General features: G+C 35.3%; 172 protein-coding genes and 6 tRNA genes (2 of these 178 cut by a window edge). 71 read left to right on the top strand and 107 right to left on the bottom strand.

Annotation, left to right across the window (positions count from 1 at the left end):
• From M666_RS09750 to M666_RS09730, 5 genes are all read left to right on the top strand, one after another.
• Positions 1–238, top strand: partial view of an arylsulfatase gene (locus M666_RS09750; RefSeq protein WP_029446877.1) — the 3' portion only. 1,586 nt of this gene lie to the left of the window's left edge; 238 of the gene's 1,824 nt are visible here — the last part of the coding sequence; its start codon lies off the left edge, out of view; the stop codon is at positions 236–238.
• A 3-nt stretch (positions 239–241) separates the two neighbouring features.
• Positions 242–1,885, top strand: a complete 1,644-nt coding sequence (locus M666_RS09745) for a sulfatase-like hydrolase/transferase (RefSeq protein WP_029446878.1) — start codon at positions 242–244, stop codon at positions 1,883–1,885.
• 454 nt (positions 1,886–2,339) lie between these two features.
• The gene (locus M666_RS09740; protein ID WP_158400229.1) at positions 2,340–5,372 is read left to right on the top strand and encodes a SusC/RagA family TonB-linked outer membrane protein; all 3,033 of its coding nucleotides are present in this window, start codon (positions 2,340–2,342) and stop codon (positions 5,370–5,372) included.
• A gap of 33 nt (positions 5,373–5,405) precedes the next feature.
• Entirely contained in the window at positions 5,406–6,977 is a 1,572-nt protein-coding gene (locus tag M666_RS09735) for a RagB/SusD family nutrient uptake outer membrane protein (protein WP_029446880.1), read from the top strand.
• 138 nt (positions 6,978–7,115) lie between these two features.
• Positions 7,116–10,466 (top strand): VCBS repeat-containing protein, encoded by a 3,351-nt coding sequence (locus tag M666_RS09730; protein WP_029446881.1) that lies wholly within the window; start codon positions 7,116–7,118, stop codon positions 10,464–10,466.
• Positions 10,467–10,562: 96 nt separating this feature from the next.
• Here M666_RS09730 and M666_RS09725 read toward each other — a convergent pair whose 3' ends face one another.
• The 8 genes from M666_RS09725 to M666_RS09690 all read right to left on the bottom strand — a co-directional run bounded on the left by M666_RS09725 (position 10,563) and on the right by M666_RS09690 (position 26,098).
• Positions 10,563–12,179, bottom strand: coding sequence for a sulfatase-like hydrolase/transferase (locus tag M666_RS09725; protein ID WP_029446882.1), 1,617 nt, complete (start codon positions 12,177–12,179; stop codon positions 10,563–10,565).
• A 47-nt stretch (positions 12,180–12,226) separates the two neighbouring features.
• Positions 12,227–14,854, bottom strand: coding sequence for a WD40/YVTN/BNR-like repeat-containing protein (locus tag M666_RS09720; protein WP_029446883.1), 2,628 nt, complete (start codon positions 14,852–14,854; stop codon positions 12,227–12,229).
• A 175-nt stretch (positions 14,855–15,029) separates the two neighbouring features.
• Positions 15,030–16,334: a glycoside hydrolase family 117 protein gene (locus M666_RS09715; protein WP_029446884.1), complete on the bottom strand. Its 1,305-nt coding sequence runs from the start codon at positions 16,332–16,334 to the stop codon at positions 15,030–15,032.
• A gap of 51 nt (positions 16,335–16,385) precedes the next feature.
• On the bottom strand, positions 16,386–18,122 hold the full coding sequence (locus M666_RS09710) for a glycoside hydrolase family 2 protein (protein ID WP_029446885.1): 1,737 nt from the start codon (positions 18,120–18,122) through the stop codon (positions 16,386–16,388).
• Positions 18,123–18,125: 3 nt separating this feature from the next.
• The gene (locus M666_RS09705) at positions 18,126–19,238 is read right to left on the bottom strand and encodes a glycoside hydrolase family protein (RefSeq protein WP_029446886.1); all 1,113 of its coding nucleotides are present in this window, start codon (positions 19,236–19,238) and stop codon (positions 18,126–18,128) included.
• A gap of 7 nt (positions 19,239–19,245) precedes the next feature.
• On the bottom strand, positions 19,246–22,245 hold the full coding sequence (locus tag M666_RS09700) for a glycoside hydrolase family 2 TIM barrel-domain containing protein (protein WP_158400227.1): 3,000 nt from the start codon (positions 22,243–22,245) through the stop codon (positions 19,246–19,248).
• Between the two features lie 2 nt (positions 22,246–22,247).
• Positions 22,248–24,527 carry an FAD-dependent oxidoreductase gene (locus M666_RS09695; protein WP_029446888.1) on the bottom strand — a complete coding sequence of 760 codons (2,280 nt, stop codon included), beginning with the start codon at positions 24,525–24,527 and terminating at the stop codon, positions 22,248–22,250.
• An 11-nt stretch (positions 24,528–24,538) separates the two neighbouring features.
• Positions 24,539–26,098, bottom strand: a complete 1,560-nt coding sequence (locus M666_RS09690; RefSeq protein ID WP_226989967.1) for a sodium:solute symporter family transporter — start codon at positions 26,096–26,098, stop codon at positions 24,539–24,541.
• Positions 26,099–26,343: 245 nt separating this feature from the next.
• Here M666_RS09690 and M666_RS09685 point away from each other — a divergent pair, with 245 nt between their 5' ends.
• The 9 genes from M666_RS09685 (at position 26,344) to M666_RS09645 (ending at position 38,655) form a co-directional block, all read left to right on the top strand.
• Positions 26,344–27,354, top strand: a complete 1,011-nt coding sequence (locus M666_RS09685) for a LacI family DNA-binding transcriptional regulator (RefSeq protein ID WP_029446890.1) — start codon at positions 26,344–26,346, stop codon at positions 27,352–27,354.
• Positions 27,355–27,571: 217 nt separating this feature from the next.
• Entirely contained in the window at positions 27,572–28,876 is a 1,305-nt protein-coding gene (locus tag M666_RS09680) for a sulfatase family protein (protein ID WP_039325567.1), read from the top strand.
• A 1-nt stretch (position 28,877) separates the two neighbouring features.
• The gene (locus tag M666_RS09675; RefSeq protein WP_029446892.1) at positions 28,878–30,269 is read left to right on the top strand and encodes a glycoside hydrolase family 28 protein; all 1,392 of its coding nucleotides are present in this window, start codon (positions 28,878–28,880) and stop codon (positions 30,267–30,269) included.
• Between the two features lie 4 nt (positions 30,270–30,273).
• Positions 30,274–32,121, top strand: coding sequence for a sulfatase family protein (locus M666_RS09670; RefSeq protein ID WP_029446893.1), 1,848 nt, complete (start codon positions 30,274–30,276; stop codon positions 32,119–32,121).
• A gap of 19 nt (positions 32,122–32,140) precedes the next feature.
• Positions 32,141–33,034, top strand: coding sequence for a family 16 glycosylhydrolase (locus tag M666_RS09665; RefSeq protein WP_029446894.1), 894 nt, complete (start codon positions 32,141–32,143; stop codon positions 33,032–33,034).
• 1 nt (position 33,035) lies between these two features.
• Positions 33,036–34,415 carry a glycoside hydrolase family 28 protein gene (locus M666_RS09660; protein WP_029446895.1) on the top strand — a complete coding sequence of 460 codons (1,380 nt, stop codon included), beginning with the start codon at positions 33,036–33,038 and terminating at the stop codon, positions 34,413–34,415.
• A gap of 8 nt (positions 34,416–34,423) precedes the next feature.
• Positions 34,424–35,674, top strand: a complete 1,251-nt coding sequence (locus tag M666_RS09655) for a glycoside hydrolase family 117 protein (protein ID WP_029446896.1) — start codon at positions 34,424–34,426, stop codon at positions 35,672–35,674.
• Positions 35,674–37,230 carry a sulfatase family protein gene (locus M666_RS09650; protein WP_029446897.1) on the top strand — a complete coding sequence of 519 codons (1,557 nt, stop codon included), beginning with the start codon at positions 35,674–35,676 and terminating at the stop codon, positions 37,228–37,230. The genes M666_RS09655 and M666_RS09650 overlap by 1 nt, the downstream gene beginning before the upstream one ends.
• Positions 37,231–37,257: 27 nt before the next feature.
• Positions 37,258–38,655 carry an SGNH/GDSL hydrolase family protein gene (locus tag M666_RS09645; RefSeq protein WP_029446898.1) on the top strand — a complete coding sequence of 466 codons (1,398 nt, stop codon included), beginning with the start codon at positions 37,258–37,260 and terminating at the stop codon, positions 38,653–38,655.
• A 90-nt stretch (positions 38,656–38,745) separates the two neighbouring features.
• Here M666_RS09645 and M666_RS09640 read toward each other — a convergent pair whose 3' ends face one another.
• The 17 genes from M666_RS09640 to M666_RS09560 form a co-directional block, all read right to left on the bottom strand.
• A complete protein-coding gene (locus tag M666_RS09640; RefSeq protein ID WP_029446899.1) occupies positions 38,746–40,257 on the bottom strand; it encodes an alpha-L-fucosidase in 1,512 nt (503 codons plus the stop codon).
• A 20-nt stretch (positions 40,258–40,277) separates the two neighbouring features.
• A complete protein-coding gene (locus tag M666_RS09635; protein ID WP_029446900.1) occupies positions 40,278–41,846 on the bottom strand; it encodes an alpha-L-fucosidase in 1,569 nt (522 codons plus the stop codon).
• A 77-nt stretch (positions 41,847–41,923) separates the two neighbouring features.
• Positions 41,924–43,435: a sulfatase family protein gene (locus M666_RS09630; protein WP_029446901.1), complete on the bottom strand. Its 1,512-nt coding sequence runs from the start codon at positions 43,433–43,435 to the stop codon at positions 41,924–41,926.
• Positions 43,436–43,468: 33 nt separating this feature from the next.
• A complete protein-coding gene (locus tag M666_RS09625; RefSeq protein ID WP_029446902.1) occupies positions 43,469–44,308 on the bottom strand; it encodes a LamG domain-containing protein in 840 nt (279 codons plus the stop codon).
• A gap of 122 nt (positions 44,309–44,430) precedes the next feature.
• Positions 44,431–45,357: a 3-keto-disaccharide hydrolase gene (locus M666_RS09620; protein WP_029446903.1), complete on the bottom strand. Its 927-nt coding sequence runs from the start codon at positions 45,355–45,357 to the stop codon at positions 44,431–44,433.
• A gap of 84 nt (positions 45,358–45,441) precedes the next feature.
• On the bottom strand, positions 45,442–46,986 hold the full coding sequence (locus M666_RS09615; RefSeq protein ID WP_025615688.1) for an alpha-L-fucosidase: 1,545 nt from the start codon (positions 46,984–46,986) through the stop codon (positions 45,442–45,444).
• 116 nt (positions 46,987–47,102) lie between these two features.
• Positions 47,103–48,725, bottom strand: a complete 1,623-nt coding sequence (locus M666_RS09610; protein WP_029446904.1) for a DUF5060 domain-containing protein — start codon at positions 48,723–48,725, stop codon at positions 47,103–47,105.
• Positions 48,726–48,751: 26 nt separating this feature from the next.
• Positions 48,752–50,440: a sulfatase family protein gene (locus M666_RS09605; protein ID WP_029446905.1), complete on the bottom strand. Its 1,689-nt coding sequence runs from the start codon at positions 50,438–50,440 to the stop codon at positions 48,752–48,754.
• 165 nt (positions 50,441–50,605) lie between these two features.
• Positions 50,606–51,604 (bottom strand): family 16 glycosylhydrolase, encoded by a 999-nt coding sequence (locus M666_RS09600; RefSeq protein ID WP_029446906.1) that lies wholly within the window; start codon positions 51,602–51,604, stop codon positions 50,606–50,608.
• Between the two features lie 158 nt (positions 51,605–51,762).
• A complete protein-coding gene (locus M666_RS09595; protein WP_029446907.1) occupies positions 51,763–53,319 on the bottom strand; it encodes a hypothetical protein in 1,557 nt (518 codons plus the stop codon).
• Positions 53,320–53,329: 10 nt separating this feature from the next.
• The gene (locus M666_RS09590; protein WP_029446908.1) at positions 53,330–55,132 is read right to left on the bottom strand and encodes a RagB/SusD family nutrient uptake outer membrane protein; all 1,803 of its coding nucleotides are present in this window, start codon (positions 55,130–55,132) and stop codon (positions 53,330–53,332) included.
• Between the two features lie 12 nt (positions 55,133–55,144).
• The gene (locus M666_RS09585) at positions 55,145–58,279 is read right to left on the bottom strand and encodes a SusC/RagA family TonB-linked outer membrane protein (protein WP_029446909.1); all 3,135 of its coding nucleotides are present in this window, start codon (positions 58,277–58,279) and stop codon (positions 55,145–55,147) included.
• Between the two features lie 309 nt (positions 58,280–58,588).
• Positions 58,589–60,082: an alpha-L-fucosidase gene (locus M666_RS09580; protein WP_029446910.1), complete on the bottom strand. Its 1,494-nt coding sequence runs from the start codon at positions 60,080–60,082 to the stop codon at positions 58,589–58,591.
• Between the two features lie 25 nt (positions 60,083–60,107).
• The gene (locus tag M666_RS09575) at positions 60,108–61,502 is read right to left on the bottom strand and encodes a DUF2231 domain-containing protein (RefSeq protein ID WP_029446911.1); all 1,395 of its coding nucleotides are present in this window, start codon (positions 61,500–61,502) and stop codon (positions 60,108–60,110) included.
• A gap of 22 nt (positions 61,503–61,524) precedes the next feature.
• A complete protein-coding gene (locus M666_RS09570; RefSeq protein ID WP_029446912.1) occupies positions 61,525–62,631 on the bottom strand; it encodes a twin-arginine translocation signal domain-containing protein in 1,107 nt (368 codons plus the stop codon).
• Positions 62,632–62,646: 15 nt separating this feature from the next.
• Complete coding sequence (locus M666_RS09565; protein ID WP_024481479.1) at positions 62,647–64,161, bottom strand: DUF1501 domain-containing protein; 1,515 nt, start codon at positions 64,159–64,161, stop codon at positions 62,647–62,649.
• 27 nt (positions 64,162–64,188) lie between these two features.
• A complete protein-coding gene (locus tag M666_RS09560) occupies positions 64,189–67,443 on the bottom strand; it encodes a DUF1553 domain-containing protein (protein ID WP_029446913.1) in 3,255 nt (1,084 codons plus the stop codon).
• Positions 67,444–67,657: 214 nt separating this feature from the next.
• Here M666_RS09560 and M666_RS09555 point away from each other — a divergent pair, with 214 nt between their 5' ends.
• Positions 67,658–68,527 (top strand): AraC family transcriptional regulator, encoded by an 870-nt coding sequence (locus tag M666_RS09555; protein WP_024481481.1) that lies wholly within the window; start codon positions 67,658–67,660, stop codon positions 68,525–68,527.
• A 13-nt stretch (positions 68,528–68,540) separates the two neighbouring features.
• Here the strand turns inward: M666_RS09555 and M666_RS09550 are convergent, their stop codons facing one another.
• The 5 genes from M666_RS09550 to M666_RS09530 form a co-directional block, all read right to left on the bottom strand.
• Complete coding sequence (locus tag M666_RS09550; RefSeq protein ID WP_029446914.1) at positions 68,541–69,863, bottom strand: Gfo/Idh/MocA family protein; 1,323 nt, start codon at positions 69,861–69,863, stop codon at positions 68,541–68,543.
• Positions 69,864–70,082: 219 nt separating this feature from the next.
• The gene (xylE, locus tag M666_RS09545) at positions 70,083–71,501 is read right to left on the bottom strand and encodes a D-xylose transporter XylE (RefSeq protein WP_025615700.1); all 1,419 of its coding nucleotides are present in this window, start codon (positions 71,499–71,501) and stop codon (positions 70,083–70,085) included.
• Positions 71,502–71,510: 9 nt separating this feature from the next.
• A complete protein-coding gene (xylA, locus tag M666_RS09540) occupies positions 71,511–72,836 on the bottom strand; it encodes a xylose isomerase (protein ID WP_024481483.1) in 1,326 nt (441 codons plus the stop codon).
• 24 nt (positions 72,837–72,860) lie between these two features.
• Positions 72,861–74,345, bottom strand: a complete 1,485-nt coding sequence (locus tag M666_RS09535; RefSeq protein WP_024481484.1) for a xylulokinase — start codon at positions 74,343–74,345, stop codon at positions 72,861–72,863.
• Between the two features lie 4 nt (positions 74,346–74,349).
• Positions 74,350–75,348 (bottom strand): GntR family transcriptional regulator, encoded by a 999-nt coding sequence (locus tag M666_RS09530; protein ID WP_306671377.1) that lies wholly within the window; start codon positions 75,346–75,348, stop codon positions 74,350–74,352.
• A 150-nt stretch (positions 75,349–75,498) separates the two neighbouring features.
• On the opposite strand from M666_RS09530, the gene M666_RS09525 reads away from it, so the two are divergent.
• The 5 genes from M666_RS09525 to M666_RS09505 all read left to right on the top strand — a co-directional run bounded on the left by M666_RS09525 (position 75,499) and on the right by M666_RS09505 (position 79,419).
• Positions 75,499–75,582 (top strand) — tRNA-Leu (locus tag M666_RS09525).
• A 165-nt stretch (positions 75,583–75,747) separates the two neighbouring features.
• Positions 75,748–76,647: a MerR family transcriptional regulator gene (locus M666_RS09520; protein ID WP_024481486.1), complete on the top strand. Its 900-nt coding sequence runs from the start codon at positions 75,748–75,750 to the stop codon at positions 76,645–76,647.
• A gap of 15 nt (positions 76,648–76,662) precedes the next feature.
• Positions 76,663–78,123: a bifunctional phytoene desaturase/3,4-desaturase gene (locus tag M666_RS09515; protein ID WP_029446915.1), complete on the top strand. Its 1,461-nt coding sequence runs from the start codon at positions 76,663–76,665 to the stop codon at positions 78,121–78,123.
• A gap of 4 nt (positions 78,124–78,127) precedes the next feature.
• Complete coding sequence (locus M666_RS09510; protein ID WP_029446916.1) at positions 78,128–78,967, top strand: phytoene/squalene synthase family protein; 840 nt, start codon at positions 78,128–78,130, stop codon at positions 78,965–78,967.
• A 2-nt stretch (positions 78,968–78,969) separates the two neighbouring features.
• Entirely contained in the window at positions 78,970–79,419 is a 450-nt protein-coding gene (locus tag M666_RS09505) for a sterol desaturase family protein (protein ID WP_024481489.1), read from the top strand.
• Between the two features lie 3 nt (positions 79,420–79,422).
• Here the strand turns inward: M666_RS09505 and M666_RS09500 are convergent, their stop codons facing one another.
• From M666_RS09500 to M666_RS09470, 7 genes are all read right to left on the bottom strand, one after another.
• Positions 79,423–79,989, bottom strand: coding sequence for a TlpA family protein disulfide reductase (locus M666_RS09500; protein WP_029446917.1), 567 nt, complete (start codon positions 79,987–79,989; stop codon positions 79,423–79,425).
• The gene (locus M666_RS09495; protein ID WP_029446918.1) at positions 79,989–80,549 is read right to left on the bottom strand and encodes a TlpA family protein disulfide reductase; all 561 of its coding nucleotides are present in this window, start codon (positions 80,547–80,549) and stop codon (positions 79,989–79,991) included. The genes M666_RS09500 and M666_RS09495 overlap by 1 nt, the downstream gene beginning before the upstream one ends.
• 105 nt (positions 80,550–80,654) lie before the next feature.
• Positions 80,655–82,928: an aconitate hydratase gene (locus M666_RS09490; protein WP_025615707.1), complete on the bottom strand. Its 2,274-nt coding sequence runs from the start codon at positions 82,926–82,928 to the stop codon at positions 80,655–80,657.
• A gap of 242 nt (positions 82,929–83,170) precedes the next feature.
• On the bottom strand, positions 83,171–85,945 hold the full coding sequence (locus M666_RS09485; RefSeq protein WP_029446919.1) for a bifunctional aconitate hydratase 2/2-methylisocitrate dehydratase: 2,775 nt from the start codon (positions 85,943–85,945) through the stop codon (positions 83,171–83,173).
• Positions 85,946–86,144: 199 nt separating this feature from the next.
• A complete protein-coding gene (locus tag M666_RS09480; RefSeq protein WP_029446920.1) occupies positions 86,145–87,098 on the bottom strand; it encodes an AAA family ATPase in 954 nt (317 codons plus the stop codon).
• Positions 87,099–87,102: 4 nt separating this feature from the next.
• Positions 87,103–88,536, bottom strand: a complete 1,434-nt coding sequence (locus M666_RS09475) for a peptidylprolyl isomerase (protein ID WP_025615708.1) — start codon at positions 88,534–88,536, stop codon at positions 87,103–87,105.
• Positions 88,523–89,413 (bottom strand): peptidylprolyl isomerase, encoded by an 891-nt coding sequence (locus M666_RS09470; protein WP_029446921.1) that lies wholly within the window; start codon positions 89,411–89,413, stop codon positions 88,523–88,525. The genes M666_RS09475 and M666_RS09470 overlap by 14 nt, the downstream gene beginning before the upstream one ends.
• Before the next feature lie 136 nt (positions 89,414–89,549).
• On the opposite strand from M666_RS09470, the gene M666_RS09465 reads away from it, so the two are divergent.
• From M666_RS09465 to M666_RS09450, 4 genes are read left to right on the top strand one after another with little or no spacing between them, the layout of a single operon-like run.
• A complete protein-coding gene (locus M666_RS09465) occupies positions 89,550–89,792 on the top strand; it encodes a hypothetical protein (protein WP_029446922.1) in 243 nt (80 codons plus the stop codon).
• Between the two features lie 11 nt (positions 89,793–89,803).
• The gene (locus M666_RS09460; RefSeq protein WP_029446923.1) at positions 89,804–90,955 is read left to right on the top strand and encodes a serine hydrolase; all 1,152 of its coding nucleotides are present in this window, start codon (positions 89,804–89,806) and stop codon (positions 90,953–90,955) included.
• 55 nt (positions 90,956–91,010) lie between these two features.
• Positions 91,011–93,464: a DUF2339 domain-containing protein gene (locus M666_RS09455; protein WP_029446924.1), complete on the top strand. Its 2,454-nt coding sequence runs from the start codon at positions 91,011–91,013 to the stop codon at positions 93,462–93,464.
• Positions 93,445–94,677, top strand: coding sequence for a DUF3999 family protein (locus tag M666_RS09450; RefSeq protein WP_029446925.1), 1,233 nt, complete (start codon positions 93,445–93,447; stop codon positions 94,675–94,677). The genes M666_RS09455 and M666_RS09450 overlap by 20 nt, the downstream gene beginning before the upstream one ends.
• Here the strand turns inward: M666_RS09450 and rimO are convergent.
• Complete coding sequence (gene rimO / locus M666_RS09445; RefSeq protein ID WP_025615712.1) at positions 94,674–95,975, bottom strand: 30S ribosomal protein S12 methylthiotransferase RimO; 1,302 nt, start codon at positions 95,973–95,975, stop codon at positions 94,674–94,676. The genes M666_RS09450 and rimO overlap by 4 nt on opposite strands.
• A 130-nt stretch (positions 95,976–96,105) precedes the next feature.
• On the opposite strand from rimO, the gene M666_RS09440 reads away from it, so the two are divergent.
• Positions 96,106–97,185 carry a serine hydrolase domain-containing protein gene (locus M666_RS09440; protein ID WP_029446926.1) on the top strand — a complete coding sequence of 360 codons (1,080 nt, stop codon included), beginning with the start codon at positions 96,106–96,108 and terminating at the stop codon, positions 97,183–97,185.
• On the opposite strand, the gene M666_RS09435 is transcribed toward M666_RS09440, so the two are convergent.
• The 13 genes from M666_RS09435 to M666_RS09380 form a co-directional block, all read right to left on the bottom strand.
• On the bottom strand, positions 97,182–98,852 hold the full coding sequence (locus tag M666_RS09435) for an amidase family protein (RefSeq protein WP_029446927.1): 1,671 nt from the start codon (positions 98,850–98,852) through the stop codon (positions 97,182–97,184). The genes M666_RS09440 and M666_RS09435 overlap by 4 nt on opposite strands.
• A gap of 129 nt (positions 98,853–98,981) precedes the next feature.
• Positions 98,982–99,941: a signal recognition particle-docking protein FtsY gene (gene ftsY, locus M666_RS09430; RefSeq protein ID WP_024481504.1), complete on the bottom strand. Its 960-nt coding sequence runs from the start codon at positions 99,939–99,941 to the stop codon at positions 98,982–98,984.
• 191 nt (positions 99,942–100,132) lie between these two features.
• Positions 100,133–100,285, bottom strand: coding sequence for a DUF4295 domain-containing protein (locus M666_RS20240; protein WP_074538930.1), 153 nt, complete (start codon positions 100,283–100,285; stop codon positions 100,133–100,135).
• A 37-nt stretch (positions 100,286–100,322) separates the two neighbouring features.
• The gene (gene rpmG, locus M666_RS09425) at positions 100,323–100,505 is read right to left on the bottom strand and encodes a 50S ribosomal protein L33 (protein WP_024481505.1); all 183 of its coding nucleotides are present in this window, start codon (positions 100,503–100,505) and stop codon (positions 100,323–100,325) included.
• A 22-nt stretch (positions 100,506–100,527) separates the two neighbouring features.
• Positions 100,528–100,764 carry a 50S ribosomal protein L28 gene (rpmB, locus tag M666_RS09420; RefSeq protein WP_024481506.1) on the bottom strand — a complete coding sequence of 79 codons (237 nt, stop codon included), beginning with the start codon at positions 100,762–100,764 and terminating at the stop codon, positions 100,528–100,530.
• 74 nt (positions 100,765–100,838) lie between these two features.
• Positions 100,839–102,089 carry a competence/damage-inducible protein A gene (locus tag M666_RS09415; protein ID WP_029446928.1) on the bottom strand — a complete coding sequence of 417 codons (1,251 nt, stop codon included), beginning with the start codon at positions 102,087–102,089 and terminating at the stop codon, positions 100,839–100,841.
• A complete protein-coding gene (locus tag M666_RS09410) occupies positions 102,090–102,428 on the bottom strand; it encodes an Hpt domain-containing protein (RefSeq protein WP_024481508.1) in 339 nt (112 codons plus the stop codon). It abuts the gene before it with no gap.
• A 4-nt stretch (positions 102,429–102,432) separates the two neighbouring features.
• Positions 102,433–103,044, bottom strand: coding sequence for a fumarylacetoacetate hydrolase family protein (locus M666_RS09405; protein ID WP_024481509.1), 612 nt, complete (start codon positions 103,042–103,044; stop codon positions 102,433–102,435).
• A gap of 19 nt (positions 103,045–103,063) precedes the next feature.
• Positions 103,064–103,975: a carboxypeptidase-like regulatory domain-containing protein gene (locus M666_RS09400; RefSeq protein ID WP_034657300.1), complete on the bottom strand. Its 912-nt coding sequence runs from the start codon at positions 103,973–103,975 to the stop codon at positions 103,064–103,066.
• Positions 103,975–104,751: a 3'-5' exonuclease gene (locus tag M666_RS09395; protein ID WP_025615717.1), complete on the bottom strand. Its 777-nt coding sequence runs from the start codon at positions 104,749–104,751 to the stop codon at positions 103,975–103,977. The genes M666_RS09400 and M666_RS09395 overlap by 1 nt, the downstream gene beginning before the upstream one ends.
• A gap of 122 nt (positions 104,752–104,873) precedes the next feature.
• On the bottom strand, positions 104,874–106,220 hold the full coding sequence (locus M666_RS09390; RefSeq protein ID WP_029446929.1) for a dihydrolipoamide acetyltransferase family protein: 1,347 nt from the start codon (positions 106,218–106,220) through the stop codon (positions 104,874–104,876).
• Positions 106,221–106,309: 89 nt separating this feature from the next.
• On the bottom strand, positions 106,310–106,927 hold the full coding sequence (gene recR, locus M666_RS09385) for a recombination mediator RecR (protein WP_029446930.1): 618 nt from the start codon (positions 106,925–106,927) through the stop codon (positions 106,310–106,312).
• Between the two features lie 52 nt (positions 106,928–106,979).
• Positions 106,980–107,339, bottom strand: a complete 360-nt coding sequence (locus M666_RS09380) for a CoA-binding protein (RefSeq protein WP_029446931.1) — start codon at positions 107,337–107,339, stop codon at positions 106,980–106,982.
• A gap of 405 nt (positions 107,340–107,744) precedes the next feature.
• On the opposite strand from M666_RS09380, the gene M666_RS09375 reads away from it, so the two are divergent.
• Positions 107,745–110,195, top strand: a complete 2,451-nt coding sequence (locus M666_RS09375) for a TonB-dependent receptor (RefSeq protein ID WP_029446932.1) — start codon at positions 107,745–107,747, stop codon at positions 110,193–110,195.
• Positions 110,196–110,307: 112 nt separating this feature from the next.
• Here M666_RS09375 and M666_RS09370 read toward each other — a convergent pair whose 3' ends face one another.
• The 3 genes from M666_RS09370 to M666_RS09360 all read right to left on the bottom strand — a co-directional run bounded on the left by M666_RS09370 (position 110,308) and on the right by M666_RS09360 (position 113,550).
• The gene (locus M666_RS09370; RefSeq protein WP_025615721.1) at positions 110,308–111,318 is read right to left on the bottom strand and encodes a 3-oxoacyl-ACP synthase III family protein; all 1,011 of its coding nucleotides are present in this window, start codon (positions 111,316–111,318) and stop codon (positions 110,308–110,310) included.
• 199 nt (positions 111,319–111,517) lie between these two features.
• Positions 111,518–112,828: an ABC1 kinase family protein gene (locus M666_RS09365; RefSeq protein WP_029446933.1), complete on the bottom strand. Its 1,311-nt coding sequence runs from the start codon at positions 112,826–112,828 to the stop codon at positions 111,518–111,520.
• A 62-nt stretch (positions 112,829–112,890) separates the two neighbouring features.
• The gene (locus M666_RS09360; RefSeq protein WP_029446934.1) at positions 112,891–113,550 is read right to left on the bottom strand and encodes a TetR family transcriptional regulator C-terminal domain-containing protein; all 660 of its coding nucleotides are present in this window, start codon (positions 113,548–113,550) and stop codon (positions 112,891–112,893) included.
• Between the two features lie 410 nt (positions 113,551–113,960).
• On the opposite strand from M666_RS09360, the gene htpG reads away from it, so the two are divergent.
• From htpG to M666_RS09335, 5 genes are all read left to right on the top strand, one after another.
• Positions 113,961–115,847, top strand: coding sequence for a molecular chaperone HtpG (htpG, locus tag M666_RS09355; RefSeq protein ID WP_024481519.1), 1,887 nt, complete (start codon positions 113,961–113,963; stop codon positions 115,845–115,847).
• A gap of 121 nt (positions 115,848–115,968) precedes the next feature.
• On the top strand, positions 115,969–117,285 hold the full coding sequence (locus tag M666_RS09350; RefSeq protein ID WP_151198043.1) for a hypothetical protein: 1,317 nt from the start codon (positions 115,969–115,971) through the stop codon (positions 117,283–117,285).
• 2 nt (positions 117,286–117,287) lie between these two features.
• Positions 117,288–117,647, top strand: coding sequence for a DoxX family protein (locus tag M666_RS09345; protein WP_029446936.1), 360 nt, complete (start codon positions 117,288–117,290; stop codon positions 117,645–117,647).
• A 49-nt stretch (positions 117,648–117,696) separates the two neighbouring features.
• A complete protein-coding gene (locus M666_RS09340) occupies positions 117,697–118,338 on the top strand; it encodes an MOSC domain-containing protein (RefSeq protein WP_029446937.1) in 642 nt (213 codons plus the stop codon).
• A 4-nt stretch (positions 118,339–118,342) separates the two neighbouring features.
• Positions 118,343–120,124, top strand: a complete 1,782-nt coding sequence (locus M666_RS09335; protein WP_029446938.1) for a DUF885 domain-containing protein — start codon at positions 118,343–118,345, stop codon at positions 120,122–120,124.
• Positions 120,125–120,223: 99 nt separating this feature from the next.
• On the opposite strand, the gene M666_RS09330 is transcribed toward M666_RS09335, so the two are convergent.
• Positions 120,224–120,808, bottom strand: a complete 585-nt coding sequence (locus M666_RS09330; protein ID WP_029446939.1) for a T9SS type A sorting domain-containing protein — start codon at positions 120,806–120,808, stop codon at positions 120,224–120,226.
• A gap of 215 nt (positions 120,809–121,023) precedes the next feature.
• On the opposite strand from M666_RS09330, the gene M666_RS09325 reads away from it, so the two are divergent.
• On the top strand, positions 121,024–121,896 hold the full coding sequence (locus M666_RS09325; RefSeq protein WP_025615730.1) for an AraC family transcriptional regulator: 873 nt from the start codon (positions 121,024–121,026) through the stop codon (positions 121,894–121,896).
• Complete coding sequence (locus M666_RS09320) at positions 121,896–122,495, top strand: alpha-ketoglutarate-dependent dioxygenase AlkB family protein (RefSeq protein WP_029446940.1); 600 nt, start codon at positions 121,896–121,898, stop codon at positions 122,493–122,495. Before M666_RS09325 ends, M666_RS09320 begins: the two co-directional genes overlap by 1 nt.
• 3 nt (positions 122,496–122,498) lie before the next feature.
• Here M666_RS09320 and M666_RS09315 read toward each other — a convergent pair whose 3' ends face one another.
• Positions 122,499–123,275, bottom strand: a complete 777-nt coding sequence (locus M666_RS09315; protein ID WP_029446941.1) for a S1/P1 nuclease — start codon at positions 123,273–123,275, stop codon at positions 122,499–122,501.
• Positions 123,276–123,390: 115 nt separating this feature from the next.
• On the opposite strand from M666_RS09315, the gene M666_RS09310 reads away from it, so the two are divergent.
• The 6 genes from M666_RS09310 (at position 123,391) to M666_RS09290 (ending at position 131,090) form a co-directional block, all read left to right on the top strand.
• Positions 123,391–125,637 carry a transglycosylase domain-containing protein gene (locus M666_RS09310; protein WP_029446942.1) on the top strand — a complete coding sequence of 749 codons (2,247 nt, stop codon included), beginning with the start codon at positions 123,391–123,393 and terminating at the stop codon, positions 125,635–125,637.
• Positions 125,638–125,722: 85 nt separating this feature from the next.
• Positions 125,723–125,881, top strand: a complete 159-nt coding sequence (locus M666_RS20490; protein ID WP_155854734.1) for a hypothetical protein — start codon at positions 125,723–125,725, stop codon at positions 125,879–125,881.
• A 97-nt stretch (positions 125,882–125,978) separates the two neighbouring features.
• The gene (locus tag M666_RS09305) at positions 125,979–128,177 is read left to right on the top strand and encodes a DUF5916 domain-containing protein (RefSeq protein WP_029446943.1); all 2,199 of its coding nucleotides are present in this window, start codon (positions 125,979–125,981) and stop codon (positions 128,175–128,177) included.
• A 10-nt stretch (positions 128,178–128,187) separates the two neighbouring features.
• Positions 128,188–128,994 (top strand): HAD family hydrolase, encoded by an 807-nt coding sequence (locus M666_RS09300; RefSeq protein ID WP_029446944.1) that lies wholly within the window; start codon positions 128,188–128,190, stop codon positions 128,992–128,994.
• Positions 128,995–129,032: 38 nt separating this feature from the next.
• Positions 129,033–130,295: a DUF819 family protein gene (locus tag M666_RS09295; RefSeq protein WP_029446945.1), complete on the top strand. Its 1,263-nt coding sequence runs from the start codon at positions 129,033–129,035 to the stop codon at positions 130,293–130,295.
• Positions 130,296–130,382: 87 nt separating this feature from the next.
• On the top strand, positions 130,383–131,090 hold the full coding sequence (locus M666_RS09290; protein ID WP_024481538.1) for a DUF4369 domain-containing protein: 708 nt from the start codon (positions 130,383–130,385) through the stop codon (positions 131,088–131,090).
• 73 nt (positions 131,091–131,163) lie between these two features.
• Here M666_RS09290 and M666_RS09285 read toward each other — a convergent pair whose 3' ends face one another.
• The 11 genes from M666_RS09285 to M666_RS20620 all read right to left on the bottom strand — a co-directional run bounded on the left by M666_RS09285 (position 131,164) and on the right by M666_RS20620 (position 159,326).
• Complete coding sequence (locus M666_RS09285) at positions 131,164–131,433, bottom strand: hypothetical protein (protein WP_024481539.1); 270 nt, start codon at positions 131,431–131,433, stop codon at positions 131,164–131,166.
• 65 nt (positions 131,434–131,498) lie between these two features.
• Positions 131,499–132,467, bottom strand: a complete 969-nt coding sequence (locus tag M666_RS09280; protein ID WP_029446946.1) for a type I phosphomannose isomerase catalytic subunit — start codon at positions 132,465–132,467, stop codon at positions 131,499–131,501.
• A 29-nt stretch (positions 132,468–132,496) separates the two neighbouring features.
• A complete protein-coding gene (locus M666_RS09275) occupies positions 132,497–132,913 on the bottom strand; it encodes a 6-pyruvoyl trahydropterin synthase family protein (RefSeq protein ID WP_025615738.1) in 417 nt (138 codons plus the stop codon).
• On the bottom strand, positions 132,910–133,443 hold the full coding sequence (gene idi, locus M666_RS09270; RefSeq protein ID WP_024481542.1) for an isopentenyl-diphosphate Delta-isomerase: 534 nt from the start codon (positions 133,441–133,443) through the stop codon (positions 132,910–132,912). Before idi ends, M666_RS09275 begins: the two co-directional genes overlap by 4 nt.
• Positions 133,444–133,584: 141 nt before the next feature.
• The gene (locus tag M666_RS09265) at positions 133,585–134,538 is read right to left on the bottom strand and encodes a PorP/SprF family type IX secretion system membrane protein (protein WP_029446947.1); all 954 of its coding nucleotides are present in this window, start codon (positions 134,536–134,538) and stop codon (positions 133,585–133,587) included.
• Position 134,539: 1 nt separating this feature from the next.
• On the bottom strand, positions 134,540–136,561 hold the full coding sequence (locus M666_RS09260) for an Ig-like domain-containing protein (RefSeq protein WP_029446948.1): 2,022 nt from the start codon (positions 136,559–136,561) through the stop codon (positions 134,540–134,542).
• 28 nt (positions 136,562–136,589) lie between these two features.
• Entirely contained in the window at positions 136,590–145,601 is a 9,012-nt protein-coding gene (locus M666_RS09255) for a hypothetical protein (protein ID WP_151198042.1), read from the bottom strand.
• Positions 145,602–145,854: 253 nt separating this feature from the next.
• Positions 145,855–150,324 carry a Calx-beta domain-containing protein gene (locus tag M666_RS09250; protein ID WP_029446950.1) on the bottom strand — a complete coding sequence of 1,490 codons (4,470 nt, stop codon included), beginning with the start codon at positions 150,322–150,324 and terminating at the stop codon, positions 145,855–145,857.
• A gap of 270 nt (positions 150,325–150,594) precedes the next feature.
• On the bottom strand, positions 150,595–152,535 hold the full coding sequence (locus tag M666_RS09245; RefSeq protein WP_029446951.1) for an OmpA family protein: 1,941 nt from the start codon (positions 152,533–152,535) through the stop codon (positions 150,595–150,597).
• Positions 152,536–152,544: 9 nt separating this feature from the next.
• On the bottom strand, positions 152,545–153,495 hold the full coding sequence (locus tag M666_RS09240; protein WP_029446952.1) for a PorP/SprF family type IX secretion system membrane protein: 951 nt from the start codon (positions 153,493–153,495) through the stop codon (positions 152,545–152,547).
• A 23-nt stretch (positions 153,496–153,518) separates the two neighbouring features.
• Positions 153,519–159,326 (bottom strand): T9SS type B sorting domain-containing protein, encoded by a 5,808-nt coding sequence (locus tag M666_RS20620; RefSeq protein ID WP_052206651.1) that lies wholly within the window; start codon positions 159,324–159,326, stop codon positions 153,519–153,521.
• Between the two features lie 417 nt (positions 159,327–159,743).
• Here M666_RS20620 and M666_RS09230 point away from each other — a divergent pair, with 417 nt between their 5' ends.
• Complete coding sequence (locus M666_RS09230; protein WP_024481553.1) at positions 159,744–161,333, top strand: peptide chain release factor 3; 1,590 nt, start codon at positions 159,744–159,746, stop codon at positions 161,331–161,333.
• Positions 161,334–161,386: 53 nt separating this feature from the next.
• Here the strand turns inward: M666_RS09230 and M666_RS09225 are convergent, their stop codons facing one another.
• The 24 genes from M666_RS09225 to M666_RS09110 all read right to left on the bottom strand — a co-directional run bounded on the left by M666_RS09225 (position 161,387) and on the right by M666_RS09110 (position 183,615).
• Positions 161,387–161,692, bottom strand: a complete 306-nt coding sequence (locus M666_RS09225) for a DUF3467 domain-containing protein (protein ID WP_024481554.1) — start codon at positions 161,690–161,692, stop codon at positions 161,387–161,389.
• A gap of 16 nt (positions 161,693–161,708) precedes the next feature.
• Positions 161,709–166,007, bottom strand: coding sequence for a DNA-directed RNA polymerase subunit beta' (gene rpoC / locus M666_RS09220; RefSeq protein ID WP_029446956.1), 4,299 nt, complete (start codon positions 166,005–166,007; stop codon positions 161,709–161,711).
• A gap of 65 nt (positions 166,008–166,072) precedes the next feature.
• Entirely contained in the window at positions 166,073–169,882 is a 3,810-nt protein-coding gene (gene rpoB, locus M666_RS09215) for a DNA-directed RNA polymerase subunit beta (protein WP_024481556.1), read from the bottom strand.
• 131 nt (positions 169,883–170,013) lie between these two features.
• Positions 170,014–170,388 carry a 50S ribosomal protein L7/L12 gene (gene rplL / locus M666_RS09210; RefSeq protein ID WP_024481557.1) on the bottom strand — a complete coding sequence of 125 codons (375 nt, stop codon included), beginning with the start codon at positions 170,386–170,388 and terminating at the stop codon, positions 170,014–170,016.
• 53 nt (positions 170,389–170,441) lie between these two features.
• Positions 170,442–170,960 (bottom strand): 50S ribosomal protein L10, encoded by a 519-nt coding sequence (rplJ, locus tag M666_RS09205; protein ID WP_024481558.1) that lies wholly within the window; start codon positions 170,958–170,960, stop codon positions 170,442–170,444.
• A gap of 11 nt (positions 170,961–170,971) precedes the next feature.
• Positions 170,972–171,661, bottom strand: coding sequence for a 50S ribosomal protein L1 (rplA, locus tag M666_RS09200; protein ID WP_024481559.1), 690 nt, complete (start codon positions 171,659–171,661; stop codon positions 170,972–170,974).
• Positions 171,662–171,679: 18 nt separating this feature from the next.
• Positions 171,680–172,117, bottom strand: a complete 438-nt coding sequence (gene rplK, locus M666_RS09195) for a 50S ribosomal protein L11 (RefSeq protein ID WP_024481560.1) — start codon at positions 172,115–172,117, stop codon at positions 171,680–171,682.
• Positions 172,118–172,182: 65 nt separating this feature from the next.
• A complete protein-coding gene (gene nusG / locus M666_RS09190; RefSeq protein WP_024481561.1) occupies positions 172,183–172,734 on the bottom strand; it encodes a transcription termination/antitermination protein NusG in 552 nt (183 codons plus the stop codon).
• A 10-nt stretch (positions 172,735–172,744) separates the two neighbouring features.
• Positions 172,745–172,933: a preprotein translocase subunit SecE gene (gene secE / locus M666_RS09185; protein WP_024481562.1), complete on the bottom strand. Its 189-nt coding sequence runs from the start codon at positions 172,931–172,933 to the stop codon at positions 172,745–172,747.
• Positions 172,934–173,005: 72 nt separating this feature from the next.
• A tRNA-Trp gene (locus M666_RS09180) sits at positions 173,006–173,078 on the bottom strand.
• 80 nt (positions 173,079–173,158) lie between these two features.
• On the bottom strand, positions 173,159–174,346 hold the full coding sequence (gene tuf / locus M666_RS09175; RefSeq protein WP_029446957.1) for an elongation factor Tu: 1,188 nt from the start codon (positions 174,344–174,346) through the stop codon (positions 173,159–173,161).
• Positions 174,347–174,400: 54 nt separating this feature from the next.
• Positions 174,401–174,472: transfer RNA gene (locus M666_RS09170), tRNA-Thr, on the bottom strand.
• A gap of 82 nt (positions 174,473–174,554) precedes the next feature.
• Positions 174,555–174,627 (bottom strand) — tRNA-Gly (locus tag M666_RS09165).
• A 102-nt stretch (positions 174,628–174,729) separates the two neighbouring features.
• Positions 174,730–174,811, bottom strand: a tRNA-Tyr gene (locus M666_RS09160).
• Positions 174,812–174,836: 25 nt separating this feature from the next.
• Positions 174,837–174,910, bottom strand: a tRNA-Thr gene (locus tag M666_RS09155).
• 451 nt (positions 174,911–175,361) lie between these two features.
• Positions 175,362–176,252 (bottom strand): tyrosine-type recombinase/integrase, encoded by an 891-nt coding sequence (locus tag M666_RS09150; protein ID WP_029446958.1) that lies wholly within the window; start codon positions 176,250–176,252, stop codon positions 175,362–175,364.
• Between the two features lie 123 nt (positions 176,253–176,375).
• Entirely contained in the window at positions 176,376–176,570 is a 195-nt protein-coding gene (gene rpsU / locus M666_RS09145) for a 30S ribosomal protein S21 (protein WP_013551133.1), read from the bottom strand.
• Positions 176,571–176,701: 131 nt separating this feature from the next.
• Entirely contained in the window at positions 176,702–177,874 is a 1,173-nt protein-coding gene (locus M666_RS09140; RefSeq protein WP_029446959.1) for an acyl-CoA dehydrogenase family protein, read from the bottom strand.
• Positions 177,875–177,960: 86 nt separating this feature from the next.
• Positions 177,961–178,842 (bottom strand): ComEA family DNA-binding protein, encoded by an 882-nt coding sequence (locus tag M666_RS09135; protein ID WP_029446960.1) that lies wholly within the window; start codon positions 178,840–178,842, stop codon positions 177,961–177,963.
• Between the two features lie 11 nt (positions 178,843–178,853).
• The gene (locus tag M666_RS09130) at positions 178,854–180,563 is read right to left on the bottom strand and encodes an alanine/glycine:cation symporter family protein (protein ID WP_029446961.1); all 1,710 of its coding nucleotides are present in this window, start codon (positions 180,561–180,563) and stop codon (positions 178,854–178,856) included.
• An 88-nt stretch (positions 180,564–180,651) separates the two neighbouring features.
• The gene (locus M666_RS09125; RefSeq protein WP_024481568.1) at positions 180,652–181,659 is read right to left on the bottom strand and encodes a potassium channel family protein; all 1,008 of its coding nucleotides are present in this window, start codon (positions 181,657–181,659) and stop codon (positions 180,652–180,654) included.
• Positions 181,660–181,662: 3 nt separating this feature from the next.
• Positions 181,663–181,890, bottom strand: a complete 228-nt coding sequence (locus tag M666_RS09120; RefSeq protein ID WP_025615752.1) for a PspC family transcriptional regulator — start codon at positions 181,888–181,890, stop codon at positions 181,663–181,665.
• 9 nt (positions 181,891–181,899) lie between these two features.
• Complete coding sequence (locus M666_RS09115; protein ID WP_029446962.1) at positions 181,900–183,180, bottom strand: DUF2851 family protein; 1,281 nt, start codon at positions 183,178–183,180, stop codon at positions 181,900–181,902.
• A gap of 123 nt (positions 183,181–183,303) precedes the next feature.
• A complete protein-coding gene (locus tag M666_RS09110; protein WP_029446963.1) occupies positions 183,304–183,615 on the bottom strand; it encodes a rhodanese-like domain-containing protein in 312 nt (103 codons plus the stop codon).
• Between the two features lie 282 nt (positions 183,616–183,897).
• Between M666_RS09110 and M666_RS09105 the strand changes: the two genes are divergently transcribed.
• The 14 genes from M666_RS09105 (at position 183,898) to M666_RS09045 (ending at position 196,069) form a co-directional block, all read left to right on the top strand.
• The gene (locus M666_RS09105; protein ID WP_025615754.1) at positions 183,898–184,344 is read left to right on the top strand and encodes a MarR family winged helix-turn-helix transcriptional regulator; all 447 of its coding nucleotides are present in this window, start codon (positions 183,898–183,900) and stop codon (positions 184,342–184,344) included.
• Between the two features lie 8 nt (positions 184,345–184,352).
• Positions 184,353–184,985, top strand: a complete 633-nt coding sequence (locus tag M666_RS09100; RefSeq protein ID WP_029446964.1) for an NAD(P)H-dependent oxidoreductase — start codon at positions 184,353–184,355, stop codon at positions 184,983–184,985.
• Between the two features lie 32 nt (positions 184,986–185,017).
• Positions 185,018–185,602 (top strand): YceI family protein, encoded by a 585-nt coding sequence (locus M666_RS09095; RefSeq protein ID WP_024481575.1) that lies wholly within the window; start codon positions 185,018–185,020, stop codon positions 185,600–185,602.
• Between the two features lie 242 nt (positions 185,603–185,844).
• A complete protein-coding gene (locus tag M666_RS09090) occupies positions 185,845–187,242 on the top strand; it encodes an anthranilate synthase component I family protein (RefSeq protein ID WP_029446965.1) in 1,398 nt (465 codons plus the stop codon).
• Between the two features lie 2 nt (positions 187,243–187,244).
• Positions 187,245–187,811 (top strand): anthranilate synthase component II, encoded by a 567-nt coding sequence (locus M666_RS09085; RefSeq protein WP_029446966.1) that lies wholly within the window; start codon positions 187,245–187,247, stop codon positions 187,809–187,811.
• Positions 187,812–187,904: 93 nt separating this feature from the next.
• A complete protein-coding gene (gene trpD, locus M666_RS09080; protein ID WP_025615759.1) occupies positions 187,905–188,900 on the top strand; it encodes an anthranilate phosphoribosyltransferase in 996 nt (331 codons plus the stop codon).
• Between the two features lie 8 nt (positions 188,901–188,908).
• Positions 188,909–189,697 carry an indole-3-glycerol phosphate synthase TrpC gene (gene trpC / locus M666_RS09075; RefSeq protein ID WP_029446967.1) on the top strand — a complete coding sequence of 263 codons (789 nt, stop codon included), beginning with the start codon at positions 188,909–188,911 and terminating at the stop codon, positions 189,695–189,697.
• A 7-nt stretch (positions 189,698–189,704) separates the two neighbouring features.
• On the top strand, positions 189,705–190,388 hold the full coding sequence (locus M666_RS09070; protein WP_052206650.1) for a phosphoribosylanthranilate isomerase: 684 nt from the start codon (positions 189,705–189,707) through the stop codon (positions 190,386–190,388).
• 76 nt (positions 190,389–190,464) lie between these two features.
• Positions 190,465–191,646 (top strand): tryptophan synthase subunit beta, encoded by a 1,182-nt coding sequence (trpB, locus tag M666_RS09065; protein WP_024481581.1) that lies wholly within the window; start codon positions 190,465–190,467, stop codon positions 191,644–191,646.
• Positions 191,647–191,659: 13 nt separating this feature from the next.
• A complete protein-coding gene (gene trpA / locus M666_RS09060; RefSeq protein WP_029446969.1) occupies positions 191,660–192,421 on the top strand; it encodes a tryptophan synthase subunit alpha in 762 nt (253 codons plus the stop codon).
• An 8-nt stretch (positions 192,422–192,429) separates the two neighbouring features.
• Positions 192,430–192,660, top strand: a complete 231-nt coding sequence (locus M666_RS09055; protein WP_025615763.1) for a hypothetical protein — start codon at positions 192,430–192,432, stop codon at positions 192,658–192,660.
• 65 nt (positions 192,661–192,725) lie between these two features.
• Entirely contained in the window at positions 192,726–194,222 is a 1,497-nt protein-coding gene (locus M666_RS09050; RefSeq protein WP_029446970.1) for a M20/M25/M40 family metallo-hydrolase, read from the top strand.
• Positions 194,223–194,327: 105 nt separating this feature from the next.
• Positions 194,328–194,468 carry a hypothetical protein gene (locus tag M666_RS20540; RefSeq protein WP_173399846.1) on the top strand — a complete coding sequence of 47 codons (141 nt, stop codon included), beginning with the start codon at positions 194,328–194,330 and terminating at the stop codon, positions 194,466–194,468.
• Between the two features lie 179 nt (positions 194,469–194,647).
• Positions 194,648–196,069, top strand: a complete 1,422-nt coding sequence (locus tag M666_RS09045; protein ID WP_029446971.1) for a hypothetical protein — start codon at positions 194,648–194,650, stop codon at positions 196,067–196,069.
• Here the strand turns inward: M666_RS09045 and M666_RS09040 are convergent.
• From M666_RS09040 to M666_RS09025, 4 genes are all read right to left on the bottom strand, one after another.
• Positions 196,066–196,734, bottom strand: a complete 669-nt coding sequence (locus M666_RS09040) for a uracil-DNA glycosylase family protein (RefSeq protein ID WP_034660242.1) — start codon at positions 196,732–196,734, stop codon at positions 196,066–196,068. The two genes, M666_RS09045 and M666_RS09040, sit on opposite strands and share 4 nt — an antisense overlap.
• A complete protein-coding gene (locus tag M666_RS09035; RefSeq protein WP_029446973.1) occupies positions 196,731–197,375 on the bottom strand; it encodes a hypothetical protein in 645 nt (214 codons plus the stop codon). Before M666_RS09035 ends, M666_RS09040 begins: the two co-directional genes overlap by 4 nt.
• A 194-nt stretch (positions 197,376–197,569) precedes the next feature.
• Positions 197,570–200,116, bottom strand: a complete 2,547-nt coding sequence (locus tag M666_RS09030; RefSeq protein ID WP_029446974.1) for a phosphoenolpyruvate carboxylase — start codon at positions 200,114–200,116, stop codon at positions 197,570–197,572.
• Between the two features lie 131 nt (positions 200,117–200,247).
• Complete coding sequence (locus M666_RS09025; RefSeq protein ID WP_029446975.1) at positions 200,248–203,700, bottom strand: pyruvate carboxylase; 3,453 nt, start codon at positions 203,698–203,700, stop codon at positions 200,248–200,250.
• Positions 203,701–203,989: 289 nt separating this feature from the next.
• Here M666_RS09025 and M666_RS20230 point away from each other — a divergent pair, with 289 nt between their 5' ends.
• Positions 203,990–204,118, top strand: coding sequence for a 30S ribosomal protein THX (locus tag M666_RS20230; RefSeq protein ID WP_074539262.1), 129 nt, complete (start codon positions 203,990–203,992; stop codon positions 204,116–204,118).
• Positions 204,119–204,166: 48 nt separating this feature from the next.
• Here the strand turns inward: M666_RS20230 and yaaA are convergent, their stop codons facing one another.
• The 3 genes from yaaA to M666_RS09005 all read right to left on the bottom strand — a co-directional run bounded on the left by yaaA (position 204,167) and on the right by M666_RS09005 (position 206,679).
• Positions 204,167–204,928, bottom strand: a complete 762-nt coding sequence (yaaA, locus tag M666_RS09015) for a peroxide stress protein YaaA (RefSeq protein ID WP_029446976.1) — start codon at positions 204,926–204,928, stop codon at positions 204,167–204,169.
• A 116-nt stretch (positions 204,929–205,044) separates the two neighbouring features.
• Positions 205,045–206,088 carry an RluA family pseudouridine synthase gene (locus M666_RS09010; RefSeq protein ID WP_151198041.1) on the bottom strand — a complete coding sequence of 348 codons (1,044 nt, stop codon included), beginning with the start codon at positions 206,086–206,088 and terminating at the stop codon, positions 205,045–205,047.
• A gap of 3 nt (positions 206,089–206,091) precedes the next feature.
• Entirely contained in the window at positions 206,092–206,679 is a 588-nt protein-coding gene (locus tag M666_RS09005; RefSeq protein WP_024481593.1) for a PASTA domain-containing protein, read from the bottom strand.
• Between the two features lie 186 nt (positions 206,680–206,865).
• Here M666_RS09005 and M666_RS09000 point away from each other — a divergent pair, with 186 nt between their 5' ends.
• From M666_RS09000 to M666_RS08980, 5 genes are all read left to right on the top strand, one after another.
• Complete coding sequence (locus M666_RS09000) at positions 206,866–207,846, top strand: D-alanine--D-alanine ligase (protein ID WP_029446978.1); 981 nt, start codon at positions 206,866–206,868, stop codon at positions 207,844–207,846.
• Positions 207,847–207,873: 27 nt separating this feature from the next.
• Complete coding sequence (gene coaD, locus M666_RS08995; protein ID WP_024481595.1) at positions 207,874–208,329, top strand: pantetheine-phosphate adenylyltransferase; 456 nt, start codon at positions 207,874–207,876, stop codon at positions 208,327–208,329.
• A 193-nt stretch (positions 208,330–208,522) separates the two neighbouring features.
• Positions 208,523–210,367, top strand: a complete 1,845-nt coding sequence (locus M666_RS08990; protein WP_029446979.1) for a PAS domain-containing sensor histidine kinase — start codon at positions 208,523–208,525, stop codon at positions 210,365–210,367.
• On the top strand, positions 210,354–210,758 hold the full coding sequence (locus tag M666_RS08985) for a response regulator (RefSeq protein ID WP_024481597.1): 405 nt from the start codon (positions 210,354–210,356) through the stop codon (positions 210,756–210,758). The genes M666_RS08990 and M666_RS08985 overlap by 14 nt, the downstream gene beginning before the upstream one ends.
• A gap of 145 nt (positions 210,759–210,903) precedes the next feature.
• The gene (locus M666_RS08980) at positions 210,904–212,667 is read left to right on the top strand and encodes a M14 family metallopeptidase (RefSeq protein ID WP_029446980.1); all 1,764 of its coding nucleotides are present in this window, start codon (positions 210,904–210,906) and stop codon (positions 212,665–212,667) included.
• Positions 212,668–212,670: 3 nt separating this feature from the next.
• On the opposite strand, the gene M666_RS08975 is transcribed toward M666_RS08980, so the two are convergent.
• Entirely contained in the window at positions 212,671–213,258 is a 588-nt protein-coding gene (locus tag M666_RS08975; RefSeq protein ID WP_029446981.1) for an NUDIX hydrolase, read from the bottom strand.
• A 7-nt stretch (positions 213,259–213,265) separates the two neighbouring features.
• Between M666_RS08975 and pyrE the strand changes: the two genes are divergently transcribed.
• The gene (gene pyrE, locus M666_RS08970) at positions 213,266–213,907 is read left to right on the top strand and encodes an orotate phosphoribosyltransferase (RefSeq protein ID WP_024481600.1); all 642 of its coding nucleotides are present in this window, start codon (positions 213,266–213,268) and stop codon (positions 213,905–213,907) included.
• A 4-nt stretch (positions 213,908–213,911) separates the two neighbouring features.
• On the top strand, positions 213,912–214,304 hold the full coding sequence (locus tag M666_RS08965; protein WP_024481601.1) for a hypothetical protein: 393 nt from the start codon (positions 213,912–213,914) through the stop codon (positions 214,302–214,304).
• Here M666_RS08965 and M666_RS08960 read toward each other — a convergent pair.
• Positions 214,301–215,035, bottom strand: a complete 735-nt coding sequence (locus M666_RS08960) for a biotin--[acetyl-CoA-carboxylase] ligase (RefSeq protein WP_029446982.1) — start codon at positions 215,033–215,035, stop codon at positions 214,301–214,303. The genes M666_RS08965 and M666_RS08960 overlap by 4 nt on opposite strands.
• A 94-nt stretch (positions 215,036–215,129) precedes the next feature.
• Between M666_RS08960 and rsfS the strand changes: the two genes are divergently transcribed.
• The 6 genes from rsfS (at position 215,130) to M666_RS08930 (ending at position 219,928) form a co-directional block, all read left to right on the top strand.
• Complete coding sequence (gene rsfS, locus M666_RS08955; protein WP_024481603.1) at positions 215,130–215,504, top strand: ribosome silencing factor; 375 nt, start codon at positions 215,130–215,132, stop codon at positions 215,502–215,504.
• A gap of 12 nt (positions 215,505–215,516) precedes the next feature.
• Positions 215,517–217,496, top strand: coding sequence for an ATP-dependent zinc metalloprotease FtsH (ftsH, locus tag M666_RS08950; RefSeq protein WP_024481604.1), 1,980 nt, complete (start codon positions 215,517–215,519; stop codon positions 217,494–217,496).
• Between the two features lie 83 nt (positions 217,497–217,579).
• Entirely contained in the window at positions 217,580–218,191 is a 612-nt protein-coding gene (locus tag M666_RS08945) for an LUD domain-containing protein (protein WP_029446983.1), read from the top strand.
• A 1-nt stretch (position 218,192) separates the two neighbouring features.
• On the top strand, positions 218,193–219,008 hold the full coding sequence (locus M666_RS08940; RefSeq protein ID WP_029446984.1) for a phosphatidate cytidylyltransferase: 816 nt from the start codon (positions 218,193–218,195) through the stop codon (positions 219,006–219,008).
• Positions 218,998–219,669, top strand: a complete 672-nt coding sequence (locus tag M666_RS08935; protein ID WP_029446985.1) for a phosphatidylserine decarboxylase family protein — start codon at positions 218,998–219,000, stop codon at positions 219,667–219,669. The genes M666_RS08940 and M666_RS08935 overlap by 11 nt, the downstream gene beginning before the upstream one ends.
• Positions 219,656–219,928, top strand: coding sequence for an acyl-CoA-binding protein (locus M666_RS08930; RefSeq protein WP_029446986.1), 273 nt, complete (start codon positions 219,656–219,658; stop codon positions 219,926–219,928). The genes M666_RS08935 and M666_RS08930 overlap by 14 nt, the downstream gene beginning before the upstream one ends.
• 35 nt (positions 219,929–219,963) lie before the next feature.
• On the opposite strand, the gene M666_RS08925 is transcribed toward M666_RS08930, so the two are convergent.
• On the bottom strand, positions 219,964–220,671 hold the full coding sequence (locus tag M666_RS08925; RefSeq protein ID WP_039325512.1) for a response regulator transcription factor: 708 nt from the start codon (positions 220,669–220,671) through the stop codon (positions 219,964–219,966).
• Positions 220,655–221,935 (bottom strand): sensor histidine kinase, encoded by a 1,281-nt coding sequence (locus tag M666_RS08920; protein WP_029446988.1) that lies wholly within the window; start codon positions 221,933–221,935, stop codon positions 220,655–220,657. Before M666_RS08920 ends, M666_RS08925 begins: the two co-directional genes overlap by 17 nt.
• Positions 221,936–222,169: 234 nt before the next feature.
• On the opposite strand from M666_RS08920, the gene M666_RS08915 reads away from it, so the two are divergent.
• Positions 222,170–222,628 (top strand): hypothetical protein, encoded by a 459-nt coding sequence (locus tag M666_RS08915; protein WP_051333201.1) that lies wholly within the window; start codon positions 222,170–222,172, stop codon positions 222,626–222,628.
• Here the strand turns inward: M666_RS08915 and M666_RS08910 are convergent.
• The 4 genes from M666_RS08910 to M666_RS08895 all read right to left on the bottom strand — a co-directional run bounded on the left by M666_RS08910 (position 222,615) and on the right by M666_RS08895 (position 228,068).
• Entirely contained in the window at positions 222,615–224,132 is a 1,518-nt protein-coding gene (locus M666_RS08910) for an SDR family NAD(P)-dependent oxidoreductase (RefSeq protein WP_369798391.1), read from the bottom strand. The genes M666_RS08915 and M666_RS08910 overlap by 14 nt on opposite strands.
• Positions 224,133–224,422: 290 nt before the next feature.
• Positions 224,423–224,701 carry a hypothetical protein gene (locus M666_RS08905; protein ID WP_029446989.1) on the bottom strand — a complete coding sequence of 93 codons (279 nt, stop codon included), beginning with the start codon at positions 224,699–224,701 and terminating at the stop codon, positions 224,423–224,425.
• 105 nt (positions 224,702–224,806) lie between these two features.
• The gene (locus tag M666_RS08900; RefSeq protein ID WP_029446990.1) at positions 224,807–225,418 is read right to left on the bottom strand and encodes a fumarylacetoacetate hydrolase family protein; all 612 of its coding nucleotides are present in this window, start codon (positions 225,416–225,418) and stop codon (positions 224,807–224,809) included.
• Positions 225,419–225,437: 19 nt separating this feature from the next.
• Positions 225,438–228,068 carry a valine--tRNA ligase gene (locus M666_RS08895; RefSeq protein WP_029446991.1) on the bottom strand — a complete coding sequence of 877 codons (2,631 nt, stop codon included), beginning with the start codon at positions 228,066–228,068 and terminating at the stop codon, positions 225,438–225,440.
• Positions 228,069–228,248: 180 nt separating this feature from the next.
• Between M666_RS08895 and M666_RS08890 the strand changes: the two genes are divergently transcribed.
• Positions 228,249–228,638, top strand: a complete 390-nt coding sequence (locus M666_RS08890; RefSeq protein ID WP_081688274.1) for a DUF1573 domain-containing protein — start codon at positions 228,249–228,251, stop codon at positions 228,636–228,638.
• A 52-nt stretch (positions 228,639–228,690) separates the two neighbouring features.
• Here the strand turns inward: M666_RS08890 and M666_RS08885 are convergent, their stop codons facing one another.
• Complete coding sequence (locus tag M666_RS08885) at positions 228,691–229,929, bottom strand: PDZ domain-containing protein (RefSeq protein ID WP_226989966.1); 1,239 nt, start codon at positions 229,927–229,929, stop codon at positions 228,691–228,693.
• Between the two features lie 252 nt (positions 229,930–230,181).
• Here M666_RS08885 and M666_RS08880 point away from each other — a divergent pair, with 252 nt between their 5' ends.
• Positions 230,182–230,686 carry the beginning of a pyridoxal phosphate-dependent aminotransferase gene (locus M666_RS08880; RefSeq protein WP_029446993.1) on the top strand. 695 nt of this gene lie beyond the right edge of the window, so only the first 505 of its 1,200 coding nucleotides appear in the window; the start codon lies at positions 230,182–230,184; the stop codon falls past the right edge of the window.

The following is a 230,686-nucleotide window of genomic DNA, read 5'->3' as shown; positions in this document are numbered from 1 at the left end:
AACCACTGAACTTCCTGGATTAGAAAAAAACATACCTGAAGGAAAAAATATGCAGTATACCAAAGCTTTTATAGAATTTGAACATCAATTAAAAGTAGAAACTGAAATTCAAAAAGATGCTAGTTCAGCAGATTTTATGGTGGACTTAAAAGCGGGAAAAACTAAATTTTTTGGAAATTTTATTGACACTGAAAATCGCCCAAATATTGCCTATTACGTTTACATTAAAAAAATATAAGCCATGAAATATCTATTTGTAATTCTTTTTCTCGCTGTTACGCTACTAAAAGCACAAGAACGTCCCAATATAGTTTTTATTCTAACGGATGATCAATCCTATGATTTGTTAGGCTGCACAGGAAATCCTGTAGTTCAAACGCCTAATATTGATAAAATAGCCCAAGAGGGTATATTATTTACCAATGCGCATGTCACTAGTGCTATTTGTACACCTAGTAGAATATCTATATTATTAAGTCAATACGAAAGGAAACACGGCGTAAATTTTAATTCTGGCACAAGTGTTTCCGATACTGCATGGGAAAATTCATATCCTGTAATACTCCGAAATAGTGGTTATTATACGGGCTGGGTAGGTAAGAACCATGCTCCCATTGGCAAAGGAGGATACGATAGCGGACTCATGGAAAAGAGTTTTGATTATTGGTATGCTGGCCACGGACATTTAGGGTTTTACCCAAAGGACAATCACCGTATTTTTAACGATGCTATTGCCTTTACGCAGCCAGAAATTATCAATGAAGGAGTAGATGAATTCTTAGATCCTAATGCTAGAAAACTAAAAGGAGCACTACATTTTTTAGAAAACAGACCTACAGACAAGCCTTTTATGCTATCTATCAATTTTAATTTACCACATGCTGCGGGTACCCGTTCTATGAAATTAAAAGAAGATGACGATGCTATTTATAAAACCATGTATCGAGACTTAGAGTTGCCCCTACCTGATAATTATATCGCAAAAAAAGATATTAGAAGTCCTAAACTTCCTACAGATTTACTCAAAGCAGAAGATAGGCAAGAAGGCTATAACTATGTAGACACACCTGCTGGGATAAAAGAACGCTACATCCGAGAATTAGAGGCAATGACAGGTATTGACCGATTGGTGGGAAATTTAAGAAAAAAGCTGAAAGATTTAAAATTAGATAAAAATACCATTATTATTTTCACCTCTGATCACGGCTTGTTTAGTGGACAACAAGGTTTAGGAGGTAAAGCACTTTGTTATGAACAAACAACACATGTGCCTATAATTGTATTTAACCCTAAAGCACCTAAAAAGCAAAAAGGATTAATGAGTGATGCCTTAGTGCAAACTATTGATATAGCCCCAACTATGCTTGCTATGGCTGGAGTTACGCCTCCTAACACATTTCAAGGTAAAGATATCTCAGCGTTGATAACAGGCGCAAAAACTGAAGTTAGAGACTATGTATACACCGAAAATTTATGGTCCACGCATTTTGGAAATCCAAGATGTGAGGCTATTCAAAATAAAGACTGGAAGTATATTAGGTATTACAAAAACAATAATTTCTCTGCTACTAAAGAAATTAAATATGCTAAAGAGCTAGGCATTCCTGTAAATGAAATGTTATACAACATGCATGATCCTGAGATAGCTATATATCGTGATTATATTGATGCTCCGAAGCATGGGGAACAGCCCGTATATGAAGAATTATATGACCTAAAAAACGACCCGAATGAGCTTGCTAATTTAGCCAACAATCCACAACAATCAGAAGTGTTAGCTAACTTAAGACAACAATGGAAAGTAGAAATTACAAATGCTAGAGGCACTGGAAAGGCAGAGGTTTACAGGTATACAAATGATCTTTACCCAGAGGGTAAGCATTAATATATTTCAATAGATAATATCAAATTTTATGATCTACAAGCAAATGAGTTTCGTCATTTAAGTAAAATTACACTAATTATACACCCATAAATTTAGTCAAATTTATGGGTGTTTTTTTGCCGTTTATCTAAATATCTAATGGCATTTACATCTTGCTGTCTTCCGTATTATTTCTTCAAAAAACACCACCCTTATCAAACCCTTAAATTTTTAGATACATTCTTATCAATTTACCAGTTATTTAAGTAAATAATAGAAAATATAACAATGACACATGTTAATGTTATGTGAAAATGTATATATTTGTTTCAAATAAGAAACTAGTTTATTATTTGAAACTCAAAAAAGAACAAACTACTCCGTGCACATTTAATCATGGTTTCAACACCGTTCATACTTTTAATCTATTAAAATCACACATATACTCAACTAAACACACGTAAAACAAATGATTATGAAAAACAGTTTTTTCAAGTATTCGAAGAAATGTCTTCTATTGGGGATTTTTCTCTCCTTAACGGGCTTTTATCAAGGAGCAGCCCAAAAAACAGTCACCGGTACTGTAAGTGACGAAACCGGGGTTCCTATTCCTGGAGCCAATGTTGTTGTAAAAGGAACTACTAAAGGAGCCGTTACCGATTTTGATGGCAATTTTAGTATTACAGCATTGGCAGAGGAGGTTCTGGTAATATCCTATATTGGCCATGTTTCTAAAACAATAGCTATCGGAAATCAGACCTCTATAAGCGTAACCCTACAATCAGATGTGCAACAATTAGATGACGTTGTGGTTATTGGATATGGTACTGTCAAAAAAAGTGACGTTACAGGCTCCGTATCTAGAATAGATTCTAAGTCCTTTGAAGATCAGCCAGTAACTCGAGTTGAAGAAGCGCTACAAGGTCGTGCGGCAGGGGTTACCGTGGCAAAAGCTAATGGCCAACCAGGTGGCGCCATAAAGGTTAGAATTAGAGGTGTTAATTCTATCACAGGAAACAACCAACCACTTGTCGTAGTTGATGGTGTTCTCGGTGGTGATTTAAGCACCATAAATCCCGATGATATTGCCGCTATGGATATTCTTAAAGATGCATCAGCTACAGCAATCTATGGTGTAAGAGGATCTAATGGTGTTATTATTATTACCACAAAAAAAGGGTCTGGAAAAGGAAAAATAAACGTCAATTATTTTACTTCTTTTTCTTCAAGTCCTAATTCTGTTCCCCGATTAGGTGCTGAAGATTTTGCCATCATAGAAAATCTAAGAAGAACAAATTCTGGTGGAGCAGCTATTTATACTGAAAGCCAAATAGCGGCATTTGCTGCTAATGGTGGTACAGATTATGAGCAAGAAATTCTACGCACAGGAATCAGTAAAAATTTGGCTATTTCAGCCAATGGTTCTGAAGGTACTATTAGATATTATTTTTCGGGGAATTATAGAGATGAAGAAGGAATTGTCATAAATACTGGTTACAATCAATTGTCTATTAGATCTAATGTGGAAGCACAAGTAAAAGATAACTTCAAAATTGGCCTTAACGTCTATGGTAGTAGAAGTGAAAATAAAAATAATACAGATCGTTTTGGTAATGGCCAAGGAAGTTTTATTTATAAAGCCTTAACATGGGACCCCACTACTCCCGTGTATAATGCAGCAGGAGAATACAATATCAGATCTTCTGTGGCATCTTTGAATGACAACCCTGTGAGAACTTTGAATGAAACTAGAATCAGAGATATCGAAGAAAGATTAAATGCCACGATTAACACTACCTACAACATCACAGACGATTTCACGTATTCTTTAGTTTTAGGTACCCAAATATCTAGCCTAAATGTGGAAAGATATGCTGTAGAAATAGGCGATGATCAACTACCTCATACTTCTTTTAACAACAATAAAAACACCAGTTACCAAATGAGTAATATATTCACTTGGCAAAAAGAGTTTGGTGGTATTCATGATATTAAATTAACAGGAGTCCAAGAATATTCAAACTCTAAATTTCAAGGCAATGGATGGAATGCCAATGATCTTTCGCTACAAGGACGTGGATTTTATTTTGCAGAATTAGCTCCTAATTCAGGTCAAACTGTAAACAATGAGTTCAATGAAAGAGAATTATCTTCTTTTATGCTGAGAGCAGAATATATTTTAGATAACAATCTTTTTCTTACCGCTACAGGACGTTATGATGCCAGTTCTGTTTTTAGAGAAAAAGAACGATGGGGATTCTTTCCTTCTGTTGCCTTAGCGTATAGCCTAAATGATTTGATTGAAAACTCTAATAGTCTAAGTAGTTTAAAACTAAGAGCAGGCTGGGGACAAGTAGGAAATCAAAATATAGGCCCCTACTCTACATTTACAACTTTAGGATTTAACAGCTATGCAGCTAATGGTACTGCCGCTACTACGGGTACGTTTATTAATAGTATTGGTAACCCTTTTGCTACCTGGGAGACCACTTCACAATTAAATGTTGGAATTGACCTAGGCTTTGCAAATGGAAAAGGAAATATTAGTATTGATGGATATAAAAAAGTTACCGAAGATTTATTATTAAATGCTACTATCCCAGATTATGATGGCGGTGAATTAGGTGCTAATACAATTTTAAAAAATGTAGGTGAAGTAGAAAATAAGGGTATTGATCTTACTGTAGGATATGATTTTATTACTACAGAAAATACGAATTGGAGTTCTAACTTTTCGTTATCCTATGTAGAAAACAAGGTTACGCAATTAAACGATGGTTTAACCACCATAATTGGACAATTTCAGGCTCCAGGGGGGCAAGGAAACATACTTAACTTCATAGAACTTAATCAGCCCTTAGGACAATTTAACGGAGCTACGTTTTTAGGTACGTGGAAATCTACAGATGATATACCCTTAAATTCAGAAGGTATTCCGATTGCAAAACCTGGAGAAGCTAAATATGTATTGGACGAAAATAATGAAGTACAATTTGGTGCAATTGGTAACGGTACACCAAAATTAACTTGGGGCTTTAACAACACTATTTCTATTAAGAACTGGGATTTCAATATTTTCCTTCAAGGAGTGCATGGTTTTGATATTTATAATATTCAACAAGCTGCCATCACTGGTGGTGCCGGAGATTCCAGAAGCTTCTTATCTCCAGACCAAGTAAACCAATGGACCCCAACAAATGAAACAGATATTCCCGCATTTGCCCACCTGTATGAATCTAGTCGCTATGTAGAAAAAGGTGATTTTATTAGATTAAGTAACTTAACTATAGGCTATACTTTAAAAGATATAAAAACCTTAAATGATGTTTCCATTAAGCTATATGCAGGTGGCCAAAATTTATTCTTAATTACTGATTATTCTGGTTATGACCCTGAATCTAGTTCAAGACGAAGTGCGGAAGGAAATGAAGATGTAGCGCCAGGTATTAATGTTGGGGCTTATCCTAATCCAAGAACCTACACTTTAGGAGCAAAAATTAGATTTTAATTCGAAGTAAGATTTAGACAAAAAATAAAAAATATGAGAACAATTAACACATACCGTTCATTTCAGGTAAAACCATTTCTCTTGGTAATGATTGCCTTTGCTATGCTTCTTCATAGCTGTGAACAATTTGAATTAGACGAAACGCCAGGTAAATCTAGTTTAGCCGTAGAACCCTACAATAGTATTGAGGAACTAGATTTAGCCGTAACCGGTATTTTTGGAAAACTAAACAAAGCCGCTTGGATGACCACTTTTTATGTCAATGGTTGGTCTGGTGATGATATGACCACGCACCGAGAAAGTAATAAAGGCGATTTTAGAGAATATGATCAAAGAGACATCTCTGCTTCAAACGGAAGAACAGCCACAAATTGGGCCGGTATTTATGCTATGGTAAAAGCCGCTAACACTGTTTTAATTAATATGGAAGGTGTAACGTTTCCTGCTGATGCTGCTCGTCAAGAAGAGTTAGTGGGGCAGACTTATTTCTTAAGAGGTTTAATGTTTTATCATTTAGCACGTATACACGGAAGAATAGTATTACCCTTAGACTTAGAAATAAACTTTGAAAGACCATTGGCAACCCAAGCAGAGGTGTACCAGCAGATAGAGAGCGATTTATTAAACGCTGAATCTATGTTACCTGTACAAACAAATATTGGAGCTTCCAATCCCAACTCAGGTACAGCCAGAGCTATACTTGCTAGACTTTATTTAGATTGGGCAGGATTTCCTGAGAAAGATGCTTCAAAATATGCCTTAGCTGCTTCTAGTGCTAAACAAGTCATTGATAATGCTGGTGATCATGGTTTTGGTCTTGTAGATGATATCTCAACCTTATATACCGTAGCTGGTAGAGAAAATATAGAATCTATATTTACCATTGCCTATTGTTCATCTTGTGGTCTTCCTAACCGGAAAACTGGTAAACTTGGACTTCCAAGTGATCCTCAAACACAAGGTTGGCAAGAAACATTTGCAGAAATTAGATTTTTCGAAGATATGCCAGAAGGCGCTAGAAAAGATGCAACGTACCATACGCAAGTACCTTTAGACGAGAATGACAAAGCTACCGCAGGCGACCCAGTTGGAGGCTTTTTAGAGTGGACTAGCTTTGTAGATCAACAACAACCCCTATTCAAAAAAATTGTTGGTCCGTTTGAAGAAGGAACTTTTGGAGGTTTTGAAAGCGACCGAAATGACTACTATATGAGATATGCAGAGGTTTTACTTATTTATGCTGAAGCCTCAGGAGAGTCTGGTACTGCAGGCGCAGCAGCATGGAAAGCATTAAATGATGTAAGAAATAGAGCTGGATTGCCAGATGTAGGTCCGTCAGATGGAACAATTCAAGATTTAGCTTTTACAGAGCGAAAATGGGAATTAGCAGGTGAATATTTACGTTGGAATGATCTGGTAAGAAAAGAGCAGGTTGAGGCCGCACTCGGTGGTTCTGCCAGAAACCCAAGAGTTTCTATAAACGCACTTACCAATGAACCTATAACATCAGAAACAAATGCTATAATTGGTTCTCTAGCGCCATCAAATTATTTTGTGCCTCTACCACAAACTGAAGTAGATAGAAATCCGAACCTAGCAAATTAGATATTGAGTTAGTTTTTTTTAGAGTTAAGCGGTAAGATTTTAAAAAATCTTACCGCTTTTTGCTCCTACTATGTTTGCTTTAGTTTAGAAACCAATGTAAATTACAAGAGCCCTACACCATCCATTATATGACGCCTTATGACCACATTTAAATCCTATTTCAGTATTAAAAAATTGTATCCTATTGCTATCTGTATTCTTTTAAACTTAGGAATATATTCCTGCAAAGAGCAAAGAGCAGATGCGCCAATACCTGAAGAGCAAAAATTATTTACAGCTGTTTCCTCCAAACATTCTGGATTAGATTTTGTTAACCAGTTAAAAGAAACCTTAGATTCTAATTATTATCAATATATGTACACCTATATAGGTGGTGGTGTTGCAGCAGGTGATATTAATGACGATGGTTATATAGATCTTTATTTTACTTCTAACTCTTCCGCCGACAAATTATACTTAAATCTTGGGAATTTCACCTTCAAAGAAATAACTACAGAAGCAGGAATACTGAATACTTCTGGATTTAATACAGGTGTAACCATGGCCGATGTGAATAATGACGGACTTCTAGATATCTATATTTCTCGAGGAGGTTGGAAAGATGATGATGGCAAATTTCAAAATCTTCTATACATTAATAATGGCGATCTTACCTTCACGGAAAAAGCAGCAGCGTTAGGTATTGCCGATGATAACCGAACCATACAAACCACCTTTTTTGATTATGACAATGATAATGATCTTGATGCCTATGTAGCTAACACTCCTGATATAACCAGTAGAACTCAAATTCTAGATTTAGATAAAATTCAAAAAGATCCAAAAACTTTAGAACTAAAAGGGTCCGATAGACTCTATAATAATGATGGCACCGGCCATTTCACAGATGTTTCAGAACAAGCAGGCTTACAGTTTGATATTGGTTTTGGTCTAAACCCTCAGGTAGGCGATTTAAATAATGATGGCTGGTTAGATGTCTATGTCTGTAATGATTTCAATATTCCTGATTTGGCCTACCTAAATAATAAAGATGGCACTTTTACAGAATCCAGAGATTTATTATTTAAACACATCTCCTTTAATAGTATGGGGAGTGATATTGCCGATATAAATAATGATGGTTTATTAGACGTATTAACTTTAGATATGAATCCGGAAGATTATATCCGCTCAAAAACAACCATGGCCATGACTTCTATTTCCAGTTTCGAAGAAATGGTAGACAAGGGCTATCATTACCAATACATGCATAATATGCTGCAGTTAAACAATGGCGAAGGCGCATTTAGTGAGATTAGCAAAATGTCTGGCATTGCCAATACAGATTGGAGTTGGTCTATTCTTTCTGCCGATTTTGATCTTGATGGTTTTAATGATATTTATGTAACCAACGGGGTTTATCGTGATGTAATTGATCGGGACAAAAACAATGAAATCTTACAAATTTTAAAGGCTAATAATAGAAAGCCAACCAAGGAAGATTTCCTCAGGTTTGCTAAAATGTTACCACAACAAAAATTGAATAATTATTTTTTTAAAAATAATGGAGACTACACTTTTGAAGATACTTCAAAAGAATGGACAGATGAAAAGCTAACCTTTTCTAATGGAGCCATTTATGCCGATTTAGATAATGATGGGGACCTAGATATTGTCGTCAACAACATTAATGAAGAAGCTACGGTTCTTAGAAATAATACTTTAGATCAACTACGACGCTATTATCTTAAAATAGATTTAGTGGGTCCTGGTAAAAATACGTTTGGAATTGGAACTACGGTACACTTAAATTTTGCAGATGGTTCTACCCAAACGAGGCAGCTCATTCCTACTAAAGGCTTTTTATCTTCGGTTGCTACCACACTTCACTTCGGATTAAATAAACATATGAATATTGCAACTGTGGAAGTCGTTTGGCCAGATGGTAAAACTCAAATTCTACGCGATGTAAAAGCCAATCAGAGTTTACTTCTTAACTACAGATATGCAGATGGCATGAAAGAATATACCAAAAAGACCGAAACTCTTTTCAATAAGCAAGAAGTAGATTACACGCATATAGACCCCTACTTCAATGATTACGAACTTCAAATACTTTTGCCACATAAATTGTCACAAACAGGCCCTTTTGTTACCAAAATTGATCTAAATAATGACGGTTATGAAGATGTCTATATTGGTGGTGGTAAAGGTCAACCCGGAGAACTCCTTTATGGGACTCCAAATAATTCATTCCAAAAAAAGCATATAACATCGTTTAATGATGATAAAGCATTTGAAGACCAAGGGGCGTTATTTTTTGATGCCGATAATGATGGGGACTATGATTTATATGTCGTGAGTGGTAGTTATGAATTTAACCAAAGTCCAGAATTACTTTACGATCGATTATATTTAAATAATGGAGAAGGAGATTTTACTCGTACGAAAAACAACCTTCCAGAAATAGCTTCATCGGGCTCTGTAGTAACTTCTTCTGACTATGATAATGATGGCGATTTAGATCTTTTTGTAGGCGGACGCGTTGTTCCAGGAAAATATCCTTACGCGCCTACCAGTTATCTTTTAATAAATACTGGAGGTAACTTTACGATCAAAACACCAGAATTAGCTCCTGACTTAGAAAAAATAGGAATGGTCACAGATGCCATTTGGTCTGACATTAATAACGATAACAAAATAGATCTTGTGGTAACAGGCGAATGGATGGGAATTGAAATTTTTATAAACAAAAACAACCAACTAATCAGAAGTCTTGACTACCCTACACTTGCAAATGCAAAAGGTTGGTGGAATAAATTACTTGTTGAAGATATTGATAATGATGGTGATAAAGATATTATTGCAGGTAATTTAGGGTTAAATTATAAGTTCCATGCCTCAAAGGAAGATCCTTTTGAAATCTACACGAATGACTTTGATTTTAATGGTATTGAAGATATTATCCTAGCCAAAGATTATCAAGGCAAACAAGTACCTGTTCGTGGTAAAAGCTGTATGACCCAACAATTACCACATCTATCAAAAAAAATACCTTCGTATATAGAATATGCCAATAAGAATGTCGAAGAAATTGTTGGAGCTCGTATAAATACAGCTTTGCATTATACCGCTAACGAATTTAGATCTGGAATTTTCAGGAATAACGGAAGTAAAGGATACCATTTTACTCCACTTACTAATGCGCTACAGAAGTCACCTATCAATAGTATGCTCTATGAAGACTTTAATGGTGATGGGACTAAAGATTTGTTACTGGCAGGTAACAATTATCAATCTGAGGTAGAAACGACTAGAGCCGATGCTGGTATTGGAAGTTTTATAAGTGGTGATGGAAATGGTCATTTTAGTCCTGTTTCAAATGAAGTCTCCGGATTTTTTGCAAATAAGGATGTAAGGAGTATGATAAGTGTTACCTCAAAAGATAAAAAATTGGTGCTAGTTGTCAATAATAATGATAAAGCAGCCATATTTAACATCCGGAAATAGAAAAGGAATTAAAGAAACCAACAATAGTTTATAGCAGTAACTTACTGTTGGTTTTCTTATCCCTATTCCACCTATGTAGGGAATGTGTATTCCTGATTATTTATTGTCTTCTATTAATTGCAAGGGCGTAGGTTTCTCTAGGCCATTTTTTGGTGCATCATGTGCTGTAGCATGCAGATTAAATCTAGGAAGTACTTTATTTAATTCATCCCTTTCTTTTCTATGTGCTTCAGAAACCGCTCTCCAGTCTTTTATCTTTTTAAAACTGATTAAATCATCGGGATTCTCACTAACATCCCACCAATCATTTTTACCATCTTTTAAAACAAAATCACCTCGAATAATCTGCATGTCTTTATGATAGCCATAGATCCACTCCCGATGTTTTGGTTTATCCGTAGTTAAAAAAGGCAGTAAACTCTCTCCATTGACCTCATAACTATCTGGTATTTTTACGGATGCAATTTCTGCTATCGTTGGTAACATATCAGACATATTTACTAATATATCTTGCAAGCCTTTTTTGGTCATGTTCATTCCTGGAGCGTAAATAATTAAAGGAACATGAGTTCCTTTTTGAGAAACGGGGCTGCCCTTTCCGTAGCCACTTGTACCATTATCTGCACAAAAAATAAAGATGGTATTATTTGCTATGCCCATTTCCTTTAATTTATTCATGTAACGCCACACCTGATAATCTAAATAATTAATATGATGATGAATACCACTTTCGGTAATGGTACCGTGGGTATCATAAACTCCATTATCACCCGTTACGTTTGGCTGTATTCTTGTATATGTTTTTCCATCCCAACTAATTTTTGGTGTGCCAGGCCATTTGCTTTTACTTTCTGGGTTTAGAAAATCCATAGCATCATGTCCTAAGTGACTTGTATGATACACAAAAAATGGCTTTTTCTCTTGTTGCTTTCGCTCCATGAAATCAAAAATGAACTCTAATTCTACATCGGGTCCAAAAGTGTTCAATCCAAAAGTATCTTTAGCGGCTTTGTTATTAGGCCACCATTCTAGAGGCCCTGTTGCTTTTGGATGATTTAGCAATTGTACATGAGGTTTCCAATACCAACCAGATTGGACATAAGAAGTAGCCTCTTGGTTTGTATCTGCATTAAATATTTTTTTCTGACCATTAATTTTTCTTGTTTCCAGTCTAAAATCAGTGGTGGCTATAGGCGTATTATAAGAGCCTTCGCCAGGCGTAAAACAAGCTTCATCAAAATTAAAACCAGAAATTTTCATTTGTGTTTTCCCTGCCCAATAGGTGGCATACCCCCCTTTATGAGCAATATCTTCTAGCGTATAAGGAGCGCTATCGTATAAATTCCAACTTCCTTTTTTATTAGGAGCTTTTCCTTTATCACTATTGTGCCACCATTTATGTTGGTGCGCATACCTACCCGTCATCATCATAGCTCTACTCGGAGAACATATGGTAGCGGCCCAAGCTGTTTTTACATAGATTCCTTCTTCTGCCAAATGATCTAAAACAGGCGTTTGGGCACGGTATTGCCTATCTGAAGTGTCGCCACCTTTTGGTAAACTCCATACCGTTGAACCGTAAATAGGTAGTTCTCTAGCACTAATATCATCGGCATAAAGTAAAATAATATTAGGCTTTTCTTGAGCCAGACTATATTGTACAATCACTAACAAAAATCCAAAAATGCAACTTCTAACAATTTCTAGTTTCATAGGTTTAAAATGATGATGCGTTAATCTACTTCAAAGTTTATCAGGCATTACTTCTTCAACCAAGGTTCTTTACTTTCATTTAAATAGGTAATGAACCAACCACTACCCCAGCCTGCTGCCCATAGCACATTTTCATTATATGGATCTGGTTTTACATCCACCATTTTATCGGGCTGCCCTAAACCCTTATTTATTTTTTTCCAATTTTCACCAGCATTGGTAGAAAGATAAATCCCTGGATTTTTAAAATTATCTGCCATAGTTATTGGCTGACTAGCGACGCTAATTACTAACAAATCTGGATTCACGGGAGACGATTCTACTTGCCATACAAAAGGAGCTTTAAAAAGCTGCTGCCATTTCTTTCCTTTATTTTTACTCCGCCATACACCGCCTTCTTCATAACTACCCGTACGACGCCCCGTTGCGATATAGAAATACCCGTTATTACGGTCAATAAAAATAGCATTGACTGCTTTTATTTCTGCAGGGAGTTTCATTTTCTTCCAAGTACTGCCTTTATCGGCAGTACTGTAGAGTCCGCCATTAGCATCGTTCACAGCAGCATATAGCTTATTCGGATTTTTTGGATCCATTGTTATTCTACGCACACTAGCATTTTTATGAAAACCTGTGTTATTTAATTCCCAAGTATATCCTCCATCAAAAGAACGATAAAAACCATAGCCTCCTTTGGTTAATTTAGGTGCTTTACTACCTACTTCTGAAATAGGGTTTTTAACCGCGCAGAAATACATGTTCTCAGGATTTTCAGGATCTATAGTTAACGAGTATTGGGTAGCTATACTTTCCCAAGAGTTATTCGCGGCATCAAAAATAGTAGCTATATTTTCCCATGTCTTACCGGCATCTTTACTTCTTCGTAATTTACCTCTGTGTTCTTGGCGCCACGCTAAGGAATAAATAATATTAGGATCATTTGGATGCACTGCAACGGTAGCGGTGGAATGTTGCCCATGATTGCCACCATAATCCTGTACTTGACCATCTAACTGCGTAACCGCCACTGCTTGTTTATCTGGCCAATCTTCTACATCTGTAGTCTGCCACAGTCCGTGTTCACCGCTTGCCAATAATCGTCTTTCTTTAATTCCGGTTTCCAATAACATGAATCTACCAGGTAAATTACTATTGCCACGACCTATCCATTTATTACTTCCTACAGAAGTTTCGTAATCATCTATCTGCTGCCATGTTTTACCATGATCTGATGATCTAAGGGTCTGTTGGTCTATACCGATAAATACTTCTCCTAATGAATTAATATTCATCATACGATTCCCTGAACGTTCCACTTCATGGTCCATGTAGGTTTGCAAATGTGCAAATTCAACATTGGCACCTATAGGATTGTTTCTCCCTTGCCAATAGGCCTTATCTTTTTCACTAAGCCAATAAGATCCCTGTCTAGCGCAAGCAAACCAGGACGCACCTCCATTTTCTGTTTTCCAAACATCGCCAGCTCCAAAAGTAAAATCATGTTTTTTATTGAAGGACACATAAATTTCGTCAGGATTTAAAGGGTTCACCACCAAACGATTAAACACCGGCAGGATTTCTGATGGTAAGTTAGTATATGTCTCCTTGACTTTATTCTTAGAAAGATTAAACCAAAAACCAATAGTTTTATAATACCGATCTATCTCCGCCGAAAAATTAATTTTAGTTAAATCGATGGTAAGGTTACTGGTAATATTCTCCCAAGATTTTCCGTAGTCTGTACTCTTATACACCCCTCCTTTTGACCCTACTGTATCTCCGATGGCACGATACGTTGTTTGCTCAACCAAATACAATATAAATGTGCCTGTTTTTTCATTATAATAAGACGTAAGGTCTCTAGGTAAATTGTTGGGCAAGCCTTCACGGCTCGCATGCCAATCTACACCGCTATTAGTACTCGTGTAAAACCCGTAATTTGTCGCTATAAAAATGGTACTTGGATTTGTTGGGTGATAAATAATTCTCCCTACATCTAAATCTTCTGAAATATCTGAGGCTATTTTAGACCAGGTTTTCCCAGCATCAACTGTTTTTAAGATGTAGCCATAACTAGCGCGGTCATTAAGTGCTCCGTGAGGGTTCGCTAAACTTCTATGGTTATCTTTAATATTCCAAAAATCTCCAGCACCAATTAACCATTCATCATCATTTTCAGGATGGATAGCTATTTTGGTATGCGCATTACTAGGATGTTTGCCTTCTATTCTTGGAATCTGATAAATTGAATGCCAATTTCTTCCTCGATCCTTAGATGTATATACCACGCCACGACGTTCTATAGCTACCCCAAAATCCGGGTTTTGCTTAGAAAAAACAATATCCAACACGCGTTCCATATCAAAACCACTCCCGTCAGAATCTTTTAAGGTATGCCAAGACTTTGCTCCGTCCCAGGTGCCATAACTTACGTGCATATCTGGTCCCATAAACATGGTTTTAGGATCTGAAGGATGTGTCCAAAACTCTTCGTTGTAACCAGACATTCCTGGTCCAAAATTTTTCCAAACTATGGTTGAATCCGATATAACCTTTTCTGTTTTTATCTGTTCAAAAAAAGATTTATTAGTAGCAGATTTGCTCTGTTGTGAGTTTGTAAAATTACTTACTAAAAGTGCAATAGTGATGCTAGAAAATACGACAAATTTTTTCATTTACTTTGAGACTATTTAATAGCTCAAAACTACTCAAGTTATTACCTATAGCCCTACTCATATGTTTTTTCCAATAGAACGTATGCTTTATTTCTACAGGATTTTTTTTTACAGCAAGCCATAGAAGAATCGCTCTCCCTAATTTAAAACAAGATATAAGAAGATTCTGGCATAATTATTCATCTTTTTTAATGTTTCTACCTTCGGGGTGTTGATTTATAGTACCCATACCTTGTGAAAAATAAACCTCGGGCTTATGCCAAACACCGGTATTTTTAAAAGCTGGCTCATCATAATCTAAACTCAAATCGCAATCAAATCGTCCTATAATAGAATATCCCTTACCTGGAGTACCTGCGTTTACGAAATGAGATAAGCCCCAAGTAAAACCTCTACCATTTTTAGTGTCTGTGAAGGCATCAGAAGTAAATGGTGCGGCCGCTGTTGGAGTTAAAGAAACGCTCGATGCTATTTTAAAATTTACACCATCTTCTGCATACTGTATGGTTTCTCTTTCGTTACCATCCTTAATAGCCAAGGTGGCTATACCACCTTTATAAGGCCAGTAGGTAGTCTCATGACCTGATTGCATCACTGGATTTAAAGGATGTTTTTTATAAGGTCCTAATGGATCTTCTGCTATTGCCAAACCATGACCTACAGCATAGTTAGTCCTATTATCTGGCCATTTGTTATACGCTGCTTTGTAGTACACATAAATTTTTCCGTCATGTACCAGAGGCTGCGGATCATGTGTAGCTTTGTGATCCCATTCTCCTTCTTTCCCAAACGGAATTACCTTATCGGCTCCATGAACCCAAGGACCATCAGGCGAATCAGCATAGGAAATAGATACAGGGCATAAATCTCCTTTTAAGCCACTCGGTTCATCAAAAGCTTGGTAATACAAGTAATACTTATTCTTCCAAACAAGAATATCGGGCGTAGCCACAGAACGCCATCCAGATTTTGGTTTGTCTGGACGTGAAATAGCCACCCCTTGTTCTTCCCACGCAATTCCGTCTTTACTGGTAGCATACCAGATATCACACAGATCCCAATCGGTAGAAGGTATTTCATCTGTAGCTTCTGCAGCTCTGTTCCATCCAATAGGAGGCACTACCGTATGCCTTTTAGTATACCATACATAATATTTACCGTCAACTAAAATAGGTCTCGAAGGATCTCTTCTAGAGATGGTCCCATCACCATCATTATAATCAAAACCATTTAAACGAGTATATTTAAATTGCGAGAAAAGTTCATTGTCTTGCACCCGGGGTGTGGGGTAATCAAACATTCTTTTTGAAGAAGCACTAAGCGGAATATTTGGTTTTTCCGTAGGCATTTTAAATGGAAATATTTTTGAAGATTCAATTTCAATACTGTCTTTTACCGCTGCCTCTTTCTGCTCACACGAAATGGCGGATAGCATCAAATACAGAATTGCAATTTTTTTAAAATTATATAGAATCTTCATAGTATATATTTTGTTTATTTTGAACTTATCTTTTTAATATCTAATCCAAATTTATTTCCACTCTTTGTAAATCTCCTTTAATTGATAATAGGCTTTCTTTTTATTTCGATGTTCATCAACTATTCCCCATTCTCGAAAGCCAGAAGCAGGAGTACCTTTATAATTACTTTTGTAATCATTATAACTCCAAAGAGAAACCCCTGTTACCCAAGGGTACTTTTTCAATTCTCGTAAATACTCCACCAATTCATCGCTCAGCGCACCTTTTGGGGCAGGTCCTATTTGACCTATTCCTATTTCAGAAATAAAAATGGGCTTTCCTGGGAATTTCTCATGTGTTTTTTCTGCCAATACTGGTGCATTCCCGTAGCTATTCATCGATATAAAATCTACCTTCTCATAGGGCTCCGTTCCTATTTCCCCTTTTCTATACGTGGTTATACTCACATACGTTTTTAGACGTGTACTGTCTACTATTGCCACATAATCTAACATAGCATCTACGTAACCATATTGCCCTTTGGTTAAGGCCTTATCATCCCAATCATCCCCAGGATTTCTCAATTCATTCCCTACACTCCAGGCTACTACAGAAGGATGGTTAAAATCTCTTTCAATCATTGTTTTCATCCATTGTTTGGTTAAAGGATTATCTGGAAATGAATTGGGATCTTCATCTCCCCAAACGGGAATTTCTTCTACTAATAAGAATCCGTTTTTATCACAAAAATCTAATAGATTTTCAGATAAAGACGCATGCATTAGTCTTGAAAAATTACAGCCCAAAGATTTTATATCTAGGATATCTTGTGCTATTAACTGATCTGGTTCTGTATTGCCATAGTCCGGATGATCGTGTACACGATTGACACCGTTCATTCGTACAGCACTATTATTTAAGAAAAATTGTTCTCCCCTAACTTCAAATTTTCTAATCCCGAAATTATCCACAGTTTGATCCTGCAACTTGCCATCTACTTCTACATCTGTAGCCAATTGATATAAATTTGGCGTATCAAAATGCCACAAATCAAAATCCGATAACTTTCTTTTAAATGTTACGATGACTTCTTCTACCTTTCCTGCATCTATAGTTAATGGAGTTTCAGGCAACTTTTCTTTGCCTTTAATTGTTGATTTTATAGCAACATTCATTGGAGATTTTCCATTGTTTTCTATTTTATACGTGATGCTGAAATTCACAACTTCATTATCAAAATCGGGTACCGAACTAATATGCTGGTATACCAAACGCACAGGTTCATGAGCCTCTAAAACCACGGCTCTACTTATACCGCCCCAAGCCCACCAAGCACCGCGTTTAAAGGTATTATCTGCCATTACCACCACATTGTTTGTTCCTGTTTTATATATATAAGGGGTTATATCAAAATCAAAAGGCAAATAGCCTCCAACGTTTGTTCCTAAAAATTTACCATTCAACCAAACCTTTGCCGTTTGATATACGGCTCCAAATTTTAATCTAATGTGCTTGTCTCCCCAATTTTCAGGTAGTGTAAAGCTTTTTTTATAATATCCTTTACCAACATATGTGGCATATTTTTCTTTAGTATCCCAATTGCCAGGCACGGTAATGGAATCCCATTGCTGGTCTGATTTCGACAACACTGCTGTTTCTGCTATAGTATTTGATGCTAAAAATTGCCAAGTACCATTTAGAGATATATTCTGCTCATAGGAATTATAAGTATTTAGGGGGCTTACTTTTTTACAAGAAGTGCCCCATAAAATAGGAATAGATAACAGTAGAAAGAACTTCTTATACATACTTTATTTTTCTTTGGTAATCTGTAATGGAATTTGAATATTGAAGGAATGCCTCACATTATTTACATCTATAGTATCTGCTGCACATAACAGAGCAACAGGAGCTCCATTTTCCATAAACACTTGCGGACGCTCTAAATGATCAAACTTGGTACGGGTACCATCTTCCCAAGTGACGGTTCTATCTGAAACTTCGAAATATTTTGCTTTGTCCCATTTAATTCCATCCCCAGATTCATAATGCACTAATGAGAATAAACGCTTATTTCCTTCATGCTTCATTCGTTTTACAATTGCACGGTATTTACCATCTTGATACCATATGTATGGATCTTCGGCAGGAAATGTTTCTCCTTCAAAAACAAATATGGGATCTGGATATTTTTTAAAGGGCCCGGTTGGCGAGTCTGCAATGGCCACCATATGCACTACAGGGCCACCTGCTGGTAATTTAAATTCTTTTCCTACCGCTTTGTATACCATTAATATCTTACCGTCTGCCATTTCACAAACTGACGGATTGGAGGTCATCAAGGCATCATGTGCCTTATCATCGCCATGTGTAATATCTAAAACAGGCGTGTCAAATCTTTTCCACGGTCCGCTTGGACTATCAGCAACGGCGACTCCTATTCTTTGATTGTTTCTATGTTCCCAATTTAATTTAGGATTTCCGGGGGTACTTACAATTTCTTTATTTCCAGTGTTACCCATATAATACAAGTAGTATTTGCCTTTAATGTTAAGGATGGTAGGGTTGTGCGTAGTAGCTCCGTCCCAATATTCTTTTCCTCTATCACCCAAAGCCACCTCTTGAAAAGTGAATGGTCCAAATGGACTAGTAGCCGTAGCATGCGCAATTTCTGAATAATTAACCCACTCCCAACCAATTTCTTTTGGCCATCTGGAGTAAAACATGTGGTATAAACCATCTTCGCCTTTGGTTAAGGTACCACCCCAAACACTTTTTCCTGCTTCTTTAAAGACCGAAGATTTAGCCACTTTCCCTAATGCTATCTTATAATGCGCTACCTTTTCCGATGCCGCCTGTTTTGGTTTTTGAGCACATGCTCCTAACAATACTACTATAAACACTATGTAAACTATATTTTTCATTGCTTGACTAGTTTATGATTTGAATAGGAGACCAATGGCTAAATCCGTCAGTATCCTTTTTTTGTATTTGCAGGTAGTAAGTTCCGTTTTCTTGAATAGGTATCGTCATCATACCTCTCGTATAAGTTGTTATTTGTTGATCTAAATTTAATGGCGAAGTTCCGTAACGTACGGTATACGCTTCATCATTTAATTCTCCAGAATAGCCAACCACAATACGATCATCTCTAATAAAAGCATCCCAAATAATAGGTGGTAATTCTTGCGCACTACTTGTTAAGTTGATTATGGTAGGCTCAGCTCCCTTATTATTTACAGCTATTAGTTCTGCTTTTACAGAAGAGTTAGGTAGACTATCAACGGTAATATAATTGGCTATCGTTTTAGCTGTTTGAACCGTTAATCCTTTTAAGTTTTTGTATTGTATAAAATATTCCTTGGCCCCTGCTACTTCCTCAAAATATACTCTGGCAGAATTTCTCCCCGCAACTATTGCTGTAACTTTAGGAGCTGCAGGTTTTTTTAGAGCAATATTTTTTTCAAACCGCGTGTACCCATTCGGACTTAATAAAGCAATATGCATGGCTACCGCTTTTTTGTTTTTTACAGTTAAAGGAATTTCTCCTGTCCACACACCATTCTCAGGGTGTAATACTGGTAAATCTTGCGTTTTTCTAACACTTATTTCTCCTTCATCATTTATAAATTCCCAAACCAATTGATAGTCTTTCATGGTAAAACTAGGAAAGTCGTTTCTAGCTTTTATGGGAATCGTTATTGTCGCTTTCCTTTTATGAAAGACAACATCAATATCTTTTACAGGACTGGTTTCTTTTTGTAATCGAGAATAAAACTTTCGTTTTTGCCTCCATGCATTTACAATTCCCCACGTTCTATTTTCTTCCACATTGGTTCCTATATATGCACTTCTGTAATCATTAAACGTCCATAATGAAGTTCCGATAACAAAATCATTCTGTCCCCTAAAGTTATCGTTCCAAGTAGAATTTTCTTCTCTGTCCTCATCTAATGTAATCCCATTTAACTTTACGCCATATTCTGAAATAAAAACAGGTTTGTTAGGCCATTTGTTTCTAATACTAGAAATTACTTCTTGTGGTGTTCCTTGAAACGGATACAAATTATGCATTATGATATCTACATTAGAATTTGGATCTGTAGTTCTCGTAGCATCTTCTCTTCCGCCGGTGTTACTTACACAAGTCACTAACCTATGAGGATCTAGGACTCTCACATAATCCATCATCATTGTAGCATAGTCATAATGTTCAGACAATTCATTACCAACGCTCCATCCAATAATACTAGGGCTATTGCTATCTCTTTCTACCATTCCTTTAATCCATGATTTTATCAAAGGATATTCTGGAGCTGTAAATTCTGCATTATCCAAATCGCGAACATTGACTTCTTCAAACAGTAAAATTCCCTTTTCGTCGCAACGCTCAATCAATTTTTTATTCTGAGTTCCATGCATGATACGCATAAAATTAGCTCCTGCATTTTTCATTAAATCTACATCTTGATCAATAAGTTCTTGTGGCTCTGAAGACCCCCAATAGCGGTGATCACTAACTCTATTATAGCCTGACAACCGAACGGCTTCACCGTTTAATATCAAATTATCTTTGGTCAATGTAACTTTCCTAATTCCGAATCTATCCTTTAACTCATGTACTACTTTCTCGTTTTCTGAAATAGTACTTACTATCTGATACAAATGCGGATTATCAAAATGCCAAAGCTCAACATCAGTTGCAGACAACTCACCCGTGAAAATAACTTCACTCACAGAATATGCTGGTACTGTTACTTTTTGAGTAAACTGTTTTACCTTAATTTCATTTAAAATTTGACTATTCACCGTTAATGTTCTAGCCGTAGTACCACTATTCTCTATCTTAATTTTTAAATGTAACTCAGCTTTACCCGTTTTTAGATCTGGATCTGCATGTATGTATTGATGCTTTATGCGCACCTCATCATTTCTAACCAAAGTAACATCTCTGATAATACCACCCCAATTCCACGTAGCACCTACTAAGGCATTATTATCGGTTTCAACAGCCAATAGGTTATGGTTGTCTAAACTTATGTTTTCCGTAACATCTATTTCGAAAGGCGTAAACCCGCCTTGATGCGTTCCTACCAACACACCGTTTAAGTACACTCTAGCTATATGGTAAACGCCATCAAATTTTAATCGAATTCTTTTTTGAGGAGAAGTTTGCCAAGCTACCGGAGTTTCAAATGTTCTTCTATACCATGCTTTACCGGTGTAATTAGAAAATTCATTAATCATACCGTAATGCCCAGGAACTTTCAAACTATCCCAATGGGAATCATCAAAATCACTTAAAAAAATAGTCTTTTTCTCCAAATTAGCTTGCGCTATCTTTTCGTTGGACACGGGTCTAAATAATACTGCATCCGCAGATACACCCACACCCGCTATATCTGAAGTAATTTCTATTGTAGAGCGTTTATCTTTTTCAAAGGTGAAAATCCCTAAACTCAACCATTCGTCGCAACGTGTACGCTGATTAAAAAACTGTACATCTGTTCCTTTAGCGTGATGTATATTTATTTTTGTATTTAAATTTATAGCAAAAGGAAACCGCACAAAAGCCTCATAATATCCGGATGCAGGCAATTTGGGTACATATGATACACTGGCATCATCTTGCAGGCTACCAAAGTGATGTTTTAAATACGATGCGCCATAAAAACGAGATTCCCTTTCTCCTTCTGTCGCAACTATCCAATCTCCTTTAATTTCAATTTGATGTTCATCTGTATTATCAATAACTAAGTCTTCTTCCTGAGCCTTGATATTATTGTAGTTTGATCCTTCGCCATAGATGGCATTAAACTTCCACTTTCCATTCAAGTCAAGCTGTTCCTCTCCATCATTTAAGTCAGACAACTGCTGACCATAACTCAAAAAACCAAAGAATAAAAACAAAAGAAAATATCCGTTTTTCATAATTACATACATAAGATTTCAAATATGGAAGCAGGTACATTTTCAGATGGATGTTCCATTTCTATTACCAATCCGGATATTTTTATAGAAGATTCAAAAGTGACAGTATTTATAGTTTGATAGTTCCCTTCCTTTTTAAATAACACATTTCCTATATTATCTTTTATAGTATAATTGCGTACACAAAACGGAGTAACATCTTCTGGATGCCCCATTAATGTAGATTCCATAGGATGATCATAATCCGTATCAAAGAAAATTTTAATTTCTTGCAGTGCTACTTCCTCTTTCCAAGATATGGTAAGCTTCGGGTTTTCATCTTCCAAATCGGCAACCCAGGCATTTGTTGTTCCCCAAGGTCGTACATACCCGTTTCCAATATTGGAGACATCAAAAGCAGCTATGGCCGGAGAAATCTCCATGGCAATATTATGTCCTTCTGGTCTACGCTGGGGTATCCAAAACTCAAAAGTGTCTACTCCTAAACCCTCAGGTGGAGTTTGCTTTCCATTATTAGAAACGGCCTTATTCACCCCATTAAAAACGGATAGCACTCCAGAATAGCGCTTGGTAGAGTTCTTTAAATTTATCTTTTCATTTTTTAAAAAGGTTACGAAAGCATATTGCGTTTCCTTGATACTTTTATGGAATGAAAAAGAAACATGTTGTGCTCCTTTTTTAAGTTCAATCGTAACAGTTTCTACAAGTACATCTGGTGTATAACTTTTAGCATTTGCTGAGCTACGTAGCTGCACCTCTAAAGTGGTATCTTCTTCGGCATTGACACATACGGTAAATTCATATTTTGTATGAGCGCTTAACGGAAGTAATTGAGCTGCGGCAGTGCCTAAATTTGTCCACGCACCATCAAAAGGAATGGATTTTAATTCTAGCGATGAAGATGCAGAAACCGTACCGGAAGTAATCAAATTTGATGACGATTTAATAGGAATATTGGGTATACTCTGTCCGTTAATATTCAATTTATCTTGTAATAATTTAAGGAAATCTGATTCTAAAATATTCTTTGGCAGAATGTTATTATGAGTACAAATAGCGGCGGCCATACCTACTGCCTGCGCACAAAACCCGGTAGTGGCCATCACCCGTGTGGAACCAAATGCCACATGTGTGGCACTTATTATTCTACCCGCATAAAAAAGATTATCTATATCCTTACTTACAAAAGAGCGGTATGGAATTTGGTAAATGCCTTTAGAGTGCCATTGTGTACACCCAGAAAGCTTGCTATAAACACCATCTGCAGGGTGTAAATCTATTGCCCAGCCGCCAAAAGCAATGGCATCATAAAACGTTTTTTGTTCTATAACATCTTGTTGCTTTATCATATACAAACCATCAAAACGCCTACTTTCACGTTTGCCTGGAACCGTACCCACCCATTCAAGTGTATGGTTTTCTACATCATCAAATTCACCCGAATTTTTAATATAATCCCAAACACCATAGATAACTTTCCAAAGTTCATATTTTATCTCTTCAGTATCATAAATCGTGTTTTTTCTACCACCAAACTCAAACCACCAAAACCTACATCCTTTATCGTCTTTCCCTATAGCTTTATACCTAGGAATTTCGGTAATATCTTTTAAAGCAAAATCTGGAGGTCTATAAGTAACAGGATGATCTTCGCGTTTACTATAAAAATACATAGAGTGGCCCAGCAGTTCTCCATATGATTTTTCTGGAGCAAATAATTCTCCAAATTCTTCCTTTTTTTCTGCTCCCATTCTAAACGAAGCACCCGCTTTAAAAGCGACAATACCATCGCCAGAAGCATCACAAAACAAGGGAGCATTAACAACGTAGGTTGTTGAATTTTGAGAATTAAATGCTGTTACTGATTTGATGCTGCTATCATTAGATTTCTCCACATCATAGACGCTAGTGTTAAGTAATAAGGTGATGTTGGTTTCGTTCAAAACCTTTTCCAATAAAACTGTATCAAAAATAACCGCATTTCCTTCCTTGTTACGGTACATATTTTCCACTAGTATTTCATCAATAACGCCTCCTTCACGAGCCCAACGATTATTGTTGCCCATGTGCGAAGTGGCTCCTAAAATCCATAATCGAACTTCCGAGGAAGCATTACCCCCCAATACAGGTCTATCTTGGATGAGCACGGTTTTTATTCCTTGTCTCGCCGCCGTTATTGCAGCACAAACTCCCGCTACTCCTCCTCCAACGATGACAAAATCAGAAACTAGATTAATAGTGCTATTTCCTCTTTCTTGCTTGCTGTACTTTTCTAGTAACATAACTGCTGTGCTTATTTAAAACTTTTATACGTAATTATACTTCCAAGGCTTGCAACTACAGCCCCCATGATACCTACCATCATTGCTCCTGTAGCTGCAATGAAGGACAGTATCAAAATAATTAGACCTGTAACCGCTATACCGATTCCTATGACACGAGTGCCCCTTTTATTATCTGTACTTGAAGTATCATCTACAATCACCAACTTACCGGCAACTTGAGCCATATAAGCTTCGTAATCTTTATTTTCTGAAAAATTAACTGTAAAATAAAACTCATAACATAGGAGTAAAATAATAGGAACCCCCACTCCTAAGCCCATTTCTGAGGCTCTATCTAGTTTAAGATCTAATAGCGTCGGACCCAAGAATTTAAAAAAAGCATTGATGGTAAGAGAAATTAAGGTAACCGATAAGATACTTGTGCCTGTTTGCTTTTTTGAGAACAATGCCCAAAGCGGTGGTAAAAACATAGCACCACCAGTAAGTGCCGCTAGTGTCATTACGACTTCTACAATACCTCCAAAATAAGGAACAAAGAGTGCAATGAGTATGGTGATGATCCCCAAAATTATGGTAGCTAATTTTCCTATGTTCACCAAACCTTCGTCCGTAGTATTAGGTCTAAAGTGTTTATACACATCATTCGCCAACACTCCTGCCGAGATATTCAAGGTGGTATTTACAGAACTCGAGGTAGCGAAAATCATCCCCCCAAGCATTAAACCTAACATCCCCACAGGAAGTACTTCTTTACACATTAGTAAATAAGCACCTTCATTAGCTAATCCACCTAATTCTGGATTCAGTACTCTATAAATCATAGGCGGAAGCATCCATATTAATGGACTAACGGCATATAACCCCGCAAAGAGCCATCCTACTTTTTTTGCATCCTTTGGTGTTGCCACACTCGTATATCGTTGTACGTATGCCCAATTTCCTGCAATAAAAAACAGGTTATACAAACCAAAAGCTACTAGAAATAAAGGAGAATATTCTTCATTTACGAATTGAAAAAACGCGTCTGGAGCTTTAGAAATAAAAGCATCTACACCGCCTATTTTATCAAATGATAAGGGTACTACGATTAGTACTACCGCTGTAAGTACTACAAACTGAAGCACATCGGTAACGATAACTGCCCATAAGCCTCCAACAGAAGTATATAGAAGAATGAGTATTCCTATGCTTATAATACTTACATTAATGGGTATTCCTGTAGAAACCTCTACAATTTTAGCCACGGGATATAAGAAAGCTCCCATCGTGAAAATAGATATTAATAAAAATAAATACGTGTATATTTTTTGAGTTCTATACCCTAGTCTATCCGTAATAAACTCAGCGGCAGTCATGGCCTTAGTTTTTTGCCACTTTGGGGCAATAAAAAGACCTATTATTATTCCGGCAATACACATGGTCCATTGGATAGATATGGCTACCCATCCGCTTTCATAAGCGATAGCTCCCCAAACAACAAAAGTACCTGCAGAAAAGAAACTCATGAATAAAGAAAGCCCACTCATCCACCAAGGCAATGCGCCTCCTGCAGAAAAATAAGATTTCATATTCTTACCCGCTTTTGAGAAACTCATCCCGCAGATAAAAATTAATAAAGTAAAAACTACTATAACCGAAATATCGATGCTTCCCATAATTGAATAAAGAGATTGACTGGTAAATTAGAATAAAAGCATCAGTTTTTCTGATTAGCTCAGAAAAAGTGTCTTCGGAAACGTTTCCGAAACCTAACTTTTTAACGGAAACGTTTCCGAAATTTGCCGAAAATAATATTATTAAGTAATATTACGTCATGAAACATGTTACAATTAAAGATGTTGCAAAGAAATTAAATGTTTCTATTTCAACTGTATCCAGAGCTTTTAATGATAAATATGATATAAAGGAAGAAACTAAAAATTTAATCCTGAAAACGGCTAAGGAATTAGGTTATAAACCAAATCCTATAGCGAGAAAATTAAGTCAGCAACGCTCTTTTAATATTGGCATTGTGGTACCTGAATTCAATACCAATTTTTTTCCGGAAGTCATGTTAGGCGCACAGAAAGTATTGCTCGATGAAGGGTATCAAGTATTGGTAATGCAATCTAATTCTTCTTGGGAAATAGAACGAAAAAATGTCGAAACCTTAGTAGACAATATGGTAGATGGCTTAATAATATCATTAACTTCTGAAATTAAGAATAACGAATATTATAAGAGTCTCATTGACTCAAAGATTCCCATTGTTTTTTTTAATCGGACAGTGGAAGAAATAGCGGCTTCTAAAGTTTTATTTGATGACTACAAATGGGCGCTATTTGCCACAGAACATTTAATTGTACAAGGATACACTGACATTGTTCATCTAACAGGAACTGTAAATCTAACACTAACAAAAAATAGGTTAAGAGGTTTTGAAGATGCTTTCAAGAAGCATAAAATGCCTGTAGGAAAAATAATTTCATGTGGATTTACTATGGAAGATGGTGAAAGAATTGCTCAAGAAATGATTGATAAGAATCAAATTCCTCGAGCCATTTTTGCTGCAAATGATTCTTGTGCTATTGGAGCCATGACCATCTTTAAAAAAAATGGATTAACAATTCCTAATGATATTGCCATAGTTGGCTTTACAGAATCTTCTTTAGCAAAACACACCCACCCCACCCTAACTTCGGTTGAGCAACCCACAAATGACATAGGTCAAACTACTGCCAAATTACTACTTGATCAGATTAATAATAAAGGCTTGTTTGTTCCCCAGACGATCATATTAAACGGAAGATTAAATATCAGAGATTCTTCCGTAAAAATTAAATAGCGGTTACTACAAAAGCAGATTCTTTTAATTTCGCTCTCTTAAAGGGAATTCTCTTCCTATTTACTATACAAATAAATCATTTATGGTAGTATAATAGCTATCTCTTACCCTTCTCCTATAGATCTATTTCTACTTTTATTTTTCATAAAACGGTTATTCTTTATTTAGATTTTTGAACACTAAACTATAAGTTCCAATAGCCTTAATACACTGAAAAATGAAATTAAGACGCTTTATGTTCTTTCTAAGTTTTGGGTATACCCTAACTAGCTTTGCCCAATTAAATATTTTATTTATAGAATCTGATGATCAAAGTAATCAAACAGTTGGTGCCTATGGAAATAAGACTATAAGTACCCCAAATATTGATGCTTTAGCAAAAGAAGGCACTTCATTTACGGCTGCCTACAATATGGGTTGTTGGTCTCCCGCCGTGTGTATTCCAAGTAGAACCATGCTTATTTATGGAAAATACTTATGGAAATCTCAAGAAATAAATAAACAAAATGCCCCAAAATCTTTACCAGAGAAATTACAAGACCATGGGTATTATACCTATATGACAGGGAAATGGCACGCCATGGGAAAAAATGTAAAAGCTATTTTTAATGAAACGGGAAGCATACAACCTGGACAATTGAAAACCTATAATTCGGAAGGAGGCCATATTACAGATATTACGGCCAACGAGGCTATTGACTTCCTCAAAGGGTATAAAAACGACAAGCCCTTTTTTGCCTACGTAGCTTTTAATGCTCCCCATGTTCCCAGACAAACTGAGCAAAAATATTATGACATGTATCCTGCGGATGAAGTCTTGCTACCACCGAGTGTTGTGGATAGCACTCCACTAAATACAAACGTAAAATATCAGTATACCAATAATCCGCTACGATCTAAAACCATGCAACAACGCGTGCAGCAAAACAATGCTATGGTTACTCATATGGATGATCGTATAGGAGCTATTATTAATACTTTAAAAGAACAAAAGCTCTATGACCGTACATTGATTGTCTTTACTTCTGATCACGGAATTAATTTTGGTGAAAATGGTGTAGCGGGTAAGGTTTGCCTCTATGAACCAAGTGTTACCGCTCCTCTAATTATAAAAGCTCCAAGTATTACTCCAAACAGTAAAATTTCATCTCGCGTTTATCTGCAAGATGTGGTTCCTACCCTATTTGATTTGTTAGACCTTGAAGTAAACGAACCAACAGATTTTGAAAGTTTAGTACCGCTCTTAACCCAAACAGGAAAAGCCAGAACCTCTATTTATTTAGCCATGTTTGATGATCAACGAGGAATCATTTCTGAAGACAACAAACTAATAGTTTACCCTAAAACAGGAATCTTAGAATTGTATGATTTAAAAAAAGACCCTTGGGAAACGGTTAATCTAATTACCAGAAAAAAATCAAAAAGTACCGTGCTAAATTTATTAGAACAACTCAAAACATGGCAACATAAAACATCAGATAAGACTGATTTATCTGCTATTTACACTAAATACCAACGCTAATATGAAAAAAATAATCTTACTATTCTTTATCGGATTTCAACTGCAGGTATTTGCTACAGATTTTAGTGTATTACATTATGGTGCAAAAGCAGACGGAATTACTAAAGACACCAAAGCGGTGCAGGCCGCTATTGATGCTTGTACTAAGAATGGAGGGGGAAACGTAATTATCCCTGCCGGTAAAACCGTTGTCATAGGCACCATTTACCTAAAAAACTTTGTAACCCTCTATATAGAAAATGGAGCTGTCTTATTAGGTAGTCCGGACATAGAAGATTATACCACAGACACGCATAAAAACACGTATAAGAACGAGCCGCATATGGATCGTTGCTTGATTTTTGCGCGGGATGCAAAATCCTTTGCGATTAAAGGTTTAGGGACCATAGATGCTAATGGGCATCCAAAATATTTCACAAAAGAAAAAGGTGGCCGCCCTATGATGATGCGCTTTCTTAATTGCTCCAATATCCAATTAAAAGAAGTAACCCTTTTAAATCCTGCCGCATGGACCTCAGCATGGTTGTATTGTGATCAAATTGTGGTAGATGGTATAAAAATTATCAGCCGAGTTAATAATAATGGAGACGGACTAGATTTTGACGGATGTACAAATGTACGTGTGGCCAATTCTTCTTTTGATACCAGTGATGATGCTATCTGCTTACAAACCTCAAGACCAGACAAACCCTGTAAAGACATTGTAATTACCAACTGTGTATTCACTAGTAAATGGGCTGCTATGCGCATTGGATTAGCCTCTAGAGGAGATTTCGAGTCGGTAACGGTAAGTAATTGCACCTTTCATGACATTCAAGATTCTGGATTAAAAATTCAAATGAATGAAGGAGGCGAAATGAAAAATATGGTGTTCTCTAACATCATTATGAAAAATGTTCCTAGACCTATTTTTATGACATTTTGCCAACAACGTGCTGGTGTAGATGCTCCTGAAACCATGCTGCCAATGAAGGCCATGCATAGCTTTTCATTCAACAATATGATTATTGACAATAGAGAATTAGATAAAAATACGGCCCTATTCTTAACAGGTATGCATGATAAATATATCACAGACATTCAGTTAAACAACATTCAAATGACCGTTTCTGGTGGCGGTACGCAAGAAGATTCCGATAAAAAAGGCATCAAGGAATACACTCTAGAGACACTTGATGGTTGGTGGCCAGAATTCAGTAAAGTAGGTACATTACCCGCTTCAGGAATATATGCCAGACATATTGATGGTTTATACATAAACAACTTTCAACTAATCACCATTACTGATGATAAACGAAAACCCGTAGTTTTTGATGATGTCCTAAATGGAAACGTCAAGAATGTATATCTAAACCGAAAAGAGCTAACGAATCCTGAATTAAAATTAAATTAAAAAGATGAACTATAGTTTTTTCTTCTCCACACTCCTATTTTGTTATTTTGCGAACCTTAAAGCCCAACAGCCCAATGTTGTTTGGATTGTTTCGGAAGACAATTCCAAACATTACATGAAACTTTTTGATGCACATGGTGTGCATACCCCTACTATTGAAAAACTAGCCCAAAACGGAATCCAATTTAACCGCGCTTTTTCAAATGCAGCAGTCTGCAGTGCGGCCAGGTCTAGCATTATTACTGGAGTTTATGGCCCTAAATTGGCAACACATTACCATAGATCTGAACAAAAAGTCACGCTCCCTGAAAACATTAAAATGTTTCCAGAATATCTACGTGAGGCCGGTTACTACACCACAAATAATGCAAAAGAAGATTATAACATTCACAAAAATAATAATGTCTGGGATGACTCTTCTAACAAAGCTAGTTGGAGAAACAGAAAAAAAGGACAACCCTTTTTTCATGTGTATAACATAGGTACCACTCATGAAGGTAGTCTACATTTTTCAGAAAAAGAGATGAATACTACCCCTACAAATACAGCTTTAGAACAAGTCTTTGTACAACCTAACCATCCACAAACAAAAATATTTTCCTACACAAATGCATTTTATCTAGATAGGATTAGTAAAATGGATGCAGAAGTGGGTGAAGTGATTTGTGAATTAAAGCGCGACAATCTATTAGAAAGCACCATCATTTTTTACTATGGAGATCATGGGGGAGTTTTACCAAATAGCAAAGGCTATTTAAAAGAAACTGGTTTGCATGTACCTTTAATAGTCTCTATTCCTGAGCAATATAAACACCTAGCTCCTTTTTCAAGTGGCACCTCTACCAATACGTTTGTAAGCTTTGTAGATTTCAGTGCTACCGTTTTAAATGTAGCAGGAGTAAAAGTACCTAAAACTATAGACGGCGTTCCTTTTCTAGGCAGAAACGTTTCTAAACATACACTTCAAAATAAAGAAACTTTTGGCTATGCCGATCGGTTTGATGAAAAGTATGATATGGTTAGAAGTGTGCGTATAGGCAACTTAAAGTACATCCGGAATTTTCAGCCTTTTAATGTAGATGGTTTAATGAATAATTACCGGTATAAACAATTAGCCTATAGTGAATGGAAACTATTGTTTGATAAGGGGCAACTAAACGAAATACAAGCTAGCTTTTTTAAACCGAAAGCTCCTGAAGAAGTTTATGATGTTGAAAAAGATCCTTTTGAAACTAATAATTTAGCTTATGATGCTGCGTACCATAAAGAGTTACTGAAATTAAGGAAAAGCTTAAATTCTTGGATAAAATCAATGCCAGACCTTTCATTTTATCCAGAGCATCTTATCATGGAAAAAGCCTTTATTAACCCCATTGCCTTTGGTGCAGCTCACAAAAAAAACATTTCTAGCTATTTAAAAATCGCCAATTTACAGCTTCTCCCTTTTGACGAGGCGAAACCAAAATTATTAAAATATTTAGATTCTCCTGATGAACTAGAACGCTACTGGGCATTGATAAGCTGTTCTAGTTTTGGACTAAAGGCTAGCGAATTATCTGATAAAATTGAAGCACTTATGACTTCTGATACTTTATTAATTAACCGTATGCGAGCAGCAGAATTTTTAGGTATTACCGGTTTAAAAGATAGTTCTAATGCCTTAACGAACCTTTTGTATCAATCTAACAATGAAAAAGAAGCGCTATTGCTCCTCAATACTATTGTACTGCAACAAGATTATTATAAAAACGATCAATTTTCTATTAATAGTGAATTGATAAACAAGGCTGTCCTTAAAAACAAACTAATTCAAGAAAGGCTCAAATATCTTAATCATGAATTACCGTATTAAAACCATAAAATCAATACCTATGAAATCAATTCTAAACAAACTAAAAATTACGCTACTTACTAGTTGCCTATTCGCAGCCGGTACGGTCTTCGCACAAAAAGCACCACATTTTAACAAAGGTGAAGATCCAAAACCTTCTTCAAAGCAGTGGAAACTAATAAAAAACATGTCAGACGAATTTGATGGGAAGAAAGTGGATGAAAATAAATGGCAGATTTCTGGACAAGGTTGGATTGGTCGAGCTCCAGGGCTATTCCAAGCAGAAAATATAAAAGTAGATAAGGGTAGCTTACAAATCACCACCAAACTGCTCCCACAACCCATAATGAAACAGGGTAAAGAATTTACACATGGTGGTGGTTATGTCGGTTCAAAAAACGCCATGACCTATGGTTATTATGAATGTAAAATGAAAGCTAATAAAACCTTTATGTCTTCTACATTCTGGATGATTAATGAATCTAGAGAATTAGAAGATTGTGATAAAAGAACGGTAGAATTAGACATACAAGAGTGTGTGGGCCAAATTACCAATGATGCAGCGTGGATGAAATATTTTGATCAATCTATGAATTCAAATACCCACAGTAGAAATATTCCTGAAGGTTGTGATTATGAAAAAGGCTCAAATAAAAGTAAAGGAGATACTGGAGGAAAAGTATACGATGATTTTCACGTGTATGGTGTTTGGTGGAAATCTAAAGATGAAGTTCTATTCTTTTTAGATGGCAAATTTCAATCAAAGGTTACACCACCTGCAGATTATGACATAGAAATGTATTTAAGAATGGTTGTAGAAACATATGACTGGAACCCTGTACCCGAAAATGGAGGCATGAACCTCTCTGAAGAAGATAGAACTACCTCTTACAATTGGGTACGATCTTGGGAATTAGTTGATCGTAAAAATTAGTATGAAAAATATAATTGTTTATAGTATAACCTCATTGGTTATAGCGCTGTTTTTTTTAGGAGCAATGGTTTCTTTTAGTCCGAAGCCAAAGATTTACGATATAAAAAATTTTGGCGCCAAAGGCGATGGTATAACCATCAATACAAAAGCTATTCAGAAAGCTATTGATAAATGCTCAAAAAATGGTGGTGGAATTGTGCTCCTCAGAGAGGGCATTTTTAGCAGTGGTACGATTCTTTTAAAAGATAATGTCACCCTTCAAATTGATGAAAATGCTAAACTTATGGGCAGTGCTAACCCACAAGATTATCAAAGTATAGATACTTTTATAGATGCTACGGGCCAAGAACGTGGCACCTGCCTAATTGGTGCAATAGGTGCCAAAAATATAGGTATTTCTGGTACCGGAAGTATTGACGGAAATGGCGCAGCCTTTCTTGCAAAAAATCTTGCTATAAAAAAGAAAGCTTTAGGTATCTCGGGAGAAGACACATTTGGAGGTAATCGTCCTTTTTTATTACGTTTTGTAAAAACCACTCAGATTACCCTAAAAAATATTCATATACGAGAAGCCGCAGCGTGGGCCTGTCATTTTTTTCAATCCAGTAAAATTCTTATAGATAATGTATCCATCTATAATCATGCAAATAAAAATAATGATGGTATAGATTTAGATTCTAGTCATGATATTGTAATTAAAAATTGTACTATCAATTCTGGCGATGATGCTATTTGTATAAAATCTACGAGTCCACTACCTACCTACAATGTAAAAGTTTCTAATTGCACCTTAAGGAGTGATTGGGGAGCTATTAAGTTTGGAACGGAATCTATGGGCGATTTCTATAATATTGATATCCGCGATTGTACAATTGAAGATACCAAAGGAGGGGGCATAAAAATATTAAGTGTAGATGGCGCTAATATTCATGACGTACTCATAGAAAATATAGAAATGAATCAGGTAGACATGCCCATTTTTGTGCGTTTAGGAGAGCGTTTAAGAACCTATAGGACCACCAACAAACAAGCAGTAGGATCTATTAAAGATGTTGTTATCAGAAATATAAAAGCAACTACTAGAGGTTTAGATAGCTCCAGGATTTCACCTCCCTCTGGAATTTTGATTACAGGAACTCCCAAATACAAAATAGGGTCGTTAACACTAGATCATATTTCTATTGATTTACCTGGTGGAGGAAAAGCTACCGATATTATTGAAGTTCCCGAAGACGAAACGCGGTATCCGGAATTCAGCTTTTTTAAGGTGTTACCAGCCTATGGTTTATATGCAAGGCATATAAAAGAATTAAAAATTAACGACCTAAAGTTCAAAACCACTACTGCAGACCAACGATCTGAAATAGTAATTAAAGAATAATATAAATTATGAAAAAACAACAGCTTATTTTGCCTCTTGTAGGGCTACTCCTTTTAGTATCCCATACAGCTACTTCTCAGAGTTTTCCTTTTAAATTACCTAAAGAAAAACCCAACCAACCCCTTAGTGCCGCAATGAATCGCAACTACGAGAATTACACAGCACCACGACCAGAAGACAATGAGTTATACACACAATTTAAGTATACTGAAATCAAAGGCTTAGATTACAGCAATCATGATGGTACCATTACGCGTAGAGACCCGTCTAAAGTAATCTTTGAAAACGGAAAATATTATGTATGGTATACCTATAGAGAAACTCCTACACCACCAAAAGGTGCCAAATCGGCTACTGAAACTATCCCCTCTGCTGATTGGGATTTAGCCGAAATATGGTATGCCACGAGCACTGATGGTTTTACATGGAAAGAGCAAGGTGTCGCCATTCCAAGACCACCAAAACCAAATTTAGGACATCGGTCTGTAGCTACTGCAGATATTCTTAAATGGAAAGACAAGTATTATATGTATTACCAAGGCTTTAGTGAAGCCAGTGGCTTACGAGGAGATGATTGCCCAGTATTGATGTCTTATGCTAATTCTCCTGATGGACCTTGGACAGCAACCAATAAAATTGTTATTCCCAATGGTCCTAAAGATACTTGGGATCAATATTCTATTCATGATCCTTACCCTTTGGTGTATAATGATAAAATATACTTGTATTATAAATCTGATTTTGATGGAAAGCCAAACTTGGTAAGAATGCAAGGTTTGGCAACAGCCGATAACCCTTATGGGCCCTTTACAAAAAATCCTTTGAATCCTGTCTTAACCTCTGGCCATGAGACTACCTTATTTCCATTCAAAGAAGGAATAGCCGCACTTACCATACGAGATGGCAACGAACATAATACCATACAGTTTGCTAAAGATGGGGTAAACTTTGAAATAGCAGCACTGGTAGAATTAATGCCAACAGCCGCTGGACCTTTTATTCCAGATGCTTTTACCAATACAAAAGATGGAAGAGGTATTACTTGGGGCTTGTCTCATTTTACCAATGCCACTACGTGGGATAAAAATCATGCTATTTTAGTGCGGTTCGACTGTGATTTGAGTCAAGACTTAGAGGATCCTCAGATGAAAAAGCACCATGTATATCATAGGCCTGAAATATATTTTAAGCAAGGATTAAGCGATACCCAAAGAGAACGTATCCGTAAAGAAAATGAAACATTACAACAGAAACACTAATGAAAATATCACATGTATTTTTTAAATTCATAGGGTTATTTTTTATCCTCAATGTATTCACCTCTTGTTTTGGACAGAGAAAAAAAAGCACCCCCAATGTCTTAGTTATTTATACGGATGACCACAGATATTCAGGGATCCATGCACTAGGAGGCATGGAGGTTCAAACTCCAAATATAGATGCATTAATTGAAGATGGGGTAGCTTTTGAAAACGCCTACTTGATGGGGGCTTTTACGGGCGCTACTTGTGTGGCTAGTAGAGCTATGCTCCTCACCGGAACCAACGTATTTGAACTTCAAGGCGCTGGCCACACGATACCACAAGAAAATAAAACCATAGGCGAAACTTTTCAAAAGGAAGGCTACAAAACGCATATTATTGGAAAATGGCATCAAGATGGAGCTTCTTTAAAACGTAGTTTTACCTCTGGCGATAAAATAATGGGTAGGGGAGTTTACCTCGTAGATCATTTTAGAATGCCTTTCTACGATTGGGAAACGGCAGGAGAATTTAAAAAAGAAGATGCCTATTTATTAGTGTATGATGAGCAAGGAAAAATAGTCAAAGCACCAATTCCTAATGATGCACAAAGAGGACCTACAGGAACAGAAAAAAATGGGCCACATACTTCAGAAGTATTTGCGCACGAAGCAGCTTCGTATTTTAAATCCTATAAGAGTAAAAAACCATTCTTAATGTATTTGGCTTTTCATGCCCCACATGACCCGCGTCAAGCACCACAAGAATATAAGGACCTCTATACCGCAGAAAACATACAATTACCACCTTCTTATATGTCGCAACACCCGTTTGATAATGGTCATATGTTTCTAAGAGATGAAGAATTGGCTCCTTGGCCAAGAACTCCACTAGTAGCGAAGCAACAATTGGCAGATTATTATGCCATTATTACCCACTTAGATGCTCAGATAGGAAAAGTAATTAGCGCCTTAAAAGAGAGCGGCCACTATGAAAACACATTGATTGTTTTGTCTGGAGACAGTGGCTTAGCTGTTGGTAACCATGGGTTGATGGGCAAACAAAACATTTATGATGAAGATGGTGTTCATGTGCCTTTAATTTTTTCTGGCAATCTTATCAAGAATAAGGGAGCACGTTATGATGGCTTTGCCTATATCCATGATATTTTCCCAACTATTTGTGATTTCACCAACGTGGAAGCTCCAAATACAGTTTCGGGTAAAAGTCTATTGCCAATTATAAATAATGAAGTTACAGACGTTCGCGATTATACCTATCATGCCTACCGACAATTTCAAAGAGCTTATCGTAAAGGTGATTATAAATTGATAGAGTATGTACGTGCTAAAGATTTTTCTAAAAAGGATGGCGAAACAGAAGCAGGTTCAAAAGTTACACAGTTATTCAATATTAAAACAGATCCTTGGGAAACACAAGACTTATCCTTCTTCCCTGAAAATAGCGCCTTAATAACTCAAATGCGTAACGAGATGAAAGCCAAGGCTACGGAGTTAGGTGATAAAAAAGAAAATATTGAAGGCGAAAAATATGATTTTTGGGATTTTTATTAACTACAAACCAACCTATTAAATTAAAAAATGAGAAACTCTAAACGAGTAATAAAAAGTGATAGTAGCTTATTTCTAGTCCTATTTATTGGTTTGGCATTTGCGTTACAAGGACAAAAAAACATTACGCTTCACGCAAAAGATAAAATTAGTTTTATTGGCAATAGTATTACACAAGACGGCAGATATCATATGATCCTGCAATCTTATTTAACCACCCGATATCCAGATTTAGCCTTAGAAGTTTATAATAATGGTATTTCAGGTGATGTTGCTGATGGGGTTCTTTACAGGTTTGAAAAAGATATTCTTGCATTAAAGCCAGATTACGCCTTCTTGATGTTAGGTATGAATGATATACAAAGACAGCTGTATGCTGAAGGGATTGACGTTACCCAAGAGATACTAAATAAAAGAGAAGAAGCATTAGCACACTACTATCAACAGACAACACATATCGTAGCTTTATTAAAAGAGCATGATATAAAACCCATTTTTCTCACACCTACCATTTATGATCAAACGGCAAAAATAGATCAAGTTAATGATGTTGGTTGTAATGAAGCTTTGGCCAAATGTGCTGCCCATATTAGAATGTTAGCCCTTGAAAACAAGGCCCCACTAGTTAATTTCTATGATTATTTAAACGAAATAAATCATACAGCACAACAAAAGGATAGCACTTTTACTATTGTTGGTCCTGATAGAATTCATCCTGGAGATTTAGGGCATTTTGCTATGGCCACTAAAATAATTACTTCGGTATTAGATTCCGGAAAATTGTCTGCTATACAAATTAATGCTGCGTCAAATAAAATAGAATTAGCAACAAATTGTAGCATAAGCAAACTCGTAAGTAAAAGAAAGAACATTAAATTTGATGTTATACAAGAGGCACTCCCCTTCCCTATTGCTGATAGGTTTAAAGAGCAAGAAACTATTTTAGCTCCATTAGCTATTAATGAAGAAACTTTGACGGTGAAAGGCTTAAAACAAGGCAACTATCAATTGCAAATAGACTCTTTCATGATAGGCGAATTCTCTGCGACCTCTCTAGCATCAGGAATAGATTTATCGGTATATAAAAATACTCCTCAATACCTACAAGCACTAGAGGTCTTTAAACTGTGTGAAGCCTATCATAAGATATATGGCAGATTACGAATCATTGCACTTATTGAATACAAAAACTTAAAAGATTATACCGGTCCTGATACTACTGAAGGTAAGCGAATATACTTAGATCAAGAGCTAGAGAAACAACGCGAAAAAAGCTGGCATTCCTATTTAGTGAAAATGTGTAATGCCTATTTTGAAGAAAAGCCTAACGAGAAAGTACTTTGGAAACAATTGACGACCATAAGAAATCATATTCAAGATAAAAGTCAGCCAAAAACACATACGTATCTATTACATAAGACCAAATAGTTCACTAATTACTGCGCATTTCAGTGTTTTTAACGAGCAAAGGCTTTCAGTTTGAAAGCCTTTGCTCGTTATTTTCTATAAAAACAATGACTACTCAAATTCAATTTTTAGTCCGATTACATGGAAGTCAGGTAGCTTTTTTGGCTTCTTAATAATCAAAGCTTCTTTCTTTACCTTCCATTCTAAGACTTCATCACTTCCTAGCAGTGTAATAGAACGTATCTTTTGTGTATTCAGGTTAGCCGATTTTCCAAGCGATCTTATAGCGATATCTTTCGTGGGCTGTTCTAAGCAAAATGCATACATTAAATGATCTCCCTTTTTGGTAAATCGGATATCATCTTCACCATAGGTAATGTTCTTTTCGTTAAATTTAGCTGTCTTTACCGTTACTGATCGCGCTGGTCGTTCTCCAAAAACTTTCCAAGGGCGTGTACCGTAAATACCTTCACCATTAATGGCAATCCAATTCCCTATTTCTTCTAAAGTCTTTAATAAATCTGGCTCTACATCGCCTTCTGGAGTTTGAACTATATTAATTAGTAAGTTTCCATTTTTACTTACAATATCACATAACATTTGAATGGTATAAGTCGCTGTTTTATATTCCTGACCTGTACGGTAATACCAATCGCCAATAGAAGTATCTGTTTGCCATGGATGCGGATTAATCTCATCCATAACGCCACGTTCCATGTCTTGCACCCACTTACCACCTGAAGGCTCTTTACAGTTGTAAATCGCCTCTAAAACACCATTATTAGCTCTTACATTTGTATTATAAAAATTAGCAATCATGGTACGACCAATGTCCCCAAAAGGCATTTTACTATCCGAATACAATAGATCTGGTTGATACTTATTTACTACTTCATTAATGCTCGCCAACCATTCTTCTTGCATTTTTTTATTTGTAGTCATCCATTCCGTATCTCCTTCAGCAGTTTTTTGGTGGTATAGCTCTTGATAATCAGGATTTGCGCCATCATAAGAGATTCCTTTATACGCTCCATTTTTATCTGCTCCGTGACTAGGCTGAAACCAAGTATAGCTCGCCCCTAAATGCTCGGAAATGCCAAATTTTAAACCTTCCTTTTTTGCTGCATCTTGCCAAAGGCCAACAATATCTTTCTTAGGCCCCATTTTTACAGAATTCCAATCGTGAATTTTAGAATCCCACAAGAAAAAATTATCGTGATGCGTTCCCATACTCACAAAGTACTTGGCCCCTGCTTTCTTATATAATGCCATTAAAGCCTCTGGATTAAACCTTTCTGCTTTCCATAAAGGAATAATATCTTTATACCCAAATTCTGATGGGTGCCCGTAGTGCTCTAAGTGATATTTATAAACATCACTACCTTCTTGGTACATTTTCTTCGCATACCAATCTCCTTGCCTTGGCACCGCTTGAGGCCCCCAATGTGACCATATGCCAAATTTTGCATCCCGAAACCATTCTGGATATTGATACGTTTCTAAGGAAGCATCGGTTGCTTTAAAGGGTCCTGGTGCTATAGCCGAATTTTCTTGAGCTTGGCTAATATTCGTTGTTCCTAATATACCGATAAGAACTAGTACTAAAATGGAATATTTTTTCATGATTCAGTTTTTAGTTTCATTTATTCTACATGAGCATCTACATCACCTCCAATGTTGTTCTCAACATACCCTTCTAATTGAATTTTATAAGCGTGCGCATATTTCGTAGGTACCTTTTTAGGCACTTGTAGCACTAAACCACGCTCATCTCTTGTCCACTTTATTTTCTCGTCACTTCCTAAAAGAGAAATATGTTCTATTTTGGAATTTAGAACTCCTATTTGTGTAGATAATGATGTTACGATGAGTTCCTCTTTTGGGGTATCCAATACAATTACATAAAACTCTTTGTCAGATTTTTTAGTAAATCTGATATCGGTATTCTTATACTCAATCTTAAATTTCTCTACTTTATGTCCTCCTTCAGGTAACCTTGTTGGTCCTTCTCCAAATATTGTCCAAGGTCTTGTTCCATAGATAGCCTCTCCGTTAATAGCTAACCATCCGCCCATTTCAATTAATAGATCTTTCATTTCCTGTGGAATAGAACCATCTGGATTAGGTGGTACATTTAAAAGCATTAATCCGTTTTTTGAAACGATGTCTACTAGAATATCTACAAGTTCATTTGGAGTTTTAAATTTTGCATTTGGTCTGTAAAACCAAGCACCTGGAGAAGTGTCTGTTAGCCATGTTGGTGATTTTGGTTGGTTGGGCCTGCCGCGTTCGTAATCTTTGATCGCTACACTTTCAGGAAACGTAGACTCTTTATAAGAAACTACAACTTCCTTGTTCCATTCTATCCCCTTATTATAATAATAGGCTAAAAATTGTAGTCTAGACTCTTCCGTCATATTTTCTAGCCACCAATCAAACCAAATTAAATCTGGTTGATACACATCCATATACTCTTTAATCTTTGCCCACCAATCTGCATAGAATTGCTCATCTGGAGTTTTAGAATCTAAATCATGAGGATTGGTATACAAATCATAATCTTTAGGATCTACACCTCCATATTGATGTGCTGGAGCAAAATACTGCCAGGTAAAAGCGTGGTGAAAAGAGGCCATAAATTTTAAACCTGTAGCTTCAATCTCTTTCTTTAATGCTGCCGAAGGATCAATACCGCCGTAATTTTTTGAATTCCATCTAGTGCTCTTACTATCCCACATGGCAAAGTTATCATGATGCATAGCAACCGGTCCTGCAAATTTAGCACCCGATTTAAAAAATAAATCTGCCCATTCCTTTGCATCAAATGCCGTAGGATTGAATTGTTCTATGATCTGTTTGTAGCCATGATTTGCAGGGTCACCATATTTCTTAGAGTGATGTAGAAAGTTCGTTGTAGGTTTCCCATTCTTGGTAGGGACTTTTTTACCATCTTCATACATTTTCATTCCATGCCAACCTGCATAAAATTTCTCAGGATCTGATCCTTCAAAAGCAGAAGATACAGGACCCCAGTGTGCATAAATTCCGAATTTAGCATCTTGGAACCAGGTAGGTGATGCATTTACCTTTTCGAGAGATTCCCAGGTTTCTTCAAAATGCTTAACGTCTTTAGTAGCTGAAGCGTTTTCTTTTTGACCATAACTAAGCGAAAGGGCCAGTGATAGGCAAAGTGTTAAATTAAATTTTATCATTTTCAATAATTGGTTTATTTGCAGTATGGCTATTGTTGCATTCTAAAAAACTAGCGTTATTCACTAGAAGAATGTTGCTATATTTTTGTCTTTGTTCCCGCTGCTCTGGTTTCATTATATGTAGAAAACAAGTGCTTAACTTTTGATTTGTATTTAGGATTATGAATCAAATTTTGACTCTCGTTCTCCTCACGATTCTCTTTCAAATTGAATAGTGCTATTGGTTTTCTAGTAGTATCTGTTTTATCATTTTTATCAAAAGCTATAATTAATTTATAACCATCTTCTACAATCATAACCTCTCTACCTGTACCAGATTGATTCATTAAATATGGGTGTACTTCCTTTGAATTTTCACCTAGTAGAATAGGTAATAAATTAGCGGAATCATACGCTTGGTTTTCTGCAATTTCTTGGTTTGTAATTGCCGCAAGCGTTCCTAAAACATCTAATCCTAGTACGGGTACTTTAGACATAGTTCCTGCTTTAATTTTCCCAGGCCATGATGCAATAAAGGGTACTCTTTGTCCGCCTTCATAAGCTTGATTTTTTCCTCCTCTATAAATATCATTAGATTGGTGCCCTGAACTAATGGTTTCTTTACGGAGAAGGCCGCCATTATCAGAAGTAAATAGAATAATCGTATTCTCATAAATTCCTTTTTTCTTAAGCGTTTCAATTAACATAGCCATTTGCACATCCAATTCTTTTACAAGATCTAGGTGATGAGAAGGCGTTGTTTCGGCTATTTTAACGGCATTAAGTTCACGCGAAGGCGTATGCGGTAAATGCACTGCAAGAGAGCAGTAGTACATAAAGAAGGGGTGATCTTCTGTACTGTTCTCGATAAAATCTAAAGCTTTATTCACTAGTAAAGGTCCCATATCGTGCGGATCCCAAGCGGTGTCTCCCAAACCTTCATCCTTATCTAATTTAACCCCAAGCTTGGTCATATTTTCTTGAGAGATATATCCTATTTCTGAGTTTGGTGTTAAAGGCATCCATTTTTCATTCTCATATACGGCATACGGTACATTCTGAATCCCGGCAGGAAATGTTAGGCTGTAATCAAATCCGTTTTGAATAGGTCCTTTTCCTGCAATCTGACGAATGTCTACATCAAGTTCTATATGTTTTCTAGGAGCTACATAAATTTTCGTGGGATCATCTTTTCTAAAAAAATCCATTCCGAATCCCCATTTTCCAAAAAACGCTGTGCGGTATCCGGCACTCTTCATGAGCTTTCCAAGGGTTAATTGATCTGGGCCAATTGGCGATGGTTGGTACGCTCCCCAAACCCCCCATGGGGCATAACTACGGTAGCAATTATTGCCCGTCATGATTGCATATCTTGAAGGAGCGCAAAGCGCTGCAGGTGAATGAGCATCCGTAAAAACCATACCTTCTTTTGCCAATTGGTCTAAAGCGGGTGTTTCTACTATTATGGCATCAGAATGCATCTTTCGGTAATAAGAAACATCTCCTATACCTATATCATCTGCCAAAACCACAATCACATTTGGTTTTTGTTGCGCATCTAATACTGCTGAAATACCTATAAAGCAAGCGGTAACTAAAAGCTTTTTCATCGTCTGTTATTAAAATTCATAATCTGTTCTTATCTATTTTAACTCCCATGTTCTAACCCATTCATATTGGGTCGTACGTTCTTCCAAAGTACCATGCGTTACTAAACCTCCATCATCAGGAATAGGGTTCCAATCATATGTTTCTATAGCCATATGAATATATGCAGGCATATTCCATGCTACCGTAGGGTTTAAAGTGTAGGTATATGTACCATCTAGATAAAACAAAATTTCTGTATCAGATTTCCACCAAGCACCATAGACATAGAAGCGTTCATGGTTTTTTGTTTCTGGTGTAAATTGCTGCTGTACCCTTTTAGCTTCAGGGTTGCAAGTAGTTTTACGGTGTATGGCATTTGCATGAAAAATTTGATCCCATTTTTGTGCCCAAACTTCTGTTTTATCAGTAGTTCTGCCCACACATTCTTGAATGTCTAATTCTAATTTTTGCTCACAATCATACTTACTCATCAGCCAAAAAGTAGAAGACATAACTGTTTTATTAGCTTTCATCTTAGCCTCATAATAATACCCAACTTTTCCAGGGTTCAAAGATCTAACGATACCTCCTTGATGGGTGAATACTTTACCTTTAGTAGTGACTGGTTGATCTAATTTGCCTACCGTAACATTTAACTTCCCATCTTTTACAGCAACATTACTAGCTTTAAATAGTGCGGGTGGCCTACCATCCCATACCCAATCATTGCCAATAGGCTCTTTTTGCCATTTGGTTGTATCTAGAATATCTTGATCAAATTCATCCGATAATTCTGGCACTAATACCCATTTTTTATCTTTCGAGACCTCGGGAGTCTGGCCATAAAAAACACTACTCACCAAAAGAAAAGCGATACCTGTGAAAATTCTCATTGTCCTAAATTTGAGTTTTATGATTACCGGAGTACTACTCTCAAAATTAATTTAAGAGACTAGGATTGCAGACTACGTATGTTCTAGAATATAGAACGGATGATTAATTACACCTGAAAGGCTTATAAACCTTTAAATTTCTCTGGAAACGCAGTAATACGTGTTAGTGTTAAATCTTTGTAGTATACTTCTGCTGCCTCTGATTGTAATTGAATCTTACCTTTAATAACAGGGTATGTTTTCCCATCCAAATCATACCGAATATTCTTTACGTTGTTCACTACAAAACCATTTACGACATGAAGACTTTCACTTCCTAAGCAATAAATCTCTAAAGTGTTCCATTCTCCATGTGGCTTTTCATGTAAAGTAGCTTTACTAGCTTGTCCCGATTCAAAATCTGCTCCCCATTTTAAAGGCGTTAAAGACCCTTTAGGATTATAAATAAAATAAGGTTTACCGTCGCTTCTCATTTTTTTATCCGAAGGGACATCCCCGTAGACATCACCTAAAGCAATGAAATCTCCACAATCTCCTTCTTGAACTTGAAACTCAGCACTAGCCATCCACACATTCCAGAAAGCACCATGGGGGCCTTTAGCATGATAGAGTATGCCACTATCTCTTTTTGTAGTTAATCTTGGTTCCCATTTCTTATCTCCCCATTTAAATTGAACTGATAGATGATAGTTACCATATTCTTTTTTCGTCGTTAACCCTCCGTAAATTTCTCCTGTTATTTTTACTATAGCTTCTCCGTTTTCCTCTTGTACCGAAAAGACATTTTTTAAATCATTATGCAATCCTAAAGGCTTGCCTGTTTGAACATTATCAAACTTATCTACGTCTAAATCTACAGAAGTATGAACCGCCCCTATCCAGACTTCCCAGTTAGATAGATTTTTCTCAAACATATTTGTTGTTAGGGTATTCTTATCTCTTACGGTTGTGACCTCTGCAGAACTTTTACACCCTACCATAAAAAGTAATAGAGCGCTTAGCGTGTAAACGGGTATGTTGGAATAGTGTGAATTTCTAAATTTCATCATGTATAGATTAGGATTAAAAAAAAATGCCAAGACTCGTCAGAAAACAAAGCCTTGGCACATACTAAAAATTAAACTACAGTACTACTAAAAATCGAATTGAATAACATAAGCAAAGTCTCCTGGTTTCTCTGTTGGCATTGTTACTTTTAAACCATCAGCCTCTTGACTCCATTTTATTTTGTCCGGACTACCTAAAACTTTCGCATTGGTAATCTTTAAATCTTTTACATATTCTGAATTTTTGGCAAGCGACTCAATTGTTACAATCCCATCTTCTGGCCAATCAAGAACGATAGCAAATAACTTATTATCTTTTGTTGTAAATCTGATGTCTTTGGAAGACAAACCTTCATTATCTCCTTCTGAGTGGTGTCCTTTTTTTACTTCTGTAGGACCTTCACCAAAAGTTTTCCAGTAGGTAGTATCATATATTGCATCGCCATTAATTTTTAACCAATCGCCAATTTGAAATAATATAGCTTGCTGATCTTCCGGGATAGTACCATCAGCTTTTGGACCTACATTCAGTAATAGATTTCCATTCTTACTAACAATATCAATTAAATCATCTACAATTTCATTGGCGGTCTTAGATTCCCAATTGGTTACATGACTCCAAGAGTTTTTACCTATTGAGGTATCCGTTTGCCATGGCAATTTTCTAATTCCAGGTAGTTTACCTCGTTCTAAATCATAGATAACTGTTCCTTCTGGAAATGCTTCGTGAGAGAAATTTTTATCCTGCAACACTACTTCTTTTCCCCATTCAATACCTTTATTGTAATAATAGGCGGCTAATTTAGGGCGTTGATCTGCAAAATCAGGGATGTCTAAATAAAAATCGAACCATAAAATATCTGGTTGATAGTTATCTATAATATCTTTAGTTCTTGCCCACCATAGCTCCTTAAATTCTTCCGATACAGGTTGCGTTAAATCTTTACCCTTGGTAGAATACAAATCTGAATATTCTGGGTCTGTTGTATCAAATTTATCTTTTTTATTATAGAAAGACCAGTTGAAGGCAAAGTGAGAAGAAGCTCCCATGATCATACCTTTATCTCTACCAGCTTTAAATAATTCGCCCAAAATATCTTTTTTAGGCCCCATATCTACCGAGTTCCAACGGGTCACATTTGATTTATACATGGCAAAACCATCGTGGTGTTCTGCTACAGGAATGACATATTTTGCACCTGCTTTTTCAAAGATGTTGATCCACTCATTGGCGTCAAATTTTTCACCTTTAAACATTGGAATAAAATCTTTGTATCCAAACGTTTTTGGATCTCCCCAATTTTCTTTGTGATGTAAAAAAACATCAGATGGACCTTTTTCTCCTAATTTTAATTGCGCAGAAAATGTGGCCGTATCCATATACATTTTACGAGGATACCATTCTGAACTATAAGCAGGAACACTGTATGCTCCCCAATGGATAAAAATTCCAAACTTTTTTTCATTAAACCATGTTGGGTCTTTATAATTCGCTTTTATAGATTCCCAGTTTGCTTCATATACAGGCTTCTCTTGTTCTACGGTTTCTTTTTTCTCCTTTTTATCTGCACAGGAAGAAATTGCCAACGAACAAACCAGAATGGCAAACAACATATATCTTTTTAAATTCATGGTAAATAATTCTTAAATGGTTTCCTTTAATTTCTGTAGCGAAATTCGAATTATCCTGCGAAAAGCATTAAAACGTATGTCTTTAATAATAGAGCAAATGATTAAAACACCTGTTTTTAGGGCTGTCTGAGCTTAGAAATCAAAATAGCGTCTGCTTTTCCTGACCAAGGAGAAATAAATTTACCGGAATCTTGCATAGCTGTTACAGTAGTAAATTCTCCCGTTAATGTATTGAACCATTGCACAGTTCTTTTACTACTTTCCTTTTTCAAAAATGCAGCGTCTATACCGTAATTTTCTTTATGTATGTAGAGTAAAACAGTCTTCTCATCATTCGTTAGATTATAAGCGCTACCATTTTGCCAAGGTGTAGGTTTCATTTTGCTAAAATCAAATGCAGTGAATAGTTTCATCATGTGTTGAAAATATTCAAATTTTGGTTTAATAAAATCTTCTGATTGTTCAAAAGGATTGTAAATAATAGCATTCCAGGAAGCTCCTTGCCAGTAATATGTAGTGTATACTCCTGCAAACAAACACATATAATTTCTTCTTAGGCACGTTTCTGCATTGGTATAATCTCCTGTAAAAACGGTATACGGGGCCTCTTCATAACCACCATGTTCTATATTAAAAACAGGCTTATCCTTAAATTTTGTCTGAGCAGCTAACATCTTGTCATACAGATTGTGCGACCAGTTTTGGCTAGATATAAAGTCTACCTTTTCAGGGAAATTAGAACAGTATTTAAAATCATGTACAGAGACCAATCTATTAAATTGATCTGCTTTACGCAGTCTTTCAATTCTTCCATGAATATACTCTTCATCTGCTCTACCGTAATACAAAGCTTCTTTAGATATATCCCAAACCATATTTGGGAAGGCCTGATAACGTTTAACCACATAATCGAAATACATATTATCTGCCTCACTATTCATATCGGGCCAGGCGACTAATTTGTTCCAGACATAAATCATCAAATGTGATGCTATGCGCTTATCGTGCATTGAGCTGATGGTACGGTCTAGCTTTTGAAAAAATTCTGGATTCAAAGCACTATAATCAGGAGTATCATTTGTTCCTAGAAAAGGAAATATATCCTTTGGCCCTCCAAATTCGTGCTCTGGATGCTGTGCTAGTTTCGCATCTTTCTGCCAACTCACATCATAGGAAAATACGTTCATCACAATTTGATTAAATCCGTTTTCCTTTATTAAATCCAGTAAATGATCTGTCTTAGGCAAGCTTTTTTCAGTATGATAATCTAAGGCATACAGCCAATCACATTCAAAAGCTAATAAAAAATAAGGCGTACCATCTTCATAATAAAAGTGTTGAGGATCTTCTTCTTTAATTACAATACCTCCATGATTCGTATTACTCGAAGCCACTACCTTAACTTTACCTTTCCTCTGATTCAATGCTTTTAGAACGGATGCGGTTTCATAGGTATATTGCCCTTCCTCATTACTAGAAAAACGAATGATCCACTCATTTTTGCCGTTATAAAAACCAGGTACTTTTTGTTGCTTACCCTTTTCATTCGTAAAAATTGCTGAAAAATCTGTAGTGTAGGGCGCTACTGCTTCTTCATTACTTTTAAAACTAATATCCACAACTTCCCATTTTGGAATGGAAATAGCTCTAGAAGTATACCGCTCTTTTTTCATTTGGCTGTTTCCTGCAACAGAAACTAGCAACACCATAACTACCAATATTTGAATACTGATTTTCATAAAAAGTTGGTTCTACAAGGTTATATTTAATCGTTCCAATGGGCGTCAATCACCTTCTGAATATGTGGATATTTTTCCCCGTCTTCTTCATTTAAGCTTTTACGTTTTGCTATTAACTGATTTTTTAAATCGGCAATAACAGCCTTGTATTCTGGATTGTTATAAGCATTATTCATCTCTTTAGGATCTTTACTAAGATCATAAAATTCCCAAGCCACGGGAGTATCCATTTCAAACCGGTTACCCCAACTCTTTTTATTCCATGTAGCTTCTGGATCTTTGGTGTCTACCCAATACTTACCATAGAAAAAGATAAGTTTGTATTGTTTTGTTCGAATACCGAAATGCGCTGGATTGGCATGTGCATGAGCCATATGCATCCAATACCTATAATAGGTAGACTGTTGCCAATCTTCTGGCTCTTCGCCTGTTTCTAAAATAGTTTTGAAGCTATGCCCCTGCATATGCTCTGGTGCTGTGCCCCCTGCTAAATCAATTAAGGTAGGAGCAAAATCGGTATTATTAATAATTGCATTTGTTCTGGTATTGGGCTTAATTTTTTCTGGATAATGCACAATAAATGGCATACGCATAGATTCTTCATACATCCAACGTTTGTCTATATAATCATGCTCCCCAAGCATAAAGCCCTGATCTCCCGTATATACAATGATGGTATTGCTATCATACAACCCTTCTTCTTTTAGATATTTAATTAAGCGTGCCACATTATCATCTACCCCTTTTACGCAACGCAGGTATCTTTTTAGATATTCTTGATAAGTAGCATGCGTATAAGCCTTATCACTTAAATCTAAATTTGTCCCTACTGAGGCATCAAAATCTGGGTTTGATATTTTAGTAAAAGCATCACTCCACAAACGCATTCCCATACTTCTTATGGTATTTCTTTTAGAAACTGATGAGCCAATTACACTAAGTAAGGAGTCATTTTTTCCGCGTGTTGCTATAGAACCATTATTCCCATTTTCGTACAAACTTGCAGGCTCAGGAATATAGGTATCTGCTAAATAATCATTATAGCGTGGCGCATATTCAAAATCATCATGGGGCGCTTTAAATTGAACCATCAACATAAATGGTTTGTTTTTGTCTCTTTTATTTTTAAGCCAATCTATAGAGATGTCTGCCACAATATCTGAACTGTGACCTGTATATTTTTTTCCCTCATATTCTGGTGTTCCGTATTCCGCGAAATTCATTCCACTTTCCGTCAAATTAGGATCAAAATAAGATCCTTGCCCTCCATGCTCTGTAAAAATGTTGTAATAATCAAAATTCGGCTTTTCACCCAAATGCCATTTTCCAATTAGAGAAGTTTGATAGCCTAATTTCCTAAGTTCTTCTGGTAAATATTGATTCGCTGTCTCTAAATGTCCCTCTAAATCTAATACTCCATTTGCTTGACTATACTGTCCTGTAAGGATGGTTGCTCTACTTGGCGTACAAATAGCATTGGTTACGAAGCAATTGTCAAAGACCATTCCTTCATGCGCCAGTTGATCTAAGGTTGGAGTAGGATTTAAACTTGCCAACCTACTGCCATAGATACCAAATGCTTGTGTGGTATGATCATCTGCCATGATGTAAATAATATTTGGCTTTTTAGTGGGGATTACTTCTTCTTGAGCAGCTTCCTTGCAAGAAAAAAAGGAGATGGATAGAACGGAAAGTACAAAGATTTTTTTAAGCATTTTTCAATATTTTTTTGTCTTTATATAAAAAGGAAAAAGCGCTAGAAGCGCTTTACAAAAGTTAGCTATTTTTTAAGAAGATAAGATAACATATGATTTTATGAATAAAACGTATGAGTTAGAATCCTACTCATACGTTTTATAGCACTTGTTATTTTAATTCCTTTAATTAGCTGGAACCGGTTTAAAAATACGGATCCAGTCTACTTCAAAAGTGTTATTTTCTTTATTTTCTAACTCCTTGTCAGAAGGTGTAATATTTTTATCAGAGCGCCAGGTTTGATCTTCTGCATTGATAATAATATCCATAGGCTTGTATAAGCCCTTACCTTCTGCAAAATTATTAGGATCAATCATTTCTGAACCAGAAGTTGTTCGTACCAATTTACCATCTATATAGTATTCTAAATGAAACGGATCTTTCCAATACACTCCAACAATATGATAGTCTTCTCTCCATAAGGTACCATCACGATACCAACTACCAGGGTCTGTTGGTTGGTAGTCTTGAAAAGGATCTCTAATAAACATATGATGACTTATATGAATACGTTCTGCATACCAGGTTTGATCACTATCGGCTAATTCTGAATAACTAGCACCATAAGCTTCTACAATATCTATTTCTTGTGTATCATCAGAACTCAACAACCAAACATCTGAAGCTAGAGTTGTATTGGCTATTTTAACATTTGCCTCAATATAAACAGGGTATACTACCTGTTCTTTAGAAGTGATGCAGCCTAAATTTATTTTATTAGAACCTTCTGCTCTATTTGCAATCATTTGCAAATTACCATCGGCCACTAAAGAATTTTCTCTTCTCCACTCCGTTAATCCTGGCCCTTTCCATTGGTTGTGGTAAAAATCTGTCCATTTCTTATCAAATTCAGTTCCCTTAGCATCGGCAGGAGCATCATAATCAAAATCATCTGAAAGCTCTTGAAATTCCCATACATTACCGGTACCCGCATCTGCTGGCACGGGAATAGTTTTCCAATCTGCGGTAGTCTCCTCTTCTACTTCCGCTTCTACTTCTTCTTCAGGAGTAACCGTTTCTTCTTGACTTTCTTCCTCTACCGTCTGCTTTTCTTCCCCATTACTTTTACTACAAGAAAGTACTTGAAAGATTAAAACAAAGGCTACCAATTTAAGTTTTATCATAATTCTATATCTGTTTATTGTGTTCTCAAATTTCATTATTGAATTTAAAGAATCCTTAAAATGAAACTAGATAAAATATAGACAATGCTATTTTTTATCGCAAAAAAGGGCTTCATAGAAAATATGAAGCCCTTTGTCTAAAAATTTACTAACCCATCTTATGGTCTATCATCTACTATTATAATTCGGATATCATCAAAATAAAGTGTTCCCGAACCACTATGTCTTAAATACAAATTAAAATCATCTGCCGTTGTTCCTGTAGCCCATTGCTTACCTGGTCTTATAGTTACCCAAGTATTCTCTGGAGCCGTTGCAATATCATTATGCCAGAACTGCGTAACTGTTCCTCCTGTATTATTAATCCAAGGAGCCATAAAATTTAAATTAGCACCAGTAGCTTTATAAACTTTATATTCATATTGAACCAATACTCCTGCATCTAAATGAAATAGATCTACAAGATTCTCAAAAGAAGACCAATTACCAGATGCACCTGCATCCACCTTTAAACTACTAACACCACTAGCTGCTTGTTCTGTTGAAATATCAATGGTAGTGGTTGGCAAATTTTCTACATTTGCCGTCCAATTACCGCCATTAGATTCAAAATCAAACTTTACAATTTCATGCTGAAACATGGCTACGGGAACGTCTGTAAAAGCACCCGGAATTCGTGTGTCCGTAGATTCAAAATCTCCGCTTCCATCATAAGAAACCGTGATTACATCTGAGCGATAAATTTGTTCTTGTAATTTAATTTCTAAAAGTGTTGCATTTGAAGCATTAAGCCCTATGGATGCTATTGCAAAAGGAGTACCATTTACGGTAACCGTAAAATGAGAACTTTGATCTGAAAAAGGAGCAAATTCTCCATTATACGGTATTTGAATTGTTTGATTCTCTAACTCTACAACTTCGCCAGCTACTTCAAAAGGCAAGGAAGAAGGTATAACGGTTATTGTTGCAGGTATCTTATAGTTATCAAAATCTCCAGGAATACTCTCCCCTTGTCTACTTATATTTAAGTTTCCTTTATAACTTCCTAATTTATTGAATTGAATTACGGAAAGAGAATCTGTTTTTGTTACTCCTGCTATAGACCATGATCTTGTATTAGGGCGCCCTATAGTAGATACATCTACAAATTCTAGAGTAGAACCTGCCTCTACAATAATTTCATCCGTTTCAGACTCGTGAGGAACCACAATACCATTTTGACGAATTAGAATTTTTGGCACGATAGTATCGTATACATCTACAATAAACGTAGTATCAATAACCCATTTACCAGCAACTTCTTTTGAAGGAAATATAAATCCGTCTGCCCCCTTAAATTCAACATACTCGCTAAATTCATTGTATAAATTTACTTTTTTTAGTCCACCTTGTGTAAACAACACATGAATGGTCTCATCTTCACTTTCTAAGGATTCTGGTTGAATCTTAAAATCATCAAATATGGTATCACTTCTAGTGATTGGCCCTTTTAAATAAAAGCTCCCTTCCTCTATGGTCCATTTATGAGACAGCGCTCCTTGAGACAAATCTGAAAAAGAAGCAAAATTATTTACATTTACTTGTATAATGGTATCTCTAAAACCACTTGTATACCATGAAACATCTGATAAAGAATTTGGAGCATCATACTCATCCCGATTACAGGCAGTAAAGAGGCCAATAACCAATGCTATTATTATGAATTTATTTTTCATTTTATTTTTTTTAGTTGTTCAAATTAGGATTAGCCGTAACCTCACTATTTGGTATAGGATAATACCCATGTAAATTCTCGCTATAGTTTACTGCTGCTTGAGCATAATCTACAAAAGTAAAACCGCCTGCTACAGGATTTTCGCCTTCTGTCAACAAAGCTCCCCATCTGGTTACTGCTTTACCATCTGTATCTGTAGTTACATAGTTATCACCCCAATATTTTTTGGTGCTTAAATCTTGAAAACGTTGTTTTAAAACACCCCATCTTCTTAAATCAAGAAAACGAATGGCGTGGCCTTCTTCTGCCAATTCTAATGGTCTTTCGATATACATTAAATGCTCCATTAGATCTTGCGCAGAATACGCTACATTATCATGATCTGCACCTGGATAAGATCCTGTACCATTTAAACCAATTAATTGCAACGCAGAACGGTGTCTCACTTCATTAACCAATGCCAAAGCATCATTTAAACCGCCTTCATCTGTGCCGCCTTTTATAAGACATTCTGCAAGCATTAAATACACATCTGCTAAACGTACGAGACGAATATTAATTCCTGAACGAGTATTAGGAACAATGTCATTTTCTGAGTTTACCGTAGCCCAATTAGAATATTTTCTGAAATAAGCACATTCTTTATTATTAAACGGAGTTACCTGTCCCGGTAAAAAGCCTCCATAAAAAGGGGTATCTACATCATCTACAAGTGCTAACGAATAAGAGGTACGAAGAGAGTATGATCTAGGTCTAGTTAAGGTTACCGGATCACAACCTTCAGAACCATCTTCACAGGGTACAAAATTACGAGGATCGCTTAAATCCATCGCTTCATTTTTATACGCCATTTGCAGCCAACAACTAGGAACACCACTTCTGTAACCTCCTAAATTTCCAGGAGAAAAAGATCTACCTAAAGTATTTGATACATTCTGACTATCAAAAGGATTTAATTCTGCCTTGAAATTTACAGAGTAACTAACCTCCAAAATAGATTCTGAATTAAACTCTCCCGCTTCAGAAAAATTATCATCGATGTTATCTACTAAACTTCTACCATATTCTGAGTTCGTGATGATATCATTAAAATATACTGCCGCTTGCGTATACTCTTCTTCATACAAATAACTTCTTCCTAACTCTGCCGCTGCCGCTGCAGATGTTACTCTTCCTAAGTTTACATTCCCATCCCAAGCTGGTGGTAAATTTTCATAAGCAAACTCAAGGTCGGCAATATAAAAAGCTTTTACATCACTTGCTGAGCTTACAGGTTGGTAAAATTCATCTTCAGATTCTGGAACAAAATCAAAAATAGGTACACTACCTTGGTTAAACATATTGTACAAGTAAGTATATGAAATACCTCTGAAAAATCTTGCTTGCGCTATTATTTCTGTAGCAAAATCTATTTTATCTTGATCTGTATACGTCTCTTTAAGTCTATTCCCATTTTCAATTACCTGATTAGCTCTGAAAATTACTACATACAATGCAGCCCATTTATTTCTGATGTCATTTTCAGCATCATTAAACGTTTGAAGATAAAACGCATTTTGTGTATTTGGTCTACCAAATCCCGGCCAAGTCATATCTGCCCGATGGTTTTCTGAGACTACATTAAAAATACTGGTATTCTTAAACCCATTATAAACAGAGGTTAAACCCGTATTAAGATCTACATTATTTTTCCAGAAACTACCCGTTGAAAGCTCATTAGGATTTGTTTCTGCTAAGAAATCATCAGAGCACGCCGTACCGCATATTATACACAGTAAAGCAACTACTATTTTATTAAAAATTATTTTTCTCATTGCTATATTTTTTTAAAATTTAAATTCAATACCAGCTCTATATTGTGTGCTAATTGGGTACACCCCTGCATCTATTCCACGGGTATTTAAACCATCATTACCAATCTCTGGATCAAAACCATCATAGTTTGTTATAGTAATAAGATTATCTGCTGCCAGGTAAAATCTAAGCTTACTAATTTTAAGTTTATCATTCCATTTTTTAGGTAAAGAATACCCTAATGTTAAGTTTCTTAATCTTGCAAAACTTCCATCTTGAAGCCAGTAGTCTGTATAACCACGATAGTTAAAATTATCACGCCCTCTATCTGCTGGAATGTCTGATGTAGGATTTGTTGGCGTCCATTGATATACTAAATCTTGATGGGTACCTTGCTTATAGGCATAAGCTTTACTTCCATTAATAATTTCGCCTCCAATTGCTGCGTACCAATTCATAGAGAAATCTACCCCTTTGTAATCCGCATTTAAGTTTAGTCCTAATTCAAATTCAGGAGCTCCACTACCTTTGTATACCCTATCATCTAGATCTATTAAACCATCGCCTTCATCAGGAATACCATCATTATTAGTATCTACCGTTAATTGATCTACATAACGCAGTGAACCCAAACTAGCTGTTTCATCTATTTTCTGGTATTCTACCAATTCTTCTGGCGTTCTAACAAGTCCGTCTGTTTCGATAAGGAAAAAAGCCCCCGCTTCATACCCTTCTCTTAATGCCGTTACTAAATCTTCTCCCGGTAATCCTGGAGCAACACTACTACCACTTAAAAAAGAAAACTTATTAGAATCACTCATTCTAGTAATCATGTTTTCATTCTTAGAATAATTTGCAGATACATTCCAGCTAAATTTTCCTCGGTGTTTATAATTAGCGCTCAACTCTGTTCCGTAGTTACGCATATCACCCACATTAAGTATTACACTAGAGTTATTACCTCCACCAACGGTAGGTGGTAAAACAACGGGGAATAGCATATTTGTTCTAGAACCATCATACACTTCACTTGTAATTGTTAGTTTATTATTAAAAAAACCAAGTTCTACACCAAAATTCTTTTCTATTTTTTTCTCCCATTTGGCATCTGGATTTTTATAAGCTTCTTGGACCGCTCCTAAAACTAAAGACTCATTAGCGCCAGTTCCAAAAACATAATCGTGACCCAATCCTATGGTAGGTTCTGTACTATAATCTAAAATACTTTGGTTCCCTGTAGTACCAGAACTCATTCTAATTTTGAAGAAGTTAAACGTGTTCCCAAACACTTTATCCCAACCCTTTTCATCAGAAACAATCCAAGCAGCAGATACTGAAGGTGCATAGATCCATCTATTCTCTTCTGAAAAACGACTTGTACCATCACGACGAAGACTGGCACTTAATAAATACTTCCCCTTATAGTCATATTGCGCTCTTCCCAACATACCAATTAAGGTATTTATTCTATCTTGACCATATCCATTACCTGTCCCCACATTAGCATCTAGTGTTGCGCCAGTTAGGGTTACAATTTCATTATTAAAAAGATCAAATTTTTGAGCGAAAAACGAATTGTAGGTGTATTTCTCTGTAGTATAGGCACCAACAAGAGTAACATGATGATTCCCAAAATTCTTATCATAAGAGACAATCCCATCTAAAGTAGCACTGGTAGCTCTATCACTTTGATTGTATACACCAGATCTTACTTGTTGCGGTATTAAATCCCCATCTACACTATAGGCGGTAAATAATGGATTAATTCTAACTCTAGTATTATTTGTGCGACTCAAAGAACCACGCGTGGTAAATTTCAAGTTTTTAAGTACTTGATAATCTACTTGCATTCTCACATCAAAATTATCGCCATTTCTAACATCAGTTTGCTTTAACTTACTGGTCAAATAACTTAAGTTAACGGCATCATTACTGGTATTAGATCCTGCACTATCATCCTGAGTTGGAGAATTTGGATCTATCGCTTTTTGATAAGGTTTGTATCTATACCCATCTAACAAAATCTGCCAAGGTGTATAGTTTTGTTCATCTGTTCTTAAACCAACACCCGTTGTAAAGGTCCATTTATCTTTTTTATACGTTGTATTTGCTCTTACATTCAAGCGGTCTAATCCAGAATTTATTAATGATCCTTCTTGATCAAAATAGTTCATAGAAACATTATAGGTAAGTCCTTCTTTACCTCCAGAGATATTTACATTATGATTTTGTATTAATGCCATATCGTTCTGTAAAAGATCCATCAGATAGGTATTGTTTGTAAAATCATTAGGATTTTGCTCCAGTGTCGTAAAAGAATTATTAGGGAACGTCCCATTCAAATTATTTAGTCTCAAAAACTGAGAGTACATAGAATCTTCAAAATTCATCAAAGGCACGCTAGATGTAATATCTTGCACTCCCATGTAACTGGTTACTCCAATATTCATTTTTCCAACCTTACCGGTTTTTGTTGTGATCAAGATAACCCCTGCAGATCCTCTTGTACCATAGATTGCCGCAGAAGCAGCATCTTTAAGAACATCTATAGTTTCAATTTCTGCAACACTCAATTGCGGATTTCCGTCTTGAGGTATTCCATCTACCACGTACAGGGGACTATTACTTCCAAAAACAGAATTAATACCACGAATTAAAACAACTGCATCAGCTCCTGGTTGACCACTACTCGATGTCACATTCACACCAGCAATTTGTCCTTGAAGCGCGCTACCAATATCTGATGTTGATATTTTTTCAATATCTTCTGCTTGCACTTGCGCTACAGCACCAGTAACTTCTCTTCTTTTTTGAGAACCGTAACCAATGACAACCACCTCTTCTAATGCAGCAACATCTTCTGTCAAGACCACATTAATAGTACTCTTTGAATTAACAGGTATCTCCTGAAGTTGATAACCTATATAACTAAAGATTAATGTACTATTTGGCGGAGCTTGTATTTCATAATTTCCATCAAAATCTGATACCGCTCCGACTGCGGTACCTTTTACCACGATACTAACGCCCGGAAGAGGCTCACCTTCTCCAGTGATAATCCCCTTTACGCTTTTTGATTGCGCCTGTACCAAACCAAAGCCAACAATACATAATATTGCTGTCAGAAAAACCTTGAGTCTAGACTTGACAAATAAATTAAATTTCATATTCTGTTCTTTTTAAGTTTAGTTAGACAAATTTTGATTTTATTTAGATCAAGGGGCGTAACAAATGTTTTTTAAAACGGAACATATGTATAAAATCTTAAATAAATGTTAACCAAACCCTTATAAAAGCTTAAAAAACACAAGCTAAGTAAGGAATTTTCATTTAGCCTATATCAATTCTGCGAAATAAGAAAAAAAATGTTAAAATATTTAGAATTTGAAAAGTAATTTAAATCTTAGGCAATCGCTTTTGAAACAAAAAGACATTTGTTCTAGCGGAGCAATTCAGAAAAAGAAAGGATGTATTTTTTATTTAAAAAATTCAATTTTATATACAAAAGCGAAGTCGCCAATCTTGCTCTTACTAGGTTGAATAATCAAAGCGGTTTCACTTTGTTTCCAATTGATTACTTCTTGACTGCCTAATAAGTGAATGCTTTTAATTTTTTGCTCTTGGCTCCCCAACGATTTTATAAACACTTCTTTTTCTGGCCAATCTAAAACCGTTGCGTAGAGAATGTCATCATTGGTAGTAAACCGAATATCTTCTGCTGTATTATCTGGATTTTTATGCTCACTTAAATGCCCTTCTACAACCTCTGCTGGTCCTTCACCATAAATTTTCCAGGGCCTGGTTCCGTAAATAGCTTCGCCATTTACAGCTAACCATTCTCCCATTTGCAGTAGGCGCTCTTGTACCTGAGAAGGTATTTCTCCCGCCGCCGTAGGTGTAATATTTAATAGTACTGCACCATTTTTACTAACCACATCCACCAAAAAATCTATAAGTCTGTTAGTAGATTTGTATTCAGGGTTCTGAATATTGCTCCACGCTTTCCAATCAATAGAATCATCTGTAAGCCACGTAAACTCTTTTTTTTCACTCATTCTAGAGCGCTCAAGATCTAAAACTGCAGAACCTACCGCTAAATCTTCAAACTTGTAAGTAACCACAACCTCTTTCCCTTTCTTAAGACCGCGATTGTAAAAATCAGCCAAAAACTGCTTTCTATATTTTTCTCCTATGATATCCATTTTATTGTCAAACCATACAATATCTGGATCATATTTAGTCGTCAATTCGGTAAGCCTATCTAACCATTCTTGATTAAACGCAGCACTTGGCAAAGGACGTGTAGGTTTATTTGCCATCACAAAAGTACCCTCTGGAACTTTTGGGCCATAGAGGCCTTCATACAATGGGTTTGAAGCATCTGTATTTTCATCCCATGTTGGATACCATGCATATAACCAATGCCGATGATAGGTAGTAATAAATTTAAGTCCCCGAGATTTTATAGCCTTTTCCATGGCTCCTACCACATCTATTTTTGGTCCCATGTCTTTAGCATCCCATTTGGTAAGTTGGCTATCCCACATGGCAAAACCATCTGCATGTTCTGCGATAGGGCCTGCAAATTGAGCTCCTGCCTTTACAAATAAATCTGCCCAGACCTCAGCATCAAATTTTTCTGCTTTAAACATGGGAATAAAATCTTTATACCCAAAAGTATCTAAAGCCCCATACGTTGCTTTATGATGTTTGTTGATAAGATGCCCATCCACATACATCCAACGAGAATACCACTCATTTTCATACGCAGGAACGGCATACGGGCCCCAGTGAAAATAAATCCCAAATTTTAAATCTTTGTACCATTCTGGAACTTCATACTGCTGTAAAGATTCCCAATCAGCGGTATATTTCTGCGTACCAATTTCTGCATCAGCCAACGTCTTTTGCGAGGTACAACTGATTGTAATTAATGCGATAATACTACTGAATACAATACCTTTCTTCATGGGCTTTAATGCTATCTATATGAATTTACTCAATTATAATCTTAGGAAAATCCTCTATTGATTGTTTCTCTACGTCCTCTTTTTTAATATTTGTTTTCCAAACATAGGCATATTTAAGGCGCTTCATTTCCGAAAAAGCAGGGATACTTTTTGAAGTTATTTTAGTCCCTAATAAATTGACACTTGTTAAATTCTCTAATTTTATTAGCGGGGTTACCGCAGCATCAGACAATGGATTATCATTCAATTTTAGTTTTTGAATATTTGGAAATTGAGCAATCAATGCTATATGTTCATCCGCTATCTGATTATTCTCTAAAGATAGCCAAAGGATATTTTCTTTTATCGAAAGTAATTTTTCTAATTTTTCAGACATACTTTTTGGCGTGCCATTTACATTAGAATTTGGCGCTAAAACCACTTCATACAAACCCGATTCAAATGCGAGCTCTCTAAGCCTAAACCCTTCTGCTTGTAACGCAATTATGGCGTCATCAGGAACCAATGCTACTTTAGGTATTTCTATTTCAGCACCTTGAGAAGTAGAAGTGCCAGATAGTCCTAACATTGTACTAGCTATTCCTGTAATAGCTTCATTGGTTTCTACTGCGGCGACTTTTGTGCTAAAACCCGCTTTAGCATTTTCTATCCAATACGTTAAAATGGCTATTTCTTCTTCGGTCAAAGGAGTTTTACCTTCGGGAGGCATAAAATTATCATCATGCGGATCTAATAATACTCTTTTAAGTATTTCAGAATTGTTGGCATCCCCAGGAATTAGTATCTCCCCATTTTTACCACCCACTAAAATAGACACACTGTCTGCAATAGAGAGTCCTCCTTTTTTCTTACTAGAATTATGACAGCTAGCACACTTATTTTGCAAAATAGGCTCCACAAGATGACCAAATACCTCAGCATCCTCAACCCTAGTAACCGCAACAAGCTCCTTTTTGTCTACACCACCAAAAGGCAAGTATTTTACCAAATAGTCACTACCGTGTGTAAGATTACCGCCATAATGCCCCGTTACACTTAGTAAAATAACTAGTAATGTAAGTGCCGCTATATTGGGCTGAAGCTTGTTTAAGCTTGCTATATTAATTTTTTCAATTCTGATAAGCCACGCTAAAAATGCAATAGCTGTAGTGGCAATACCAAACCAAAAGTGGGTATCTAGAGCACTCTCTTCATAATCTCCACTTAAGGACAACATGTATCCTAAAATACAGGCCACGGTACCACTAAGTGCTCCTAAGAACAAGGCTAACGGAATTCCTGAAGTAAGTACAGGGTTCTTTTTCCACCGACTAAATACTTCCAAAACAAAGGCAAAAAACAAAAAGCCAATAGGCAAATGCACGACAAGCGGGTGAAACCTCCCTAAAAACAATACAATATCTGGAACACTATTCTCCATAACAATAACTTCTTAATCCTTTTTAAACGCGTTCTAATTTGATTGGTGCTGTTTTATTGGCATTCCACTGGCAGATATATAAATTTTTATCTTCATCTACGCATACATCATGACCATGTAAAATAGGTTTATTTTCTAGTTGATATGATTTCTGCAGTGTACCTTTTTTATAGTCTGGCGCGGTTCCTCCTGGATTGGAAACAACAGTATCCCCTTCTAAAATAGTCACAAAACCAGTATGATCTTTCCAGTTTGTTTTTCCTTCTTTTGGTTGCGACCAACAGACACCTGCATATAAATTAATATCATCAAAAACAGGTCTACACACTTGCATATTTGGCAAGAATAAGGTCTTGACATACGTACCATCTAAAGTAAACCATTTAAAAGATTGTTGGTTTCTTGAAGTACAAACAACCATTGGATTATTTTTATCTCTATGATCTATAGCTACACCATGCGCATTCTGCAAATTATAATTAGCATCTTCATTATCATGACCGCCCCATTTACGTATAAACTCGCCTTTATAAGAATATTGTAAAATAAAATCTTGACCATAGCCATCTGCCACATAAATATCTCCATTAGGGCCAATAGCGACTTCTGTAGGACAAAAATTTAATCCTGATTCATAAACTCCAATGGTCTGCGGGTGTCCAATATCAAACAGAACTTTCCCATCTGTAGTTGTCTTGCTTACTCTACCATTATGCTTAACCCATTGTCCTGTTTTATTTAAATACCATCCTGAATCTGCAAGAAATAAAAAGTCTTCCCCACCTTCATTAGAAATAGTTAATCCGTGACCTCCTGGATAAGCGGTACCCCAATAATCTAGGAGCTTTCCCGATTTATCAAAAATTAGAACATTATTTTTAGGATGATCTCCTATCATAATCAACCTTCCTTTACTATCCATTTGCATTTCATGGCAATTTAATAAAGGGGTTCTTATCGAACTTATTTGTGCCCAGTCATTATGAACTTTGTATTGGTAATCACCATGACCTAAAATGGTTTCTTCTGGCTTATTATTTTTTAATATGGTAAAGCCGAATGACGGTACAGCCGCTAATGCTGCCGTCGCTGCAGTGGTCTTTTTTATAAAATTTCTTCTGGTTGGCATTGTGTTGATTTTATATTAGGTAAGTAAACTTTTAACCACATTTCCATGAACATCGGTTAATCGATAACGTCTCCCTTGATGTTTAAATGTTAATCTTTCATGATCTACCCCAAAGAGGTGTAATAGTGTTGCATGAAAATCATGGACATGCACAGGATCTTTCACCACATTATAACTAAAATCATCTGTCTCGCCGTAGCTAAACCCAGGCTTAACACCTGCTCCTGCCATCCACATAGTAAATGCTTTTGGATGATGATCTCTTCCGTAATTTTCTTTAGTAAGTTGCCCTTGTGAGTATACTGTTCTACCAAACTCACCACCCCAAACAACCAAAGTATCATCTAACATACCTCGTTGTTTCAGGTCTTTTATCAAAGCCGCTGTAGGTTGATCTGTTTTTTGCGATTGGCTCTTAACTCCTCCAGGACAATAGTTATGTTGATCCCATCCTTGGTGGTATAATTGCACAAATTTCACTCCCTTTTCCAATAGCTTTCGTGCCATTAAACAATTAGCTGCATAAGTTCCTGGATCCCTACTATCTTTACCGTACATCTCAAAAGTACTGTCTGACTCATCTGATAAATCTGAAACTTCAGGCACCGAAGTTTGCATTTTAAAGGCCATTTCATATTGCGACATTCTAGCCTGAATTTCTGGATCTCCGTAAGCATCTTTTTGTAAATCATTTAAATCACCCAAATAATCTAACATATGTCTACGGTCCTGACCATCATAATTTTCAGGATCACTTAGATACAATACTGGATCTTTTCCTGATCTAAATTGCACCCCTTGATGCTCTGTAGGCAAAAATCCATTACCCCATAAACTAGCTTTTAAAGGTTGCCCTTTTCCATTTTTAGAAACCAGCGTAATAAATGTAGGTAAGTTTTCATTGTCTGAACCCAATCCATAACTCAACCAAGAACCAATAGAAGGTCTTCCTGGCAACTGATTACCCGTTTGCATAAAGGTAATAGCAGGAGTATGGTTTATTTGATCTGTTTGCATACCTTTTATAAAACACAAATCATCTACCACTTCCGATAAATAAGGCATAGCATCACTCACCCAAGCCCTAGATTCTCCATATTGCTTAAAATTAAATGTAGATGGCGCTATGGGCAAGGTACTTTGGTTCCCACTCATCCCTGTTAATCTTTGGCCACTCATCACCGAATCTGGTAATTCTTTTCCAAACATGTCCGTCAATTTTGGCTTGTAATCAAACAAATCCATCTGTGAAGGGCCACCACTTTGAAATAGGTAGATAATTCTTTTTGCTTTCGGTAAATGGTGCGGTAGGCCTAATCTATTCTTATTATAAGATTTTAAGATATCTTCAGGCGAGCTATCTTTTCCGATACCCGCGAACATTTTATCTGCCCCTAAAAGACTCCCTAATGCCAAAGCACCAAGCCCTAAAGATGTTTTCTTTAAAAACTGTCGTCGGTCTGCTTGTCTTTCTACGTCTTGTAAATCTTTATTATTAGACCTTAATTTATGTTGATGATCGTTACACATAGTTTTATACTTATAAGGTTTACCAATTTATCTTTTTGTAATTGTAGCATCTGCATTCATGATGGTACTTGCTACTACAGCATTTGCAGCTATTAATGCCTTATTATCACTTTCACTTAATTCATACGCTCCTGTATTTAACCAGCCTAAGGCCTTATTCAGGTTGCTATTAAATTTATCGTATTCAGATTTTTGCAACTTTCTTAATACGCTTAATTCTTTTTCCGTGGCCTTTCTACCGGTTAATTTTATGAAGGCCAACTTAATTCCTGCATCAATAGTCTTCTCTTCAGCCATACGTTTTCCTAAAACTCTTGATGCTTCTATATACGTAGGATCATTAAGAATTACTAAGGCTTGTAATGGTGTGTTGGTTTTCTGTCTTCTAGAAGAACACAAATCTCTTGTTGGCGCATCAAAAGTGGCTATAGTAGGATTCGGAATTGTTCGTTTCCAAATGGTATACATACTCCTTCTATACAAGCCTTCTACACCATCTTGCTCATAAGTATCACCATTCACTTCCCATAAGCCTTCTGGCTGGTATGGTTTAACACTTTCTCCTCCTATTTTTTCATTTAATAATCCAGAAGCATATAAAGCATTATCCCGAAGCATTTCTCCAGATAGTCTTGTTGATGGACCACGAGACAACCATCTATTTTCTCCGTCTACTGCTAAAAGCTCTTTACTAATAACAGAACTTTGCTGATACGTGTTAGACATCATCATAGTTTTTAATAAATCCTTAATATCCCAACCTGAAGACACAAAACGAATCGCCAACCAGTCTAATAATTTAGGATGTGTTGGTAAATCGCCTTGATTTCCAAAATCTTCTGAACTTAATACCAATCCTCTTCCAAAGAGATTCTGCCAATACCTATTTACAGTAACTCTCGCCGTTAATGGATTATCTTTATCTGTAATCCATTTAGCCAAACCAAGTCTGTTTTTAGGCCATGCCTCTTTCCAAGGGAAAATATCTTGAGGCACATTTGGAAAAACAGAATCGGTAGGAGAATCATAATTACCCCTATCTAAAATATAAGCTTGTCTTGGAGACTTGCTTTCTTTCATGACCATAATTTGTTTTACCCTTTCCGTACTATCTACTAAAACCTCTCTTTTATGCTCTACGTCTTTTAAGACTGATACGTATTCCTGAGATTTTGTACTTAAAAAATACTGGGTTAATTGTTGCTTTTCTAGCGCACTTAAATTAGCGTATGGTTTTTTCTGAAGATTCTTTAATTTATCTGAGGTGCTAATTTGTAAGACCTCAATTGGAGAAATTTCTTTATCAAAAACCAATAAATTATCTACTACAGCACCGCCGATACCCTTATCTCTCCAGATAGCCCCAACTCGTAAGCCTGGCTCAAGTTTTGGACTCTCTTTTCCATAAAGTTGCAATCCATTAAAGATGATGTCTTTATAAAGATTATCAAACTTCATTTTTGTTTTTAATTGCTCTCCGTCTTGATAAATATGTATTCCATTCGCTTTACTAGAACCATCATACGTCATGGTTAACTGCACCCACTTTTCTTTAGGCACATCATTTAAAGACTCAATAACAATAGCATTATCTGGATATACATGCGCCAATAAAGCTTCAATCTTGTTTTCTTTTATTTTTAGATGATACCCTCTAAAACTATGCAGCTCAGAACTATTCATCTTATGAAAAATTACCCCATCCGTAATTTCTTCCGGAATAAAAACTTGTATAGAAATACTAAAAGGTTGGTTTCTTTTAAAAATTCCAATTTTATCTAAGTCCAGCCAAGTATCGCCATCCATAGCCAGTCCTTTTCCTGAGACACCTTGTTTGTAAACAGCCTTTTCATTTTCTACAAACTCTTGACGCATTTGAACCTTGTTCTTGCCATTACCACCAATAGCATTTACTAGTCTTTGGTCATCAAAATTAAATGCTGCTACTAAACCATCTGGCTTCACATTTTTAGCAATATTTTTGTAAGATTCATTTGCCAGCCATTGCGCTGCTTTTTGGCTTTCTGTTGTAATTGTTTTTGTTAGTTTTTTCTCACTCGTTTTTACAATTTCATCTAAATACGCGAGGACGCCTTCTTGCTCCTTAGTAGGTAACATCATAGCTGGTACCGGAGTAGCCAAATCCCAAGGTATTAACCCTGTTTCATCTACGTTATTAAAGAAACTATACATCTCATAATAATTTTTCTGAGATATAGGATCATACTTATGGTCATGACATTTTGCACAAGCATAGGACAAGCCTAGCATACCTTGACTCACCGTAGCCGTTCTATCGGCTACATATTCAGATCTGAATTCCTCATCGATAATACCTCCTTCTAAATTTTGAGGATGCAGACGATTGAACGTAGTGGCCAATTTTTGCTCTCGAGTGGCATTTTCAAACAAATCTCCTGCCAATTGCCAAGTAAGAAAATCATCATAAGGCATATTCTCATTAAAAGAATTAATCACCCAATCTCTCCAAGGAGAGGTATCTCTATATTTATCATTACTATATCCATGCGTATCTGCATACCTTGAAACATCCATCCAATCTAAGGTCATTTGCTCTCCAAAATGTTTTGAAGCTAAAAGCCTGTCTAGTTGTTTTTCAAAAGCATTAGAGGAGGTATCGTTTAAAAAATTGTTTATTTCCTCGGTAGTAGGTGGCAATCCTGTTAAATCAAATGAAGCTCTACGCAATAAAACTTCTTTGTCTGCTTTTTTGGAAGGCACCAAGTTTACTTCCTTTAATTTAGCCAAAACAAAATTATCTATCTCATTACCTACTAATTCTTTATTATCAACTTTAGGAATTTCATATTTCTCTGGCTTTAAGAAAGCCCAATGCTCTTTATATTCAGCTCCACTCTCTATCCATTTTATCAATACTGCTTTCTCATAATCTGTAAGTGTTAAATGAGAACTAGGCGCTGGCATAATTAAATCTGGATCATTAGACATGATCCGATGAAAAAATTCACTTTTCTTTAAATTGCCAGGTGTTATTGCAAATTTACCTGGGCTTTCACTTAATTCTCCATAAGCGAACTCCGCCTCATGCAACTGCAAACCTCCTTTTATGTTTCCTTTGTCCGGTCCGTGACACAAATAGCACTTATCCGACAATATAGGCTTCACATGTTGGTTAAAATCTACTTTCTCAGGCAGCTTTTCATATTCTAACGAGACCATCTCAGGAAGCTCAGGACCACCACATGATACCAAGAAAGCTATAAAGATTCCAAAAATTATATAATTGCTAATTTTCATCATAAAAATTTATAAAATAAGTAACTCACCAAAAATAGAATTTAAAAGAAACATACTATTGGACAAATCAGTTCATAAAATGCACATTTCCGATATGTTCATTTTTTGTCTAGTGCTTTTCAGCTCATATTTCCTTAATTTAGCATGGCTAACGCGGTTGCATGTAATTAGAAAAGATGACATATTCAGTTCTAATAGCGCAAAAAACAGATTTAAAATGATCGAAATTCTACAATCCCTACGTTTAACCTTATTAAATATTGGCTATGCTAAACTTGATAGCTCCTGGAATTTTGACAACGTCATTAGTCCTTTTACACGCATGTATTATATCACTAAAGGGAGCGCTAAAGTGTATCACAATAATCAAACTTTTATCTTAAAACCGGGCTTTATGTACATTGTTCCTAGCTATGCTTATGCTAGATATTCTTGCGAAGAGTACCATGAACAATATTATATTAGCTTTCTAGAAGAAGTAAACAATGGCGTATCTATCTATAGTCTAAAAGATTTTATTTATGAAATAGAAGCAACACCTCATATGCTAACTTACTTTGAACGGCTCACGGAGTTAAATAATAAGCGTGAAATAAAAAATAGTGATCCAAAAACGTATGACAACAAACCCACACTATTAGATTTTATAAAGCAAAATGAAAGTTTGAATACCAAAGATTTTCTAGAAACGCAAGGGCTACTTACCGTGCTATTTTCAAAATTTATTACTAATTACAAGTTGCAAAATGAACAAAAGGTGAATAATTTTGGAATGCAAAAAACACTAAATTACATCAACCATAATTTACATTTACCTATAACTGTAGAAGAACTTGCTACCTTCTGTAATTATAGTCCCGATTATTTTTCTAAACAGTTCAAACAGATCTATAACATTGGTCCTAATAAATTTATTCAGGAGAAAAGGATAGAGCGCTCACAACTCCTATTATTGACTACCAATGACTCTTTGAAAGAGATTGCTGAAAAAGTGGGACTAGATAACATCTCCTACTTTTCTAGGCTATTTAAAAAACATACAGGTAAAACACCTGCTTTTTTCAGAAAAGAGCAGGTGCATATCTAATGCTTTTAATTTACTAAAACTTACGGTCTTTTCTACCACGCATTTTATTAGCCTCTGAGTCTCCCATAAATTTCTCTTTCTTAGGATCCCATTCCAAAGGTCTTCCTAAATTGTAGGCTATATTGGCAATATTACATACGGTTGCAGAACGGTGCCCCGTTTCTACATCGCAAATAGGCTGTGTTCTAGTTTTTGTGGCATCTACCCAATCTTGCAAATGGTTTCCATTGCTATTGTACAACTTTACTTTAGCATTTGATAAATCTGTTGTAAGTAAATTTTCTGGAGTAGTTTCCAAATAACTACGGCTAACATCCATAGTGCCTTTAGAACCAATAAAGCGAACGCCCCAACCTCTACCAAAATCTTCATGAATCATTTCTATGCCGTTTTCATAATACATTTTTAATCCACGGACTGCATTTCTATCTGTAGGCGGTATATATTTAACGGGGCCAGAGCTATCCATATCTAATGCCCACTGTACAATATCAAACATATGAGCACCCCAATCACAAAGAATACCACCCCCCACTTCTTCATAAAGTCTCCAATCCGGCCAGAAATCTACATCATTACGAGATGGTGCTAATCGGTGATTGTACGAAAGCATTGGTGCAGGGCCACACCAATTATTCCAATTAATCTCAGATGGCATTGCTTCTGCCTTTAAATTATAAGGAACGGCAGGATCACCCACATTGACTAAAACTTTTTGAATATCACCAAGATGTCCGTTTCTTATTAACTCACAGGCTTTTCTGAAAGAATCCCAAGAGCGTTGCATACTTCCTGTTTGCAAAATCTGACCTGTTTTTTTTGTGGTCTTTACTAAAGCAATACCTTCTTCAATATTATGCGTTAAAGGCTTCTCACAATAAACGTCTTTACCAGATTTCATGGCATCAATAGCCTGAATAGCATGCCAATGATCTGGCGTGGCAATCACTACGCCATCAATATCATTTCGCTCTAAAAGTTCTTTGTAATTCAGATACGTGCTGATAGCATTATAATTAGACACATTTCTTTTTTCAGCATATATTTTTTCTACATGCCCTTTGAACCATTTATTTTTGGTACTCCAAACATCACTAGCTGCTACTATTTGTGCGCTAGTATTCCCAATAAAATTTTTAGCAAGACCTTGACTTTGTTTTCCCAAGCCAATAAATCCTAAGTTCATTTTATCACTTGGAGCTATAAAACCTCTTCCAAATACATGCCTTGGCAAAATACTAATGGCACCTGCTGCTAATGCTGTTTTGGTAATAAACCCTCTTCGCGATATATTTTGATCTACTATCTTTTTATTTTTTATTTTTTGGTCTTTCATTTTTTGCTGCTTCTTTTTTATAGGTTGATATTATATATACTCATTTGGTTGTCACTCTGATAAAACTATAACTTCACAAAAGGATGATGGATCATATATGAGTAAAAAGATACTATATATGATTTTTATCCGTCGCTATAAACACAAAAAAAATCCTTGAACAATAGCAACTGTCAAGGATTTCATAATTTATAGGGTATGTACAACTAAAAAAATATTTTAACTTTTTTCCCAAACGTCATCCATTTCCTCCAAGGTTTTACCCTTAGTTTCAGGTACGAATTTCCACACCACAAACATGGCTATTAATCCCATTATACCATAAATCCAATACGCAAAACCATGATTAAATTTTTCTAAGAGGTAACTGTTTTTATCCATCATTGGAAAAGTCCAAGACACTACATAGTTACTAATCCACTGCGCAGCTACCGCCACTGCTAGAGCTTTATCTCTAATTTTATTTGGAAACATTTCAGATAACAAAACCCAAGTTACGGGTCCCCAGCTCATAGCAAAACCTGCAACATATACCAACATACAGATTAGAGCTAGAATACCTACGGTTTGCGAGTAGAAGGTTGCGCCTAACGCAAACATAGCAACAGCCATCCCTAAAGCTCCAATGATCATTAACGGTTTTCTACCATATTTATCTACGGTAAGAATTGCTAAAACCGTAAATACTAAATTTACACCCCCCACAATAATAGTCTGTAGTAAAGCTGTATCTGTACCAGATCCCATATTTTTAAAAATCTCAGGAGCGTAATACAAGACTACATTAATACCTACAAATTGCTGAAATACAGATATTAAAACGCCAATTACCACTACTGCTATTCCAAAAGAAAATAGCTTGCCCGACTTATGAGACACGGTATTCTGAATATCATGTAGAATTTTTTGAGCTTCCAATTTTCCGTTTACCTTTTCAAGAACTTCTAATGCCTTATCTGGTTTATTCTTGAGCACCAAAGAACGTGGAGTATCTGGCACAAACAATAAAAAACCTAGAAATAATGATGCTGGAATTACTTCTGAAGCAAACATCCAACGCCAACCAACGGTATTTAGCCAAGTATCATCTCCTTGACCTGCGATATAATAGTTTACGAAATAGACAATTAACATCCCAAAAATAATGGCAAACTGATTCAGCGAAACTAGTTTACCTCTAATTTTTGCAGGTGCTATTTCTGCGATATATAATGGCGATAACATCGATGCTAACCCTACGCCGATACCTCCAATTACTCTATAAACAATGAAGAAATAGATAAAGGTATGATCTCCTTCACCAATAGGTTTCATAAATAGCTCTGGCATTGCAGAACCCAATGCAGAACAAAGAAAAAGGATTGCTGCGAGCAACAATCCTTTTTTTCTTCCTATTTTTTTACTGATATATCCTCCAGAAATACCTCCGATAATACAACCGATTAATGCGCTAGACACTAAAAAGCCTAATCGCGAATTAGCAGACATTTCATCTAAACCAAAAGGCAATACAAAAAAACTATCTAATGCACTTACAGTTCCTGAAATTACCGCTGTATCATAGCCAAAAAGTAATCCGCCTAATGTAGCAACCAGCGTTAGTTGCATTAAGTATTTAGAATTTCTAGGAGTTTCCATAGATCAGGTTTATATGTATTGGTTGATGATGTTTTCAAATAACTCTTGCTTACCGCTTTTTAATTCTAGTTCGCCATTTTCTTGAGCTACTTTATACAAGTCTTCCAACGTTAACTTTCCTGCTTCAAAATCTTTACCTTTTCCGGCATCAAATGAACTGTATCGTTTTGTTCTCAAATCATCGTAAGCTGAAGAAGTAATAATCTTATCTGCTGTTAACAATGCTCTTGCAAACGTATCTGCGCCACCAATGTGCGCTAAGAATACATCTTCCATATCCGTAGAGTTTCTTCTAATCTTAGCATCGAAATTAACACCACCACCTTGTAAACCGCCTGCTTTCAAGAAGACCAACATAGCTTCTGTCGTTTCTTGAATGTTGTTAGGAAATTGATCTGTATCCCATCCGTTTTGATAATCTCCACGGTTAGCATCTAAACTACCTAACATACCTGCTTTAGCCGCTGTAGCAATTTCATGCTGAAAAGTGTGTTGTGCTAAAGTAGCATGATTTACTTCTATATTAATTTTAAAATCCTTCTCTAAACCGTACTCTTTTAAAAAGCCAATTGCTGTAGCAGAATCAAAATCATATTGGTGCTTCATAGGCTCCATAGGTTTTGGCTCAATAAAGAAATTACCTTTAAACCCTTGAGCCCTAGCGTAATCTCTAGCCATTACAAGAAACTGTCCCATATGGTCTAACTCACGGCCCATATCAGTATTCAACAAAGACATGTATCCTTCTCTACCACCCCAAAAAACATAGTTTTCACCATCTAATGCCATGGTAGCATCTAAAGCCAATTTCACTTGACCACCAGCTCTAGAAAGCACGTCAAAATCGGGATTTGTAGCAGCACCATTCATGTAGCGCGGGTTAGAAAAACAATTAGCAGTACCCCAAAGTAATTTTACTCCTGAAGCTGCTTTCTTTTCTTTAATATATTCTGTAATTGTTACCAATCTTTTCTCTGACTCGGCAAAAGTGGATGCCTCTTGAATTAAATCATAATCATGAAAACAGAAATAATCAAAGCCCATTTTACCAATAAATTCAAACGCAGCATCTGCTTTATCTTTTGCCGCTTGAATAGGATCTGAGGCTTTGTCCCATTCAAAACTTTGAGTTCCAGGACCAAAAGGATCTCCTCCTTGACCACAGAACGTATGCCAATAAGCTATAGAAAATTTAAAATGCTCGCGCATTGTTTTTCCTGCAACTACTTGCTCTGGATTATAATATTTAAATGCTAATGGATTATCAGAATCCTTACCTTCAAATTTAATTTCCCCAATACCTTTAAAATATTCTTTATCTCCTAAGATTGCCATGTTATATAATTTTAAGTTGTTATTCTATTTATTATTTAAAACGAGTTCTAATTCTTTTTTCCAATTCTGATACGCTTCTTGATACGGCTTTTTATCCTTAAAGGGCATAAAAGTCATCACATGATCATTATCCATGATTAATTTACCATACGTATCAAAATCACCCTCATGCAAACCTGCAGCTCGTGCCGCTCCAATAGCGCCAGTAGTATTGTATATTTCTATTTCATACCCTATCAAGGTGGCCACTGTATTTGCGAAAATGTCTGATCGAAATAAATTGTCATTTCCTGCCCGAATTACATTCACATTTATGCCATCAGATTTTAAAATTTCCATTCCGTATACAAAAGAAAAGGCGATACCTTCTAAGGCAGCTCTGCATAAATGACCTTTATGGTGGTTGTTAAGATTTACATTAACTAACCTTGTGCCTATATCTTTATTATTAAGCATACGCTCAGCACCATTTCCAAAAGGAAGCATGCAAACACCATCTGCTCCTATACCTATTTCTGAAGCAAGCGTATTCATCTCTTCATACGAGTTAACTGCTAGGTTATTTAATAACCAACGGTATTGTATTCCTGCGCCATTGATATTTAATAACTTACCAATACGCGGGTCTGATTTTTTATAATTCACGTGTGCAAAATTATTTACGCGTGTGCTTTCTTTACCCGACAAACTATCTGTTACCGCGTAAACCACGCCAGAAGTTCCGCCCGTTGCAGCTACTTCTCCTGGATTAAACACATTTAAAGACAATGCATTGTTAGGCTGGTCTCCTGCTCTATAGAAGATGGGAGTTCCGATAGCCAAGCCACTCTCTTCTGCGCCTTTTTCATCTACCTTAGATTGCAAACCAAAAGTGTCTACAATCGTAGGCACCAGAGTCTCCTCTATTCCGTAGTAGTCTAAAAGAAATTGAGCAATACCATCAGTTTTAAAATCCCAAAAAATACCCTCAGACAAACCAGAGATAGTGGTATTTATTTTATTAGAAAATTTATAAGCGATATAATCTCCAGGCAGCATAAACTTGTAAATATTAGCATATACCTCTGGTTCATTTTCCTTTACCCATCTTAATTTAGAGGCGGTAAAATTAGCGGGAGAGTTTAATAAATGTGCAGCACACTTTTCTTCTCCTAAAGCTTCAAAAGCGGTATTACCTATTTCTACAGCTCTACTATCACACCAAATAATACTTTTTCTCAAAGGTTTGCCATCTTTGTCTACAATGACAAGTCCATGCATTTGATAAGAAATACCAATCCCTTTAATATCGGTTTTAGAAACAGCATATTTTCTTTTTAAGCGCTCAATAGCTTTACAAATGTGTTTCCACCACTCCTCAGGGTTTTGTTCTGCCCAACCATTTTTCAAGGCAAGCATGCTCATTTCGGTCTCAGGTTCTTGAACAACCCCTAGACTTTTTCCTGTTTTAATCTCTACTAAAGCCGCTTTTATAGACGAGCTTCCTAAATCGAATCCTATGTAATACATATTGTTATAATGAATCTCTTACAATAATTTTTGTGGGTACATACACTTGAAGTGGTTTATCTGAATTAATAAACTTTGCAGCACTAATGCCCAGCTGCTCAAAATCAGTAGTCACTACCGTTATCCCTTTATAAATAAACTTTTTCATAGGTGTATCGTTATAAGATAAGAAACCTACATCTACACCTGGTTCCAAATTTTGTTTACGACACTGTTCTAAAAAAACACCTAAGACGCGGTCACTCACACTGAGGTAAGCTATCCCTTTTTCTATTTTATATTCCTGTGGATTTGTTTTAATCTGGTAATCGAAGTTGTTATCTTGACAATACTTTTCAAAATAAGCTACCGTCTCTTTGGCATGATTAGTATACGTAGGATATAGAAAATGAAGCGCCTTATATTTCTTAAAGTTTTCGGTAATAGACTCCAATCCTTTGTAAAAAGCAACTCCAAAATCTTGAAAAACATAATTGTTTTCTGGATTAGAATTTATATTCCAATCTATTAAAAGCAAATCATTATTCGGGATTTTAGCTAAGGTTTTTGAAACCTGCTTATGATCAAACCCCATGACCACATATTTGTAATATTTACCTAAACTATTGTTAAGTATCGTTTTAAAATTGTCAATATTATAATGATGAAATTGAACATCAGTAATAATATCATCTTCCATTTCGTTAATAAAAGAATGATACAACACTTCTTTATAGGCCTTAAAAGTATCCAAGACCAATAAAACTTTTCTGTTTTTACTAGCAATATAATAGCCTTTGTTGGGAACGGATTTGACAACTCCATTCTCCTTTAGTATAGTATACGCCTTAAAAACGGTATCTCTTGACAGATGATGTTCTTGACAAAAAGCATTCACAGAAGGCAATGAATCACCAATAGCTAAAACATCTTTAGCGATAGATTGGTTAATTACATCAACAATTTGCTGATATTTTGGTACATCACTCTCGTGATCAATAATAAAACTAAAACTATTTTGCATAATCATCAACCGTACTGGTCTGTTCTGGTATGGATCAAATATATAATTTTATTTTGAATTTGCAAAAAATATTCATTTTCGCAGATGTAGAGTTTTACTTCATAAATAAATGTGGTTAGAAAAAGTTTACTAAATTTGCAGACTTAAAATGCCCACGTGGTGAAATTGGTAGACATGCCACCTTGAGGGGGTGGTGTTCGTAAGGACGTGCTAGTTCGAATCTAGTCGTGGGCACATAAGTCATTTAAGAAATTATTTCTTAAATGACTTTTTTTTTGTTTTACACTACTATTCTACTCCTCATTCTTCAACAGAACATTTATTTCCGTAAAAAAATCACAGAAATAATAAATGCAATCATTAAAAAGATTAAATTTGTTTAATCTTTTTTCAAAATAAATGAACAACGTAAAAAAATACTTCAGTATAAGAGATTTGGAAAATTTATCTGGAATAAAAGCCCATACCATTCGTATTTGGGAAAAGAGATATAATTTACTAGAACCAGAACGCACCACAACCAATATCAGAAACTATAGTTTAAAGAGCTTGCAAAAGCTTTTAAACATTACACTGCTCTATAATAATGGACATAAGATTTCTAAAATTGCACAAATACCAGAAGCAGACATCCCAACTGTTGTCCAAGAAGTTATTGAGAAAAAAACAGTAAAAAACCATGCTATAAATTCATTTAAAATAGCCATGGTAAATTTTGACTCCAATTTATTTTACAACACTTATAACAGTCTATTGAAAGAGAATAGCTTTAAAGATGTTTTCTATGAGGCTTTTATTCCGCTTTTAAATGAACTAGGATTACTATGGCAGAATAATGCCGTGAGTCCGTCTCATGAGCATTTCATAACCAACTTAATTAAGCAAAAAATTATTTTAAATACTGAAAAGCTTCTTGTAGATAAACCCACTAAAACAGATAAAACTTTTGTGCTTTTTCTACCAGACAATGAAATACACGATATTGGCTTGCTGTATTTAAACTATGAAATAACTTTGAGAGGCTATAAAACAATCTACCTAGGCCAGACGGTACCTATTGAATGTTTAAAAGATTTATTGAGCTACTGTGACAATATTTATTTCCTCTCATATTTTACTGTTGAACCTAATAAAGGGAAACTCCGTAAGTATTTAGAAAATTTTAATCAAGAACTAGGGATAGAGAATAATTACAAGTTTTGGATTTTAGGACATCAAGTACAACACATACAAGCCGATATGCTTCCTGAAAATATGAACAAATTTAAATCGATTGAAAAACTAGTTAGCGCGTTGTAATACTTTAAAAACTGCATGAAAAAAAAGGTAATAATTATTGGCTCTGGGTTTTCTTCTTTATCTGCTGCTGCCTATTTAGCAAAAGAGGGTTTTGACGTAACTATTTATGAAAAAAATAATACCGTTGGAGGCCGCGCACGTCAATTAAAGAAGGAAGGTTTTACCTTTGATATGGGACCTAGCTGGTACTGGATGCCAGACATCTTTGATAAATTCTTTAACGATTTCGGCAAAAAAACTTCTGACTACTACCAATTAGATAAATTAAGCCCTGCCTATAAAATATTTTTCTCTGATGATGTGATTACCATTGGAGATTGCATGGATAAAATAGGTGAAGAGTTTGAGCGTATTGAGCCTGGTAGCGCTATTCACTTGAGAAAATTTATAAAGGTTGCGCAAGAAAACTATGATATCGCTATCAACAAAGTAGTTTTGCGACCAGGACTTTCGCCTTTAGAGTTGGTTACTCCTGAAACCATAACCAGAGTAGATCAATTTTTTAAAACGATTAGTTCCGAGGTCCGCAAAAGATTTAAGAACAAAAAACTTATCTCTACTTTAGAATTCCCTGTATTGTTCTTAGGAGCGAAGCCAAGCAAGACCCCTTCATTCTATAGTTTTATGAATTTTGCCGATTTTGGCTTAGGAACGTGGCATCCAAAGGGAGGCATGTATGAAATTATTTTGGCCATGGAAAGCTTGATCAAAGAATTAGGCGTCAAGATTGAAACTAATAGTCCCGCTACTAAAATCCTGGTAGAAAATAAAAAAACTACGGGTATCATTGTAAACGGAGAGACACATTTAGCAGATTTTGTTTTGAGCGGTGCAGATTATCATCATTCTGAAACTTTATTAGCGGAAGAGCACAGACAATATACAGAAGCCTACTGGAGCAAAAAAACATTTGCCCCATCATCATTATTATTTTATGTTGGCTTTGATAAACGTATTAAAAATATAGAACACCATAATTTATTTTTTGATACTGATTTTGAATTGCATGCTGAAGAAATTTATGATGAACCTAAATGGCCTAAAAACCCATTATTCTATGCAAATTTCCCTTCCGTAACAGATAAAAGCATGGCGCCAGAAGGAAATGAAACTGGTTTTTTCTTGGTCCCTATTGCACCAAATTTAAAAGATACTGAAGAAATTAGGGAAGAGTATTTTAATCTAATTCTTAACAGATTTGAGGAAAAAACAAATCAAAAGATAAAAAACAATATTATATTTAAAGAGTCCTTTTGTGTGAATGATTTTATTGAAGAATACAACTCTTACAAGGGGAATGCGTACGGTTTAGCAAATACATTAACTCAAACCGCATTTTTAAGACCCAATCTTAAAAGCAAAAAAGTGAAAAATTTATTTTTTACTGGACAGCTTACCGTTCCAGGACCAGGAGTTCCGCCAGCATTAATCTCAGGGAAATTAGTGGCTGAATTGATTACCAAATCAAAAAACTAAAACTATGAAAAGTATTTTCGACCAAGTTTCTTATAGCTGCAGCAAAACGGTTACAGAATCATACAGTACATCCTTCTCTTTAGCAACAAAAATGCTACACTCTTCTATTCGCGGAGATATCTATAACATTTATGGTTTTGTTCGTTTTGCAGATGAAATTGTAGATACGTTTCACGACTATGATAAAGAGCTGCTTTTTGATAAGTTTGAGAATGATCTAAAAGACGCCCTAGAGCACAAAATAAGCCTCAACCCCATTTTAAATTCTTTTCAGCACACCTACCATGCGTATAAAATTCCCTATCACTTGGTAGACTCTTTCATGAAAAGCATGCGTATGGATCTTTATAAAACAGTTTATAAAACAGATGCGGAATACAAGGAATATATCTATGGCTCTGCAGATGTAGTAGGTCTAATGTGTTTAAAGGTTTTTGTTCAAGGAGATCAAGAAAGTTATGATTCCTTAAAAACGTCTGCAATGGCATTGGGTTCTGCTTTTCAAAAAGTAAATTTTTTGCGTGATTTAAAGGATGACTTTGAAGATTTAAACAGAACGTATTTCCCTAATACAAATCTAAAACAACTAGATGAAGTTTCTAAAAAAAGAATTGTAGATGAAATAAAGGCCGATTTTCAATTAGGATATGAAGGAATAGAACGATTACCACATACGGCTAAATTTGGTGTGTATACTGCTTACAAATATTACTCTAGATTACTTAGTAAACTACAAAAAACGCCCCCATTAGAAATACAAAATGCAAGAATTAGGGTTCCTAATTATGAAAAATTTGGACTTCTTGCAAAATCATATGTAAATTACAAACTTAATTTAGTTTAACAATGAATACGCTTATCTGGATACTTATATTTATCAGCACATTTGCATTTATGGAATTCATGGCTTGGTTTAGCCATAAGTACATCATGCATGGTTTCTTATGGGTATTACATAGTGACCATCACCATAAAGACCATGATTCTTGGTTTGAACGCAACGATGCATTTTTCATCATTTATGCGGTCGTAAGCATGTCTTTTATTTTAGCCGGAGTAAAAACTTGGTTTTGGTATGGCCTACCTATTGGCTTTGGAATTATGGCATATGGGGCAGCATATTTCTTGGTTCACGACATCTTCATCCACCAACGTTTTAAGTTGTTTAGGAACGCTAATAATAGGTATGCAAAAGGCGTACGCAGAGCGCATAAAATGCACCATAAACATACTGGAAAAGAAGACGGGGAATGTTTCGGAATGTTATTTGTTCCGTTTAAATATTTTAAAAAGTAAGCTTTATACTTTGTTTAATAACAAACGGTCTAGTAGTGCTCTTGTGCTTTCACTATTCCAATCTGCAGCACCCGTTTTATCAATGACAATCTCTCCTGATTTACCGATTACAAATGTTGCAGGTATGGCCGAAGATTGCAATAAAGACGGAGGCGCATTTTGAGAATAATAAACAGGCAAAGTATAGCCTTTCTTATGCATAAAAGTATTTACTACAGTTGCATCTTCATTGGTAACAAAGAGAAATACTACCTCAGTTCCGTAATCATCATATAAAGCTTGAAAATCGGGCATTTCGGCAACACACGGCGGACACCAAGTAGCCCAGAAGTTCACCACCACAACTTGATTCTGAAACTCTTGGAAATTTACAGATTTATTTTCCGGAGCAATTAAGTTCCAGTGGTAATCTTTTAAGATGAACCGTTTTTCCTCAGCTACCTCAGAAGGAGCAAAAGAAATAAGTTTATTTACAAAAACTTTCACGGGGAAACCCAAAGGAGTAAACAATACAATCCCTGCTGCAATAAGCAAAACAAGGTTGACAATTTTCTCCCTATTAAATTTCATTATTTGGTTAGAAGTCGATCTATTAAATCATAAATCTTAGAATTATCCCAATCGGCAATTCCTTCTTTATGAATTACAATATTACCTTCCTTATCAATTAAATAAGATGTTGGAGCTTTAATATCTTTTAAAGGCATTTTCTCTCCTATAAATAAATAAGTCACAGGAAAAGTAAGATTATGTTCTGCCATAAAGGTTTCTACAGGTTCTCTTTCTTCATCAGAAATAATATAGAAATCTACTTTGTCCTGGTATTTATCGTATAAAGCTTGAATACTTTGTAGTTCCGCTTCACAAGGAAGCACCCATGATGCAAAGAAATTTACAAATACGACTTTACCTTTTGATCGCTTAAAATTGAAAAAATTCCAGTTTTCATCCTTAAGTCTCCAATCGTAATCTGTAATCTTATTTCTATCGGATTCCTCGGTAACAGAAGGGCTAAACGAGAAAACTTTATTTAATAATACTTTACTATAATCTCCTAGTGGAGTCACAAAAAATGAAAGAATAAAAGCAAATAATAAAATATTTAATACAGTTTTCTTAGTAATTTTCATTCGAATTTACGTTTCCTCAAAACTAAAAAACTCCTGATAAATATCAGGAGTTTTGTTCAATTAATATTAATTAATTTTTAACTTAAATTTAATAGGTTCTTTTGACTAAGCAGCGTTCTCTTTTTTGATCACATTTAAAGCAGAACCTTCTCTATACCAGTCTATTTGAGGCTGATTATAAGTATGATTAGCTTTAATTACATCCTTACTTCCATCTGCGTGAACCACTTCAATTGTTAATTGTTTGTCTGGAGCAAACTCCGCAATATCAATAAAATTGAATGTATCGTCTTCTTGTATTAAGTCATAATCACTTTCGGTTGCGAAAGTAAGACCTAACATCCCTTGCTTTTTAAGGTTTGTTTCATGAATACGCGCAAAAGATTTTACTAAGACAGCAGCTACACCTAAATGTCTAGGCTCCATGGCAGCATGCTCACGAGAAGAACCTTCTCCATAGTTATGATCACCTACCACAATACTTCTAACGCCAGCAGCTTTATAAGCACGTGCTGTATCTGGAACACCACCAAACTCACCCGTTAATTGGTTCTTAACAAAATTAGTTTTGTGACCAAACGCATTGACCGCACCTATTAAACAGTTGTTTGAAATATTATCTAAATGCCCACGAAAGCGTAACCAAGGACCAGCCATAGAAATATGATCCGTAGTACATTTACCAAAAGCTTTGATTAATAATTTAACACCCATTAAGTTTTCATCTTTGATAGGAGTAAAAGGCTCTAATAATTGTAGTCTTTCAGAATCTGTTGCTACTTTTACAACAACACCAGAACCGTCTTCATCTGGAGCTAAATACCCAGCATCTTCTACTTCAAAACCTTTAGGAGGTAATTCCCATCCTGTTGGCTCATCAAACATTACTTCTTCGCCATTCTCGTTGATTAATTTATCCGTCATTGGATTAAAATCTAATCTACCCGCAATAGCAATTGCAGCTGTTATTTCTGGAGAAGCTACAAAAGCATGTGTATTAGGGTTTCCATCTGCACGTTTTGCAAAGTTTCTATTGAAAGAGTGCACAATACTATTTTTTGGAGCGTTTTTAGGATCACTATATCTAGCCCATTGCCCTATACAAGGACCACAAGCATTGGTAAATATTTTTGCATTTAAGTTCTCAAATACTTGTAAAATGCCATCCCTTGCTGCAGTAAAACGAACTTGTTCAGAACCTGGATTAATCCCTAATTCTGATTTCATTTTTAATCCTTTATCAATGGCTTGTTGCGCAATAGAAGAAGCTCTAGATAAATCTTCATAAGAAGAGTTGGTACAAGAACCAATTAATCCCCACTCTACAGCTAAAGGCCATTCATTTTCTGTAGCTTTCTCAGTCATGTCACTACCTACTTTAGTAGATAAATCTGGCGTAAAAGGTCCGTTTAATAATGGCGTTAATTCTGTTAGGTTAATTTCTATAACCTCATCAAAGTATTGTTCTGGGTTTGCATATACCTCAGCATCTGCTGTTAAATGTTCTCTAACTTCATTTGCAGCATCTGCAATATCTGCTCTATCTGTAGCTCTTAAATAGCGCTCCATAGAATCATCATAACCAAATGTAGAGGTAGTTGCTCCTATCTCTGCACCCATGTTACAAATAGTTCCTTTACCTGTACATGATAATGAAGTGGCGCCAGAACCAAAATATTCTACAATTGCTCCTGTTCCCCCTTTTACAGTAAGAATTTCAGCAACTTTAAGGATTACATCTTTAGGTGCTGTCCATCCTGAAATTGTTCCGGTTAACTTAACTCCTATTAATTTTGGGAATTTAAGCTCCCATGCCATTCCTGCCATAACATCTACAGCATCAGCACCACCTACTCCAATAGCTACCATACCTAAGCCACCCGCATTTACGGTGTGAGAATCGGTACCAATCATCATACCTCCTGGAAAAGCATAATTTTCTAAAACTACTTGGTGAATAATACCAGCTCCTGGTTTCCAGAAACCAATACCATATTTATTAGAAACAGATTCTAAGAAATTAAAAACTTCAGCACTTGTATTATTGGCCGATTTTAAATCTGCCGCTGCTCCACTTTTTGCTTGAATTAAGTGATCACAATGTACTGTAGTGGGTACTGCAACTTTCGGCTTACCCGCTTGCATGAATTGCAATAGCGCCATTTGTGCTGTTGCATCTTGACAAGCTATACGATCAGGTGCAAAATCAACATAATCTTTTCCTCTAACAAAAGCCTTAGAAGGAGTACCATCCCAAAGGTGGGAGTATAAAATTTTCTCAGAAAGTGTCAATGGTTTTCCAACAACTTCACGTGCTTTATTCACACGATCAGACATATTAGAATACACATCTTTTATCATATCTATATCAAATGCCATAAGATTTATATATATTTTTTTAGTACTAATTTTAGTCTTACTAAGATACAAAATATAGAAAGACTACAGAAAAGTAATTTAAATATAGAATGATTATAAAAAAGGATTCACTTCCTTATAAAACAAGTCCAATACTAAAGAAACAATACTTTTTAAAAGGACTCAATAGCATAAATGAATGGCACACAAAAAAGCCTAAGTCTACGACTCAGGCTTTTCTATAATTTATAGTTATGTAACTACTATTTAACCAATTGTTTTGTTGAAGGTTTAAACTTCGTCAATACAATACCATCTACAGCTGCTTCATATTCTGCCATAGTTGGCGTTCTACCTAAAATTGTAGATAAAACAACTACTGGTGTAGAAGACAATAAAGACTCCCCTTTCTTCTCGCCAGTATCTTTTACAACTCTACCTTGGAATAAACGTGTTGATGTTGCCATAACCGTATCTCCGGGCTCTGCCTTCTCCTGATTCCCCATACATAGGTTACATCCAGGACGCTCTAAATACAACATGTTTTCATATTTAGTACGTGCCAATCCTTTTGGTGCGTTATCGTCAAACTCGAAACCTGAATATTTTACTAGAACATCCCAATCTCCTTCTGCTTTTAACTCATCAACAATATTATAAGTTGGTGGAGCTACTACTAACGGAGCTTTAAATTCAACCTTACCTTTTTGAGCTTCAACATTTTTCAACATTTGAGCTAATATTTTCATATCACCTTTGTGAACCATACAAGAACCTACGAAACCTAAATCAACTTTCTTAACACCTCCATAGTAAGATAATGGTCTAATGTTATCATGTGTATAACGTTTAGAAACATCATCGTTATTTACGTCTGGATCTGCAATCATTGGTTCTGCTATCTCATCTAAATCAATAACAACTTCTGCATGATATTTAGCATTTGCATCTGGCCTTAAAGAAGGCTTTATACCTGTTTTAAGTTCTGTAATTCTAGTTTCTGCCTTATCAACTAAACCTTTAAGTACTCCCTTAGCATTGTCCATTCCTTTATCAATCATGATTTGGATACGACCTTTTGCAATCTCTAAAGACTCAATTAATGTTTCGTCTTCTGAAATACAGATAGAAGCTTTTGCTTTCATCTCTGCTGTCCAATCTGTAAATGTAAAAGCTTCATCTGCAGTAAGTGTTCCAATGTGTACTTCGATAACACGACCTTGGAATACATTTTCACCACCAAATTGCTTTAACATTTGAGACTGTGTTGCGTGTACCACATCACGGAAATCCATATAAGATTTCATTTGCCCTTTAAAAGTTACTTTTACTGACTCAGGTATTGGCATTGAAGCCTCACCTGTAGCAAGTGCTAATGCAACAGTTCCTGAATCCGCTCCAAAAGCAACACCTTTAGACATACGAGTATGCGAATCTCCACCAATAATGATGTCCCAGTCTCCAACAGTAATATCGTTTAATACTTTATGAATAACATCCGTCATAGGAAAGTACTTTCCTTTCGGATCACGACCAGTAATTAAACCAAAGTCATTCATAAAGCTCATTAATCTTGGAATGTTAGCCTTAGACTTATCATCCCAAACCGATGCTGTATGACAGCCAGATTGATACGCTCCATCAACAATTGGAGAAATAACCGTTGCGGCCATCATCTCTAATTCTTGAGAAGTCATTAAACCTGTAGTATCTTGAGAACCTACTATATTTACTTCTGCACGTACATAAGAACCAGCGTGCAACGTTGCACCTGATGTACCTACTGCATTTCTATTAAATATTTTTTCTACTGCTGTTAAACCCTGACCTTCAATAGTGATTTCTTTTGATGGTGCATATACAGGCACAACATCTACACCGAGTACTTTAGAAGCAAAAGTTTGTAATTTTTTACCGAAAACAACTGCGTAAGATCCACCTGCCTTCATGAACTCCATTTTTTGTGGAGTAAATGCTGCTGAGATATCTTTCAATTCTACTTTATCGTGGTATAATTTTTTCTCTTTAGTATTAATCGTAAGCACCGTACCAGTTGCAACAGAATACATTTGCTTTAAAATTGGTTCACCATCTGCATCAACAATTGTATTGCCATCAGCATCTTTTTGCTTTACCCAGTTTTTAAGATCTAAACCAATACCGCCAGTTACACCAACTGTCGTCAAGAAAATTGGAGCAATACCATTAGTACCTGCAATTACTGGCGCAAAATTGATAAATGGCACATATTTACTAAAAGGGACACCTGTCCATAGCGCTACGTTATTCACACCAGACATTCTAGAAGAACCAACTCCCATTGTTCCTTTTTCTGCAATTAGCATTACACGCTTATCTGGATGTTGTTCCTTTAAAGCCAATAATTCATTTTGCATGTCTTTATTATGCTCAAACATACATTGACCATGCAACTCACGATCTGATCTTGAGTGTGCATCACCCCCTGGAGATAATAAATCTGTTGAAATATCACCAACACCAGCTATATAAGTAACTACTTGTATTTCTTCTTCAATTTCAGGAAGCTTTGTAAAAAACTCTGCTTTGGCATAGCTTTCTATAATATCTTTCGCAATTGCACTACCGTTATTTAAAGCTTCTTCTAAGCGAGCAGTATCAGCCTCATAAAGGAAAACCTGTGTTTTTAACACCTCAGCGGCTTGTTTTGCCAATACCACATCAGAACCTAAAGCTACATCTAATAACACGGCTACCGAAGGCCCACCCTTCATGTGAGATAATTGTTCAAGAGCAAAAGCAGGTGTGATTTCTTTCACTACTGATTCACCAAGAATAATTTCCTTTAAAAATTTTGCTTTAACACCAGCAGCACTTGTAGTACCAGGTAAAACGTTATAGATAAAAAAGTTAAGAGAATCTTCTCTGTACTCATTATCTAAGTCTTTAATTTGCTCAATGATTTTACTTAGCAATTCAGCACCATCAATTGGCTGCGGATGAAGTCCTTTTTCTTTTCGTTCTTCTATCTGCTTCAGGTAATCTTTATAAATGCTCATATATTTAGAAAATCTACTTTTAGGTTATTGCAATCTTGCAAAATTACTAAAATATTGAGCCTAAATAAAAGATTTACGAATTGATTGAATGTAATTTGAGAAAAAATTTAAAAAGTGTATTCAAAAAAACGAATACCACATTTAATTGTACTTTTTTATAAAATATCTCTTACGAAAACGTTTGATACAGATGATATTTCTACAATAATTGGCGAATTATATCATCCTCTGATATGCCTTCTGCTTCCGCTTTGTAGTTTTTTATTATTCGATGTCTCAAGATCCCTAAAGCAACGGCTTTAACATCTTCAATATCTGGAGAGAATTTACCTTTGATAGCTGCGTGTGCTTTTGCTCCTAAAATTAGATTTTGCGAGGCTCTAGGACCTGCACCCCAATCAATATACTGTTTTACATACTCCGAAGCTGTATCTAAATTAGCACGTGTACTATTTACCAGTCTCACCGCATAATCTACCACATTATCTGGAACTGGAATTCTTCGTACTAATTGTTGTACTGCTATAATTTCTTCTGCATTGAAAAGGGCATTTATTTGGTTTCTAAGATCTGAAGTAGTTGCCTTAACAATGGCTACTTCTTCACTAATAGAAGGGTACTTGAGTTCAATAGCAAACATAAAACGGTCTAATTGCGCTTCTGGCAAAAGGTAAGTACCTTCTTGCTCAATAGGGTTTTGAGTTGCCAGTACAAAATACGGCGCAGGTAACTTATAATTTTCACCGGCTATAGTTACAGAGCGCTCTTGCATTGCTTCTAATAAAGCTGCTTGCGTTTTAGGTGGTGTTCTATTTATCTCATCAGCCAAAATAATATTAGAAAATATTGGACCTTTGATAAATTTAAACGTTCTATTTTGATCTAGAATTTCACTCCCTAGAATATCACTAGGCATTAAATCTGGTGTAAACTGAATTCTTTTAAAATCTAAACCTAATGTTTGTGCAATCGTATTTACCATTAATGTTTTTGCCAAACCAGGTACTCCTATCAAAAGAGAGTGCCCACCAGTATATACAGATAATAAAATCTGTTCTACTACTTCTGTTTGGCCAACAATAACTTTGGCGATTTCTCCTTTTAAAGCAAGGTGTTTTTCAACAAGATTATGTATGGCAGTAACATCAGACATGAACTTATTCTTTTATCCAGTTATTTGCAAATTCACAACCTTTATTGGTTTCATTTACACTAATGTAAGTTTCTTCAATATGTTCAGCCATCCATTTTGCAATAGCATCTGCTTGCTTTTGTGTTTTTGCTAATTCCTGAATCTTAATATAATCCTTAGAAAAATCTGCTACATGCTCATCATGACGATTGGTAATCTTCATAATCTTAAAACTTGCACCTTCACGAGGATCTTCTTCTAAAATAGGCTGAGAAATCTCGTTGTCCTTTAAGTTACGAATCTGGTTGTAAAAAGTAGGATCCATATTGGTAAGCTCAAAACGCGCACTATAATCTGCAGGGTTACGCAATTGCCCTCCATCAAATTTTGTCTCTTTCTGATCTGAGAAATTTAACGCTGCCTGTGCAAACGTATATTTCCCTGATATAATCTGATTACGAATAGTATCTAATTCCTGCTTAGCTTCATCTAAAGCGCTTTGTGGCACCTTAGGAATCATAAGAATATGACGAATTTCGCGCTCTTGCCCCAAGATCTTTTCTACCGTAATAATATGATATCCGAAAGTGGTTTCAAAAGGCTCAGAAACTTCACCTACGTTTAAACTAAAGGCAACATCTTTAAATTCTTTTACAAATCCTGTTTGCTTATCTATTTTATAAAACCCACCGTTTTGCTTCGAACCAGGATCCTCACTATTTAATATCGCTTTAATAGAGAAACTAGATCCTTTTTCTAAAATATCTTCACGAATTCTGTTCAAACGATCTATTACCTTTTGCTTCTCTTCTTCTGGTGCAACAGGCTTTTTAACAATTTGAGCTATTTCTAATTCTGATCCAAAAACCGGACGTTGATCTTCTGGTATTTTATTATAGAATTGACGTACTTCTTCTGGTGTAATTTCTATCTCTTCAACAATACTACGTTGCATACGCTCCGAAAGCATACGAAGTTTATTAATCTTATATAATTCTTCTCTAAAGCTTTCCTCATCTGTTTTTTTATAAAAAGACAATACTTTTTCCATAGAACCTACTCTAGATACCAATTGCTGTATTTGAGCATCACTCGTAGCGTTCACCTCATCATCTGCCACCAAAATACTATCTTGAACTGCTTGATGCGCATACAACCGATCTTCCATTAACTTCCCTAATAATCCGCAACGAGAAACATCATCTGCCGAAACACCTTGGTTACGCAAATCAATTAATGTCTTATCAATATCCGATTCTAAAATTAAATAATCACCCACTACTGCAGCAACACCATCTAATTTTATTTTTTTGAAAGGTTTTAGAGAATCTGCAGCCACCGCTACAACAGCAACATCACTTACTTCTTCTACAGGAGTTTCAATAACTTCTTCTTGTGCATTTAGTATTCCAACAAAAAGTACTACTAAAAGGGTAATCGTGTTCTTAATCTTTAACATAAACTTCAAATTCTTTATCCTTAATTGCATCATCAATAATTTCGGTTTCCAATTTTCTAATTAATTCTAACCGTCTCCTGTTTAATAAAATTTGTTTTATTGAGGGTTTAACAAACGACAATGGAGCCGTATCGTTCGTATTCAACACATCAGTAACCTTCGCCAAATATACCCCTATTGAATCCTGTAATTCAAAAAATTGTGATTTTTTTAAGTATCTATCCTCATTTTCAAAGGTTAAGGGCGGAATTTCATTCACAATTCTAGAGGCTTTCACCCAAATAGAATCATTGAAATTTAGATTTTTAAATTGTATTCCAATAGAATCTAAGAACTTCTGATCTTTCGCATTAAAACGATCTAAACGCGACGCCACTTGATCCTTATCTAAAAACTGCGCAGAGAGCTCAATAAACCTAAGTTTCACCAACTTTTCTTTCAGCATGAAGTTTTCTTTTTCTCTCTCGTAAAAACTACTAAGCTGTGCATCAGTAACAATAGTATCCTCTGTTTGACTCACCAATGCTTCTTTATAGGCGCGGGTATACAAATCTGTCTTATAATTTTCTATAAGTTGATTGAATTCTTTTAGCTGCTCTTCGGGTAAATTGATTTTAGATTTGGAAAGTAGTAATTGTTTCGTTGCCCAATTATTGATATAATTAGTTACAAAAGAAGCACTATCTTCTTTAGACACATTATCCTTTAGCAAGGCTTCAACATCATCCTTATATAGATAAGATTTCCCGACACGTGCTAGCGGCTCTCTATCTTCTTCTTTCTTAAAAATTGAACCACATGAAATACCTGTAGCCAAAAGCACAAACACAGATACAACGCGTACCTTTTTAAATAAACTAATGTTTTGTAACTGCATCTTGCAAAAATAACAAATAACGGATGTTGTGCAAGTTCCTAATTTCTAACAAATTTCAAGTACTTTTAACTTTCCCTTTAGAATTATCCCTGTATTAAGGGATAAAAAGAATACAACACTTGATTAATTTTACACTATGAGTATTAAAAAAATTAAATTGATATGGGATTTTCGAGGTCCTGCAGCTGCTAAGACCGCAGAACACCACGTCATTCATTTAAAAGAATTTATTGCTGCAGAAAAATTACAACTAAATATTACGGATGTACAACATGTAAATGACATGTATAGCTTAGCGTTTTTGGTGGTAGAAGAATCAGAAATGCTTAAGGTTAGAGATGCTTTAAAACCGCACCGAGGAGAATTATACAACCCATAAACCCAACACCAATGCTTTCTAAACCAATTAGCATTATTTTCTTTCTACTGCTTATCACAAGTTGCAAAGAGAAATCTAAAATAGAATTCTCACACCCTATTGAATCCGCTTTAAAAGCCACATCCCCTAAAATTAAAAATGTTGTAGACAGCATCAATAAATATGAAGTACAAATAAAATTCACCCAAATACAACGAAAAAACGGGGAGGTTTCATTTACAGATCATGACTTTCAAACCGATGCCACCCATTATTTCTACCCTGCAAGCAGCGTAAAATTACCCATTGCTATTCTTGCTTTAGAAGAGATTAATAAAATTCCTGATGTAAATCTAACTACTAAATTTTATATAGAAGGCGACACTATTGAAACCACCATAGCAAAAGAAATAACTAAAATTTTTGCCGTTAGTGATAACAACGCTTATAATAGATTATTTGAGTTTTTAGGTCAAGACACCATTAACCAAACATTACGCAGTAAAGGAATAAAAAATGTTCGCATAGCACACCGCTTAGGAGTAGATAATGCAGACGATATTACCACAAAGCCAATTATCATTTACATGAATGATAGCACCACCAGAATACGAAACAAGCGTATTAATAGTGTGATTAAACCCCTCAAAATACTTAGCACTAAAAAAGGAGTAGGTTACCTTGACGAGGATGATTTACTCGTTAAAGAGCCTTTTAATTTTGAACAAAAAAACTATTATCCCATTGAAGCACAGCACCAAGTATTAAAGCGAATAATTTTTCCTGAAAAATTTAAACAGGAAGAGCAATTTAAGATCAGTGCAGCACAAAGAGATTTTCTACTTCGAACAATGCGTTCCCTACCACGAGAAAATGGATACGACGCTACAATGTATTATGATAGTTATGTAAAGTTCTTTATGTTTGGCGACAACCCAGACCCAATACCCAATACTATTGAGATTTACAATAAGGTAGGCTATGCGTATGGCACACTTACAGACTGCGCTTATGTCAAAGACAGCATCAATAAAATAGAATTTTTATTAACTGCTACTATTTTAGTAAACGGTAATAAGATATATAATGATGATACTTATGAGTATGACACCATTGGTATTCCTTTTTTAGCAGAACTAGGCAGACAACTCTATCAGCAAGAACTACAACTAAAAAAGCAATAATTACTAGCAAAGGTGAGTTATCCTAAAGATATACTCTCGCTTTACATACAACCATATGAACAACCAACAAGACCAAATAAAGTTACTTGAACAAAAGCTTGAAGAACTTTTAAGTAAACAAGAGAGTTTTGCTAAAAACTTAATGGCTGCTTATAAGGAGATTGAAGACCTTAAAAAAGGGCAATTTATAAAAGTTACCCCTTTAGAAACTTCCGAAACTCCTGTGGTTGACAAAGTAATTGACGCTCCAAAAATTGACGAAAAGGAATTTACAGTAGAAAAAGTAACGCCAGAAATAAAAACAGGAGCCAACGAAAAAGAAAAAAGTCTAGAACCTATTTTAGAAGCAAGTGCTCCAGTAGCTACAGAGTCTTATGTAAAAACAGAAGCACCATTACAGACTTCAAACAACAAAAACACCAACCAACTCCCTCCAAAAAAATCGAGCTTAGAAAAATTCATCGGAGAGAACTTAATAAACAAAGTTGGTATTCTAATCACTATCATTGGCGTTATCATTGGCGTAAAATATAGTATTGAAAATAATCTTATCAGCCCATTAACTCGTATTATTCTAGGCTATTTATTTTCATTTGGATTACTGGCCGCTGGACTAAAACTAAAAGTCAAATACTTAAATTTTAGTGCTGTGTTGGTTAGTGGAGCGATCACCATGATGTATTTCATCACGTTCATGGGGTATGATTTTTACGGACTATTCCCGCAGCTGGTTGCTTTTGGAGTAATGACACTCCTCACTGTTTTTACAGTCGTCGCTGCCATAAATTACGACAAGCAAATCATTGCCCATTTAGGATTAGTAGGCGCCTATTCTATCCCTTTTTTACTAAGTAATAATTCTGGTAATGTAACTGCACTTTTTAGCTACATGACTATTATCAATATTGGCATTCTAATCATTTCATTTAAGAAATACTGGAAATCACTGTATTATGTTTCGTTTGGGTTTACCTGGTTAATTTACTTAGGATGGATTGTAAAAGACTATTATTACGTTGAAGATTTCAGATTTGCATTTACATTCTTGAGCATCTTTTTCATCCTTTTCTATTGCATGTTTTTAGCCTATAAGACCTTGAAAAATGAAAAATTCCAAGCTACAGATGTCATTTTACTTTTCCTTAATTCATTTTTCTTCTACGGTATTGGCTACTACCTACTAGACTCGCATGCAACGTTTGGAAAAGAATTATTAGGACTATTTACCCTAGGCAATGCCATGATACATTTTATACCAACGGTGATTGTTTACAAAAAGAAATTGGTAGACAAAAAACTATTCTATTTAATAGCAGCCTTAGTGTTAACTTTTATTACTATAACCATTCCAGTACAACTAGACGGAAGCTGGGTTACCATTCTATGGGCTATTGAAGCTGCCACCCTGTACTGGTTTGCTACCACCAAAAAAATCACCATATATAAAAATCTCTCCTACATCTTAATAGTCATAGCATTTATAAGCCTTCTAGAAGATTGGTCTCACCTGTATGATTTAAACCCTTCTAAGGAAAGAATAAGCCCTATTTTCAATAGCAATTTCTTAAGCTCCCTACTGGTTATTATTGCGTTTGGCTTTATTACTTGGCTGAATAAAGCTGAGAAATTCCAAGATTTAGAAGCACCAAAAAAAGCAATGGATAAAATCATGGGATTCTTAATTCCAATAGGATTGCTTATTATTTGCTATTTAGCCTTCTCCCTTGAAATAGATAATTACTGGGAGCAACAATTCCTAGATTCATTTATAAACTACACCAATGAAGATGGTAATTTAGGCAGCACACGCAATTACAATTTAATAGATTTTAAAAGTATTTGGCTTATAAATTACTCCTTGCTGTTCTTTTCTATTTTGGCCGTAGCCAACATCAAGCTTATAAAAAATAGCACATTAGCCATCGTAAACTTTGTCATCAATAACATCCTTACATTTACATTCCTAATTGGAGGATTATTAATTATTAGCACGCTCAGAGAAAATTATATTGCGCAATATCTGGGCGAGCATTACAGCATAGGTAGTTACTACCTCTATATAAGATATATTTCATTAGCCGTTTTGGCATTTCTAGTATACACGATATACTGGTACACCAAGCAAGACTATTTGAATTTAAAAATTAAGAATGTATTTCAAATATTCTTACACCTTATTATCCTATGGATCCTAAGTAGTGAACTATTGCATTGGATGGATCTTGCTGGTTCTTCTGGATCATACAAAATGAATTTAAGTATCCTCTGGGGTGCCTATTCCTTATTCATGGTCGTGATTGGTATTTGGAAAAGAAAAAAACATATCCGTGTGAGCGGAATTGCACTTTTTGGTGCTACACTGGTAAAACTATTCTTTTATGATATTGCCGATTTAGATACCATCTCTAAAACTATTGTATTTGTATCCTTAGGATTACTTTTACTCCTTATTTCATTTTTATATAACAAGTACACCAAACAAATTGAGAATGATCCAAAAGACCTTTAAACTTTTAATTCTTTTGTTTTTAGTGAGCACAGGTATGTTTGCTCAAATGAAAACCTATCAATACAAACGAGAAATAAAAGATATCTCTGAGCAATGGCACAGCATTGAATTACCTGAATCGCTTTACGAAAAAACTAAGATAAACCTAGCTGATATTCGCATATATGGTATTTTAAAAAACGATACTATAGAAGCACCGTATGCCTTAAAAGCAAAAAGGAGTATTGAAAAAATTAACGACGTTACTTTTGAAGTTTTAAATGAAAGCTTTACGAACGACAGTTATTTTTATACGTTTAAAGTCGAGAATGCTTCGAAGATTAACGAAATCTATTTAAATTTTGACAAACTAAATTTTGATTTCAATATAAAAATTGAAGGAGGACATAATGAGAAGGAATGGTTTACCATTGCCGATGACTACCGAATACTGTCTATTGAAAATAAAGCTACTAGTTTTAAATTCACTACCGCTAAAATCCCCACTTCTACCTACAGCTATTATAGAATTACCGCTAAGACTTCGGAAGATCCCGTGTTTAAAAGCGCTATGATTTTTGAAAATAATACGATCCCAGCAACTTACAACACCTATTCCCCAATTAAAGAGGAAGTAACAAACAATCAAAAAACAAAAGAAACTATAATTGCCCTAGAACTAAACCACGCAGTGCCTTTAAGCCATATTAAAGTCGCTGTTCTAGACGGCCTTAATTATTTAAGACCTATTCAAATAAGCTACCTTACAGATAGTACTAAAACAACCACTGGATGGCATTATCAATACAGAAATTTATCTTCAAGTATTCTGAGCTCTATTAATAAAAACGAATTTGATTTTATAAGCACTAGGGTTAAAAAATTAAAAATCACTATTAGTAATCAAGACAACCAACCTTTAAAAATTGGCGCTATCGAATTACAGGGATACCAACATGAGTTGATTGGACGCTTTACAGAACCCGGGCAATACTTTCTAAGTTACGGAAACCCAGAAGTATCAGAACCTATCTATGACATTAACCTAATGGATAATGTAGTTCCTGCTACCGCAAAAGCAGTAGTACTAGGAAAAGAATTAGGTAGCGAAATAATTATAGCAGCACCAGAAGTTCAAGCTTTATTCGAAAATAAAAAATGGCTTTGGGCAATTATGCTTTTAATAATTGCACTTCTAGGATACTACACCATTAAAATGATAAAAAAGTCTTAAACTGGCTCTCCGTACAAATCAAAATCGGCCGCTTCTGTTATTTTTAAAGTAACAAAATCACCTACTTTCAAATAGTATTTTGAAGCGTCAATAAGCACTTCATTGTCTACATCTGGAGAATCAAACTCTGTTCTACCAATAAAATGAGGGCCTTCTTTTCTATCAATGATACAACGAAGAGATTGTCCTATTTTTTCTTGGTTTAACTCCCATGAAATTTGAGATTGTATTTCCATTATTTGAGATGCACGCTCTTGTTTTACTTCTTCCGGAACATTATCTTCCAAAGTATACGCATGCGTATTTTCCTCATGACTATACGTAAAACAACCTAAACGTTCAAAACGCATTTCTTCAACCCAACTTTTTAAGGTTTGGAAATCCTCCTCAGTTTCTCCAGGATATCCAACAATTAAAGTAGTTCTAATCGTCATTTCTGGCACCAAGGCTCTAAAGTCTTGTAATAACTTGGTTGTTTTTTCTTTTGTAGTACCTCTACGCATACTTTTCAGTATGTTATCTGAAATATGCTGTAAAGGGATATCTAAATAATTACAAATTTTTGGTTCCTTCTTCATTAATTCCAATACATCCATTGGAAAACCTGTAGGGAATGCATAATGTAAACGAATCCACTCAATACCATCAACCTTTACCAAAGCTTCAAGAAGCTCTGCAAGGTTTCGTTTTTTATAAATATCTAAGCCGTAGTACGTTAAATCTTGGGCTATTAAAATTAATTCCTTTACTCCTTTTGCCGCTAATTTCTCTGCTTCAACTACCAAATTTTCTATAGGCGTGCTTTTATGCTTACCACGCATAATAGGAATAGCACAGAAAGAACAAGGTCTATCACAACCTTCTGCAATTTTTAAGTAGGCATAATTTTTAGGAGTAGTCGTTAAACGCTCTCCTATTAACTCATGCTTATAATCTGCTCCTAATGCTTTTAATAAGCCTGGCAATTCTGTAGTACCAAAATACTCGTCAACATTTGGAATTTCCTTCTGTAAATCTGGCTTATAACGCTCACTTAAACACCCCGTAACAAATACCTTATCTACAACACCCGCTTCTTTCTTTTGCACAAATTCCAAGATAGTGTTTACACTTTCTTCCTTGGCATTATTTATAAATCCACAAGTATTAATAACTACAATATTCCCTTCTCCCTCATGTACAACTTCCTTTTTATTGGCTTTAAGTTGTCCCATTAAAATTTCAGAATCGTAAACATTTTTAGAGCAACCTAATGTTACGACATTAATTTTATTCTTCTTAAGTGTCTTTGTGCGCATAGCTTTAAATAAAGTGCAAAAATACAACAAGCAAAAAGATCAGACTTATTTATATTGATTTTTATTAATACTCCGTTATACTAAAGTTAAACCCTTTAGCCTTTAAAGCGTCTTACTTAAAAATAACATCATGAAACAGCTATCGCTTTTTGTTTTTACACTTCTAATTCTAGGTAATTTTTCCTGCTCTACAGATTCAATTTCTAAAGAAGAAGAACAAATAACAGATGAAGATGTATACTTTCCTCCTCTCCAATCTACGATTTGGGAAACAAAAAGTCCCGAAGAATTACATTGGAACACGGATAAATTACCCCAATTATTATCCTATCTTGAGGAAACAAACACCAAAGGATTTATCATTTTACATCAAGGAAAGATAGTTGTTGAGCAGTATATGAATGCACATGATTCATCAAAAGTATGGTATTGGGCAAGCGCCGGTAAAACACTGACCACCGCAACTACAGGAATTGCTCAAAAGGAAGGATTACTAGCTATAAGCGATAAAGTTTCCGACTATTTAGGCACAGGCTGGACCAGCAGCCCCTTAGCGAAAGAAAACCTTATTACTATTGAAAATTTATTACAAATGGATTCTGGCTTAAGCGACACGAATGGCGATAACGTTAGTCCCGATAATTTAGAATATATGGCAGATGCAGGTACCAGATGGGCCTATCACAATGTATACGTAAAATTGCAAGATGTCATTGCCACAACAAGCAACACGACCTATAAAGAATATTTCAATACGAAATTGAGAGACAAAATTGGAATGAGCGGCACTTGGATAGATGTAAGCGACCTTAACGTATATTGGAGTGACACCCGAAGCATGGCACGCTTTGGTTTACTTATCTCTGAAAATGGGAGATGGGAAAACACACAAATTATTCCAAGTACCTTTTTAAATGCCGCTACAAATACTTCACAAAATATTAATGAAGCTTATGGATACTTATGGTGGCTAAATGGTAAATCTAGCTATCATTTACCGCAATCTCAAGGTACCTTTGACGGTTCACTTATACCTAATGCACCAACAGACATGTATGCTGCCTTAGGCAAAAACGATCAAAAATTATATATCATTCCAAGCAAAGATCTCGTAATTATCAGAATGGGTGATTCTGCTGAAGAGGAAAACTTTGCGTTATCTTCTTATGACACCAACCTTTGGGCTAAAATTAATGACTTACTGCCTTAATTATAGCCCTTAGGCATCTTTCTAATATTTGTTACTTTCTCAAACGCAGCCCCAAGTTCTAATAACTTATCTTCCTCAAACTGTTTTGCGATAAAGGTTAAACTAATAGGCTCTCCCGTGGATTTATACCCCATAGGAACCGTTAATGCAGGATATTTTGCAGCCGCAGCATAACCGGCATGGTAATTATTAATACTCAAAACAGCATCCAAATGATCTTGCTCCAAAATTTCATCAAAATAAGCCCTACTTTTTTGCTCCAAATCTGCGATAATTAATGTCAGTTCTGCCGATGAAGTTGTATCCGCCACAATACCCTCAAACAAAGCTTGCCCATAAGGAATTCTTACTAAGGAATCTTGCTGATTAAAACGAATAACATCTTCAATAGAAGTTACATTTACCTCATTTTTATTTTTGACATTCTGCTGAATGTAGCTCGGCAAATCGTTCTTCATATCAATATTCAAAATACTTAAAAAACCAGGCAACCCAAGTTCTTTAGGTGTAAAAACAACCACCATAGCACCAGAAGCTTTCAACTGCTCAACGGTAGCCGCATAAATTGTGTCTGTAGCAATTAAATCTGAAAAGGCACCAAAGCGCTTGCCTTCCAATGAACTAGCGGAAGTCACTGCTTCTGTATAATTTTTAAAGGTATCAACAGATTTTATATCCGATAGGTCTTTGCCTGTCATCGCTGATAGCAAAATAGCATTATCCACCACATTTCTAGTCATAGGACCAGGTGTATCTAAGGTACTTGAAATTGGAACAATACCAGTTCTACTTAGCAAACCTACCGTAGGTTTTAGCCCCACAATAGAGTTCTGACTAGAAGGTGATAATATAGATCCAGAAGTTTCTGTACCTACAGCAGCTACCGCATAATTAGCGGCAACAGAAGTACCACTACCTGCGCTAGAACCCCCGGTTTCAAAAATCTTCCGACCATAAGGATTTAAGGTTTGCCCACCGACAGCACTATACCCAACTGGACATCCAGAACACAGAAAATAAGCCCATTCGCTTAAATTCACTTTCCCCAGGATTAAAGCACCACGTTCCTGCAGGCGCCCTACGATAAAGGCATCATCGGTTTCATTTTCCATCAAAGCAATAGCCCCCGCAGTGGTATTCATCCCACGGGTGTCTATATTATCTTTTAACAAAATAGGCATTCCAAAAATAGGGTGTCTAGCTTTATCCGGGCTACTAACCAATTCCTTATCACATGCCCTAGCTTGACGTAGCACCTCTTTATTTAGAGCTAAAATTGTATTCAACGTCGTCTCATTATTCAATTCATACTTATAAATACGATATAAATAAAACAACACTAGTGCTTCATAACTTATCTTTCCTGCTTTTATATTAGCTTGTATTGTAGGGATATTTTGTTCCAAGATATAAGGCTTCCATTTCTCATAATCTGAAACGGAAATTTCAGCAACCACATCCTGAAAGGGAAGAAATACATCATTCTTATCCAACACCTTAGACTGAACTAATTTGTATTGCATTCTGGGATTTTCATGCGTCTTATTAGCGGCAACTTCTAATGAATCATTATAGCCCACCCATAATGGTTTAGTGTTCTTACTGATGTTCATATCCTTGCAAGAAAACACCAACAATAAGACGACTAATGGTAATATATATTTCATAATTTTCTGATTACAGTCTCAAAAATAAGAATAAACTATTACAAAATTATCACAACCTGCCTAAACAAAAAAAGTCTCTAAACATCAAAGAAATTGATTATTTAGAGACTTTTTAAAAGGTACTTTTATTTACTTATTACTGAAGAATGAATCTACAAACTCATATTTATTAAAAACTTGAAGATCTTCTATCCCTTCTCCTACTCCGATATATTTAACTGGAATTTTAAATTGATCTGAAATTCCTATCACAACACCACCTTTAGCTGTACCATCTAATTTAGTAACTGCCAATGAAGTTACATTCGTTGCTTTCGTAAATTGCTTTGCCTGTTCAAAGGCATTCTGCCCTGTAGAACCATCTAAAACCAAAAGTACATCATTAGGTGTATCTGGAACTACTTTCTGCATCACTCTACTTACTTTAGAAAGCTCGTTCATTAAATTTATCTTATTATGAAGTCTTCCTGCCGTATCAATAATCACGACATCAGCATCACTTTTCACTGCAGAACTCAAAGTATCAAAAGCTACGGATGCAGGATCACTACCCATTTGCTGCTTAATAATAGGAATACCTACTCTATCTGCCCAAATTTGTAATTGATCTATTGCTGCCGCTCTAAACGTATCTCCAGCACCTAAAACCACCTTATACCCTTGCTTCTTAAATTGATATGCTAATTTTCCTATGGTGGTTGTTTTACCTACCCCATTGACACCTACCACCATAATCACATAAGGCTTTTTGTCTTTAGGAATCGTAAACTCTACATCTTCTCCAGAATTTGTTTCTGAAAGTAAACGCGCTATCTCTTCGCGAAGGATTTCATTTAACTCTTCTGTTCCAACATATTTATCTTTTGCTACGCGCGCTTCAATGCCCTTAATGATTTTCAAGGTGGTATCTACTCCAACATCAGAAGCTACTAAAACCTCCTCTAAATTATCAAGAACGTCATCATCTACTTTAGACTTACCGGCTACAGCTTTGTTTAATTTTCCAAAAAATGAAGTTTTGGTTTTCTCCAGACCCTTATCAAGTGTTTCTTTCTTTTTAGAAGAAAACAGCTTTTTGAATAAACTCATAGTGTTAAAAAAATTCGTTGTATCAAATATATGAAACATACTTGATTAATACTTAAACAATATAACTGAATGATTGTTAGAATCTTCAACTCTAATTACCACCTATCTTTCAGAAGAAATCGTTCAGTTATAAAAACAAAAAAGCCACTCTCTTTACGAAAGTAGCTTTATCAATATAAAATTGAAATGTCTTATTTCTTAGTCAACCAACCGCTAACCTCTTCAGGAGCCATAACTGCTTCTGTAAATGTATAAGCACCAGATTTTGGTGACTTAACCATTTTTATAGCTTTAGTCAATCTTTTAGAACTGGTTTGTAAACTTGCTACCGTCTTCTTTGCCATGTTTAATAATTTTTATCATTTCCGTAGGAACGGAAAATTACTTAATTTCTTTATGAACAGTCATTTTCTTTAGAATTGGGTTGAATTTCTTAAGCTCAATTCTATCAGGAGTGTTCTTCTTATTTTTTGTTGTAATGTATCTTGAAGTACCAGGTTGTCCTGATTCTTTATGCTCTGTACATTCCAAAATCACTTGGATTCTATTACCTTTCTTAGCCATTTTACTAGATTATTTTTTCGGATTACTTAGTTAATCCATTTGCTTTAGCTTCTTTCAATACTGCACTAATACCTTTCTTATTGATAGATTTTAATGCACGCGCAGATACTTTCAAAGTAACCCAACGGTTTTCTTCTTCAATATAGAAACGCTTTTTGGAAAGATTTACATTGAATCTTCTTCTTGTCTTATTGATGGAAAACGATACGTTGTTTCCAAACATAGCTCTCTTTCCGGTAATTTCGCAAACTTTTGACATATCGCTAGGGTTTGTGTTATTTTTAAACAGGATGCAAATTTATATCTTTTTTATCGGACGTACAAAATTCTTTTTTAAAATTTTGAAATTTCTTTTTGAAGCATCTCAAGTGCCTTATTTACAGACTTTTGCACAACCCTTTCGCGCTGACTCCCCATCATAAACTTCTCAGAATACACTCCTTTAGGTGTTGCAACGGCAATAAAAACACTTCCAACCTCCTCATTAGAGTCACCTTTTGTCGGACCAGCGTTCCCTGTAGTGGCAATTGAAAAATCTGATTTTAAGAGTTTTCGAACATTAATCGCCATAGCTTCTGCTACTTGCGCACTCACTACAGAATGCATTTTGACCACCTCATTTGGAACATTCAGAACGTTTATCTTTACTTCAGTAGCATAACTCACAAGACACCCCTTAAAATAGGCAGATGCCCCTGGGATCGCCGTCAAATGCTCCGAAATTGTTCCTCCCGTAAAACTCTCTGCCATAGACAAGGTCATCTTTTTCGATGTTAACAATTTAGCGATAACCGCTTCAATGGTTTCATCATCTTCCTCGCCATAAATAACATCATCAATAAGTAGGTACAACTTTTTAGTTTCCGAAACCATAACCGCTTCTACCCCCTCCTGTACAGCTCCCTTAGCACTTAAACGCAATCTAACCATTCCTAAGCTAGGCAAATATGCCAACTTTACGGAGGAAGGCAAACCCTCTTCCCATTCTGAAATACGATCTGCTAACGCACTTTCTCCTATACCGTAAGTGATGATTGTTTTATGTAGAATAAATGGCCTATTAAATTCTTTTTGAATTTTAGGAACCACTTCATTTGTTATTAGGTATTTCATCTCAAAAGGCACCCCCGGAAGCGAAACAAAGACGGTATTATTCTTTGTCATCCACATGCCTGGAGCGGTTCCATTTGCATTATGCAAAATAGTAGCTTTTGACGGCACTAAGGCCTGATCTATATTTACTTGTAAGAGCGGAGAGGTTGAAATATATTTTTTAAACAATTCTTTGACATGATCCAAAACCATCTCATTTTGCACCAAACTATCATCAAAATACTCGCATAAAGTATGCTTGGTAATATCATCTTTAGTAGGCCCGAGCCCACCTGTAATAATAACGATATCTACCCGTGATTCTGCATCTTTTAAAGCCTGAAGAATATGACTTTTTTCATCTTGAATAGAAGTAATCTGATACACAGAAACTCCTATTTTATTAAGTTCTTTACCAATAAAAGCAGAATTTGTATCTACAATTTGACCAATAAGAATTTCATCACCAATAGTAATTATCTCTGCATTCATCTAAAGACCAAAATCTTTTTTAAGTTCAGAAATCACTTGATGAATATCTTTTTTAAGAATAGGAAATATCTGGTCTAGACTAGGGTTCTCATCCCCAACTTTACCAATATTCTCTATATCTAAAGCTGCTGCACGCGTTTGCTCCATACCTAATAAATCTACATTAGGTTTAATTTTGTGTGCTAATTGGTATATATTGGAATAGTTTTTTTGACCTATAGCAACTTCTAGTTGTTCCAAATCCTCTGGAACCTCATCGAGGAAAGCAGAAACTACGGACTGAATAAAATCTTCATCCCCGTCTGCCAACTCATTAATTTTATCCAAACTGTAAATCATCTTGTTATTTAATAGTTACATTAAACATCTCTATGCCTTCTAACCTACCTGAAAGGTAGTCATTAGTTTTAACACTACCAACACCTGCTGGGGTGCCTGTAAATATTACATCTCCCTTTTTCAAGGTAAAGAAAGTACTTACATACGCAATCAATTCATCTATCTTCCAGAGCATCAAGTTGGTATTCCCGTCTTGTACCACTTCATCATTCTTTAGCAACTGAAAACCTAAATTATCAATAGATTCAAATTTTTCTTTAGGCACCCAATTTCCAATAACCGTTGCCCCGTCAAAACCTTTGGCTTTCTCCCACGGCAATCCTTTTTCTTTTAAAGCTTGCTGCACATCTCTGGCCGTAAAATCTATTCCCAAACCTACTTCATCATAATAGTTGGGTGCAAATTTTTCAGAAATGTGCTTTCCAACTTTTTTAATTTTAACCAGAACCTCAACTTCGTAATGAATATCATTAGAGAATTCCGGAATATAAAAATCTTGTTCCTTAGGCAAAACAGAAGAATCTGGTTTTATAAAGACCACAGGATCTTTAGGCTTTTCATTTTGCAACTCAGCAATATGTGCCGTATAATTTCTTCCAATACAAATAATTTTCATACGAGATTTTTATTATAATTTATTTCTTTGACAACTTCAAACTCACTGCAGGGATTAGGTTTCCAGTGCTATTTTTAGACTTTACTACAAAATCTGTCCACTCCCCCATACCATACACCATAACTTTAAAGTTCTGATTTTTATTGTAAACACCTCCAAAAGTTGGCGCAAATCTATCCTCGATCAATAAGGCGTTGGTAATATTATGTTTCCCCGTATTCTTATACCAATTACTAGGCACAAACAACCACTCTAAACCTATGTAAACTCCTGCTCTAGGCATCTGTATCCGAAGTGCTGACAAGTCTAAGGATACATAATCTTTACCAGACTCTGCTTCTAGTACAAAACTTTTTCGCAGCAAATCTTTTGTCGGCTTTTTGGTTACCTTATCCACATCATATACACGAACTCTAAATTTTGAAGCCTCTCCTTTAAATGCGGCATTGTCTTGAAAGAAAATAGTAACCTTATCTACATATTTTTTCTGCTGTCCGATATTAGGATAATACAAGGCCAAAACCCAAGGTGTTGATGAGGACGAAAATCCACTCTTTACACTATAGCTACTAATTGGATTTAACACATCTGAATTTCCTAAAGTTTCTGAAACCACCACTTCATTAAGTTCAAAAGATTCTGGCACCAAATTAAATTGCTTTGCTTTAAAAACTTGAGAAGCAGCCACAATTGTATCTTTATAACCTAAAGATGAGATATGCAGTTGTTTCTCTAAAAAGGACGATGGCAAATCCATAAAAAAGTGTCCTTCCTCATCAGAAGAAGTTCCTTTTAATGTATTTAAAAAACTAAGGTTAACAAAAGGGATGGTCTCCTTAGTCTTACTGTCATATACAACACCTTCAAAATATATTTCTTGTGCTGCTACCAAATGAAATCCGAAAATAAAAACTAAAAAAAAACGCAACATTATCCTAGTTTGTTATTCAATTTACTCAACTTAATTTGTGTCAATATTTTCTTAGTATACAAAGGAAAGTCGGCATTTAAGATCCAACTGAAATATCCTGGTTCTTTTGCAAGTACATCATGAACCTTTTTACCTTTATGCTTTCCAAAAGAGAAAACCTCTTCCTCTTCATCATCCAATATTATAAAGCCAGCAAAATCTACGGTTCTTTTATGCGATGAAAATTCTGCTAACATTTTCATGTTATTTTCCAACTCCGGGTACCGGTCTAATTGCGCCAATAACACTTCATATGTTGCATTGGTATCTGCTGCTGCACTATGCGCATCTATCAAATCTTTATCACAATAAAACTTATAAGCAGCGCCAAGAGTTCTCTTTTCCATTTTATGAAAGATAGTTTGCACATCTACTGCAACTCTATTTTTCATGTCAAAATCTATTTCTGCCCGCAGCATTTCTTCTGCCAACAATGGAATATCAAAACGATCAGAATTAAAACCTCCTAAATCACTGTCTTTAATCATGTTGTAAATTTCTTTCGAAAGCTCTTTGAACGTAGGTTCATTAGCCACCTTTTCATTAGAAATACCATGTACAGCAATTACTTCATCAGGAATGACCATTTCCGGATTTACCAACCAAGTTTTACTCTCTTTATTCCCGTTAGGATGTATTTTAAGAATTGCTATTTCTACAACTCGATCTTTTGCTACATTGACACCCGTTGTTTCTAAATCGAAAAAACAAATAGGACGTGTTAATTTTAATTGCATTTTTAAAGAATTTATTCAAAGATAGTTTATTCAAAATTTAAGAAAAAACTAGCGCTATTTAAATGTTACAAAAACAAAAAAGCTTCCAAAAAGGAAGCTTTTTTTATATTAATTTATTCAAATTAGATTTCTCTATTTACATCCCAAGCTTCTAAGAAATCTGCTACTGCTTTCACAAACATACCTCCTAACGCCCCGTTTACCACTCTATGGTCATAACTATGAGACAAGAACATCTTACTTCTAATCCCTATGAAATCTCCTTCTGGAGTTTCTATTACAGAAGGCACTTTACGTATGGCCCCTAATGCAAGAATACCCACTTGTGGTTGGTTGATGATTGGCGTACCAAAAACACTTCCAAAAGTTCCCACATTGGTTACTGTATAGGTGCCATCTTTTATTTCGTCTGGCTTCAATTTATTATTTCGACTTCTAGTTGCCAAATCATTAACCGCCTTAGCCATACCTACCAAATTTAATTGGTCTGCATTTTTAATTACGGGAACAATTAAATTACCATCCGGTAAAGCTGCCGCCATACCTATATTGATGTTTTTCTTTTTAACCACGGTATCACCATTCAAAGAAATATTCATCATAGGATATTTCTTTAACGCTACCGCAACGGCCTCCATAAAGATAGGAGTAAACGTAAGTTTTTCTCCTTCTCTTTTCTCAAAGCTAATTTTATTTTTATTTCTCCAATTAACTACATTGGTTACATCAACTTCTATAAAACTTTGAACATGTGCAGAAGTTGAAATACTTTCACGCATATATTGCGCAATAAGTTTCCCCATTCTACTCATCGGGATTACCTCATCTCCACTACCAACTTTCACATCTGAAGAAGCCTGGCTTACTGCCGCTGGAGCACTAGGCGCTTGCGCAGACACATTAGCGGTTGCGGATGGTGCAGCTGCGCTAGAAGCCACCACATTCCCTGTTTTACGATTCTCTACATACGCCAGAATATCGTTTTTAGTAACTCGCCCTTCTTTTCCTGTACCCACAATAGCCTCTAAATCTGCGATAGAAATTCCTTCTTCTTTAGCTATATTCTTCACTAAAGGAGAATAGAAACGATCTGTACTACTATAATCTGCAGTTGGAGTATCTACTATTTCTTGTACACTTTCTATTTCTTGTTCAATAGAACTTGCCGCAGCAACATCCTCTTGTGCTGGCTGACTCACTGGAGCAGTAGCAGGTTCTGATGCACCACCTTGAATTTCGATTATTGCAACTGTTTGCCCTACCGATATAATATCATCAACATTGAAAAGCTTTTCAACTAAAACACCTTCTACTTCACTAGGTACCTCAGAATCTACCTTATCTGTAGCAATTTCAAAAACCGCCTCATCCATCTCAATAGTATCACCTACTTCTTTTAACCAAGTAGTTAGTGTTGCCTCTGCAACACTCTCACCCATCTGTGGTAATTTTAATTCAAACTTTGACATATCATCAATTAATATACTTATTCAGAATAATTTTTTGCGAAAATAATAAAAATATCGTCTTTTACTTAAATTTTTTATAACTATTTTACTTATGCCTTCATAGAGTTTTCGAATGGAATACGGTTTAAAATACTTCGTCCCAAGGTAATTTCATCTGCATATTCCAATTCATCCCCCACCGCAATTCCTCTGGCAATAGTAGATGTTTTTACAGCTGTACCCTCTAACTGTTTAAAGATATAAAAATTGGTAGTATCGCCTTCCATGGTAGAACTCAGTGCGAAAATTAATTCGGTGACTCCACCTTGTTTCACTTTACCCACTAAAGATCCTATAGTTAGATCTTGCGGTCCTACACATTCCATAGGGGAAATTTTACCTCCTAAAACATGGTACATACCTCTAAACTGCCCCGTATTCTCTATAGCCATTACATCTCTAATATCTTCAACAACACATATAATTGCGGCATCTCTTTTAGGATTTGCACAAATTTCACAAAGCGCGACATCTGATATATTATGGCAATTAGAACAAAATTTTATTTGACTCCTTAATTTCTCTAAGGCACTCGTTAAATGAGATGTTTGCTCTTCTGGTTGTTTTAGCAAATGCAATGCTAGCCGCAATGCCGTACGTTTTCCGATACCAGGCAATTGCGAAATTTCATAAACCGCATTTTCCAATAATTTTGAAGAGAATTCCATAGCTACAAAATTACGACATTATCAGTTTTATTTCTCTATTAAAGAAGAGAATTTAATATTGATCTGTTGCTAATAAAACAAGGGTGCAAGCCACTTCAACCTCTATACCATTTTCCCGAAGTAAGCTATAGAAGTTAGGGTTTTCTGTACCTGGATTAAAAATTACCCGCTTTGGTTCTAAATCTATAATTTTTTGATAATACGCTTCTTGATTTTTTGGATTTAAATATAAAGTAACCGTGTGTATATTTTGAAAGTCGACAAAATTAGTCTTAATTTGCACTCCGTAAAGAAGGCCCTCCTTTAAACCAAAAGCTTCTGTTTCAATAGATTTTTCTGTTAACTTTTTTATAGCTATATTACTATATCTGCTAGGTTTTAACGAAGCGCCAATTACGAGTGTTTTTTGCATTTTACCGAAAATGATGTTAAAAATTGTTAATTAATGTAACTTTTATATGATTTTTACGTCTATTAGTACTCTAAAGATATTATGAATTTGTCGTTAATGCTGTATTTTTATAGTTAATGGTTAGTGTTTAGTGCACATTATCGATAATAGAAACCCTCATGGAAATGAGGGTTTTGTTTTTTATATACCTCAAAGTGCTTATCTAACCAATTCTTAGCCCAAATTCACAGCACAAGATTACCACTATTATAATTTAGATTTTAACCTCAAAATAGAGAACTATTCTTCTATCGAATTCTGATATGTTAAAAAGTGTTAAAACAAAAATGCTTTGTAACAAATGCAGCATAGTGTCGTCCTGTATATAGAAATTCATCAATCAATCAAATTACAAAACGAACATTCATGAAAAAAGCAATCCTATGTATTGCACTGCTCATCAACAGTGCATTATTCGCAAACACGGAACCCTCTACTACCGATGCAGTATTAGGCACAATTACGGGAACAATCTTAGACCAAGCCTTACAAGAGCCTATAGCATTTGCTGCTATTGTTATAAAGTCTGAAGACAGTTCTACTATTATTACTGGGGGCATTACCGAGGAAAACGGAACTTTTGAAATCAAAAATATTCCCGAAGGTACACTTACTTTTTTAGTTCAATTTATAGGGTATAAAACCTACTCGAAGCTCGTAACCATTGACAAAAACCACAGAAAAATAGCTTTAGGAACCATTTACCTTGAAGATCAAACTCAAGAATTATCCGGTGTAGAAGTAGTCGCTGAACGCACTACCATTGAACAGAAAATAGATCGAAAAGTAATTAATGTTGGAAAAGATCTTACCACCACAGGGGCATCTGCATCAGACATCATGAACAATATTCCTTCTGTAAATATAGACCAACAGACCGGTGAACTCTCTATGCGCGGAAATTCTAATGTAAGAGTGATGGTAGATGGTAAATTATCTAATGTTCCCGTAGCACAATTACTAAAACAGATTCCGTCTAGCGCTATAAAATCTATTGAACTAATTACCAATCCTTCTGCTAAATATAATCCTGAAGGCATGAGTGGTATCATCAACATCATACTTCATAAAAATGCAAATAACGGATTTAATGGAACCATTAGCACCGGACTAACCGTTGGTGAAGAAGCTAAATTTAATAGTGCTATTGATCTAAATTATCGTTCAGGGAAATTTAATGTTTATGGCAACTACGGTAATAATATCGGTAAATACGTTAACAACGGAAATCTTTACAGACTGGATGATAATTCTGACCAGCAGTTTAGTTTCCTTAACAACAACAAATCGCACTTATATAAAATAGGGGTCGATTTTTATTTAAATGATTACCATACTATTTCATTTTTCACCAACCAGAATTCATTTGACGGAAAAGGAAAAGGAGACACGGATATTTTGTACTATGACGATGCCAGCAGAAATTCAAATCAAATCTTTGATAATTTTCAAGACAACCTGAGCGAGCAATACAATTTTGATTATAAAGTAAAATTTAAAAAAGAAGGTCATTCTATAGAATTGGAGGTTGATTACAATGAATTTAATCAAAATGAAGATGCCTTTTTTGAGTCATCTGGTGCAACCGTTTTTCCTAACTACGTAGACATGGTAGATACCAAACGCAAGCAGAGCATCGCTAATTTAGATTATGTAAACCCTATAGACTCTATATCGAAACTAGAATTAGGCCTTGAATCTAGAAATTTTGAAACCAATGTAGATTATACCTCTACGGGATTATCTTTTAATGAAACGGGGAACTTAATACCTACGCCAGATACCGATTTTGTATACGGAATGGATATCTATTCTGCTTATGCCACTTTTGGTCAGAATTATAAAAAATGGTCCTATCAAGCAGGCTTACGTGTAGAAAATGTGGAAGTAAAAGCCGACACTAATAACATACGCTCTTTCTCGGATAAATACACGCAGGTATACCCTTCAGCCTATGTTACGTATGCCCCTAATGAGAAAAACCAACTTCAATTTAGTTTAAGTCGTCGCGTAGATAGACCTGGATTACAACAAGTAAATCCTATTAGAGATTGGTCTACCCCCTTAATATCTTCTTTTGGAAACCAACGTTTAGTACCACAGTTTACCAATTCTTATGAAGTTAACTACACCAAACGTTTAGAAAAAGGAAGTATTACCACAGGTGTTTTCTACCGTCAAATTAAAGATGAAATTAATAGAGCTGTGTATGTAGACCGCTTAGATCTAAACAAACTTATCTTAACCTATGATAATTTTGATAACACCACCGCCTACGGAATGGAAGTATCTTTGAACTACAAACCCTTAACCTGGTGGAGTATTAATGGGAGTTTTGATCTATTCTCTCAAACACAGCGAGGAATTACAGAGACCTTACCAACAGAAAACCCTAATGCAACTGTTGATGATATTGTAATAGAAGAAGTTCAGGTAGAGAATACAGCATGGAATTTTAGAATGAATAACAGTCTAAAAGCTACTAAAAACTTAAGTTTTCAAATCTTTGGTTTCTATCGTGGTGCTAACAAAAATATACAGTTTGACGTAAAGTCTATGTATTTTGTAAATACAGGAGCTCGCTACAGTTTCGCAGAAGGAAAAGGAACGTTTAGCCTAAACTTCAATGATGTGTTTAACACCATGCGCTTTGCTTTTGATAGCACGAGGCCGTATGCCTCTACGGGAGAATTTAATTGGGAAAGTAGAACGGTATACGCTGGCTTATCTTATATGTTTGGAAGTGGGAAAAATAAGGCTAGCAAACGTAAAAATAGAGACAACAACACCAAAGATAGTGGTGGCGGAATTTTATAAAATAAACCCCTTAATTCTTTAGGTCCTACAATTTTCTAAGAATAGCGTATCAAAACAAAACCCCCAACATTGCTGTTGGGGGTTTATTTATATATATAGTTTCAGAATTATTTTACCAACGGATAATAACACTACCCCACGTAAAGCCACTACCAAATGCAGCTAGCACTACCAAGTCTCCTTCTTTTACTTTTCCTTGTTCCCAAGCTTCCGTTAAAGCTATTGGAATAGATGCCGCGGTTGTATTCCCGTAGTTCATAATATTATTAAAAACCTGATCATCTGACAATTGGAATTTCTTCTGAATGAATTGAGAAATTCTTAAGTTTGCTTGATGCGGTACTAACATATCAATATCTGTTGGCGCTAGTTTATTAGCTCCTAGACCTTCCATGATTACTTCACTAAAACGAACTACAGCATTTTTAAATACAAACTGCCCGTTCATATATGGAAAATACGATTCATCATTAGGGTCATTGTCTTCTATAATATCGGTCACCCATCTTTTCCCCATTCCCGGAGCTATTAGAGATAACTCCTCCGCATGCTGTCCTTCAGAATGTAAATGTGTAGATAAGATACCTTTTGTATTATCTTCTTCTCTTGATAATATGGCAGCTCCTGCCCCATCACCAAAAATTACAGAAACACCTCTACCACGCGTAGACATATCTAAACCATGAGAATGTAATTCTGAACCAATAACTAGAACATTCTTATACATCCCTGTTTTAATGTACTGATCTGCAACAGAAATAGCGTAAACAAAACCAGAACATTGATTTCTTACGTCTAATGCTCCTACAGTTTTAATACCTAAATCTCGTTGCACCAAAACACCTGGCCCAGGAAAGTAGTAATCCGGACTTAGCGTAGCAAATACAATAAAATCAATATCATCTTTATCAATACCGGCTCTCTCAATAGCAATTTTAGCAGCTTTAACCCCCATAGTGGTGGTGGTATCGCCATCGCCTTTTATAACATGACGTCTTTCTTTAATGCCTGTTCTTTCTTGAATCCACGCGTCGTTAGTATCCATGACCTTTGATAAATCATCATTAGTCACAACGTTTTCAGGAACGTAATGTCCTAAGCCTATAATTTTCGAATTATACATACAGTTTAGTTATCTGATCTGTTTATTATACATTTATTTAAGTTACGAATTAAATAAACAAGAACGCAATTTAAGGATTATTCTACAATGTTGTAAAATCATTACAGAATTATACATTTAGTTGGTATCGTAACAAATTAAAAGTCAGAAATATGTTGCACATACTACTGACTTTCTATTCAAATTTTTAAGCTATGTTTTAATCCAAATACTGTCTAAAATTATTAACCTCAACTTTAGCTTTTAAATCGTGCAGTAAATTAAAGAGTCCGAAAAACGTTCTATTCATATATAAGAAATGCTTAGAACCTCTATTACCATTCATTTTTCTAATCTGATCATCTTTAGAATACCGCTGACTTAAATCGGCAATTTGATGCCAAAAATCATCAGAACCAAAATCAAAAGTATCTCCATTAAAAGGCGATGTGAATAGCAATAACATCTCTTTAAACAAGGCTTTGAAAAATATAATTTCTTGTTCTGAATCTGTAGGAGTAAGAATTTCTAACTCGTACAATTTTTCCATAAAGTGCGAATCGTTTTCAATAACCTCTTTCTTTGCAAGTTCAAAATACGGAATGTAGAATTCATCTGGCACTTCTTTAATGCAACCAAAATCTATCGCAATAAGTGTATTGTCTTTGCTCACCAAGAAATTTCCTGGATGCGGGTCTGCGTGTACTTTTCTTAGGCCGTGAATTTGGAACATATAGAAATCCCATAAAGCCTGCCCCAATGTATTTCCTTCCGCTGCGCTGAAATCTGTTTTAGCAAACTCACTTAAGTGCATTCCATACATCCAGTCCATAGTAATAATCCGTTCACTAGACAATTTTGGATAATATACTGGGAATTCCATATTCGGAATTACCGCACATGCTTTTGTTATTTCTTGACTCTGCTTCATTTCAAGAATATAGTTGGTTTCTTCAACCAGTTTATTCTCTACTTCTTTAAAATATTTATCTGAATCTTTACCTTTTAAGTTAAACATACGTATGGCTATAGGTTTAACAATAGCCAAATCACTAGATATACTTTCTGACACCCCTGGGTACTGAATTTTTACTGCCAAGGTTTTTCCATCTTTAGTAGCCTTATGCACCTGACCTATACTCGCTGCATTTATAGAGTCTTTATCAAAAGTATCATATACCTCTTCAGGGTATTTCCCTAAATACTTTTTGAATGTTTTGCGCACCAACGGGGCAGATAGCGGAGGAACTGAAAACTGGGATAATGAGAATTTTTCTACATAAGCAGAAGGCAGAATGTTTTTCTCCATGCTTAGCATTTGTGCTACTTTAAGCGCACTACCTTTTAAACTTTTAAGTCCGTCATAAATATCACCCGCATTATCTTCATTGAGCTCATCTTTTGATAACTCCGGGTTTACCAACTTCTTACTGTAATATTTTACGTAATTACCACCTATTTTAACCCCTGTTTTCACGAGCTTTCCTGCTCTTTCTATTTTACCAGTAGGAATTTTGTCTAATGTTTTCATAAGATACTTTTTATTAAAAGTGGTTAAAACAATATGTAGTGGTTCTTGGTCGTCGCTAAGTATTATGCGAATTTCTCTTTGTATAGAAATTTACCAAAGTCAATAATACTTTCTAAAGGTGTATTTTCAAAAACGTCAAAAATGGTTTTAACAGATTTCTCTATTGCCATATCTGTTTTTTCAAATCCCGCACTGGTATCTTCCATCCAAAATTTAAGCAAGAACAAAAATTGCACCCAAGTACCTTCACTGTAAAGCTGTGGGCTTTTCTTTGTAATTTTAAATGATTTATCTGCGTTAGCATCTGCGACTAAAGAAGAAGCAAACGTTTTTATGTGAGATCTCAGTCCTTTCAACTGGTTTAAATTCTTCAACATATTTTCATGCTCTTTCAAGGCAAAAAGCACATAACTCCTATTCATCGTAAGCAACTCAAACATAGAGAAAAAGAAGGTGAGCATTTTATCTTGATTTGAAAACGATTCATAATCTTCGTTTTTAGTCATTACCGCCATAGTATTGGTATAAAACTTTTCCCATATGGCAGCTTGTAATCCTTCTACTGAACCAAAAAAGTTGTAAAACTCTTCTTCTGGTATCGTGTGCGCTTTACAAAACTTGTAAATAGATTTTGGTACAATCTCATGTTCTAAAACATAATCCATGTACATTCCTATAATCTGATCTTCCGTGATTTTTTTTGTTCCTGATTTTTTAGCCATGACTTTTATAGTTTAAGAGTGACAAAGCAATTTACTATTGGTATAAAAAAACGTATTTCCTAGAAGACGGAAATACGTTTTTAAACAACCTAACCAATAAATAATAATAGTGTAATCGTTTAAAAAACTAAATTCTTCTTCATAGCAATTAATCTTCCGCGATTACAATTCAAAGATACTAAAATGTTTAACTATTTTAAAAATAAATTAAACAAAATTTTTGTTAATCTTTTTTTGATGTTCTTTTAGAAATACATCAATCTTACTTTTAATTAGACGTATTAGGTCTTAAAAGCTAACAATAGTCTTGAAAAAAATAAAAAGAATGTCAGTTTGTCACTTTATGTCAGATTGGTATTTTTTTTGACTGTGGTAGTATCATATTAATAATTATAAATTTTAAATTACATATGGCGACAGGTAAGATTAATGTGTCCGTTGATAATATATTTCCTTTAATAAAGAAATTTCTTTACAGCGATCACGAAATATTTTTAAGAGAGTTGATTTCTAATGCGACAGATGCAACTTTAAAATTGAAGCATTTAACTTCTATTGGTGAAGCTTCTGTAGAGTATGGCAATCCTATTATCGAGATAAAAGTTGATAAAGAAGGAAAGAAAATCCATATTATTGATCAAGGTCTAGGTATGACCGAAGATGAAGTAAAGAAGTATATCAATGAAGTAGCTTTTTCTGGTGCTGAAGAATTTTTAGATAAATATAAAGACAGCGCAAAAGATTCTGGAATTATAGGTCACTTTGGTTTAGGTTTCTACTCTGCTTTTATGGTAGCTAGTAAAGTTGAAATTATTACTAAAAGTTTTAAAGACGAACCTGCAGTACATTGGTCTTGTGATGGTTCTCCTAATTTTGACTTAGAGCCTTCTGACAAAACAGAAAGAGGAACAGAGATTGTACTTCATGTTGCTGATGATTCTACAGAATTTTTAGAAGACCATAGAATTAATGAACTTTTATCTAAGTATAATAAGTTTATGCCAGTTCCTATTAAATTTGGAACAAGAACTGAAACCTTACCAAAACCAGAGGGTGCTAAAGAAGAAGACGCAGCCCCTACAGAAGAGGTAGATAATATTATTAATAACCCTACTCCTGCTTGGACAAAACAACCTGCAGATTTAGAGACTAAAGATTATCAAGAGTTCTACAGAGAATTGTATCCTATGCAATTTGAAGAGCCTTTATTTCATATTCATTTAAATGTTGATTATCCGTTTCATTTAACTGGTATTTTATATTTCCCTAGGTTATCTAATGATTTAAACACTCAGAAAGATAAAATTCAATTATACCAAAACCAAGTTTATGTAACAGACAACGTTGAAGGTATTGTTCCTGAGTTTTTAATGATGCTTCGCGGGGTTGTAGATTCTCCAGACATACCATTAAACGTATCTCGTTCTTATTTACAAGCAGACGGTGCTGTTAAGAAAATATCATCTTACATAACTAGAAAAGTAGCCGATAAGCTTTCTTCTTTATTCAAAAACAATAGAGAAGATTTTGAAGCTAAATGGAATGATATTAAAATAGTTATTGAATACGGAATGCTTTCTGAAGATAAATTCTTTGAAAAAGCAGACAAATTTGCACTTTACCCAACAGTAGATGGTAAGTTCTATACGTTTGAAGAATTACAAGAAAACCTAAAGGCTAACCAAACAGATAAAGATGGTAAGCTAGTTATTCTTTATGCATCAGACAAAGAAGCGCAACACAGTTATATAGAAGCTGCAAAAGCAAAAGACTACCAAGTATTACTTTTAGATTCTCCTATTATTTCGCATTTGATGCAGAAATTAGAAACATCTAAAGAGAATATTTCTTTTACACGTGTTGATGCAGATCATATTGAAAACTTAATCAAGAAAGATGAGGAGCAGATTTCTAAACTTTCTGATGAAGAAAAAGAAACTCTTAAAAAAGAATTAGAGGAAACAATCGCTAACAAATCATACACGATTCAGTTAGAAGCTATGGATAGCGCTGCGTCTCCTTTCATCATTACGGAGCCTGAGTTTATGCGTCGTATGAAAGAGATGCAACAAACCGGTGGTGGCGGAATGTTTGGAATGGGTAATATGCCGGAAATGTATAACCTTATTGTAAACACCAATAGCCCATTGGTTTCTGAAATTTTAACTACTAAAACAGCTAAGAAGAAAGAACGATTAATAAATCAATCTTTAGATTTAGCACGTTTATCTAAAGGACTATTAAAAGGTGAAGAGCTTACCAACTTCATCAAACGTAGTTACGAGATGGTAAAATAAACGTACGATTAGGGCAGATTTTTGACCCTTATTCGTTTTAATTAAAAAAAGCCGCTTCATGTATTTGAAGCGGCTTTTTATTTTTAGAAAAGTTAGTATCTTTCAGCAAACAACCACACCAATGAATAACGATTACCGCAGCCCCTCCTTTAAAAGATGGTTAGACAAATTGCAGCAAGAAAGTTGGCAACTAGAATTAATTATTTCAGGTTTTGCCATTTATGCTTTGATTTTGGCCTACGAACCAATATCAATTAACATTTCTGAGGCTATGAACTCTCAACAGACAATAAAAATGATACTGTGGTTTATTGTTTTCATTTCTTGGGCAATATTCATATTCAACCTCACGCTTCATATTGTCTTAAGAGGACTTTGGATTGGTGCTCTAGGCTTACGCTATGTGTCTGGCGATATTGATTATCATAAATTAAATTACTCAAAAAAATTTACTAAACATCTCAAAAAAAGAGTTGGTACTTTTGATCGCTACATTGCTAGGCTTGAAAAATATTGTAGCATTTTATTTGCCATAAGTTTTTTAGTTTTCTTTTATATTTTAGGCTTTTTTACAATTCTCCTTACCTTAACAGGTTTGAGTTATTTTGTCACAGAAGTATTGAATTTAAAGGGAATATTGAAAAAGGCGATAGGCATTTGTATGGTCATTTTATTTGGCATGGGTATCCTACTCACTTTTATAGATTTCATTACCATGGGCTACCTAAAGAAAAATAAGTACATTTCTTTAGTATACTATCCTTTTTACAGACTATTCACCTACTTGACTTTATCTTTTTTATATAGACCATTGGTGTACAATTTTCTAGATAATAAGTTTGGAAGAAGGCTAAGTCTTATGCTATTACCATCATATTTGGCAATTATATTTTTCTCAACATTATACTATCAAAACTCAAACTACATTTTAAAAACAGATATTTCTTCTGAGGTTTACAGCTATCAAAACCATTATGAAGATTTACTGATAGAAAAGACTGATTTCGGTAATATAATCACAATTCCTTCCAAAGTAATCAGAACACCGTATCTTCAAATATTTTTATACTATACAGAACAAATAGAAGATCATGTTTTTGAAAGCAATAAAAACCTAAAACCGAAAGAAGATTTAAGGAGTTTTAAATCTGATTTTGTAAATATTAATATAGAAACTAATAACAAAAAAGATTTAAGACTAGATTATCTAAAAACTTTAAACGAAATTTATTCAATAAGGATTGATTCCAGTAAATATAAAGCAGACTTTATTATAAGCACCAATAGCAAAGAACGTTTAGGTTTTGAAACCTACTTCAACATAAGAGATTTAAAGGAAGGCAAACATATCCTCCGTATCTTAGCACCGCCAGCAGATAGTACTCAAGTAGCAAATGACACCTTAGTCACTATTCCGTTTTGGCATTTTAAAGACTAATTATGAATTACCCTTTTCACTTATACCTCTTAGCCGCAATTTATGTATTTGCAGGTGTTATGCATTTTATTAAACCAAAAACCTATTTGCGCATTATGCCCAGATACCTTCCCAACCCTAAGCTTCTAGTATCTCTAAGTGGCATAGCAGAAATAGCATTGGGTATTGGACTCTGTTTCCCGTCCACAAAAAATCTATCTATTTACGGCATTATAGCCATGCTCGCTGTTTTTTTATTGGTTCACTTCTATATGCTTTCGGGCAAAAAAGAAGGTGCAGGTATCCCTAGATGGATTCTTATCTTAAGAATCCCGTTACAATTCGGATTAATGTATTGGGCATACTGTTACCTGCCATACTAAGGTAAAATTTTTTATCACAAAATACCTAGATAGTTTCTACCTTTATAACATGAAGGTAATTTCAACCAACTTAGGAAAATCAACCACCATACTGTGGAATGGTAAAGAAGAACAAACGGGGATCTACAAATACCCTACTTCCGAGGCTATACAGCTCTTAAATGAGGATGTTGCCAATGATACGGTAATTGACAGGAAACATCATGGCGGCGTTCATAAGGCATGCTACCTTTATTCTGCAGATCAATATCCGTATTGGAAAAACCACTATCCAGATTTAGAATGGGATTGGGGCATGTTCGGCGAAAACTTAACCATAGAAGGCCTGGACGAATCTAAATTACGCATAGGAAGCACCTACAAATTAGGGTCTGCCTTAGTACAAATTACACAACCTAGAGAGCCTTGCTATAAATTAGGCATACGCTTTAATGATTCTAAAATCATCAAAAAATTTGTAGCCCATAACTATCCCGGAACCTACATTAAAGTTTTAGAAACAGGAACAGTTACCACCGGTGATGAGATGATACTTATCTCCCAATCAGAAAATAGTTTAACTATAAATCAATACTATCAATTTTTATTTGCTAAAACTAAAGACCCTGAAGTGGTTCATTTAATTTTGAGCAATGACGCCTTACCCGAATACAAAAAAGAACGATTACGAAACTCACTAAAAACTCAATAATTTTATGAAAAAAATTCTACTAATCAGCTTGTGCCTAATCGGCCTATACTCTTGTAAAGAAGAGGCTAAAAAAGAACCAGCTATTGCTATGCACAATACAGAGTTTGACAGCTTACTCGAAAACTATTTTGAGGAGAGCCTAAAACTATATCCTTTAAATGCAACCTCACAAGGAGATGTGCGTTACAATGATATTTTACCTAATTTTTTAAGTGACGAATTCATTGCCTCTGAAAATAAATTTTATTCGGACTATAAACAAAAACTAGCGGAAGTTAATGAGGAATCGCTTACGTCTAGCCAACAAATGAGTAAAGACATTTTACTTTGGGAATGCGATCGTAATTTAGAACGTTTAGGTTTTAGAGAAGAATTACTTCCTATCAATCAAATGTGGACCATGCAATTAATGATGGGACAATTAGCTAGTGGCGCAAGCTCGCAGCCCTTTAAAACAGTTGCAGATTATGACAATTGGTTAAAAAGGTTAGAAGCCTATACCACGTGGTTAGCCAGTGCTAAAGTAAGAATGGAAGAAGGTATCAAAACAGGTTATGTTCTGCCAAAATCATTAGTACTGAAAGTTACACCGCAACTAAAAGACATGACAGAGCACGATTTGGACAAACATTTGTTCTTCTCTCCAATAAAAAATATTCCAGAAAGCTTTTCTGATGTTGACACAGACCGCCTGACAGAAGCCTATTCTGCTATGATTTCAGAAAAGATTATTCCTGCATACCAAAATCTATATGATTTTATGAATACGGAATATATGGCCGCAGCTAGAACAACTAGTGGCATAGAAGGTATTCCTAATGGAAAGGAATACTACGACTATTCTATAAAACTATATACGACCACAGACATGACCGCTGATGAAATTCACCAATTAGGTCTAAGTGAAGTAGCACGTATTTCTTCTGAAATGGAGAAAATTAAAAAAGAGGTTGGTTTTGAAGGAGACTTAAAGGCCTTCTTTGATTTTGTTAGATCAAAAAAAGAACTGATGCCTTTTACTTCTCCTGAACAAGTTATTGAAAACTTTAAGGTTATACATGAGAAAATGAAACCTCAAGTAGACAAGCTTTTTGGCAAACAGCCCAAAACACCTTTTGAGGTTAGAAGAACGGAAGCATTTAGAGAGGCGTCTGCCAGTGCAGAATATAACCCTGGATCTATTGACGGTACTAGACCCGGTATTTTTTATACTCCTATACCAGACGTTACCAAATACAACATGTATTCTGATGAAGATTTATTTTTACACGAAGCTATTCCTGGACATCATTTTCAAATTTCTTTGACACAGGAAAATAAGGAACTTCCTAAGTTTAGAAAAACGTTATGGTATAGCGCTTACGGAGAAGGTTGGGCATTATATACCGAGTCTTTAGGTAAAGAACTTGGGTTATACACAGATCCTTACCAATATTTTGGAATGTTAGGAGCAGAAATGCACAGAGCAATACGTTTGGTGGTAGATACAGGTTTGCATTCTAAAGGATGGACCAGAGAGGAAGCTATTGAATACTCTCTAGCTAACGAAGCAGAATCTGAGGCAGGTATTACTTCTGAAATTGAGCGTTATATGGCTAATCCTGGGCAAGCCTTATCCTACAAAATAGGGCAACTTAAAATTATAGAATTACGCGCTAAAGCAGAAAAAGAGTTAGGAGACAAATTTGATATTAAAGAATTTCACAATCAAGTATTAGAAACAGGTTGTGTGCCTTTAGCTTTATTGGAAAACAAAATTAATAGCTGGATTTTAAATTCTAAATAAAGAAATTAGAATAAATTACAAAAGAAAAAGGGGAGCTTACGCTCCCCTTTTAGGTTTAAAAAAATTAACTCAACTTAACTTAAAACCAAATTTTCAATATTATATACTTACGTTTTCTGTGTAAACTCCTTTTGAATTTTTTACAGCGATAGTGTAATCACCTTTGTGAGCTGTCTTGAAGTTTACTGCTTTTTCAACAATCAAAGTATCAGATATTTTTTGAGTGTATAAAACTCTATCACTAGAATCATAAACTTTTATCTCAACATCTTTCTTCTCTACGTTTAAAAAGTTGATGTAAACCATGTTATCTTTCATTCTAAATACTGGCTTAATCACTTCATCCTTATTAAGGATACTGATAGACTCACCGTCAATCATTATAGAATACGTAGTAACTTGTGTAGTATCGTCTACTTTAAAAGTATATACTCCTGATTCTAATTTGCTAAGATCAAATTTCTTACGAAGAGAACTGCTTTGAACATTACTATTAGAATAAATTACGTTATTGTTACTATCTAGGAATTGTATTTTTGTGTCTTTAGATACGATGTCTAATTCAAAAATTAAACTTTTTGCATCCTTATCGGCTGCAACATTTAATTTTAGTTCATTGGCCGAAGCTGTAAAAGTGCCGAACACTAAAGCTGCCATTGCGGTAAATTTTAGAACTTTTTTCATAACTGTTTGTTTTAGGAGGATTACTAATTATTTACATGGCAAAGATATGTCGCATATTCAGTTAAAAGTGATGCACGTTTTTCCAATTTCTATGCTATATTAACATCATTACAATCCTTACATGACCTTAACGTTAATATAACACATATTTTAGGTAACTTTGCACCAGCGAAGCTAAATGAAGCGTATTTCTAATTGTATATAAACTTAAAAGCATGATACTACAAAAACCTACGTTTGAAGTTATTGCTCCAGATTTTGGACATTCTTTCACGTATCAGAAATTTGATGAGGATAAACCCAATATGAATACGGTGTGGCATTACCACCCTGAACTAGAACTGGTATACATTAATGGTGGTTCTGGAAAAAGACAAATTGGGAGTCACGTATCCTATTATAATGATGGTGACCTTATATTAATAGGATCTAACCTACCGCATTGCGGTTTTACCGATGGCACTACAGGAAACAAATCTGAAACTGTGGTACAAATGAAGCAAGATTTTCTTGGTTTTGATTTTTTCAACATTCCTGAGATGAAAAAAATTCAAACCATTTTTGAAGCGTGTAAAGGCGGAATAGCTTTTTACGGTAAGACAAAAAAGAAGATTGGTGAGAAAATAGAAATTTTAGAATATCAAACAGATTTTCAAAAACTACTTTCTATCCTTAATATATTAAATGAACTAGGAAACTCTGAAGAGTTTAAATTATTAAACGCAGAAGGGTTCTCTATGGAGTCTTCCATGAAAGACAATGACCGTATTAATATGGTGTTCAATTTTGTAAAGAATAACTTCAAAGAGGAAATTTCTTTAGAAACCATTGCAGATTTAACAAGTATGACGGTACCTTCATTTTGCAGGTACTTTAAAAAGATTACTAAAAAAACATTTGTACAGTTTGTAAATGAGTATCGTTTGGTACATGCTTCAAAGCTTTTAGCAGAAAAGCCTATGAGCATTGCAGATGTAGCTTTTGAAAGCGGATTCAATAATTTTTCGCACTTTAATAAATCATTCAAACAGTTTACAGGACAAAATCCTTCTGAGTACAGAAACCAATTAAAGTCGATTATACAATAATGGCAAACCTTTTTTCTGAAGCGCTTCATTTAAATCTACCAGATAGTGACCTTATATACTATCCTAATTTCTTTGATACCCGTTCAGCAGATAGCTATTTTGCCAAACTTAGAGAACAAACACCTTGGCAACAAGATGATATTACCGTGTTTGGAAAGAAATATGCTCAGCCAAGGCTAACCGCATTATATGCTAACAATGATAAGGCTTACTCTTATTCTAGCATTTCAATGCGCCCACATGTATTTACGAAAGAACTGTTACAGATTAAAAATGAAGCAGATACACTTGCGCAGACAACCTTTACTACCTGTTTGTTAAACTTATACAGAGACGGTAAAGACAGTAATGGCTGGCATGCAGACAATGAAAAAGAATTAGGTCAAAACCCTATAATTGCTTCCATTACCCTTGGAGAAGAACGTTTTTTCCATTTAAAACACAGAACCAACAAAAATTTAAAACATAAACTTTTGTTGGAACATGGTAGTCTCTTACTTATGAAAGGAGCAACACAACACCATTGGTTGCACCAAATACCTAAAACTGCTAAACCTATTCAAGAGCGAATAAACCTAACCTTTAGGGTGGTGTATTAAATGTTACTCAAAAACTTCATTTAGAACTTTTGCTAAACGCAATCCGCCTTTTTGCAATTGTGTTTCTACAAGTCCCCAATATTTATAGCTATAGGCATACCCTAGTTTCTCTCCAACCTCAACAGAAGCATATAACTCTGTTGCTAATCCTTTAGATTCTTCTACCCAGTCAAAAACAGTACCTTCTTGAATTTGCTTCTCCTCATCTTTGGTTAGCTCTGGTAAATTATCTGCAATCTCAGTAAAACTCATCCCGTAGTCATCAATCATGTTACTATCCCAAAGTCGGTGTAGATTAGATCCTTTTCCAAACCACTGTATTTGAATATCATTACCGCCTTTATCCTCTTGTCTTCCCACATGCATGGGTTGATGCAAGTCTCCTAATAAATGTACTAGAAATTTGAGGTAGAATACTTTATCTTCTTGTGAACTATTTTTATCTTTTACGATCGCAGCACATTTTTGAATTCCCATAACGATATCACCGTATGGGCTAGGTGCTACTTCCGTATATTTTTTATCTGCAGGGTAATTTACATAATGCCAAGCACTAAACTCTTTATACTTTTTATCAGATTTTATATCATCCGCAAAGGTAGAAACTAAAGCTAAACTTTGCCCATCTAACAATTTTGCAATTGCCTTCTTTGCTTTTCTACTTAGATGGCGTTGTGCAACTTCACCTGTTGTTCTATGTCCTGTTTTAGACCACTCTCCATCCGTAGAAAATACAAATTGAATGGATAGGGTTAATAATAAAATGGTAATTTTCTTCATCAATTTAAAATTTACTCAATCTTTACATTTTTAAAGCTCAAAAATAAACAATACAACCTTAATGCATGATTAAGTCGTATATAGTTTTTAATATTTTAACTAAAAGTGCACACGCGTGATTTTCAAAAAAATTAAGTCTCCAATTCTACGGTATTTACTTCTTGCAGTAATAGGATTACTCCTCTTATTTATCCTATTCATTCTTAGTATTCGTATAGGTTTATGGGGAGAAATACCTAGTAAAAAAGAGTTGGGTAATTTAGAGTATCAAAAAGCAAGCGAAGTCTATGCAGCAGATAGTACGCTTATTGGTAAATATTATTTTTTTGATAGGCAACCCATTGCGTTTGAAGAGTTCCCTGAAAATCTTTTAGAAGCACTAATTTCTATCGAAGATGAACGTTTCTATTCTCATTCCGGTGTAGACTATCCTAGTTTAATGCGGGTAGCTTTCAAATCTATTTTAATGCAAGATAAAAGTTCTGGTGGAGGTAGTACTATCACCCAGCAACTCGCAAAAAACCTATATCCCAGAGAAGAACGCAAAAATACCAATATTGCCGTTGATAAAATTAAAGAGATGTTTATAGCCGCTCGTCTAGAAGACATTTACAGTAAAGAAGAGTTGCTTTATCATTATTTAAATACGGTGAGCTTTGGCGATAATACATTTGGTATTGAGAGTGCCTCTTTAAAGTTTTTCAATAAAAAAGCTAGGAATTTAAACACGGAAGAAGCAGCCGTTTTAGTGGGGATGTTAAAGGCTACTTATGGATATAATCCTAGAGTATTCCCTGAAAACAGCTTAAAAAGAAGAAACTTGGTCTTGCAGGCTATGCAAAAAAACAATTTTATTTCAGCTATAGAAAAAGATAGCCTTAGTGCTTTACCATTAAAACTAGATTATAAAGAATTTAATTACAATGATGGACTTGCACCTTATTTCAGAGAGGAAGTCCGCAAGCAATTGTTAGCTTGGAGTACTACTCAAAAAGAGCATGGGAATGAATACAATATTTATACCTCTGGCTTAAAAATTTATACCACCCTTGATTATAAAATGCAACAATTAGCCGAAGAAGCTATGGTTACACATTTGTCTAATTTGCAAAAAGATTTTGAAAAAAGTTATGGTAAAAACGCCCCTTGGCTTACCAATAAAAAACTCTTGGATAAGCTACTTAAGCGAACCAATGCTTATAAAAAACTTAAAAAAGAAGGTCTTTCAGAAAATCAAATACTAGACTCTTTAAGTATTAAAAGAAAAATGACGCTCGCAGGTTGGGAAGGCGAAAAGACAGTTGAAGCTAATACAATAGACAGCCTACAGCATTATTTAAAATATTTAAATACAGGATCTTTAGGAATAGACCCAACTACGGGAGCTGTAAAAACTTGGATTGGCGGCGTAAATTTCAAATACTTCAAATACGACCATATTTCCCAGAGTAAACGCCAGGTAGGTTCTACATTCAAACCCATTGTGTATACAGCCGCATTAGAAAATGGAATAGCTCCCTGTACGTATTTTTCTGCACAGGAGGTAGCTTATGAAAATTTAAAGGGATGGTCTCCTAGTAATTCTGGCAGTAAAGACGAAGCCTACTTAAACTATTCTATGGAGCAAGCATTGAGTAATAGTGTTAACACCGTAGCCGTAAAAGTATTAGAAGAAGTTGGTGTCTTAAAAGTTATACGACAAGCTAATAAAATGGGCATTTTAGAAAAATTACCTAGTGAACCTTCTTTAGCCTTAGGAACCGGAGAAATAAAAATTACAGAATTGGCAGGAGCATATGCTTCTTTTGTAAATAACAGCAAACCGGTGACTCCATTTTTAATTCAGACCATTAGTAACAGTAAAGATTCTATTTTAGAAACTTTTAAACCTAAAATTGCCGATACCGAAGCATTTTCTTCTGAGACCAGACAAACCATGATAGAAATGATGAAAGAAACTATTAATTCTGGTACCGCTTCTAGATTAAGAGACGCTTATAATTTACCGAATGCTATTGCTGGTAAAACCGGAACTACACAAAATAATAAAGATGCATGGTTTGTAGGGATCACGCCAAAGCTTGTACATATTACTTGGGTAGGATTAGACAATCATGAATTAGGTTTTAAAAGTACTAGTTTAGGGCAAGGAGCAAATGCCGCCCTACCTATGTTTGCCTTATTACTGCAAAAGCTAAATAAGGATAAAGAATTTAATGCAATTACTAAAGCACAGTTTGAAATAACTTCTGACGAAGTATTGCAAAACCTTAACTGCGATCCTGTAAAAAAAGACGGTTTCTTAAAGCGTTTATTTAAAAATCCTGACAAGAAAAAGACCAAAAAATTTAAGTCTAATTAAATATAAAAAACTACAGATTCCTATACTCATCCTTAATGGTGATAAAGATATTCAGGTCGCTATTACTAACGCTCAAAACTTAAAAGTGGCTCAGCCAGAAGCAACCTTAATGATTATCTCTAACATGAATCATATCATGAAAGAAGAAGATGCTGAGGTTCAAGGGTATGAAGGATACCTTAATCCTAAATATCCTATTTCACCTAAAATGATAGCAACAGTGCTTCAATTTATTTCACAATAAGCAATAGCTAAGGGTTAATTTACAACTATAGGATACTTCTTTCATGTTTTATCACAAAATAAACCCTTAAATTTGAGAACCAACGAAACCAAGCCTAATGTTCAAGTTCTCTATATGTTACCTCTTTTTCCTTGCTTCACTATCTGTTTTAGCTCAAAATGAGGACAAACACATTACTATTAAATACATTCCTGAAATTCCTCAGATAGACGGTATTTTAGACGAAGGTGTATGGGAAAAAGCAGAAAGTGCCACAAAATTTCAACAATATTTCCCATCAGATACCATACTTGCTCAGAAAGATACAGACATCAGAATGTTTTATGATGGTACTCATTTATATATTGGTATTCGTTTAGAAACTTCAGGAAGCAACTACGTAACTCCATCTTTAAAAAGAGATTTTAGAGCTGGCGGAAATGATAATATAAGCTTGTTGTTTGATACCTTTAATGATGGCACCAATGCTTTTCTGTTTGGTATAAATCCGTTTGGAGTCATTCGGGAAGCCTTAATTTCTAATGGAGGTGGTAGCGATGGTGGTTTTAACACCTCTTGGGATGTAAAATGGAAGGGAGAAGCTAGAAGCTTTGACAACTATTATACTGCTGAGCTTGCCATACCATTAACCTCCTTCAAATTTAAAGAAGGAGAAACAAAATGGCGATTTAACAGCTACAGATTTGATACCCAAAATAATGAAACCAGTACTTGGGCTAAAATTCCACAAAACCAATCTATTTATAGCTTGGCTTTTATGGGAGAAATGACGTTTGAAAAGCCTTTAGGAAAATACAGAACACCAATTGCCATTATACCTTATGTAAATACGCTTGCACAGAAAGATTTTGAAACCAATGCCAGTAAAACCAATCTCAAATTTGGTGGAGATGCTAAAGTAGCTATTGGTAATGGGATGAATTTAGACATCACCTTAAATCCAGACTTTTCTAATGTAGAAGTAGATAATGTATTTACTAACCTTACCCGCTTTGAAGTATCCTTACCTGAAAAACGGCAATTTTTTGTAGATAATAGCGATCTCTTTTCTAGTTTTGGTGGTAGCCAAGATGCGAATCCGTTCTTTTCCAGACGTATAGGTATTGCTAGGGATAAGGATAACAACTCTATAGAAAACAAAATTATTGGTGGTTTTCGTTTAAGCGGTAAGCTTAGTAATGATTGGCGCTTAGGCTTTTTAAACCTACAAACGGCCGAGGATTTAGAAAATGAAATTCCCTCTAATAATAACTCCATGTTTGCCCTACAACGCAAAATATTCTCTAGATCTAATATTGGCTTGTTTTTTATCAACAGAGAAGCGTTTAAATCGTATGATTTTGTAGCCCCAGAAGATCGGTACAATAGAGTTTTGGGAGTTGATTATAATCTAGCTTCTGCTGACAATACTTGGAACGGTAAGTTCTATATGCATAAATCTTTTCAGCATGATTCCGATAGTAAGGATATCTCTACAGGTGCCTATATATCTTACAATAGTAGAAAGTTTAATGTATTTTCCGATTGGGTATATATAGGAGATGACTTTAGATCTGACCTCGGTTTTATACGGAGAACAAATATTTTTAAGTTTGTAACGGGGTTTGAACGTGTATTCTGGCCTACCGCAAGTAAAATTAACAGCCATAGTTTTGAAGTATTTCCTATTTTCACCTTAAATCCGGAGCTAGATTTTAAAACAACAGATTACACGGTACGTGCCTCTTGGGGAGCTGAGTTTGTAAACCAAACCGAATTTAATTTCAGTGTAGATAGCAACTACACCTATCTTGTTAATGGGTTTGACCCTAGCCGAACTGCAGAAGCTGTTGCATTACCCGCAAATTCTGAATACACCTATTCTACTGCCGCAATGAATTTTAGTTCTGATTCTCGGAAAGCTTTTTCCTATTCTTTAGAACAATCTTATGGGGCATTTTTTAATGGAACAAGAGCTTCTTCTGCCGCAGAAATGACTTTACGCTTACAACCAAAAGCGGCAATCTCCTTGTTAGTGAGTTATGATAAGATAACACTGCCAGCACCCTACTCTAGCGCAGATTTCTGGTTAGTAAGTCCTAGTTTTGAATTTACATTTAGTAAATCAATCTTTTGGTCTACCTTAGTGCAATATAGTAATCAGCGGAATAATCTAGGTTTCAATTCGCGCTTACAATGGCGTTTTGCTCCCTTATCAGATTTATTCATTGTGTATAATGATAATTATATTGTAAACGATTTTGAACCTAGAAATAGGTCGATAAATCTGAAATTCACCTATTGGCTAAACATTTAAAAAAATAATATTGAGGTATAAAATACTTTGTTCCGATTTAGATGGAACCCTGCTTTCTACAAAGAGTGATGTTTCTGAACTCACCATATCAGAAATTAAAAGAATCAACAATTCCGTAAAGGTCTATTTAGCATCAGCTAGAATGCCTAAGGCTATGACCTATTTACAAAAAGACCTAGGGATAGAAAATGAACCTATTGTTTGCTACAATGGTGCATTGATCCTTCATGGAAATGCAATTTTAGATTCTGTTGCTATCCCCCTTCGAGTTTTAAAATCTATTTATAGCCTTACCGAAGATCACGGAATTAAATTAGGACTGTATTATGCCGATGAGTGGTATGTTGAGGGAACGTCTGAGCGTGTTGAAAAAGAGATTAAGTACACCAAGGCAACACCAGATTTTAGGCCAACACCAGCTACATTTCAAGATTGGCGCTCTAGAAAAATAGAAGGAGCGCATAAAGTGATGCTTATGGGAACAAAGGCATCATGCGATGCTATTTTCCCAGAGTTACAAAAAAACCATGATGATGCTATTGCTATTTACCGTTCCAACGATACATTAATTGAAATAGCACCAAAAAGTGTCACTAAGCTTTCGGCCATACAGAAATTATTACAAACAGAAGAAGCGCTAGCAGATGTCATAGCTTTTGGTGACAACTACAATGATATAGAAATGTTAGAACATGTTGGGTGTGGTGTTGCGGTAGGCAATGCTAGAACAGAAGTAAAAGCAATTGCTAATTATATTGCCGAAGAAAATACAGCACATGGCGTGGCCAAATTTATCCAAGAACATCTTAGAGATTAATTATATTTGAAAAAAATCATCCTTGATATTTTATATGTATGAATGAAGTTTTAATTACAAATGATGCGGTTGTTTTTGGATTATTAGCACTTTGTCTAGGGTTTATTTTTTACACCTCCTCCATCACTACAGGTTTTTGGCGTAAATTTTATAGTATTGTCCCTGCTGTACTCATGTGTTACTTACTACCTGCTGTTTTAGCAAGTTGTCGTATTATTTCAGATGACCTATCTCAGCTTTATTTTATGGCTAGCAGGTATCTCCTGCCAGCTGCTTTAGTATTAATGACTTTAAGCATAGACCTTAAAGCAATTTCTAATTTAGGATCAAAAGCATTGATTATGTTTTTAACAGGGTCAGTAGGGATTATTATAGGCGGACCTATAGCCATATTGTTGGTTTCTATTTTTTCTCCAGAAACAGTAGGCGGCAATGATTTTGATGCTATTTGGAGAGGCCTTTCTACCATTGCTGGTAGTTGGATAGGTGGCGGTGCAAACCAAGCAGCCATGTTAGAAATTTTCAAATACAATCCTGATGAATATGGCAAAATGGTATTGGTAGATATTGTTGTGGCTAACGTTTGGATGGCTGTTATACTATTTGGAGTAGGAAAAACAAAAGCCATAGATAAATGGTTACAAGCAGATACCTCTGCGATAGAAACTTTAAAACTAAAAGTAAGTGCATTTTCTGCAAAAATAACACGAGTGCCAACATTGCAAGATTATATGCTGATGCTATGCTTCGCCTTTACAGCCGTAGGAATATCACATTTTTTTGGAGATACCATCAGTGAATACCTTACTAAGAATAGTAGTGCTGTAGCAGACCCTAGTAATTTCTTATCATTCTTAGGCTCTAATTTCTTTTGGATGGTGGTGATTGCCACTGCATGTGGTATCGTTTTATCTTTTACGAAAGCAAAAAATTATGAAGGGGCAGGCGCTAGTAAAATAGGCAGTATTTTTATTTATATTCTAGTGGCAACTATTGGTATGAAAATGGATCTTACTAAAATATTAGAGAATCCAGGATTGTTAGTTGTTGGTTTTATATGGATTTCTATACATGCCTTGTTACTTATTTTAGTAGCCAAACTCATCAAAGCCCCTTACTTTTTCTTGGCGGTAGGAAGCCAAGCAAATGTGGGTGGCGCAGCATCTGCCCCTGTTGTTGCTGCAGAATTTCATTCCTCATTGACCTCCGTAGGTGTTTTGTTGGCCGTATTTGGCTATGTAGTAGGTACAGGAGGAGCGTTACTTTGTGCTTATCTTATGGAAATAGCTTCCAAAATGTAATATTGTGTATAAATAATTCACGTACACGTGTATTTATATCGAATTGAAATAAAAAAATAGTGATATTTGCCCACCAAAATTAATACCATGAAGAACATTTTCTTACTGTCCTTAGTTGGACTTTTCTTGATTTCCTGTTCAGGAGATTCTAAAAATTCAATGACCGTAAACGGATCTATTAAAGGTTTAAAAAAAGGAACACTTTACCTTCAACAATTACAGGATACGGTTTTAGTAAACCTTGATTCCTTAGAAATAAAAGGAAACGGAGATTTCAGCTTTGAATCGCCTATTGAAAATCCAGATATTTATTATCTGTATTTAGTAAAAAATGATCATAATGATATAAATGATAGAATTACCTTCTTTGGAGAACCAGGTATCATTACCGTAGATACTGCTTGGGATACTTTTGATACCTCTGCAAAAATTACAGGTTCTAAGACTAATGAGAAATTAGAAGAGTATAAAAAAGGAATGTCAAGATATAACGCTAAGAATCTAGAAATTTTACAGATGCGTTTTGATCCCAAAGTAAATAAAGATTCTTTAGCTTTAGATTCTCTGATTAAGTTATCTGATAAAAACATTTACCGCAGCTATGCCTACGCGTTGAATTTTGCACTGAATAACAAAGATTCTTACATTGCCCCTTACATTGCAATTAATGAGGTGGCAGACGCTAATATGAAGTATTTAGATTCTATTCATAAAATGCTTACCCCTGAGGTTGCTGCTTCTAAATACGGAAAACAACTTAAAAAATATTTAGAGGATAAGAAGAAAGAAGAATAAATTCTTATCCCGCTATAAAACAAAAAACCATCCAATTACTTGGATGGTTTTTTTTATTGAAGCTAAGTAATTCTTAACCTAATTTATTAAGTTTTTCAACTAAAACAGTAGCTTTTTCTTCTAATTCAGATTTAACACCATTCAAGTGCTTGCTTCTGCTTTCTACGTTTTTATTATTTACTTTAGCGATTAATTCATCAAAAACATTAATTGCTTCATCAATAAGTTCAGAACCTTCTTTAGAACTTTTTTTGCCGTTTGAAGCTTCCCAGAAATATACTGCTTCTATAATATCTCCTAGAACGTAATTAATATCTTTCTTTAAATCTTGTATACTTGCCATTTTACTAAATTTTATTTTTTGCAAAAGTAATCTTTTTACAAGTATATCAGCACATTAAAGCACTTTTATATCGTAACCTCTAAAAGAGTAGCCCCATTAGATTTTAATTCGATTGATTTGGAATTAGCAGAAACCAAAACAGTTTCTCCTTTTTTAATGCTAGCTTCTCCAAATTCATTCACTACCGTTGCGGCACCAGACACACACATAAAAATCGTAAAAGAATCTCTTTTAGAAATATCTTGTGTTAAATCTTTAGTAAGTTTAATGTAATTTGTCTTGAAATACGGACAGTCTACCATCTCATTTACAGTATCTGTAGTAGTATCATACGCTACTTTAAAATCGTCTTTCTTTGTATAATCCATAGCATCGAGTGCCATTTCTGTATGTAACTCACGTAAATTACCCTCTTTATCTTTTCTATTAAAGTCAAATACACGGTAGGTAACATCAGAAGTTTGCTGAATTTCAGCAAGCACTACTCCTGCGCCTATTGCATGTATTTTTCCCGTATTGATAAAAAATGTATCGCCTTCTTTTACTTTCTCGTAGTTTAATAAATCTAGAAGTTTATCATCTTCTATGCTTTTCTGATATTCTTCTTTAGTCACATCTTTATTGAAGCCAACAATTAAATCTGCTCCTTCATCAGCATCCATGATATACCACATTTCTGTCTTTCCGAAAGAATTATGACGCTTTTTAGCAAGCTCATCATTAGGGTGCAATTGAATAGACAAATCTTGTTTAGCGTCAATGAACTTAATTAATATCGGAAATTCTTTTCCAAAGCGCGACACTACACTCGCGCCTAAAACTTCCTCTGCGTTAGTATCTATTAAATCTTGGAGTGACGTTCCTGACAAATCTCCATTTGCAACCACAGATATATCTCCTTTAACAGTAGATAATTCCCAGCTTTCACCGGTAATATCATTTTCAATAGGTTTACCAAAAATGTCACCTAATTTGGTTCCGCCCCACAGACGTTCTTTTAAGATTGGATTAAATTTTAAAGGATATAAATTCATGATTTCAAATTTAACTTGTTCTGTTTTAGTTATTCATTATTACCAGTGTAAGTAACAAAATTTCTTGGAGTCTCATACAAAATTACCTCCAAATCTTTGTCACTTTCAAAGTGCGGTCTTAATTTATCATAAATTACCACCGCTATATTTTCTGCGGTAGGGTTTAAATTTTTAAATTCAGGAACCTCTACATTAAGGTTTTTATGATCAAAAGCATTCTCGATTTCGCTTTTAATCAAATCTTTTAAAATCTTCACATCAATAACAAACCCCGTTTCAGGATCTATTTTACCCGTAATACTCACAATAAGCTCATAATTATGACCGTGAAAATTGGGGTTATTACAAAGTCCAAAGATGGCATCATTTTTTTCAAAACTCCAATCAGGATTGTACAAACGGTGAGCAGCGTTAAAATGTGCCTTTCTACTTACTTTTACTTTCATGATTCAAATTTATGTTGCGTGATGTAACTGTAGAATTTTTCAAATATAATCTTAAACCAAGCGGTGTAGTGGTCCGGATTTGCAGCAATATCATTCTTGACATCTTCCGGCAGCATCCATTTCCAGTCTGCTACTTCTTCTGGATTAATTTCTGGGGGATGATCAGAATACCCCACCATTACATGATCAAGTTCATGTTCTGTTAACCCATTATCAAAGGGAGCTTTGTATATGAATGAGAATAGTTCTTTTAGTTCTGCTTGAAAACCCATTTCTTCTTGCAGTCTTCTTTTTCCTGCTTGAATATTAGTTTCTCCAACGCGCTGATGACTACAACAGGTATTTGTCCAGAGTAGCGGTGAATGGTACTTATGTGCTGCGCGTTGCTGCAACATAGTTTCGCCCTTCTTATTCATGATAAACACAGAAAAGGCACGGTGTAACACCGCTTTTTCATGTGCCTCCATTTTGGGCATGGTTCCTATTTGTTCATCAGATTGATTTACAAGGATTACGTGTTCTTCTTTCAATTTTCTTTTTTTTTAATCTTAGCAATAATGACATACGCCATCCTTACAAAAATAACATCTTTATAGGATATAAAAAGTTTAAGAAAAAATAAATAAGAAGATTGTAACTAAAAGAATGACATTAATGCGCCTTAAAAAATTTTAGAAGAAACGAGGTGATTTTAAATTCCCCTTAGTTTTAATGAAGTCGTATCGCAATACAATTTCAAAAGAACCATCATTGAAACTTGTGTTTCCTAAATCTGTAGTCTCACGATCATAAGCAATCCCAATTAAGAACCCTTCTGAAACGTTAAAACCAACCATACCACTTACGGCAGCACTCCAACGGTAAGCAGCTCCTAAAATTAATTTATCATTAATCATAAAGTTTGCAGAAGCATCTACTTGAAGTGGCGCACCTTGTACTAATTTGGTTAATAAAGCTGGTTTAAATTTTAAACTAGGATTTAATTCCCAAACGTAACCGGTAATAAAATAAAAGTTCATTTGTTCCTTAGCAGTAGATAGCGAAGATTCGTCAAAATGCGAAGTTTCTAAAAAACGAGGCACAGACAATCCTGCATAAAACTTTTCCGTATGATAATAAACCCCTGCGCCAATGTTAGGAGACAATCGGTTACTAATATCCTGTTGTAATGTTTGATCAGCTGCATACTGGTTGAGTTCAGAATATCTAATATCTAATAAATTGACACTTCCTTTTAATCCAAAACTTATTTTTGCCTCGGTAGAAACAGGAATGGTATACGAGAAATCTACATCAAAATTAGTTTCAGAAGTTGGCCCAATTTTATCATTGACAATAGACAGCCCTAAACCTACTCCTCTATACCCTATTGGAGAATGCACATTAAATGTTTGCGTTGTGGGCGCCCCATCTAACCCTAACCATTGAGACCTGTGCAATAAACCAACGGTCATGTGCCCTCTTGAGCCCGCATAACCAGGGTTTACGCTCACCGTATTATACATGTATTGCGTGTACTGTGCATCTTGTTGAGCAGTAACACTTGTGGTATGTAAGAAGCCTACTAAGCATAGTATGCCAAAAACCCATTTGTAATAAGAGGTATTAAGATTTAAGGTTTTCATACTATCTGTTTATATAAATATATCCTGATTTTGATTTCATAGTGCCCGATGCATCTCCATAATCTAAAATATAGAAATACGTACCTACAGGCAACATATTGTCTTTTTGTACTGTAACACGGCCATTAGAACTTCCTGTAAAAATGTTCCCTTGGGTGTTATACGCTTTTGTAACAAACACTAACACACCCCATCTGTTGTAAATTTTGATGGTATTGTTTGGGAAATTTTCTAAGCCAGAGATGGTCAAGTAATCATGTACTCCATCTCCGTTTGGCGTCACCACATTGAATACTTCTACTTCTTCATCTGTTGAGAATTCTTCTAAATCTAGATCTAAGTAATTAGGTATTCCGTTACCATCCGTATCATCATTTGCATAATCTCCATCAAGATTTAAATCTTCATCTGCTGTAAAAATACCATCATCGTCATCATCGGTATCTCTATAATCAGACTCATCATCTTCATCCGTATTCGGTAAATCTGTAAATGGATCATCTACTTCATCATTAACGTCAATATCTATGGTTGTATTGCCTTCAAAACCATCATCTAGACCATCATTATCTTTATCAGAACCGATAAATACCACATCTGGAATACCATCATGATCATGATCGTGTGCTTCTATATAATCTGGCACATTGTCATTATCACTATCATCATCTAAATAATCTGGTAAATCTTCAAAATCCGTGTTTACTGGAATTATTCCTAAGTTACCATCTTGCTCATAGGCATCATCTAAGCCATTGTTATTAGTATCTTCTCCACTAGGAGCTATATAATCTGATGTAGTTTGTGCTTCTACATTATCTGGGATACCATCATCATCACTATCAATATCTAAATAATCTGCAATGCCATCACCATCAGAATCTGTTGGGTTTGTTGCCGGATCATTATCATTGTCGGTGTTCAAGTCTTCCCAAGCATCTAAAATTCCGTCATCATCACTATCTAAATCTACCTGATCTGTTGTAATTACAGTAATCGTAGCAGTACTACAATTCCCTAATGTATCACAAACGGTATACTCAAAAGTATCTGTTCCTGAGAAATCGGTATTTGGCGTATAAGTGATCACATCATCCGATGGATCATTTGGCGTACCATTATCGTCTACAACCAAAGAACCATTGGTAGGTGTAGTTACGGTAAGTGTGCCCACTGTTGGTAGGTCATTATCGTTCGCATTCCAATTATCTATGGTAATAGGCATATTCTCTTCTGTGGTCACCACGTCATCAAAGGCATCTACAATAGGCAATACCTCTACTGCAACCGTAGCGGTACTACAATCACCAAACGTATTACAAATGGTATACGTAAAAGTATCCTGACCATTAAAATCTGGCGTAGGAATATAAGTTAGTATATCATCTGAAGGATTATTGGGCGTACCATTATCATCTATAACAATAGTTCCATTTGCAGGATCGGATGTCGTTAAAGTTCCTGCAACTGGCAATTCTGTATCATTATCAAGGATAGGAATTACCACCGAGTCATCTTCATCTACTGTGGCTACATCATCTACTAAATTAGCTGCCTGACTCATACAAACTACCGTAAAAGAAGGAAGGTTTTTAGCATTTCCTGCTTTTACTAAGGTCGCTAAATATCGGATAACATCCTTAGTGGCGGTAATTTGAGGGGCTATTTGATCTCCTGTTAATGCGGGAGACCAGCTTATATTTGCACCCACTGGGACATTTGCTGTGATATCTAATGTTACCTCGTTATTAGGCGATTCGCAATCTGTTAGGATAAAATAACTTGTAGCATTCTTACCGCAAGTAGTTCCATCATAGGTGGCAAAATATACACCTGGCTGATTTACTTCATAGAAGAAATCTGTACCTAGAACCGTATTGGTATCTGAGGCATTGTACCATTTGTAATTATTTTCATCTGTACTATTCGGTGCTTGTAGTAAAAATTGGGCACTTGCCCAATTAGAACATAGCAATCCGAAAAGGATAGCGAATACAAGCTTATATGTGTTGATTGATCTCAAACTATGGTCTTCTGTTTATTCGCTTTAATTATTTTACTACAAAAACTACATTAATTAATGAATTGTAATCTGTTGGTTGGTTTTGAACCTGATATGTTAAGTTTCCATTAGCATCTATAGACATTCCTGATACTGCTGTACCATTACCAAAAACTGCTGGATCTGCATATGTAACATAGTAATACAATTCTGTTCTCGTATAGGTTGGCAATGCACCTGGTGCACCTGCACTACCTACTGTGGGAGAACCATATTGTTGGATATACTCATCATACAAATCAATCGTAAATGTTCCATTTGTTGAAACATCAACGGCAATTGAAGGTGGATAGAAAATTCTAGCCGCCTTAGAGGTAATTGGCGCGATAGCCTGAATCACTTCTTGCACTGTAGTTTCATTTGTTGGGGAAGCTTCACCTCCTTGATCTACATCAATTGGAGTTCTTAATAAAACTTCGTCATCATATTGATCATCTGTTCCTAATGCTGATAACGCAACGTTTCTTGCTCCACCACCATCGGTAATTCTTAAATTAGTACCTACGACAGCAAAAGCTGTGTTGTATTCGTTTGAAGGATCTGAATCGGCATCATTTACATTAATAGTAGTGCTATTACCTCCTGAGATACTTATAGTTCCTGGGTTTGTACCAGCAGTTAAAGTTTGATCATCAGAGGCAGGGTCTCCTGCATCTCCTTTATCTCCTTTTTGACCATCTTGGCCATTCTGACCTGCTGGGCCTTGTTGTCCTTGAATTCCTTGTGGACCTGTAGCTCCTCTTTCACCTTGATCTCCTTTGTCTCCTTTTTGACCATCTTGGCCATTTTGACCATCTTGACCTGGCTGACCTGCTGGCCCTTGTTGTCCTTGAGCTCCAGCTGGACCTGTTGAACCAGTATCCCCTTTAGGACCTGTTGCTCCTGTTAAACCTTGAATTCCTTGATCTCCAGTATCTCCTTTTTCTCCTTGAATTCCTTGAATACCCTGAATTCCTTGATCTCCTTGGTCACCTTTTACTCCTTGGTCACCCTGAATACCTTGGATTCCCTGATCTCCAGTATCTCCTTTTTCTCCTTGAATTCCCTGAATTCCTTGATCTCCTTGGTCACCTTTTAGTCCTTGGTCACCTTGAATACCTTGGTCTCCAGTATCTCCTTTTTCTCCTTGAATACCTTGGATTCCTTGATCTCCTTGATCACCTTTTACTCCTTGGTCACCTTGAATACCCTGAATTCCTTGATCTCCTTGGTCACCTTTTACTCCTTGGTCACCCTGAATACCTTGGATTCCCTGATCTCCAGTATCTCCTTTTTCTCCTTGAATACCTTGGATTCCCTGATCTCCTTGGTCACCCTGAATACCTTGGATTCCCTGATCTCCTTGGTCACCCTTTACTCCTTGAATTCCTTGGTCTCCAGTATCTCCTTTTTCTCCTTGAATACCTTGGATTCCTTGATCTCCTTGATCACCTTTTACTCCTTGGTCACCTTGAATACCCTGAATTCCTTGATCTCCTTGGTCTCCAGTATCTCCTTTTTCTCCTTGAATACCTTGGATTCCCTGATCTCCAGTATCTCCTTTTTCTCCTTGAACACCCTGAATTCCTTGATCTCCTTGGTCACCTTTTACTCCTTGGTCACCTTGAATACCTTGGATTCCCTGATCTCCAGTATCTCCTTTTTCTCCTTGAATACCCTGAATTCCTTGATCTCCTTGGTCACCTTTTACTCCTTGGTCACCCTGAATACCTTGGATTCCCTGATCTCCAGTATCTCCTTTTTCTCCTTGAATACCCTGAATTCCTTGATCTCCTTGGTCACCCTTTACTCCTTGGTCACCTTGAATACCTTGATCTCCTTGGTCACCTTTTACTCCTTGGTCACCTTGAATACCTTGATCTCCTTGGTCACCTTTTACTCCTTGGTCACCTTGAATACCTTGGATTCCCTGATCTCCAGTATCTCCTTTTTCTCCTTGAATACCCTGAATTCCTTGATCTCCTTGGTCACCTTTTACTCCTTGGTCACCTTGAATACCTTGAATTCCTTGGTCTCCAGTATCTCCTTTTTCTCCTTGAATACCTTGGATTCCCTGATCTCCAGTATCTCCTTTTTCTCCTTGAATACCTTGGATTCCTTGATCTCCTTGATCACCCTTTACTCCTTGGTCACCCTGAATACCTTGGATTCCCTGATCTCCAGTATCTCCTTTTTCTCCTTGAATACCTTGGATTCCCTGATCTCCTTGGTCACCTTTTACTCCTTGGTCACCCTGAATACCTTGGATTCCCTGATCTCCAGTATCTCCTTTTTCTCCTTGAATACCTTGAATTCCTTGATCTCCTTGGTCACCTTTTACTCCTTGGTCACCTTGAATACCTTGGATTCCCTGATCTCCAGTATCTCCTTTTTCTCCTTGAATACCCTGAATTCCTTGATCTCCTTGGTCACCTTTTACTCCTTGGTCACCTTGAATACCTTGAATTCCTTGGTCTCCAGTATCTCCTTTTTCTCCTTGAATACCTTGAATTCCTTGATCACCTTGATCACCTTTTACTCCTTGGTCACCTTGAATACCTTGGGTTCCCTGATCTCCTTGGTCACCCTTTACTCCTTGAATTCCCTGATCTCCAGTATCTCCTTTTTCTCCTTGAATACCTTGGATTCCTTGATCACCTTGAATACCTTGGATTCCCTGATCTCCTTGGTCACCCTTTACTCCTTGAATTCCCTGATCTCCAGTATCTCCTTTTTCTCCTTGATCACCCTTTTCACCCTGAATACCTTGTGGTCCTGAATCTGCATCAACCCAAGTGTATACTCCTGAACCATCTGTAGCCAAGACTTGACCATTAGTACCTCCGGTAGGTAATTCTATTTCGTTTTGATCGTCTTTATCACCATCTACATAATTAACGGTGTAATTACCAGCACTATCATCGGTTACAGAAATATCTCCTGTTCCAATTACAGTTTCTCTGTAATTAGATAAGTCAATTGCTGCTGCCGTTGGATCATTACTCAAAGTAAGGTTATCACCAGATAAACTTAAATCTTGAATTTCATTAGTTATACTTGAATCTGCATCGCGAATGTCAATAGTGGTATCACTTCCTCTTTCTAAAGCAATATTTACTGTTTCATTCGTAGTAACAACTGTACTACTGATACCTTGATTATCACTACTATTTGTTGCTAAAGCTTCTATCGCTTCTTGTACATTGGCAGCTCCTAAAGAAGATGCAGCATCATTATAAGTAACTTCTGATGCATTTTGATCATCTGTACCATCAAAACTTGTGGTAGTATTATCTTCGGATACATAATCAAATATACCATCTGAATTTGCATCACTTAATGTGGTTACTGTTTCATTAATATTTACATCCGTAATACCTGGCTCTGAAATCGTTGCTATAATATGTCCTGTTACCGTATTAGTCACACTAATATCATCATCCGATAAACTAGAAGCATCAATTAATTCCCAGGATCCTGAAGTAGCATTCCACTGCATTAATTGACCATCAGTAGTACCATCGGCTAATTTTGAAAGAGTAACTGCATTATCTGCTAATTGAGTAGCAGTAATTCCTCCATCAGAAACGCCTAATGTATAAGGTACTGCTTGAGAACCATCTCCAGAACGAGTTAAAGTTGTGTTTGTAGCCCCAACAACCTCGTTACCTACGATACCATCATTCTCTGTTACAGTAACTGATCCAAGATCAACTAATGTCCAAGTGGATGTTGCCCCATCCCATTGCATTACTTGCCCATCTAATGTACCATCGGCTAATTTTTCTAAAGTAACTGCTGTATTTGCAATATCTGCACTTGCAATAGTACCATCTACAATCTCTGTAGTGGTAATAGCATTATCTGCCATCTTTGCATTCGTAATAGCATTATCTGCTATCTCTAAAGTAACATCATTTAATGTTGAATTGGCTCCACCAGAAACTACAATATCCGTAGAAGAAATTGTACCATCACCTATTATATCTGTAGGATCTACTGTTACGGTATATTCCGTATTGTTACCTGTTGTAGTATTCGTAATATTTACACCTGTTCCTTCTACAACTGAAGTCGTTTTTTGATTTGCGACTATTGTTGGTTCTAAATCTAACGCTGTAGAAGCTTCACCATTTATGGTACTTACTAATTCGTTATTACTATCTAAGGACAATTCATTACTATTTATAATAGCAACGCCTGCACCAGTAACTCCATCTACAGTCGTAGATAATGTATTTACTGTACTGGTATTGGAAACCGTTGTGGCCGGAACTAAAGTAGCTTTATCTATCCACTCTACAGCTCCTGCAGCATTTGTAACCAATACGCGGTCATTTCCTCCTGAAGAGATATCTTCCGTTAAAATTGTACCGTTTACTATGTTTTCTGTTTGAACAGCATTATCTGCTAACTTTTCGTTAGTCACTGCATCCGCAGCTAATTCTGTAGTACCAACTGCTCCTGCAGTAATCTCTAAGGTGACATCTTTAAAAACTGAATCATCCCCTCCTGTTACGGTTAAGTCATTAGATGAAATTGTACCATCTGCTATGGCTGCTTCATCTACTTCTAAGGCTCCCGTTAAAGTATTTTGTGATAAACCTGCTCCGGCTACATCTGAATTAATTGTTGCTGCATTTACTGCATCTGCTGCGATGTCTGAAGACGCTACTGCACCTGCCGCTATTTTTTCTGTAGTGATGGCATCATCTGCAACGTCTAAAGTAACATCCTTAAATAAAGAATCATCTCCACCAGTTATATCAATTGTATTATCCGTAGATGAAATTGTACCATCTGCTATGGCTGCTTCATTTACTTCTAAGGCTCCCGTTAAAGTATTTTGTGATAAACCTGCTCCGGCTACATCTGCATTAATTGTTGCTGCATTTACGGCATCTGCTGCAATATCAGCACTTGCAATAGTACCATCTACAATCTCTGTAGTTGTAATAGCGTTATCTGCCATTTTTGCATTCGTAATAGCATTATCTGCTATCTCTAAAGTAACATCATTTAATGTTGAATTGGCTCCACCAGAAACTACAATATCCGTAGAAGAAATTGTTCCATCACCTATTATATCTGTAGGGTCTACTGTTACGGTATATTCCGTATTGTTACCTGTTATAGTATTCGTAATATTTACACCTGTTCCTTCTACAACTGAAGTTGTTTTTTGATTTGCGACTATTGTCGGTTCTAAATCTAACGCTGTAGAAGCTTCACCATTTATGGTACTTACTAATTCGTTATTACTATCTAAGGACAATTCATTACTATTTATAATAGCAACGCCCACACCAGTAACCCCATCTACAGTCGTAGATAATGTATTTACTGTACTTGTATTGGAAACCGTCGTTGCCGGAACTAAAGTAGTTTTGTCTATCCACTCTACCGCTCCTGCAGCATTTGTAACCAATACGCGGTCATTTCCTCCTGAAGAGATATCTTCCGTTAAAATTGTACCATCTAAAATTTCAAGGGTTGTAATTCCGCCCGTAGCTACACCTAAGGTATAAGGACTAATTTCTGATCCTGCACCTGATCGTATTAAAGTACCGTCAGTAGCATTGGTTACTTCATTACCTACAATTCCATCATTCTCTGTAACAGTAACTGATCCTAAATCTACTAATTCCCATGTTGAACTAGTGTTATTCCACCTCATTACTTGACCATCCGAATTACCATCAGCTAATTTTTCTAAAGTAACTGCTGTATCTGCAATATCTGCACTTGCAATAGTCCCGTCTACAATCTCTGTAGTGGTAATAGCGTTATCTGCCATTTTTGCATTCGTAATAGCATTATCTGCTATCTCTAAAGTAACATCATTTAATGTTGAATTGGCTCCACCAGAAACTACAATATCCGTAGAAGAAATTGTTCCATCACCTATTATATCTGTAGGATCTACTGTTACGGTATATTCCGTATTGTTGCCTGTTGTTGTATTCGTAATATTTACACCAGTTCCTTCTACAACTGAAGTTGTTTTTTGATTTGCGACTATTGTCGGTTCTAAATCTAGCGCTGTAGAAGCTTCACCATTTATGGTACTTACTAATTCGTTATTACTATCTAAGGACAATTCATTACTATTTATAATAGCAACGCCTGCACCAGTAACTCCATCTACAGTCGTAGATAACGTATTTACTGTACTTGAATTGGAAACCGTTGTGGCAGGAACTAAAGTAGCTTTATCTATCCACTCTACATCTCCTGCTGCATTTGTAACCAATACACGGTCATTTCCTCCAGAAGAAATATCTTCCGTTAAAATTGTACCGTTTACTATGTTTTCTGTTTGAACAGCATTATCTGCTAACTTATCATTAGTCACTGCATCTGCAGCTAATTTATCTGTTACAATAGCTAAGTCTTCTACCTTAAAAGGATCCGCTACAGTTCCTAAACCTGTAATAGTTACTTGATCGGCGATAGCGTCAAAATCCGACTTATCAATCCACTCTACTGCACCAGTTGCATCAGTAACCAATACTTGGTCATTTCCTCCTGAAGCAATATCTTCCGTTAAAATTGTACCGTTTACTATGTTTTCTGTTTGAACAGCATTATCTGCTAACTTTTCGTTAGTCACTGCATCTGCAGCTAATTTATCTGTGACAATGGCTAAGTCTTCTACCTTAAAAGGATCTGCTACAGTTCCTAAACCCGTGATAGTTACTTGATCGGCGATAGCGTCAAAATCTGACTTATCAATCCACTCTACTGCACCAGTTGCATCGGTAACCAATACTTGGTCATTTCCTCCTGAAGAGATATCTTCTGTTAAAATTGTACCGTTTACTATGTTTTCTGTTTGAACAGCATTATCTGCTAACTTATCATTAGTCACTGCATCTGCAGCTAATTTATCTGTTACAATAGCTAAGTCTTCCACTTTAAAAGGATCCGCTACAGTTCCTAAACCTGTAATAGTTACTTGATCGGCAATAGCGTCAAAATCCGACTTATCAATCCACTCTACTGCACCAGTTGCATCGGTAACCAATACTTGGTCATTTCCTCCTGAAGAGATATCTTCCGTTAAAATTGTACCGTTTACTATGTTTTCTGTTTGAACAGCATTATCGGCTAACTTATCATTAGTCACTGCATCTGCTGCTAATTTATCTGTTACAATAGCTAAGTCTTCTACCTTAAAAGGATCCGCTACAGTTCCTAAACCTGTAATAGTTACTTGATCGGCGATAGCGTCAAAATCCGACTTATCAATCCACTCTACTGCACCAGTTGCATCAGTAACCAATACTTGGTCATTTCCTCCTGAAGCAATATCTTCCGTTAAAATTGTACCGTTTACTATGTTTTCTGTTTGAACAGCATTATCTGCTAACTTTTCGTTAGTCACTGCATCTGCAGCTAATTTATCTGTGACAATGGCTAAGTCTTCTACCTTAAAAGGATCTGCTACAGTTCCTAAACCCGTGATAGTTACTTGATCGGCGATAGCGTCAAAATCTGACTTATCAATCCACTCTACTGCACCAGTTGCATCGGTAACCAATACTTGGTCATTTCCTCCTGAAGAGATATCTTCTGTTAAAATTGTACCGTTTACTATGTTTTCTGTTTGAACAGCATTATCTGCTAACTTATCATTAGTCACTGCATCTGCAGCTAATTTATCTGTTACAATAGCTAAGTCTTCTACCTTAAAAGGATCCGCTACAGTTCCTAAACCTGTAATAGTTACTTGATCGGCGATAGCGTCAAAATCCGACTTATCAATCCACTCTACTGCACCAGTTGCATCAGTAACCAATACTTGGTCATTTCCTCCTGAAGCAATATCTTCCGTTAAAATTGTACCGTTTACTATGTTTTCTGTTTGAACAGCATTATCTGCTAACTTTTCGTTAGTCACTGCATCTGCAGCTAATTTATCTGTGACAATGGCTAAGTCTTCTACCTTAAAAGGATCTGCTACAGTTCCTAAACCCGTGATAGTTACTTGATCGGCGATAGCGTCAAAATCTGACTTATCAATCCACTCTACTGCACCAGTTGCATCGGTAACCAATACTTGGTCATTTCCTCCTGAAGAGATATCTTCTGTTAAAATTGTACCGTTTACTATGTTTTCTGTTTGAACAGCATTATCTGCTAACTTCTCATTAGTCACTGCATCTGCAGCTAATTTATCTGTTACAATAGCTAAGTCTTCCACTTTAAAAGGATCCGCTACAGTTCCTAAACCTGTAATAGTTACTTGATCGGCAATAGCGTCAAAATCCGACTTATCAATCCACTCTACTGCACCAGTTGCATCGGTAACCAATACTTGGTCATTTCCTCCTGAAGAGATATCTTCCGTTAAAATTGTACCGTTTACTATGTTTTCTGTTTGAACAGCATTATCGGCTAACTTATCATTAGTCACTGCATCTGCTGCTAATTTATCTGTTACAATAGCTAAGTCTTCTACCTTAAAAGGATCCGCTACAGTTCCTAAACCTGTAATAGTTACTTGATCGGCGATAGCATCAAAATCCGACTTATCAATCCACTCTACTGCACCAGTTGCATCGGTAACCAATACTTGATCTACCCCACCTGAAATAATATCTACTTCAACATCTCCTAATAAGGCATTAGCATCTCCTGAAATAGTAATTGTACCATTTGGTGAAGTTATATTACCGTCGCCTTGAAGTGCAGAAACATCAACACTTACAGTACCCCCATTTTCTAACTGTAGTGTTAATTGATTTGTAAGCTCATCAAAACTAAAGTCCTGAAGTTGTTGATCATCAGAAGAAGTTAACTCCCAAGAATCTCCATCCCAGAAATAAATTGTTCCGGTATTTGTGTTTACATAAACATCGCCAATATCTGCTCCTGTTGGAGTTGTCATTCCTGGACTAGTGACATCTGTTCCGCTTAATACTTCACAATTACACTGATCTTCTAAAGTCACTGTAGTTTGCGAAATGGCTACACTAGTCATTAATAGGAATACTAGTAAAAAGAAATTTTTAATCATGGGTGTGGGTTAACTTAAACTTTAATTGGGTACTTGTAAATAAGTAGGAGGACTACCAATAACTGATAGACACTTTTACTCTTTACAAAATTAACATTTGCTTATGCTAGGGGAAATAAATGTTGTGTATGTGTAAATTAGTAAGGTATAGCAAGTAATAATTGAGGTCTTGATTTTGAAAAAGTGCATTTTATCGAACTCCTTAATGAAAACAGTGTTTGAGAAAGATTGAAATTTGCAGTAAACCAACTGATTAGTTTGTTTTTACGCGATAGGTTATTCTTCTATTCGTAATTACCGTGTAGTTTTTTATAATACTAAAAGGTGAGAATTCTGAAGTGGAATTTGAGATTGTAGCTGTTGACGTAATAAAATTACCCGCTGCAATGCTAAGCGGTCCAGCGATCACAAATTTAAATTTATTTGTAGTATCTGTATTACCATCTACATCTGTATAAGGACTTACTGCTGTAGATACATCTGCCGCAGAACCTTCAACTACAGTTGCTAAATAAATTTGCCCTTCTCCATAATCTGTAGTATATCCTAATTGATTATCTCCTGTAACGGCACTACCTTCATTAATATCTGTTAAAAATACTTCAATAGTAGCTCCTGGTCTTGACCAACCTTCTATTACTAAATTAGGTCCTGAAACAAATGCATTTGCAATTATTGGAAAATTCAGCAATCCGTTTGGTCCCGAATCTGCATCTGCAGCATCATTTATAGTGACTCCATCTCCTAATGCATTGGAAGCATCTAAATCAATACCTAAAGCATTCGCAGCCGTTCCATTAGCAAAAATGGAATTTTGTGAAATTAAATTTCCAGACGTAGCTCCTCCAGAAATAACAATTCCGGAGCCTGCATTTGTAGCAATAATGTTATTCGAAATAGACGAATCATTACCGTGCAATCTTACACCAGCATTCTCTATCTTACCACCACAGTTACCACCATTCTGTCCCGCATTCGTAATCGTATTTTCTGTAATAATGACATTACCAGAAATTGCTTCTCCATCAATACCTATGGCAGCCGAATTATCAATTAAATTTTGACGTATGATAATTCCCGTGCCATCTGCCAATAATATATTGTCATCACAACCGGTCGCTCCATTTGCATCAAAATGATTATTCTGTATGGTTGTACTTGTGCCACCATCAACAAAAATACCTGCATCCGTATTTGACGAAATATAATTTGAGTCTATGATTGCTACTCCATTTTTAATTTCAACTCCATAATCTATATTTCCTGCAGCATTTCCTATTGCATTTACTCCTAATAAGGAATTAGAAATGGTAACAGCACCACCGTCTATTATTATTCCTGCATTATTATTTCCGTACACCGCTACATTTCTGATAACCACATCTGTTCCTGATGCACTCAACACATCCCCATTATTCTTATGAATCTGAATTTCTGGACGTATATAATCTGGCAATGTAACACCAGAAGTTCCAACTGCTGTACCTCCTGCACCAATAGTACCTGAATTAGAATCTCCTGAATATGCTGTTTGGGTTCTTCCATCTAACACCGTATTTGTTCCTGTAATTTCAGAAAACGGATTTCCATTTGAAATCAACACATCAAAAATTCCTGCTGCATAATTAGCATCTGCTGCTCTACCTAAAGCATCGCCCGTTGGCGGAATCATAAAAATAGAGGTGTCTTCTTCTGGAGCAGGATCAAAAATACTATTTGCCTCAATATCTAAACCTACTTCTGATAAGGTATTAGAATTGAGAATAAATTGTTCAATGGAACCTTGACCACTCTCATTGGTATTTACAATCGTATTAAAATTAAATCCGAAATCTATATTTGCTACACCACTGCTTGCAATACTAACCTGTGATAAACTTTGTGAGCCTGTAAAAACACCTAATGCAGTATCTGTATTGGCAGCCGGATTAGCCCCTCCTATTTCATCAAGTACTTCTATATTATTAGAAACATCACCATAACTCCTAAACGTTTGGATAGGAAGACATGTAGAGCAATTTAAACCATTACCTCTTGTAGATTTTACGGTTGTGTTAACTGCTTTTACAAAATAATCTCCATCCGCCATTCCTCCAAAGCTATAATCCCCATTGACATTGGTATTTACTCTTCTTACGAAATCTCCATTATCATCATATAACTCTAGAATAACACCTGAAATTCCTGTGCCATTAGCATTTGACATATTTCTTCCTAGTCCGCCTCCATACTGAATGTCTTCAAAAACAGAACCAGCAATTAAATTTGAAGGTACTTTTAATACTACCGCAGCGGATATCAAGAAATCCTGTCCTACATCTACATTAGCAGTAACCTGGGAGTCTCCTGGCGATATGTAAGTAGAGATATCATATGTATCTAAATCTACGCCGTACGAAGCTGTAAAATTATAATCTGGTGAAATAGTGTTATCATAAATGGTCGAATTATAAGCATTATTTCCTGGCTGACCGCCGTCTCCTGATAACACATTGGTCGTATTTGATTGATTTGTAATTGATAGTTCTTCTGGATTCACAGAACCGGAGCTTGAACCATCTAATGTGGAATCTCCTTCCCAAGAAAGAAATGAAGCTTTTGCACCTGCTCCCGCTATCGCATAAAAACTATCTAGAGTAAAAGAAGTACCCTCATTACTTAATCCATCAAAACCTTGGTATAAATTAATATTTACAGCCGGTAAGTTAGGATCTTCATAAAATACAAAGAGTGTCCACCCACCAAGAACGGTAGCTGTTGAGCAATAGGTTCCGGTGTTATCTACGAATAAGTCTGAGAAATCAAATACATTCGTAGATGGGTTGGCAATTCCTTGTACTATAGTAGTAACATCACTCACATATCCATAAAAGTTCCGATTCGTAAGTGTGGTTTGGTATTGATAATTTGCATTTACTGTCTGCCCTTCAAATGTAACCGTACCGTCTACGACCGTGCTGGAATGGGCCCAATATAAATAGGCCTTTGAAACTGTTCCTGTACTTGGTATAGGTGAAATTAAAGTATTAGAAGATGATGCTTTGATACTACAAGGATCTGTATTATTATCATTTGTCCTGAGAGAACCACCCGTGGTACTATAATCATAGTACCCATCAAATTCTTGAAAAAGAGTTAAAGGGTCATTCGCTAAGATTTGAGAATTGATATAACCATTGGCGGTATCACTATAATCTACTGTTGCATACTGTGCACTGGCACCGGAAAAACCTACGGTAAAATATTCTACTAATTCTGGGATACCATCATTAACAATAGGCACTGAAAATGTTTGAACATATCCTACTCTACCGTCAAAGGTTAGGGTACCATTAACAGAAATATAATCACTTCCAACATTTGCCGTACCATCACTCACCGTATAGTTAACTGTAAAAGGCGTATAGAAATATCCAAATAAGGTACTTCTACCGTGACGATCTCTTACGTGTGTTACTGTGAATATAGCATTACCAGAATCTTCATCTATATAAACATCATCTACTACAATTTTAGGCCCTGGTGGTGCACAAGTAACATCTGCTTGCCACCCATTACCTGTTGTATTGTTATTAGACGTAAATCTAAATGTTAAACAACCATCTGTATTGGTAGCAAATATTTGAGTTGGAATATTATCATTATCATATTGCCCAATAAGTGTTGCGCCAGTAGAAGTACCATCATAAATATATAAAATATCACCTGGAATTACATCAAATTGCTGAAAGTCTACAGTTAGATAATTACTTGCAATGTCTGGACAAATAGTATATACAATATCTTCATTATCTGAATAATTATTAATCCCTCCTGAATCTAAAAATATATCATCACAAGAACTATCAGATTGACCATCTGTAATAATTAAGGCATCATTAGCCAAAATTGTGCCCGTACCGGTAGCTGTGATGTCCACATTTGAATTTGTAGTTGAAGTAAATGACACTCTAAATGTTTCATCACCTTCAAATATTGTATCATCTAGAATAGGTACCGTTATAGTTTCTGTGTCTCCAGAATTTCCATTGAAGTTTATAGTTCCTGTTGTTGTCGTATAATCTTGACCTGCAATAGCAGAAATATTTGAAGTTGTATAATTAACACTATAAGCACCACTAGTATTCCCTCCCGTATGGGTTACTGTAAAAGTAGCTGTACCAGCATCTTCATTAACCGTTACATTATTTATGGCAAGATCAGCACCGTATACGGCACTAAATTGAACGTTATCTATATAAATAGTATCATTATTCTCCCAGTTTGTGTCTACAGGGAAAAAGATGATAGCCGGGTTTGACGCAATTTCTGCTGCTGTTAAGTTATAGGTAATAGAGCCCGTACCGCTATTTATTCTTTGAACAAAACCCCAATTGTTATTATCTGCATTATAGATAAAAACATCAATACCTTCTCCCCCAGCGGAAATGGCGTTATAATCTAAGGTCATAGTTGCCGCAACCGCACCCGCCAATGGTACAAATCGATAGATCCATGCATCATCACTACCACGAAACCTAAGTTGATTACTATTTATTCTAATAGATCCATTAAACGGAGAACCATTGTCATTACGTTCAATCCAATTTGAACTAAAGTTCTGCGAACCATTATTATTAGAATATGAGGTACTACTAAATGTATCCCTAAACGTTTCTTGTGCAGAAATGAGGACTGAAGATAACAATAGTATGTAAAAAAATAGGTGTTTAAATAGGGTCATGCATTTTACTAAAGGAGTACCCACCTAATTAAGGCAATTATTGGTACCACTATATTCGAAGTAAAAATACTTCACGAGGCAGCGGCTATCTAAATTTTGTTGTGTAGCTAGGCAAATTTGAAGTATATCCCTACAAAAATATTGTTAACGTAATTTACTACTTTGTTAAATGAACTCAAATTAAGCTGAAAATAAAGGTAATTCGGCATAAAGCAAAAAGGGCAGCTACCTTTAGAGTAGCTGCCCTTTTTGCTAATATTTGGAGTGTTATTATTCTCTAATAATGAATTCTGATCTTCGGTTTAAATCGTGCTCTTTAGAAGTACAATTAGAATTATTACCACAATTATTTACCAGCTTGGTTTCCCCAAAACCTTCTCCTTCTAATCTATCTTCTGAGATTCCTTTAGAAATCATATAACCGACAGTAGATTCAGCTCTTTTTTGAGACAACCATAAGTTATAAGCATCCTTTCCACGACTATCCGTATGAGAATTAACTTTGATCTTCAAACTTGGATATTTCTCCATGGCTGCAATAACTTTCTGAATTTCAATTTCTGCATCTGGTCTAATATTATATTTATTTAGATCAAAATAGATGGTACTTAACTGCAGTAACTTAGCTAAATCATCACCAAAACCACCAGATACATTATCGCGTTCTAAGTAAAAATCGATCACTTTAGGTTCCCCATCAGACTCGCCCATATATTCTTCTGAAGGAATATAACCGTCTGTCATAGCACGAACAAAATTTCCTTGATCACAATCTATTACAATTTCATAGTATCCGTTAGCATCCGTAAGCGTCTGTAAAATTTCAATATTATCTTCATTGATTACTTTTACTGTAGCCCCCACCAAAACTTGATTTGAGATTTTATCTCTTACAATACCTGAAATTTCTTGTCTACATTCTAACTGTAACGGGATGTTTTCCACAAAGCTATAGATGTCATCATTCCCTAATCCCGTAGCTCTATTTGATGCAAAATAACCTGTTCTATCTTCTTCATTAAAGATAAACGTAAAGTCATCTAACTGCCCGTTAATAGGCTCACCAACGTTTTTTACAGCTCCCGTATAATCGTTATCTCTTATTTTAGTTGCAAAAACGTCTAAACCTCCTAAACCTGGGTGTCCTTCCGAAGAAAAGTATAACACATCTTCACTAGTTACAAAAGGAAAAGTTTCTCTTGCCTCCGTATTTATAGTACTTCCTAAATTCTCTGGAGTACTAAATGTCCTATCATCGTTGATGGTTACTTTAAAAATGTCTGATTCCCCTAAAGTACCAGGCATGTCTGATGCAAAATATAATGTTTTTTCATCAGGACTCAACGCCGGATGCGCAACAGAATAGCTATCACTATTAAAAGGGAGCTCTTCTAAATACGCTACTATACTATCCTGGATAATAGCCCTAAAAATCTTTAAACGAATTACTCCGTCTTCATCTTTTGTTGACTTACCTTCTTTAAAGTTATTTCTCGTAAAGTATATAACACTACCATCTCTAGTTGCTGCCACTGTAGATTCATGTAATCTACTGTTAATGTTTTTATTCATTTTAACAACTCTACCCATAGATAAACTATCGGCATTAACTTTATAGATATCTAAAAAGTCTTTAGAATTCCACGTATGTCTATATCTCGCTAAGTTCCCTGTATCTCTATCTGATGAAAACAACAAACCTTCTTTGTAATATGCAGGTGCAAACTCTGAATAGACTGTATTAAATTCAAAAGAACCAATAGTATATCTTCCTGAATTTTCTTTAATCTCTTTTCTATAATCTCTGTCTGCTGTAAAATTATTAGCTCTATAATCGCCAGACGAAGTAATCTCCGAGAATTTTTGCATTAACTCATCTGCAGCTTCATATTCCCCTAAACTTCTTAAGGTTTGAGCATATCTAAAATAATAATCTGGAGTAACGTCAGGTTCAAACTCTGTCACCAATCTCTTATAAATTTCAGATGCATTTTTGTAATCAGCATTGAAATAATAAGAGTTTCCCAAATTCTTTAAAAGGTCTGCAGATACAAAACCTTTATCCAAAACTTTTTTATAAATATCTATCGCTGGACTAAATGAGAATTCATCGTATTTAGCATTAGCGCGTTCAAGACTTTTTTCTTGTGCGGATAAACTTCCAATTGAAATAAGTAGTAGAACTACTGTAAAAAGTATTTTTCTAACCATAATTGTAATTTAGAAGAAACGTGGTGATACTAATTTTTGGAATGATTTCATTAGCTCATATCTCAAGAAGATTTCAAAAGAACCATCATTAAATCTTGTAGAACCTAACTCTGTTGTTTCTTTATCATAAGCCAATCCAATCATGAATTGATCAGATATTTGAAAACCTGCCATAGCACTTACAGCTGCATCCCATCTATATGCCGCACCGAATGTAAATTTTTCGTTGTACATAAAGTTCGCCGATAAATCTACTTGCAATGGTGCACCACCAACTACTTTTGTTAAAAGCGCAGGCTTAAATTTAAATTCACTCGATAAATCAAAAACATAACCAGTTATAGCGTAAAAATTAATACGTTCTTGCGCTAAAAAAGTAATAGAGTTTGATTCTCTTGCTGAATTATCAAAGTGATCTGTTTCCAATAAATTTGGAGCCGATAAGCCTAAATAAAATTTATCGGTATGATAATAGGCTCCTATTCCAAAATTTGGAGAAAACTTGTTTTCTATGTTATCTCCTGAAACAGCTTCACTATCAAAATTTCTAAGCTTATTGAAGTCTAAATTCAATAGGTTACCCCCGGCCTTTAAACCAAATGATAATTTTGCAGTTTGTGACACATCAATAGTGTACGATATAACTCCATCAAAATAGGTTTCTTGAACGGTACCATTACCAATCTCATCATTCACTATAGATACACCATACCCTAATCTACTATTTCTAATAGGGGAATGTAAATTTAGTGTTTGAGAGGTTGGCGAACCATCTAAACCTACCCATTGTGATCTATATAAAGCCGTAACACTCAATTGGCCACGAGATCCTGCGTACGCAGGGTTTACACTCATGGTATTGAACATATACTGGGTATATTGAGCATCTTGCTGCGCATTTGCGCTATTAAAGAATAGGGATGCTAATACTATCGGTACTAAAAAAATTAATTTATTCATAATATATAGTGTTCTCAATACTATTATTTACTTACATAGATATAACCACTATCGGTTACTCCTTTATTGTTAATATCTTCATAGGTGAATATATAGAAATATACTCCTGATGGTAAATATTCTTCTTTAGAAATAGTTGATCTACCATTTGAGCGTCCGTCAAATACGTTGTTCTGGTTATTATACCCTTCCCCTTCGTACACGGCTATTCCCCAACGATTGAATATTTTAAGCGAATTATTAAATGCGGTGTCCACATTTCTAATGAATAAGAAATCATTCTTGCCATCACCATTAGGAGTTACCATTTGGTTCACTTCAATTTTAGCATCTTCTTCAATGTCATCAATTGGATCTAAATAATCTGGAGTACCATCACCATCGGTATCATCATTGGTTGGGTCACCATCACCATTTGCATCTTCATCTGGCGTGTTGATTCCGTCACCGTCGTCATCTAAATCTCTATAGTTAACATCTTCTGTACCGTCTGTATCTGGTAAGTCGTTCGCAGGATCATTGATCTCATCGTTTACATCAAAACCGTCATTTACATCTGATCCTTCATAGCCATCATCTAAACCATCACCGTCTGTATCAACCCCTGTGTATTCTTGATCTGGAATACCATCAAAGTTAAAATCGTTTCCTTCATTATTATCTGGAACTGAATCGTTATCAGAATCTAAATCAATATAATCAGGAGTATCCTCACCATCATGATTGTTTGGTGTTAATCCATCAGGATAAGCACTATTCAATCCATCATTTACAACATACGTAGCTTCGTCATCTTCATTAGGTGCAATGTACCCTTCTGTTGTTTGCGCTTCTACGTTATCTGGAATACCGTCATTATCAGCATCAATATCTAAATGATTTGGAATACCATCGCCATCTGTATCGGTTGGATCTGTTAATGGGTCATTATCACCATCTACATTCGCATCTTCTACAGTATCTAAGATACCATCGTTATCATCATCTACATCTGTTGCATCTGGAACACCATCACCGTCGGTATCTGTACCATTATCATCTGTAGGATCTAAATAATCTGGAGTACCATCACCATCGGTATCATCATTGGTTGGGTCACCATCACCATTTGCATCTTCATCTGGCGTGTTGATTCCGTCACCATCGTCATCTAAATCTCTATAGTTAACATCTTCTGTACCATCGGTATCTGGTAAGTCGTTCGCAGGATCATTGATCTCATCGTTTACATCAAAACCGTCATTTACATCTGATCCTTCATAACCATCATCTAAACCATCACCATCAGTATCAACCCCTGTGTATTCTTGATCTGGAATACCATCAAAGTTAAAATCGTTTCCTTCGTTGTTATCTGGAACTGAATCGTTATCAGAATCCAAATCGATATAATCAGGAGTATCCTCACCATCATGATTGTTTGGTGTTAATCCATCAGGATAAGCACTATTCAATCCGTTATTGGCAGTATACGTAGCTTCGTCATCTTCATTAGGTGCAATGTACCCTTCTGTTGTTTGCGCTTCTACGTTATCTGGAATACCGTCATTATCAGCATCAATATCTAAATGATTTGGAATACCATCGCCATCTGTATCGGTTGGATCTGTTAATGGGTCATTATCACCATCTACATTCGCATCTTCTACAGTATCTAAGATACCATCGTTATCATCATCTACATCTGTTGAATCTGGAACACCATCACCGTCGGTATCTGTACCATTATCATCTGTAGGATCTAAATAATCTGGAGTACCATCACCATCGGTATCATCATTGGTTGGGTCACCATCACCATTTGCATCTTCATCTGGCGTGTTGATTCCGTCACCATCGTCATCTAAATCTCTATAGTTAACATCTTCTGTACCGTCTGTATCTGGTAAGTCGTTCGCAGGATCATTGATCTCATCGTTTACATCAAAACCGTCGTTTACATCTGATCCTTCATAACCATCATCTAAACCATCACCGTCAGTATCAACCCCTGTGTATTCTTGATCTGGAATACCGTCAAAGTTAAAATCGTTTCCTTCGTTGTTATCTGGAACTGAATCGTTATCAGAATCCAAATCGATATAATCAGGAGTATCCTCACCATCATGATTGTTTGGTGTTAATCCATCAGGATAAGCACTATTCAATCCGTTATTGGCAGTATACGTAGCTTCGTCATCTTCATTAGGTGCAATGTACCCTTCTGTTGTTTGCGCTTCTACGTTATCTGGAATACCGTCATTATCAGCATCAATATCTAAATGATTTGGAATACCATCGCCGTCTGTATCGGTTGGATCTGTTAATGGGTCATTATCACCATCTACATTCGCATCTTCTACAGTATCTAAGATACCATCGTTATCATCATCTACATCTGTTGAATCTGGAACACCATCACCGTCGGTATCTGTACCATTATCATCTGTAGGATCTAAATAATCTGGAGTACCATCACTATCGGTATCATCATTGGTTGGGTCACCATCACCATCTGCATCTTCATCTGGAGTATTGATACCATCACCGTCGTCATCTAAATCTCTATAGTTAACATCCTCTGTACCGTCTGTATCTGGTAAGTCGTTCGCAGGATCATTGATCTCATCGTTTACATCAAAACCGTCATTTACATCTGATCCTTCATAACCATCATCTAAACCATCACCGTCTGTATCAACCCCTGTGTAGGTTTGATCTGGAATACCGTCAAAGTTAAAATCGTTTCCTTCGTTATTATCTGGAACTGAATCGTTATCAGAATCCAAATCGATATAATCAGGAGTATCCTCACCGTCTGTATTAACTGGAGTTAAACCTTGATTGCCAGAACCTTCGTAAGCATCATCCAATCCATCCATATCAGAATCGTTTCCGCTTGGTGCTATATAACCATCCGTTGTTTGCGCTTCTACGTTATCTGGAATACCGTCATTATCAGCATCAATATCTAAATGATTTGGAATACCATCGCCATCTGTATCTGTTGGGTTAGTTAGTGGATCATTATCACCATCCGTATTTGGATCTTCTACAATATCTAAAATACCATCGTTATCATCATCTACATCTGTAGCATCTGGAACACCATCACCATCAGTATCTATTCCATCTGTAGGATCTAAATAATCTGGAGTACCATCACCATCGGTATCATCATTGGTTGGGTCACCATCACCATCTGCATCTTCATCTGGAGTATTGATACCATCACCGTCGTCATCTAAATCTCTATAGTTAACATCTTCTGTACCGTCTGTATCTGGTAAGTCGTTCGCAGGATCATTGATCTCATCGTTTACATCAAAACCGTCATTTACATCTGATCCTTCATAACCATCATCTAAACCATCACCATCTGTATCTACACCTGTGTAGGTTTGATCTGGAATACCGTCAAAGTTAAAATCGTTTCCTTCGTTATTATCTGGAACTGAATCGTTATCAGAATCCAAATCCGTATAATCTGGAGTATCTGTTCCGTCTGTATTTACTGGAGTTAAACCTTGGTTACCAGAACCTTCGTAAGCATCATCCAATCCGTCCATATCAGAATCGTTTCCGCTTGGTGCTATATAACCATCCGTTGTTTGCGCTTCTACGTTATCTGGAATACCGTCATTATCAGCATCAATATCTAAATGATTTGGAATACCATCGCCGTCTGTATCGGTTGGGTTAGTTAATGGATCATTATCACCATCCGTATTTGGATCTTCTACAACATCTAAAATACCATCGTTATCATCATCTAAATCTGTTGCATCTGGAACACCATCACCATCAGTATCTATTCCATCTGTAGGATCTAAATAATCAGGAGTACCATCACCATCTGTATCATCATTGGTTGGGTCACCATCACCATTTGCATCTTCATCTGGAGTATTGATACCATCACCATCGTCATCTAAATCTCTATAGTTAACATCTTCTGTACCGTCTGTATCCGGTAAGTCGTTCGCAGGATCATTGATCTCATCGTTTACATCAAAACCGTCATTTACATCTGATCCTTCATAACCATCATCTAAACCATCACCATCTGTATCTACACCTGTGTAGGTTTGATCTGGAATACCGTCAAAGTTAAAATCGTTTCCTTCGTTATTATCTGGAACTGAATCGTTATCAGAATCCAAATCCGTATAATCTGGAGTATCTGTTCCGTCTGTATTTACTGGAGTTAAACCTTGATTGCCAGAACCTTCGTAGGCATCATCCAATCCATCCATATCAGAATCGTTTCCGCTTGGTGCTATATAACCATCCGTTGTTTGCGCTTCTACGTTATCTGGAATACCGTCATTATCAGCATCAATATCTAAATGATTTGGAATACCATCGCCGTCTGTATCGGTTGGGTTAGTTAATGGATCATTATCACCATCCGTATTTGGATCTTCTACAACATCTAAAATACCATCGTTATCATCATCTAAATCTGTAGCATCTGGAACACCATCACCATCAGTATCTATTCCATCTGTAGGATCTAAATAATCAGGAGTACCATCACCATCGGTATCATCATTGGTTGGGTCACCATCACCATCTGCATCTTCATCTGGCGTATTGATACCATCACCGTCGTCATCTAAATCTCTATAGTTAACATCTTCTGTACCGTCTGTATCTGGTAAGTCGTTCGCAGGATCATTGATCTCATCGTTTACATCAAAACCGTCATTTACATCTGATCCTTCATAACCATCATCTAAACCATCACCGTCTGTATCTACACCTGTGTAGGTTTGATCTGGAATACCGTCAAAGTTAAAATCGTTTCCTTCGTTATTATCTGGAACTGAATCGTTATCAGAATCCAAATCCGTATAATCTGGAGTATCCTCACCGTCTGTATTTACTGGAGTTAAACCTTGATTGCCAGAACCTTCGTAAGCATCATCCAATCCGTCCATATCAGAATCGTTTCCGCTTGGTGCTATATAACCATCCGTTGTTTGCGCTTCTACGTTATCTGGAATACCGTCATTATCAGCATCGATATCTCTAAAATCAGGATTTGTATCTGTATCTGTGTTTTTTGGTGTTAAGCCTTCTCCTGACCCAGGAGTATTTTCATAATGATCATCCAATCCGTTGCCATCACTATCAATACCACATACTGGCGTATAACTTGATGGTGTTTGAGCTTCTACATTGTCAAGAATACCATCGTTATCAGAATCTATATCTCTATAGTCTGGAACTTTATCGCCGTCTGTATCTACTGGAGTTAAACCTGAACCTGAATAATTTTCATAATGATCATCTAAACCATTCCCATTTGCATCTAAAAGACATGGTTTGATATAATTTGAAGAATTCTGCGCTTCTACATTATCTAAGATGCCATCATTATCAGAATCAATATCTAAATAATCTGGTACACCGTCACCATCTGTATCAATTGGAGTTAAACCTTGTTTAGGACAATGCTCATAAGCATCATCTAAACCGTTCATGTCTTTATCTACTCCTATTGCAGGAATAAAACCAGTAGTAGTTTGTGCTTCTACGTTATCTAAAATTCCGTCGTTATCAGAATCAACATCTAAATAATCTGGGACACCGTCACCATCAGTATCTCTAGAGCCGTAAGGGCTATAACCCTCTACCGTATCAAGGATACCATCATTATCATCATCAATGTCTTTTGAATCAGGAATCTTATCTCCATCAGAATCCACAAAATAAACTGCGAAATCTAAGCCTCTACTATAACCACTAAATGAAGTTAAAGCAGTAAACGCTAAAAGTATAAGAAAAAATTTATAGGAAAATTTCTGTACTGTCCTAAAAATATTCGTTAAAGTAAAAATATCCATATGAGTTAGTTTATAGTTGAACTAATCACCATGGCATTTAGGTTAGCAAATTTTAGTAAGAAGATGGGGTCTTCTGGTCTTTAGAATTATGACGCAAGATATAGCTTATAAATATAATTGATAAACCACAACTTCCGCTAAGTCCTTTAAATCTTTAAAAGGCAAATATACTCGATGTAATGCATAAACCTAAATAAATTGAACTGATTTAGATACGGATTAACGATAAATATAGACGTCGGGTAATTTCTTACAATTGTAGGAATTATACCGTTTATCGATGATTTTAACAATTTTAAATACTGATAATCAGTATTTTACAAAAATAAATAATCTTAAAAAAAAGCAAAAGTTTTTTAATTATTTATAAAAAGAACCGTCAATGAATTTTATCCTATTTTTGCAAAAACATTGAATATGAGTTTTGAAAAGGAAATTCAAAGAAGAAGAACATTTGGTATCATTTCGCATCCAGATGCAGGAAAAACCACATTAACAGAGAAATTACTTTTATTTGGTGGAGCCATTCAAGAAGCTGGCGCTGTAAAAAACAATAAAATAAAGAAAGGAGCTACGAGTGATTTCATGGAAATTGAAAGACAACGTGGTATATCTGTTGCTACTTCTGTTTTAGCCTTTATATATAAGGACAAAAAAATAAATATTCTGGATACTCCTGGGCACAAAGATTTTGCAGAAGACACATTTAGAACCCTAACCGCTGTAGATAGCGTTATTGTTGTTATCGATGTTGCAAAAGGTGTGGAGGAGCAAACAGAAAAACTTGTAGAAGTATGTAGAATGCGTAACATTCCCATGATTGTGTTCATTAACAAAATGGACCGAGAGGGTAAAGATGCGTTTGATTTATTGGATGAAGTAGAGCAAAAATTAGGTTTAAAGGTTACTCCTCTAAGCTTCCCTATTGGTATGGGATATGATTTCAAAGGAATCTATAATATATACGAAAAGAACATCAATTTATTTAGCGGTGATAGTAAGAAAAATATTGAAGATGTTATTGCTTTTGACAATATAGATAATCCAGAGTTAGAGAATACTATTGGAACAAAAGCAGCAACAGATTTAAGAGAGAATTTAGAATTAGTTCATGGTGTTTATCCTGAATTTGACCGCGAGGCTTATCTAGAAGGGAATTTACAACCTGTGTTTTTCGGATCTGCTTTGAATAATTTTGGCGTTAGAGAGCTTTTAGATTGCTTTGTAGACATTGCTCCTACTCCAAGACCGAAAATGGCAGAAGAACGCTTAGTAAAAGCCAATGAAAAAGGATTTACTGGTTTTGTCTTTAAAATTCACGCCAACATGGACCCTAAGCACAGAGACCGATTGGCTTTTATTAAAATTGTCTCAGGTACGTTTGAACGAAACACCCCTTACCTTCATGTACGCCATAACAAGAAATTAAAATTTTCTAGTCCCAATGCATTCTTTGCTGAAAAAAAAGAGATTGTAGATATCTCCTACCCAGGTGATATTGTAGGTCTTCATGATACCGGAAACTTTAAGATTGGCGATACACTTACCGAAGGAGAAGAGTTACACTACAAAGGAATCCCGAGTTTCTCACCGGAACATTTTAGATATATCAACAATGCTGATCCTTTAAAATCAAAACAATTATTTAAAGGAATAGATCAATTAATGGACGAAGGTGTTGCACAGTTATTTACGCTTGAATTAAATGGGCGTAAAATAATTGGTACTGTTGGAGCTCTTCAATATGAAGTTATCCAATACCGTCTAGAACATGAATACGGTGCCAAATGTACCTATGAGAACTTCCCCGTATATAAGGCTTGTTGGTTAGCACCTAAGGATCCTAAGAATGATGAATTCAAAGAATTTAAGCGTGTAAAGCAGAAATTTCTAGCAAAAGATAAAAGAGGACAATTAGTATTTCTTGCCGATTCTCAATTCTCATTGCAGATGACACAACAAAAATACCCAAGTGTGGTTCTGAAATTTACTTCTGAATTTGAATAAAAAAACTATTAAATAAAAAAATCCCGTGATTTACATCACGGGATTTTTTGTTTTTATGCTTCTCCAGTTGGTCCAAAATTAATTGGAATTGAAGGCTGCTCGTAATCTTTAATAGTTCCATGAGCGCTTTCAAACCTTTTAACATTATCATTCAATGCTTTAAGGAACTTTTTAGCATGCTGAGGAGTAAGAACAATTCTACTCTTCACTTTTGCTTTAGGTGCTCCCGGCATCATACTAATAAAATCAACTACAAATTCTGAGACAGAGTGGTTAATGATTGCTAAATTGGAATAAATTCCTTCAGCTGTTTTTTCATCTAACTCTATATTAATTTGCTTTTGGTTTTGATCACTCATAAATAGACTATTACTTTTAGAATTTAAATTCTTCTTTACGAGCCATTATCTCATCATACTCTTCTTTAGATCCTACGATAATACTATCATAATCTCTCATACCTGTTCCTGCAGGAATCTTATGACCTACAATAACATTCTCTTTCAATCCTTCTAAATCATCAACCTTACCAGCTACTGCTGCTTCATTTAATACTTTAGTCGTCTCTTGGAAAGAAGCTGCTGATATAAATGATTTCGTCTGAAGTGAAGCACGAGTAATACCTTGAAGTATTGGCGTTGCTGTTGCAGCAATTGCATCTCTAGCTTCAACTAAAGCTTTATCATTTCTTCTCAATACAGAGTTTTCATCTCTTAATTGGCGTGCTGTAATAATTTGACCCGCTTTTAAGTTTTCAGAATCTCCTGTCTCAACTACCACTTTTTTACCAAACATTCCATCATTTTCTGTAATGAAATCATCTTTATGAGCTAATTGGTTTTCTAAGAAGATAGTATCTCCTGGATCCTGAATTCTAACTTTACGCATCATTTGACGTACAACTACCTCAAAATGCTTATCATTAATCTTCACCCCTTGTAAACGATATACTTCTTGCACCTCGTTTACTAAGTACTGCTGCACAGCAGATGGGCCTTTAATTTTTAATATATCTTCTGGAGTTATAGAACCATCAGAAAGCGGCATACCAGCACGAACATAATCGTTCTCTTGTACTAATATCTGATTAGAAAGTTTTACTAAGTACTTTTTAACCTCACCTAATTTAGACTCTATAATAATCTCACGGTTACCTCTTTTAATTTTACCAAAAGAAACAACACCATCAATTTCCGAAACAACAGCTGGATTAGAAGGGTTACGAGCTTCAAACAACTCAGTAACTCTTGGAAGACCACCCGTAATATCCCCAGATTTTGCAGATTTACGTGGTATTTTAACTAAGATCTTACCTTCCGTAACATCTTCGCCGTTATCTACCATAATGTGTGAACCAACCGGTAGGTTGTATGAACGTAACACTTCATCCTTATTGTTTTTAATAAGTAATGTTGGTATTAATTTCTTGTTTCTAGATTCAGAAATTACTTTCTCTTGGAAACCAGTTTGCTCATCAATTTCTACTTGGTACGTTACCCCTTGGTCAATATTCTCGTAAGCAATCTTACCAGGGAATTCTGTAACAATAACACCGTTATATGGATCCCATTGACAAATTACATCGTCTTTAGCAACCTTAGCGCCGTTTTTGATAAACAATTGGGAACCATAAGGAATGTTATTTGTACTTAAAGTAATACCTGTTTTAGCATCTACTACTTTAATTTCAGAAGTTCTTGATATTACGATCTCTGCATCTTTACCTTCACCATCTTTAGCCGTTACAGTTCTTAAATCTTCAATTTCAGCAATACCACCAAATTTAGCAGAAAGCTTATTATCTTCAGAAATGTTACCCGCAATACCACCCACGTGGAAGGTACGTAATGTTAACTGTGTACCTGGCTCACCAATAGATTGTGCAGCAACTACACCTACAGCCTCACCTCTTTGTACCATTTTATTGGTAGAAAGGTTTCTTCCGTAACATTTACCACAAATACCTTTTGATGCCTCACATGTTAATGCTGAACGTACTTCAATTTTATCAACTGGAGACGCTTCAACCAATCTTACATCAACTTCTAATATTTCTTGACCAGCTCTAAGAATTAACTCTTCCGTTAAAGGATTGTATACATCATGTAAAGAAACTCTACCTAAAATACGCTCTCCTAAAGATTCTACAATCTCTTCGTTTTTCTTTAAAGCTTCTACTTCAATACCTCTTAATGTACCACAGTCTTCTGTGTTGATAATTACATCTTGTGAAACATCAACCAAACGACGTGTTAAGTACCCTGCATCTGCAGTTTTTAATGCCGTATCCGCAAGTCCTTTACGCGCACCGTGAGTAGAGATAAAGTATTCAAGAATTGAAAGACCTTCCTTAAAGTTAGAAAGAATCGGGTTTTCAATAATTTCACCACCACCTGCTGTAGATTTCTTAGGTTTCGCCATCAATCCACGCATACCAGTTAACTGACGGATTTGTTCTTTAGAACCCCTCGCACCAGAATCAAGCATCATATACACCGAGTTGAAACCTTGTTGATCTTCACGAATACGTTTCATAGCCAACTCAGTTAACTGAGCATTTGTTGATGTCCAAACATCAATAACTTGGTTATAACGTTCGTTGTTAGTAATAAGACCCATGTTATAGTTGGCCATAATACCATCAACTTGTCCGTTAGCATCAGCAATCATTTCATGCTTTTCAGGTGGGATAATAATATCTCCTAAACTGAATGAAAGACCACCTTTGAAAGCGAACTCATACCCCATTGTTTTAATCTTATCCAAGAAATCTGCAGTAGTAGGTACATCTGTAGCCTCTAAAATACCACCAATAATATCTCTTAAAGATTTTTTATTTAATACATCATTGATATATCCCGCTTTTTCTGGCACCATTCTATTAAATAGCACTCTACCTACGGTAGTTGGGATAATTTGATATACTAACTCTCCTGCTTCGTTAAAGTGTTTTGCTCTAACTTTAACACCTGCATTTAAGTCTACCATTCCTTCGTTATGAGCAATAACTACCTCTTCCGCAGAATAGAAAGTTAATCCTTCACCTTTAACAGGTACTTCCGGAGTAGATTTACGCTCTTTGGTCATATAATACAGACCCAAGACCATATCCTGAGATGGTACCGTAATTGGAGAACCATTTGCAGGGTTTAATATGTTATGCGAAGCCAACATTAATAATTGACATTCCAAAATTGCTTCTGGACCTAATGGTAAGTGAACTGCCATTTGATCCCCATCAAAATCCGCATTAAATGCAGTACATACTAATGGGTGTAAACGGATAGCTTTACCTTCAATTAATTTAGGTTGAAACGCTTGGATACCTAAACGGTGTAATGTAGGAGCCCTGTTTAATAATACTGGGTGACCTTTCAATACATTTTCCAAGATGTCCCAAACTACAGGCTCTTTTTTATCTATAATTTTCTTAGCAGACTTAACTGTTTTCACAATACCTCTTTCAATCAACTTACGGATTACAAAAGGTTTGTAAAGTTCTGCAGCCATATCTTTTGGAAGACCACATTCAAAAAGTCTTAATTCTGGTCCTACAACAATTACTGAACGCGCTGAATAATCTACACGCTTACCCAATAAGTTTTGACGGAAACGACCTTGCTTACCTTTTAATGAATCTGAAAGCGACTTTAAAGGTCTGTTAGATTCTGTTTTAACGGCAGAAGCTTTTCTTGTGTTATCGAATAAAGAATCTACAGATTCTTGAAGCATACGCTTCTCATTTCTAAGAATAACTTCTGGAGCTTTAATCTCTACCAATCTTTTTAAACGATTGTTACGGATAATAACTCTTCTGTAAAGGTCATTTAAATCTGACGTTGCAAAACGACCACCATCTAAAGGAACAAGAGGACGTAATTCTGGTGGAATAACTGGGATTACTTTCATAATCATCCACTCCGGTCTGTTCTCTCTATTCTCTTGAGACTCTCTTAAAGACTCAACAACCTGAAGTCTTTTTAAAGCCTCCGTTTTACGTTGTTTAGAGGTTTCTGTATTTGCTTTATGTCTTAACTCATAAGAAAGCACATCTAAATCGATACGTGCTAAAATATCTATTAAACACTCAGCACCCATCTTAGCGATAAACTTGTTAGGGTCAGAATCTTCTAAATATTGATTTTCTACTGGAACTGATTCCAATATATTTAAATACTCTTCTTCGGTTAAGAAATCCATTTTATTGATTTCTTCCCCTTCAGGACCTTTTGCAATACCTGCTTGAATTACAACATAACGCTCATAATAGATGATCATGTCTAATTTCTTAGAAGGCAATCCTAATAAGTATCCAATTTTATTTGGTAAAGAACGGAAGTACCAAATATGAGCCACAGGAACCACTAAGTTAATGTGACCTACACGATCTCTACGTACTTTCTTTTCGGTAACTTCTACCCCACAACGATCACAAACGATACCACGGTAACGAATTCTCTTATACTTACCACAAGCACATTCATAATCTTTAACTGGGCCAAATATACGCTCACAAAAAAGACCGTCACGCTCAGGTTTGTGCGTTCTATAGTTTATTGTTTCAGGCTTTAAAACTTCTCCTCTTGACTCTGCCAGAATAGATTCTGGTGATGCCAATCCTATTGAAATTTTATCGAACCTTTTTATTGTGTTATTATCTCTTTGTCTAGCCATAACAATATGGTGATGATAAATTAAAATTGTTTTACTAAATAGTGTCTCTCAAAAACCTATTCTTACTACTCTTCCAGTCTAATATCTAAACCTAATCCCTTAAGTTCATGCATTAATACGTTGAAAGATTCTGGTAAACCAGGTTCTGGCATTGTCTCTCCTTTTACGATAGCTTCATACGTCTTAGCTCTACCAACAACATCATCAGATTTCACTGTTAATATTTCTCGTAAAGTTGCAGATGCACCATATGCTTCAAGTGCCCATACTTCCATCTCTCCAAAACGCTGACCACCAAATTGTGCTTTACCACCTAATGGTTGTTGTGTAATTAATGAGTATGGTCCTATAGAACGTGCATGCATCTTATCATCTACCATGTGACCTAATTTCAGCATGTAAATAACACCTACCGTAGCTGGTTGATCAAAACGTTGACCAGTACCACCATCATAAAGGTACGTATGTCCAAATCTTGGAATACCAGCTTCATCTGTATATTCATTGATTTGATCAAGGCTAGCTCCATCAAAAATTGGTGTTGCATATTTCTTCCCTAACTTAAGACCTGCCCATCCAAGAACAGTTTCATAAATCTGACCAATGTTCATACGAGAAGGTACCCCTAATGGGTTCAACACGATATCTACTGGTGTACCATCCGCTAAGAAAGGCATATCTTCATGACGTACAATTCTAGAAACAATACCCTTGTTTCCGTGACGACCCGCCATTTTATCACCAACTTTTAATTTACGTTTTTTAGCAACATAAACTTTAGCTAATTTCATAATACCTGCTGGTAATTCATCACCTACAGAAATCGTAAACTTATCTCTTCTTAGGTTACCTTGAAGGTCATTAAGTTTAATCTTATAGTTATGTAATAAATCCGTAACTAGGTTATTATTATCTTTATCTGTCGTCCAACTTCCACCCACTAAGTGAGCAAAATCATCAACAGCATTAAGCATTTTCATGGTATATTTCTTTCCTTTTGGAAGTACTTCTTCACCAAGGTCATTTAATACCCCTTGAGAAGTTTTACCATTTACTAGGTTAAATAATTTCTCAACTAAAATATCTTTTAATTGTTGGAATTTAACTTCGTATTCTAATTCTAATTTAGAAATAGCTTCTTTGTCTTCAGAACGTTTTCTCTTATCTTTTATAGAACGAGAGAATAATTTCTTATCAATTACAACACCTCTTAATGATGGAGAAGCTTTTAAAGATGCATCTTTTACATCACCAGCTTTATCACCAAAAATAGCCCGAAGTAATTTTTCTTCTGGAGTAGGATCAGATTCCCCTTTTGGAGTAATTTTACCAATTAGAATATCGCCAGGTTTTACTTCAGCACCAATTCTAATCATACCATTTTCATCTAAGTCTTTAGTAGCCTCTTCAGAAACGTTAGGTATGTCATTAGTTAATTCTTCTGCACCTAATTTAGTATCTCTAACTTCTAAAGAATACTCATCTACGTGAATAGATGTAAAGATATCTTCACGAACTACTTTTTCAGAAATTACAATAGCATCCTCAAAGTTATACCCTTTCCAAGGCATAAAGGCTACCTTTAGGTTTCTACCTAAAGCTAACTCACCATTTTCAGTTGCATACCCCTCACAAAGTACTTGACCTTTTTTAACTTTATCACCTTTTCTTACGATAGGTTTTAAGTTAATACTAGTACCTTGGTTTGTTTTTCTAAACTTAACAAGCTCATATGTCTTAGAATCATCTTCAAAACTTACTAAACGCTCTTCTTCAGTCCTATCATACTTAATAGTAATGATTTGAGAATCTACGTATTGAATAAGTCCGTCTCCCTCAGCATTTATTAATACTCTAGAATCAGAAGCTACTTGACGCTCTAATCCGGTACCAACAATTGGCGCTTGAGGTTTTAATAAAGGAACTGCTTGACGCATCATGTTTGATCCCATCAATGCTCTGTTCGCATCATCATGTTCCAAGAAAGGAATAAGGGATGCAGAAATAGAGGCAATTTGATTAGGAGCAACATCTGTATATTGAATTTCTGAAGGATCTACCACTGGGAAATCACCTTCTTCTCTTGCAATAACTTTTTCTGCTGTAATATTACCTTCAGCATCCATTGGAATGTTTGCCTGAGCAATCTTCATTCCTTCTTCTTCCTCTGCACTTAAGTACCCAAAGTTTTCAATATCAACTTTACCATTCTCAACTTTTCTATATGGCGTCTCCAAGAAGCCCATAGAGTTAACTTTAGAGAATACAGATAAAGAAGAAATCAAACCAATGTTTGGTCCTTCTGGTGTTTCAATAGGACAAAGTCTACCATAGTGTGTATAATGAACATCACGTACTTCGAAACCTGCTCTTTCTCTTGATAAACCACCTGGTCCAAGAGCAGATAATCTTCTCTTGTGCGTAATCTCAGCTAATGGATTCGTTTGATCCATAAATTGAGACAACTGGTTGGTACCAAAGAAAGAATTAATTACTGAAGACAAGGTCTTAGCGTTAATTAAATCGATAGGAGTAAACACTTCGTTATCACGTACATTCATACGCTCACGAATTGTTCTAGCCATACGCGCTAAACCAACACCAAATTGTTGTGATAATTGTTCTCCTACAGTTCTAACACGACGGTTAGATAAGTGATCAATATCATCAATTTCAGCTTTAGAGTTAATCAACTCAATTAAATACTTAATAATAGTTATGATATCTTCTTTAGTCAAGACTTGCTTGTCCATTCCAATATCTAAACCTAATTTTTTGTTCATTCTGTAACGACCAACTTCACCTAAATTGTAACGTTGATCAGAAAAGAATAATTTATCAATAATACCTCTTGCTGTTTCCTCATCTGGCGGCTCAGCATTACGTAATTGACGGTATATGTGTTCTACTGCCTCTTTTTCAGAATTCGTAGGATCTTTTTGTAATGTGTTATGTATAATACCATAATCAGATTGTGCGGCACTTTCTTTGTGTAAAAGAACAGTTTTAACATCAGCATCTACAATTTGCTCAATATGTTCTTTTTCTAAGATAGTATCACGATCTAATACAATTTCATTTCTTTCAATAGACACTACTTCGCCAGTATCTTCATCTACGAAATCTTCATGCCAAGTATTTAATACTCTAGCCGCTAATTTACGACCTAGCACTTTTTTAAGTCCTGCTACAGAAACTTTTACTTCCTCAGAAAGGTCAAAAATCTCTAAGATATCCTTATCACTTTCAAAACCAATAGCTCTAAATAGTGTAGTAACAGGTAATTTTTTCTTTCTATCAATGTAAGCGTACATAACGCCATTGATATCAGTTGCAAATTCTATCCAAGAACCTTTAAAAGGTATAACTCTTGCAGAATATAGTTTTGTTCCATTTGCGTGGAATGATTGTCCAAAGAATACACCTGGCGATCTATGTAATTGAGATACAACAACACGCTCAGCACCATTTATAACGAAGGTACCACTTGGTGTCATGTAAGGGATAGTCCCTAAATATACATCCTGAACAATAGTTTCGAAATCCTCATGTTCCGGATCAGTACAATATAATTTTAATCTTGCTTTTAGCGGAACGCTATGGGTAAGACCACGCTCTATACATTCTTGTATAGAATAACGAGGAGGATCAATAAAATAATCAAGAAACTCTAATACGAACTGATTTCTAGTATCTGTAATAGGAAAATTCTCTTGAAATGTATTATATAGTCCTTCATCTCCCCTTTCGTCAGATTTAGTTTCTAGTTGAAAAAAATCTTGAAACGACTTAACCTGAATGTCCAAGAAATCCGGATAGCTCGGAATGTTCTTAGCGGATGCGAAATTTATTCTTTCAGTCTGATTTGTAATCATCAATGGACAAAATTTTGATTATGAATACTTACTCTATAATTGCATGTAGCTCAAGGCTACATACATAAATAGGTTTAGGTCTAGACACGAAAGTGAATAGACCTAAACCAAAAATATTATGGTTGCTTCTACTATTTAAGCTCAACTTCTGCTCCAGCTTCTTCTAATGACTTTTGAATTCCTTCAGCTTCATCTTTAGAGATACCTTCTTTAATAGCTTTCGGTGCGCTATCAACGATATCTTTAGCTTCTTTTAAACCTAAACCAGTTAATTCTTTAACCAATTTAACAACTGCTAACTTAGAAGCACCAGCTGCTTTTAAGATAACATCAAATTCAGTTTTTTCTTCAGCAGCAGCAGCATCTCCACCACCTCCAGCAGCAACTGCAACAGCAGCAGCAGCAGGCTCGATACCGTACTCATCTTTTAATATATTAGCTAATTCATTAACTTCTTTTACTGTTAAGTTAACTAATTGTTCTGCGAAATCTTTTAAATCTGCCATTTTTCTATCGTTTAATAAATTTTTAAAATATAATTGTTTTTAGTGCGTACGTGTTATTTCTCTGATAAAGTTTTAAGGATACCAGCAATTTTACCACCACCAGACTTAAGACCAGAAATAACATTCTTAGCCGGAGACTGAAGTAATGATATAATATCACCAATAACTTCTTCTTTAGATTTGATATTAACTAAAGCTTCTAATTGATCATCACCAATATAAACTGCTTCTTCTACAAAAGCACCTTTTAATAATGGCTTATCTTTAGTTTTAGCTCTAAAAGCTTTTATCAACTTTGCAGGACCGTTACCCGTTTCCGCAAACATTAAAGAAGTACTACCTTTAAGAACATCGGTAAGATCTCCGAAGTCTTTATCAGAAGCGTTCATTGCTTTCTCAAGCAATGTATTTTTAACAACAGCTAATTTAATATTTGCTTTAAAACAAGCTCTTCTTAAATCTGAAGTTGTTACTGCGTCTAAACCAGATATATCTGCTAAGTATACTGTACTTGCATTACCTAATTGTGCAGTTAAATCTTCTATTACGTTTAATTTTTCTTCTCTTGTCATCTTAATACGAATTAAACTGATTTAGTATCTAATTGCAAACTAGGACTCATAGTACTAGACATGAAAATACTCTTAATATAAACACCCTTAGAGGCAGTTGGTTTCAACTTATTTAAAGTATCAATAAGTTCTTTTGCATTCTCGTGGATTTTATCCGCAGAAAATGAAACTTTTCCAATTGCAGCATGAACGATACCAGTTTTATCAACTTTAAAGTCAATTTTACCAGCTTTAACTTCAGCTACAGCCTTAGCTACATCCATAGTTACCGTTCCTGTTTTAGGGTTAGGCATTAAACCTCTAGGACCTAATACTCTACCTAAAGGACCTAATTTACCCATAACGCTTGGCATAGTGATGATAACATCAACATCTGTCCAACCGCCTTTGATTTTATCTAGATACTCATCTAAACCTACAAAGTCAGCACCAGCTTCTTTAGCTTCCGCTTCTTTATCTGGAGTTACTAAAGCAAGAACTTTTACATCCTTACCAGTACCGTGAGGTAAAGTAACAACACCACGTACCATTTGATTCGCTTTTCTAGGATCAACTCCTAAACGAACAGCGATTTCAACAGACGCATCAAATTTTGCCTTTGTGATTTCTTTTACTAAAGCTGATCCTTCAGATAGTGAATAAATTTTATTCTTATCAATCTTAGAAAGCGCTTCTTTTTGATTTTTTGTTAATTTTGCCATTATTTTGCTTTTAAGATATTAAAAAGGTCTTGTTCCTGAAACCTTTAAACCCATAGATCTTGCAGTTCCAGCAACCATACTCATCGCTGATTCAACTGTAAATGCATTAAGATCTACCATCTTATCTTCAGCGATAGTCTTAATTTGATCCCAAGATACGTTTCCGTTTTTAACTCGGTTAGGTTCACCTGATCCTTTTTTAATCTTAGCCGCTTCCATAAGCTGAACTGCCGCCGGCGGTGTCTTTACAACGAAGTCAAACGACTTATCCTTGTATACGGTGATAGCAACAGGTAAAACTTTACCTTGTTTGTCCTGCGTACGTGCATTAAATTGCTTACAGAACTCCATGATGTTAACACCGGCAGCACCTAAAGCGGGTCCAACCGGTGGCGACGGATTCGCTGCACCTCCCCTAACTTGTAGTTTAACTACTTTACTAATTTCTTTTGCCATTGTCTTAAATTAAATTAAATTGTGTCAATTGGAAGCAACACAATTTTTATGTAACAGTTCTAAATTTATACTTTTTCAACTTGCATATAACTTAGCTCTAATGGAGTTTTTCTTCCGAAAATCTTCACCATAACTTCTAGCTTACGCTTCTCTTCGTTAACCTTCTCAACAGTTCCGTTAAACCCATTAAAAGGACCATCAATAACTTTAACCGTTTCTCCCATTACATATGGAATAGCAACATTATCTGTTGTAACCGTTAACTCATCAACTTTACCTAACATTCTATTTACTTCAGTTTTTCTCAATGGAACAGGATCCCCTCCTTTAGTTTCCCCTAAAAAACCGATTACATTAGTTATAGAACGTATAATATGCGCAACTTCACCTCCTAGGTTAGCTTTTACCATAATGTATCCAGGAAAGTAAACTCTTTCTTTATTTACTTTCTTCCCATTACGGATTTGAATTACCTTTTCAGTAGGTACTAAAACCTCATCTAAGTAATCACCAAAACCCAAACGAGCTACCTCTGATTCGATGTAACCCTTAATCTTGTTTTCCTGACCACTTACAGCCCTAACTACATACCACTTCTTATCCAATACTTCTGACATAGGTGTTTTCTTAATTTATTAATTTATCAAAATAAATTTGAATCAATTCACTAAAAAGACTATCTACACCCCAAGTTGCCAAAGCAAACAAAATAGAAAAAACAGCAACAATTACCATCAAATTTGAAGCCTCAGCTTTTGAAGGTAATGTTATATTGGTTCTAAGTTCTTCTACGGATTCCTTGATATATGTTAACATGCTGCGAAAGATTTACTTTTATAATTCTATAGGTCCTAACCAATTTCTCGCTTAATAACCTTTCTTTAATCGCACGGGAGGAGAGACTCGAACTCCCGACACCTGGTTTTGGAGACCAGTGCTCTACCAACTGAGCTACACCCGTATATATTTACATCGAAAGGTATCCGTTAGTAACGGACACCCTTGATGAAAATACTTTTCTATATACTATACTGTAATGAATTAATCAGTAATCTCAGTTACCTGACCTGCACCTACAGTTCTACCACCTTCACGGATAGCGAAACGTAAACCAACACTCAAGGCAATTGGAGATAATAATTCAACATTAATAGTAAGGTTATCACCTGGCATAACCATTTCAACACCTTCAGGAAGATTAATTGTTCCTGTAACATCAGTTGTTCTTACGTAGAACTGAGGACGGTAGTTATTATGGAATGGTGTGTGACGACCACCTTCTTCTTTTTTAAGAACGTAAACCTCAGCCTTAAATTTAGCGTGTGGCTTAACAGAACCTGGCTTACAGATTACCATACCTCTTTTGATTTGAGATTTTTCAATACCTCTCAACAAAAGACCTACGTTATCTCCAGCTTCACCTCTATCTAATATCTTACGGAACATCTCTACTCCAGTTACTGTAGAATTTAACTTCTCAGCACCCATACCAATAATCTCAACAGGATCACCAGTGTTAGCTACTCCAGTTTCAATACGACCAGTAGCAACAGTACCACGACCAGTAATTGTAAACACATCTTCAACTGGCATTAAGAAATCTTTCTCAACATCTCTCTTTGGTAATTCAATCCAAGAATCAACAGCTTCCATTAAAGACATAACTGTATCAACCCATTTTTGCTCACCATTTAAAGCTCCTAAAGCAGAACCTGCTATAACAGGACCATTATCACCATCATACTCATAGAAAGAAAGTAATTCTCTAACTTCCATTTCAACAAGCTCTAATAATTCCTCATCATCAACCATATCCACTTTGTTCATGAATACAACCATTCTAGGAATACCAACCTGGCGACCTAAAAGGATATGCTCACGTGTTTGTGGCATTGGACCATCTGTAGCAGCAACAACAAGAATAGCACCATCCATCTGAGCAGCACCAGTTACCATGTTCTTTACGTAATCCGCGTGACCTGGACAGTCAACGTGAGCATAGTGACGGTTAGCTGTAGAATATTCTACGTGAGATGTATTAATAGTGATTCCTCTTTCTTTTTCTTCTGGTGCATTATCAATTGAGTCAAAACTTCTCAATTCAGACAATCCTGCGTTTGCTAAAACTGTTGTAATAGCGGCAGTCAATGTAGTTTTACCGTGATCTACGTGTCCAATAGTACCGATATTTAAGTGCGGTTTAGAACGATCAAATGTTGCCTTAGCCATGTTTATTGAATTTTAATCTTAGTTTATATTAGTGTACAATTTATGTCTTATTTGAGCCAATGATGAGATTTGAACTCATGACCTCTTCCTTACCAAGGAAACGCTCTACCCCTGAGCTACACCGGCCTATCCGAGTTCACAATCCAAATACTAAAAAAGAAGATCAAAACCCAAAAAAAACAACCTTTTAAACTCAAGGTTTTATTAGAGCGAGAGACCGGGTTCGAACCGGCGACATTCAGCTTGGAAGGCTGACGCTCTACCAACTGAGCTACTCTCGCAATTATTTTGCTAATCTCACAGATTAACAATATTTCAACATTTCAAATTTAAGAACAATTTTTGCAAATTACCCTTAATACCTTTAAAAAAATTCTTTAAAGTGGGGAGAGCAGGATTCGAACCTGCGAAGACGTAGTCAGCAGATTTACAGTCTGCCCTCGTTGGCCGCTTGAGTATCTCCCCAAACCATTATTTTAAAGAACTTAAGAGCCGATAGAGGGACTCGAACCCACGACCTGCTGATTACAAATCAGCTGCTCTAGCCAGCTGAGCTACATCGGCTTTTTATTACTTTTTTTGGCTTAAAAAAAGCCCGCTTTTCTAACGGACTGCAAATGTAGATATATTTTTAGTTATTCAAAATATTTTTCAAGAAAATTTTCATTTTTTTTTCATTTTTTTTCACTCCCCCTTATTAAGAGCCCTCACAACAACACACAAGCCACATTAAACACCTCCTCCAAAGACCCACACTTCCCAATTACAATAAATTCATTTTTAGGCAGATACAATTTAATCCATATAATTTAATTCTATCTAAAGCTCACTTTTAATACTTTCAACTAGCTATTTGAATAAATTAAAAAATTATTACACTAATTAAATTTATTTCATCCACATTGAGAAAGAATTAATACAATTATACACGTGTTAAACTTTTCCGTTTGCAAAAAATTGGTTTTGCCTCCTAAAAAAATAAGCAACCAAAAATTAAAAAAAAGTGATACCGAAATTAATTCTTATTCCTTGGGTGGGATCTTAAATGTACTTTTTTCAACTCCGCAATACTATTATGAGTATACACCTGGGTAGAAGCCAAACTAGCATGTCCTAACAATTCTTTGACAGAATTTAAATCCGCCCCCTTATTTAGCAAATGTGTTGCAAAGGTATGACGCAGTATATGCGGACTCTTCTTTACCTTACTTGACACTAAACTGAAATAATGATTTATAATCCTATAAACTAATGTTTCATAAATCTTACTTCCAGATTTTAATAGAAATACAAAATCATCAGATTCATTTATTACTACCGCCTTTCTGCTATTAAAATACTCTTGAAACAACACTACCAAAGAATCTATCAAAGGAATGATGCGTTCTTTATTTCTTTTCCCTAAAACTTTAATAGTCTTCTGCTGCAAATCAACATTGGAAAGCCGCATCATAACCAACTCTATACGCCTTATCCCCGTAGCATACAAAAGCTCAATAATTAATTTATCCCTTAGTCCTTCAAAATCATCCGAAAATGACAACGCATTTAACACCTGCTGCATTTCCGCTTCTGAAAACGGGATCTCGATTTTTTTAGCTGTTTTCAAGGCTTTATGTTTAGCCAAAGGATTAACAGCAATAGTTTCGGTCTTTAACAAAAACTTGTAATACGCCTTTAGGGAAGAAATTTTTCTATTAATGGTACGGTTTGCAATTTTAGCATCAACCAAAGCTACAATCCAATTTCTAATAATTGCATAAGAGACATGATCAATAACCTCTTTAGGGCATTCTGCCTTACAAAACAAAGAAAATTCCGCAAGATCATTTTCATAAGCCTTTAAAGTATTCAAAGAATACTTTTTCTCAAGAGCTAGGTACGCAATAAATGCTGCTTCAGACATATCTCAAAATTACAAAAAGTTTAAGACACCTATGTTCTTAAAATAGGCAATAAAAAAAGCCTTGCAATAAAAAAAGCCTTGCAATAAATTGCAAGGCTTTACTATATTATAAACATAGAGCTATTAAATCTCTTCTTGATCTCTCAAGCCTTGAATATAATGCGCTTTCTGAATCTGCGCTCTACGTGCCACTGATGGCTTCGTAAACTGCTGACGCTTTCTTAATTGACGCATTGTTCCAGTTCTATCGAACTTACGCTTGAAACGCTTCAATGCTCTATCTATGTTTTCTCCTTCTTTTATCGGTATAATTAACATGGGCTACAACCTCCTCTCTTTAGTGATTAAGGCTGCAAATATATAAACTATTCTCTAACTAGCAACCCATCCTCAGAGAAATCCACAAAATTAAAACTATAGTACTGAAAATCAACACTATAAAAACAATACTATTCTACCTTCGTAGTCTTATATTCCTTTTTATCTATAATAATCTTGGCTAAGATTTCTTTTAAGATCTCAGAAGTTCCTCCGCCAATTGGCCCTAATCGGCTATCACGAAGCAACCTCGCCAACGGATAATCTTCCATATAACCATAGCCTCCTAAAAATTGTAAACAGTCATAGATGACCACATCTGCCATTTTAGTGGACTTTAATTTAGAAATGGTAGCCTCTTTAACCACGTACTCTCCTTTATTTAACCTGTAAGCTACCAAATAATTATACTCACGGCACATTTCCATATCTGCCTGCAACTCTACAAAACGATGACGTAAGGCCTGATATTTATTAATAGATTTACCGAAGGCTTGTCTTTCTGACATGTATTGTAACGTGTAATCTAATGCATATTCTGCCCTAGCATGAGCATTAATCCCCATAACCAAACGCTCTAAAGCAAAGTGCTCCATAATATATGAAAAACCCTTTCCTTCTTCTCCCATTAAATTTGCTGCAGGAATAGTTACATTATCAAAAGCAATCTCTCCGGTGTCTGATGCACGCCAGCCTAATTTATTTAATTTTGTCGCCGTGATCCCTGGTACTTTTTTATCCACTAAAAAAATACTTATTCCTTTGTTTCCTAACTCAGGACTAGTTTTTGCCGCAACAATCATATAATCACAGTAGACCCCATTGGTTATAAATGTTTTTGACCCGTTGATAACATAGGTATCGCCTTTCTTTTCTGCCGTAGTTCGCATCCCCGCAACATCACTACCACCAAAGGGTTCTGAAATACACAAGCAACCTATTTTTTCCCCTAACACACTAGGCGTCAAATATTCTTTTTTTAATTGATCATCTGCTTCTTTATTTAAATGTGTCATGGCAAGATAAGCGTGTGCCCACATTGCAGCAGCGAAGCCTCCTGAATTAATTTTTTGAAGTTCTTCAAGAAGAATAACGGTATAAAATAAATCCAATTCTAAACCACCATCTTTTTCTGGTGTAGCTAGACCGAAATAGCCCATTTCACCAAACTTAGCCCAAATAAAACGTTCTATAGTACCCGTACTCTCCCATTTCTCAATATGAGGAACAACTTCTTTCTTTAAAAAATTTTTGAGACTTTCCCTAAACAACTGATGCTCTTCTGTGAAGTACATACTTTTCATCTATATATTTTTTTTGAAAATTAATTTTTAAGATGAAAATACCATTCATCTGACGGGCAAATAATGGCACTTTCCATAGCTTTTTTTTACAATAACAAATATAAAGATATTCTACTGATTTTTTCGGAAGGAAAACCCTCTATATTTTTTAATTCCTCAAAAGAATGAATACCCTTATTTTCTTCACGATATAAAACAATAGCCTTAGAAACTGCATAACTTAAATAAACTAATTGCGCCATTTCTGAGGCCGAAGCAGTATTAATATTGATCTTACTTATTTCTGGTGGAGCTAACACTTTAAACTTCTTTGTTATTCTTTGCACTACAGCAGGCTCTAAACCATAGACTTCTGACACTTGTACATCATCTACAAAACCTCCCAATCTATCTCTAAATTTTACAATGCGAGCAGAAAGCTTTTCACCCACTCCATTCACCTCTTGTAACTCGATCGCCGTAACTGTGTTGATATCTTTTACCGTTATAGCCCCTGATGTAAGATTTCCTTCAAGATCACCCACCATTACCTTGATTTGATCCTTAGCTTTTTTAACCCAATCCGGAAATTTAAAATAAGGTGAAATTTTATTCAATAAAGAATCTGACACCATGGTTACATGTTGAAAATCTTGAACAGAATTGATAAATTTATTTGCAGCCCTAAACTGATGTAACCGATCAATTTCTAAGACGGACATCCCTAAAGTGTATCCTTTATAATCTGTAATGTAATTAGGGTTAAAGGGATAAATAATAAGACGATCCTTTTGGTTTGCAGTTTCCTTAAGTGCATCTATTTGAGCTTGCGTGGCGTCATCAACCTTTAAAAGCTTTGCTGAATTACGACTTGCTACCTTAGAATATATCACATACCCCACTTGAAGTATGACAATAATGAGAAGTAAAAAGAAAATCCCACTTCGTTCTTGTTTTGAGAACTTGAAGTGGGATTTAAATGAATTCATAAGAATACTATTTAGTTATCTATAGCATCATACTTTAACTTAATAGCATCAAGATATCTTTTAAGTTGCTTTTTAACTACTGGGAAAAGGAAAAATAATCCTACCATATTAGGGAAAACCATTGCAAAAATCATTGCATCTGAGAATGCCCAAATAGACCCCATACTTGCAGCAGCACCAATTACTACAAATGTTAAGAATAAAAATTTATAGGTTAAATCTGCCGCTTTACCTCTACCGAATAAAAACTTCCAAGATTGTAGTCCGTAATAAGACCAAGAAATCATAGTAGAAACTGCAAACAATACTACTGCTATTGTTAAGAAAACATTAGAGTAAGGAATGTAAGCCGCAAAAGCTTTAGCGGTAATACCAGCTCCTTGAACAACATCTGCCCCTATCTGAACCGCACCACTACCATCTGTACTTACATCTAAACCATATTCAAAATATCCGCCAAAATTGAAGATAACAATTACTAAAGCCGTCATGGTACAAATTAACACGGTATCTATAAAAGGTTCTAGTAAAGCTACTAAACCTTCACTTGCTGAATATTTTGTTCTTACTGCAGAGTGAGCAATAGACGCAGAACCTGCACCTGCTTCATTAGAGAATGCTGCTCTTTTAAACCCGACTAACAAAACACCAATTACCCCACCAACACCAATGGCTTTTGGATTAAATGCTTCTGTAACGATTAAAGCAACCGCATCATCAATTAAATTGAAATTAGCAAAAATGATATACAAACAGGCAACTACATACATAATAGCCATAAAAGGAACTACTTTTTCCGTTACCTGCGCAATTCTCTTAATACCTCCGATAATGATAATACCTACTAATATTGCAAGCCCTAAACCAACAATAGCACCGGCCGCTGTACTCTGCCAGTTAAATAATTCTTTTAATACAATAGTTGCTTGGTTAGATTGCGCAGCGTTACCGCCACCAAAAGAACCTCCAATACAGAAGATAGCAAAAATTACCGCAGCAACTTTACCTAATTTTTGGAATCCTCTTTCCTTTAATCCTTTGCTCAAATAATACATAGGACCTCCGTAAACCGTTCCATCTTCTCCGACATCACGATACTGAACTCCCAATGTACATTCTACAAATTTTGTAGACATCCCTAAAAGACCGCAGACAATCATCCAAAATGTAGCCCCAGGACCACCTAACGCAATTGCTAATGCCACCCCGGCAATGTTACCATTACCAACAGTACCAGATACTGCTGTTGCAAGTGCCTGAAAGTGACTTACTTCTCCGTCTGAACTTTCATCTCTAATCGTATCTATAATATCACCGTTTACAGCTAAATCATCTTCTAAGCCTACTAAATGCTCTTCTATATCTACATTAGATAAATCTTGACCTTGTGCAATACCATCTTCACCATATAATTCTTTGGCACCATGCTTTTCAATATCTTCATATTTACCTCTTACGGTATTAATTGCTTTTCCAAAAAACCTAACATTAGGAAATCCAAAATAGATTGTAAAAAACAAAGCACTTGCTACTAATAAAACTAAAACAAAGGGAATATCTGGGTCTTGCCAAACATTGAAGAAAATTACTGCGGAAAAGAAATCGGAAATAGGCTTAAATGCTTCATCAATTTTTTCATCTAATCCTTTTTCCACTACCTCTTGAGAAAAGGTAAAAATAGGCGCCATTAATGCAAACAGCGTAAGAAGTCTATACTTCATAATATGTAAATTTGTTTTATAATTAGTCTAGTCGTCAGCAATATCTTAAAAAAAAACAACGCAATCAAGGAATATTATTTAAATCTCTTTAAACGATATGAAACATTTCGTTCAGTTTTCTGATTTGCTCCGGCCTTCCTAATACAATTACCTTACTTTTTGGCTGCAGTTGCAAATCTGCTTCAGGATTAATTATATAGTCGCCTTCTGGCGATATATACCCTATAATTGTACAGCCTGTTTTTCTTCTTAGATCAAGATCACGAAGCGAATTACATTCCATTTGATCTGTAAAATCTTCTATAGAAACCTCTTCTAAGTTAGTGGTATGCCCACCTTCCACAGAAAGCTTGTCCATAAAAGTGATTAAATCTGGCATCACCACCAAAGAGGCCATATGATCCCCACCAATTTTATCTGGCATAATCACTTTATTAGCCCCAGCCAACATTAATTTCTTTTGAGAATTTAATAAAGAGGCTCTACTGATGATAAAAAGATCTTTATTTAATTGTCTTGAAGATAGCACTACAAATAAATTGGTAGCATCATCCGGCAAAGCAGTAATTAAAAACTTTGCGCGGTCTATTCCCGCTTCCATCAATATTTCATCGTCATTGGCATCGCCTTCAATAAAAAGTATATTTTCTTCAAAACGTTCAATAATTTCTTTATCCTTTTCTATAATTACAAACGGGCGCTTATAAGCTTTTAAACGTTCTGCTGCTTGCGTACCATTTCTGCCGTAACCACAAACAATAACATGATCTGTAAGACTATTAATTTTAGATTTCACTTTTTTCTTTTTTAATATTTGAAGCGAATTTCTACCTAAAACATATTCGGTTATTACCGAAATCGCAAAGGCAAATATAAAAACGCTCGAAACAATTAATGATATGGTAAAAAATTTAGATTGCGCATCCAATGGTCGTACTTCAGAAAACCCTACGGTGGTTACCGTAATTATGGTCATGTAAATAGCATCTACCCAATCATAATTTGAAATATAACGATATCCTAGTATTCCAAACAGCAACACAGCTGTCATTAAAAATATTGCTAAATATATTTTAGATCTAAAAAGTCTAAGCATAGGTTACAGATCAAAGACTGACGTTCTCTTGGTGTATATTAAATCTTTAATTTTTAACCAAAAGGCTACAAATAAATATAAGGCGAAACCAAAACCAAGGGTTACAAAGGTTAAATAAATAAAAGATGTTCTCACTACACGAATACGAATCCCTAAACGTTCCGCAATACGCCTACATACTTCAAAACCATGTTTTTGAAAAAAGTATAATAATTGATATAAGAAATTCATCTGTTAAAATTAGTCATTTCCTTTTAATAAACTATTACCTACTTCACATTGCAAGCATTTATTTTTCACACAATAATTAGTATATAATTGCAGTAGAGACTGACTTTCCATAGCATTATGAGCCGAGATTTTAAGATTATTAAAAGTTTCTATAATCGAATTGTCTTCTTTTTTGATACCTAATATAATAGGTATTAAATTACTTTCAATCTCTTTTCCATGGTATTGCGCATGACAGAACTTAAGTGGCAATATCGTATTTATAATTAAAAGATCTATAAATTTCTTAGTAAGTTTCTTTTTACTTTTTTTAGATTCTTTTGCAAATGTATAATGGGTATCCCAATACTCACTGGCCGATACGTTGAATATACCGTAAAGTTCTTCTATGGAAGCGGCATCTATAAGCCGACTAAATAAATTATTTTGCCCTGCATACAAATTTGAAAATTGTGATAATCTAATTGTTGGAAAATTGGGTGGTCTCAATTTAAAAAATGCAGGCCTTACTGCATTTGACTCCTCACATTTAAATTTATGCTTCACATACTGATATTCATCTTTTAATTCCTTAAAATAAAGATCTGTATTGTTTTCGTCTAATAGGCCTGCATGACCAAATAGCAAACTTTCCAATTGCAAGGTATCTGCTCCTATTTTACGTACAGAAGTGAAATCTACACTTTGAGCCAGACTCAAAAAGGCATCTCCATTTATTTTTAATCCGAAATTTTTTAACAACAGCACAAACAGTACTTCTTCCCAATTATTCTTAGACTTTTTTAAAAGACTTAGAATTAAGGCCGATTTTTCTTCTAATCGCTCAAAATACATCCTGTCTAACCAGTTTTTTAAAACAAAACTATCTAAACCCGTAATTTGCTTTTCACAGTTAATAAAACGTTTTCCACTTTTTGAAAATAGCGCCTCATAAGCTTTAATCAATTTTGGAGATAAATAAGTTTTAAGTGCTAAAGTTGGTATTGGAATATTATCTTTTCTATGAACTGTAGCATCATCTTCCCATACTACATGCAAAATAACCGTATCATAGTTCTCATCTTGTTCGTGGTTATGTGCATACCAATCAGACGATTTTATATGTATCTCGACATTGCCGGCCCATAATTGACTTCCTATTCTAATTTGGGCATTAAAAAAATCTGGACCTGCAAGATGATTATGAGTTCCTACTTGAACTATTTCAATAGCCTCCCCACTCGTACTTACCAAGTTGGTTATTGGAAGTTTCTTATGTTTCCATATAAAATGCAAAAAATCTTCGCGCATGTAATCATATCATTAACAAGGCATAAGATAGTAAATAAAAGCAAAAAAGACCGTACTACTCATATAATCAGCAGTACGATCTTTCCTTTATATAAAATAAGATTCTAGGTAATTCTATAAGATTTACTCAGCAACCTCGCCTTCCCAATTCATGAAACCACCTAATAAATTATAAGCATTTTCAAATCCTACACTATTCATGATAGCACATGCTTGTCCGCTTCTTGCTCCAGAACGACAATACACATAATAACTTTTATTTTTGTCTAGTTTTTCAATCTCATCCAAAAAACCTTGCCCTAAATGAATATCTATATTTGTAGCTTCTGGAATGTAACCGCCTTCTACTTCTTCAGGTGTACGCACATCTAAAATAAAAGCATTGTCATCATTATTTAGTTGCTCTACCCATTCTTCTTGTGATAAATCTGCCATTTCTTTATGTTTTTTAAGTTCTCCAAAAATAGTGCATTATTTAAATAAAACCTTACACTTGGTTTATAGATTAGCATTTACGAGTTTGACAATTATGCTTATTAGAAATCTTAGCTTCTAAAATAAAATAGTATACCTTTTCATTATCAAGGCATCTATCCTTTAACTATCACTAGCTGATGTATCCATAATTTTAAAAAATCCCTCAAATTAAATTAACAAATAATTAATAACTACATCAGAAAATAAACATACATTTGTATATACAATTATTGTACAGACATGAATGTAGAAGCCATCATAAAAACAGAAAAAGAAATTCCTTTACGCCAAAGGACTCTTATTCATTTAAATCTAGTAAGTAATAAGGTAACAGAGATTACCACCAATAAGCTAAAACCTTTTGATGTTTCGCTTCAGCAATTTAATGTTTTAAGGATTTTAAGAGGTCAAAAAGGTAAAGCTGCCAATTTGAGCACACTTAATGATCGTATGGTTACTAAAATGAGTAATACCACTAGACTTGTTGATAAGCTAATAACTAAAGGGTATGTATTACGCACTGCTTGTGAAAGCAACCGCAGAAAAGTAGAGATCTACATTACGGAATCAGGTTTAGACGCTTTATTGCAAATGGATAAAGCAATGCAAAGTGCAGACGAGACTATTCTTGAAAAATTTACAAACGAAGACTTAATAGTATTGAACAAATTATTTGATAAATTTTAAAATAACACATGAACAATTATATTGACAACTTAAACTGGCGTTACGCCACCAAAAAATTTGATGCTACAAAAAAGGTTTCAAAAGAAGATTTTGAAACTATATTAGAAGCCGCATCCTTAACAGCATCTTCTTATGGGCTACAACCGTATAAAATACTTGTAATAGAAGATCCTGCTATACGGGAACAATTAAAACCATTTGCTTGGGGACAATCTCAAATTACGGATGCTACCTATTTAATAGCATTTGTACACCACACCACCTTTAATGAAGAATTAATAGACACTCATTTACAAGATATAAGTGACATAAGAGGTATCCCTTCTGAAGCATTAGCAGGGTATTCAGATTTCATGAAATCTAAACTAATGCCTTTATCTGATGAAACTAAAGCTGTCTGGGCAGCTAAACAAACTTATATTGCACTAGGAAATGTATTATCTGCTGCGGCTGATCTAAAAATTGACACTTGCCCTATGGAGGGTTTTGAGCCTGCTGAGTTCAATAAAATTTTAGGCTTAGACGCTCAAAATTTAAACACTTCTTTACTGGTAACCATTGGATACCGAGCAGAAGATGATGACACACAGCATTATAAAAAAGTTAGAAAATCTAAAGAAAAATTAATTCAATACATATAAACAACAATTACTAATTACTAAATTTTTAAAACATGAAAAAAAATATTTTAAGTGCCGTATTTGCAATCGTAATAGCAACAGCTGCAACAGCAGGAGTAAACCCAATAGATGGTGAAAAGAAAACCGTTAAAACAACAGAAAGTACTGTAACTTGGAAAGGGTACAAATTTGCAGGATCTCATGAAGGTAAGATTGCTTTGCAGTCCGGAGAACTTCTATTTGACGGTGATAAATTAACAGGAGGTGAGTTTGTTGTAGATATGGCAAGTATTACGGTTGGCGATTTAGCTGCTGGTCAAGGAAAAGAAAAATTAGAAGGCCACCTAAAAGCTGATGACTTTTTTGGGACTGAAAATTACGCAACATCAAAATTAGTTTTTACGAGCGTAAAAGCAACAGGCAAAAATTCTTATGATGTTACTGGAGATTTAACGATTAAAGGCATTACAAAAGCAGTTAGTTTTGACATCTCTGTATACGGTAGCAAAGCAACAGCTACTTTAAAAGTAGATAGAACTAACTATGATATACATTATGGTTCTACAAATTTCACAGATACTTTAAAGGATAAAGCTATTTATGATGAATTTGACTTAGTGGTTGATTTACAGTTCTAATTCACTAAAAAAAATAACAAAACCCCGTTGTACTGTTAATTCGTATAATGGGGTTTATTTTTTTACACAATGCTGTTTGAAATCTTAAAAATGATTTCTATCTTTGGAGTCAATGAAAAATTTAACTGTAAATACTTGGTGGTGGAATAACTTACGAAAAAACGCGTGAGCATAGCACCATTGTATTCAATTTATATAAGGCTTGTCATCACGACAAGCCTTACTTATTTTATAGCATTAAGATGACGTACAAACTACATACCCATTACAAAAAAATACTTGCTGATACCATTACACCAGTAAGCGTATACCTAAAAATTCGCGATCGCTTTCCTAACAGTATACTACTAGAAGGAAGTGATTACCATGCTAATGACAACAGTTTCTCTTATATCTGCTGCAATCCTATTGCGTCTATTAAAGTAGAAAACGAAATTATCACCCAGCAGTTCCCAGATGGTAACGTTGAAGAAATAGCTATTGATGCTTCTACGGATGTAGTAAGTATCATTGAAAATTACAGCAAGCGATTTATTGCCGATGAGAACGATTTTAAATTTATTGACAACGGCCTCTTTGGTTATATGGCATATGATGCTGTTCGGTACTTTGAGGATGTAAAGGTTTCTAAAAAAGAAAACTCTGTTGCTATCCCAGATATCTACTATGCGGTATACAAAAATATCATCGCTATTAATCATTTTAAAAATGAAGCGTATATTTTTTCTAACTGTTATGAGTCTGAAAATAACGTATCTGAAATAGAGCAGATATTAAATGTAAAGAATTTTGCTTCTTATAACTTTACCTTAGATGGTGCAGTTGCTTCAAATTTAGAAGACGATGATTTTAAAGAACATGTAAAACTTGCTAAAAAGCACTGCCAAAGAGGAGATGTTTTTCAACTAGTATTATCACGTCGTTTTTCCCAAGGGTTTAAAGGCGATGAATTTAATGTATATAGAGCGCTACGCTCTGTTAATCCATCACCGTACTTATTCTATTTTGATTATGGCGATTTTAAAATATTCGGAAGTTCTCCCGAAGCACAATTAGTCGTTAAAGATGGTGCTGCAGAAATTCATCCTATTGCAGGTACATTTAAACGTACCGGAGATGATGAAAAAGATGCGATTATCGCAAAAGAATTGACGGAGGATGACAAAGAAAATAGCGAGCATGTAATGCTTGTAGATTTAGCACGTAATGATTTGAGTCGTAATGGAAATATGGTGAGAGTAACCAACTACCGCGAAGTACAATTCTTTTCGCATGTTATTCATCTAGTATCTAAAGTCGTGGGACAAAAGAAAAAAGACATCCCTACAATGAAAGTAGTTGCAGATACTTTTCCCGCAGGTACCCTGAGTGGTGCGCCAAAACATATGGCCATGCAATTAATAGAAAAATACGAAAAAACAAGCAGAGGCTATTATGGCGGTGCAATAGGTTTTATGGATTTTAACGGAAATTTTAATCATGCCATTATGATTAGGACATTCCTTAGTAAAAACCATCACTTACATTACCAAGCTGGAGCAGGTATTGTTGCTGCCTCTAACCCTGAAGACGAATTACAAGAGACCTATAATAAACTTGGTGCTTTAACAAAAGCACTTGAAATTGCTGAGACCATATAATCATGAAGAAAATTTTAGTTATAGATAATTACGATAGCTTCACCTATAATCTAGTTCATTACTTAGAAGACCTAGATTGCGAAGTGATTGTAAAAAGAAACGATCAACTTTCTTTAGAAGAGGTTGATGCTTTTGAATACATTGTTCTTTCTCCAGGGCCAGGAATCCCTGAAGAGGCAGGTTTATTAAAAGAGATTATTAGAACCTACGCTCCTACAAAGAAAATTTTTGGCGTGTGCTTAGGACAACAAGCGATAGCCGAAGTCTTCGGTGGATCATTAATTAACCTTGAGCAGGTATACCACGGTATTGCTACGCCTATTTCTATCACACAAGAAGATGCTCTTTTTAAAGATTTACCGACCGAAATAAAAGTGGGTCGCTACCATTCTTGGGTCGTAAACCCTAAAGATTTACCCAACTCTTTGATTGCTACATCTTTTGATGTAAACGGACAAATTATGTCATTGCGCCATTCTACATATGATGTATCCGCAGTACAATTTCATCCAGAGTCTGTATTAACTCCTGACGGGAAAAAGATATTACAGAACTGGTTATTATCTTAAGCTAGAAAAGAAACACATAATTTTAGGAGGACCAAAAAATAAAGTAATAACACACTAAAAACCGTTCTAGTTCGGAACGGTAAAGAGGCGATTATGAAAGATATATTAAACAGACTAATTAACCACGATGTACTGTCTAAAGCAGATGCAAAGCAGGTATTGGTTAACATTGCAAAAGGAGATTACAACACCAGCCAGATTGCTGCTTTTTTAACGGTATATATGATGCGAAGTGTCACTATAGAAGAACTAGAAGGCTTTCGTGATGCCTTGCTAGAGCTTTGTTTAGCGGTAGATTTATCTGCCTATAATCCAGTAGACTTATGCGGTACTGGTGGTGATGGTAAAGATACTTTTAACATCTCTACACTAGCTTCTTTCGTTACTGCAGGTGCTGGTATTAAAGTGACCAAACATGGTAATTATGGTGTGTCTTCAAAATGCGGAAGCAGTAATGTCATGGAATTTTTAGGCATCAAATTTAGTAGTGATGCTGGTTTTTTAGAAAAAAGTATTGAAGAGGCCGGAATTTGCGTTTTACACGCTCCCCTATTTCACCCAGCCATGAAAAATGTAGCTCCCATCCGAAAAGAACTAGCGGTTAAAACATTTTTCAATATGTTAGGGCCTATGGTAAATCCTGCCTTCCCAAAGAACCAAATGGTAGGTGTTTTTAATCTAGAACTCGCTAGAATGTATGGATACCTTTATCAGAATACCGATAAAAACTTCACTGTACTTCATGCCTTAGATGGGTATGATGAAATTTCATTAACCGGAAATACAAAAACTATATCTAACACTACAGAAAGCATGCTTAAGCCTTCAGATTTTGGCGTGCGTGCTGTTACCATGCAAGAAATTGCAGGGGGAGAAAGTATTGAAGCATCTGCTCAAATATTTTTAAATATTTTGCAAGGAAAAGGCACAGAAGCTCAAATTAATGTGGTGTGTGCTAATGCCGGAATGGCCATTGCTACGGTTGACCGTTTAACGCCTATGCAAGGTTTTGAAAGAGCAAAAGAATCATTAGTAAGCGGAAAAGGATTAGCCGCTTTAAAAAAACTACAAGCATTGAGCGCCTTATAAAGAATAAGATGAACATATTAGATAAAATAGTAATAGACAAACGCAAAGAGGTAATCCTTAGAAAGTCTTTAATTCCAATAAAGCAATTAGAGCAATCGGTTTTATTTGACAGACCTGAAAATTCTCTAGCAATTGTCTTACGCAATAGTGCCTCTGGCATTATTGCAGAACACAAAAGAAGATCGCCTTCTAAATCAGAAATTAATCAAAGTTTAAATGTGCAAGACGTTGCTACGGGGTATGAAGACGCAGGAGTGTGTGGCATGTCTGTTTTAACCGATGCCAAATATTTTGGTGGTTCGCTAGATGATCTTCTCATTGCAAGAGCAGCTACTAAGTTTCCATTACTGCGTAAAGAATTTATCATTGATGAATACCAACTTTTAGAAGCAAAAGCATACGGGGCAGATGTAATTTTATTGATTGCTGCTATATTATCCAAAGAAGAAATTAAAAATCTTTCTGAGTTTGCAAAAAGCTTAAAACTAAACGTGCTATTAGAGGTACATAACGAAGAAGAGTTACAGAAATCTATCATGCCAAGTTTAGATATGTTAGGTGTAAACAATAGAAACTTGAAAACATTTGACGTAAGTCTTGAAACCAGTAAAGCACTTTCTACCTTAATTCCTGATGATTTTGTAAAAGTTTCTGAAAGCGGAATTAGTTCTATTGCTGCTATTCAAGATTTGAAAAACTATGGATACCAAGGTTTTTTAATTGGTGAAAATTTTATGAAAACTGATGCTCCTGGAACTCATGCCAAAAAATTTATTGAACAATTAGAAGCGAAATAATATAGAAATGACGGCAGATAAATACACCATATCAGACAACACACCGACAACTTTAGAGCATCATCATCTAAAGTTAAAAATTTGCGGCATGAAATTTAATACCGCTAATGTTGCTGCGTTGCAACCTGATTATTTAGGATTTATCTTTTGGGAACCTTCTAAAAGAAATTTTAAAGGCCCATTGGAAGCAATTCCACATCACATTAAAAAAGTGGGGGTATTTGTTGATGCTACTATCGAAGAAATTTCTCGCAAAGTTGAAGACTATAAGTTATTAGCTGTGCAGCTTCATGGTCATGAATCTCCTGAATTTTGCAAAGCATTAAAAGCAAAAATTAACACCATCCAAATTATAAAAGTTTTCTCTATCAAAGACGAATTTAATTTTGAAACTTTAGAAGCCTATGAAGAGGTCGCAGATTTCTTTTTATTTGATACCAAAGGAAAACTTCCTGGAGGAAACGGGTATACTTTTAATTGGGATGTCTTAAATAACTACCCTTCTAAAAAACCCTATTTTCTAAGTGGCGGTATTGGTCTTGAAGAAATAAGTAAACTAGAAGCCTTTTTAAAGATACCCGCTTCAAAATATTGCCATGCTATAGATGTTAATAGCAAATTTGAGACATCACCTGGCCTTAAGGACATAGACCGCTTAGAACAATTGATAAAAAATTTGAAAAAGAACTAAAATACAATGGAATCTTAAGGCTTCTTTTTCGACAAAAAAGAGAATACTTTTTATTTTTTACTAAATACTAATTCCTATGAATTATAACGCAACTGAAAAAGGATACTACGGAGAATTTGGCGGAGCATACATCCCAGAAATGCTATACCCAAACGTGGAAGAGTTACGCCAAAACTATCTGAAAGTAATGGCTGAACCAGACTTTAAAAAAGAATTTGATCAGCTATTAAAAGATTACGTCGGCAGACCATCGCCTTTGTATTTTGCTAAACGCCTTTCTGAAAAATACAATACGAAAGTATATTTAAAGCGTGAAGACCTGAACCATACTGGAGCTCACAAAGTAAATAATACAATAGGCCAAATATTAATGGCTAAGCGTCTTAAAAAAACTAGGATTATTGCTGAAACTGGCGCAGGGCAACACGGAGTAGCAACTGCTACCGTTTGTGCATTAATGGGCATGAAATGCGTGGTATATATGGGGGAAATAGATATTGCACGCCAAGCACCCAACGTTGCACGTATGAAAATGTTAGGTGCAGAAGTTAGGCCCGCTTTATCTGGCAGTAGGACCCTAAAAGACGCTACCAACGAAGCAATTCGTGATTGGATTAATAATCCCGTAGACACCCATTATATTATTGGTTCTGCTATAGGTCCGCACCCATACCCTGATATGGTCACGCGTTTTCAATCTATTATTTCTGAAGAAATAAAATGGCAATTAAAAGAAAAAGAAGGGCGCGAAAATCCTGATTATGTTGTAGCTTGTATAGGTGGCGGCAGTAATGCTGCAGGTACATATTATCATTTTTTACATGAACCAGAAGTTGGTATTATTGCGGTAGAAGCTGCGGGTAAAGGTGTAAATTCTGGCGAAAGCGCTGCAACTTCAGCTTTAGGAAAAGAAGGTGTCATCCATGGTTGTAAAACTTTATTAATGCAAACTAATGACGGACAAATTACAGAACCGTATTCTATATCTGCGGGATTGGATTACCCTGGAGTAGGCCCCTTACATGCTCACCTCTACACATCTGGTCGCGGAGAATTTTATTCTGCCACAGATGATGAAGCTATGAATTCTGGCTTAGAATTAACGCAATTAGAAGGTATTATTCCTGCTATAGAAACGAGTCATGCTTTAGCCATCTTTAAACACAAAACCTTTAAACCAGACGATGTGGTGGTTATTAGTTTATCTGGTCGTGGAGATAAAGATTTAGATAATTATATAAAATATTTCAATTTGTAAAAAAATAGTATCAATGAATAGAATAAATCAAAAAATGCAAGAGGATAAAAAACTCTTGTCTATATATTTTACTGCAGGATACCCTTCTTTAAATGATACCGTAAAAGTGATTCAAGATTTAGAGGCCAGTGGTATTGATATGATTGAAATAGGACTGCCTTTTAGCGATCCTCTGGCCGATGGACCCACTATTCAAAACAGTTCTACAGCTGCATTGAAAAATGGGATGACCACAAATATTCTTTTTGAGCAATTGAAAGACATCCGGAAGTCGGTTTCCATTCCCTTAATCTTAATGGGCTATTTTAACCCGATGTTGCAATACGGTGTAGAAGCCTTTTGTAAGAAATGTGCAGAAATAGGAATTGATGGATTAATAATGCCCGATCTCCCCTTAGATGTATATCAAGACGAGTATGAAGCTATTTTCAAGAAATATGATTTGAAAAATATCTTCTTAATTACGCCGCAAACAAGTGATACCCGCATTCTACAAATTGATGCCGCTTCTGATGCCTTTATTTATATGGTGAGTACCGCAAGTGTTACAGGATCAAAGTCTGGCTTTGGCGAAGAACAAACTACCTATTTTAATCGTATTGCTGCTATGAACCTTAAAAATCCTCAGATAGTAGGTTTCGGGATTAATAACTCAAGTACTTTTAAGCAAGCTACAACACACGCTAAAGGTGCTATTATTGGCTCTGCCTTTATAAAGCATCTTACAGAACATGGCGTAGCTACTATTCCTGAGTTTGTGAAGGAAATTAGATAGCTAATAGCATGAAAGAATTTTTAAACAGCTGGAAGCTAATCTTATTAGCATGTTTTACATTAGGTTTAGCTCCGTTTTTTCCAGAACCACATCTCTGGGGTAAATTAAAATGGATTGCTGGCGGAGCTACAGGAATGAATTTTCAGGACTGGTTTGATGTACTCTTACACGGTTTTCCTTTTTTACTTTTACTACGATTAATGGTGGTGAAGCTATGGAAGAAACAGGACGTTAAATAAAGCTGTTTTCTGATATAAAATCGATACATTTAATCTTACTTTTCAATAGAAATCAAAATTAGAGAATGAAGAAGATTATAATTTGCCTTTTAGCTATGGCAAGTGTAGCAATCAACGCGCAAGAAAAAGCCCAATTAGAATCACAAATTAGACATAGCATTGATGAAATCAGAGATTTTGTTTCCATCCCTAATAATGCTAGTGATCACGCAGACATCAATAGAAACTTAACTTGGCTAACGAAAAAATTTACCGAAAGAGGGTTCAATACATCTGTACTACCCACTTCAGGAGAATCTTTATTTTTTGCGACGCTTCCCATCATAGATGGCAAGCCAACAATTCTTTTCTACATGCATTTTGACGGGCAGCCTGTAGATGCCTCTAAATGGGATCAAAAAAACCCCTATCAAGTGGTCTTAAAATCTCCAGAGGGCGATACGTTTAAAAATGAATTATTTGAAGATTTAAATACTGATTTAAATGAGGAGTGGCGTTTATTTGGTAGATCTACTTCAGATGACAAAGGTCCGATTGTTCTGTTACTAAACGCTTTTGATTTGTTAAAAAAGAACAATGCGACCCTTCCTTTTAATGTCAAAATTATTTTAGATAGCGAAGAAGAAAACGGCAGTAAGCCACTTCCTAATGCCGTCAAAGAATATAGAGAATTATTAGAGGCCGACTTTTTGGTTATTAATGATGGTCCCGTTCACAGTTCTGGAAAACCTACAATTGTTTATGGTTGTAGAGGAATAACAACAATGAGCCTTACTACATACGGTCCTATAAAACCTCAACATAGCGGGCATTATGGCAACTACGCTCCTAACCCAGGTTTTCAGCTTTCAGAATTATTAGCAAGTATGAAAGACAAAGATGGTAAGGTTACTATAGATGGGTATTATGATGGCATTACCATTAATGAAGAAACCATGGCTATTCTAAAAAATGTTCCTGATGATGCTGCAAACATCAATAAAAATTTACAAATAAAAGCTCCTGAAAAAGTAGGCTCTTTTTATCAAGAGGCATTACAATATCCATCCTTAAACATTAGAGGCTTGTCTTCTGGATGGGTGGGTGAAGAAGCCAGAACAATTATACCTGAGAGTGCTACGGCAGAATTAGATTTGCGTCTTGTTCCGGAGTCTGACGGAACTCGATTAAAATCTCTCGTAAAAAAACATATTGAAGCACAAGGGTATTTTGTAACCACGAAGGAACCTACAACAGAAGAACGCCTTAAACATGACCGTGTTATTAAAATTACAGAAAGTGGTGTTACCGATGCATTTAGAACAGACCTCAACAATACCTATGGTAACTTCATTCTAAATACATTACAAAAACAATTTCAAGAAGACGTGGTTCAAATACGTATTATGGGTGGTACCGTACCTATAGCCCCTTTTATTAATGAATTAAAAATTCCTGCATTTATTGTTCCTATGGTCAACCCAGACAACAATCAGCATAGCCCTAATGAAAATTTAAAAATAAGTCAGATAGGTTACGGTATTTGTACTTTTTACAGCTTGTTATCAACTCCGTTAGAATAGTTATACACTAGTTTAACAAGGCACTAACAAAGCTTTACAATAGTCTTAACGGAGAGTTACTATCCCTTTTTATAACTTGTAGTTGAACATAAAAAAGAAAAAACTATGGGAATTATAGATGATAAGAGACTTAAAAGAAAAGTAGAACAAACCAATCCGACAAACCCTACTGGGAACACAAATCAAACTACTAACACGTTTGATATTGAAAAGGACACTATAAAAGATCAGCAAAACAAAAAATAATAGTTGTTTAGTTTGTTTTCAAAAGCCCCAAATTCAATTTTGAATTTGGGGCTTTTTTTATGCGAGCCTTACAAAGGCTATTACAAATATCCCGAAAGTATCACAGTAAGTTTAACTCGGTGTGATTTTATTACCGAATAGGTTCACTTCATTTGTATAAACCTAAAAAGTTCAGAAAAATGAAAAAAATCTATTTAATTACAAGTATGATTCTCGCCTTAGCATTTACTAGTTGCGATGACGATGATGACAATCAAGAAGTACAAATAATCCCAGCAGCTGGAACTATTGCTGGTGGCCCTTTTACCTTTTGCGTAGATGGTGTTGCAGATATGGTAAGCGGTATTACTATAGACGATTCCAATGCTATAGGTGCAAATAGCACATGGGTTATTACAGATGACCAAGGAAACATCTTAGGATTGCCACCTACATTGACTGATGTAGAAGGTGTGAATTTTGACGATGCTGGAGCCGGAGTATGTTTTATCTGGTATCTACGTTTCGAAGATGGTTTAGTAGGCGCAGAAGTAGGAATGAACACGGCTAATTTAGATGGAACATTTGACCTTTCTAATTCTATACAAGTGACTAGAAATAAAACAAATGCAGGAGTATTAACTGGTGGACCTTATGAATTTACTGTAGACGGTACACCGGATATGGTTACCGGATTAAGTTTAGATAGCAGTGATGCTAGTGGTAGTAATAGCACCTATGTAATTACAGATGCAGATGGAAATATCTTAGGAATGCCTCCTACCTTAGAAGCTGTAGAAGGTGTTGATTTTGATGGCGCTGGCGCTGGTGTATGCTTAATTTGGTATTTACGTTACGAAGATGGTTTAGTAGGTGCAGAAGTAGGCATGAACGCAAATGATCTAGATGGCTGTTTTAGTCTTTCAAATTCAGTTACAGTAACTAGATTACAAGGAGCTAATGCAGGGACAATTGCAGGAGGTCCTTATGATTTTTGTATTGATGGAACTGCTGATATGGTTTCAGGAATTTCTTTAGATAGTGCAAATACTTCTGGTGACAATAGTACTTGGGTAATTACGGATGATCAAGGAAATATCTTGGGATTACCACCAACATTAGATGCTGTTGAAGGTGTAGATTTTGACGGAGCTGGTGCTGGCGTTTGCTTAATATGGTACTTACGTTACAATGGTACTATTACCGGAGCTGAAGTAGGGATGAATGCAAATGATTTAGCAGGAGATTATGACCTTTCTAACGCGTTAACTGTAACAAGGAGCAAAACTGAAGCAGGAGTACTTTCTGGCGGTCCTTATAACTTTACTATTGACGGGACATCAGATTTTGTATCTGGGATTACTCTAGATAATACGAATGTTAGCGGATCATTAAGTACTTATGTGATTACAGATGCAGATGGAAATATCTTAGGAATGCCTCCTACTTTAGAAGCTGTGGAAGGTGTAGATTTTGATGGCGCAGGAGTTGGCGTATGTTTAATCTGGTATTTACGTTATGAAGACGGATTAACAGGTGCCGAAGTAGGGATGAATGCAAATGACCTAGCAGGTTGTTTTGATTTGTCAAATGCTATTACCGTAAACAGAACAATGCCTTAAATATCGTTTTTTAAAAATTGTCTATACTGTAAAACCCGGAAATCAATAGTATTGAATTCCGGGTTTTTACTTTTCATCATTTTATAAGCATCCAAACCACCCACAGCTCTATTGGCTGCTCCAGAAGGCGCTGTCAAGGATACTGTTTTTATATACCTATCCCCTAATTGAAATTGATGGATGCGAGGTACAATATCAGATAAAACTTCAAACTGAATGTTTTGCTCTTTTAAATGCTTTCTAAAAAAATATTCTGGTCCATTTTTACTATTACCTCCTGTAAATAATAAAGTATTTATAGTAGGGTATTGTTTTAGATACCCAATAACATTTCGCAATTGTATGTTTTGCATTCCTAAATCAGAAGCATCAACCTTAACACGTTCTGCACTTGCAACAATATCACAAATACCAATTTTTTCACGTTTTAAAAACTCCTTTCGTTGTATTACTGCAGCATCAGAGGTTTCAAATAACAAATCCAAATCAAAAATTCGATTTATAATAGGCCATAATTGTCCGTCTCTACTTCCGTAACAAAAATTTACATCTCCTTCTTTTAAATCTCCCGTGGTAAATCTTGGCGGCGGTAAAGTGCCTACAATTAATTTTGTGGCTTCTGGAAATAGAAAAGGTGTGTAGGGATGCGTATGAAGGAATATCATGTAATACTATTTAATAGTTCTTTCGCTGTTTTAAACACAGACTTGTGCTGTTTATAATTTGGCCTTGACATACCTTCTGATTCCATCAAAATTTCGCTTAACAGCAATTTAGCTTCTGATTTTTTCATATTTCGCATATAAAACCTAGACAATTCTAAGCGTTCAAAATAATTAGAATAAGGTGCATCGAACTGAGCAAACAACATTTCGGCTTCGTTGATGTTCCCTAGTTTTTCGATGGATAGACTATAATAGTATAAACCTTCTGACTTTCTAAATTTACTATCCTCCTTAATTCTTTGGGCGTAGGATTTGGCTTGCTCATAATCCCCTAACAAGTAATTTGTTTTTATTAATTTTAAAATTACATAATAATCGTTGACAAAAACATCCTTTAATGACCCCTCATAATTCTCTGCTGCTTTCTCATACATTTCATGATCTAAATACGCATCAGCAAGGGCTACTTGATTTTTAAATGTATTTGAAAATTTAAACTTCTTTTCTAAATCCGTAATCCTCTTTGTTGGATTAATAACCGAAGTCAATCCTTCCTGAACTACATCTAAATCTCTCTTTGTAAACACATTCAAAATTAGATACGACAAAGCCCCAAAGATTGGAAGAAAAATTATTGCCATAATCCAGTAATACGAATTGCGGTTTGTATAACAATGGTAAACACAGAAGATCTGCAAAGCGATACCTAAAAAATAGAACATTCTTTAACCCAATTAAGTTATTGACTATTGCCTAAATTATATAATTTTTGACAAAAAAACCTGTATCCCTTTAAAGAATACAGGTTTTTATATGAAACTATAATTTGTGATTTTTATGCTGAATTACGACTCGCATTAATATTACCATAAAGCGAACGCGTTACTATCTTTTCATACAATTCTTTCATTGGAGAATCTTCTCCAATTTTCTGTAAAGCATACTGCTGAATAACCAATAATGGTAATACGATATTCTCACGTATTTTAATAGACTCTCTTGAAAGTGCTTCTTGCTCCATAAGAATTTCCATTCCCGAAATTTCTAAAAGCATTTCTTTGGATAAGTCATACTCATTTTTCAAAATTATCCAGAAATCGCCATACTCTTCATCATCTCTCATGTAGGCTGTTAATTCAAAATAACATTTGGATAAAGCCATCATACTATTAGACATTAAAGCTCTAAAAACAGGTACTTTTTCATACAAGTTTTTCACCTCCTCCATTTTGCCTTTGTCTTTCATGGTTTTAATAGCAGTACCTAAACCAAAATATCCTGGAACGTTTTGCTTTAACTGACTCCATGAACCTACAAAAGAAATGGCTCTAAGATCCGAAAGCTCTAATTTTGCTTTATTACCACGTTTCCCTGGTCTACTACCAATATTAGCTTTAGTATAATATTTAAGCGTACTCATATTCTCTAAGTACGGCATAAATTTATCATGATGTTTAAGCGCATCATACTTCTCAAAACTCAATTCAGAGAGTTGCTCTATTAACGTTCTTTGATTTTCAGTAATGACGTTTTCATCACCATAAAAACTATTAGACAAACCTGCTGTTAAAAGCTGCTCGCAATTATAAACAAACTGCTCTTTAGTACCATAGGTACTGGTAATAGTTTGTCCTTGAATAGTTAATTGTATTTCATTATTCGCAATGTCTTTCGTCTGCGCTGCGTAAAAACGATGTGTTTTTCCTCCTCCACGCGCTGGGGGGCCACCACGACCGTCAAAGAAAATTGCTTTGATATTATTCTTAGCACAAACACCAGACAAACTTTCTTTAGTCTTTAAGATAGACCAGTTGGCTTTTAAATAGCCCCCATCTTTAGTACCATCAGAAAAACCTAACATCATCGTTTGTTTTTCTGAACGTTGTCTTACGTGTGCCATATAGTCCGGCATATCAAATAACTGTTGCATGATAGCTTCAGAATCTTCCATACCTTTCATGGTTTCAAAAAGTGGAACAATATCAAAAGATATTTCTTTCGCATTCCAACCACACCATCTAAACAATGCAAATACAAATAACACAGAAAATATATCTTCAGAATTACTTATAATATATCGGTTACACCCTTCTTCTCCATTCTTTTCTTGAATAGATTTTAGTTGTAAAATATTCTTAATTGTTTCTTGAGTAATTTCCTCATTGTAATCGAAGACCTTTAAACTAAGCTTTTCATTCAATAGAATATCAATTAATTCTTTTTCTGAAAGCTCATCTAAACTCTCTTTAATTAAACCATTTCTAGTTAAGATTTCTGTAATTACTTTAACATGCATGCTATGATCTTGACGAATATCAAGCGTAGCAAAATGCGTTTTAAAGATTTTTACTTTATCAATGAAATAATCTAATTCTTCTAAATATAAAGAATGATATCTTTCTACTAACACCGCTCTTATCTGCGTTAATGGCCCTATAATATCCTGATATCCAACCTGCTTTTCTGGGTTAAACATTGCCGTATACAAATTAGCTCTAAGCTTGTTTATATCTTCCTGGAGTCCGCTAAACGTAAGTTTCTGCTGTAGTTTCTTCAGATCATTATAATAACATTTCATCAAGGTTATGCGCAATTCATCTGCCACATCATTAGTAATATCTGCTGTAACAAATGGATTACCATCACGATCGCCCCCAGGCCAGAACCCTAGTTTCATGATATTGTAATTTTCAAACTCAGCGTTATTAATATTACTTTTTAAATAAGCGTAAAGCTCCCCTACAGCATCATAATATACATTACGTAAAATGTAAATAATATTTTTGGCTTCATCTAAAGGTGTTGGCTTCTTAGAGTTAATTAAAGACGTAAGCCCTAACTGCTGTAAGGTAACATCTATATCATCTATTTTATCTCCTAAAATAAGAGTTCTTAATTCTGCAATAATATCTAAAACCGCAGGAGTATAGAACTGTGTTGGGTGTGCGGTTAATACTAAACGTGCACTAAAATTAGACAGATGGTCTGATATTTTATCCCAGCTTTTATTCTTGTCTACAAGTTCAAAATAATCTTTAATCGCTAAATTATTGCTATGCTTATATATTTTTGGAAATGCAGCATCTTCTACACTATCATATAAAACTACTTGGCGTTCTACATACTGAATAATGCGAAACATAAAATCAATACGCTCTTTCTCTGAATCTATGGCCATAAAATTCTCAAAGAAAGCTTCTAAAATTTCTTTAGGATTTTGTCCCGATTTTAATCCCTTTTGACATTGGTCTAACATCAACGGAATAACCATACCCACATTTTCTATATTTCGGTATGGTAAGTTTAAAAACAAACTGTTGTAAACATTAAACTTATTGTTTACCGACTTCTTAAATTCTTCTAACCGCTGTACTTGTTTCATATTTTATAGCTAACTAAACGTAAAATTCTTTTTATTCTATAGTTGAAATCTGATGGTATACCTAAGCGTCAGACTCAAAAATTCCCCTTAGCTAAAGTAGCTAAAGGGAAGTATACTTTTTACTTAATTTTTTATTTTAACGTTACTACCAAATCATCAGAATTAACCAATGAACCTCCTGATAAATGAACGCTTTCTACCACGCCTTCCTCTGTTGCAGTAACGGTCGTTTCCATTTTCATGGCTTCGATGACAAACAAAGGTTGGTTTCGCTTTATTTCTTGTCCTTTCTTTACCAAAACAGTAGATAATAAACCTTGCAAAGGTGCACCAATTTGCTTGTCATTAGCCCCATCTGCCTTAGTATTTTCTATTTTAGTAACTTTTACAGCGGTATCTTTAATGACTACATTACGCAACTGCCCATTTACTTTAAAATAGATACTTACATTCCCAGATTCGTCTGGCTCTCCTTTTAACATTAATGAGATAAGGACATTCTTACCACGATCTAACTCTACCATAATCTCTTCTCCTATTTCCATACCGTAGAAGAAATTTTTGGTAGGTATATTCATTACATTACCATATTTTACATGGTTATTGTAGGCATCTGTAAATACCTTTGGATACAATTTATAAGATAAGAAATCTGTGATCTCAAGATCTCTACCCATTCCTTTTTTAAACTTTCGTTTAAAAGATTTAAACTCTTTATCAAAATCTATAGGTTCTAAATGCGCATTAGGTCTTTCGGTATATGGAATTTCATCTTTTAGGATAATTTTCTGTAATGCTTCTGGGAAGCCTCCAACAGGTTGCCCTAAGTCTCCTCTAAAGAAACTTTTTACAGATTCTGGAAATGAAATATCCTCTCCTTTCGTCAATACATCATCAACCGTTAGACTATTACTAATCATATATTGCGCCATATCGCCCACCACTTTAGAGCTCGGCGTCACTTTTATAACATCGCCAAAAAGTTGATTAACTTCTCCGTACATTTTAGTAATCTCTGGGAATTTATCTTCCAAACCTAAAGCAATAGCTTGCCCTTTTAAGTTAGAGTATTGCCCCCCAGGAATTTCATGGTTATACACCTCTCCTGTTCCAGATTTTAATCCAGATTCAAACGTATAATAATAATTACGAACCGTTTCCCAGTAATTAGAATACGCTGCTAATTTTGCCGTATTCATATTATTCGCTCTTTCTGTAAAACGAAGCATCTCTACTACCGAATTAAAATTGGGCTGTGAAGTTAATCCAGACAAACCTCCTAGAGCTACATCGACCACATCTACACCTGCTTCTATTGCTTTTAAATACATAGCAGCTTGCGTAGAAGACGTATCGTGTGTATGTAAATGAATTGGTATATTAATTTCTGATTTTAATGCGGAAATTAATTCATAAGCGGCATACGGTTTTAACAAACCGGCCATATCTTTCACTCCCAATATATGAGCACCAGCATTTTCAATATCTTTAGCTAACTGAACATAATACTTCAGATCATATTTGGTTTTAGAGGCATCTAAAATATCGCCCGTATAACAAATAGACCCTTCTGCTAAACCACCCGTTTTTGTTCGCACATGCTCTATACAAGGCGCAATAGATTTCATCCAGTTTAGAGAATCAAATATTCTAAAAACATCTACACCTGTTTCCCATGATTGTTCAACAAATTTTTCTATTAAATTGTCTGGATATGCGGTATACCCAACACCGTTTGATCCTCTTATTAGCATTTGCAATAATATATTTGGCATTGCTTTACGCAAGCTAGCCAAACGCTCCCATGGGTTTTCTTGCAAAAAGCGTAAGCACACATCAAAAGTAGCACCACCCCAAACTTCCATACTGAAAATCTCAGGGTTATTTTTAGCATACCCTTCTGCAACTTTCATCATATCTATCGTACGCATACGGGTTGCCAACAAACTTTGGTGGGCATCACGCATGGTGGTATCGGTAAAATGAACTTTCTTTTCATTCTTTAACCACTCAGAGAATTTCTCAGGTCCCAGCTCCGTAAGTAGATCTTTAGTTCCTTTTGGATACGGATCAAATTTAGGAAAGGCAGGAACTATAGGTTTTGAAAATACATGCTTAGGATCTTTCTTTTTTACATCAGGATTTCCATTAACGATAACATCACCCAAAAAGTGCACTAATTTATTTGCCCGATCACGAGGTTCCACAAATTCAAAAAGCTTAGGTTCATTTTTTATAAAATTTACCGTAACATCACCATCTCTAAAAGTTTGATGTTTTAAAATATTGTCCAAGAAAGCCATATTGGTTTTCACACCACGAATACGGAATTCTGCCAAGGCTCTACGCATTTTTCTACAAGAACCATCAAGTGTTCTACTAATGGCCGATACTTTAACCAACATAGAATCAAAAAATGGAGAAATAACCACCCCTTGATATACACTACCTGCATCTAACCGAATTCCCAAACCAGAAGCACTACGGTAGGTAGTTACGACCCCGTAATCTGGTTTAAAATCGTTCGCAGGATCTTCTGTCGTGATTCTACATTGCAACGCATATCCCGTTACTTTTACAGATTCCTGACTTTCTATTTTTATTTGTTGATCTGATAATTTATAACCGCCAGCAATAAAGATTTGTGTTTTAATCAAATCAATATTAGTAATCATTTCTGTTACCGTATGCTCTACTTGAACTCTTGGGTTTACTTCAATAAAATAAATGCTTCCATCATCGTCTACCAAAAACTCAACGGTACCAATGTTATTATAGTTTACCGCCTTACAAATATTAATAGCGTGGATGTACAAGCTATTTAGCGTTTCTTGAGGCAACCCAAAAGAAGGTGCAAACTCAATTACTTTTTGGTAGCGACGTTGTACAGAGCAATCACGTTCATATAAATGCACTATATTCCCATGTAAATCGGCAACAATTTGTATTTCTATATGCTTTGGATTTTCTACAAACTTCTCTAAGAAAACGGTATCATCACCAAAAGCATTTAAAGATTCTCTTCGAGCCTCAGGGAAACCTTTTCTTAGTTCTTCTTCTGTCCGGATAACTCGCATTCCGCGGCCACCACCACCAGAAGCAGCTTTTAGCATCACTGGATACCCAATACGCTCTGCCTCAGACAAAGCAACAGACACTTCAACTAAATCTTCAGTACTACTTTGTATGACCGGAATATGATTAGCTACAGCTACTTCCTTCGCTGTAATTTTATCTCCTAGCGCTTTTAAAACAGACACTTTAGGACCTATGAAAATAATTCCATTATCCTCACAAGCTTGCGCAAATTTTGCATTTTCAGATAAGAATCCATACCCAGGGTGTATGGCATCAATATCATTATCTTTTGCCACTTTTATTATGGCTTCTATATCTAAGTAAGGTTTTAAAGGTTCGTTCTCTTCTCCAATTTGATAGCATTCATCTGCCTTATATCTGTGTAAAGAGTACCGATCTTCATAGGTGTAAATCCCAACTGTTTTTATGCCTATCTCTACACAAGCTCTAAAAATACGAATTGCTATTTCTCCCCTATTTGCTACTAAAACCTTTTTGATTTCCATGTAATTCTCTGTGGTTAGTTTTTTTTTATAAAAATGTTGTTAATCTTTACGATGTACAAACATCGTAAAGTTACATTTTTTGAATACGCATCACAATTAATCTAATGCATTTAATTAACCCTTTTTATTGCAATTTGTCAGCAATTTAAGCAAGGAAAACGAAATCTATTAGGTAAATTAACTTTTGAAACAAATTTTAAATAATTACTTACAAAACTCTACCAAAGAGAAGCGTACCTTGCATTTTTATAGTACTATTGAAAGTTGTAATTTTAAGAAAAAGAAAAACATGGGAAAAGGAGATAAAAAATCTAGAAAAGGAAAGATCGCTAACAATTCTTTTGGCGCCAGAAGACCTAAAAAAATTAAAAGAAGACCAACCGTTGAAGAAAAAATTGCCATAAAAAAGAAAAAGTAACTACAGCCGTAGTTACTTTTTCTTTATTTTAAACTCAGACCTTGATAATTAGCGAATAAATACAGGCTGATTTTCTTTTAAAGTATGCTCTTTACTAAACAGATATCCATCTAAATTAAAGCCTCTTAAGTCTTCAAGAGAATTAACTTTCTCATCTACGATATACCGCACCATAACACCTCTTGCTTTTTTAGCATAGAAGCTTATTATTTTTAATTTATCGTTTTTCCAGTCTTTAAATATTGGTGCAATTACAGGCACCTTTAAATTCTTCTCATCTACGGCACTGAAATATTCGTTGCTCGCTAAGTTTACAAACAACTCCCCTTCTTCCAATTCGGAATTTAAAGATGCTGTGATGTCTTTCTTCCAAAACTCATACAAGTTTTTGGCACTCCCAACTTTCATGCTGGTTCCCATTTCTAATCGGTATGCTTGCATTAAATCTAGGGGTTTTAAAACACCATACAAACCAGATAAAATACGAAGCTGGTTTTGCAACTCGGCTATTTTAGTTTCTTTTAAACTATACGCATCCAATCCTTGGTATACATCACCACTAAAAGCAAATACTGCAGGGCGTGCATTTTCTGGAGTAAAAGGCAATGAAAAATTCTGATTTCGGTCCCAATTCAATTGTGCCAATTTATCTGAAATATGCATTAAGTCTGATAAATCTTTGGGTTTCTTCTTTTTTAAAACTGAATTTAGTTTTTTTGATTGCTCTAGAAATACAGGGCTAGTATATGCTGCCGTAGGTAATTCTGTTTCAAAATCTAAAGATTTTGCAGGAGAGATTACTATTTTCATCTGATGCTTTTTAGTAGTTCACTAGTTATACGATATCTTCTTCGCAAAATTAAAGAAGATATCTAGTATAAATTTCATCTTTCGAGATAGGTTTTCAATAGCTGTATTACAAAAATCTATCCTTGAGGATTCTCTGCGCTATGCTTGGCATAAGCTCTCCATTTCTCTATGCAATTAGCCATATCGGCTGGTATTTCAGAATCAAATCGCATAAATTCTTTGGTAACAGGGTGTACAAAACCTAAGGTTTTTGCATGCAAAGCCTGCCGTGGTAATATTTTAAAGGCATTATCTACAAACTGCTTATATTTTGTAAATGTTGTTCCTTTTAATATTTTCTCACCGCCGTAACGTGCATCATTGAATAAAGTATGACCTATATGCTTTAAGTGTACCCGTATTTGGTGTGTTCTACCTGTCTCTAATTTGCAAGAAATTAAGGTTAAATATCCTAGGCGTTCTATGACCTTAAAATGAGTAACTGCGTCTTTACCTTGTTCTCCGTCAGGAAAAACAGCCATTTGTAAGCGGTTCTGCGGATGCCTTCCTACATGCCCTTCTATAGTTCCTTCATCTTCTTCAATATTACCCCAAACTAACGCCACATACTCACGCTCACTTGTTTTATCAAAAAACTGTTTTGATAAGAAAGTCATCGCTTCATCTGTCTTAGCAATCACTAAAAGTCCGGAAGTATCTTTATCTATTCTATGCACTAATCCTGGACGTTCATTACTATTTACGGCAAGATCTTTTGTATGATGCAATAACGCATTAATAAGGGTCCCAGAGTAATTACCGTGACCAGGATGCACTACCATTCCAGGTTCTTTATTTACCACCATCAATACATCATCCTCATAAACAATATTTATAGGAATATCTTCTGGCACTAATAAAAATTCATGCGGAGGATGCTCAAAAAGAACTCTAACTTCATCCCCTGCTTTTACACGATAATTTTGTTTTACTTGAATATCATTAACCCAAATATGTCCATTTCTTGCTGCTTGCTGAATTTTATTTCGAACCGCATTTTCTATGAAGTTCATTAAAAATTTATCTACACGCAGCGGCTCTTGCCCCTTGGATGCAATTACCTTATGGTGCTCAAAAAGTTCATCTTTTTCTAACTCCGAGCGCTCTTCTGGTTCCATCATATATTATTCTGAATCTGATTTTATTTGATTGCTTTGGCTTTCATTACCATTACCACAAACCAGTTCTATTTTTGAAGTTTTAGGAAGTTTGTATCCTTCCTCTATATATTTTCCTTTGTACTTGATACGGTACACCATATCTTTTCCAAACTCATCAATGTAAGTTACCCTTTGCACATCTAACCCTACAGCTCTAAGTTTTGCCGTAGCATTACGCAAGGTAACCTGGATGATACTTGGCACACTAACCTTCTTGTATCCAGAAGGATTTACCGTTACATAAATTTTTCTACTCTGCTTTACTTTATTTCCCGCAGGAGGATTTTGCTCAATAACAGAAAATCTAGGATAATCTGGATTGTAATTCGCAGAATCTAATACCTCAAAACGTAAATCTGCATCTTCTACCACTTTACGCATTTGCGTTACAGACAATTTTGCCAAATCTGGTACCTCTACAAATTCTCCGTGATTGGTAGAACTTTTTAACCATTGTAGCATTCCAAATATAAAAAGGACTATAACTAAAAGTGCCAATCCTAATTGTATTAAAAAAACTTTACTTTTCAGAAAGTTTAAAAAATTTCTCATCTTATTATGTATTGTGGCAGCAAATATAAGAAATGGACCCTAAGAAACGAACAGCCGTTTCGTAAAATCACGTTATATTTATAGTTCACCAGAAAAAAAATATACGTAATGAACTAAAACATGGTGTTTTTTCTTTTCTTTGACTTACAATTGCAGTTTGTTTATTTCTAATATTAAGATTGAGTAATGAAGAAAAATATTGCCATTATCATGGGCGGCTACTCTAGCGAATATCAAATTTCGTTAAAAAGCGGAAGCGTTGTTTATAAGTATACTGACAAGGAAAAATTTAACCTGTTTAGCATTCATATTTTTAAAGAAAAATGGGTTTACGTAAACGAAAACAACGAAGAATTTCCTGTAAATAAACACGATTTTTCAATCGAAATAAACCATCAAAAAATAACTTTTGACTGCGTATTTAATGCCATTCATGGTTCTCCTGGTGAAGATGGCTTAATGCAATCTTATTTTGAGTTATTAAACATTCCACAAACCTCTTGTGATGCTTACCAATCTGCCTTAACTTTTAATAAACGAGACTTATTGAGTGTACTAAAACCATACGGTATTAAGTCTGCCCCATCTTACTATCTTAACCTTGGCGACCTTATTGACGAAGAAGCCATAGTTACTAAGGTAGGCTTACCCTGTTTTGTAAAAGCAAATAAAGCAGGAAGTAGTTTTGGAATAATGAAAGTGTATAAAATAGAAGAGCTACAAGCCGCTATTGCTAATGCCTACAAAGAAGACGATGAGATCATCATTGAAGGATTTTTAGATGGCACTGAAGTTTCTGTGGGTGTACTAAAATACCATGGGGAAACAAAAGTATTTCCTATAACCGAAATTGTTTCTGAGAATGATTTTTTTGATTACGAAGCTAAATACGCTGGAAAATCTCAAGAAATAACGCCTGCAAGAATTACGGAAAAACAAATGCAAACAGTAAGTGATATTGCAAAGAAGGCATATGATGTTTTAAAAATGAAGGGCTTCTCTAGAAGTGAATTTATTTTTATTGGCGATGAGCCTTTTATGCTAGAAATGAATACGACTCCCGGATTAACCGAAGAAAGTATTTTACCACAACAAGCCAAAGTTGCAGGCATATCATTACCTGAGCTTTTTGAAAATGCAATAACCGAAGCCTTAAAAGCAAATTAAGTACCTTTAGAAGCTTAAAATATAACTATGAGACGTGCAATATTCCCTGGTTCATTTGATCCACTAACTTTAGGTCACTATGATATTATTCAGAGAGGCATTACCCTTTTTGACGAACTTGTTATTGCCATTGGTGTAAATTCTGATAAGAAATACATGTTCTCATTAGAAGACCGCAAGCAATTTATTAAAGATGCTTTTGCTCATGAGCCAAAAATAAAAGTGCTTACCTATGAGGGTCTTACGGTAGATTTTTGCAAAAAAATAAACGCTAATTTTATTTTAAGAGGATTGCGCAACCCTGGAGATTTCGAGTTTGAAAAAGCTATAGCACACACCAATCGAAAATTATCTGAAATTGAAACCGTTTTTCTTCTAACCTCTTCGGGAAAATCATACATCAGCTCCTCTATTGTTAGAGATGTTATCAAAAACGGAGGCGACTATACGGGCTTAGTGCCGGATTCTGTTCGTGTGAAATAAAATCCTACAAAATAGAATTTGATACGCCGTTGAAACTTGAAACAAACACAGTCTATATCTTATTTCCGACACCTTTGAAGAAGCCACAGTAACAAATATCCTATTTATCACCACGGTTTTTCAAGAATTCACAACAAATGCACCGTCAGTTATAAAATTACTCATTACTTTAGTAGGAAATTTATTACTAGTCTTGAGGCAAAAAATTAAAAATAACGACAATTATCTTATAAAACAGTTACCAAAAGCAACCGCTTATGTTAATCTGAATCTATCTGTTGCCCACATTTCTGACAGTTGGTTACGCGATTTTAATTTATCCTTACAAGCTATAGAAAAGAATAGCATACTTGGTATTTTCCCCTCCCTAACCACAAAATGGAAACAAGATATAGATTATGCTTTCTTAGGGTATAAAAACACTCCTAAGACAGATAAATATTTTGATAGTAGCACCTGTAAATACTGGCTAGAATGGACTATTTTACCTTGGTATGACGAAGCGGAAAATATTGTTGGTGCCATCATTCAAATAGAAGATGTTACGAAGCATTTTCTACTCAAACAAAAGCTAGAAAAATTAGAAATCTTAATTACCGTTAAATCCCAAATCGCAAAAATTGGCAGCTGGGAATACGATGCTATTAATGATGAATTAAAATGGTCTGATATGACTAAGATTATTCATGAGGTTCCTAGCGACTATCAACCTAATATAGACAGTGCTCTAAGCTTTTACAAACCAGGAAAAAACCAAGAACAGATCTCCAAATATTTAGACCAAAGCTTAAAAGATGGGCTACATTGGAGCGATAAGTTTCAAATAATCACCGGAAAAGGTAAGGAAATCTGGGTTATCGCTACCGGGAAACCGCTCTTCGAAGACGAAAAATTTGTAGGAATAATAGGAACGTTTCAAGATATCACAGAAGACGTAAAAGCACAACAAAAAACCAAAGAAAGTGAAAACCTATTAAGAACATTAATAGACCACTTACCCCTGAATGTTTTTGTAAAAGATTTAGAGTCTAAAAAAATATTAGTCAACCAATCTGAGTGCGATTACCTGAACTTAACAAGTGAAGAATTGATTGGGAAAAGTGATTTTGATTTATACGATCATGACGTTGCGCAAGTGTCAAGAGATGAAGATCTAAAAATTTTGAGCACCTTAGAGCCAATGTTAGGAGTTGAAACCATCAACATAAGAAAAGACGGAAAGCAAACAAATTTCCTAACGTCTAAGATTCCATTATTCAACGAAGATAATGATGTGGTAGGCCTTATAGGGTTTAGCCTAGATATTACTCAAATAAAACAAAAAGAAGAACAATTAACGCGACTTATCAATGTATCTGCACTTCAGAATAAAAAATTACTGAATTTTGCTCATATTGTCTCGCATAATTTACGCTCTCATACCGCAAATTTCTCCATGCTCTTAGGCTTTTTGATTAAAGAGAAAGAGGAGCAAGAAAGAGAAAAACTCCTTTCCATGCTTATTGGCGCATCAGATAACTTATTAGAAACCATAGACAACTTAAATGAGGTTTTAGAAATTAATTCTAACCCATTACAAGAAAAGAAAAACATACATGCCAACACAAAAATAGATTTCGTAAAAAAGAATCTCCATTCCTTAATCAAAAATAAAGGAGCCCATATTATCAACAATATCTCAAATGATGTTTACATAAAAGGGGTGCCTACTTATGTAAACAACATTCTTATCAGCATCCTTTCTAACGCTATTAAATTTGGTCAAAACAAAAATGGAAACAAGATAGAGCTAAGTGCAGACAAAATAAAAGGCTATACTATTTTAGTAATTAAAGATAATGGCATAGGAATTGATTTAGAAAAGAACAAAGACAAGATTTTTGGTATGTACAAAACCTTCCATCAACTAGAAAAATCTAGAGGGGTTAGCCTTTACATCGCTCGAAATCAAATTGAAGCTATGAATGGAAAATTTGTGATAGCAAGCAAAGTAGGACAAGGCACTACATTTAAAATATATTTTAATGAAAATGATTGATCATATTTGTATAATAGACGATGATGCTATCACTGTTTTTGGCATAAAAAAGTTGCTTACAAGCACTATTGAATGCAATAACATTGATGCTTTTTCAAACGGAAAACTAGCCATAGAATATCTTTCAGAAATTGTTGCTAACAAAACAAAACTTCCTGATTTGATATTTCTAGATTTAAACATGCCCATAATGGACGGGTGGGAATTTCTAGAAGAGTTTTTAAAATTACCTATTGCAGATGCTATTACCGTAAATATTGTTACATCATCCATAAATAAAGAAGACCGTGATAAGTCCAATTTTTACAAGTGCAGAACCCATCATAATATCACGTATAATACAAAACCGTTAAATAAAGTTGAAATTGAGAAAATCACGGATATAGCCTAACAAAGACACTTTATTTTCATTATTTTTGAAGCGTAAAATAGCAAAAGAATTACTGACACACTGTTAAGTACTATCCTGTTAAACAAATACATAGATAGCTCTTAATTTTTTGCGGTACTCTAGAGCAACAACCCTTTAATAGCTAATGAAATTTCTACTTCCCCTACTTCTTTTAACCGTCTTTATTTCTTGCGAATCAGAGAAAGAAGACAAAACATCAGATTACAAAACACATTTTGAACTTTCTAATGGAACAGAAACAGCTACCTATCAAGAAACTGTTGACTTTTATATAAAATTAGCCAAAGAATTTCCTGAAGTTAATATCCAGACCATTGGAGAAACAGATAGCGGCTTACCATTACATTTAGTAACCTATAACTTAGATGCCGATTTTAATTTTAAAAAAATAAAAGAATCTAAAACTATTTTATTAATAAATAACGGCATTCATCCGGGTGAAAGCGATGGAATAGATGCTACGATGCTTTTATTTAGAGATTTAGCAACAGAAAATATTACGCCGCCAGAAAACACCGTGATTGCCACAATACCTGTGTATAATATCGGCGGAGCCTTACATAGAAACTCATCTACTAGAGCAAACCAAAACGGCCCTAAGCAATATGGCTTTAGAGGTAATGCACGAAATTATGACCTAAATAGAGATTTTATAAAGTCTGACACTAAAAATGCAGAAACCTTTGCCACTATCTACCACTTAGTGAAGCCTGATATTTTTATAGATAATCACGTAAGTAACGGTGCAGATTACCAGTACACCCTTACCCATTTATTCACGCAACACAACAAATTAGGTTTGGAGTTGGGCGACTATCTAAACCAAAATCTTATGCCTAAATTAGAAGCTAGTTTGGCAAAAGATAACTGGGACATTACTCCATATGTAAATGTACATAATGCTGTTCCTGAAAATGGATTTTCTCAATTTATAGACCACCCAAGATATTCTACAGGATATACTTCTCTCTGGAACACTTTAGGGCTAATGGTAGAAACTCATATGCTTAAGCCCTATAAAAAAAGAGTAGAAGGCACTTACGAGCTTATGAAGAAGATGATCGAGATCTCTGAAAATGACGGCCAAAAAATAAAAGAATTACGTAAAAATTACAATGAAGCGGTTTTAAATTTAGAGTACTACCCATTAAAATGGGAAATAGACTCTACCCAAACAACCACACTAAACTTTCAAGGATATGAAGCGGATACCATTATTAGCGAAGTAACCGGTTTTCCTAGGCTAAAATACAATAGCAGCAAGCCCTTTACAAAGCCTACTACCTATTATAATTATTACAAAGGCACTGAAAGTATCAAAATACCCAATGCTTACATACTTAAGAAAAGTAATTTTAAGATCATAAGCCTTTTAACAAAGAATGAAATTGCGTTTACTCGAATTAAGAAAGATACCTTAGTAGAAGTAGAATCTTACAAGATAGACACGTACAAAACGTATACGAATAGCTACGAAGGTCACTACCCACACTATGATACAAAAATAGTAAAGAGTAAACAAAAGGTTCAGTTTCAACAAGGAGACGTATTTATCCCGATAAAACAAAAAGGTATACGCTATATCTTAGAAACATTGGAGCCTAGCGCAACAGACTCATTCTTTAATTGGAACTTTTTTGATCCGATTTTACAACAGAAAGAAGGTTTCTCTCCTTATGTTTTTGAAGATGTAGCTGCAGAATTACTTCAAACAAACAGCTTATTAGATGAAGCTTTTCGACTAAAAAAAGCTACCGATGAAGCGTTTGCAAAAGATTGGTACGCACAATTAGAATATATTTATCAGCGATCAGAATATTATGAAAAAGCACACAATCAATATCCGGTGTATCGCGTATTAAATGATTTTGAAGTAGTTTCTGAATAAGATTTAATCCTCAAAAAGTATTTTAATATTGGTATATGAATTTTCAAGGGCCTTAGCTATTTTCTTTGGCCCTTTCCATTTTACCTTTTCAATACCTTCATCTAATTGCCCAACAAGCTCGCCTTTATATGAAGTTTTCATTGCAAACCAATGCACTTCTTTAAGCTTGTATTTCCCATTTCTTTTAAAAACATGATAGGTGGTCTTTAAAATATTTTCAATTTTTAAGCCCTGTACTCCGGTCTCTTCCTCTACCTCTCTTAACGCACACTCTTCTAATGTTTCTCCTTTATCTAGTTTCCCTTTCGGTAAATCCCACTTGTCATTCCTATAAATAAATAACACTTTTCCTTCTTTGTTTGTAACTACGCCTCCAGCAGCCACCACCAATGGAATTTTCTTGGTGAATTTATTTAAAATTTCCTCCACATTAGGGTGATAGATATACGCAATGCTTCGTTTATCTTTAGATAGTAATTCTATTGCTTCATTTATTGACTTCTGATTCAATAAAAAATATTTATTATTAGCAATATCAGACAGTTTATTTGTTAAAATCAACTGAGACTCATTAACAAAAACTTTATACATTTGCATTATGGTTTTAAATAAAGATACAGCAAAAAAGACAGCAGAGCTTTTGTTGCAAATTAATGCAATTAAGTTGAATCCTGAAAATCCTTTTTCATGGGCTTCAGGATGGAAATCTCCAATCTATTGTGACAATAGAATAATCTTGTCCTATCCACAAATACGTAACTACGTGCGGGAAGAAATTGCCAAACAAGTAGAACACTTATACGGCAAGCCAGATGTAATTGCTGGTGTAGCTACTGGAGCAATAGGAATAGGCATGCTTGTTGCAGACTATTTAGGGCTTCCGTTTATCTATGTGCGTCCTGAGGCAAAATCTCACGGAAGACAAAACCAGATAGAAGGTGCTTTAGAAGAAAACCAAACGGTTGTAGTTATTGAAGATTTAATTAGCACCGGTAAAAGTAGTTTAAATGCCGTAAAAGCATTGGAAGATTCTGGTGCCAAAATAAAAGGTATGCTAGCTATATTCACATATGGCTTTGACGTAGCCACTTCTAATTTTGAAAAACACAACTTAGAGCTTCATACTTTAAGTGACTATGATCACTTAATAGAACAAGCTACAGAAACCAATTACATAAAAGAAGATCAATATAACACATTAATAGAATGGAAGAAAAATCCATCTGAATGGCAACAATAATATTATGCATATAGAAACTCCTAAGAAGACAATACAAAAAAGCAGTCAAGAAGTTTATGATTTCTTAATCGATATCAAAAACTTTGAACAATTAATGCCCGACAACATTAGTAAATTTGAGCTCATAAACGAAGAGCGATTCTTATTTGCATTGAAAGGAATGCCAGAAATTGTTCTTCAACGTAAAGAAACAGTACCCACTAGCAAGGTAGTTTTAGGTGCCGCTAGTGAAAAACTACCGTTTACGTTAACTGCTAATATTATAGAATTAGGTGCAAAAGAAACAGAAGTGGTACTAAGTTTTGAAGGAGAATTCAACGCCATGATGGCCATGATGATAAAAAATCCTATTACTAATTTCATAGGCACTTTATCAGATAATTTACAGAAGATTTAATACCGTAATTTTAGTTCTTTTAGAGCGTACTCATTAAAGATTTCATCTTCCTCTTCTACTACTAATTTACCTTCACTGGTGACATTTCTAATGATTCCTGTAAACATGGTACCATTAGCATCCTTTGAAAATGTAGAAGCTTTATCTTTTCTAAATAGTTGCTCTAAATATTCAATTTTTAAATCTTGCTTATGTATCGTAAAATAATAGTCAAAAACTTCTTCAAGGTTTTTGGCTATTTTCTTTAGTAGCTCCTCCAAATCATATTGAATACCCGTTATTAATTTTAAGGAAGATACATTTGGCAAGTTATTAAATGATAATTGGTTCACATTTAAGCCTATTCCAATTATAGACGCCTGAATTTTTGCTCCTGAAAGTATATTTTCAATTAAAACACCACAGATTTTATGATTTCCTGACAAAATGTCGTTTGGCCACTTAATCTTTAAGTCAGGTATTTTTAAGTCATTTAAGCTGCGATAAATAGCTACAGAAACACAAATATTTAAATCAAATTGCTTTTGAACACTTAAATCCGTGCATTTTTTCAAGATACTGAAGGTTAGGTTCTTACCTTCATCAGCAAGCCATGTAGTCCCCATTTGTCCTCTTCCCCTCGTCTGTTTCTCTGCTACTACAATAGTATAATCTGATGCCTGAGTATTAAAGACCAAATCCTTCAGGTATACATTTGTAGAGTCTATGGCATCAAGTTTGATTATTTGCATTTGTTAACTATTATATAAAAGTTAAATCTTATTACTAAAAACAATAGCTAAGAAAACAAAAAAATAATAACTTTGCGAAAATTAAATTTTTTTAATGCAGAAAAAGCAAACAAGCGTAGATGAGCTCATCAGTTTTATTCTTGAGGGAATAGAAGAAGTTAAAGGAAATAACATAAGTTTACTTGACCTAAGAGAAATTGAAAATACGGTTTGCGACTATTTCATAATCTGTAACGGTACTTCAAACACGCATGTAAATGCAATAGTAGGCTCTATCCAGAAAACAGTTAGCAAAAAATTAAAAGACAAACCTTGGCACGTAGAAGGTTCAGATAACTCTGAATGGATTTTAATGGACTATGTTAATGTAGTTGTACACGTTTTTCAAAAACAAGTACGAGAGTATTATGATATTGAAGGACTTTGGGGAGACGCAAAAGTAACCATGATTGAAAATAGTTTTAAATAAGAAAAAACAAAAATGGCAAAAGACAACAATACAAGTCCGAAAAAACCAAAGTTTAGTTCGTGGTGGATTTACGGAATAATAGCAGTATTATTAATAGGATTCCAGTTTTTTAACAGCGCTAGTTTATCTAGTCAGAAAAAAACAACAACTTCTGAATTACAAGAATATTTAAGAAATGGCGATGTTGCCAAAATATTAATTGTAACCAACACAAGACAAGCTAAAGTATTCTTAACACAAGAAGCTTTAGAAAAAGATGTGCATAAGGAAGTTGCAAAGAAACCTTTCGGATTATCTGGCGGAGAATCTCCTCAGTATGTATTGGATTATGGAGATCCTCAAAACTTTGAGAACGACATAAAAAACACTAAAGTTGAATACAACCTAGACACTGTAATAGATTATACTACAGAAAACAACGTTGTTCTTGATATTCTTTTAAGCGTATTACCATTTATACTTATCATTGGTATTTGGATTTATCTTATGCGTAGAATGTCTGGCGGCGGTGGCGGTGGCGCTGGTGGTCAAATTTTCAATATTGGAAAATCTAAGGCTAAATTATTCGACGAAAAAACAGACACAAGAACTTCTTTTAAAGATGTTGCCGGATTAGAAGGCGCTAAGGAAGAAGTAGAAGAAATTGTAGACTTCTTAAGAAATCCTGACAAGTATACTTCATTAGGTGGTAAGATACCTAAAGGAGCCTTATTAGTAGGCCCTCCAGGTACTGGTAAAACATTATTAGCAAAAGCAGTTGCTGGGGAAGCTAAAGTACCGTTCTTCTCTCTTTCTGGATCAGATTTCGTTGAGATGTTCGTAGGTGTTGGAGCCTCAAGAGTACGTGACTTGTTCAAGCAAGCTAAAGATAAATCTCCTGCAATCATTTTCATTGATGAAATTGATGCTATTGGTAGAGCAAGAGGTAAAAATAACATGACAGGTTCTAATGATGAACGTGAAAATACGTTAAACCAATTACTAACTGAAATGGATGGTTTTGGCACCAATACAAACGTGATTGTATTGGCGGCAACCAACAGAGCAGATGTTCTAGACAAAGCCTTAATGAGAGCGGGTCGTTTTGATAGACAAATTTATGTTGATCTACCAGACATTAGAGAACGTAAAGAGATTTTTGAAGTTCACCTGAAGCCTATCAAGACTGCAGAAGCTTTAGATTTAGAATTTTTAGCAAAACAAACACCTGGTTTCTCTGGGGCAGATATTGCTAATGTTTGTAATGAAGCGGCACTTATAGCAGCGCGTAAAGAGAAGAAAGCAGTAACTAAACAAGATTTCTTAGATGCTGTTGATCGTATCATTGGTGGTTTAGAAAAGAAAAATAAAATTATTACTCCTGGTGAAAAAGAAACTATTGCTTACCATGAAGCGGGTCATGCAACAGTTAGTTGGATGTTAGAGCATGCTGCGCCATTAGTGAAGGTAACCATAGTTCCAAGAGGTCAATCATTAGGTGCCGCTTGGTATTTACCAGAAGAACGTCTTATTGTTCGTCCAGATCAAATGAAAGACGAAATGTGTGCTACCTTAGGAGGTAGAGCTGCAGAAAAAGTAATTTTTGATAAGATATCTACGGGTGCATTAAGTGATTTAGAAAAAGTAACTAAACAAGCAAGAGCTATGGTTACTATTTATGGTCTTAATGACAAAATTGGTAACTTAACTTATTATGATTCTTCAGGACAAGATTCTTATGGCTTCTCAAAACCATATAGTGAAGAAACTGCACAAACTATTGATAGAGAAATCTCTATTTTAATAGAAGAGCAATACCAAAGAGCTGTTGAGCTTTTAGATAAGAATAAAGATAAACTTACCGAATTAGCGCAACGTTTGCTAGAGAAGGAAGTTATCTTCAAAGACGATCTAGAAAAAATATTTGGTAAAAGACCTTTCGAAAAAGATGTTGCTGAAGAAGCAGCTGCAAGAGAGGAAGAAGCTTCAAAAGAAGGAGACACCAACATATAATAGTATTATCTCAACCAGAAGTTTATCTTTGTAAACTTCTGGTTATTTATATTCAATAAGTAGTAGAAGTTTTAAAGATAAGAATGGGTTTATTTGAGAAACTATTTGGAGGTGGCAAAAAGAAGGTTTCTACTGAAAAAGAAGAAACTAGAGGCATGCATATGCCTGACCTTGATATTCCTATCGATGAAAAATTCACTATTTACTTCAAAAAAAATGGTGGAAAATTTATTTATTGTGACGGCCATCAAGATGTAAGTGATGCATTAAAAAATATCCGTTTAGAAAATAGCTGGAATGATACCGCCTTTTTTTCAATGGATCAAAGACTTGAGGATAAGTTTAAACACGAAGCTATTACCTTTACCGACAATCCTAATAAAAGTAAAATATTCTTCACCACTTGTGAGCACTTGGTAGCACAGAATGGCTCTATTCTTATTTGTTCTAATCAATTAAGGGATAGAAAACTCAATGAATTACCAGAAAACTTTATTGTATTTGCTACCACTAGTCAATTGGTGAATTCTATAGGAGAAGGATTAAAAAAAATTAAGAAACGCCACTTAAATAGTATACCTACAAACATTACTACTATTAAACACTTTCAAGCCATATCAGAGGACAAAAAAGATTTTCTTACCTACGGGAGTAGCTCTAAAAATTTGTATCTTATCCTTCTGGAAGACTTATAATATGGGAGAAATTTTCAGAAGATTACTTACGGGAATCGTATACGTGGTAATATTGCTCTCTGCAATATTCTTAAGCTCAGATGCTTTTGACTTTTTGTTCATGGCTTTTGGCTTAGCATGTTTGTATGAATTTAAAAGAATGACCAAACTGCCGGGCTATCATATTTTTGCGGCCTATTTAACACTTTGGTGGGCATTTATCTACCTCATCAATGATTACGCCTATGGAACATCAATCATAAATGTTTTAATGTTTCTGACAATTACTATCAACATCGCACTTCTATTTTATCTATTTTCACCCAAAGAAAAAAAGTTCAAAAGCTTACATAAGTTTTTAATTGGATTATTCTATATCGGTGGAGGTTGTATATTTCTAACCATGATTCCTTACCAGCAAAATAACTTTGCTGAATTTTTAATCATGGGTATTTTTATACTAATATGGGTAAATGATTCGTTTGCATACTTAGTTGGAAAGACGATTGGTAAGCATAAACTTTTCCCTAGTGTATCCCCTAAAAAAACTTGGGAAGGTACTATCGGTGGTTTAGTCTTTGCATTGGTCGCCGCTTATTTCATGTCTAAATACGAAACCAACATAAGCCTTATGCAGTGGTTTATTTTAGCCATTGTAATTGTTGTTACCGGAAGTTTAGGAGATTTAATAGAATCAAAATTTAAAAGAGCTGCTGGCGTAAAAGACAGCGGTGCTATTTTACCAGGCCACGGAGGTATGCTAGACCGTTTAGACAGTTTAATTTTTGCAGCACCTTTTGCATATTTAACCATAAATATTTTCAACCATGTTTCATAAAGAAGGGCAAAAAATAATTTTAATCTCGTTTTTTTTAGTAGCTATTACTGTATTAGCTGCTCATTATTATATTGATTTAAATTGGTTGAAATTGCTTATTCAATGTACTGCAGTAGTCTTTTTAATTATCATTCTACAGTTTTTTAGAAACCCAAAAAGAAACGTTACTAAAAGTTTTGATGAAATACTTGCTCCTGTAGACGGCAAGGTTGTAGTTATTGAAGAGGTAGAAGAAAAAGAATACTTTAAAGAAAAACGTCTTCAAGTTTCTATCTTCATGTCGCCTATAAATGTACACGTTACAAGATATCCTGCAAGTGGTGCTATTACTTTTTCTAAATACCACCCAGGTAAGTTTTTAGTAGCTTGGCACCCGAAGGCAAGCGAAGAGAATGAAAGAACCACAATCGTAATTAAAACGCCGAAATTCGGCGAAATCTTATACCGTCAAATCGCTGGAGCATTAGCAAAACGTATTGTTAACTATGCCAATGTTGGTGATAGTGCACATCAAGGAGAAGATGCTGGATTTATTAAATTTGGTTCTAGAGTAGATTTATTCTTACCTTTAGATGCAACCATTAATGTAAAACTTAATCAGAAAGTTATTGGTGCAAAAACCTGTATAGCTAGCTTACCAATAAAAGATGAAGACAGATAAACTTCACTCAGAGTTCATAATCGCTGTAAAGTTTGTAAATGATTATACAGACCCTTTACCCGCAGATTTTCTATTAAAGCTATACGCTTATTATAAGATTGCCAATGAAAATTTTGACAATCCAGGAAGTAGCACCCCTTTAATTAATGCCTTTAAAGCAAATGCGCTATTTCAAGCAAAAAACCTTTCTAAAAAGGAGGCTATGAAAAACTACATTGCATTGGTACGATCAGAACTAGGCAATTTTAACAACTCTTAATCAACCATAACAACAACGAAACCAATCACAGATTACTACTCTTTTACTACAAGTATAAATCCTTTTCTGTGAATATTATCTAACTTTATAGCGCTATCGTGACTTAGATATTTGCGAAGGTGCGATACAAATACATTTAAGCTCTTACGATTAAAATAATCATTTTTACCCCAAAGCCTCACAAGGATATCTTTATGGGAACATAATTGATTTTTGTTTTCTACTAATAATTGCAACAACTCCGCTTCCCTACTGGTTAATTTTATTAAGGTTTCTTGGTATTTCAATTGCTGATTGATAACATCAAATTTATAGCCACCGATGCTTAATAACATATTAGACTCTTGTACCAAGTTTTCTTTTGGCACTAAACGATCTAGTAGCACATTGATACGAACCACTAATTCTTCTTCGTCAATTGGTTTTTTTAAATAATCTACGGCACCTAATGAAAAGCCTTTGAGAACATCAATTTTTAAGGACCTTGCCGTTAAAAACAAAAAAGGCAATTCAGGGAATTGGCTCTTCATTTTTGAAGCTAAAGTATACCCGTCCATTTCAGGCATCATTACATCTAGAATAGCTAACTGAAATACATCTGTTTCAATTATCGCAATTGCTTCCAATCCAGACTTGACCCAGGTAACTAGAAAATTTTTCATTTTAAGGTACTCTGAAAGAAGGTATCCTAAAGATTCATCATCTTCAACTAATAGAATAGCATATTTATCTGGTTGCATCATGAGCCACTGGTAATTCAATTACTACTATTGTTCCTTTTCCTAATTCGCTTTGTAATGTTATTTTACCTCCATGGTTCTTAATAACGTTTTTAACGTAACTCAAACCAAGACCATACCCCTTCACCTTATGCAGATTTTCATCAAAGACGCGATAGTATTTTTGAAAAATATACCGCTGCTCTTTTACCGAGATTCCTTCACCATTATCTTCAATACGAATAAAAAGTTTTTTATTTTTAATAAAAGCTTTTAGATAAATTTCTGAATCCTTAGAATATTTCTTCGCATTATCTAAGATATTATTAACGGCATTCTCTAGATGCGAAGATTCTGCCCTAAGTACATAAGACCCTTCTTCTAAGTTGTACTTAAACTGAACATTCTCTAAAAGGGCTATTGCCTCAAATTCATCGCAAACCTGTTTTAGGTTTGAAAAAAAATCTATCGAGACCATCGTATAAACTTGCTTACGCTCCTCTAGCTTTGCCAAATCTAATACTTTATCTATATGACTCTTTAATCTATCTACTTGCGCCCTAACAAGCTTTAAAACTGGTTTTTGCTCTGCTACACCTTGTTCTTCTAAAAGTTTAGTCGCTAAGCCTATTGAAAATACGGGCGTCTTTAACTCATGTGTTAAATTATTAATGAATTCGTTGGTAGTGGTAATAATTTTACGCTGCCAATAGAAAGATTTTAAAACCCAAACGACTACAAAAATAATAGCCAACATAAAAACTAGACTAGGAATCGTTAGTCCGTTTAGCTGATATAAAAAAAAGGTGTTCATATCTTTAAATTGCAATTCTAAAAAAAGCTTTTCTCCTATTAGTTTCGGTAAATATCCTTCCAATTCTAATGGGTAATTTAAAAGAGTATCGTCTTTCTCAAATCGTTTTGGAGAATATAAATAATAGGCAGAATCTCTAGACACTAACTGATATGTAAAATCTGAGGTGATACCTTGGGCTGCTAGTCTATCTATCAAAAAATCATTTAAAAAATGACTTGAGGCATCTTGTACACTATCTATACTTAAGCTAAAATAAGAACCATCTTTCGTAATAGACTTCCCTAAGAGAAAGGTTAATTCATTTTCTGTTGCTAGTTCCTTTTTTATATGATTACTTGAAGCCAATATATTTTTGTCAAATTGAACCTTTGCTAGGTTTAATCCAATTTTTAAATATTGATATTGTACTATGAATAGCCCAAGTACAGAAATAACAAATACAATAATATATATTTTTCTTCTAAATAACACAGCAACAATGTAAGGTAAAAATCAAAAATAAACCGCCTCGCTACTACTTTATTAATCGTATTAACCTTTCATTAATCTTTTTGACTTATCATTAATCTATTACTACAACTATAAACGGTACTTTAGTGACTGAGTTAATTGAATTTCAAAAAAAAAATTATTAGTGCCCTATTAAAAGCCAACCTACCCCTATTGGTTGGTTTTTAATTTTAAACCAACCAAACCTTATAAAGTATGAAAGCTATTTTCACTACTGTATCTGCAAAGATAAAAGCATTAAATTTTCTAGCTATTTCAATAGGATTGGTCTACCTTTTTTTTGGTGCCCTTAAATTTTTTTCATCTCTAAGTCCGGCTGAAGATCTTGCTATTCAAACCATTAATAGCATCACCTTGCATTTAATCCCTGAAAAAACAGCCCTACTTCTTCTTGCCCTATGGGAAACTTTTGTAGGCATCTGCTTGCTTCTAAATTTTCATAAAAAAGCAATATTAGTATTGGCCTTAGTACATATGTTTTTCACATTTACACCTTTATTTATTGCCCCTGAAATCATTTTTTCAAATACGAGCTTTGCCCCTACCTTATTAGGACAGTACATATTCAAAAATATAGTCATCATTGCCGCCTTAGCCACATTACTAAAAGATGTACACACTAAAAAGCAACTGCGTTTGGCTACCAATCAATAGGCCTATAGTCTTTTAGGAATTTACCACACCAGTGCTTTCCAGTATTAATACCATCTATTAAAGGGTCTAATACACGAGCAGCACCATCTACAATATCTAATGGCGGTTGAAAATCATGAACTTCTTGTTTCTTTTTAGACAATTCTGCAGGATCCTCATCGGTTACCCAACCAGTATCTACAGCATTCATAAAAACGCCATCGGTTGCAAAATCTAATGCAGAAGTATGGGTCATCATGTTTAAAGCTGCTTTTGCCATATTGGTATGTGGATGCCTATCTTCTTTATAAAAACGATGAAACTTACCTTCCATCGCAGAAACATTGATAATATGCTTTTTACCGGTATTCTCTTGACGCATAAGCCTAGAAAGGCGGTTACACAATACAAAAGGAGCCACAGCATTTACCAACTGTACTTCTATCATCTCAGGAGTTTCTATCTCTCCTAATTTTAAACGCCAACTGTTTGTTTTACGTAAATCTACTTGCTGTAAATCTGCATCCAATTCGCCCTCTGGAAACACCTCTTTTGTTGCTAAAGAATTATCAAAACTATACGGTATTTGAGATAATTTAGCAGATGCGCGAATACCTATTCCTGGTTCTGGAGCATGCCATGTTACGGGTAAGGTATCATTTTGTTGACTAGATGTATTTTTACCCAATGCATTTAACTCATCTAAACAATACAGATGATCTGCTAAAACTTCTTTGGCTGCTTTTGGCAAAGCATCTACAGGCATTTCCTCATTTTTCATTAAATGCTGATAAAAACCTGCTGGCCTGCGTACAGTTTGAGCGGCATTGTTTATCAAGATGTCTAAACGACTATATTGTTGTTCTATGAAATTACAGAAGATCTCCACACTCGGAATATGACGTAAATCTAAACCGTGTATTTTAAGGCGATGGCCCCATTTAGAAAAATCATCTTCTTTAGAAAAACGTAAGGCAGAATCTACAGGAAAACGTGTAGTAGCAACAACCGTTGCACCCGCACGCAGTAAAATTAGCGTAATGTGATATCCTATTTTTAAACGCGATCCCGTAACAATAGCTACTTGATCTGTAAGGTCTGCCGTTTGATAACGTTTGGCATAATTAAAATCACCACAATCTTGACACATGGTATCATAAAAATGATGCAGTTTAGTATATACCGTTTTACACACATAACAATTGCGTGGAGATTCTAACTCTCTTTCTTCTAAGTCTCCTAATTTTGCTGCTTCTAGCAAAATTGGAGCTTTAAAAACTACAGACTCTCTAGCGCTACGAATTCCTGTTTCTTTACGAGCATGCTTATCGCGTTCGATCATTTTACGCTTAGCTGCTTTCGCCGCATCTTTTTTGCGCTGCTTAAACTCATGACGATTTGGCCGTGATAAAAGCCCCGCAGCTTTAAGCAGTGCAACACGTTTCTCCTCTGGAAGTGCTAATACTTGGAACGCGTTTTCACCAAGTTTATCTAAAATAGAAATACACACATCTATTTCTTCCATACTTACATGAGTATCATTGCTACCCGTTATTTCCTTTTCATTTTCAGAATCCATACTACTACTACTATTGTTCAATGATTTTGATGCTGCAAATGTACAGTTAAAAACAAACACCCTTAAAAAAAAGATACCTCTGAATACTAAAGCACTAACGTTAAAAGATCAAACAATATAGCTAATGAAAGAAAAGAGTACACGCTATAAATAAAGTATCCAGCTATGCCATAAAAAAACTCCATTTATACCTGTATCGATACAAATGGAGTATTACTCTATTTTTTAATAACGAATTAATTTCTTCCGAAGTAGAAAAGTAATTTAATCACAATTAAAATAACTCCTATAATTCCCCAAATGGGATTGGAGCTTGATTCTTCTTGAGGCACAGATTGAGCGGCATATGATTTCGCTGCAATTTTTGAGGCCTCTTTTGGATCAATGATAAAATCTGTACAATTTGAAATAAAATCTGGCTTTCTTTGACTTAGAGAACAAACGATCCCCTTATTGGGGTCAAAAGTTCTTTTTTCGCACTTCTTACAAAATGCGAGACGCTGTGTTAAATCCATATGATAAAATTTGGTTGGTAAGAAACTAACGTCATATTTGACTATGTAGTATATCGCTTACAAAAAAACCAAATGCTACCTCAAACATTTACACTGCAAAAAAAACTATTTAACTTTTGTCTCTAAAACCTTTTTTCCTTCTAAGTAACCAATCATCACATCTCCAGAATTAACTTTGCCAACACCTTTTGGAGGCGTACCTGTTAATAATATATCCCCTGGATTTAGTGTCATTATGGAAGAAACATACACCACAAAGTCTACCAAATTAGTAATCATATGCGAACTATTTCCTCTCTGCACTTCAACACCATTTACCTCATAAGAAAAATTAATAGCCGTCACATCTGGAAAATCAGCTATTGGGTAAAAAGGAGCGATAGGTGTAGCACCATCAAAACCTTTCGCTAATGCCCAAGGACCTTTAGTTTCTCTACTGCTTGCCAAAACATCTTTTGCCGTTAAATCATTAGACAAAGTTACCGCATCTATAAAATCTAAAGCATTTTCTGCAGTTGCAGCTTTACACTTTTTACCTATTCTAAAAGCTAACTCTGCCTCAAACCACACATCATCTGAAAAACTAGGAAGAACTAAATCTTCATTATTTTCTAGAAGGGTGGTATCTGGTTTCGTAAAAACAATTGGTAGTACCTTCTCTGAAGGCATTTCACTCAACTCATTTACATAATTTTTCCCTACGGCTACTATTTTCATTATTTATTTTATTGATTAATTATTTTAAACTTGCTAAACTTTTCTCAAGGGTTTCTATTTTTGCTTCTGCATCAGCCTTTTTCTTATGCTCTACTTCAATAACTTGCTCAGGTGCATTGCTCACAAAGCGCTCATTAGACAATTTCTTTTCAACAGATTTTAAAAAGCCTTTTGTATACTTTAACTCTTCTTCTATTTTTTTAATTTCTGCGTCAACATCAATAGCGCCACTAATGGGAATAAAATACTCATTACTTTTCACACGAAAAGACAATGCGCCGTCTACAGCCTCAGCAACATACGAAATTTCAGAAACATTAGTTAATTTAGTAATCACTGCATCCCAATCTTTGGCAATTGCACCTTCATTCAATACAGAAAGCTCTAAATACTCCTTCATCGGAATATTCTTTTGTTTTCTAATAGTTCTCACTCCTGCAATAACCTCAGCAGCAAAATCAAATCCTGATATTAAAGCTTCATCAATAGCTGTTGCCTCAGGCCATTTTGCAATTACCAAAGCTTCTTCTGGTGTTCTCTCTGCAATATGCTGCCATATTTCTTCTGTTAAGAATGGCATGAATGGATGTAATAGTTTTAAATTATTTTCAAAAATTACAATTACCGCATCAAACGTAGTTTTATCTATTGGTTGTTGGTATGCTGGCTTAACTATTTCTAACAACCAAGAACTATAATCATCCCAAACTAATTTATAAATCGCCATTAGCGCATCTGAAATACGATACTTGCTAAAATGATCTTCTATTTCTAAAAGTGTTTGATTAAACTTAGCATTATACCATTCTAATCCTAGTTTGGAAGCTTCTGGCTGCGGCAAATCGGCCACTTCCCAACCTTGTACCAATCGGAAACCGTTCCAAATTTTGTTAGCAAAGTTTTTACCTTGTTGGCAAAGTGCTTCGTCAAACATCAAATCATTACCTGCGGCTGCACTTAGTAACAATCCAACACGAACACCATCTGCACCATATTCATTAATCAGCCCTAAAGCATCAGGAGAATTCCCTAATGATTTAGACATTTTTCTTCGTTGCTTATCACGAACTAAGCCTGTTAAATAAACATTCTGAAATGGTTTTTCATCTCTATATTCATATCCAGAAACAATCATACGAGCCACCCAGAAAAATAAAATATCTGGCCCCGTTACTAAATCATTTGTTGGATAATAATATTCTATTTCTTTATTCTCTGGTTCTAGAATACCGTTAAAAACACTAATTGGCCATAACCAAGAAGAAAACCAGGTATCTAAAGCATCCTCATCTTGCTTAAGATCTGCTGCAGATAGCGCTTTGTTTCCGGTCTTTGCAATCGCTTTTTCAAGCGCCTCCTCCTTACGCTCTGCAACTACAAAATCGTCTGCGCCTTCTCCATAATAGTAAGCAGGAATCTGCTGTCCCCACCAAAGTTGTCTAGAAATATTCCAATCACGAACATTTTCCATCCAATGACGGTACGTATTTTCAAATTTCTTAGGGAACAATTTTACATCTCCTGTTTCTAAAACAGCTTTAATTGCTGGTTCCGCAAGCTTTTCCATTTTCAAGAACCATTGATCCGATAATCGTGGTTCTATAACGGCTTTAGTTCTTTCTGAGGTCCCTACTTTATTTAAATGCGTTTCTGTCTTAACTAAAAAGCCTTTTTCTTCTAACTCTTTAGAAATTTCTTTACGCACTACAAAACGATCTTTACCTTCATAGTGTAAACCGTGATGATTTAAAGTAGCATTCGCATTAAAAATATCTATTACTTCTAAATTATGTTTTTCTCCTAAGGTTTTATCATTAACATCATGAGCAGGAGTAACTTTTAAACATCCCGTTCCAAATTCTATATCCACATACTCATCTTCAATAATAGGAATAGCTCTACCACTTAGTGGCACGATGGCTTTTTTCCCTTTTAAATGCATGTAGCGTTCATCAGTAGGATTAATACAGATAGCGGTATCTCCTAAAATGGTCTCTGGTCTTGTTGTGGCAATAGTAACTTTTTCATCAGAGCCTTCTATTTGATATTCTAAATAATATAGTAACCCTTGCTTTTCTTCATGGATTACCTCTTCATCTGAAAGAGTAGTTTGCGCTTCTGGATCCCAGTTTACCATTCTAAACCCACGGTAAATCAATCCTTTTTCAAATAAATCGACAAAAACTTTTATCACTGATGCAGACATGTTGTCATCCAATGTAAACTTTGTACGATCCCAATCACAAGAGCATCCTAATTTTTTAAGTTGTTCTAAAATAACTCCACCATATTCATCCGTCCAATCCCAAGCATGTTTCAAAAATTCTTCACGCGTTAAATCAGCTTTATCAATCCCTTGTTCCTTTAATTTAGCAACTACTTTTGCTTCTGTAGCAATCGAAGCATGGTCTGTTCCTGGCACCCAACAGGCATTTTTACCCATTAATCTAGCTCTTCTTATTAATACATCTTGAATTGTATTGTTAAGCATATGTCCCATATGTAGCACTCCCGTTACGTTTGGCGGAGGTATTACTATGGTATATGGCTCTCTTTCATCTGGTGTAGAATGAAAATAACCATTGCTCATCCAGTAATCATACCAATGTTTTTCTACTTTCTGAGATTCGTATTTTGACGCTATTTCCATATTTTGGTATAATTTTTGTTTTAAGTGATATGTATCTTCTAGAAGAACCCGGCAAATGTTAAAAAATAAGATTTAGACTTCTTGAAATACGAAACAAAAATAAGTAACGTTATCAGATAACAAAAGAATTTTGAGGTTCATATCAAAATAGTTACATTTGAATCTCACCCAAAACTAAAAATGATGAAAAAAATTGTACTAATTTTATTTATTGGTCTATTAGGAATTAGCCTAAACGCACAAGACAAAGCAGCTAAAATCGACTTTAAATCAGATACTGTAGATTACGGTACTATTGAAAAAGGTTCTGATGGAAATCGTGTGTTTTTATTCACAAATACTGGAGATGCTCCATTAATTATTAGCAAAGTTAGCTCTAGTTGTGGATGTACTATCCCAAAAAGTCCAAAAGATCCTATTTTACCAGGTAAAACAGGTGAAATTCAAGTAAAATATGACACCAATAGAGTTGGCGCTATTAGAAAAGCAATTACTGTTATTTCTAACGCAGCTACACCAACTGTTGTGTTAAAGATAAAAGGAGAGGTTAAAGAAACTGTTGTTCAATAGTTTTTCACTTCAACTTAAAAAATTTAAGCCTAACACTCTGTGTTAGGCTTTTTTATTTGAATAGCTTTTTAAGTACAAAAGATAACTGCACATCTCGATTAGCACGCTCTATCACTAATTTAATTTTTTTACCTTCTCGTTCATTTAAAAACTCAAGCACTTCTTGCAATTTATATCTATGAACGCTTTTTCCGTTTACCGATAACAACAAATCTCCTTCCTGTAAGCCCGCTTCATGAGCAGGGCTTCCTATACGTATAGCAGAGACTACAATTTCCGGCACCAAACTGAGCCTCGTTGTTCCTTCGAATAATATCTGAACATCGCCAAATGAATTTTCTTTCTCTTCACTTTTCAAAACTCCTTTTCCATCGGTAATCTGATCTGCTACATAGCGCATACCTGCATGTATTAGTTCTATGCCACTCATATTATATTTAAAAGGCTTTTTAAAATAGCTATTTTCCTTTAAGATAATTTCCCCTTTAGGATAATTAAACACCATATTAAATCTCTTAAGCACCTCTCCCCCTATACTACCATTCCTATCTCCCAAATCATTAATTGAGTTAAAAGTTTCCATTTTTGGAAAAGCAACTTTAGCACCATGCAATTCACTACTACCCAACCTAAAACCTTCTACCATGGTTCTTTTTCCAAATATTTCACCATTTAATCCTTTTCCTAAAAAAGCTTCATAATTTAGAAGGGGAACACCTATTCCTTTCTCTTGATCCTCAAAAAGCCATATGGCATCAGAACTTCCTGTGTCTACTAATAATCTAACTGCTGTCTGAATCGTATCATTAAAAAATACATGTGCGGCTATGTACGCCCTTTTTTTATGTATATCCAAAGGTAGCACCTGATGGTGTTTACTTAACTTGGGGACATATTTTTCTGGATCATAAAATTTTATAATTTGCTTTCCATAATTAATATCAACCACAAAATCTCTAAACAAATCATAACCGATAATACCATGTATAGGAATACCAAAAGTAGTAGAGAAATTAATATCCTTGTCTAGTACCACAAAGAGATCTTGTTGGGTATTTTGTATATCCCTTAAACGAAAAGCGTTTCCTTTAGAACTCAAAGCTAAGATGGAGTGCGCAGCTCCTAGCCCCTTAATTTTAACCTCCGTAACATCATTAATCTGGATAGAATCTTGACCCGTTAAATTAAAAAGAATAGGCGTACTAACTCCTGAATCTAAAATAAATGATAGCGAACTACCATTTACTTCAACGGGAATAATAATAACATTATTAATTAACTGAAACTTCATTTTCTGAACCCGCTTCCCTTCTTCCATTTGAAATTTCTGCGAAAAGCAAAAAAACGGAAGAACCAAAACAAGAATTAAAAAATGATTAACAAATTGCCTCAATTTTAGTTATTTGATAATTATTACGCTATAATTTACACTTTTAATCAATTAGAACATAATATATTAACAATAATCTGATGCTTTGTAAATTAAATTTATTCTATTGCTTTGTACCTATTGATTTCCCATTTTTGCAAAAAAAATACACCGATGCCTAATATCTCCACCAAGGGCCTATCAATGCCAGAGTCTCCTATCCGCAAATTGGTTCCATTTGCAGAAGCTGCCAAGAAAAGAGGTATTAATGTGATTCACCTGAACATAGGTCAACCAGATATTAAGACTCCACAAGTTGCCTTAGATGCTGTGAAAAAAAATGCTATTACCACTCTTAGCTACAGTAAGACAGAAGGTAATGACAGTTATAGAACTAAACTTGCCACTTATTATTTAAAGCACGGCATTGAGATCACTGCAGAAGATATCTTAGTAACTACAGGAGCATCTGAAGGATTATCTTTTGTCATAGGTAGTATTGCAGATACGGATGATGAAATTATTGTTCCAGAACCTTTTTATGCCAACTACAACAGTTTTTCTATTGCATTTGGTGTAAACGTGGTACCTATTGTTTCTAAAATAGAAACCGGATTTGCACTTCCTAGTATAGCCGATTTTGAGAACGCAATTACCGCCAAGACCAAAGCCATTTTAA

Source organism: Cellulophaga baltica 18 (assembly GCF_000468615.2).
Classification (GTDB): domain Bacteria; phylum Bacteroidota; class Bacteroidia; order Flavobacteriales; family Flavobacteriaceae; genus Cellulophaga; species Cellulophaga baltica.
This window is presented reverse-complemented; position numbering and strand designations above follow the sequence as displayed.

Excerpts from the sequence above, each read along its gene's own strand:
- M666_RS09575 (WP_029446911.1), bottom strand. The coding sequence starts at position 61,502 with ATGGAGAATAGTGTTCCAGATATTGTATTGTTTTTAGGGAGGTTTCAC.
- M666_RS09045 (WP_029446971.1), top strand. The coding sequence starts at position 194,648 with ATGAAAAAAATCTATTTAATTACAAGTATGATTCTCGCCTTAGCATTT.
- M666_RS09435 (WP_029446927.1), bottom strand. The coding sequence starts at position 98,852 with ATGAAATATATATTACCATTAGTCGTCTTATTGTTGGTGTTTTCTTGC.
- M666_RS20240 (WP_074538930.1), bottom strand. The coding sequence starts at position 100,285 with ATGGCAAAGAAGACGGTAGCAAGTTTACAAACCAGTTCTAAAAGATTG.
- M666_RS20620 (WP_052206651.1), bottom strand. The coding sequence starts at position 159,326 with ATGGATATTTTTACTTTAACGAATATTTTTAGGACAGTACAGAAATTT.
- M666_RS08895 (WP_029446991.1), bottom strand. The coding sequence starts at position 228,068 with ATGGAAATAGCGTCAAAATACGAATCTCAGAAAGTAGAAAAACATTGG.
- M666_RS09605 (WP_029446905.1), bottom strand. The coding sequence starts at position 50,440 with ATGCTTAAAAAAATCTTTGTACTTTCCGTTCTATCCATCTCCTTTTTT.
- M666_RS09335 (WP_029446938.1), top strand. The coding sequence starts at position 118,343 with ATGAAAAAAATTCTACTAATCAGCTTGTGCCTAATCGGCCTATACTCT.
- secE (WP_024481562.1), bottom strand. The coding sequence starts at position 172,933 with ATGTTAACATATATCAAGGAATCCGTAGAAGAACTTAGAACCAATATA.
- nusG (WP_024481561.1), bottom strand. The coding sequence starts at position 172,734 with ATGTCAGAAGTATTGGATAAGAAGTGGTATGTAGTTAGGGCTGTAAGT.
- M666_RS09570 (WP_029446912.1), bottom strand. The coding sequence starts at position 62,631 with ATGCCAACCAGAAGAAATTTTATAAAAAAGACCACTGCAGCGACGGCA.
- M666_RS09655 (WP_029446896.1), top strand. The coding sequence starts at position 34,424 with ATGAAAAAACAACAGCTTATTTTGCCTCTTGTAGGGCTACTCCTTTTA.
- M666_RS09490 (WP_025615707.1), bottom strand. The coding sequence starts at position 82,928 with ATGGCATTTGATATAGATATGATAAAAGATGTGTATTCTAATATGTCT.
- M666_RS09240 (WP_029446952.1), bottom strand. The coding sequence starts at position 153,495 with ATGAATAAATTAATTTTTTTAGTACCGATAGTATTAGCATCCCTATTC.
- M666_RS09585 (WP_029446909.1), bottom strand. The coding sequence starts at position 58,279 with ATGAAATTTAATTTATTTGTCAAGTCTAGACTCAAGGTTTTTCTGACA.
- M666_RS09600 (WP_029446906.1), bottom strand. The coding sequence starts at position 51,604 with ATGATAAAACTTAAATTGGTAGCCTTTGTTTTAATCTTTCAAGTACTT.
- M666_RS09025 (WP_029446975.1), bottom strand. The coding sequence starts at position 203,700 with ATGGAAATCAAAAAGGTTTTAGTAGCAAATAGGGGAGAAATAGCAATT.
- M666_RS09465 (WP_029446922.1), top strand. The coding sequence starts at position 89,550 with ATGAGTATTAAAAAAATTAAATTGATATGGGATTTTCGAGGTCCTGCA.
- M666_RS09100 (WP_029446964.1), top strand. The coding sequence starts at position 184,353 with ATGAACAATTATATTGACAACTTAAACTGGCGTTACGCCACCAAAAAA.
- trpB (WP_024481581.1), top strand. The coding sequence starts at position 190,465 with ATGAATTATAACGCAACTGAAAAAGGATACTACGGAGAATTTGGCGGA.
- M666_RS09130 (WP_029446961.1), bottom strand. The coding sequence starts at position 180,563 with ATGAAGTATAGACTTCTTACGCTGTTTGCATTAATGGCGCCTATTTTT.
- trpD (WP_025615759.1), top strand. The coding sequence starts at position 187,905 with ATGAAAGATATATTAAACAGACTAATTAACCACGATGTACTGTCTAAA.
- M666_RS08905 (WP_029446989.1), bottom strand. The coding sequence starts at position 224,701 with ATGGATTTAACACAGCGTCTCGCATTTTGTAAGAAGTGCGAAAAAAGA.
- M666_RS09460 (WP_029446923.1), top strand. The coding sequence starts at position 89,804 with ATGCTTTCTAAACCAATTAGCATTATTTTCTTTCTACTGCTTATCACA.
- M666_RS08915 (WP_051333201.1), top strand. The coding sequence starts at position 222,170 with ATGAAAGCTATTTTCACTACTGTATCTGCAAAGATAAAAGCATTAAAT.
- M666_RS09050 (WP_029446970.1), top strand. The coding sequence starts at position 192,726 with ATGAAGAAGATTATAATTTGCCTTTTAGCTATGGCAAGTGTAGCAATC.
- M666_RS09580 (WP_029446910.1), bottom strand. The coding sequence starts at position 60,082 with ATGAAGAAAGGTATTGTATTCAGTAGTATTATCGCATTAATTACAATC.
- rplA (WP_024481559.1), bottom strand. The coding sequence starts at position 171,661 with ATGGCAAAATTAACAAAAAATCAAAAAGAAGCGCTTTCTAAGATTGAT.
- M666_RS09380 (WP_029446931.1), bottom strand. The coding sequence starts at position 107,339 with ATGCAAAAAACACTCGTAATTGGCGCTTCGTTAAAACCTAGCAGATAT.
- M666_RS09305 (WP_029446943.1), top strand. The coding sequence starts at position 125,979 with ATGTTCAAGTTCTCTATATGTTACCTCTTTTTCCTTGCTTCACTATCT.
- M666_RS08965 (WP_024481601.1), top strand. The coding sequence starts at position 213,912 with ATGCATATAGAAACTCCTAAGAAGACAATACAAAAAAGCAGTCAAGAA.
- M666_RS09285 (WP_024481539.1), bottom strand. The coding sequence starts at position 131,433 with ATGGCAAGTATACAAGATTTAAAGAAAGATATTAATTACGTTCTAGGA.
- M666_RS09275 (WP_025615738.1), bottom strand. The coding sequence starts at position 132,913 with ATGAAAGTAAAAGTAAGTAGAAAGGCACATTTTAACGCTGCTCACCGT.
- M666_RS09245 (WP_029446951.1), bottom strand. The coding sequence starts at position 152,535 with ATGGTTAGAAAAATACTTTTTACAGTAGTTCTACTACTTATTTCAATT.
- M666_RS09530 (WP_306671377.1), bottom strand. The coding sequence starts at position 75,348 with ATGCAAAATAGTTTTAGTTTTATTATTGATCACGAGAGTGATGTACCA.
- M666_RS09085 (WP_029446966.1), top strand. The coding sequence starts at position 187,245 with ATGAAGAAAATTTTAGTTATAGATAATTACGATAGCTTCACCTATAAT.
- M666_RS09725 (WP_029446882.1), bottom strand. The coding sequence starts at position 12,179 with ATGAAACTAGAAATTGTTAGAAGTTGCATTTTTGGATTTTTGTTAGTG.
- M666_RS09625 (WP_029446902.1), bottom strand. The coding sequence starts at position 44,308 with ATGAGAATTTTCACAGGTATCGCTTTTCTTTTGGTGAGTAGTGTTTTT.
- M666_RS09535 (WP_024481484.1), bottom strand. The coding sequence starts at position 74,345 with ATGTATTACATAGGATTCGATTTAGGAAGCTCGTCTATAAAAGCGGCT.
- tuf (WP_029446957.1), bottom strand. The coding sequence starts at position 174,346 with ATGGCTAAGGCAACATTTGATCGTTCTAAACCGCACTTAAATATCGGT.
- M666_RS09395 (WP_025615717.1), bottom strand. The coding sequence starts at position 104,751 with ATGCAATTAAAATTAACACGTCCTATTTGTTTTTTCGATTTAGAAACA.
- M666_RS09720 (WP_029446883.1), bottom strand. The coding sequence starts at position 14,854 with ATGAAAAAATTTGTCGTATTTTCTAGCATCACTATTGCACTTTTAGTA.
- M666_RS09500 (WP_029446917.1), bottom strand. The coding sequence starts at position 79,989 with ATGAAATTTAATAGGGAGAAAATTGTCAACCTTGTTTTGCTTATTGCA.
- M666_RS09690 (WP_226989967.1), bottom strand. The coding sequence starts at position 26,098 with ATGAAATCTTATTTTTCTGCAGGAGGCGCATTGCCTTGGTGGATGAGT.
- yaaA (WP_029446976.1), bottom strand. The coding sequence starts at position 204,928 with ATGAAAATAGTAATCTCTCCTGCAAAATCTTTAGATTTTGAAACAGAA.
- rpsU (WP_013551133.1), bottom strand. The coding sequence starts at position 176,570 with ATGTTAATTATACCGATAAAAGAAGGAGAAAACATAGATAGAGCATTG.
- M666_RS09360 (WP_029446934.1), bottom strand. The coding sequence starts at position 113,550 with ATGGCTAAAAAATCAGGAACAAAAAAAATCACGGAAGATCAGATTATA.
- M666_RS08930 (WP_029446986.1), top strand. The coding sequence starts at position 219,656 with ATGAAGACAGATAAACTTCACTCAGAGTTCATAATCGCTGTAAAGTTT.
- rplJ (WP_024481558.1), bottom strand. The coding sequence starts at position 170,960 with ATGACAAGAGAAGAAAAATTAAACGTAATAGAAGATTTAACTGCACAA.
- M666_RS08890 (WP_081688274.1), top strand. The coding sequence starts at position 228,249 with ATGATGAAAAAAATTGTACTAATTTTATTTATTGGTCTATTAGGAATT.
- M666_RS08940 (WP_029446984.1), top strand. The coding sequence starts at position 218,193 with ATGGGAGAAATTTTCAGAAGATTACTTACGGGAATCGTATACGTGGTA.
- M666_RS09595 (WP_029446907.1), bottom strand. The coding sequence starts at position 53,319 with ATGAAAAATAAATTCATAATAATAGCATTGGTTATTGGCCTCTTTACT.
- M666_RS09695 (WP_029446888.1), bottom strand. The coding sequence starts at position 24,527 with ATGTTACTAGAAAAGTACAGCAAGCAAGAAAGAGGAAATAGCACTATT.
- M666_RS08980 (WP_029446980.1), top strand. The coding sequence starts at position 210,904 with ATGAAATTTCTACTTCCCCTACTTCTTTTAACCGTCTTTATTTCTTGC.
- M666_RS09295 (WP_029446945.1), top strand. The coding sequence starts at position 129,033 with ATGAATGAAGTTTTAATTACAAATGATGCGGTTGTTTTTGGATTATTA.
- M666_RS09325 (WP_025615730.1), top strand. The coding sequence starts at position 121,024 with ATGATACTACAAAAACCTACGTTTGAAGTTATTGCTCCAGATTTTGGA.
- M666_RS09280 (WP_029446946.1), bottom strand. The coding sequence starts at position 132,467 with ATGAATTTATATCCTTTAAAATTTAATCCAATCTTAAAAGAACGTCTG.
- M666_RS09455 (WP_029446924.1), top strand. The coding sequence starts at position 91,011 with ATGAACAACCAACAAGACCAAATAAAGTTACTTGAACAAAAGCTTGAA.
- M666_RS09070 (WP_052206650.1), top strand. The coding sequence starts at position 189,705 with ATGACGGCAGATAAATACACCATATCAGACAACACACCGACAACTTTA.
- M666_RS09645 (WP_029446898.1), top strand. The coding sequence starts at position 37,258 with ATGAGAAACTCTAAACGAGTAATAAAAAGTGATAGTAGCTTATTTCTA.
- M666_RS09745 (WP_029446878.1), top strand. The coding sequence starts at position 242 with ATGAAATATCTATTTGTAATTCTTTTTCTCGCTGTTACGCTACTAAAA.
- xylA (WP_024481483.1), bottom strand. The coding sequence starts at position 72,836 with ATGGCAATCTTAGGAGATAAAGAATATTTTAAAGGTATTGGGGAAATT.
- rplL (WP_024481557.1), bottom strand. The coding sequence starts at position 170,388 with ATGGCAGATTTAAAAGATTTCGCAGAACAATTAGTTAACTTAACAGTA.
- M666_RS08900 (WP_029446990.1), bottom strand. The coding sequence starts at position 225,418 with ATGAAAATAGTAGCCGTAGGGAAAAATTATGTAAATGAGTTGAGTGAA.
- M666_RS09000 (WP_029446978.1), top strand. The coding sequence starts at position 206,866 with ATGAAGAAAAATATTGCCATTATCATGGGCGGCTACTCTAGCGAATAT.
- M666_RS09140 (WP_029446959.1), bottom strand. The coding sequence starts at position 177,874 with ATGAAAAGTATGTACTTCACAGAAGAGCATCAGTTGTTTAGGGAAAGT.
- M666_RS09680 (WP_039325567.1), top strand. The coding sequence starts at position 27,572 with ATGAAATTAAGACGCTTTATGTTCTTTCTAAGTTTTGGGTATACCCTA.
- trpA (WP_029446969.1), top strand. The coding sequence starts at position 191,660 with ATGAATAGAATAAATCAAAAAATGCAAGAGGATAAAAAACTCTTGTCT.
- ftsH (WP_024481604.1), top strand. The coding sequence starts at position 215,517 with ATGGCAAAAGACAACAATACAAGTCCGAAAAAACCAAAGTTTAGTTCG.
- M666_RS09415 (WP_029446928.1), bottom strand. The coding sequence starts at position 102,089 with ATGAATGCAGAGATAATTACTATTGGTGATGAAATTCTTATTGGTCAA.
- M666_RS09340 (WP_029446937.1), top strand. The coding sequence starts at position 117,697 with ATGAAGGTAATTTCAACCAACTTAGGAAAATCAACCACCATACTGTGG.
- M666_RS09410 (WP_024481508.1), bottom strand. The coding sequence starts at position 102,428 with ATGATTTACAGTTTGGATAAAATTAATGAGTTGGCAGACGGGGATGAA.
- M666_RS09630 (WP_029446901.1), bottom strand. The coding sequence starts at position 43,435 with ATGAAAAAGCTTTTAGTTACCGCTTGCTTTATAGGTATTTCAGCAGTA.
- M666_RS09615 (WP_025615688.1), bottom strand. The coding sequence starts at position 46,986 with ATGAATTTAAAAAGATATATGTTGTTTGCCATTCTGGTTTGTTCGTTG.
- M666_RS09550 (WP_029446914.1), bottom strand. The coding sequence starts at position 69,863 with ATGAAAGACCAAAAAATAAAAAATAAAAAGATAGTAGATCAAAATATA.
- M666_RS09710 (WP_029446885.1), bottom strand. The coding sequence starts at position 18,122 with ATGTATAAGAAGTTCTTTCTACTGTTATCTATTCCTATTTTATGGGGC.
- M666_RS09250 (WP_029446950.1), bottom strand. The coding sequence starts at position 150,324 with ATGACCCTATTTAAACACCTATTTTTTTACATACTATTGTTATCTTCA.
- pyrE (WP_024481600.1), top strand. The coding sequence starts at position 213,266 with ATGGTTTTAAATAAAGATACAGCAAAAAAGACAGCAGAGCTTTTGTTG.
- M666_RS09255 (WP_151198042.1), bottom strand. The coding sequence starts at position 145,601 with ATGATTAAAAATTTCTTTTTACTAGTATTCCTATTAATGACTAGTGTA.
- M666_RS08935 (WP_029446985.1), top strand. The coding sequence starts at position 218,998 with ATGTTTCATAAAGAAGGGCAAAAAATAATTTTAATCTCGTTTTTTTTA.
- M666_RS09370 (WP_025615721.1), bottom strand. The coding sequence starts at position 111,318 with ATGTATAATTCGAAAATTATAGGCTTAGGACATTACGTTCCTGAAAAC.
- M666_RS20540 (WP_173399846.1), top strand. The coding sequence starts at position 194,328 with ATGGGAATTATAGATGATAAGAGACTTAAAAGAAAAGTAGAACAAACC.
- M666_RS09350 (WP_151198043.1), top strand. The coding sequence starts at position 115,969 with ATGAATAACGATTACCGCAGCCCCTCCTTTAAAAGATGGTTAGACAAA.
- M666_RS09225 (WP_024481554.1), bottom strand. The coding sequence starts at position 161,692 with ATGAGTGATCAAAACCAAAAGCAAATTAATATAGAGTTAGATGAAAAA.
- M666_RS08910 (WP_369798391.1), bottom strand. The coding sequence starts at position 224,132 with ATGGAAGAAATAGATGTGTGTATTTCTATTTTAGATAAACTTGGTGAA.
- M666_RS08885 (WP_226989966.1), bottom strand. The coding sequence starts at position 229,929 with ATGAAGTTTCAGTTAATTAATAATGTTATTATTATTCCCGTTGAAGTA.
- M666_RS09035 (WP_029446973.1), bottom strand. The coding sequence starts at position 197,375 with ATGGCAATAATTTTTCTTCCAATCTTTGGGGCTTTGTCGTATCTAATT.
- xylE (WP_025615700.1), bottom strand. The coding sequence starts at position 71,501 with ATGGAAACTCCTAGAAATTCTAAATACTTAATGCAACTAACGCTGGTT.
- M666_RS09030 (WP_029446974.1), bottom strand. The coding sequence starts at position 200,116 with ATGAAACAAGTACAGCGGTTAGAAGAATTTAAGAAGTCGGTAAACAAT.
- M666_RS09640 (WP_029446899.1), bottom strand. The coding sequence starts at position 40,257 with ATGAAAAAATATTCCATTTTAGTACTAGTTCTTATCGGTATATTAGGA.
- recR (WP_029446930.1), bottom strand. The coding sequence starts at position 106,927 with ATGGAATTCTCTTCAAAATTATTGGAAAATGCGGTTTATGAAATTTCG.
- htpG (WP_024481519.1), top strand. The coding sequence starts at position 113,961 with ATGGCGACAGGTAAGATTAATGTGTCCGTTGATAATATATTTCCTTTA.
- rsfS (WP_024481603.1), top strand. The coding sequence starts at position 215,130 with ATGCAGAAAAAGCAAACAAGCGTAGATGAGCTCATCAGTTTTATTCTT.
- M666_RS09040 (WP_034660242.1), bottom strand. The coding sequence starts at position 196,734 with ATGATATTCCTTCATACGCATCCCTACACACCTTTTCTATTTCCAGAA.
- M666_RS09715 (WP_029446884.1), bottom strand. The coding sequence starts at position 16,334 with ATGAAGATTCTATATAATTTTAAAAAAATTGCAATTCTGTATTTGATG.
- M666_RS09675 (WP_029446892.1), top strand. The coding sequence starts at position 28,878 with ATGAAAAAAATAATCTTACTATTCTTTATCGGATTTCAACTGCAGGTA.
- M666_RS09120 (WP_025615752.1), bottom strand. The coding sequence starts at position 181,890 with ATGAATTTCTTATATCAATTATTATACTTTTTTCAAAAACATGGTTTT.
- M666_RS09665 (WP_029446894.1), top strand. The coding sequence starts at position 32,141 with ATGAAATCAATTCTAAACAAACTAAAAATTACGCTACTTACTAGTTGC.
- M666_RS09390 (WP_029446929.1), bottom strand. The coding sequence starts at position 106,220 with ATGTCAAAGTTTGAATTAAAATTACCACAGATGGGTGAGAGTGTTGCA.
- M666_RS09660 (WP_029446895.1), top strand. The coding sequence starts at position 33,036 with ATGAAAAATATAATTGTTTATAGTATAACCTCATTGGTTATAGCGCTG.
- M666_RS09290 (WP_024481538.1), top strand. The coding sequence starts at position 130,383 with ATGAAGAACATTTTCTTACTGTCCTTAGTTGGACTTTTCTTGATTTCC.
- M666_RS08975 (WP_029446981.1), bottom strand. The coding sequence starts at position 213,258 with ATGTATAAAGTTTTTGTTAATGAGTCTCAGTTGATTTTAACAAATAAA.
- M666_RS09405 (WP_024481509.1), bottom strand. The coding sequence starts at position 103,044 with ATGAAAATTATTTGTATTGGAAGAAATTATACGGCACATATTGCTGAG.
- M666_RS09515 (WP_029446915.1), top strand. The coding sequence starts at position 76,663 with ATGAAAAAAAAGGTAATAATTATTGGCTCTGGGTTTTCTTCTTTATCT.
- M666_RS09440 (WP_029446926.1), top strand. The coding sequence starts at position 96,106 with ATGAAACAGCTATCGCTTTTTGTTTTTACACTTCTAATTCTAGGTAAT.
- M666_RS09090 (WP_029446965.1), top strand. The coding sequence starts at position 185,845 with ATGACGTACAAACTACATACCCATTACAAAAAAATACTTGCTGATACC.
- M666_RS08945 (WP_029446983.1), top strand. The coding sequence starts at position 217,580 with ATGGGTTTATTTGAGAAACTATTTGGAGGTGGCAAAAAGAAGGTTTCT.
- M666_RS09685 (WP_029446890.1), top strand. The coding sequence starts at position 26,344 with ATGAAACATGTTACAATTAAAGATGTTGCAAAGAAATTAAATGTTTCT.
- M666_RS09485 (WP_029446919.1), bottom strand. The coding sequence starts at position 85,945 with ATGAGCATTTATAAAGATTACCTGAAGCAGATAGAAGAACGAAAAGAA.
- rpmG (WP_024481505.1), bottom strand. The coding sequence starts at position 100,505 with ATGGCTAAGAAAGGTAATAGAATCCAAGTGATTTTGGAATGTACAGAG.
- M666_RS09735 (WP_029446880.1), top strand. The coding sequence starts at position 5,406 with ATGAGAACAATTAACACATACCGTTCATTTCAGGTAAAACCATTTCTC.
- M666_RS09400 (WP_034657300.1), bottom strand. The coding sequence starts at position 103,975 with ATGTTGCGTTTTTTTTTAGTTTTTATTTTCGGATTTCATTTGGTAGCA.
- M666_RS09135 (WP_029446960.1), bottom strand. The coding sequence starts at position 178,842 with ATGAATTCATTTAAATCCCACTTCAAGTTCTCAAAACAAGAACGAAGT.
- M666_RS09590 (WP_029446908.1), bottom strand. The coding sequence starts at position 55,132 with ATGAGAAAAATAATTTTTAATAAAATAGTAGTTGCTTTACTGTGTATA.
- M666_RS09230 (WP_024481553.1), top strand. The coding sequence starts at position 159,744 with ATGAGTTTTGAAAAGGAAATTCAAAGAAGAAGAACATTTGGTATCATT.
- M666_RS09475 (WP_025615708.1), bottom strand. The coding sequence starts at position 88,536 with ATGTTAAAGATTAAGAACACGATTACCCTTTTAGTAGTACTTTTTGTT.
- M666_RS09150 (WP_029446958.1), bottom strand. The coding sequence starts at position 176,252 with ATGTCTGAAGCAGCATTTATTGCGTACCTAGCTCTTGAGAAAAAGTAT.
- M666_RS09610 (WP_029446904.1), bottom strand. The coding sequence starts at position 48,725 with ATGAAAATCAGTATTCAAATATTGGTAGTTATGGTGTTGCTAGTTTCT.
- M666_RS09740 (WP_158400229.1), top strand. The coding sequence starts at position 2,340 with ATGAAAAACAGTTTTTTCAAGTATTCGAAGAAATGTCTTCTATTGGGG.
- M666_RS09505 (WP_024481489.1), top strand. The coding sequence starts at position 78,970 with ATGAATACGCTTATCTGGATACTTATATTTATCAGCACATTTGCATTT.
- M666_RS09470 (WP_029446921.1), bottom strand. The coding sequence starts at position 89,413 with ATGCAGTTACAAAACATTAGTTTATTTAAAAAGGTACGCGTTGTATCT.
- M666_RS09315 (WP_029446941.1), bottom strand. The coding sequence starts at position 123,275 with ATGAAGAAAATTACCATTTTATTATTAACCCTATCCATTCAATTTGTA.
- M666_RS20230 (WP_074539262.1), top strand. The coding sequence starts at position 203,990 with ATGGGAAAAGGAGATAAAAAATCTAGAAAAGGAAAGATCGCTAACAAT.
- M666_RS08925 (WP_039325512.1), bottom strand. The coding sequence starts at position 220,671 with ATGATGCAACCAGATAAATATGCTATTCTATTAGTTGAAGATGATGAA.
- M666_RS08960 (WP_029446982.1), bottom strand. The coding sequence starts at position 215,035 with ATGCAAATAATCAAACTTGATGCCATAGACTCTACAAATGTATACCTG.
- M666_RS09330 (WP_029446939.1), bottom strand. The coding sequence starts at position 120,808 with ATGAAAAAAGTTCTAAAATTTACCGCAATGGCAGCTTTAGTGTTCGGC.
- M666_RS09365 (WP_029446933.1), bottom strand. The coding sequence starts at position 112,828 with ATGAAAACATTAGACAAAATTCCTACTGGTAAAATAGAAAGAGCAGGA.
- M666_RS09495 (WP_029446918.1), bottom strand. The coding sequence starts at position 80,549 with ATGAAAATTACTAAGAAAACTGTATTAAATATTTTATTATTTGCTTTT.
- rpoC (WP_029446956.1), bottom strand. The coding sequence starts at position 166,007 with ATGGCTAGACAAAGAGATAATAACACAATAAAAAGGTTCGATAAAATT.
- rplK (WP_024481560.1), bottom strand. The coding sequence starts at position 172,117 with ATGGCAAAAGAAATTAGTAAAGTAGTTAAACTACAAGTTAGGGGAGGT.
- M666_RS09110 (WP_029446963.1), bottom strand. The coding sequence starts at position 183,615 with ATGGCAGATTTATCACAAGAAGAATGGGTAGAGCAACTAAATAATGAT.
- M666_RS09520 (WP_024481486.1), top strand. The coding sequence starts at position 75,748 with ATGAACAACGTAAAAAAATACTTCAGTATAAGAGATTTGGAAAATTTA.
- rpoB (WP_024481556.1), bottom strand. The coding sequence starts at position 169,882 with ATGATTACAAATCAGACTGAAAGAATAAATTTCGCATCCGCTAAGAAC.
- M666_RS08985 (WP_024481597.1), top strand. The coding sequence starts at position 210,354 with ATGAAAATGATTGATCATATTTGTATAATAGACGATGATGCTATCACT.
- M666_RS09345 (WP_029446936.1), top strand. The coding sequence starts at position 117,288 with ATGAATTACCCTTTTCACTTATACCTCTTAGCCGCAATTTATGTATTT.
- trpC (WP_029446967.1), top strand. The coding sequence starts at position 188,909 with ATGAACATATTAGATAAAATAGTAATAGACAAACGCAAAGAGGTAATC.
- M666_RS09320 (WP_029446940.1), top strand. The coding sequence starts at position 121,896 with ATGGCAAACCTTTTTTCTGAAGCGCTTCATTTAAATCTACCAGATAGT.
- M666_RS09565 (WP_024481479.1), bottom strand. The coding sequence starts at position 64,161 with ATGTGTAACGATCATCAACATAAATTAAGGTCTAATAATAAAGATTTA.
- M666_RS09560 (WP_029446913.1), bottom strand. The coding sequence starts at position 67,443 with ATGATGAAAATTAGCAATTATATAATTTTTGGAATCTTTATAGCTTTC.
- M666_RS09650 (WP_029446897.1), top strand. The coding sequence starts at position 35,674 with ATGAAAATATCACATGTATTTTTTAAATTCATAGGGTTATTTTTTATC.
- rimO (WP_025615712.1), bottom strand. The coding sequence starts at position 95,975 with ATGCGCACAAAGACACTTAAGAAGAATAAAATTAATGTCGTAACATTA.
- coaD (WP_024481595.1), top strand. The coding sequence starts at position 207,874 with ATGAGACGTGCAATATTCCCTGGTTCATTTGATCCACTAACTTTAGGT.
- M666_RS09265 (WP_029446947.1), bottom strand. The coding sequence starts at position 134,538 with ATGAAAACCTTAAATCTTAATACCTCTTATTACAAATGGGTTTTTGGC.
- M666_RS09730 (WP_029446881.1), top strand. The coding sequence starts at position 7,116 with ATGACCACATTTAAATCCTATTTCAGTATTAAAAAATTGTATCCTATT.
- ftsY (WP_024481504.1), bottom strand. The coding sequence starts at position 99,941 with ATGAGTTTATTCAAAAAGCTGTTTTCTTCTAAAAAGAAAGAAACACTT.
- M666_RS09125 (WP_024481568.1), bottom strand. The coding sequence starts at position 181,659 with ATGCTTAGACTTTTTAGATCTAAAATATATTTAGCAATATTTTTAATG.
- M666_RS09055 (WP_025615763.1), top strand. The coding sequence starts at position 192,430 with ATGAAAGAATTTTTAAACAGCTGGAAGCTAATCTTATTAGCATGTTTT.
- M666_RS09510 (WP_029446916.1), top strand. The coding sequence starts at position 78,128 with ATGAAAAGTATTTTCGACCAAGTTTCTTATAGCTGCAGCAAAACGGTT.
- M666_RS09480 (WP_029446920.1), bottom strand. The coding sequence starts at position 87,098 with ATGTCTGATGTTACTGCCATACATAATCTTGTTGAAAAACACCTTGCT.
- M666_RS09375 (WP_029446932.1), top strand. The coding sequence starts at position 107,745 with ATGAAAAAAGCAATCCTATGTATTGCACTGCTCATCAACAGTGCATTA.
- rpmB (WP_024481506.1), bottom strand. The coding sequence starts at position 100,764 with ATGTCAAAAGTTTGCGAAATTACCGGAAAGAGAGCTATGTTTGGAAAC.
- M666_RS09115 (WP_029446962.1), bottom strand. The coding sequence starts at position 183,180 with ATGCGCGAAGATTTTTTGCATTTTATATGGAAACATAAGAAACTTCCA.
- M666_RS09555 (WP_024481481.1), top strand. The coding sequence starts at position 67,658 with ATGATCGAAATTCTACAATCCCTACGTTTAACCTTATTAAATATTGGC.
- M666_RS09635 (WP_029446900.1), bottom strand. The coding sequence starts at position 41,846 with ATGATAAAATTTAATTTAACACTTTGCCTATCACTGGCCCTTTCGCTT.
- M666_RS09450 (WP_029446925.1), top strand. The coding sequence starts at position 93,445 with ATGATCCAAAAGACCTTTAAACTTTTAATTCTTTTGTTTTTAGTGAGC.
- M666_RS09005 (WP_024481593.1), bottom strand. The coding sequence starts at position 206,679 with ATGAGAAATTTTTTAAACTTTCTGAAAAGTAAAGTTTTTTTAATACAA.
- M666_RS09095 (WP_024481575.1), top strand. The coding sequence starts at position 185,018 with ATGAAAAAAAATATTTTAAGTGCCGTATTTGCAATCGTAATAGCAACA.
- M666_RS09705 (WP_029446886.1), bottom strand. The coding sequence starts at position 19,238 with ATGAAAAATATAGTTTACATAGTGTTTATAGTAGTATTGTTAGGAGCA.
- M666_RS09620 (WP_029446903.1), bottom strand. The coding sequence starts at position 45,357 with ATGATGAAATTTAGAAATTCACACTATTCCAACATACCCGTTTACACG.
- M666_RS09670 (WP_029446893.1), top strand. The coding sequence starts at position 30,274 with ATGAACTATAGTTTTTTCTTCTCCACACTCCTATTTTGTTATTTTGCG.
- M666_RS09105 (WP_025615754.1), top strand. The coding sequence starts at position 183,898 with ATGAATGTAGAAGCCATCATAAAAACAGAAAAAGAAATTCCTTTACGC.
- M666_RS09010 (WP_151198041.1), bottom strand. The coding sequence starts at position 206,088 with ATGATGGAACCAGAAGAGCGCTCGGAGTTAGAAAAAGATGAACTTTTT.
- M666_RS09700 (WP_158400227.1), bottom strand. The coding sequence starts at position 22,245 with ATGAAAAACGGATATTTTCTTTTGTTTTTATTCTTTGGTTTTTTGAGT.